Raw genomic sequence first — 230,686 nt, forward strand, 5'->3', positions numbered from 1 at the left:
TGCCGTCAGTATTGCTACGGATGCCATCGACCGGCTGCACAGCACGGCCAGCTCGCACAAACGGGTGATGGTGATTGAGGTGATGGGGCACAAGGCAGGTTGGATAGCCTTATACTCCGGTATGGCGGGCGGTGGTGACGTGATTCTGATTCCGGAGATTCCCTATAATATCCACCGTATCGGAGAGACGATTCTGAATCGGCTGAAGAAAGGAAAGCCTTACTCCATCGTGGTGGTGGCCGAAGGCATACAGACGGACGGGCGGAAGCGTGCCGCCGAGTACATCGCTCAAGAGATAGAGTATGAGACGGGTATTGAGACCCGCGAGACTGTGTTGGGATATATCCAGCGTGGCGGCTCACCCACACCTTTCGACCGTAATCTTTCCACACGTATGGGCGGACATGCCACGGAATTGATTGCCAACGGGCAGTTCGGGCGGATGATTACCTTAAAGGGAAATGAAATAGCTTCTGCACCGCTGGAGGAGATTGCGGGTAAGTTAAAGCTGGTGACGGAAGACAATGACTTAGTTGTCCAAGGACGTCGGATGGGAATCTGTTTCGGCTAATCTTTCTTGTGAGGATTTTTCAACAGCTTCTGCCATGGGATTATCTTCTGTGGCGGTTTCTGTTGAATGGTTTCGCTCTTTGGCTGCCTGGACTTCCTCCTTGAAAGCGGCATCCTTAATTTTTTTCAATGCCATTTGTGCCGCATTTTGTTGCGACTCCTTCTTGGAATAACCGGTGCCGGTGCCTGCCGATATCCCTTCGATGCGGACTTCGGTGTGGAACATCGGATTGTATTCTTCGTCGAGAAACTGTTCGATAAGCTCGAATGACACTTCCATTTTGTTCTTCTGGCTCCATTCGATGAGTTTTGACTTGAAGTTGACCTCTTTGCGAGACATCTTGTCGAGGTCGATATAGTTTTTGAAAATCTTCTCTTCCATGAACTGCTTGCAGCGGTCGTAGCCCTGGTCCAGATAAATGGCTCCAATGAAGGCTTCGAATGCATTGCCGTACATATAGCTGTTGTGGGACGAGGAGCGGGTGGAGTATTTCACCAGTTTGTCCAGTCCGATTTCCACGGCCAGTTTGTTGAGTGTTTCCCGCTGTACAATTTTGGAACGGGTGTTGGTGAGGAAACCTTCGCGGCGTCCTTCGAAATGGCGGTAGACAATATCTCCTACAATGGCGTCGAGGATAGCATCGCCCAAGAATTCCAGCCGTTCGTTGTTGATGGGACGTCCTTTTTCGGAGCGCATGGAGATGGATTTATGCAGCAAAGCCTGCTGATAGACCTTGATGTCACGTGGAAAGAAGCCGAGAATTCTGTAAAAACAAAAATAAGACTCTCTATCCTTGCGGAACAAGAGCCTTATTTTATCTATTTGGTTACGTAACACGACCTTATTATTCTGCGTATTTCTTGAAAATGACACACGCATTATGACCACCGAATCCAAAAGTATTGGACAAAGCTACGTTCACTTCGCGCTTTTGTGCTTTGTTGAACGTGAAGTTCAGGTCATAGTCGATGTTTTCGTCGTTATCACCCTCTTCGTGGTTGATGGTCGGAGGAACAATGCCATTCTTGATGGCGAGGATGCTTGCAATGGATTCTACCGCACCGGCAGCGCCCAGCAAATGACCGGTCATGGATTTTGTTGAACTGATGTTCAACTCATACGCATGCTGTCCGAATACCTCTTTGATTGCTTTTGCTTCCGAAATATCACCTACGGGAGTAGATGTACCGTGAACATTGATATAATCTACTTCTTCGGGTTTCATTTCTGCATCTTCCAACGCATTCAACATCACTAACTTGGCTCCCAAACCTTCGGGGTGAGAGGCTGTCAGGTGATGAGCGTCGGCAGACATTCCTACGCCGGCAACTTCCGCATAGATTTTGGCACCGCGTGCCTTGGCGTGTTCCAGTTCCTCTAGAACGAGACAACCGCCACCTTCACCCATGATGAATCCGTCACGGCTTGCGCTGAACGGACGGGATGCAGTTTCGGGAGAATCATTGCGGGTTGACAATGCATGCATGGCATTGAAACCGCCTACACCGCAAGCGGCGATGGCAGCTTCCGAACCACCGGTTACGATAGCATTGGCCTTACCCAGACGGATGAGGTTAAACGCATCGGCAATGGCATTTGTGGAAGTGGCACATGCAGAACAAGTTGCGTAGTTGGGACCATGGAAACCATACATGATGGAAATTTGTCCGGCAGCAATGTCCGAAATCATCTTGGGGATGAAGAACGGATTGAATTTGGGGCCGTTTTCCTTACCGGTCAGGGCATAGTTGCCCGCCTCTTCTTCGAATGTACGGATGCCACCGATACCGGCGCCGAAGATGACACCGATTCTGTTTAAATCCTCATTTTCGACGTCAAGCCCAGAGTCACCTACCGCTTCTTTGGCTACTGCAATGGCATATTGTGTGTACAAGTCCATCTTGCGGGCCTCTTTGCGGTCCATATATTTGGTAGCATCGAAGCCTTTTACTTCGCATGCAAACTGAGTCTTGAAAAGCGATGCATCGAAATGAGTAATAGGTCCTGCTCCACTAACCCCATTCACAAGATTTTCCCAGAATTCGGGAACACTGTTGCCAATGGGAGTAATGGCGCCGAGACCTGTTACTACAACTCTTTTTAATTCCATGTTATAAACGAATGGATAAGATTACTTAGCGTGTTCTTCGATGTAAGATACAGCATCACCTACAGTACCAATCTTTTCAGCCTGGTCATCGGGAATAGAGATACCGAATTCCTTTTCGAATTCCATGATAAGTTCTACAGTGTCAAGAGAATCAGCTCCCAGGTCGTTAGTGAAGCTAGCTTCGTTAGTAACTTCTGATTCTTCTACGCCTAATTTATCGACGATAATCGCTTTCACTCTTGATGCAATTTCAGACATAACTTTAAGTTTTTAATTAATAATTAGTTTTATTTCTTTAAATTTGCGGTGCAAAGGAATGAATATTTATCATTCCTCGCAAATATTTGATGAATTAAATGCACCTTTTTGCACATTTTTCACGGTTTTGTGCAGTGATTGGAGGGATTATGGGAAAAAATATCGCAGTTTTAGCGTCGGGAAGTGGTACGAATGCCGAGAATATCATCCGTTATTTCCGGGAAAAAGGTTCGGCACGTGTGGCTCTGGTTTTGACTAACCGGCAGAATGCGTTCGTTTTAGAGCGTGCCAAGGGGCTGGGAGTGCCTTGTGTCTGGTTTGCCAAGAGCGATTGGGAAAGTGGAGAGCTTATTTTGTCGACGCTTCGAGAGTATGATATTGATTTTGTGGTATTGGCAGGATTCCTGGCACGTGTGCCGGACAATATTCTGCATGCTTATCCCAATAAAATGATAAATATACATCCTTCGTTGCTGCCCAAGTTCGGCGGAAAGGGGATGTACGGCGACCGTGTGCACGAGGCAGTGATTGCTTCCGGCGAAAAGGAAAGCGGTATTACCATCCATTATACGAATGAGCATTATGACGAAGGCGGAATTATCTGTCAGCAGAAATGCCCCGTACTGCCGGGCGATACGCCGGAGGAGCTGGCGCAACGCATCCACCGGCTGGAGTATGAATACTATCCGAAGGTGATAGAGGAGTTGGTGGAAGGCCTCTCTCCCAGTTATTTATAGAATCGGTTAAGGGAGAGGATGGCTTCGTTCAGCTTGCGGTTGTCTATCTTGTAGTTTTCCAGGGGATTCAATGCACTGTCACTGATCTCTATATATCCGGAAGGGTGTTTTTCTAGAATAGTATGATTTTCTACGATAAAGGCATAATTGAGATGGTCACCCATGATATGCCAGTTCCGTGGACAAGTATCGGTTATTAAATGCCCCATACTGTAATCGGAAGGCGGATTGGTTACACCCAGCACTTTATTCATTAAGGTTGGTGCAAAATCATAGTGCGTGGTACGGTGATGGTAAGTATGTGGCTGTTCTCCCGGTTCATATAATAGGAAGGGGATATGTGTTTGTACCGGTGAATAATTACTGCCGTGACCCCAATAATTTTTATGATTCTCATTGAATTCTTGTCCATGGTCTCCGGTAATGATGACCAGGGTATTGTCCAGCTGTTTCTTTTCCTCAAGTTTGTGGAGGACGCATCCCACCAGTGAGTCGGCTTCCGCCACGCAGTTGTAGTAGAGGTTCAGGAAAGGAGTAGGGTCTATGTCGTTGTTCAGTTTCATATAGTCGGCGAACTCCCAGGACGGTTGGAAACGATAAAGCTTGTCCTTCGGCACTTCATATCCGTGTGCCAAATCATAGAAGAGAAAGGAAAAGAAAGGTTTTGTACCGCTGCCCAGCGTATCGAGTGCTTGCAGATAATCTGCTGTAATACGGCAGTCGCGGTCATAAACGGTTTTTCCTTCGGTATGGGTACGCAAGTCGGGTACCTTTGAGAAAAGTATTTTGGCAAATGGCGGGTTGACGATTGTAGCACTGGGATAAATACCTATCTGATAATTCTGCTTCAATAGTTCTTCTATGAGCAGGGGCTGTATGCCCGACACCTCAAAATCGGTCCAGTAGATGGATGAGAGACTGAAGAAAAGCCCGAAGATACTTCCACGTGTGCCATTGCTGCTGCTTAGATGGGAGGTGAATCTGCTGCAACTGTCGGCAAAGTGGCTGATATGAGGTGTAATGTCCTGGTTAAAGGCGCGGTAGTTCCATGAGTCTATGGCTATCAGCACTACATTCTTGGGGTTGGAATGGACTTCGTATTTCAAAGAATCTATCGGATAGTTGAGGTCAGCAGACTGCTTTTTGTTGTTGAAGTTCATTTTAATGACATCCTTGGATGAGACCACTCCTAACTTCATCATCAGGCGGGTTGCCGTAAGCGGGAAGTAATAGGGCAGGCAGGGGGCGCTGCGAATCACTGAAGTCTTTTGCGCTACGGCGGCATAGGCATGATAAAAGTTAGAGAATAGTGCAAACAAAATCAGAGTGGCAAGTACAGGACGGAAGCCACAGCGGTGAAAGCGGGTATAACAATGGCCTGCAAGTATTCTTAGCAAAGTATTGGCGGCAAATATACCCACTAATACTCCTGCAATCTTCAGATAAAGCCAGAAGCTGAATGTGAAAATCTCACTGTTGCCCTCTCCAACCAGGAGATTCAGTACAAAACCATTGATATGGAACTTGTAAAGACTGTACACACTGCCGTCTATGTAAGCAAGTATATTGAGTAATGATACAAGAATAATGTGTGTGATGGCGGCGGCTTGATGGCGCCGGACGGTAATGGCTACGATTAAGGATATGATGTAAGGAATAAGTGCCCACAAGGCGGCATGTGAGCAAGCGGCCGTTATATAAAACATCCAGCCTCCCACGTCCATCATGGCGAGCCGGGGACTGTGAATCAGATAAAACAGAAATTGTATGGCAATCGTCAGAGTTGAAATTGCATAAAAAATAAATCCTTCACTGAGTGATTTCTCTAACTGTATTTTTTGCATTGATATTGTAATGTTTTGCCTATAGTTTCCTCTGATTCGGCATTGATAGTAAAGGCGTGAGGAGCTTATATAGTGACGTCTTTTGTATTATCGGGCTGTATCTCTAAATGTATGTGCTACTTTGGGATATAAGTGTAAGCATCTTTTTCTCTTCGTAGCGGGTAGTCTCCCCGCAATTTTTCAAATTGTTCGGGATGTGTTTTCAGTGCTTCGCTGTCCCTTCTCGGGTCATACATTTGCAGATATGCTTCTGCCAGGCTGCCGGCGGTAATAATCGGGTTCCAGGGTTGGGGGGGAGCGATGCGGTAGTCGGCTTTGATGTGAAAGAAACGGCAAAGGGCATCCAGGGACATACGGGTGGCATTGGCTTTTCCGTCGGCTGAATAACCGGCTATATGGGGAGTTCCAAGGAACACTCTATTTAATAAGGTAAGATTGATATCAGGCTCATTCTCCCATACATCAATGATGGCATCGGAAATCAGTCCGTCTTCTAAGGCATTCAGGAGCGCATTGGTTTCAATCACCTCTCCACGTGAGGTATTGATAATGACGGGACAGCGTTTTAATGACCGGAAGAAAGTATGGTCTGCCAAATGGAATGTTTTGTATGGCCCTTCCTTATATAAAGGTACGTGGAAGGTGAGGATATCACATTCTGCTGCGAGTGCTTGCAAGGAACTGAAATCGCTCTCTCCTTCCTTGTCTTGCCGGGGCAGGTCATTCTTCAGGACACGCATGCCTAGTTCTTGCCCTACTTGGGCTATTTTGCTACCCACATTGCCTACGCCGATGATGCCTAATGTCAATTCGGACAGTTGTACTCCTTTGAGTTGTTGCAATAATAGTAAGGCTGATTGCACGTATTGAGCTACGGATGCTGAATTGCATCCGGGGGCATTGGTCCAAGCGATGCCTGCTTCACGGCAATATTCCGTATCTATATGGTCGAAGCCTATGGTGGCGGTAGCAATGAAGCGGACTTTACTGCCTTCCAGCAATTCCTTGTTGCAGCGGGTGCGGGTACGTATAATCAGTGCATCGGCATCTTTTACCAACTCCGGAGTGAAGTCTCTGCCGGGAGTATAAATCACGCTGTCGGCTATTTTTTCGATGGCTTCCTTAATAAAAGGTATCTTGTTGTCAACAATGACTCTCATAATGCTGCTGTTCTTTTCGACGATTCTCCATCGTGCGAAGATACGACTAATCCGTCAAAGTGGCTAAGTAATGCCCGGAAAATAATTTGGCTCTTTCCGTTTTTAAGTTTGCATTTCTGCCCTCACCGCTCTCACTCTTTTCTTCAACTTCCCTATTCATCGGCATTGCAGGGGTGGGTGAGAGCAATCGAAAAGGGTGAGGGTAAATTTTGCTCTCACCCGTGTTTTCTTCCGTTCCGCATCCTTCTTTCTTCTGTTGCATCCTTTTCATTCTTTCGTTTTACTTTTGGATTCTTCAGCAGCCCACGTTAGTGAGCCGTGATGTTCACTTGAGTGAACTAAACAGCTCACTAGTGTGGTTGAATTGGTTCATAACAGTGGGCCGATGATGAATAAAGTAGTTTTCGGGAAGGAGATAAGGTGTTTGAAGGATAAAACAATGGGCCAGTACGGATTGAACAATGGGGATGTGCCCGATTCCGTACTTGGTTTTTGTAACAGACAGCAAGTGATTGCTCATCTCTATCTTATGTTTTATAGGTGAATTTGTGTTTTTGTCAAAAAAGGAAAGCGAAATAGACTGCTATATGAGGATTATCTTGTACATTTGCAGCTGAAACTTTTTAGAGATGAGAATAGGATACGACGGAAAACGGGCTGTGCAGAATTTTACGGGATTGGGCAATTACAGCCGGTATGTGGTGCAGTCATTGTCAGCCTTTGCTCCGGAAAACGAGTATTGGTTGTATGCTCCGGTACACCGTGAAAATCAGCAACTCTCGTCGATGGTGGCCGAAAGCCGGGGAACGGTATCGGTACATTATCCATCTTATTGGCTCTGGAGAGGAATGACTTCGTTGTGGCGCGTGGGAGGTATACGCAGGACTTTGAAACGGGACAACATACGGCTGTTCCACGGATTGAGTAACGAACTTCCCCTGACCATCCATCGGGTACGGGAAGTAAAGAGTGTGGTGACTGTTCACGACCTTATTTTCCTGAGACTTTCACATTGTTTTTCGTTGGTCGACCGCTTGATTTATAACTACAAATGCCGCTATGCATGCAAGCATGCAGACCACATCATTGCTGTGAGTGAGTGTACCAAGCGTGACATCATACATTATTATGGAATTCCTGCGGATAAAATTTCCGTTATTTACCAAGGGTGTAGTTCTCTGTATGCCTGTCGTGTCGGTAAGGATAAGCGCAAGGAGGTGATGCGGAGTTATCGGTTGCCCGAACGCTATATCTTGTCGGTGGGCACCATTGAGGAGCGTAAAAATGCGCTGGCCATTGTGAAGGCTTTGGAGTATCTGCCCGATGAACTGCATTTTGTTCTGGTAGGGAGACCCACAGCCTATATCCATCAGCTGAAAGAGTTTATGACAAAAGCCGGATTGCAAGACAGAGTACATTTTCTGCATGGTATCCCTTCGGACGATTTACCTGCCATTTATCAGTCGGCCGAGACTTTTGTATACCCATCCGTTTACGAAGGTTTTGGCATCCCTATTCTTGAGGCTTTGCATTCCGGCATTCCGGTGGTAGCAGCAACCGGCTCTTGTCTTGAAGAAGCGGGGGGGGAGCATTCATTGTATGTGCGTCCCTATGATGTGGAGGGATTGGCGGCAGCGATTGCCCGTACACAAGAGCCTTCTTTGCGTGCCACCATGATTGAGGAGGGGCTGAAGTGGGCACAGCGTTTCACGGAGGAGCAGATGGCGCGTGAGACGATGGAGTGTTATCGGAAAGTATTAACAAAAGAAACCTAAGATATGAATTATTTGGACCGCAATGAGTTTAACTACGCACCTTCGCAAGAGGTGGTGGAGGCTCTAAAGAATTTTGATATAAACAAACTCTGTTTCTATACCCGTATCTACGACGAAGGCAAGAAGAGTATTCTGTCTGTTTATCTATCTGAATCTTACGGAATTGATGAACCGCAGGTACTGTTGGGTTATGGTGGAGAAGATATATTGAAACAAGCAGTCCACTATTTCCTGACCCAAGAGGATGGGAACAAGACGATGCTCATTCCTAAATTCTCGTGGTGGTACTATAAATCCATTGCTGATGAAGTGGACGGGCATACGTTGCAGTATCCATTGTATGAGGATGGCAATACCTTTAAATATGATTTCGCTGCCATGAAAGAGATGGTACAGCGTGAGAATCCCAAGGTCTTATTAATCGCTTCGCCCAATAATCCCACCGGTAACGGTCTGACCCCCGCAGAATTGGACGCTTTGTTGGCTGAGTTGCCCGTAACAACCATCGTTTTGGTGGACGAAGCCTATGCCTCTTTCGTATCTACTGATACGGACTATATTAAAATGCTGGTTGATAAATATCCCAACCTGATTATTTCACGCACGCTTTCCAAGTTCTACGGATTGCCCGGATTGCGCATGGGGTTTGGGTTTATGAGTAAGGAGTTGGCCAGCTTTGGCAAATACAGCAACAAATATCTGGGTTATAACCGTATCTCTGAGGATATTGCTATTGCCGCACTGAAATCGGATGCGCATTACCGGAATATAGCACGGCTGATGAATGAGAGTCGCGCCTGCTTTGAAGCGGAGATAGGGACGTTGCCTGGTTTCAAGGTATATGAGTCGGTGGCGAACTTTGTCCTTATAAAATATCCGATTGTCTTGAAAGAACGCTTACAGAAAGCTTTTGCCGACGAGGATTATAAGGTGAAGTTCATGAATGAACCAGACATCAATACCCATTTGCGTATTACCTTGGGGCGTCCTGAACAGAACCGTATTGTCATTGACACCATTAAAAAAATTGCATTACAATGAAAGCGGTTATATTGGCTGCAGGGATAGCTTCGCGTTTGCGTCCGTTGACTGATACCACTCCAAAATGTCTGTTGAAAGTTGGAGAGCGTTGTTTGCTGCAAAGAGCCTTTGATGCATTGCTGCAGAATGGCTTTCGGGAGTTTGTCATTGTCACCGGTTATAGACAGCAGCAGATTGTGAACTTTCTGGAAGCTCATTATCCGGCATTGGAGGTTACGTTTATCTATAATGAGAAATATGCTTCTACCAATAATATCTACTCTTTATGGCTTACACGGCCTTATGTAGATAAAGAGGACATTCTGTTGCTGGACAGCGATATCCTTTTTGACCCGCAGATTGTAGCCAAGTTGCTTGGATATGGTCAAGCGGATGCGTTGGCTCTGAACCATCATACATTGGGGGAAGAGGAAATCAAGGTAATAGCGGACAATGATGGCAAGGTGTTGGAAATCAGTAAGACGTGCTCCATATCCCGAGCTATTGGCGAGTCTATTGGCATCGAGAAGATGTCTGCCGCTTATACAGAAGCGCTTTTCCGGGAATTGGAGGTTATGATTACCAAAGAAGGTTTGGATAATATCTTCTATGAACGTGCTTTTGAGCGTCTCATACCGCAAGGACACTCTTTCTATGCGCTTGACACTACCGAATATTTTTCTGTGGAGCTTGATACGGTGAATGACTTTGAACAAGCACAGCGGTTGATTCCTTCACAACTTTATTAATTAATGGGCTGATTTTTATGGCAGATTATGATATACGTCCTTTGCAGCTTCGTATTTTGAAGATATTGCTTGCTGTGGATAAAGTTTGTAAAGAACATGGTTTGCGCTATTATATAATGGCCGGTACTATGCTTGGTGCAGTCCGTCATAAGGGATTTATCCCTTGGGACGATGATTTGGATATCGGTATGCCGAGGGCTGATTATGATTTGTTGATGTCTCATTCCAAGGAATGGCTTCCCAAGCCTTATGAGGCTGTCTGCGCAGAAAATGATCCGAATTATCCATTACCTTTTGCCAAGATACAAGATGCGGATACGACTCTTATCGAGCGTATGCATTTGAAATACTTGGGAGGTATCTACTTGGACGTATTTCCATTGGACGGTGTACCGCAAAGCAACCTGAAACAGAGGATTCATTTTGCCCGGTATGAATTTTACAAGCGGGTGCTCTATTTTATCTACCGCGACCCTTATAAACATGGAAAAGGTCCCGGCTCATGGTTGCCGCTGCTGTGCCGGAGACTTTTTACTACTGCCGGCGTACAGAGGAGTATCAGAAATGTGATGACCACCTATGACTTTGACAAGTCTTCTTTAGTCTGTGATTATGACGACGGTATGCGCGGTATTATGCCCAAGGCAGAGCTGGGAGCTCCGACTCCCGTTTCGTTTGAGGGCGAAACAGTGTGGGGAGTACAAGATTATGACGCCTATCTGACCCGAAAATATGGAGACTACATGGTTATACCGAAACAAAGCGGGCAGAGACAGCATAATTTCCACTATTTGGATTTGGATAAGCCCTATTCTTCACAAGAAAGTTCCAATTCTATTTTATAATTTTGCTCTTTTAGGGAAATGTTAGACAAATGTTTTTTTCCAAAATTTCCATAAGGGACCGAAATCTTTGGTTAATAAATAAAATATGGCTTTTAGGCGGCCGCGTATTAGGCTTATTTTGAATCTATTTCCTGTTTTGAAAGTTCCTATCTTTTGGGATTTGAAATCTTTTCCTTTGTAAGTGAAAACTTTGCGGAATGTGGATGAAGTCATGCCCCATTTTAATAGAAATTGCATTTGACCACAATTCTTGCGTATGCGGGTAGTTGATTTTGTTTCAAAATGATAGATGCGACTGGCTTGTAGCCCTTTCATGAATCTGACTCCACACATATATAATTTTGCGGTGAAATCTGGGTCGCTGTACATTCCGGGTGAGTATTCTATACTATAACCGCCTACTAAATCCCAAATGTCCCGGTGTACGATATTGGGAGGAATGGTAGCTCCCATCCAGTCGTTTATTTTGTAGTTCATGTATTCTTTCAGTAATTTATCTTCTTGAAAAGTTTCGATACTGTCTCCATAATTGGCTAAGATGGTTGATGCGCTTTGTGTATGTGGTTGTATTGATGTAGCTGAAAGAAAGAAATAATTGTCAGACAGTTTTTCTATTTCGTCATAGAGAACCTTGTCCCAAAAAGGGAGTACATACATATCATCATTCAAAAATAGAATATAATCAGTTTTGACTTTAGTGCGCATCATATTCATAGCAAAACATACTCCGATATTCTGCTCAGAATGTGTGTAATCAATACCTGCTTTTTTTATCCACTCTAAGGTTCCGTCACTTCCATCGTTTACGTGTACAATGATTTGGTGATTGTAGTAAGAGTTTCTTTGGATACTTTGTATGCATAGTTTTAGGAAAGCAAGGTTATTCCATGTAGGTATAACGATTGAAAATAATCTGTTTTGAGATTTTATAGCTGTCATCTTTTGCTAATTGAGAAAATAAGTACAAAGATATTTATATAAATGGAGTTTTTGATTATAATTACTTGAAAACATTTATATTTTATAATATGCAAAAACAATATTGGTGTGAAATATACTGTTTTATGAGTGATATATAATACCTCTAGATTTCTTGTAGACAATAGTTTGGACTTGGATTGAATTTTTATGTTTGTGTTTTGTGTAGGCTGATGTTCTATATTGTATGATTAGCCTATATCGCTATTTGCGAAACTTGAATTAAGTTATTACTTTTGTGCCGAATCAGCAATTCTAATAAATTTGTTATGACCAAATTCTTAATTATCCGTTTCAGTTCGATAGGGGATATTATCCAGTGTATGGGAATTATCGGTGGAATACGTGAACGGTTTGCAGATGTGGAAATTCATTGGATTACCCGGAAAGATATGGTGGGGACCTTGTCGATGGATGGCAGGATTGATAAAATCTGGGCGTTTGACAAGGAGACCGGACTTGCCGGGTTGTTGAAAATGGCGGCTGATTTGAGAAAAGAGCATTTCGACTACATTTATGACGCTCATAGTAATATCCGTTCCAACATATTGAAGCTGATAGTATCTCCATTGCCTTTTGTGAAACCTTACGTTGCTTTGCGGAGCAAAGAGAGAGGCAAACGCTTTTTGTTGTTTAAACTGGGAATCAATCATTTCGACAAGCCTTTCAGGGGGATGGTGTCTTTTCAGAAACCATTGAAGAAATGGGGAATTACGCATTTTCCGGACAACTATCACGACTGGCATTTCCCGGATGAAATACGTAGCAAGTATGAGAACTTTGTAACCAAAGATATGATTACGCTGGTGCCGTCTGCCAACTGGGAAATGAAACGCTGGCCCGTTTCCTATTGGAAAGAATTGGTTGCCCTTCTTCCTGAGTATAAATTTGTTATTCTGGCTGGTCCGAAGGATACTTTCTGTGAGGAAATCAGAAGTGCTGCACCGGAACGGGTAGTTAACCTTGCGGGACAAACCTCATTGATGGAATCTTCTTACATAGTGTTGCGTTCCAATCTGGTAATCAGCGCTGATACGGGTTTTATGCATGCCGCTGATTTGTTCCGTGTTCCTGCTTTTGCCTTGATGGGACCTACGGCCTTCGGTTTCCCTACGGGACCTACGGTGGAAATACTCGAAACAGCCCTGCCTTGCCGTCCGTGCACCAAAGACGGACGGGGTAAATGCAAGCTGGCTGTTTATCAGAAGTGTATGGTGGATATTACCCCCCAACAAGTCGCTGAAAAGATTATTGCTTCTCTTGGTTGATGGCGCCTATCGTCTTTGTAGTGGAATAACCGTCTACGAAAGGGATAGTTACTGTTTCTTGGGCGTACTCCCTGCCTACAATGTTTTCTATGGCATAGTCGCCACCTTTTACCAACACGTCCGGTGCAACTGTCTTGATGAGATTCAGAGGGGTGTCTTCCGTAAAAATCACTACGTAGTCCACTGCTTCCAAGGCTGCCAGGACTGTGGAGCGGGCGTTTTCATCATTGATGGGGCGCGATTCCCCTTTCAGACGTTTTACTGAGCTGTCCGAATTCAATCCTACGATAAGTACGTCCCCCAGTCTTTTGGCCTTTTCCAGATAGCACACGTGTCCTTTGTGCAGAATGTCGAAGCAGCCGTTTGTGAATACGATTTTGCGCTCCTGCGCACGCAGTTGTTTTATAGTATCTGCAAGTTGGGGAATAGGAATAAGTTTGCTGGCCGGTTTCCCGATTTGTAGCTCGTCCTGCAACTCTTTGAACAGAATGGGGCTGGTGCCTATTTTCCCGACTACAATGCCGGCCGCTTTATTGGCAAGATAAATGGCATCTGCAATAGGGATACCGGCTGCCAGCGCAGCTGCTAAAGTTGCCACGACAGTATCGCCTGCACCTGAAACGTCATATACTTCCCTTGCTTCGGTAGGAATGTCTTGTGAGACTTCCGGAGCTATATATGACATCCCTTTTTCGGAACGTGTCACTAATAGAGAAGTAAGGTTATACTCCTTCAGTATCCGGTCTGCCGCGCTATGGATTTCTTTATCCTCATTTCTCACATCCATTCCCGAAACGGCTGAAAGTTCTTTTAGATTGGGGGTGATGATGGTTGCGGAACGGTATTTCTCCCAATTTGTCCCTTTGGGGTCTATAATGACCTTCTTCCCTTGCCCGGCAGAGGCGGATATAACCTGCTGGCATACTGTATCATTGCATACTCCCTTGCCATAATCCGAAATCACGACAATGTCCACTTCGGGGAGTGCACGCTTCACGGCATCCAGCAATTTCTGCTCAGTCTCTTCGTTCAGGCATTCATTTTCTGTTTCAAAGTCCAGCCGTACTACTTGCTGGCTGTTGCCTATTACGCGGGTTTTGGTGATGGTCGGGTGGTCCGTATAAAACAGTTCGTTTCTGATACCCAAATCAGCGAACATCTCCTGCATTGTGTTTCCGTTGTGGTCGTTGCCAAGCAGGCTGACGACATACGGCGAGCAACCCAGTCCCAACAGATTTCTTGCAACATTGGCCGCTCCTCCCAATACATTGTAGGTGCGGGTGACACGGACCACTGGTACGGGGGCTTCGGGAGAAATCCTTTTCACGTCCCCTATATGGTAAGTATCCAGCATCACGTCTCCGATAACGAGTACCTTCTTTCCCTTTATACTGTTTAATTCTGTATTCATAATAGGTTGTTTTTTAATTGGTTGGCCCAATATAGAAGTGAGTGCTCAGAGGTGACCCGGAAGGACTTGACACCACTTCTTTCGCCGCATTCCGTATCCGATTTCTTATCTCCGAACATATAGGATTGGGATGGGTCGATTTCATATTTCTTCATCGCTTCCGTCACCATGAAAGGAGAAGGCTTACGGCATTCGCAATGTTCTTCCGGAGCGTGAGGGCAAGTATAGAAATCGTTCAGTATAACTCCATGTTTTTCCAGCTCTTGGGCGAGTGCCCGGTTGAACTGTTCGGCGTCCTCCAGCGTAAAGTAGCCACGTCCAATGCCGGATTGGTTCGTGATGACAATCAGCAGATAACCCAATTCCTGAAAAATACGGAGTGCTTCGGCTACACCGGGCAATAATTCAAGCTCTTGGGTCTTATAAACGTAGCCGAAATCAACATTGATGGTACCGTCCCGATCAAGGAAAATCGCTTTATTCATGGGAGAACAGTTTATTGTCAACGATGCCGCACAAGATATGTCCGATAGTTATGTGCACTTCTTGAATCCTGGCAGATTCGGCGTGCTGTATAATCAACGGGTAATTGCAAAGTTCCTTGCACCTTCCTCCATCCCTTCCCAGGAGTCCTATGGTGGTGATGCCCATAGATTGTGCCTTCTGCAAGGCATGCTCCACGTTGGGAGAGTTGCCGCTGGTAGAAAGGCCTATCAGAATATCACCTTTCGTTCCCAAGGCTGCTGTCTGCCGTTCGAAGACGCGGTCGAAGCCATAATCATTGCTGACTGCGGTCAGGATGGAAGTGTCGGTTGTCATGGCGATGGCGGGCAGGCCTTCCCGTTCGGTCACGAAACGTCCGACGAGTTCGGCAGCGATATGCTGGGCATCGGCTGCACTGCCGCCGTTACCGCAAAGCAAGACTTTGTGCCCTTGTCGAAGGGCTTGTACTATCAGATTGCCGACAGTTTCAATGTCGGCAAGCATTTGCCGGTTGTTCAGGATATTTTCTTTGAGCCTGATACCTTCTTGGATGGACTGGGTGATATAATCTTGCATAATTTTCTAATCTCGTTGGTACAAAGATACGACATTTCAGAAATGAAGCTTGCTTTTGACGAAATTTTTAAATTGTCTTTGCTTTCTCCATTTCAGTCTGCTGAAGAGAGTGAAGAATATGCATTCTTCAATATCGAATCCTCTTTGCTCGGCATATAGAGGTATTATTTTCATGAAGTCATCGGCGGGAATACCCAGTTGGCTGAAGGCATTCATGGACATTCTGATACCGGGCACTTTACCGAGCTTCAGGCGGTTGATGTCAATGAGGGCGAAGTGATATTTGCCGTTTGTCTTCCGGTAAAATATATTCTTGGGATTATAGTCTAGTGGCAAGACCTTGTTCAGATGTAATTGGAGAGTGAAGTCTACGAGGTCATGTCTTAGCCGTTTTTTCTCTTCTTCCTCCATTTCCATACCGAACATATCCGTTACAAGCGGGTAGGGGAGGTATTCGGAAATAAAGTATCCGGTGTGGAAGAAACCATTCTTTTTGATTTCTATATAAGCTACCGGAGGGGCGGTCTCTATTCCCCGTTGCAGAAAAAGTTCTGCATATTCAAAGGCGCGCTGCGCTTTGCTTTTGCGAAACCAAGTGTAAATGAGACAGTTTATGAGGGCAGGTCTTTTGTATTTTTTGATTACGAAGTCCTTGTCTCCGAACCGCACTCTTTCGACTGTGTTTCTTCGGTTACAATAAACCTCTTCCCGTTCATATTCTTCCGATGGGATGGCTCGGATATAACTCTCGTAGGCGGCATAATGCGGATGAATATGTACCTTCATTGTTTTTATTTACATTTTACTTCTTTTGAACGGTGCAAAGATAGTGCAAACCGAAAGCAGAACAAAATGAACTTGTTCATTTTTTATTTTGAGGTGCCGCTTATCTTCGCTTTTGAGCAAAGATAATCAAAATGTATCATCTGGTCGGAAATATCGTATGCTTTTTGGGCGAACTCGGCTTCTGCCGGGGTGGGCTCTTCACCTACCACCTCCATTTGGGGGCTGATGGCGAATCCTTTCTTGCATGGGTCGAGGATGCTTTGGCCCAATCCGCTCCAGTAGTAATCATCCAGTTGGAGCAGGTTCAGCAGGGTGGGGTACATATCGATTTGTCCCATCACTTTATCATAACGCATGCCTACCGGAGAGTTTACTATGATGAAAGGGGTGAATGTCTTGTCGGATACGATACCCTTGCCACCGGGGGCGTTGCACAATTCTTCACGGTAGGTAGCCAGTCCTTCGTGGTCACCGGTGATGACGATAAGGGTCTCGTCGTATTGTGGGAGTGTTTTCAGGTACTCTACGAATTTTCCTATCGCCTTGTCCGTATAGCGTGCAGTGGTCATGTAGTCATTCATTTTCTGTGGAATGGCCGGAGAGAAATGAATCTCTTTCAATTCTTCTGGCAATTTGAAGGGAGCATGGCCGGAGTAGGTCACCAGCTGCATGTAAACATTCTCCCCCTTCTTCCAGATTTCCCCCTTCTCTATTTTTTGGCGGCATTGCGCCAGGAAGGAGCCGTCTCCGGTACGTTTGTGCGTGCCAAAAGCTTCTGTCAGTTCAAAGTCATGATAAGCAATGATGGTGTCGGTCCCGAAACTGTAGGCTATGACGCCTTGGTTCCAGGTCGATACTTTATCAATGGTCAGGAGGTAGTTGCGCGAGTTCTTCTGCTGATGCATGGCTTTCTGCAGGGTTCCGTAGGTGTGGTCAGGATATTGGCTGCTGTATGTGCCGCTGTTGATAGGCAGCATACCGGCGCAAAGCAACAGCTGTGCATCAATGGAGCGCCCTCCTTTCACTTGCGTTAGTACGTGGGGAGCGTATAAGGTGGTGGAGTCTTGCAGCAGTTTGTTGAGATATGGAGTAATCTCTTGCCCTTCCACTTCCCTTTCGAGTACCCAGCTTTCCAGAGATTCTGCCAGGATGACGATGCAGTTGTTGCGGATTCCGATACGTCCGGCCAAAGGGTGATGTCCGGGTTTCTGGCTCAGCCACTCCTTTATCTCTTGCTGTATCTGTGGGGTGGCCTCCTGCTTCTGGTTGATGAGGTCATAGCATAGGCTTCCGAAGACGGTATACATGGAAGTGGTGCTTGCACACAGATAGGCTTTCTGGCGGACGGTGTTGTATGCTTCCTTGAATCCTCCTTTGGCCAGGGTGGTGATGGCAAACAGCAGGATACCGATTCCCAAAGCCCCTCCGTAATACTTGTATGATGTTCTTCCGGCGGTATTTCTTTTGTAATGCCAATAAAGGGGGATACTGGCAATGGTAGATAGAGGGAAGAAGATGTCGTACCAGCGGAAAGAGTCATAAACGCTTCCGGTGAAATCGGCTAGGTTTCCAGAAAGTCCATAGCTGTTAAGTGGAATGGCAGTATAGTAGGTGCGGAAATACATCAGGTTGACAATCAGTAGTATATCCAGCAAAAGCATGATGACTATCTCTGTTTTCCAGAACCGGAAGAACTTATAGGGGACGAGAAGTACGAGGGTGGCTATTATTTTGGTCGCATAAAATTCGATGGTAGAGAATGAAGCGAATGTGGTGGGTATGCTCCAGATGAAATCGAATAGCAGGAATTTGAAAAAAATGGTGATTCCGAATAAAAGAGTCACTTTATCTGTTGCTCCTTGTTGGCTGTTGGAGCAATGAAAAAGATTTCTTCTCATAAAATAGTACTTTTAAAATAGTGGGGTGCAAAGATAGATATTTTAGAGAAGAAAAAGCTTCATAAACAGCAACTTTTGGAGAAAAGTTGATAAAAGTCATTTTTTTTTCTGGATTGATGCAGTATATGCAGAATTCTTGTATTTACTTTGCAGACGTTTAAAGCAAAGAAAGCAAAACTGTTACAAACTAAGGGCTGAATTTTATTGTTCTATTGGTAAAATGAGGTGACGATTGTGTCGTTGCCGTGATATTTTGAGTGTATGAAGAAGCATTATTTATTTTTCGTTTCGGTAGCCTATTCCTATCCTATACTTCGCCCGCTTCAGGACGAAATCAGGCGTAGAGGGGATGATGTTGCATGGTTTATCGAGTCAGACTGCCCGGTTCTGTTGGCCCAGGATGAGAGGTGGCTTCAATCCGTCCAGGAAGTGATGGATTATCAGCCTATTGCTGTTTTTGCACCGGGCAATTATATTTATGATTTCTTCCCGGGAGTGAAAGTCTCCCTTTTCCATGGCTACCCCATCAATAAGCGTGGCGATGAAAAGGATGACCATTTTTCTGTTCGCGGATGGTTCGATGTCTATTGCACACAAGGAGAAACGAGCACTCTTCCCTTCAAGGAGCTTGAGAGGAAATACGGCTTCTTTAAGGTATATGAAACTGGCTGGTGCAAGGCGGATACTTTCGTGAAGGAACGTGCACATACTCCTCATAATGCACGTCCGGTAGTCTTGTACTCTTCTACGTTTACCAAAAATATAACTTCTGCTCCTCATCTGTTTGATACCATCAAGAGACTGGTGCGCGAGAAGAACTGGGATTGGATTATTTCGTTCCATCCGAAATTTTCGGATATGGAAGTCCTCAAGAAATACAAGGAACTGGCCGCTTCCTGCCCCAATATTACTTTCCACGAGAGTGGACTTGTTGATGCCAAGCTGCTGAACAGTGCGGATGTATTGTTGTCCGATGCTTCGTCTGTGATTGTTGAGGCGATGATGTTGGACAAACCGGTTGTGACCTATTGTAACACCATGCCAGGGGATCATTTGCTGAATGTCACTGAGACGGATGCTGTAGAAGGAGCGATAGAAAAGGCCATTTCCCGTCCGGCAGAACTGATGGAGCGGATGCGTGCCTACGTGCACAAGCATGAGGCGCATCTGGACGGTGAGTCCTCTTCACGGGTACTGGATGCCGTAAACAACTACATCTGGTATTTTCAAGGTAAGACCAGAACCAAGCCTTGGAATCTGGTACGTAAGTTTAAATTGCGATGGCGGGTGGGCTATCCGTTGATGGCCACTTTGCGGTTGTGGTAATTGTTGCGGCTTATGGAGAACGCTGAATCATTGCCTCTGATAAGTATTATTGTACCGGTCTATAATGTGAAGGATTATCTGAGTAAATGCCTGCAGTCCATTTGCGGGCAGACTTATAAGAATCTGGAAATAATATTGATTGACGATGGCTCTTCCGATGGTTCGGGAGAGCTTTGTGATTTATTTGCCCAAAGGGATGGGCGGATAAAAGTTATCCATCAGGCAAATGCAGGTCAGAGTGCAGCTAGGAATAGAGGTTTGGCGGTAGCTCAAGGTGAATTCCTTGGTTTCGTGGATAGCGACGACTGGATTGAACCGGATATGTACGAATTTTTGTACTGCTTGCTGAAGGAAAATGAGGCGGATATATCCATTTGCTCACATTGCCGGGACAAGGATGGGAGAAGTGTGGCGAAGTATGCTTCGGGAAAGCAGTTTGTGTTTACTCGTGACGAGGGTATCCGTGCACTGGCAGTAGATAAACATATAAGGAACTATGTTTGGGATAAATTATATAAGCGTTGCTTATTCTCTGATATAGCTTTTCCGCTCAATCGTATTTTTGAAGACATAGCTATCTCTTATCAAGTATTTTATAAAGCAGAAAATATTGTGATGCGAGATCTTCCTAAATACCACTATGTTATTCGAGAAGGAAGTGCTATGCTGGGTAAGTATAATCCCCAGAAAGAGTATCAATTGTTTTTGGCTGTATGTGAGCAGAATGATTTTATCCTTGCAAAGGGAATTTGGGATAGATCCCCTATATTTGTTATTCAGAGAGGATTGCATTTAATAGATCATATCCAGTTAGTGGAACGTTCTTTTGCGGCAGAAGATATTGTAAATAAGGTGCTTTTTGAAATACATAAGTACGATAGGTTTAGCTGGCGGCATATTGGAATATCTTGTGCGATAAAGCGTTGGATGATTTGTAATCATTTATTTTTATACCGCGGTATATATCATTTTTTCAGGTTAGTATTTAAATCAAAGCGGCATCGCTTTTGAAATGAATTTTGATAATAGTGATGAATAAAAAGCCATTAGTAAGCGTTATTGTACCTAATTATAATTATGCTCGTTTCCTGGAACAACGTATGGAGACGTTATTATGTCAAACGTATAAAAATATTGAGGTTATACTTTTGGATGATGCGTCTACTGATGAAAGTTTGGAAATAATAAAGTTATATCAACATAATTCCCGTGTTTCTCATGTAGAGATAAACACTTGTAATTCCGGTACTCCTTTTATTCAGTGGGCTAACGGATTGGCTTTAGCTCGTGGTAAGTATGTTTGGATCGCTGAAAGTGATGATTACTCAGAACTTTCTTTTTTAGATATGGCAGTTCCTTTAATGGAAGAAAATGAAGATGCTGCTTTATGTTTTGTGGGAAGCTTCTGTGTGGATGAATTTGGGAATAAAATTGGGATTGATCATGATAGATGGGGAAAAAAACAGTATTCTTGCAAAAAAGGATATAAGGTTTTTAATGGAAATGATTATCTCTTGTATAATATGTATTGGCGCTGTTATATATACAATGCAAGTGGGGTCCTTTTTAGACGTGATTTTGCGGAGACGGTGGATAAGACAAAATATTGTTCTATGAGATCCAGTGGAGACTGGCTGTTTTGGATTGAGATGATGCGTCAAGGAAAGGTGATTGAGATATATAAAAAGTTGAATTTTTTTAGATATCATCAATCTACTTCGATGAAAGCGAAAAAGGCGGGTATTGCTTTGGAAGAGGATTTTGAGATTATAAAACAAATGGAAAAATATCTACCTCAACTAACTTTTTATAAAAGAACGCTAAGGCGTGGTGTCTTTTATAAAAAAATAAAGAGAGCTGATGTTGACCCTATGATAAGGCTTTCTTTATTTAATAGATTGAAAGAGGATTTAGGAGGTGGGTTTGGCGCATATGTAATAGAAAGAATTAATAGGTATTTAAGTTTCTTTTTACCTTGTTTATGTACGGAACAAAGGGAACGCTTATGATTTTAGGCAGTTGCTTGAATCTTTTAAACGATTGTGGTATAATTTAAGTATTGTGACATAAATAGACTATATAAAATTTGACTGTTATGAATGGAAATAAGATTACCTTTTGGAGACGTAAATTTTTGTCATTTATATATGAGAAGAAGATTCGTGGAAATGGTATATACACTATTGAAAAATATAGAATACTGAAAGTAACTTTGCTTAAAAAGGTGATTTCTTATGATGAAGTTAATTTTACATATTTAAAATTCCTTCATTTTACTAGGAAAGTTTCAGAAAAAGAACTATTGTTTAAAGTGAATAATCGTTGTTTTGATGTTCTTGATATTCCTTTGGCTCAGGATAGTTTACCTTTAGTTAGTATTATTGTTCCAAATTATAATCATGCTCTATATTTAAGAGAACGTTTGGATTCAATTTATAGCCAAACGTATAAAAAGTTTGAGGTAATTCTATTGGATGATGCATCTTCTGATAATAGTGTTGAAATATTGACTGAATATGCTCAGAAATATCCACAAAAAACCCGTTTAATAGTCAATGAGAAGAATTCGGGAAAAGTTTTTGCTCAATGGAATAAGGGATTGAGTTTGGCCAAAGGAGAGTATATATGGATAGCTGAAAGTGATGATTATTGTGATAAAGGTTTTTTAAAAGAAGTACTTTTAGGGTTGCGCCACCAATCGGTAATGCTTTCCTTTGCAAGGAGTGTATTCATGAAAGATGGTAAAAAAATATGGTCAATAGAGAGATATCTAAAGGATTCGTCAATATCTTGGAATGCTCCTTTTGTTATGTCGGCTCACATGCTTGTGAATAAGGCTTTTGGGATTAAAAATGTAGTCCCAAATGTCAGTAGTGCGGTTTTTAGAAATGTGGGTACTATACCTGATGAGATTACTGCTATCTGGAAAGATATGTCCTTATGTGGTGATTGGTTATTTTATCTATGGTTGATTCGAGGAGGAGCTGTCAGCTATACTAATAAAGTGACCAATTATTATAGAATACATGAGAATAGTACTTCATTGAAAGTTCAAGATACATTGGATTATTATATTGAAACTTTTCGTGTTTCTTGTTTTGTAGCCCAGAACTATGCAGTAGATTTATCGATTTTTGATACTGTTAAGAATAACTTAGTACGGCATTGTATAGATAGAAAACATGAAAACAAGGTAGAGGAGGTTGAGAGAATATACGATCTTAATCAGATAAAAGAGTGTGCAAAATGTCGGCGTCCGAATGTTGCTATTTGCGGCTATTCTTTAATTCAAGGTGGGGGAGAGGTATTTCCCATTTATTTGGCAAATGAATTGAAAAAGCAGGGGATAGCAGTAACTTTTGTTGATTTTAGAAGAGCAAATTATGACGAAGGAATCAGGAAAAAACTGGATAGAGATATACCATTAATCGAACTTAGTGACGTTAAATTCTTTAATGGTGTAATTTCTGCTCTTGGAACGGAGATCGTTCATACTCATGAAGGGACTGTGGATTACTTTGTAGCTCGCGTTATAAGGAATAAGGAAGGTGCTTGTAAGCATATTATTACACTTCATGGTATGTATGAAGCTATTTCTAAAAAGAACTTGGATGGAATATTGGAGTTTGTGATCCCAAGCTGTTCTTGTTTTGTATATATTGCTGATAAAAACTTGCTTCCGTTTAAGGGCCTATTTCAAAACTTGCAATTTCGGAAAATAGGAAATGGGCTTCCGCAAATACCTATTGTTCCCCACGAAAGACTTGAGTTGGGTATTGAAGAAAATGCTTTTTGTTTGACATTGGTTAGTAGAGCTATTTTTGAGAAAGGCTGGATAGAAGCGATAGAGGCTGTAAAAATAGCAAGGAGGAAGTCAGAGCGACCGATTCATTTGATATTGATTGGGGAAGGAGAATGTTATGACTTTTTAAAAGGTAAAAACCTTCCTTCTTATATTCATTTGCTGGGACGCAAAAGTGATGTCAGGAATTATTTTGCTATGTCTGATGTGGGATTGTTACCTTCTCGGTTCAAGGGTGAGAGTTTCCCTTTAGTTGTGATAGAAAGTTTGATGAGTGGTTCTCCAGTCGTGGCGAGTGATATAGGAGAAGTTCGTAATATGTTGGCTGATGAAGCTGGTAATATGGCTGGTATGTTATTTAAACTTAGGGAGGGTGAAATACCAGTTGATGAATTGGCGCAGATTATTTTGCTTTTGGCTACAGATAATGAAAAGTACATGCAGTTGAAGAGGCGGACTAGTGAGGTTACTAAAAAAATGAATATTACTCATACTGCAGAACGGTATATTGGTGTGTATAATGAAGCCTTGAATACTTTGCCAAAGGAATGAAGTTGTAGTAGTAAGCCTATGATAGAAGCATTTTGACTGCTTTATATGATTAATTGTTATAACTAAAGATGGAGAAAAAACTGGCAATAATTATACCTGCTTATAAAGCTCGTTTTTTGAGAGAAACTCTGGATTCAATACTTAAGCAGAATAGTTCAGAATTTATTGTATATGTGGGTGATGATGCGAGTCCGGAGAATATAGAAGGGCTTGTCCATGATTATGATGAGAAGTTAGATATTGTTTACCATCGGTTTAGTACGAATCTTGGAGGCGTAGATTTGCCTGGGCAGTGGGATAGATGTATTGCTTTATCCAATGAGCCGTTGGTTTGGCTTTTTTCTGATGATGATATAATGCCGTTTGATGGGGTTAAAAGAGTAATGCAGGCTGTTGAGAAATATGGAGATAAGCTGGTGTGTATGCGTTTCCCTTTAATGGTAATAGATGCTTGTGGTAACATGAAATATCAGAATCCTCCTTTTGAAACGGAACGGATTTCTGGATATGAGTTTTTATTGGATAAGTTATCAGGAAAGATTAGTTCGGCTGCTTGTGAGTATGTTTTTAGCCGTGATGTTTGGAAACAAATAAAAGGTTTTGTGAAGTTTCCGTTTGCATGGTGTTCGGATGATGCTACTTGGGCAAGTTTTGCCGATTTAACAGAAGGAATTATTTCTCTACCTGGGAGGGCTGTGTGTTGGCGAAATGTAGAAGGTGAGAATATTAGTAATTCTGTAGGTTTTGATAAGGAAAAGCTTAGAGCAACAGGCCTTTTTTTTAATTGGATAAACAGACATTATCCTTGCAATCTTAGAGATGCTAGATTGAGAAAAGCTTTAGAAGCTTATACTCATACGATTTTGTCTTGCTCAGTTCGTGGTAACTTCAGTTTGTGTGATCTTGTCCGTTTATGTTATGCTCTTGGTAAAATAGATTATGTTGCCGCTTTACACGTGGCGTATCGCCATTTGTTGAAAAAATGAGTTTTTGAGAAAATATGAAAAAGATACTTTTTATAATTCCCTATATTCCATATCCTTTAGATTCAGGAGGTAATCAGGCCTTTTTTAATATGGTTAATTATATCCGTAATCGAATGTCGGTGTCAATTTTGCTTTGCTCAAAATCCGAAGAACATGATAAAAATATAGTGGCCCTGAAAAAATTGTGGGCAAATGTAGATTTTTTTGTATATAAATGGCCTAAAAAGAAATCTGTACATATTGAAGTCCGTAATCCATTATATTACAATGTTTTGAAAAGAGTGAAGGCTTCTGTGGAGCGCAAAATGAGAAGGCAGATTGTGAATATGGGGGTAGATATGGAATCAGGTTTAGATCCAGTTCGCGAGAATTCTGCTCTTTTAAGATCGGTTTTTGAGCCCCTTGAATCTGGATATGCTCAATATATTTGTCAGGTTATAAAGCAAGGATATGATATTATTCAGGTTGAATTTTATGAATTGATTTCTGTAGGATATTTATTGCCGGAAAATGTACAAACGATTTTTGTGCATCATGAATTAAGATATGTCCGTAATGCTAATGAAATGTCTTTGTTTGAAGAGATGACAGATGAAGATCGCATGCTTTTCTCTGTGGCAAAGGACTATGAGCGAGCTGCCTTGCTAAAATATAAGCATGTAATTGCTTTGACTGAAGTAGACAGACAACTGCTGATTGATTTTCTTGGTCGTAAAGAACGTATTTATGCTTCTCCAGCGGTGGTGCAGATGTCAGATACTTCTATTGAAGAATTTACTCCGGCAATTACTCATAGATTAACGTTTGTTGGAAGTGGAGATCATTATCCGAACTTAGATGCGATTACTTGGTTTTGCAAAGAGGTGGCTCCTTATTTGCATAAGCAAGGATTCTCTTTTGATTTTAGGGTTGCAGGACGGTGGGATTGCTCTCATATAGTAAGACTTTCTTCTGTTTGTCCAGAAATAAAATTTGTAGGTTATGTGGAGGATTTGAGTGATTTTCTTAAAGGTAGTATTGCTCTTGTTCCTATACGCATCGGTAGTGGGTTGAGAATGAAAATATTAGATGCTGTATCTTTGGGCATTCCTTTTGTTACTACTTCTAAAGGAGTAGAGGGGATTAGTTTTAATGATAATGAAGAGTGTTTAAAGGCGGATACAGCTATGGATTTTGCAGATGCGATTATTAGGTTGGCTAATGATAGTAACATGCAGTGTAGACTTGTTTTACAAGCTAAACGTAAATTAGAAGATTTATATGATTGGAAAAAGATGTTAGAACAGCGTATAGCTATTTATTCTCATATTCTGAATTTTTAAAATTTTTATTTTGAGTATTTAGGTATTTTCGTGTAATTTAGCAATTTAATTATAATCAAAACTTATGGTAAAACAGTTTTTCTCTTTGATGAAGCGATATATCATGCCGTATCGCAAGTATTTAACGTGGGCATTGATACTGAATTTCCTTTCTCAATGGCTGAACGTTTTTTCTTTTATGGCTATTATTCCTATTTTAAACATATTGTTTAAGATTGACACTAAAGTGTATGAATATATGCCCATGGACTGGGGAAACTTTGACAAAGATGTTCTTATTAATAATGCTTATTATTGGATCAGTAATTTTGTTTTGGAACATGGCGCTTTTCTTACACTTGTTATGATGGGATGTATATTGGTTTTTATGACGTTATTGAAGACTGCAGGTTACTTCGCTTCTTCTGCAATTATGGTCCCTCTTCGTACAGGTATTGTTCGTGATATCCGTATTCAAGTATATAATAAAGTATTGGAGTTGCCTCTTAGTTTCTTTTCTGAGGAGCGTAAAGGGGATATTATTGCTCGTATGAGTGCGGATGTTACTGTTGTTGAGAATTCTTTAACCAGTTCCATTGACATGTTAATTCGTAATCCGATAGCTCTTTTGGTTTGCTTTGTCACTTTGTTTACTGTAAGTTGGGAGATGACTTTGTTTGTCCTTATAATTCTTCCATTGGCTGGATGGCTCATGGGAATAATCAGCCGTAAATTGAAAAGACAATCATCAGCGGCACAAGCCCAATGGGGAGATATAATGTCTCAATTGGACGAAACCTTGGGAGGATTACGTGTGATTAAAGCTTTTCTTGCAGAAAAGAAAATGTCTGCGCGTTTTGCAAAGACCAATAATGAATTTAGAAATGCTGTGAATGAAATGGTAATCCGTCAGAGTTCAGCTCATCCGATGAGTGAATTTTTGGGTACTTGTATCATCGTTATCGTATTGCTGTTTGGTGGTTCATTGATTTTGAGTAATACTTATTCTCCCATGGATGCAGCCACTTTTATTTTCTATTTAGTTATTCTTTATAGTATCATTAATCCCTTAAAAGAGTTCTCTAAGGCTTTTTATAATATACCTTTAGGGCTTGGCAGTATGGAACGTATTGACATGATATTAAAGGCTGAGAGCCATATAAAAGATCCTATGCAGCCCTTATCATTAAATGGCTTTGAGAATAAATTGGAATTTCGTGATGTAAGTTTCAGTTATATAGAGGGAAGACCAGTTTTGAAACATATTAATTTGACGGTTCATAAAGGTAAGACTATTGCTCTGGTAGGACAGTCAGGATCAGGAAAATCCACTTTAGTAGATTTGGTTCCTCGTTATCATGATGTCACAGAAGGAGCCTTATTGATAGATGGTAAGAATGTGAAGGATGTTTCCATAAGCAGTTTAAGGTCATTAATAGGCAATGTGAATCAGGAAGCTATTCTGTTTAATGATACTTTTTTTAATAATATTACATTTGGTGTCGAGAATGCTACGATGGAGCAGGTTGTTGAAGCTGCAAAGATAGCTAATGCACATGATTTTATTATGGAAACTGAGAAAGGATATGATACTATGATTGGTGACCGTGGTGGGCGTTTGTCTGGTGGGCAAAGACAACGTGTCAGTATAGCGCGTGCGATTTTGAAGAATCCTCCTATTTTGATTTTGGATGAGGCCACTTCTGCACTTGATACAGAGAGTGAACGTTTGGTGCAAGAAGCTTTGGAACGTTTGATGAAATCACGTACTACCATTGCCATTGCCCACCGTTTGTCTACAATCAAAAATGCAGATGAGATATGCGTACTTTATGAAGGTGAAATTGTGGAACGTGGAACGCATGATGAGCTTATAGCTCTTAATGGATATTATAAGAAACTGAATGATATGCAGTCACTTTCATAAATATATTTTGTGAGGAATATATGACTATTGATGGTCAGTGATTTTTTATGTAGACAGCGGATTAGTTAATAGTCCGCTGTCGTTTTATATTTAGAGATAAGCATCGAACTTAGATGTTTTTCATTTTATTCTTGTACCTTTGCAACCTTATAATTCACTTAACTACAATCAATGAAGGAATTCCTACAACTGATGCGGCGCTTTGTGTCGCCTTACAAGAGATATATCGGTTGGGCAATCGTGCTCAATGTGCTGTCCGCTATATTCAACGTCTTTTCATTTACATTGTTAATCCCTATCCTTAACATCCTTTTCAAGACTGGGGCGAATACCGAGGTATATCACTTCATGGAGTGGGGAAGCGGCAGCCTGAAGGAAGTGGCGGTGAACAACTTCTACTACTACGTCACCCAGATGATTGAGACACACGGGCCGCAGATGACACTGCTGTTCATGGGGCTCTTCCTTGCTTTCATGACCATGCTGAAGACCTCCTGCTACTTCGGTTCTTCTGCTATAATGGTTCCTTTGCGTACGGGAGTAGTACGCGATATCCGTGTGATGGTCTATTCCAAAGTGATGCACTTGCCACTTGGTTTTTTCTCTGAAGAAAGAAAAGGGGACATCATTGCACGTATGAGCGGTGACGTAGGCGAAATTGAAAACTCCATTACCAGTTCACTGGATATGCTGCTCAAGAATCTTATCCTGATTCTGCTTTATTTTTCCACTTTGATTGTAACCAGTTGGCAGCTGACCTTGTTTACTGTCCTGGTATTGCCGGGTATGGGCTGGCTGATGGGAAAGGTCGGCAAGAAGCTGAAACGCAAGTCGCTGGAAGTCCAGGGGAAATGGAGCGACACGATGTCGCAACTGGAAGAGACGTTGGGCGGACTGCGCATCATCAAGGCTTTCATAGCCGAAGACAAGATGGTGGACCGTTTCAAACAATGTAGCAACGAGCTGCGTGATGCCACCAACAAGGTAGCCATCCGTCAGTCGTTGGCACATCCTATGAGCGAATTCCTCGGTACGTTGCTCATTGTATTGGTTCTGTGGTTTGGTGGTCTGCTTATTTTGGGCGATGGTACTTCCATGGAAGCTTCAACGTTCATTTTCTATATGGTGATTCTGTACAGTATCATCAATCCGTTGAAAGACTTTGCAAAGGCAGGATACAACATTCCAAAGGGTCTGGCATCCATGGAACGTGTGGACAAAATACTGAAAGCCGAGAACCCCATTAAGGAACCGGTAAACCCGTTGCCGCTGCACGGGATGAATGACCGGATTGAATTTAAGGACCTCTCCTTCAGTTACGACGGCAAGCGCGAAGTGTTGAAGCACGTCAATCTGATGGTGCCCAAAGGACAGACCATTGCACTTGTCGGTCAGTCCGGCTCCGGCAAGTCGACATTGGTGGATTTGCTGCCGCGCTATCACGATGTGCAGTTGGGTGAGATTACAATTGACGGTGTGAATATTAAGAATTTTCGCATCCACGACTTGCGTGCGTTGATAGGAAACGTGAACCAGGAGGCCATCCTGTTCAATGATACCTTCTTCAACAACATTGCTTTCGGTGTGGAAAATGCAACAATTGAGCAGGTGGTTGAAGCTGCAAAGATTGCCAATGCCCACGATTTCATCATGGAGACCGAGCTCGGTTATCAGACCAACATTGGCGACCGTGGCGGCAAGCTTTCCGGCGGACAGCGCCAGCGCATCAGTATTGCCCGTGCCATCCTGAAGAATCCACCCATCCTGATACTCGATGAGGCTACTTCCGCACTCGACACCGAAAGCGAACGCCTGGTGCAGGAGGCGCTGGAACGGCTAATGAAGACCCGTACCACGATTGCCATCGCCCACCGCCTTTCCACCATCAAGAATGCGGATGAAATTTGTGTACTCTATGAAGGTGAAATCGTGGAACGTGGTAAGCACGAGGAACTTCTCGAGAAGAACGGCTATTATAAGAGGCTGAATGATATGCAGTCTCTCTCATAGAAATAAAGTTCTGCGCACCTTGCTTCCATCCGCTTGTGCTATGTTGTTATGACTAAATAGGAAGTTAATCCATTGTAAGGCAATGTATTGATTTCGTGTATCCCTTCTTGTTGATACTTTGTAAATAGGAAGTTAATTTCCTGCAAACAGCATATTAATTCTTCTTTCTCTTCTATACTTCTTACGCAGAATTTATGATGTAGGTGGGTGTTGATGGCTACCGGCAGAGTGTTTCACGGCTGTTAGGCGATGATGAATAAAGGGCGTTCTTTTGCCTTTTACGCTTTTTTAATATCTGCTTGCTTCCATTCTATCACTAATTATCCTATTTTTGCAAAGAACACATACATAAACATTGCAAATATCATGAAAAAATTATACCCAATATCTACGACAACAGCTACTATGACTATTAGTCCAAGTACTCTTAATCATGTAATTCAATTGACCCCGATAATACTATAACTGTAAATATTTAATATTCGCTTACCATGAAAATAAAAGTTGGTTTGATAGGGTTCGGCAGAATGGGGCAAATGTATTGGGAGGAAATGCAGAAAAGCGGTCGATGGGACATCGCATATATCTGTGATACCGATCCGGCCTCCCGAGAATTGGCAAGAAACTTTTCCCCTTCATCCAGAATCATATCCGATGAACAAGAAATCTTTGACGACCAGAGTGTAGAAGCTGTTGGTCTTTTTGCATTGGCAAATTCCAGAAAAGAACAAATAGAGAAAGCTGTTCGAAGCCATAAGCACATCCTGACGGAGAAACCCATTGCCGATACCATTGACAAGGAATGGGAAATTGTGGACCTGATTGAAAAGTATGACCGCATTGCTGCTGTCAACCTTTATCTGCGCAACTCCTGGTATCACCAGGCTATGAAGCAGTTTATCGATGAAGGCGAAATTGGCGAACTGGCCATCTTGCGCATCTGCCACATGACTCCGGGATTGGCGCCGGGCGAGGGACACGAATATGAGGGTCCCGCCTACCACGACTGCGGCATGCACTACATAGACATTGCCCGCTGGTATGCCGACAGTGAATACAAGACCTGGCATGCGCAAGGCATGCGGATGTGGGACTATAAGGACCCTTGGTGGGTACAGTGCCACGGTACTTTCGAGAACGGCGTCGTGTTCGATGTCACACAAGGATTCGTCTACGGACAACTCTCCAGAAATCAGACTCATAATGCATATACGGACATTATCGGTACAAAAGGTATCGTGCGCATGACGCATGATTTCCGGACTGCCGTGGTGGAGCTTCACGGCGTGAACCGTACGCTTCGCCTGGAGAAACCGTTTGGTGGGAAGAACTTAGATAAACTATGCAATATTATGGCCGACTCCATCGAGAGCGGGAAACGCGATCCGAGATTGCCGCAAATGCGCGACTCAGCCATTGCTTCCCAATACGGATGGACTTTCCTGGAAGATGCGCGTCGTCACGACCTGCCCGGCATAGGCGACTTGCAGACACTGGAGGAAATCAGGGAGCGCCGGAGGCATATGAAGGAAGGTTATGGACTGCTCCGTCCGAAGAAGACGGTAGTCTGATGCCTACTGTAATGAGAAGTGTTTTAAAACTTAATTATATTAACCGATTTTAAAATCTAAAGAACCATGTCGAAATTTACAAGAAGAGAGTTTCTTAAGACCGGAGGTTTAGCTTTGGCGGGTCTTACCATTGCTCCAAGCAGCATTTTGGGTAAGAGTCACGGACACGTACCTCCCAGTGACCGTTTGAACATTGCTGCCGTAGGTATCGGTGGTATGGGACACACTAACATTAATCATGTGAAGGCTACGGAAAATATCGTGGCGCTGTGTGACGTAGACTGGCGCTACGCGAAAGGTGTGTTCGATGAGCTTCCCAATGCGAAGAAGTATTGGGATTATCGTAAGATGTACGATGAGATGGGCAAGGATATCGATGCCGTTATCATCGCTACGGCCGACCATACACATGCCATCATCACTGCTGATGCCATGACGATGGGCAAACATGTATATTGCCAGAAACCGTTGACGCACTCTGTATACGAGTCCCGTCTGCTTACCCGCCTGGCCGCTTCTACGGGAGTAGTTACTCAGATGGGTAACCAGGGTTCTTCGGACGAAGGTACCGACTTGGTATGCGAGTGGATATGGAACGGCGAAATCGGTGACGTGACAAAGGTGGAATGTGCTACCGACCGGCCCATCTGGCCGCAAGGATTGAATGTTCCCGAGAAGGAAGACCGCATTCCCAAAACTCTGAACTGGGATTTGTTCACCGGTCCTGCCAAGATGAATCCGTATAACGAAATCTATCATCCCTGGAACTGGCGCGGATGGTGGGATTATGGTACGGGTGCTTTGGGCGATATGGCTTGTCACATCCTGCACCAGCCGTTCAGAGCTTTGAAGTTGTTGTATCCTACCAAGGTAGAAGGTTCGTCTACATTGTTGCTCAATGCCTGCGCTCCGCAAGCACAGCACGTGAAGCTGACTTTCCCCGCACGTGAAAATATGCCGAAGGTGGCTATGCCCGAAGTGGAAGTTCACTGGTATGATGGTGGCATGATGCCCGACCGTCCGAAAGGCTTCCCCGAAGGAAAGCAACTGATGCAGAGCGGTGGCGGTCTGACTATCTTCCACGGAACGAAGGATACGCTGATTTGCGGTTGCTATGGACAGAACCCCTGGTTACTTTCTGGCCGCGTGCCCAATGCACCGAAGGTTTGCCGCCGTGTACCGAAGGCTATGAATGGCGGTCATGAGATGGACTGGGTACGTGCTTGTAAGGAAAGTCCTTCCAGCCGCGTAATGCCTAAGTCTGACTTCTCCGAAGCAGGACCGATGAACGAAATGGTGGCAATGGGTGTATTGGCCATCCGTCTGCAGGGCCTGAACAAGACACTGGAATGGGACGGAGCCAACATGCGCTTTACCAATATTGGCGACGACGAGACATTGCGTACAGTCATCAAGGACGGCTTCAAGATACACAACGGCCATCCAAGCTTCGACAAGACATGGACAGATCCGGTAAATGCCAAAGCTTTTGCAGAAGAGCTCATCAAGCATAACTACCGCGAAGGCTGGAAATTGCCTGATATGCCTAGATAAACATTAAAAGGGGCATCAGAACTTGTTTTCTGATGCTCATAAACGAATACTAATCATTTAATTTTTCAGATTATGAAGAAAATATATTATCCTTTGGCTTGTTGCCTTATCGGAGGTATGCTCGCCTCTTGCGGTGGCGGTGCAAAGAAATCGAACGCTACGGAAGAAGCCGCAGCTCCTACTACTACTGCGGTGTCTTACTCCAAGTCTTTGAAAGCGCCTGAAACGGACAGTCTGAATCTGCCGATTGATGCGGACGGTTATATTACTATTTTTGATGGAAAGAGCCTGGACGGATGGCGTGGATACGGTAAGGATAAAGTGCCTTCCAGGTGGATTATTGAGGATGGTTGCCTCAAATTCTGTGGAACCGGTACCGGTGAAGGACAGACCGGTGAAGGTGGTGACTTGATTTTCGCCCATAAGTTCAAGAATTTTGAGTTGGAACTGGAATGGAAAATTTCGAAAGGTGGTAACTCCGGTATCTTCTATCTGGCTCAGGAAGTTACTTCAAAGGATAAAGACGGCAACGAAGTGCTGGAACCCATCTATATCTCTGCTCCTGAATTCCAGGTGTTGGACAACGCCAATCATCCGGATGCCAAGCTGGGTAAGGACAACAACCGTCAGGCTGCTTCCTTGTATGATATGATTCCTGCTGTTCCGCAGAACGCCAAACCTTTCGGTGAATGGAATAAGGCCAAGATTATGGTATACAAAGGCACTGTAGTTCACGGACAGAACGATGAAAATGTACTGGAGTATCACTTGTGGACCAAGCAGTGGACTGATATGCTCCAAGCCAGCAAGTTCAGCGAAGAAAAATGGCCTTTGGCTTTTGAACTGTTGAACAACTGTGGTGGCGAAAACCATGAAGGCTTTATCGGTGTACAGGATCATGGTGATGATGTTTGGTACCGCAACATCCGTGTAAAGGTTCTCGACTGATTCCTTCTAAAAAGATAGTACTATGAGAATCAAACATATGATGATTTTGTCAGCACTGTGTTTATCCATGATGGCCACAAGCTGTAGCAGCCAGAGTAGGGAAACGACGCCGGAAACGACGAAAAAGGAAGTTGCCATACAGCTCTACTCTGTGAGGGACTTGGTGAAGGACGGCAGTAACCTCGACCAGATTCTGAAGGATTTGGCTGATATGGGCTATACCAGTGTGGAGGCCGCCAACTACAATGACGGTAAGTTCTACGGCAAGACTCCCCAGGAGTTCAAGCAGATGGTGGAAAAGAGCGGTATGACCGTGCTTTCTTCGCACACTACCCACGGGTTGTCGGACGAGGAACTGGCTTCGGGCGACTTTACGGAAGCCTTGAAATGGTGGGATCAGTGCATTGCTGCCCATAAGGAGGCCGGTATGGAGTATATCGTGACTCCGTATCTCTCCGTTCCCAAGACATTGAAAGATTTGCAGACCTACTGCGACTATTACAATGAAGTGGGCAAGCGCTGCCAGGCTGCCGGTTTGAAATACGGTTACCACAATCATGCCCATGAATTCCAGAAAGTGGAAGACAAGGAGCTGATGCTGGACTACATGCTGCAACACACCAATCCCGAATATGTATTCTTCCAGATGGACGTTTACTGGGTAGTGCGCGGCCAGAACAGCCCGGTGGATTACTTCAACAAGTATCCCGGACGCTTCACCATGCTCCATATCAAGGATCACCGCGAGATTGGGCAGAGTGGTATGGTAGGTTATGATGCTATCTTCAAGAATACGGATACTGCTGGCGTGCGCCACATCGTAGCTGAGATTGAGAAATACAGCTGCCCCGTAGAAGAGAGTGTGAAGCAGAGTCTTGACTACTTGCTTGATGCTCCTTTCGTGAAGGCATCGTATAGCAAATAAAACATGATGGCGGCTATTCATTCATAAGCTCGGCCGCATCATTTTCTTGACGCGGGCACAACCGGATGAAGAATCCAGGGTGCTCGCGTTTTTTTACTTCCTTCCGAAGTCGGCCGGAATTTCCCCCCATTGCTTTGTCTCCCATTTTAGGATGCGGGTGGTGTAGGTGTTTTCGCGCAACCACTTCTCCGCACGTTCTATTAGGTGGAAAAGCTCTTCGGTCTTGGCGTCACGCGGCAGTTTGGTTTTGCATTTTTTCTGTTTTATCCAGTTGATGGCGTTTACGCTGTCACTGTAGATGGGCATGTCGAAACCTTTCTGTTTCAACAAGGCAAGTCCGTGGACAATGGCGAGGAATTCGCCGATATTGTTGGTTCCATACATCGGCCCGAAGTGAAAGATTTCCTGACGGCTGGCGACGTGTACTCCCCGGTACTCCATGGCACCGGGATTTCCGCTGCAGGCGGCGTCTACGGCAAGGCTGTTTTCTGCGACGGCGGCAGGAAGGGGAGCGTCGGCGCCGGGAATAGTCTTGGCAGGAGAAGGGGCCGACCGCTTGATGTACGCGTACGGCGAAGAGGCAAAGGCTTTTTCCGCTTCCTCGCGTGATTCGAACGACTTGTATTTTGCTCCTTCGTAGCCTTTGGTCTGCAGTTGGCAGTCTGTCCAGGAAGTGTAGATACCCGGGCTGACTCCCGCCCATACGACGTAATATTTTTCTTTTTTCATAACTGCGGACAAAGGTAAAAAAGAAAATCCGAACAACTTAACTCTTTCATTTGTTTCTTTGTATGGCGGATATAAAATAAAGAAGAGAAGACTCAATAAAAAAAGAAAGGACAAAAAATGAAGAGAACATTTGCAGAGGCCATGGCGCATCGCCGTAGTTATTACTCTATCGGCAGCGATTCGCCAGTACTGGATGAAGAAATAGTACACATTATTCGTGAAGCCGTAAAGAATGTGCCGTCAGCTTTCAATTCACAGTCTACAAGAATTGTATTGCTGCTGGGCGACGAACATAAGAAATTGTGGAACATTGTGAAGGAAACCCTGAAAGCACGTATCTCTGCCGAGGCTTTTGCCAAGACGGAAGCCAAGATTGACGGCTGCTTTGCCAGCGGACACGGTACTGTGCTCTATTTTGAAGACACTTCTGTAGTCAAGAAGCTGCAGGAAGCATTCCCTTCCTATAAGGATAATTTCCCCACTTGGTCACAGCACACCTCCGCTATGCACCAGTTTGCCATCTGGACTATGCTGGAAGATATGGGGTTGGGCGCCTCCCTGCAACACTATAACCCCTTGATTGACGACGAGGTACGCCGCACCTGGAACCTGCCCGGCGACTGGATGATGATTGCACAGATGCCCTTCGGTACACCCACCGGTGAACCAGGAGAAAAGGAATTCGAAGATTTAAGCAAGCGTATCAAAATTTTTCTCTGATACAGAGGCGTTTTCAGCTTGGAATTGCTACCTTTGCAGGAAACCTGTAACTCGTAGCAGATATGATGCGTATTTTCTTGACCGGCTACATGGGAGCCGGTAAAACTACTTTAGGAAAGGCTTTTGCCCGCGAAATGAATGTGCCGTTCATTGATTTGGACTGGTACATCGAAGAACGTTTTCACAAATCAATCCGTGAATTGTTCACCGAGCGGGGAGAAGCCTCTTTTCGTGAATTGGAGCGAAACATGCTGCATGAAGTAGGGGAATTTGAGGATGTCGTGGTTTCTACCGGTGGCGGTACTCCTTGTTTTTTTGACAATATGGAGTATATGAACGGTTGCGGGCAGACGGTGTTCCTGGATGTACACCCCGATATTCTGTTCCGCCGGCTCCGGGTGGCGAAGCAGCAGCGCCCCATCCTGCAAGGCAAGACGGACGAAGATTTGCGCACCTTCATTGTGGAGGCGCTGGATAAGCGTGCGCCTTTCTACTCGCAGGCCCGTTATCGCTTTGATGCCGGTTATCTGGAGAGTCGCAGCCAGATTAGCGAATCCGTGCAACGGTTACGCCAACTTTTAGGACTTTAATCCCTTGTAAATGTGTATTTTTCAGTCCGATGAGCTGGATGTATTAGATTTATGTGTATTTTTGTCGCCCCTTTTATAAAACACACTATAGTGGGAAAATAGTAAATTGTAAATAGTCTAATAGTAAATGTACTGATGAGAAAATGGCGTATTGAAGATTCAGAAGAGCTGTACAACATAACTGGTTGGGGCACTTCGTACTTTAGTATCAATGACAAAGGTCATGTTGTGGTGACACCGCGTAAGGATGGGGTTGCCGTCGATTTAAAAGAGTTGGTGGACGAGTTGCAGTTGCGCGATGTAGCGGCTCCGGTATTGGTGCGTTTTCCCGATATTCTGGACAACCGAATCGAGAAGGTGTCCTGCTGCTTCAGACAGGCCGCCGATGAGTATGGGTATAAAGGAGAGAACTTTATTATCTATCCCATCAAAGTGAATCAGATGCGTCCTGTGGTGGAAGAGATGATTAACCATGGGAAGAAGTTCAATCTAGGTCTGGAAGCGGGTTCAAAGCCGGAGTTGCATGCTGTGATAGGGGTCAATACAGACCCGGACTCCCTCGTGGTCTGTAACGGATATAAGGACGAGAGCTTCATTGAATTGGCACTGTTGGCGCAGAAAATGGGCAAACGCATTTTTCTTGTTGTAGAGAAACTTAATGAGTTGAATCTTATTGCCAAGATGGCGAAGCAATTGAAAGTGAAACCCAACATTGGAATTCGCATAAAATTGGCTTCCAGTGGAAGTGGCAAATGGGAAGAAAGTGGGGGAGATGCCAGCAAGTTCGGACTGACATCCAGTGAACTGCTTGAAGCGCTGGACTTCCTGGAGAAAAAGGACATGAAGGACTGTCTGAAGCTGATACATTTCCATATCGGCAGTCAGATAACCAAGATACGCCGCATCAAGAATGCCTTGCGTGAAGCTTCGCAATTCTTTGTGCAGCTGAACAAGATGGGATTCAACATCGAATTCGTGGATACCGGTGGCGGTATGGGAGTTGATTATGACGGTACACGTTCTTCAAGCAGCGAAAGCTCCGTCAACTATTCCATCCAGGAATATGTCAACGATGTGGTGTCGACATTTGTTGATGCTGCCAACAAACACGGCTTTCCTCATCCCAATATCATTACCGAAACGGGACGTAGCTTGACTGCCCATCACTCCGTGCTTATCTTTGAAGTACTGGAAACGGCTTCCCTGCCCGAAATGGATGACGACTGGGAACCGGGAGAGGATGCCCACGAACTGGTGAAGGAACTGTATGACATCTGGGACAACCTGAGTCAGCGCAGCATGCTGGAACCCTGGCACGATGCACAGCAGATACGCGAAGAGGCACTCGACCTTTTCAGTCATGGCATCGTCGACTTGAATACGCGCGCGCAGATAGAGAAACTCTATTGGAGTATCTGCCGCGAAATTAACTCCATTGCCAGCGGCATGAAGCATTGCCCCGAGGAATTCCGCAAGTTGAGCAAGCTGCTTGCCGACAAGTATTTCTGTAATTTTTCGCTGTTCCAGTCATTGCCCGATTCCTGGGCCATCGACCAGATGTTCCCCATCATGCCCATACAGCGGCTGGATGAAAGACCCGACCGCGAGGCTACTTTGCAGGATATGACTTGCGACTCTGACGGTAAAATAGCTAATTTCGTCAGCTCGCGTGCCGATACGACGACCCTGCCGCTGCACTCGTTGCGCGACAAGGAGCACTATTATCTGGCGGTTTTCCTCGTAGGGGCCTATCAGGAGATTCTGGGAGATATGCACAATCTGTTCGGTGATACGAATGCTGTGCATGTGTCTGTCAATTCCAAAGGCTACACCATTGACCAACTGATTGATGGAGAGACGGTGGCAGAGGTGCTGGACTACGTGCAATATAATCCTAAGAAACTGGTACGTACGCTGGAAACTTGGGTGACGCAATCCGTCAAGGAAGGGCGTATCTCTGTGGAAGAAGGAAAGGAATTCTTGTCTAATTACCGTTCCGGACTGTACGGATATACTTATTTGGAATAAAATGGAGAAACTGACTGTAATAAAGGTGGGTGGCAAGATTGTAGAAGAGGAAGCCACCCTCTATAAGTTATTGGATGACTTTGCAGCCATCGAAGGCTACAAGGTCTTGGTACATGGAGGCGGACGCTCAGCTACGAAGCTCGCCGCCCAACTGGGGATTGAAAGCAAAATGGTGAATGGCCGTCGTATCACTGATGCCGAAACGCTGAAAGTGGTAACAATGGTGTATGGCGGGCTGGTGAATAAGAATATCGTCGCTGGCTTGCAGGCGCGCGGTGTCAATGCACTGGGCTTGACGGGAGCCGATATGGATGTAATCCGTTCGGTTAAGCGTCCCGTGAAGGAGGTGGACTATGGGTTTGTGGGCGATGTGAAGCAGGTGAATGCTGCTTTTTTGGCAGACCTCATTCATAAGGGTGTGGTTCCCGTGATGGCTCCGCTGACGCACGATGGAGAGGGGCACATGCTGAATACGAATGCCGACACCATTGCCGGAGAGAGTGCCAAGGCTTTGGCGGGCTTGTTCGATGTTACTTTGGTATTCTGCTTTGAGAAGAAAGGGGTGCTGCGTGACGAGAACGACGATGATAGCGTGATTCCACAGATAACACCGGAGGAATTCAAGCAATATGTAGCAGATGGAGTGATTCAAGGTGGCATGATTCCAAAATTGGAGAACTCTTTCGAGGCGTTGAATGCGGGTGTGTCCGAAGTCGTAATCACTTTAGCATCAGCCATCAACGGGAACAGTGGAACCCGTATCCGAAAATAATTCAAAAAAAACGGCAATAGGCTGTAACTTTCTGAATACTTAACCGTCAATTTATTAGAGATGCAAGAACTCAGCTTTCGCAATGACATTCTCCCGCTGAAGGATAAGCTTTTTCGGTTAGCCTTAAGAATTACGTTTGATAGGGCAGAGGCAGAGGACGTTGTGCAGGAAACGCTGATAAGGGTTTGGAACAAGCGTGACGAGTGGTCGCAGTTTGGTTCTATTGAAGCCTATTGCTTGACTGTGGCAAGAAATCTGGCGATAGACCGTAGCGAGCGAAAAGACTCCCGTACCGTGGAGCTACTCCCCGAAATGGAGCAAGTCTCCGATGCATCGAGCCCTTACGAAAAGCTGGTGAACAAGGAACGGATGGCGTTGATACATCGGTTGATGAGCAAGCTTCCCGAAAAACAGCGGTTGATTATGCAGCTTAGGGATGTGGAAGGTAAGAGCTATAAAGAAATAGCAGCGGTCCTGAACTTGACCGAGGAGCAGGTAAAAGTGAACCTCTTCAGGGCGCGGCAAAAAGTAAAACAAACGTTTATTGATATAGAAGGTTATGGACTCTAAATATATAGAACAACTCTTGGAACGCTACTGGCAGTGCGAAACTTCTTTGGAAGAGGAAGCATGCCTGCGTGCTTTCTTTAGCGGTAACGATGTTCCCGGACACTTGCTTCGCTACAAGGACTTGTTCGTATATCAGCAGCTTCAGCAGGAAGTGCATTTGGGTGAGGATTTTGATGCCCGGGTACTTGCCGAAGTGGAAGTTCCGGTGGTCAAGGCAAAGCGCATGACATTGACCGCACGTTTCATGCCGTTGTTCAAAGCCGCTGCAGTAGTGGCAGTGGTCCTTTCTATGGGGAATGTGATGCAACATTCATTTTTCTCGGATGTAGAGGAGGTGGCCGCAGCCGATACTATCGGTAAACAGATTTCCGCACCGTCGGTAGCTCTTTCGGGAGATGTGCCCGTGTCTCATGAAAAGCAGGTAATGGATAGCCTGCGTCGGGTGGACAAGGATCTGGAAATCAGTGAATAGATATTTTCATTTGCTTTTAAAATAACATTTTCATTTGCTTTAAACATAATAGTTAGTGTGCTTTATTAAAACAACTTGAGGCTGTGAAGTTTCAATTCTCTCAAAATCTTATAAAAACTAACTAAAATAGAAGGGACGCTGCGTGATGCAGCGTCCCTTTATTGTTTGTACGCCCAGCATGGGTGGATGCACAAAGAACGAAGAACTTCCTCGCGGGAGTCCTTCGTCATCTTTATAGGTAATTATTTGAGAGAGAATTTAGTTTAGGTTCATTAATCTTAAAGTCTATATTTTCCAATGTTAAAGCTTATACAGTCCTTTTTTCGGATAGTCCAGTTCAGGATTACCCTTGTAGCCCACACTGCCGCTTCCGCTAGTGCGTACTTTTAGGAAATCTGTGGCATGGCACTTGATGTCGCCTGAACCGGCAACACTGGCGGATGCTTTCTTGGCAACGAAATCGGAAGCAAACAAATCACCCGAACCTGCCACGCTGTATTCAGCTTCTTGGGTGCTGCCGCTCAGGATGGCGGTACCCGAACCGGCAACGGATGCTTTGGTGAAGTTAGTCGTTACGTTGTTCAGCTTCATGTCACCTGAACCTGCAACGGATACTTGGAGGTCATTGCAAGTGATGTCGCTGCTGTTGATGTCTCCTGAGCCTGCGATGGAAATATCGAGGTCTGTGCAAGAGATGTTGTTCCCATTGATGTCACCCGAACCTGCCACAGAGATTTTGAGGTTGTCTGTCTTCAGTCCGTTTTTCAGTTCCACGTCTCCCGAACCTGCAACAGCAATGCCGTTCAACTTTTCTGCGGACACACGTACTTCCAGTTTATTATAGGATACGTTGACATTCTTCTTGAAGCCGATGTAGAGGGTATTGTCCTTGACACGGATATCCAGTAAGTCTACAATGTTGTCCGAGGTGTATACTTCCACTGTCGGTTTGCCGGACTTCTGTGTGTAGGTCACGTCGGGGCTGCCGGCTACACTCAGCTTGGTGAAGTTGTCCACTTTTATGTCTTTGGTTACATAGTTCTTGCTTGCCTTGACTGTTTTGCTGCCGAAGCCTCCGGAACGGTATGTGTGTTGTTGTGAACAAGCGGTTGTACTGAATGCCAATAAGGCGATTGCGATAAATGTTGTTAGAGCTTTCATATTCTTTTGTTTTTTGTGATTTAGTGTTTATTAGTTAGACGTGAACTGCCTTGAAAAAGTTGCATGTAGAAATGCTTTTTTCAAAAGAAACCAGTTCAGCATACTTTAATCAATTATTGTGCCATAAGTGTAAAATGTTGATTGTTAAAGGATAGCCATTTTTGTGCAGTGTTCATTATCGGACACTCCGTCCGCTTTTGTCAGGTATTTGCTTGCGTTTTTGGATGATTCTTTGTTCATTTGCAAAGCCTCTTCCCACCCCTTTCCTATGGGAGAGGCTTTGATTTATGACAGTAAACTGCATTGTAGAAGATAAAGAGCTTGGCCCTTTGTTTGTCCGGGTCAATGCCCGGGCACGGCGTCTTACTTTCCGTACAAAGGAAGATGGAATTTACGTGACTGTGCCTCCCCGGACTTCTCTTGCCGAGATAGAGAATGCCATCGAGCAGCTTCGTCCGCGTCTGAAGGCTGCCAGACAGAAGCAGGTCAGAAAGCTGATTGATTTGGATTACCGCATTGATACGGAGTTCTTTAAACTGACATTGGTCAGCGGACAACGGGAACGGTTCTTGTCTCGTTCGGAATTGGGGGAAATGCAGATAATCTGTCCTCCTGATGCCGATTTCTCGGATGAGAAGCTGCAGGCTTGGCTGCGCAAGGTAATAGAGGAAGCTTTACGGCGAAATGCGAAAATTGTTCTTCCGCCCCGTTTGTATATGCTTTCCATGCAGCACAACCTTCCTTACAAGAGTGTGAAGATAAATTCCAGCAGTGGGCGTTGGGGAAGCTGTTCGGCACAAGGCAATATCAACCTTTCCTATTATCTGGTACTTCTTCCCAAGCATCTGATAGACTACGTGCTATTACATGAACTGGCACATACCCGCGAGATGAATCACGGGGAGCGTTTCTGGAATTTGCTCGATCGGATGACTGATGGAAAGGCACAAGCATTGAGGGCGGAGCTTCGGAAATATCAAACGAAAATAAATGATTAGAGATTAGTGTGGGTGTATCACAGTAAGTAGTTCCTTGTTTTGCAGACAGTGATACTGCAAAAGGTATGCAGTATCGCTGCAGTGTTACTGCTGGAGTTGTGTAATGTCTTTGCAGTGGCTATTGGTAAGCCAGAAAACAGCTTGTCGACTCCGAAGTATGAGAGCAAAATGCCTCACGACTTTTTATTCTTAATTTTTTGCCAGCTGCTTTACCTCTTCCCCTTCCTTCTCGAACCGGTATTCGCCCCCTTTTTCGCTTAGCTCAAATAAGGAAAGCTTTTCAGTTGCATTGTTTACAATCATGAGTGCGTTTTGTTCGGCAAAACGTTTCACTTCGATGGTGAAAGGTTCTTCTGCAATAGTGCGGTTCACCAGTAGGCTGTCGTTGATGAATATGGAAGTGGAATCTCCGGCAAATCCTTTCGTCAGTGTGATGGTGTATGTCTCGATGAAGTTGCGTTCTCCTTCTTTCCGTTGTTGCAGCCTCATGCTCATGTAGACAAAGATGACAACTACAAAAATCACGGCGAAAGCAAGGATTCCGTTGCCTATCATAAACTGTTTGTTGGTGTTCAGTCGGTGTGCCATGGATAAAAAAGTTTTTTAAGAATGGTACAAATGTAATGAATAAATTTGAACCGACCGGCTTTTTACTTGCTGTATTCGCTCGGCGTCGCTCCAAACTGTTTTTTGAAACTGGTCGAGAAATGGGACAGTGTACTGAATCCCGTCATGTCCGCTATCTCTGAGATGGTATATTTCCCTTCCTTTATTAATTCGGCTGCACGGTTCAGCTTGTAGGTCTTGAAGAATACGCTGGGGTTCTCACCCGTCAGCCCCTTTACCTTATAATAGAACTTGGTACGGGAGATTTTCAGTAGCTCGGTCATGCGTGCCACGTCCAGCTCCGGATTGGAGAGTTCGTTCTCCATCAGGTGGTAAAGCTCGGTCATGAAAGTGTTGTCCTGCGGCGAAAGCACATTTCCCTCAATCTTATCCGTTTGGGTGGACTGGCTTAGGAGGCTGCGCACTTTCTCGCGGTTTTTCAGTTGGGATTTGATAAGCGCCAACAGGTAGTTGGGCTCGAAAGGTTTCGTCACGTAGGCATCTGCACCGGTATTCAGACCTTCCACCTGATTCTTTACAGTAGCTTTGGCCGTTACCAGTATCACGGGGATGTGGCATAGTTGCAAGTCCTCTTTTATCTGGCGACAGAGGTCGTAACCGTTTCTTCCGGGCATCACTACATCACTCAGTACGAGGTTGGGCGCTTCTTCGTTCATGGCTTTGAAGGCGCTGTCGGCATCGAAGCGGCAGACGATTTTGTAGATGGGAGAAAGCAGGGCTTTCAGGTAGTGGGCCACTTCCGTATCGTCGTCTACTACCAGAAGAGTTTGCTTTTGCTGCCGGATGCTCTCTGTATTTTCCAGTTGATATTGTTCTTCCGTTTGTATCGGAAATGCCTTGTTCTGTTCCTCTTCGGGGAGAGTGCATTCTTCGGGGGTATAAGAGAGGTCATTCACCGGTAGCAGTAGGGTGAAGACGGCTCCGTTTCCTTCGGTACGGTTGCCGGCTTTCAGATAGCCATGATGCAGCAGCGCCAGGCTACGGGCATAGTACAGACCGATACCGGTTCCCCAGTTATAGGTACCTTTGGATTGATTGTCCAGTTGGTAATAGCGTTCGAATACTTTCTCCAACTGTTCCTCGGGGATTCCGTGGCCACTGTCTGCCACGGCAACTTTGACGTACTGTGTGTCAATGTCTTTGTCCGTCAGCGTAAAGAGGCGTGCAGCCTCTTCGCGGGTAATGACGTCGAAGCACAGTTCCACTTTTCCGCCGTTCGGAGTGAACTTCAAGGCGTTTGAAAGTAGGTTTCCTACAATCTTGTCCAGCTTGTCCACGTCCAGCCACATGAGGAAAGTATCCTCCAGGCCATAAGTGTTCAGTGCGATGCCTTTCTCGTTGGCGTTGATGCGGAAAATGTCTACAAAACGTTGCAGTTGCGAGATGATATCGGTTCGTTTCACTCGCAGCTTCAGGGTGTCGTTCTCCAGCTTGTTGAAGTCCATCAGCTGGTTCACCAGACGGAGCATGCGCCCCACACTGCGTTGTACGATGTAAAGCAGTTGTTTGTTTTCTCCCTCTATTTGGGGACTTTCGCAAAGTTGTGTTACCGGACCCGAAATCATGGTGAGTGGGGTGCGGAACTCGTGCGAGATGTTGGCAAAGAAACTCATGTTCATGCGGTTCACCCGTTGTTCCTGCTCCTTCTCAAGTTTGGCGCGTCGGGCGGTTTCTTTTTCCTGCTTAATGCGTAGCCAGGCACGGATGAAGATACCGATGATGGCGGCGGCAATGAGCAGATAGGTGCACCATGCCCACCATGTTTGCCAAGGGGCGGGCTTTACGATGACGCGTATGGAATTCTCCCTTTCTACAATGCTCTTGTCGTTATTGGTTATTTTAACTTTGAAAGTGTAGATACCGGCAGGCAGATTGGCATAGTAGGCCTCTCGGTTGTTGCGGGCATCAATCCAATATTTGTCGAAACCATCCATCTTGTAATAATAATGTACGCGTTCGTATTCGCAGTAGTCCAGTGCGGCAAAGGAGATGCTGAAACCATTCTGATTGTGGTCCAGGCAGATGTCCGGCCGGTAGGAGAGGTGCTTGTCTACACTTTTGCTGTCTTGTGGGCGTGCCAACCGGTTGTGTATCTTCAAATCCTCGAAGAGCAGTGGAATTTCCCGTTTGGTACTTACGTCCATAGGGTTGAAGAAAGTCAGCCCGTGCGTACCGCCAAAAACCAGTGTCCCGTCGGGCAGGCGGCATGAAGAATGGTCGTAAAACTGATTGCCGCCTATGCCGTCGGCGGCATAGTAGTTGGTAAATTTCCCTACGGTGCGGTCATATTTGCCCAGCCCGTATTGTGTGCCTGTCCATATATTGCCTTGTGCATCTTCCTCAATGCAAGAGATGTCCCGGCAGGGTGTACCCTCTATGGTCTCGATTTTTCCGGTGGCGGCAGAATAGTGCAGCAGTCCGTTGCTGACGGTTCCAATCCATACATCTCCACGACTGTCTTCGAAGATGTCGGTAGGGATGAATACTGAACGTTGGATACAAGCTTGCCAGTCGGTGTTCTCGAATGGTACTTCAGCGCTTTCCCAATTGTCGGGATTGATTTGCATAACTGGGTTCATGAAGGCAGTGGCCCACATCTTTCCGTTGTTGAGTGGAAGGAGTCCGGGTATGAAGGTTCCTGTCCAGGAAAATACTTGTGTTTGGACAAATTCTTTTTCTTCACGCCTTTTGGCATAAAGTTTAGGGCTGTATGTACCCACCCAAATTGTTCCACGGCTATCTTGTGCAAACGACAGCGGTAGGAAGATGTCATGAATAGCCTCTGTCTTCAGTATGCCGTTTTTATAGCTGCATTTCATCACCTTGCTCGCATAGAGGGCTGCCAGCCAGATGTAGCCCTCGTCATCTACGAATACGCGTGTGATGTCCGGTTTGTCGGTAGCGCTTTTCCCCGGAAGTCTAGGCTGGTCCACTTCTTTCACTTCGTGGCTGTCCATGTTGTAAACGTACAGCCCGTCTATCATGGTGGCCATCCAGAGATTTCGCTCCTTGTCCACTGCCACGGACAGCACTGACTTCCGGTTCAGGTATGAGCTGAGATGGTTGTTGGTGTTGAAACGTTCTTTGTAGTTATAGCGCACGACATACCCTTGGTCTACAGAGCCTATCCATAGGTTTTTCTGTGAGTCGGTAAACATGGTGCTTATCTTGAAGTGAGGTACTTCGAAGGGAAAACCGTTTTCGCTTTGATGTATCATGTATTCTTCCACGTAGTTGTAGAGGAACATTCCTTGTTGGTCGGTATTCAGTAGCAGGCTGTTGCTGCCGTAGGGATGGATGTAGTTGACGTTGGCATGCAGCAGCAACGGATGGCTTCGGAGGGCTTGGGGTGTTTCCTTGAATTTGTGCGTATGTGTGTCGTACAGTGCTATCTGGCGGTTTCCTGCCAGCCATAGGATTCCGTTAGCCTGCATGAAGAAGTAGGTGGGAGAAAAGCCCTGCATTGGGATGGAGTCTTCCAGCGCCAGTGTGGAGGAGTTGTAGCGGCGCAGAGACAGCGGGGTCACTGCCCACAGTTTGTTGCTCTGGTCTATGAAACAGCGGTTGTTGAAGGTATAGTTCGGGTCAAATATCTTGATGGGTACGTCAAATTTGTGTGTTTGTGGATTATATACGGCAAGGCTGTGCATCATGTTCAGAAAAATCTTTCCGTCTTTGTTCTCGAATATTTGGATGCCGTTTTTATTAGGGAAGTCCAGTGGCATATTTTGGAAATTATCCTTGTCTGTGTATAGGCTAGTCCCATTTACGGTTACTACCCACAACCGGCCTTGTGAATCGCGGAAGAGGTCGTTGATTTGATTATCGGGTATATCCAGTGAGTCATCCGTACAGTAATACTGATGATATTCGTGTACATTATATTTGTTTACCCCTCGTGAAGTTCCTATCCAAATGTGTCCTTGTGCATCTTCGGCAAAGGCGGTGACCTTCTGGTTGGAGAGGTCATTGGTGATGACAGGGCTTTCGATGCTGCCTTCCGGTGTGGGCTTTGTGTCCGACGGATTGCATGCGGTGATTAAACACAATAGAAGTAAATATTTAATGTATTTCATAATATATAGTGTAGACTAAAAGCATTGGCATGTGCCATCTTTTTGTTTTGGCATTACGATGCGAAAATACTCATAAAAATTGAGAGAGAGACTGCCGGAGAGCATGTTTTGAACAAATCTGCAAACATTTGAACATTGGAGAAAGCTGTTTTGAACATCGGGGAAAGCCGTTTGGATAACGTAGAAAATCCTTTTGGGGAGAATGTGCTAATATTGCAATCATAAAAACATAAAACTAATACATAATATGAAAAAGCAATTCTTGTCAGTGTTAGCATTCTCCGCCATCCTACTTTCCTCGTGCGGAGGGACAGCTAAAATGGAGAGAGTACCTGCTTGCGGGCAGAAGGGGGAGATAACGGCTTCCTCTACGGTTGCTGTTGCCGAAACCGAATCGGGCAAAGTAGCCGGATATGTGGAGAACGGTATCTATATATATAAAGGTATTCCGTATGCCAAAGCCGAACGTTTTATGCCGCCCATGGCAGTTGACAAATGGGAAGGTGTCCGCAGCAGTCGTGCCTACGGCCCTACTTGTCCGCAAGGCAAGCGCATGGGATGGTACAGCGACGAACAGGCGTTTGCCTTCAACTGGGATGACGGTTATCCTGACGAGAATTGTCTGCGGGTGAATATCTGGACACCGGGACTGAAAGACGGGAAGAAACGCCCCGTCATGGTGTGGCTGCATGGTGGAGGTTATTCCGCCGGCAGTGGTCAGGAGCTTCCTTCGTATGACGGAACAAATCTGGCAAAGAAAGGGGATGCAGTGGTTGTGACACTGAATCATCGTCTCAACGTCCTGGGTTTTCTCGACCTTTCCGCCTATGGTGATAAATATGCAAAATCGGGCAATGCCGGACTGCTTGACTTGGTGGCTGCACTGCAATGGGTGAATAAGAATATAGAATCTTTTGGCGGAGATGCCCGGAATGTTACCATTTTCGGTCAGTCCGGTGGGGGAGGCAAGGTCTCTACGTTGCTTGCCACACCGTCGGCGAGAGGCTTGTTCCATAAAGCCATTGTACAAAGCGGATCTATGCTTCGTACGATGGAGCAAAAGTATTCTCGTCGCATTGGCAGTGCGGTTATGGAGGAGCTGGGACTGAATGCTTCGCAGATAGATGAATTACAGAAAGTACCTTACGACAAATTGCTTGCCGCAGGCGAAAAGGCCGTTGCCAAAATGCGTGTAGAGGCTGATAAAGAAGGAGTGGCTTCTTTTATCTTTGGCTGGGCTCCCACGGTAGATGGCGATGTGCTGCCAGCACAGCCTTTCGACCCTCAGGCTCCGGTGCAAAGCAAGGACATTCCGGTGATGATAGGCACTACCCTGCACGAGTTTACCGCAAGCACTTACTTCCCGCCTTTGCGGAGCATGACGAAGGAGCAGGTTGTGGAGCAGATTAAAAAGAAATATGGTGAACGTACGGATGATTTTCTGAAAGCTTTTGAGCAGGCCTACCCCGGTTATCAGCCCAAGGACCTGGTGGATGTGGACTTCATTTTCCGCCCTGGCGCAGTGGAGCAGGCCAAACTGAAGTCGGCACAGCAAGGTGCACCGGTCTATATGTATATGTTTGCTTGGGAATCGCCCGTGATGGACGGAATACTCCGCAGCACGCATTGTATGGAGATTCCTTTTGTGTTCAACAATGTCGTGCGTCATGCTTCGATGACCGGAGGCGGAAAGGCGGCACAAGTGCTGGCGGACAAGATGAGCAGTGCGTGGCTGAACTTTGCCCGTACGGGGAATCCCAATACTGAAGGTTTGCCCGAGTGGGAACCTTATACAGCTGATAAGGGAGCAACGATGATTTTCGATAATGATTGTGGCATGAAGTACAATCATGACAAGGAACTGCTTGAGGTGGTGATGGCCTTTCCGGTACGCGGTTTCTGATGCAGGTATCCGATGAAGAATGAATATAACCCTTTTATTAATAAATCTAATTAACAACTAATGAAAAGCATTATGAGAAACAATGCAGTGAAAAGGCTGGCGATGTCAGCACTTTTCCTTTTGGCTGGGATGCCTTTCCTGCTGGCACAGAACCAGATAAAGGTGTCGGGTAAAGTGACAGATGACCTGAAGGAGTCTATGATTGGTGTAAGTGTATTCGAAAAAGGTACAACGAACGGTGTGATTACCGACTTGGATGGTAACTATATGCTGTCCGTCAAGGAGGGTGCTGTTATCGTTTATTCCTATATCGGCTACGTTACACAAGAGAAGAAAGCCGTGCCTGGAGTGATGAATGTCACATTGAAGGAAGATACCAAGACATTGGACGAAGTGGTGGTAGTGGGCTACGGTGTACAGAAGAAGAGCTCCGTTACGGGTGCCATTTCCCAGGTGAAAACCGAGGATATGCAGAATCGTACCATTAGTAATGCGCCTGCTGCCTTGCAGGGCAAGACTGCTGGTGTGCAGGTTATCCAGACCTCTGCCGCACCGGGCTCCTCGCCTACGGTACGTGTGCGCGGCTACTCGTCCAATGTGTCCTCCAATCCGCTTTATGTGGTGGATGGTGTCCGCCTATCCGACATTAGTGGCATTGATCCTAATGATATTGCCTCCATGGAAGTGCTGAAAGACGCCGCTTCTGCTGCCATCTACGGTGCTGAGGCCGGCAATGGTGTGGTACTTATTACCACGAAAAAAGGTAAGTCCGGCCAAGGTAAAATTACGTACGATTTCCAATTCTCCTCCCAGTCACTGGCACGTGTACCCAAGATGCTGAGTGCTGAACAGTACATAGACTACATGGTAGAGGCGAATACCTTCACGGAAGATTATCTGTTACAGAATTGGGACGGTGTGACCAATACGGCCTGGACTGATGTAGCTTTTGAAAACAGTCGCATGCAGAAGCATAACATTGCGTTTACTAATGGCAGTGACAGAGGGAACTATTATCTCTCCCTGACCTATCTGGACGATAATGGTATCGTGAAAGGTAATGCCGATACTTATAAGCGCTTGACTGCTACTATCAACTCTGAATATGAAATCAAGCCATGGCTGAAAGTGGGAACCACCAACCAGATAGAAAAATACAACGTACGGAGTGTCTCCACCAATAATGAGTATGGCAGCTTGCTGACTTCCATATTGCAGCTCGACCCGCTGACTCCGGATACTTATACATACGAAAACCTGCCCACCCATATGCTGACCGCCCTGAATAGTGGCAAGCACTTGTTGCAGGATGACAATGGAAACTATTATGCTGTTTCCAAATTTTTTGCAGGTGAGCAATATCATCCTATGATTATGCGTGACAATAACATTGGTAAGAACAGTGGTTTTAACGTAAACGGTTCTGTGTATGCGGACTTCAAGCCTTTCAAGGGATTCACTTTTACTTCCCGTTTCGGTTACCGCTTGTCTGGTACCCGTAGCTCTACAACAGACCTTCCTTTCTATGGCAATGCCACGCAAAGCCGTGACTATGTCGGTCAAAGTAATACTTCGTCAACTACTATTTATTATCAGTGGGAGAACTTTGCCAATTATATGAAGACCTTCGGACAGCATACGGTGACGGCCATGGTGGGTATGTCATATCAGGAATCCACTTATGACTACGTAAACGGCAGTCTTTCTCCCAATGAAGAGGATGCACTGAAAAAAAATGATCCGTTGTTCTACTATTTGAATTATGCTTCAGCTTCTGCCATTAAAGGGGTGGGTGGTGAGAAGACGCGTTCAGCCAAGCTCTCTTATTTCGGCCGTGTAGGTTATGAGTTTGCAGGACGTTATTTGTTGCAGGCATCTCTACGTGCAGACGCAGCCGACCTTTCTCTGCTTCCTGCCACGAACCGTTGGGGGTATTTCCCCGCAGTATCCGTAGGGTGGACGGTTTCCGAAGAAAAGTTCTTTGCACCTCTGAAGGATCATGTCAGCAGTCTGAAACTGCGTGCCAGTTGGGGACAGAATGGTAGTTTGGCTGCATTGAGCGGATATGCTTATAGTACTGACATGGCATTGGGAGGCCTTTATCCTTTTGTAATGGGGAATTCGTACATTACCAGTGCTGCTCCTTCCACAATGGGCAACGATGAGTTGAAGTGGGAAACCTCCGAACAAATAAATGTGGGTATCGATGCACGTTTTTTGAATGACCGTCTGACCTTCAGTATGGATTATTTCGATAAAAAAACGAAAGACCTGCTGGTGTCCGGCACTACTCCATCATTGATTATCGGTGGTTCAACCTCTCCGATGAATGCCGGTAATGTAAGCAATAAAGGCTGGGAGTTCGAGTTGGGATGGAGGGACCGTATCGGTAGTTTCAACTATGGTGTGCGTGCTAATCTTGCAACTCTGAAAAACAAAGTAACCTATATAGACCCATCCATCACCCGTCTTTCGGGCGTGAATTTCCACACCAGTACCATTACTTATTTTGAGGAGGGATATCCGGTATACTATTTCCGTGGATACAAGTTCAAAGGCGTTGACCCGACAACCGGTGATCCCACATTCTATGACTTGGATGAGAGCGGTGACCTGAATGATGGTGACTTGGCATATATCGGTGATGCCATTCCTGACTTTACTTATGGTATTACTTTGACAGCCGGATGGAAAGGCTTTGACTTGACTGTGTTCGGAACGGGCTCGCAAGGTAATGACATTTTTAATTGTATCAACCGGCCTGACTTTGCCGCTTCCAATAAAATGAAAGAGGTGTTTTATGACAATCGTTGGACAGCTTCCAATCCCAATGGGTCGGTACCCCGTGCCGGTGCCACCAATATGGATAAATATCAGATTTCTGATGCATTGGTCTATGACGGTTCTTTCTTCAAAATCAAGCAGATTCAGCTGGGATACACATTCCCAAAGAATTGGATGAAAAAACTTTGTGTCGGTAATCTTCGCATCTATGGTTCTTTGGATGACTTCTTCACGTTCACCAAGTACCCGGGCTTTGATCCAGAAGCTGCTGCCAATTCTACTTCAGGTATGGGAATCGACAAAGGCTCTTATCCTTGTTCCAAAAAAGTGGTGTTAGGCTTTAACATTGAATTTTAATAAACCTCAAATTGATACTGATAATGAAAACTAAATATGTTTATATACTGATGCTGGGGTTACTCTCCGTATTCAGTACCGGTTGTGAAGATCGCCTTGATATAGCAAAACATGGAAATATGGGTAGTCAGGAAGATTTTTATAAGACTGATGACGATGCCATACAAGCTTTGGCTTCTCTGTATAGTAGTTGGGGAGGCAATTACTATAACTGGTTTTTCACAAAGAATCTGTTGGCCGATGATGTTTGGGCTGGAGGTGGCTCGCGGGGTGACAACTCTCAAATGGAACAGTTGAATGAATATACATTTGACACGGACCATGGCATGGTACAGGGGCTGTATTCGGGTATGTACGGCATAATTTATAAGTCGAATCTGATTATTGATTTGTTGGAGCCGGATACGGAAGTCAAGAAACGTGCTGTTGCCGAAGCCAGGTTTTTCCGTGCATGGTCGAATTTTGAACTGGTCACTCTGTTTGGTACGGCTCCGGTGGTGGACCATTTGTTGACTCCGGGAGAATATCGCCTCGGCAACAGTACGCCGGAGGTTATGTGGGCATTGATAGAGAGCGATTTGACGGAGGCTATAAATTCTAATGCGCTTCCTTCCAAATCGGATGTAAACGACAGTGAGACGGGTATTCGGATTACGAAAGAGGTGGCGCAGGCCATGTTGGGTAAAGCTTATTTGTTTCAAGGGAAGTATGGCGATGCTGCCGGTATTCTGGATGAAGTCATAGAGTCTGGTAAATACGCGCTCTATACGGGTGATTATGATAAACTGCTGCACGTTGCTGCCAATGGCTGTTGCGAGTCTATGTTGGAAGTGCAGAAACGCAATGACTCTGAGCAGGCCTGGAACCAGATGACAATGACCTTCATTATGCAGGGGTGGCGTACGGAAAAACTGACACTGAGTAGCGAGGCCTCTTCCTACATTGCTACGGGTACTTATGGTTTCATGAATCCGACAAAGGATTTATATGAAGCTTTTGTTGCCATGGAAGGTGAAAATGGCTATCGTTTGAACAGCTCCATCCGTACGGCTGCCCAATTGGAGAATCTTGGTATTTCTTTGCAGGCAGGAGCGAACCTGGTGGGACACGAGGGGTATTTTATGTGGAAGAACCGTGCTCTGAAAGAGGACTGTGTATATGATGCTTCCTACTTTCAAGCCTTGCAGTACATTAACCTGCGCGTGATGCGTTATGCTGAAGTGTTGTTGCTGGCTGCTGAAGCACATGTGCAGAATGGCAATAGCGGTAAAGCATTGGAATACGTCAACCAGATACGTTCCCGTGCCCAACTGAACGGTCTGACTTCTGTAACATTGGATGATGTGAAGAAAGAAAAACGTCTGGAACTTTGTCTGGAGAGTGTACGCTTTCAGGATTTGGTGCGTTGGGGCGATGCCGAAACAGTAATGGCCAATCAGGGTAAAGAAATACCGAGCTATTCTTCCAAGGGTACGGAATTCCAGTACCGGAATTCCACTTATGGCTTCAAACCGAAGCATAAGTTGTTGCCTATACCGCGCAAGGAGCTTGAACTGAATCCGAATATGGTGCAGAATGAAAATTGGTAGGAAAAGAAACTGATATATATCATGACAAAAGAAATCATAAGTTTTTATTTTTGCATAACCGTTTCTGATACCTTACCCTTGATGTATCATAAATATGAGAAACATTAAAATCTAAAATACCATGAAGAAAGTCTTATTTACTTTTCTGGCTATTTTCACCATGCTGACGGCATATGCACAATTCTCCGGTTGGGGACCGCAGAGCAAAGTGGTGACGGACAGTATCTACAGCAAGATATTGGATGCAAACCGGCAGTTTACAATTTATTTACCTCAAAGTTATGAGGTGGATGCTACGAGAAAATACCCGATTCTCTATCTACTACATGGCATGTCGGGGGTGAATACCAGTTGGTTTACAGACCAACGTGTGAAGGACGTGATGGACCAGTTGGTGGCATCGGGCGAGGCTTGCGAGATGATTATCGTCAGCCCTAATGCCGGAGGTAATCCAGCTACTTGCTGGAACGGCTACTTCAATATGCCGGGCTGGGCTTACGAAGATTTCTTCTATAAGGAGTTCCTTCCTTATATAGAGAAGACCTACCGGGTGAAAGGTGATAAGCAGCATCGTGCCATTGCCGGACTTTCTATGGGCGGAGGCGGAACGGCAAGCTATGCACAGCGCTATCCGGATATGTATTGTGCCGCCTATGCCATGAGTGCTTTGATGAATATCCCCGTCAGTGGTGAGGAGGCGGGAAAAGATCCCGACCCCACAAACAAGATGGCTGTGCTGACGCGTTCTGTGCAAGAACATAGTTGCATCAGGTATGTGGCCGAAGCGGACGATGCGCGTAAGGCACAGCTTCGTACAGTACAGTGGTTTGTGGATTGCGGAGACGATGACTTTCTGCTGGATCGTAATATCGAGTTTTTCCAGGCGATGCGTAATGCCGGTATCCCTTGCCAGTTCCGTGTGCGGGATGGCGGACATACCAGCGAATATTGGCATTCGGCGCTTTATATGTGCCTGCCTTTTGTAAGTCGTAACTTTGCTAAATAATAAAAATCTAATTCATTCAATATAAGAAATTATGAAAAGATTATTAAGTTTGGCAGCTATGCTGCTGGTCTGCTGTGTCACCCTTTTTGCACAGCAAGCTCTTTGGGGAGGTGCGGCAGTTGTCTCTCCTGATATTCATGAAGACAACACGGTTACTTTTCGCTTGAAAGCTCCTAAGGCTGTAAGGGTGCAGATTACCGGTGATTTTCTGCCTCCACAAACTATTAAGACCCCTCGTGGCGATTATGATGCACCGGGCATTGCCGATTTGACAGAGGGGAAGGACGGCGTTTGGGAATTTACTACTCCCGAACCGTTGAAGCCGGAACTTTATGGATACTCCTTTATTGTAGACGGATTGAGAATGATGGACCCGAGCAATGTTTACATGATTCGGGATGTGGCTACCGTGACCAATGTATTTATCATCGGTGGGGACCGTGCCGATTTGTATAAAGTGAATAAGGTACCTCATGGAACGGTAAGTCGCATGTGGTACAATAGTCCTTCGCTGGGAATGGACCGCCGTCTGACGATTTACACTCCGGCTGGTTATGAAACCAGCGGCAAGCGTTATCCGGTATTCTATCTGCTTCATGGTGCAGGTGGTGATGAGGAAGCTTGGATTGCTCTTGGCCGTACTTCGCAGATATTGGATAATCTTATCGCACAGGGCAAGGCTCAACCTATGATTGTAGTGATGACCAACGGCAATGCTTGGCAAGATGCTGCTGCAGGTGAGTCTCCCAAGGGGTTTGTTGCCCCATCCATGCGTCCCGACGAAAGAGCGAAAGTGGCAGAAGGTGCTTTTGAACTCTCGTTCCCCGAAATCGTGAAGTTCGTAGAGAAGAATTTCCGCACTCTTGCCAATAAGAAGAACCGTGCCATTGCCGGGCTTTCTATGGGTAGTTTCCACTCTTGCAATATTTCCAAGTATTACCCGGACATGTTCGACTATGTAGGTCTTTTCTCCGGTGCAAGTACCGGAAACGATAAATCAACTTGTCCGGTCTATACCGACTTTGAAGGTAAGCTGAAGACTCAGTTTGCCAAGAAACCGGCCCTTTACTTCATCGCATGCGGCAAGACGGACTTTGTTTATAAAGGTGTGGCCGACTTTCGCAAGTTGCTTGATGACAATGGTTATAAGTACGAGTATCTTGAAACGGGCGAGGGCCATATCTGGAGGAACTGGCGCATCTATCTGACGGAGTTCGTGCCGAAGTTGTTCAAATAAGAGGATTCGGTATAACTAATTTAATAACAAAATAACATACGTATCATGAAAAGAATTTCTATTTTGTCAGCTCTGTTGCTGATGTGTGCGATGACTTTCGCGCAACAAGCTCTCTGGGGAGGCGCTCCTGTGGTCTCACCTGAGATACACGACAACAATACAGTAACTTTCCGCTTGAAGGCGCCGAAAGCCGTAAAGGTGCAAGTAACCGGCGACTTCCTGCCTACGCAGAAAATCAAGACTCCTTTTGGTGAGTTTGATGGTCCGGGTGTGGCAGATTTGAAAGAGAACAAGGACGGTGTGTGGGAATTCACTACTCCCGAACCGCTGAAACCAGAACTCTACAGCTACACTTTCCTGGTAGACGGACTGAAGATTAACGACCCTGCCAACGTCTATATGATTCGAGACGTGGCAAGCGTGACGAATGTATTCATCATCGGTGGTGACGAGCGCATCGATCTTTACAAAGTGAATAAAGTTCCTCATGGAACGGTGTCTAAGGTATGGTACAACAGCCCTACGCTGGGTATGGACCGCCGTCTGACTGTCTATACGCCTGCCGGATATGAGACAAGCGGCAAGCGCTATCCTGTCTTCTACCTGCTGCACGGTATGGGTGGCGACGAGAACGCATGGAGCGAACTGGGACGTACGGCACAGATTCTGGATAACCTCATCGCCCAAGGCAAGGCCAAGCCGATGATTGTAGTAATGACCAACGGTAACGCTGCGTTGGAGGCTGCTCCGGGTGAATCGTCACTGGGTTTTGCCGCTCCCAGCATGAATCTGCCCAAGACGATGGAAGGTTCTTTCGAAACGGCTTTCCCCGACGTGGTGAAATTCATTGATAAGACTTACCGTACACAGGCCAACAAGAAGGGGCGTGCCATTGCTGGTCTCTCTATGGGAGGTTTCCACTCCATGCACATCTCCAAGCAATATCCGGACATGTTCGACTATGTAGGGCTGTTCTCGGCTGCCATCATGCCCAACAAAGATGTGAAGTCTCCGATTTATGACAACCTTGAAGCCAAACTGAAAACCCAGTTTGCCAAGAAACCGGCACTCTATTACATCGCTATCGGTAATAAAGACTTCTTGTTCCAGGCCAATAACGACTACCGCAAGATGTTGGACGAGAAGGGTTACAAATATGAATATTATGAAACCGGAGAAGGTCATATCTGGAAGAACTGGCGTATTTACCTGACTGAATTCGCACCGAAGATATTTAAATAAGATTATGAAGAAGAATATCATATCCATGGCAGCAGCAATGGCTGTTTTGTCAGCTTGCGGACCGGGTGTGCCGCAGCTTGGAAAGTCCTCTCTGGATGAGGTGATTGGCGCCATGACTTTGGAAGAAAAGGCGCATCTGGTAGTGGGTACCGGTATGGCAGGTTTCTCGGGTGACAGTGCCGTAATCGGTGCAACGAGAAAGCTGGTGCCGGGTGCGGCAGGAACCACATATCCGATTGAGCGCCTCGGCATTCCCGCTGTGGTGCTGGCTGATGGTCCCGCTGGACTGCGTATCGACCCCAAGCGTGAGGGAGATTCTGCTACGTACTATTGTACTCATTTCCCTATCGGAACTTTGCTCGCCTCTACCTGGGACCAGGAACTGGTGGAAAGTGTAGGTCAGTCTATCGGTAACGAAGTGCTGGAATATGGTGCGGACGTGCTGTTGGCTCCGGCGCTGAACATTCACCGTAACCCGCTTTGCGGACGTAACTTCGAGTATTATTCCGAAGACCCGTTGGTGTCGGGTAAGATTGCCGCCGCCTACGTACGTGGTGTGCAGAGCAACGGTGTGGGTACCAGTATCAAGCACTTTGCTGTGAACAACCAGGAAACCAACCGTATGGCTACGGATGCGCATGTATCTCCACGCGCCTTGCGCGAAATCTACTTGAAAGGATTCGAGATTGCCGTGAAGGAATCCGCTCCTTGGACCGTGATGTCCTCATACAACTACCTGAACGGTGTCTATACTTCGGAAAACAAGGAGTTGCAGACAACGATGCTGCGTGACGAATGGGGCTTCAAGGGTATGGTGATGACCGACTGGTTCGGTGGTAAAGATGCTGTGGCACAGATGGTGGCGGGCAACGACATGTTGCAGCCCGGTCTGCCCAAGCAGTACGAAGCCATCGTGAAGGGTGTGCAGGACGGAGCGTTGGACGAAGCCATTCTCAATCAGAATGTGAAGCGCATTTTGGAAATGATTCTCCAGACTCCCCATTTCAAGGGATATAAATATTCCAACAAGCCTGATTTGAAAGCACATGCTGCCGTTACCCGCCAGTCGGCGACAGAAGGTATGGTATTGCTGAAGAACGATAACGGTGCTCTGCCACTGGCAGCCGACGTGAAGAACGTGGCACTCTTTGGTTGTACTTCCTATGACTTCATTGCCGGAGGTACGGGCTCGGGCAACGTGAACCGCGCTTATACCGTTTCGCTATTGGACGGCTTGAAGAATGCCGGCTATGTGGTGGATGAAGCGCTGAAGAATAGCTATGAAGCTTACCTGAAAGCAGAGAAAGAACGTCTAGCCAAAGATAAGAAAGAGTGGTTTATGCCCGACGAGCGTCCTGCTGAGATGGCTGTGTCCGCACAAGTTATCCGCGAGCAGGTTGCCAAGGCCGATGTGGCACTGGTGACGCTGGGACGTACCTCCGGTGAGTTCCTCGACCGTATGGTAGCCGACTTCAACCTCACCAAAGAGGAGCAGAGCATGTTGAAAGCAGTGTCCGATGCTTTCCACGCTGCCGGAAAGAAGGTAGTGGTGGTACTTAATATCGGTGGTGTGATTGAAACTGCTTCTTGGAAGTCTGTTCCCGATGCCATCCTTTGTGCATGGCAGGCAGGCCAGGAGGGAGGAAACAGTGTGGCTGACGTGCTGAGTGGCAAGGCTTCTCCTTCGGGCAAGCTGACAATGACTTTCCCGGTGAAGTTTGAAGATGCCGCTTCTTCCGCCAACTTCCCGATAGACATGCGCGTAAGCACCGACCTCGTGAACAAGGGCGGGAAGAAGAACGACGTGAAGGATGTGGATTATACCAATTATGAGGAGGATATCTACGTAGGTTACCGTTACTTTGACACCTTTGGCAAGCAGGTTTCCTATCCTTTCGGTTACGGTCTTTCCTATACCACTTTTGCTTATGACAAGGCTGCTGTTAAGGCAGCCAACGGCGTCTATACCGTATCTGTGGAAGTGAAGAACACCGGTAAGGTAGCAGGTAAGGAAGTGGTTCAGCTTTATGTATCCGCTCCCGATGCTGCAGACGCCAACAAACCCGAAAAGGAACTGAAAGCTTTTGCCAAGACTAAGGAACTGAAACCGGGCGAAACTACTGTGGTGACGCTGAAAGTGAATGCTGCCGACCTGGCTTCCTATGATGAGGCTGCATCGGCATGGGTGGTAACTCCCGGAAACTACAAGTTCCTCGTCGGGGCTTCCTCACGCGACATCAAGGCTACGCTGGAGGCTGAAGTAGCTGCCGCAACGCAGAAGACGAACGACATCCTGAAACTTCAGGAACCGATGAACCTCTTGAAGAGATGAGAGTAGGATTGTCTGAAAAGATAACAAATCATACCCTAAAAAACATCCTGTTGTATCCTTTGGTATGGCAGGATGTTCTTATCTTTGTGCCTCGTATAAACAGATAGTGCAACTATTATAAACCAATATCACAACCATGAGTAAAAAGTTAATCTTATCTTTAGCCCTATCAGGGTTAGTACTTACTGCTACGGCGCAGACCACTGTTGCGCCTGCCATTCCAAGAGACGAGAAAATAGAACAGCAGATTGAGACTTTGCTGAAGAAGATGACGCTTGACGAGAAAGTCGGTCAGATGTGCGAACTCACTATCGACCTCCTGCAGAAACGCGCCAATCCCTTTGCCGGTCTCGACCCGAAGAACATCACGGTGAAGGACCTGCAAAAAATCATCAAGAGATACAAGCTTGAAAAGGAATTCAAGCTGGGCAAGGAGATGCCTTCGCAGGATGTGATGATGAAGCTCTATATGCGTATCCAAGGCATTGAGAATGCCAAGGGTTTCCAGTTGGACGAGGCGATGCTCGACTCTGTCATCGGAAAATACAAAGTAGGCTCCATCTTGAACGTGCCCAACGGTGTGGCACAGAGCGTGGAGAAGTGGCAGGAAATCATCAAACGCATTCAGGAGAAATCCATGGAGGTGATGGGTATTCCTTGTGTGTACGGTGTAGACCAGATACACGGAACTACCTATACACTGGGCGGTACTTTCTTTCCGCAAGGCGTCAATATGGGAGCTACCTTCAATCGTGAACTGACACGTAAGGGTGCACGTATCTCTGCCTACGAAACAAAGGCGGGAAGCATCCCCTGGACGTATGCCCCGGTGACCGACCTCGGACGTGACCCGCGCTGGCCGCGTATGTGGGAAAACTATGGTGAAGACGCCTACGTCAATGCCGAAATGGGACGTGAAGCCATTATCGGTTTCCAGGGAGAGAACCCCAACCTGATTGGCGGGAACAACGTTGCCGCTTGTATGAAGCATTATATGGGTTATGGTGTCCCCGTTTCCGGTAAGGACCGTACGCCGTCTTCCATCACCGAGCAGGATATGCGTGAGAAGCATTTTGCTCCTTATCTGGAAATGGTGAAGGCAGGTGCCCTCTCCGTGATGGTGAACTCCGCCATGAACAACGGCCTGCCTTTCCATGCCAACTATGAGCTGCTGACCAAGTGGCTGAAAGAAGACCTCAACTGGGACGGTATGATCGTGACCGACTGGGCGGACATCAACAACCTTTATAGCCGCGACCACATTGCCAAGGACAAGAAGGAAGCCATCAAGCTCGCCATCAATGCCGGTATCGACATGTCTATGGACCCGTACGACTGGAAGTTCTGTACACTCTTGAAAGAACTGGTGGAAGAAGGTGAAGTTCCCATGAGCCGTATAGACGATGCTGTGCGTCGTGTGCTGCGTTTGAAATGCCGTCTCAACCTATTTGAAAAGCCCTATTATGACTTGAAAGACTTCCCGTTGTTCGGTAGTGCGGAACATGCCGCTGCTGCATTGCAGGCTGCCGAAGAGTCTTTGGTACTCCTGAAGAATACAGACGGTATATTGCCGTTGGCAAAAGGCAAGAAACTGCTGGTTACCGGTCCGAATGCCAACTCCATGCGTTGCCTCAATGGCGGCTGGTCTTATTCATGGCAGGGCGACAAAGCCGACGAGCATGCAGGTCAATATAATACCATTCTCGAGGCTTTCACCAATAAATTCGGTGCGGACAATATCATCTACGAAGCCGGTGTCACTTATAAGCAAGGTGGCAACTGGTGGGAAGAAAACACTCCGGAGATAGAGAAAGCTGTAGCAGCCGCTGCCGGTGCCGACTACATCGTTGCCTGCATCGGTGAGAACTCTTACTGCGAGACTCCGGGTAACCTGACGAACCTCTTCCTCTCCCAGAACCAGCTCGATTTGGTGAAGGCTCTTGCCAAAACCGGGAAGCCCATCATTCTGGTGTTGAATGAAGGCCGTCCTCGCCTGATTGCTGACATCGAGCCTTTGGCTAAGGCTGTTGTCAATACTATGCTTCCGGGCAATTACGGCGGTGATGCGTTGGCAAACCTCATTGCCGGCGACGCCAACTTCAGCGGAAAGATGCCTTTCACTTATCCGAAGGAAATCAACTCTCTGATTACGTACGACTACAAACCGTGCGAACACATCGGAAAGCAGATGGAAGGCGCTTATAACTACGATGCGCAAGTATCTGTACAGTGGGCGTTCGGTTATGGATTGAGTTATACTACTTTTGCATACAGTAACCTCAAGGTGGATAAGTCGGACTTTACCGCTGATGATGTGCTTACTTTCACTGTAGATGTGAAGAATACTGGTGACCGTGTCGGCAAGGAGAGCGTGTTGCTCTTCAGCAGTGACCTCGTTGCCTCCCTTACTCCCGATACCCGCCGTCTTCGCGCTTTCGAGAAAGTGGAACTGAAACCGGGCGAGACAAAGACCGTGACTCTGAAACTGAAAGGCTCCGACCTTGCTTTCGTAGGCTATGATGGCAAGTGGATTCTGGAGAAAGGTGACTTCCGCATCCAGACGGGTGACCAGACTGTGAACGTGGTTTGTACGGATACCAAGAAGTGGGAGACTCCGAATAAGTGATACGACAAGGTCTTTTAGACCTTTAGAACCATAGTAAAAGGGCCGATAGCATGAAACAAGCTATCGGCCTTTTATTTTTCCGCGTTGTCTTTCAACAGTATCTTTTTTCCGCTTGTACCTCCTTACTTCTTTTCCTGAAACAATAGAGATTGTACGCATGAGATGTACATCTCATGTTGTTCGAGATGCACATCTCGTTGTGCTTGACATGTGCATCTCATGCAGTATGGAACGTGATAATTCATTTCATAAAGTATGAGCTTCTGTCTCATAAGATTATATGTTTTACCCCTTATCTTGAAGTGTTGAAAGGGTGTGTCTGTAATATAATTCCCGTTTGAACCGTTAAATCAATCTTTTTTTCTCTAATATTTTGTAGTCGAACAGATTATTTATATCTTTGCAAGCGAAAACGGATGAAAGGTGGAGGGGCGATTAAGCTCCTCTTTTTTGTTCCTAATGGTTAATCTATGATAGAAAAGAAAACTGTTTGTCAGATTGTTGACGAGTGGCTGGCAGGAAAGGACTACTTCCTTGTGGAGGTGACAATCAGCCCGGATGACAAGATTTTGGTGGAAATAGACCACAAAGAAGGTGTTTGGATTGAGGACTGCGTAGAGCTGAGCCGCTACATCGAGTCCAAGTTGAACCGTGAGGATGAGGATTATGAGTTGGAAGTCGGTTCGGCCGGCATCGGACAGCCCTTCAAGGTACTGCAGCAGTACATTAACCACATCGGCAAGGAAGTGGAAGTGCTGACAAAGGACGGCCGCAAGCTCAGCGGCGTGTTGAAGGAAGCCGACGAACAGCATTTCGTCGTGACCATTCAGAAGAAAGTGAAAGAGGAAGGTGCCAAGCGTCCCAAGCTGGTGGACGAGGACTTGACCTTTACGTATGAAGAGATAAAATACACTAAATACTTAATCAGTTTTAAATAAGACTATGGCCAAAAAAGTAGAAACTGTCAGCTTGATAGATACATTTTCGGAATTTAAGGAACTGAAGAATATCGACAGAACCACGATGGTAAGCGTACTCGAGGAGTCGTTCCGTAGTGTGATTGCGAAAATGTTCGGTACCGATGAGAATTACGACGTAATTGTAAACCCGGACAAGGGTGATTTCGAAATATGGCGTAACCGTGAGGTAGTGGCAGACGAGGATTTGGAAAACCCGAACCTGCAGATTGCATTGTCCGAAGCACAAAAGATTGATGCTTCTTATGAGGTGGGCGAGGAAGTGACGGATGAAGTTATTTTCGCGAACTTTGGTCGCCGTGCCATCTTGAACTTGCGCCAGACGTTGGCCTCCAAGATATTGGAACTGGAGAAAGATAGTATTTACAACAAATACATTGATAAGGTGGGTACCATCATCAATGCGGAAGTCTACCAGATTTGGAAGAAGGAGATGCTGCTGCTCGATGATGAAGGCAACGAACTGTTGCTGCCCAAGACCGAACAGATACCGAGTGACTTCTACCGCAAGGGCGAGACTGCCCGCGCCGTAGTGGCACGTGTGGACAACAAGAATAATAATCCGAAGATTATCCTGAGCCGTACGTCGCCCGTCTTCCTGCAACGTCTGTTCGAGATGGAAGTACCCGAAATCAATGACGGACTGATTACCATCAAGAAGATTGCCCGCATCCCTGGCGAGCGTGCCAAGATTGCCGTTGAGAGCTACGATGACCGTATCGACCCGGTAGGTGCCTGCGTGGGCGTGAAGGGTAGCCGTATTCATGGTATCGTCCGCGAGCTTCGCAACGAGAATATCGACGTTATCAACTATACGTCGAATATCCAGTTGTTTATACAGCGTGCCTTGAGCCCTGCCAAGATTTCTTCTATCCGCTTGAACGAGGAAGAACGCAAGGCGGAAGTGTTCCTGAAACCCGAAGAGGTGTCGCTGGCTATCGGTAAAGGCGGTTTGAATATCAAGCTTGCCAGTATGTTGACTGAGTACACCATCGACGTGTTCCGTGAGTTGGATGAGGCCATAGAGGATGAAGACATCTACTTGGACGAATTCCGTGATGAGATAGACGGTTGGGTTATCGATGCCATCAAGGCTATCGGTATCGATACGGCAAAGGCTGTGTTGAACGCTCCCCGTGAGATGTTGATTGAGAAGACGGACCTCGAAGAAGAGACGGTGGACGAGGTATTGCGCATTTTGAAACAAGAGTTTGAAGAGGAGGAGCAGTAATGTGGTAATGTGGGTAGTATGCTAATGTGCCAATGCAGATAGCATATCGGATGAAGTGCACACTCCTTTTTTCTCAGCCAATTAGCACATTAGCATATTGGCACATTAATTCATTAAATTAGTATGACGATAAGGTTAAACAAAGTAACAAGAGATTTAAATGTAGGAATTACGACGGCTGTCGAGTTCCTGCAAAAGAAGGGATTTACCGTTGAGGCAAATCCGAACACAAAAATTACGGATGAACAGTTCGAACTGCTCAAAAAGGAGTTTAGTACAGATAAGGACCTTAAGATAAAGTCGGAGCGTTTCAGCCAGGAACGTCAGAGCAAGGACCGCAACAAGGCGTCCGTGTCTATTGACGGCTATAAGGAAACGCAGGAGAAAGCGAAGCCCGAGGAGATTAAGACGGTTGTTCCGGAAGACGTACGTCCGAAGTTCAAGCCGGTAGGCAAGATTGATTTGGACAAACTGAACCGTAGACCTGCTCCTGCTCAAGAAAAAGAGAAAGAAACGGAAAAAGCAATAGAAGAGAAAAAGGTGGAGGAACCGGCAGTTGTAGAAACGCCGAAACCGGAACCAGCTCCTCAACCGGAGATACAGCCGGCATCTGAACCCGAACTGCAGTCCGTTTCGGAACCGCAGCCCCAACCCGTTGTCAAGGAAGAGCCTGCTCCGGTGTCAGAGGCTCAACAAGAATCTAAAAAGGAAGAAATGATAGAAGCGCCTGCTCCCGCACCGGCGGCTGAAGAAGCACCGGTTGAAAAAGAGGGGAAAGAAGAAGGAGAAGAAATCTTCAAGATACATCAGCCTGAGTTTGTTTCGAAGATTAATGTCATCGGACAGATAGACCTGGCTGCCTTGAACCAGTCCACACGTCCGAAGAAGAAATCGAAAGAGGAGAAACGCAAGGAGCGTGAAGAGAAGGAAAAGATTCGCCAGGATCAGAAGAAGCAGATGAAGGAAGCTATCATCAAGGAAATCCGCCGTGATGATAGCAAGCTGAAGGATACCGCTGCCGGCGATGCCAATGGCAAAAAGAAACGTGTCCGTATCAATAAGGAGAAAGTGGACATCAACAATGCTTCCAACTTCCAGCGTGGTGGCAACGATCGTGGACACGCAGGTGCCCAGCAAGGTCAGGGGGGCCGCCCGCAAGGTGGAAACCAGCCTGGTGGAAACAATGCCAATAATAACCGCAACCGCAATAAGGACCGCTTCAAGAAGCCGGTCATCAAGCAGGAGGTTAGCGAGGAAGATGTAGCAAAGCAGGTAAAGGAAACTTTGGCACGCCTCACTTCCAAAGGAAAGAACAAAGGTGCCAAGTATCGTAAGGAGAAACGTGACATGGCCTCCAGCCGTATGCAGGAATTGGAAGACATGGAGATGGCAGAAAGCAAGGTACTGAAAATTACGGAATTCGTGACGGCCAATGAGTTGGCAAGCATGATGGATGTTTCAGTTACTCAGGTTATTGCCACTTGCATGAGCATTGGTATGATGGTATCCATCAACCAGCGTTTGGATGCCGAGACCATCAACCTGGTGGCTGAGGAATTCGGTTTCAAGACAGAATATGTAAGTGCAGAAGTGGCGCAGGCCATCGTAGAGGAAGAGGATGATGAGGAAGATTTGGAACCTCGCGCTCCGATTGTAACGGTGATGGGGCACGTAGACCACGGTAAGACTTCATTGCTCGACTATATCCGTAAGGCGAATGTGATTGCCGGTGAAGCGGGTGGTATCACACAGCACATCGGTGCCTACCACGTGTCGCTGGACGACGGGCGTAAGATTACATTCCTCGATACTCCGGGTCACGAAGCGTTTACTGCCATGCGTGCCCGTGGTGCCAAAGCTACGGATATTGCCATTATCATTGTGGCTGCTGACGACAACGTGATGCCGCAGACAAAGGAAGCCATCAACCATGCCATGGCTGCGGGTGTTCCCATCGTATTTGCAATCAATAAGATTGATAAACCGACTGCCAATCCCGACAAGATTAAGGAAGAGCTGGCTGCCATGAACTTCCTGGTGGAAGAGTGGGGCGGTAAGTATCAGTCGCAAGATATCTCTGCCAAAAAGGGTATCGGTGTACCCGAGCTGATGGAGAAAGTGTTGCTCGAAGCGGAAATGCTGGAGCTGAAAGCAAACCCGAACCGCCGTGCTACGGGTTCCATCATTGAGTCCTCATTGGATAAAGGACGTGGCTATGTGGCTACGGTGCTCGTTTCCAACGGTACTTTGAAGATGGGCGACATCGTGCTGGCAGGTACTAACTACGGTAAGGTAAAGGCTATGTTCAACGAGCGTAACCAGCGCATGAAGGAAGCCGGTCCTTCTACACCTGCCCTGATATTGGGCTTGAACGGTGCGCCTGCTGCTGGCGACACGTTCCACGTAATCGAGACGGAGCAGGAAGCACGCGAGATTGCCAACAAGCGCGAACAGTTGCAGCGTGAACAAGGTCTGCGTACGCAGAAGATGCTGACGCTCGACGAAGTGGGCCGCCGTCTGGCATTGGGTGACTTCCATGAGCTGAACGTGATTGTGAAGGGTGACGTGGACGGTTCTGTGGAAGCGTTGAGCGACTCTTTAATCAAGCTGTCTACGGAGCAGGTGCAGGTAAACGTAATTCACAAGGGTGTCGGTCAGATTTCCGAATCGGATGTCTCGCTGGCTGCCGCTTCGGATGCGATTATCGTCGGTTTCCAGGTACGTCCTTCGGGTGCTGCCGCCAAGATGGCAGAGCAGGAGGGGGTGGATATCCGCAAGTACTCCGTCATCTACGATGCCATCGAAGAGGTGAAGGCTGCCATGGAAGGTATGCTGGCACCAACATTGAAGGAGCAGGTTACAGCAACCATCGAGGTGCGCGAGGTGTTCAACATCACGAAGGTGGGACTGGTGGCAGGTGCCATGGTCAAGACCGGAAAGGTGAAACGCAGCGACAAGGCCCGCTTGATACGCGACGGTATCGTAATCTTTACGGGTGCCATCAATGCCTTGAAGCGCTTCAAGGACGACGTGAAGGAGGTAGGTACCAACTTCGAGTGCGGTATCAGCCTGACAAATTGCAACGACATCAAGGTGGGCGATATTATCGAATCTTACGAAGAAATAGAAGTGAAGCAAACATTATAATTGAATAATGTGCAAATATGCTAATGTGCCAATTGGCTGCGCGTAAAGAAAATGCCGCAGGGCAATTGGCACATTTTGCATATCAGCCATTTGCTCATTAGCATATTGGCACATTACCACATTATCACATTAATCTATGGCAATTATAGATATCATCATATTGGTAGCTTTTGGCTTGGGCGCAATCATTGGCTTCATGAAAGGTTTTGTGAAGCAATTGGCCTCTCTGCTGGGGCTGATTGTCGGTCTGCTGGCAGTAAAGGCTTTGTATGCCTCGTTGGCAGCGAAGCTGTGCCCCACATTGACAGACTCTATGACAGTGGCGCAAGTACTGGCATTTGTCCTCATCTGGCTGGCTGTTCCCTTGCTCTTCTCCCTGGTGGCTTCTCTGCTGACCCGGGCAATGGAGGCCGTCTCGCTGGGCTGGCTCAATCATTGGTTGGGAGCCGGTCTGGGGGCTTTGAAGTACCTCCTGTTGACGAGCCTGCTGATTGGTGTCATCGAATTTATAGACGGAGACAATACGCTGATTGGCAAAACAAAAAAGAAAGAATCAGTGTTATATTATCCTATGGAAGAGTTTGCCGGGATATTCTTTCCCGCGGCAAAGGCGGTTACGGAGCAGATTGTAAACGGAGACTTTGACTGATACCGTGAGCCGTGATTTTGTAATTCATAATTTGTAATTATAGAAGTGATGCAACAAGAAGAACCCAATAAATATGTAAAGGAACTCACTCAGGAAAAGTATAAGTATGGTTTCACGACCGACGTGCATACGGACATCATTGAGCGTGGGCTGAATGAAGATGTTGTGCGGCTTATCTCTGAGAAGAAGGGAGAACCGGAATGGTTGCTGGAGTTCCGCCTGAAGGCATATCGCCACTGGCTGACGTTGGAGATGCCTACATGGGCACATCTCCGCATTCCCGAAATAGATTATCAGGCCATATCCTACTATGCTGACCCTACGAAGAAGAAGGAGGGCCCGAAGAGCATGGATGAGGTGGACCCTGAGTTGATAAAGACTTTCAATAAACTGGGCATTCCGCTGGAAGAGCAGATGGCATTGAGCGGTATGGCTGTGGATGCCGTTATGGACTCGGTGTCTGTAAAGACTACCTTCAAGGAGACGCTGATGGAGAAAGGAATCATCTTCTGCTCATTCAGTGAGGCTGTACGCGAGCATCCCGATTTAGTACAGAAATATCTCGGTTCGGTGGTGCCTTATCGCGACAACTTCTTTGCGGCACTGAACTCGGCGGTGTTCTCCGACGGCTCTTTTGTCTATATCCCGAAGGGGGTACGTTGTCCGATGGAGTTGTCCACCTATTTCCGCATCAATGCCCGCAATACGGGGCAGTTCGAAAGAACCTTGATTGTGGCGGATGATGATTCGTACGTTTCCTATCTGGAAGGGTGTACGGCTCCGATGCGTGACGAGAACCAGTTGCACGCGGCCATTGTGGAGATTGTGGTGCACGACCGTGCAGAAGTGAAATACAGCACCGTGCAGAACTGGTATCCCGGTGATGCCGAGGGCCGGGGTGGTGTCTATAACTTTGTGACGAAGCGTGGCCATTGTAAAGGGGTGGACAGTAAACTGTCTTGGACACAAGTGGAAACAGGTTCGGCCATTACCTGGAAGTATCCGTCTTGCATCCTTTCCGGTGACAATTCGACAGCGGAGTTCTATAGTGTGGCAGTAACCAATAACCATCAGCAGGCAGACACGGGAACAAAGATGATTCATCTGGGCAAGAATACCCGTAGCACTATTGTGAGCAAAGGTATCTCTGCCGGTAAGAGTGAGAACTCTTACCGTGGTCTGGTACGCGTGGCACAGAAAGCGGATAATGCCCGTAATTACAGCCAGTGCGACTCCTTGCTGCTTGGCGACAAATGCGGTGCGCACACTTTCCCTTACATGGACATCCGAAACGAAACGGCCATCGTGGAGCATGAAGCCACCACCAGCAAGATTAGTGAGGACCAGATATTCTACTGCAACCAACGCGGTATCTCTACAGAAGATGCCGTGGGGCTGATTGTGAATGGTTATGCCAAGGAAGTGCTGAACAAGTTGCCGATGGAGTTTGCCGTAGAAGCGCAGAAATTGCTTGCCATTTCGCTGGAAGGAAGCGTGGGGTGATTAAATTGTAAATTGTAAATAGTCAAATAGTAAATATAAAGATGTTAGAGATAAAAGACCTACATGCCAGCATCAATGGCAAAGAAATATTGAAAGGCATCAACTTGACCATACGTGATGGAGAAGTACATGCACTAATGGGACAGAACGGTGCCGGTAAAAGTACGTTGAGTAATGTGTTGGTAGGCCATCCGGCTTACGAAGTGACACGCGGCTCCATCACCTTTAATGGCAAGGACTTGCTTGCCATGAGCCCTGAAGACCGTGCGCATGAAGGAATTTTCCTTTCTTTCCAGACTCCGGTAGAGATTCCGGGTGTTTCGATGGTAAACTTCATGCGTGCTGCCGTGAATGAGCAACGCAAGTACCGCCATCTGCCTGCTTTGTCGGCCAGCGAGTTCCTGAAGCTGATGCGCGAGAAACGTGCCATTGTGGAACTGGACAATAAGCTTGCTAACCGTAGCGTGAACGAAGGTTTCAGTGGCGGTGAAAAGAAGCGCAACGAGATATTCCAGATGGCTATGCTGGAACCGACTTTCGCCATTCTGGACGAAACGGACTCTGGTCTGGATGTAGATGCCCTGCGCATTGTGGCCGATGGTTTCAATAAACTCAAGACAGCGGAAACCAGTGCTATGGTCATTACCCACTACCAGCGCTTGTTGGACTATATCAAACCCGATACGGTACATGTATTGCTGGGCGGACGTATCGTAAAGACCGGTGGACCGGAATTGGCGAAGGAGATTGAGACACGTGGCTTCGATTGGATAAAGAAAGAAGCAAGTGAATTATAAACTCATAATCTGAAAACATGAGTGTAGAGCAACAATATATAGACCTTTTCTCCCAAACGGAGGCGATGATATGCCGGCATAGTGCCGAGGTGCTGAATGCGCCGCGTGCAGCTGCTTTTGCCGACTTTGAGCGCTTGGGCTTTCCTACCCGTAAGGAGGAGAAATATAAATATACGGATATCAGTAAGTTCTTTGAGCCGGATTATGGCTTGAACTTGAACCGGTTGGAAATCCCGGTGAATCCTTATGAAGTGTTCAAGTGCGATGTTCCCAATATGAGCACTGCTCTTTATTTTGTGGTGAACGATGCTTTCTATGGCAGAGCTTTGCCCAAATCCCATCTGCCTGAGGGGGTTATCTTCGGTAGCCTGAAGGAAGTGGCCGAACAGAATCCTGAATTGGTGAGGAAATACTACGGTAAGCTGGCTGATACGGCAGAGGATGGTGTGACGGCGTTCAACACTGCTTTTGTACAAGACGGCGTTCTGTTTTATGTTCCTAAGAATGTGGTGGTAGAGAAACCTATTCAGTTGGTGAATATCCTGCGTGGTGACGTCAATTTTATGATAAATCGTCGTGTGCTGGTTATCCTGGAGGAGGGGGCGCAAGCCCGCTTGCTAGTATGTGACCATGCAATGGACAGTGTGAACTTCCTGGCAACGCAGGTAATAGAAATTTTTGCCGGTGAAAATGCTGTTTTCGATTTTTATGAACTGGAGGAGACCCACACCAGTACGGTGCGTATCAGCAATATGTATGTAAGGCAGGAAGCCAATAGCAATGTACTGCTGAATGGTATGACCCTGCACAACGGAACTACGCGGAATACAACCCGTGTGACGCTCGCCGGTGAACATGCGGAACTGAATCTGTGCGGTATGGCCATTGCAGACAAGAACCAACATGTGGACAATCATACGACTATCGACCATGCTGTGCCCAACTGTACCAGCAATGAGCTTTATAAGTATGTCCTTGACGAGCAGGCTGTAGGTGCCTTTGCCGGTCTTGTTTTAGTGCGCCCTGACGCACAGCACACCAGTTCGCAACAGACCAACCGCAATCTTTGTGCTACCCGCGATGCGCATATGTACACCCAACCTCAGCTGGAGATTTATGCAGATGACGTGAAGTGCAGTCATGGTGCTACGGTGGGGCAGCTCGATGAAAGCGCTCTCTTCTATATGCGGCAGCGTGGTATCCCGGTGCGTGAGGCGCGCCTGCTGCTGATGTTCGCTTTTGTCAACGAAGTCATCGACACCATCCGTTTGGATGCTTTGAAGGACCGTCTGCATCTGCTGGTAGAGAAGCGTTTCCGGGGAGAACTGAACAAATGCCAGGGATGTGCCATCTGCAAGTGATAGCTTATAATTTCGATTCATTATGAACAACGATATAAATAAGAGTAGTATCTTGGCTCCCCTCCCTACGGGGGAGGGGCTGGGGGAGAGGCTTCGAGCTGATTTCCCCATCCTTTCCCGTGAGGTATATGGCAAGCCGTTGGTCTATCTGGACAACGGCGCGACTACGCAGAAACCCCGCCAGGTAGTAGATGCCATTACGGACGAATACTATTCGGTGAATGCCAATGTGCATCGCGGGGTGCACTTCCTTTCGCAGCAGGCTACAGAGCTGCACGAGGCCTCGCGTGAGACGGTGCGACGTTTCATCAATGCCCGTAGTACGAATGAGATTGTCTTTACCCGTGGTACGACGGAGAGTATCAACCTGCTTGTCTCCAGCTTTGGTGAGGAATTTATGCAGGAGGGGGATGAGGTGATTCTTTCTGTGATGGAGCACCATAGTAACATTGTTCCCTGGCAGCTGCTTGCCGCCAAGCGTGGAATAGCCATCAAAGTGATTCCGATGAATGACAAGGGCGAACTCTTATTGGACGAATATAGGCAGTTGTTCTCCGAACGTACCAGGATTGTCAGTGTGGCACATGTTTCCAATGTGCTGGGCACGGTCAATCCCGTCAAGGAGATGATTGCTTTTGCCCATGAGCAGGGTGTTCCGGTGCTTGTGGACGGTGCCCAGTCCATTCCCCACATGCCGGTGGATGTGCAGGACTTGGATGCCGACTTCTTCGTTTTCTCCGCTCACAAGGTGTATGGTCCTACGGGAGTAGGCGTACTTTATGGTAAAGAGGAGTGGCTGGATAGGATACCTCCCTATCAGGGTGGTGGAGAGATGATTCAGCATGTCTCTTTTGAAAAGACTACCTTCAATGAATTGCCGTTCAAGTTTGAAGCCGGTACGCCGGATTATATCGGTACTACCGGACTTGCCAAAGCTTTGGACTACGTTTCGCTGGTTGGGATGGACAAGATTGCCGCCTATGAACACGAATTGACCCAGTATGCCATGCAACGGCTGAAAGAGATTCCCGGTATGCGTATCTTCGGCGAGGCAGAAGACAAGGGTAGTGTCATATCGTTTCTGGTAGGTGATATCCATCATTTTGATATGGGTACATTGCTCGACCGTCTTGGCATTGCCGTACGCACGGGACATCATTGTGCCCAACCATTGATGCAGCGTCTTGGTATCGAAGGAACGGTGCGTGCATCTTTCGGACTTTACAATACCCGGGAGGAGATAGATGCGCTGGTGGCAGGTATAGTTCGTGTCAGCCGGATGTTCTGACCCAAGCAAAGCTTTGCAACCTTTCTTCCATTCCTTGCGTCTAATATATCAACAACTAAAAAAAATGAATTATGTTAGTAACAACAACCCCGACTATTGAGGGTGGACGTATCACCCGCTATTATGGCATCGTTTCCGGTGAGACGATTATCGGTGCCAATGTATTCCGCGATTTTTTTGCCAGCATCCGTGACGTGGTAGGTGGGAGAAGCGGCTCTTATGAAGAAGTGCTACGCGAAGCTAAGGAGACAGCTTTGCGTGAGATGCAGGAAAATGCCCGTGCTATGGGTGCCAATGCCGTGATTGGTGTAGATCTGGATTATGAAACGGTAGGAGGTAGTGGCAGCATGCTGATGGTTACAGCCTGCGGTACGGCTGTAACGGTGGAATAATAAAATACATCATCTATTTTAATCGAACAGATGATGTATTTGACCTGAACAGATGATGTGTTTCCCAAGAATGAACGATACATTTTAGGGGGATACATCATCTATTTTTTTATAGATAGAGGTCTTTATTATTTATAGAAATGGAACTAGTGCATAAAAGAGCCTAATTGTTTGCATATTTCGCTTCAAATCAATAATTTTAGGCTTTCGTTCAACCTTTTAATATGAATAAATGCTATGGACCAAATCCTATTTTGGCTGGTTCCAGCCGCTTCCGTTCTGGCACTTTACTTTGCCTGGTATTTCCATTGTCAGATGATGAAAGAAAGTGAGGGTACCCCTCAGATGATTAAGATTGCCGCTGCTGTGCGCAAAGGTGCTATGTCTTACCTCCGCCAACAATACAAGATTGTGGGCTGGGTATTTCTGGGGCTGGTTATCCTTTTCTCCATTATGGCATACGGTTTCGGAGTGCAGAACTCCTGGGTACCGGTTGCTTTCCTTACCGGAGGATTCTTTTCCGGACTTTCCGGTTTTCTGGGTATGAAGACGGCCACCTACGCATCGGCTCGCACTGCCAATGCGGCACGCACATCGCTGAATGCCGGACTACGCGTGGCTTTCCGTAGCGGTGCGGTGATGGGACTGGTAGTGGTTGGCCTTGGCTTGCTTGATATATCTTTCTGGTATCTGTTGCTGAATGCTGTAATTCCGGAAGATGTAATGACTCCCACCCATAAACTCTGCATCATTACCACTACCATGCTGACTTTCGGCATGGGCGCTTCCACGCAGGCATTGTTTGCACGCGTAGGTGGCGGTATCTATACAAAAGCTGCCGATGTAGGTGCCGACCTTGTGGGAAAGGTGGAAGCCGGTATCCCCGAAGACGACCCGCGTAATCCTGCCACGATTGCGGATAATGTAGGCGACAATGTAGGCGACGTGGCAGGTATGGGGGCTGATTTGTACGAAAGTTATTGCGGTTCTATCCTTGCTACGGCTGCCCTCGGTGCTGCGGCTTTTATCCACTCGGGTGATACGCTGATGCAGTTCAAGGCCGTAATCGCTCCGATGCTGATTGCAGCCGTCGGAATATTGCTTTCCATTATTGGCATCTTCTCCGTGCGTACCAAAGAGAATGCGAAGATGAAGGACTTGCTGAACTCACTGGCTTTCGGTACTAATCTCAGCTCTATTCTGATAGTCATTGCCACTTTCTTTATCTTGTGGTTGCTGAAACTGGACAATTGGCTGTGGATTTCCTGCTCCGTGATAGTAGGTTTGATAGTAGGCATTATTATTGGGCGTTCTACGGAATACTATACTTCCCAATCCTACCGTCCTACCCAAAAGCTGAGTGAAAGCGGAAAGACTGGTCCGGCAACAGTTATAATTTCCGGTATAGGCTTGGGAATGCTATCTACGGCTATTCCGGTGATTGCCGTGGTGATGGGTATTATTGCTTCTTATCTCTTTGCTTCGGGCTTCGACTTCTCTAATGTGGGACTGGGGCTCTATGGTATTGGCATTGCCGCGGTAGGTATGCTTTCTACATTGGGCATCACGCTTGCTACAGATGCTTACGGACCGATAGCCGACAACGCGGGTGGCAATGCGGAAATGTCCGGTCTGGGTGAGGAGGTGCGTAAGCGTACCGATGCGCTCGACTCTTTGGGTAATACTACAGCTGCTACGGGCAAAGGCTTTGCCATCGGTTCCGCCGCTTTGACGGGATTGGCTTTGCTGGCCTCTTATGTCGAGGAAATCCGTATTGGGCTGACCCGCCTCGGGGCTACCGAATTGTCGCTTCCTCATGGCGATGCCGTGGCTCTTCAAGATGCCACTTTCTTCGACTTTATGCATCACTATGATGTGACGTTGATGAATCCAAAAGTTCTTTCCGGTATGTTCCTGGGTTCGATGATGGCATTTCTTTTCTGTGGATTGACGATGAATGCGGTAGGTCGTGCGGCGGCCCATATGGTAGACGAAGTGCGCCGCCAGTTTCGCGAAATCAAGGGAATCCTTACGGGAGAGACGGAGCCTGATTATGAGCGTTGTGTGGCAATCTCGACGAAAGGGGCGCAACGCGAGATGGTGGTTCCGTCACTGATAGCTATCATTACTCCGATTGCGACGGGACTTATTTTCGGTGTTCCCGGTGTACTCGGCCTGCTGATTGGCGGATTGAGTAGCGGTTTCGTGCTTGCTATCTTCATGGCAAATGCCGGTGGTGCATGGGATAATGCCAAAAAGTATGTGGAAGAAGGCAACTTTGGCGGCAAAGGCAGTGAAGTCCACAAGGCTACAGTCGTGGGTGACACCGTAGGAGACCCGTTCAAGGACACATCCGGTCCAAGTTTGAATATCCTGATCAAGCTGATGAGCATGGTAGCCATTGTGATGGCAGGGCTTACGGTTGCGTGGAGTCTGTTCTAAAAAGAGTTTTTCCCCGTATCCCACCAAAGGCGGGTGGCGCCATTGTCTGCGCCACCCAGTTTTTCCGTGAGGGTAGCGTATTGTGCCGGGTCGGCAGTGGCGGCGTCCGTCGAGAACGGAAGGCGGCGGATCATGATATCCGTATCAATCACTTTTCCGGTGTTGCTTTGGACCTTGAAAAGTTTTGGGTATCCGGTACGGCGTTGCTCGGCCCATGCCTCATAACTTTCGGGCCAGCATGCCAGCCACTTCTGGGTAATAATCTTTTCGAGTTTTGTCTCTATGTCTGCATCTTCTTCCCATTTTGGGGAGATGGTAATCAAGGCTTTCATGTCCTTGCCCACCTTGCCGCCTGAGATTACATCTTTATAATCGGCAGGGGTTTTGTCGCTTTCCAGATATTCGGAAGCACCGGCACAGTCCCACTGTGTAAATGAAGTACTTACCCCGTATTCATAGCATGTGCGGGGATTTTCTTTGGTATAGCCGCGGAGGGCTGCTTCGGCCCTGAGTAGCCAGACTTCTGCCGCACTCATCAATACGGCTCCGGTCTTTTCGCCGATGGTGCTTGTGTTGAGGGAAGAGCAGGAACTGTAAATGTTGGCGTCACCGTCTTTCATGGGTAAACCGATGGGAATGCCTAACAATTGCTCTCTACAACCTTCGAGCAGGGCGGTGTTATACCATTTCTTGCCACGCGGGTCCTCATAACCGTTGACAATGGATTCCATCGAGGCATTCATGTAGACTTCACCCCAACCGGCAACGGCACACAAAGGATTGATATAGTTCTTGCCCATTACAGCGATGGTTTCCCTTGCACCTTCCAGTACACCTTGATTGTCATTCAGTGCTTTGGTTGCTTGGTCTTTGGCAAGTGTTGCATCCACATTGGAGATGCGCATGGCAAGGCGCAAACGCAGTGAGTTGGCAAACTTCAACCAGTCCTTCAAGGTCTTGCCGTTGGTCAGCATATCATACTCTTTGAATTTGTTGTTGTCACCTCCTTCGTCCAGGTATTCCCTTATCAATTGCTGCCCTTCGTCCAGGTCTGCAAAGAAACGTGTATAGGCTTCCTGCAGTCCGTAAACCCGGGGTACCTCACCCAATTGGTGGTAGACCAGCGGACCATATGTATCGGCAATGCGGTGCATCAGTTCTACTTTCAAGATTTCAGTAATGCCGAGATAGCCTTTCAGGTTGTCATTGCCATAAAAGTTCTTTTCTGCCTTCTGCACTTCCGTGTAGACATATCCGTAAGTACATTGCCATGCAGCATTGGTCCAGCCGGAGTTCAGGTTGTAGCAGGCGTTGGATTTCATGAATTTAGGAATAGGGTCCATGAAGTAGCCGGAGAACATGTCGTGGTTTAGGGATTGTGTCATCTGCCATACCCAGTTCAAGCCTACAGAACCTATATTGAAGTAGATACCCGACTGTATGGGTTCGAATGGAGCAGTCAAGTTCTGGAAGTCTATTTCCTTTTTGTCATCCGAGAAACCTCCTTTGATTTCGTTGTCATTCTCAAAACCACCGGTACAAGCTGTAAGCAGCAGCATGCTATGGCAGAAAAGGAATATGATGCACTTGTTTTTCATAAGGTATTCATTTTAAAAGGTAAATCTTAGGTTAAAGCCGATATTCCGGGTAGTAGGCATGCCAAACACGTCTACTCCTTGATTGTTGTTGCCTACGGACATCACTGCATCGGGGTCGAACGGTGCTTCCTTCTTGAAAAAGCACAAGTTGCGCGCTGCCAATGATACGTCGATTCCCTTTATGAATCTGCTATTTTCCAGTATCGTTTTCGGGAAAGAATAGCTCAGTGATACTTCACGGAGTCTGATGCAGGTTGCGTCGTACATATAATATTCGGAGATGGCATTTCTGCCGCCTACTGCACTGTAGAATGCTCTCGGGTCGTTGAACTTCTGTCCTTGGTATTCTACATATCCCCGGGTTCGGGCCTCTTCGGTGACTTTGGTCACGCCGTTGGCATCCAGTTCGGACTGTGTCAGTGACATGACTTCGCCGCCGAAGCGGAAATCTATCAGGAAATAGAGCTCCAGGTCTTTGTAGGTAAGTGTATTGCTCCATCCCATCGTGAAGTCAGGATTGGCATTCCCAAGCAAATCCTTGTTTCCGGTATTTCCCAAAGGCCTTTTGCTGGTTTCATCAACCATGATGCTGCCATCCTCATTACGGCGGAAAGCATTTCCATAAATATCCCCCAGGCTACCTCCTTCTTTGACGCGCATCTGATAGCCAGCATTGAAACCTTCTTCGTAGTAGGAAAATTCCGGATAGTCAGGATGCAGGGTCACTACTTTGTTTTTGTTGGCGGACATGTTGATGAGACTCTTCCACGAAAAGTTTCTGTATAGTAGCGGAGTGGCGTCTACCGTCAGCTCAAAGCCTTGGTTGCGTATTTTTCCGGCATTGACATACCGGTATTTGTAGGTGGAGCCCGTGGGGTTGTCCATTCTCAATAACTGATTCTTGGTATTGGTCTGATACCAAGTGAAGTCCATCCCGAATCGGTGGTGGAAGAAACGCCATTCTGTACCGAATTCGATGGAGCTGCTGATTTCCGGTTTTAGGTCACCACGCTGTTCTACGGTATTTACATTGATACTGCCGCCTACCATGATGATGTCTACCGGATTGGTGATTCCTATCGGAAGGTCATTACCGACTTCCGCCCACGAAGCGCGCACTTTGGCAAAACTTATCCATTGGGGTAGGGAGCAGGCTTTGTTAAGAATCCAGGTAGCCCCTATGGAGGGATAGAAGAATCCGGTATTCTTGCTGTCCGTGTAGGCCAGTGTGGATGACCAGTCGTTACGTGCGGTAATGTCCAGGTATAGTAATCCTTTCCAGCCCCACTGCATGGTGGCAAATACTGATTGGAGCGTGCGTTTGCTGTCGATGCTCTGGTTTACGGCTGCTTTGGAGTCCATCACTACATTGGGGACGGTAAATACATTCGGTTTGTAGAGGGAAGCAAGCCTTGAGTCTATTGTCAGGGAGTTGACTTTACTCATGTTGATGCTGGCACCCAGTGCCGTGTTGAGGGAGAAGTCATCAAATTCCTTGTTGAACAAGGCCATTACGTCACCGTAGACTTGGATTTCTTGGCTGTCCGACCAGATGTAACGTCCGTTTTCCTTGTCCTCGTATTTGCCGGCGATGTTGGGAGCTGTAGTGGCATACATCTTATTGTCGAATTTATCACTGATATAATCCACATTACCCCGTGCCTGCAGGCTGAAATAATCCGTAATGTGCAGATTGGCGCTGGCCGATGCGATAGCGCGATATCGCTTGTTGCTACTGAGCACGCGGTTTTTCAACCAGTAGGGATTCTGTCCCCATTCACTGACGGTACCATCTCCATTCTTTTCAATCCAGTTTTGTGTCATCATATTGCGGTCGGCATTCCACGTTTCAAAGTTTTCTCTGTAAGTGCTCATATCTACGCCACGTGGGAAACTGTACAAGCTGACCAGCGGATTCAGATAATAGCCGCCGGTAGCAGGGGAGTTCTTGACGGTTTGGGTTATTAGTGTTGCAATGCCGTCCAGTTTCAGCTTGTTGTTGAAGAGGCTGGCCGTTTCGTGTAGGTTTAGGTTATTCTTCTGTAGCTTGTTGTTGTCCACAATTCCTTTAGCCGTGGTGTTAGCGTATGAGAAATAAGTTTGTACTTTTTCATTTCCGGTAGTGATGGCCAGCGAATTGAAAGTCGTGATGCCATTGCTGAAGAACTCGCCTATGTTGTCATAGTCGGTTACATTGCTTTTTGTACCCCAGCTTGCCGTACCGCCATCTTCGTTGCGACCGTATGTATTTTGGAATTCGGGGGTACTGATGGCGTGACTCACGGTCAGGTTGGAGGAGAATGTAACGCGCTGCAGTCCGGCTTTTCCCTTTTTAGTGGTGATCAGAATGACACCATTAGCTGCCTGCGAGCCATAAAGTGCGGCGGCAGAAGAACCTTTCAGGATGTTTATGCTTTCTATATCGTCCGGATTCAGGTTGGAAATCCCATCACCGGCATCACGGTTCAATCCATCGTTGTTACCGCCGATTACGGTGGAGGTGGATTCTGTTGAGCTGTTCAGCATAGGAACACCGTCAATTACGTACAAGGGCTGGTTGTTGCCGCTGGCAAATGCAGAGCGTGCACCGCGGATGGCGACTTTGGCAGAACCTCCTAAATTGGCGGTTTTGTTGATTTGTACTCCGGCCGTCTTTCCTGCCAGTGTATTAATCATGTTCGGTTCTTTGGCACGGGTCAGCTCACTGCTGCTTATCTGTTGGGTAGAATAGGTCAATGAGGACATTTTCTTCTGGATACCCATGGCGGTTACCACTACCTGCTCCAGGGTGAGGTTCTTTTCTTCCATCCGGATGTGGAGATTGTTTCTACCGTTCAGGGCAATGGTTTGCGGTTCATAACTGATGTAGGATACGACAATAGTGGCATAAGGAGGGATATTCATGCTAAATTCTCCTTCGGTATTGGTGATAACACCATTGGCGGTCCCTTTTTCAAGAATGTTGGCACCGATAATCGGTTCACCTCTGGAGTCCGTCACCTTTCCTCTTACAGTAGCCATTTCCTGCAGAGTGTCTGTCTTATCCTCAGCACTCCTGCTGTTTTTGGTTAAAACGATGTTTTTGCCTTCCATCACATACTTGATGTCTGTCCCTTTGAACATTTGGTCAAGTACTTCGGAAACAGTTTGGTTACTTGCATGGATGTCGACGGTACGGTGTACATCGACGTTCTGTTTGTTATATACAAATAAGTATTCTGTTTGCGACTCAATTTGCTCGAGAACTTGCCCTACCCTCAGCCGGGCATTTTGAATGCTGACCCTGGCATTCTGAGAGTAGCAGTTCCCGTTGTATACCTGAAATATAACAAGCAGGAGAAGGAATAATGTGATTTTCATAGGTTTGCAATAATTGCTTAAAATCTAATTTTTTTAGATAAAAAAGCCTCATCAACAAAATTTTTCTCATATCTTTGTCACTGTGTTAAGTTAATAAATTGATTAAGGTCGATTTTTGACTGTTTCGGATCGGAAAGTATGGGGGTACTTTCCGATCTTTTTTCTTACTCATATATAACAATTGAGTCCTTTTCTTCGTTGATGCGGAACTTGAAAGGATGGTCTTTCGAGATGGTCCGCAGTATGTGTTCGACACCGTCCTGCTCTCTGAACTTGCCGGTAAAGCTGCTGTAGTTCAGCAGTTGGGGACTGGCAACGGTTATTTTTACGTTATAGTATTTCTCCAGTCTACTGAGGATGCCGCTGAATGGGGCGTCGTCAAAACAGTATAGTCCCTCTTTCCAGCGTAGATATTCATAGGAAGGAAGGACGGTCTTTCTGCATTTTCCATTTTCATTGAGAAATACCTCTTCTTTCTGCAACCTGGTGATTATCTGGCTGCTGTTGGCCGGATAGATATCGACGACACCTTCTACCAATGTGGTTCCGAACTCATGACTCCCACTATAGGCACAAACATTGAAACTCGTTCCTACAACTTTTACCTTGTTCGTTTCTGTATGTACATAGAATGGGATACTCTTGTTTTTGGCTACTTCAAAGTAGGCCTCTCCGTCCAGCTCCACATTCCGTTCGTTGCGTCCGAAGTTGGCGGCATATTTCATGGTAGACTTGGAGTTCAGCCATACGCGCGTTCCATCGGCAAGGGTAATCTGCGCCCGTTGTCCGGCAGGCACGGTGACTGTTTGCAATTGTACCTCCTTGTTATATAGAAAGTCGGAGGTGATGAAATAACCGGCTATGGCGACAATGGTGACGGCGGCTATGCGGGCCGTCCAGCGGAGCATCGGCATGATGCGCACCGTTTTCTTTTCATTGTTGTCCTGTTTGTCCGAGAACAAGGAAATGTCATATATCATGCGCTCTTTCAGGAAGGTGTCCCGGTTTTCATCCGAGGCGTCTACCCAGTCGAGTATCATCTTTTCTTCTTCAATGGAAGTAATACCTTTGAAATATTTATATAATAGCTCTTGGTTCATTGTCAATAATTTGTTTCTTTTCTAAAATGTGCTCTTTTTACCTTTTGTATATATAACCGGAAAGTGGGCGGTAACCCTATTCCGTAGAGGCATCTTTTTAGGATATTAATATAATGAGTATAGTTATAAGATAATCTTTCAGTCTCAGCCGGAGAATTCGCAGCACTTTGGTGATGTGTGCCTCTACGGTCTTAAGTGATATGTTCAGGCTATCGGCAATCTGCTTGTTTGCCAGGTTCTGGTATCGGCTCAACATGAATATCCTCCGGCTTTGTTCGGGCATTTCCTGCAAGGTCTTATTTACGATATGTTGTATTTCCGTATTGAATATCTTGTCTGGTTCGCAGGCTTTCAGGGTGGAGATACGTAAGTCCAATTCGCGCAGGTTGTGGCTACTGATGGTTTCTTCCGCCCGTAGACGCACCTGCTTGTGCTCGAGTACGTGCAGGGCTTTGTTCTTTATGATGGTCAGCAGCAGGGCATGCAGGTTACTATTTTCTTCCCAGCGGTCTCGATTTTCCCATAGGGCAATCATGGATTCCATCACAACGTCTTCCGCTTCCGCTTTATCCCTGAGATAAGAATAAGCAAAGGCCAAAAACTTTTCTTGGTTTTCCTGGAAAAAGCGTGAGAAAAGATTCATAGTATGTAGGCTCCTTAAACCGGACATTAATTGAGGTTCTTTATGGAATATAAGGCTTTATATAGCAAAAAAACATAATCTTTTTGGAATATGCAAGCATTGTGCCTTGTTTTTTCGGAGCCATTCTGGCTGTATGGACAAAAAGAAAGCCTGATGGAGCTCCACCAGGCTTTATATGCTTAAAGAATAAGAGATTTCTTATTTCTTTTCCGGTCTTTCTTGTCTTTCCGGTCTTGGAAGCAATACTTTACGTGACAGCTTGAATTTTCCGGTCTTCGGGTCGATGTCGAGAAGTTTTACGTCGATTTCGTCACCTTCCTTGATACCGGCTTCTTCCACTGTTTCCAGACGTTTCCAGTCGATTTCGGAGATATGGAGCAAACCGTCCTTACCCGGCAGGAATTCAACGAATGCGCCGTAAGGCATAATGGAGCGTACCTTGCCTTTGTAGACTTCGCCTACTTCAGGGACAGCCACAATGCCTTTGATGATACGCATAGCATCATCGATGCTCTTCTTGTTGGTACCGGCGATTTCGATTCTACCGATGTTGTCCACTTCTTCAATTGTGATGGTGGCACCGGTTTCTTCCTGCATACCTTGGATAATCTTTCCACCAGGACCGATGACAGCACCGATGAATTCTTTAGGAATGGTCATTGTCTCGATACGCGGAGCGTGAGGTTTCAGGTCTTCGCGAGGCTCGGCGATGCACTCGGTAATTTTTCCCAAGATATATTCGCGGCCTTCTTTAGCCTGCAGCAAAGCCTTTTCAAGGATTTCGTATGACAGACCATCCACTTTGATATCCATCTGAGTGGCGGTGATACCGTCTTTTGTTCCGGTCACTTTGAAGTCCATGTCGCCCAAGTGGTCCTCATCACCGAGGATGTCGGACAATACGGCATATTTGTCTTCGCCTGCATTCTTAATCAATCCCATGGCGATACCTGATACCGGTTTTTTGATTTTCACACCTGCATCCATCAATGCCAAAGTTCCGGCACATACGGTAGCCATGGAAGAAGAACCGTTTGATTCGAGGATGTCGGATACTACGCGTACTACGTACGGATAGTCTGCGGGAATCTGTCCCTTCAAGGCACGCCATGCTAAGTGCCCATGACCGATTTCACGGCGGCCTACACCGCGTTGTGCCTTAGCTTCGCCTGTAGAGAATGGAGGGAAGTTATAGTGCAGAAGGAAACGTTCTTTTCCGTGTTCCAATACGTCGTCGATAATCTTCTCGTCCAACTTGGTACCTAAAGTCACTGTAGACAAAGACTGTGTCTCGCCACGTGTAAAAATAGCGGAGCCGTGAGGGCCGGGCAGGTAGCTGGTCTCACACCAGATAGGACGGATTTCGGTGGTCTTACGTCCATCAAGGCGCTTGCCTTCGTCCAGAATGGAACGGCGCATCGCCTCTTTTTCCACATCATGATAGTAACGGTCGATGAGGGCTGCCTTTTCTTCCAATTCTTCTTCGGAGAACTGTGCCTTGAATTCTTCGCGGATGGCATCGAAAGCATCCATGCGTTCGTGCTTGTTCTTGTTTCCGGAAGCGGCGATGGCATAAGCCTTGTCGTAGCAAGCGTCGTGAACGGCTTTACGAAGTTCTTCGTCGTTCACTTCGTGGCAATATTCGCGTTTCACGGTAGAGCCTACTTCCTCTGCCAGTTCCATCTGTGCCTTACACTGAATCTTAATGGCTTCGTGTGCGGCCTTCATAGCTTCCAGCAAGTCCTGCTCGGAAACTTCGTCCATTTCGCCTTCCACCATCATGATGTTTTCATAAGTGGCGCCCACCATCAAATCCATATCGGCTTGCTCCAGTTGCTCAAAGGTAGGGTTGATGACAAATTGTCCGTTGATGCGTGCTACGCGTACTTCGGAAATAGGTCCGTTGAAGGGGATATCTGAAACTGCAAGTGCGGCAGAAGCAGCGAGTCCGGCCAGAGCATCGGGCATATCTACGCCGTCTGCCGAGAAAAGAATGATGTTTACGTATACCTCTGCATGGAAATTATCAGGGAATAAGGGGCGGAGAGCACGGTCAACGAGGCGGCAAGTGAGGATTTCGTAGTCAGAAGCGCGTCCTTCACGTTTTGTGAAACCGCCGGGGAAACGTCCGAATGCGGAGAATTTTTCTTTGTACTCTACTTGTAATGGCATGAAATCTGTTCCGGGAACTGCGTCCTTGGCGGCACAAACAGTAGCTAAAAGCATGGTATTGCCCATACGAAGCATTACAGAACCGTCTGCCTGTTTTGCCAGCTTTCCCGTTTCGAGCGTGATGGTTCTGCCATCAGGAAGCTCGATCGTCTTAACAATTGGGTTAATCATAAAAAATGTTTTATATCTAATTTTCTTTCAAAATTCGTGCAAAGATACATAATTTATTCATGTAAAATGGTGGGAATGAGATAAAAAGTTTGTATTTAGTTGTTTTTTGCTGTTTTCTATATGTAAGAACGTGGGAAAATGCTTTGACTGAACTTGAAAAGAAGTATATTTGCAGGCACGTTTGCAAAACAAAACTGAAGATACGATATGAAGAAAATCTTTTTTATGGCACTTGCTGCAATAGCATTGGGTGCATGTAATTCCGAACCTAAATTCAAAGTAGAGGGTGAAGTGTCTGGTGCCGACGGCAAGATGCTTTATTTGGAAGCCTCGGCATTGGAAGGTATTGTTCCTTTGGATTCTGTAAAACTGAAAGGGGATGGTTCTTTCCACTTCAAGCAGGTACGTCCGGTGTCTCCGGAATTCTATCGTTTGCGGGTAGATGACAAGGTTATTAATTTCTCGGTAGATTCGACGGAAACGGTTTTGGTAAGGGCACCTTATACCGATTTTGCCACTGCCTATACGGTCGAAGGTTCTCCGAACAGCTCGAAGATAAAGGACTTGACGTTGAAGCAGATGAAGCTTCAGGACAATGTGAATGCATTGCTGCAGTCGGTGCAGGCACATAAGATAGGCGCTGATGTTTTTGAGGATAGTCTCGCCTCTTTATTGAAGAACTATAAGGATGAAGTGAAAATCAGCTATATTTTTGCCGCTCCCAATACGGCTGCCGCCTATTTCGCCTTGTTTCAGAAGTTGAATAATTATTTGATTTTCGACCCTCTGAACAATAAGGAAGACGTTAAGTGTTTTGCAGCCGTGGCAACCAGCCTGAACAATTATTATCCGGATGCAGACCGTTCCAAGAACCTCTACAACATTGTAATAAAGGGAATGAAGAATACCCGTACTCCGCAACAGAAGGTGGTGGAAATCCCTGAAGAGGCAATTTCCGAAACCGGCATCATCGACATTAACCTACGTGACATGAAGGGCAATACACGTAAGTTGAGCGAATTGAAGGGCAAGGCTGTTATTGTGGACTTCACTGTTTATCAGAGTGCCGTTTCTGCTACACATAATTATATGTTGCGTGACTTGTACGACAAGTATGCTGCCCAGGGATTGGAAATTTATCAGGTTTCTCTGGATGCAGACGAGCACTATTGGAAAACAACTGCCGACAATCTACCTTGGATTTGTGTGCGCGACGGCAATGGAATTTATTCGTCTATAGCGGCTTCTTATAATGTGAAGAATGTGCCTTCTGTGTTCCTGGTTAACAAGAACAATGAGTTGAGTGCCCGTGGAGAGAGTGTTAAAGACTTGGAGGCGGCAGTGAAAGCATTGCTGTAACATGTTATAAATAAGAAGTTTTCGTTTAAATATGTTACAAAGCAGCCTTTTATGCTTGACACGCATTGCATAAAAGGCTATCTTTGCAAAGGAAAATCGGAAAGAGGGTTCCAGCATGCTGACCATGTTGGAATTCTTTTTTGTTTATAGTACCATTAAAAACTAACATAACATTTAAGGAGGAAAAAGTATGGCTTATATGTCAGAAGACGGCTACAAGAAATTAATGGCCGAATTGAAACACCTGGAGACGGTGGAACGTCCCAAAATATCGGCTGCCATTGCCGAAGCGCGTGACAAAGGTGATTTGTCGGAAAATGCAGAGTATGACGCTGCCAAGGAAGCTCAAGGTATGCTTGAGATGAAAATTAACAATTTGAAGCTGACCATTGCCGACGCCAAGATTATTGATGAGTCGAAGTTGAAAACCGATTCTGTACAGATTCTTAATAAAGTAGAGCTTAAGAACGTGAAGAATGGCATGAAGATGGTTTATACCATCGTTTCCGAAAGTGAAGCCAATCTGAAGGAAGGAAAGATTTCCGTGAATACTCCGATTGCACAAGGTCTGCTTGGCAAGAAAGTAGGTGACATCGCAGAAATCAAAGTTCCGCAGGGCATGATTAACCTGGAAGTAGTGAACATATCATTTTAAAGGAAGGCAGGTCCGCATACGGGCTTGCCTTATTTTATAATTTATAGCTATGGCAACAATATTCAGTAGAATTATCGCAGGTGAAATACCTTGCTACAAGGTGGCGGAGGATGACAGATTCTTTGCGTTCCTTGACATCAATCCGTTGGTAAAAGGTCATACATTGGTCATTCCCAAGCAGGAAGTAGATTATATTTTCGATTTGAATGATGAGGATTTGGCGGCGATGCATGTTTTCGCCAAGAGAGTGGCGCTTGCCATTGGCAAGGCCTTCCCGTGTAGAAAGGTAGGAGAAGCGGTATTGGGGCTGGAAGTGCCTCATGCGCACATACATCTGATTCCTATGCAGAACGAAAAAGATATGCTTTTTTCCAATCCCAAACTGAAACTGACGGACGAAGAATTCAAAGCTGTGGCGGAAGCCATCCGTGCAGCGCTTTAACCGGTTTATTTTCCTCCCCTAAATAAACGGAAGCGGGAGTTGGATGAGTTCCAACTCCCGCTATTTTTACCTTCGGCACCTATCCTTTAATTCTTAATTTAAATGTATTTTTCTCCCAATTTTATCTGGGCGTCATTCACATATTTGCGGATGGTATGTTCTTCATCCTTCTTGCAAATCAGTAATACATTGTCCGACTCGGCTATGAGATAACCTTCCAAACCGTCGATAACTGCAAGTTTGTTGTCGGGCAGCACCACGATATTGTCCTTGCTGTTATAGATGAGTGATTTACATTTTAGAGCTACATTGCCTGCCTCATCTTTAGGAGACAAATCATACAAAGACCCCCAGGTTCCTAAATCAGACCAACCGAAATCGCCTAATGATACATATACATTGTCAGCCTTTTCCATGATGCCGAAGTCTATAGATACATTGGGGCAAGCCGGGAAGTTCTCATCAATGAATTGTTTCTCCTGGGCTGTTCCGTACACATCTTTGCCAGGGGCCAGTTTGGATGTCAGCTCGGGCAGCAGGGCTTCGTTTGCCTTAATGATGGTATTTACGTTCCACATGAACAGACCGGAGTTCCAATAGAATTCTCCGCTTTCCACGAATACTTTTGCCAGTTCCAGTTCGGGCTTTTCAGTGAAGGTTTTTACCTTGTAGAAGTTATCACCAGCGGTTTCGGCTATTTGTATATAACCATATCCAGTTTCTGGACGGTTGGGCTTGATACCGAGTGTCAGCAGATTATCGGATTGGGAAACGAAGTCCAGTCCTTTTTCGATAGCGGCCAGAAATTCGCCTTCCTTCAGAATTAAGTGGTCCGAAGGAGCTACCACTATATTGGCGTCCGGATTCAAGGCGCGGATATGATAGGAAGCCCACGCGATGCAGGGAGCTGTATTCCTGCGTGTCGGCTCCAGTAGAATCTGTTCGGGTTTAAGTTCGGGAAGCTGTTCTTTTACAAGGTCGGCATATAAGTCATTTGTTACGATAAGTATATTTTCCATGGGGATTACCTGCTTGAAGCGATCGAAGGTTTGCTGCAGCAAGGAACGTCCCGTACCAAAGAAATCCAGAAACTGTTTTGGAAGTGTCTTGCGGCTGAATGGCCAGAAACGGCTGCCGATTCCTCCGCCCATAATTACACAGAAATTATCCTTATTGGTTACCATGCTATTGATTTTAAAAGTTTCTGCTAATGTACTGCATATTTTACAAACAAGGAATGATTCAAGTCGGTTTTATCGTTTTTTTCGCCTTTTTTTAGGAAAAGTATTGCAGGTTTAGAAAAAAGCTGTATCTTTGCACCGCATTTGAGAAATCAAACATGCCCAGATGGCGGAATCGGTAGACGCGCTGGTCTCAAACACCAGTGGATTCACTTCCATCCCGGTTCGACCCCGGGTCTGGGTACTGAAGCGGAGAAAGTTGAAAAACTCTCTCCGTTTTTCTTTTCTACTCCTCGTAACTCGTTGGTTTGCTGATGGGGGGCAAGGGTCAACGTAACAATCTGAGGGATTTTATATTTAAGCCTATAATTTAGCAAGTCTATATAAGAAAAAAGCTCTATCTCTTACTCCTCTGAACTGTGCTCTAAATGCTTTGATTTTAGCATTGAATGACTCTGTTGCAGCATTGGTTGCCCTCCTTTCAAAAAAATTGATTATATTCAGATAATGTGTTTGTATAGAACGTGCGACCCTTCCAAAGGTGAGGAACCCTGATTTATCTACCTCATCATACCACCTTGCCAGCCTTGTCAAAGCAATATCCTTAAACTTACACTGATGATAGATTAAGCCTAACCGCATAGACAGATAATATCCTTTCTTTATATCGGGATATTCCTTGAAAAGAATTTCAGCTCGTATTTTTTGAGACTGAGTCCATAAGGCTTCCTTCTTGTAAAGCAGATAAATGCTTCTCGCTAACAACTGCTTTCTTGTATCTCCATTAACGAAAACAGGTGCATGATACATCTTTCCACAGGCCTTTGCATAAGCAATCTGAGTGGACTCTTCATCCAAAGCCTCCCAGCGAGCTTTTACACGCATCTCCTGCACCGCTCATAAGCTAACTTCTGTACGTGAAAGCGATCGGTAACACGTTTGGCCGCAGGAAAGCAGATGCGGGCAATCTGCTCCATGTTAGGAGCCATATCCAAAGTAATCTCGCGCACTTGGTAACGGCGGCGACGGGATAGCTTAAGCAGGACAGAAGTGACCGTATGAACGTCCGTACCTTTAATGATAGCAATCATACTACCTTTACCACCGTGAGCTTCTTTATTGATCAGTACAGTATAGAGTTCTCCACGCGAGAGGGCTACCCCATCAATACAGATATAAGCACCGATATTCTTTTCGGATAGTAGCCAATCCTCTGCATGAACAAGTTGGTCCCAATGGAGATAACCACTTAGATGGTTACGGTATTGACGCTCCAATAAATCTCCGTCAACTCCATATAAAACACCTAAGAGCTTGCAACTGATCGGATAGCTATCAATATAGTTCTTTTAAAAAAGACGCAAAATCTTGCGTCATACGAGTACCTTCAGCCACCATACGCCAGTTACGAGAGATATACTCATTATGCTTCTTTAAGAGCCAGCGACGACGACGAATATTAAGGAAGACCTTCTTGCCACGAAGAGGGAAATCCTGAACAATAACAGGATCATAAAAGCCTTTACTCTCAGTATCCTGATCTGTATACTTCTCAGGAACGATATTTTTTTCCTCAAGGTAGATCACAACTTCATTCACGCTTTCCTTCACATCAACAAGATCAAAGTACTCTAAAGTGCCTTCAGGAAGAAGAAGGCGATAACCGTTTAACTCCATAAGCTATGAATTTGGAGACAAAGATAATAACTTATAAATTTACCCCTCAGGTTTTTACATTGACCCATCTTATCGTTGTTGTACAGTCCCATATTGGTATAAGTGCGCTGTATGCGTACTATTTCGGAAACTTCCTGTTCAAGCAATCCATTGGTGTATATAATAACTTAACTCAAGTTTCGGATTTAGACTTAGGCTGTCATAGCGTAGGCTTTAAGAGCAGCCAACCTCTTGTCGTTTTCAATGACCTGCATATTCAAATCTTCAGATTCAGCCCCAGCCTCAGTGATTTCAGCCACAACCGTCACGACTTCTAAATACTCAAATAGAACTTTGTTTCGTATGGTGTACATGTGAGAAAATTTTTCTAATGGCTTCCATGTGAAAGCCTGCCTTAGGAAGGTCTGTGTCATCTGCTATCAGTACTGTCGGCAATTTGCTTTTCTTGTGATCGTTCCGCATTGTCACTTTCATTAGAAGCCAATTGGTTATGCGGTATATCACCTTTCGCCAGTTGATGTCGTCTTGTGACAAATAGGAATACAGTGCATCCTTTTTTCGACCAAACATCCGGCTTAGGACAGAACCATCGTAATGTGAGAGCCCTTTTATTGCAAAGAATGGAAGCAACACTAATATTGGGAACACCTGGTGGTTTGTGAGCTGACAGTTGTCACGCTTCATTCCACCAAGACTACGACAGTCCAAGTTGACATTTTCAAGTAGGTGTGTAAATGAGTCCATAACGGCACTGCGACGTTTCTCACTGAAAAAATTGCGGATTTCTGACGGAATTTTTGTAATTTTGCTCATGGCTTTGAGTAATGTTTTTTATCACATCTAATTTGCTCATTTCCCATGATATACGGAAATACTCAAAGCCTTTTTTATGCGATATACTCAACCTCAAAGTCTAAATCATTAAATAAATAAGACGATTATGGATTTATATGCAGACAATTTGGCGGATTACATCTATCAAGAAAATGATGTGGACAAGAAACGGGCATTGTTATTGGAAGTGGAAGCGGAAATCAAAAAGCTCATGGGCGAACAGGAAAAGGGTAGCCTTGATTTAAGGCACATTGGTGCAGTACAGATAGAAAAGATACAAGATCTGATAGGTACAAGAAGTTTGCTTCTCAACCAGATGTTTCAAGCCACTTCGCAGGAAATCAAACGCTTTGAAGCGGTAAACGAATTGCTGAATAGTTTGACCAAGAAGATGTATCATCGCATGGCAAACCTCTATCGTACATTGATTAATAGCCCCAAAGATGAATCTTTTGATGACGATTATGTCATTTGTGGTACACTGAGGTATGTGTTCTGTGGGGTGGAGTCTATATTGGAATTGCCGGAAGACAGCTATTATGGCTCCGATTTTGCTTACATGATAGAACTAATTTGTTGTTGTTTACTTGAAGAATACAATGGGGGACTTCCCGAAATCGAAGAATGTTCTTGTAATTATTCACCCAAAAACACATCGGATATGACAGATGAGCAGTTACAATGTGTGGATGTATGGGATGATGGAGTGACATGGGCAGAAGGACATTTACGCCGTCCGGAACTGAAGCATATTATCGTGTGTCATGCCATACATGACATTTGCACTCACAAACCTTACTCCATTCCGGACTTATTGCGGTTAAATGATTTTTGGGTAGAAGCCCATCTGGTATGTCAACATATTATAGACCAAAACGGGAAACGCTATAACTCGGATTAATCATTTGTTTTGCAAAGTGCCTGAAAGGTGGAGACATTGCCAAACTTTGTGCTCCACTTTTCTTCCCATAGTCCTCCTGTATAATGCACATGGCCGAAAAGATGATATTTCGGTTGGCGCTCTAAAATTATTTGTTTCAATATCTCGCTACCCGTATCTTCATCCAATATACCTTTCGGGGGAATGTGGGTAATCAAAAAATCCGTTTTATAAGACAATCCACATTCTTCTCCCAACCATTGCATTTGCTGAATCATCCTACAGGAAATAGCGTAGAAGGTAATGCCGTCATATTCTATGCCGCAATCTTCAAGCAAAGTTATATTTGCAGGTATCAACCGGCGGGCTTCTTCCGGACAAAGGTCATATGAGAATCTTTCTCTTTGGATTTCAATTTCAGGATAATCTTCACGAGATTTTCTGCGCTTTTTGTAGAACACGTTTATTTCCAATACAAATAATGCTTCTATAATTGATAGTTTTAGTAAAAAAATATCCCGATGCAAATGAATGAACCGGGAGTTTGACAAATAAAATAGATTACAAAATCAGTAGGGAGGTGCCCAATCTTTTTCGGATAATCCAATGTACTTGGGCAAAATTGTCTTGCTTCAAAAGTAAAGTCAAGCGTCTTTTACCTATGCGTTTATCGCACGCTATCAGTATGGGTACTAAGTGCCATCGGTCTTCAAATGAATGAGTGAGTAATTCCCAATCAGGACAATCAATATATTCTCTAATTAAGCAAGAAATATCGGATGTATCTCCCATCCAAGGATAAAACTGTTCTCTCAGTTCTTCTTTGGTGAATATTTGGGGATAGTCCCATATGATTTTTTTTCCTATGGTAATCCAATAACGTGGCATGTCGTCGTTAGCATATCCAGTCTTGCTACGCATTGGGTATGTTATGCAATGTATCTGAAATCCTACATTTGGGTCAATTATGCGGTATAGAGCTGTTTGGAGTTTGCTCCAGGGACGGTATCGTATTCTCATTTTCTTGTTGTTTTGATATAAAAAACGGTTTAATCTGTTTCAATCGTACAATTATTTCTTTTTTGAAACGCGATTCGGAGTACTCATCTTCTGTCCAGATAAGCCACGAAAAGTAGTCCCACGAATTGTTAGGATTGAGCGTAAATCCTTCTATATCCAGTTGGCTTACATCGCGTCCATATATATACGTACAAACAGCATATATATTATTGCGGAAATAGAACCCAGATCCTACGATGTACCCGTTCTTTCGGGCTTCAATGGTGTATTTGCGGCTGTAATCCCAATTGGGTTCACTGAACTCAAACTGAGGAAGCTCTGATTTTATGTCAAGCAGGCAATGTTTCATGCTTTCCCAGTCCAGTTTCTCTAAGTCTTCAGGGGGAAACCGCTTCAGGGCTTTTTCTCTACAGGAGCTCTTTATTGCAGATGGTATATAGACCAAAAAGGCAATGCCCATGATTATTATAACTAAAAGCATCGGTAAATAAGGGATTAATATAAACTTCCACGGCATGACAATCAGATTGTTATAGCGTAGAAACATTAAGGGAAATGTAAGAAAATACGGCAAGGAAGATATATAACTTTCACCATCAAATATTTCATCTACAGAAGTATCTCTTGAAGTTAATACATTACGTATAAATATAAAAAGACTGGTAATTATAAAATATGCAGGTATTGCACACCATATAGGGATAAATACCTCCCACCATTCCCTTTGTATTGCACCATCCAGTTTTTGAGTTACCAGAAAAGCGCTTAAACATCCTGCGCTGGCTACAATAAATTTATAAGATCTTTTCATGCTATTCTTTTAATATCATGTTTATATTTTCAATAATATCTTTGCTTATGCTTTCTATCGTTTCCTTCATCCTACTTAAATGTCGTTGGCTATCTCCGTCATTCAGATTTCGGAAATTGATAGTCGGATGGGTATATTCCCATAAAAGCCAAGAATCACTCGAATGATATCTGTTGTCATTATGAAAATCTTCTATAATCTTATTAATTTCATTTATAACTTTCTGTATTTCTTTGTTTTGTATTTCTTTGGCGATTGAGAGTCTGACTGTTTTCCCCTCTTTATCTCTCAGTATAACACCGCTATATGTACGCCAGTCAACTTGAACGGCATACATTAATTGGTAATCATCACCGATTGTCTTTAGCTTAAATTCAAGAGACTGGTATTTATTGTTATTTTCATAATATCTGCGTATGTAGTCTTCATGATTGTCGAGAGCATATTTGTAGTCACTAAAAGATTCTTTAATTACTTCATAACCTTTTTCTTCAATGACCGCTTCCAGTTGACTCCAAAAATCGATTTGCAGACTAATTTCTACTTCTCGTATGGCATCCTTGTATTGAGATATACAACTGATATACTTCGGGTTACTTTTAATCAAATTGATTAATTCATTCTTTTCTTTATCCATTTGGTGTGTCAATATTTTGATTAAGTTCAAATAGTGTGCTATTCCTTCCCGTATCAGAGACTTGTCTATTGCTTTGTGGCGACAATCAGTCAGCCAGTTTAATATAAAATCGGCATAGGATATGGTAAAGAAAGTTATTTCTTCGCCACCTGTGGTTTTATCAATATCGTGTACTTCACCGTCTAAAGACAAGTATAGCAACAGTGTATCATTCTTATTTTTTGAACATCGTTTCAGAAAATTATGATACCGAAGAAGTTGATTCTCTTGGTCAGTCGCATAAATCTTGTTTTCAATGACAATATGGTTTATCCCGTCCGTGAGGTAAATGTCGAGTCTTCCTCCATCTGTATCTGTTTTAGGACCGATATATTTTTCACATTCCACTTTGGCATTATCGCAAGTGAAAGAAACAATATGGTCTGTTTGCCCATTCAGACGCTCAATGAATAATTTGAGAAACACATCTTTCATTTGGTGCTGTCCATTCGGATTCAGCAAATCCGCTATCATGGCTGAATGTACTCTTGTTTCGTCACTGGTCATATTGATTACTTTGAAAAGATTATAATTGTCTCCTTTCTCTTTCCGTATATATTCATGTTTTTCAATGATTAGATGTATTTCATTGAATAGTTGTATCAATTTCTTCATTTTCTCCTGTAGTTTTATACTTATAAAATTCAGATGTTTGTCTTTTGTACATTCTTAATTGGCTGATAAGAGGATAACTTATTCTTGCTTCTCTGAAAAATCAGCAAATGCAATTACATCTCCCTCGATGTCTATAATTGATTGTGTATAATTCTCACATAAGCAATAAGAGTCTATTTTTAATATCATGCAGATGTCTTTCATGATAGAAGTAACTTCTAAGTGTTTTCTATTTTTGAAAGTTATATATATTCCATGAAACCATTTTCTTCCTGTAAGTGTGGCGTAAAATTTCCATTCAACCTTTTGAGAAAAAAGATAATCCAGTAATTTATCAAGATCCTTTTTGTCTGAAGGCATTTCTACACAATATCCATTTCCAAAATCCAAAAAGAAATAGTTGATGTTAAAGCAGTTCAAAATCATATTGTGGCTCATAGCTTTTAATGAATATGTGGTTGATAAATGTTTTGTTTACCTCTTTAATTTATTTCAGGAGTTTGTCGGATATGAATAATACATGGTTAAAATGTTTGTGTTTGTTTTATTTTTATGTTTTAACATAATTAACATTGAAATACAAATAGGAGTCCTCAATGAAAGATTAAAAATTTACTCCTAATATAAACCTCTTGATTTCTTCCTCGCTCGGCAATTCTATCATATATTTCTGTACGAAGATATTCGGGTCTAATCCGGCAGTGGCATATTTTACTAATGTATCTCCCTTTTCCGTACAAAGCAGAATACCGATAGGTGGATTGTCGTCCGGCTGCATTATCTCTGCCTTGAAATAATTAAGGTACATATTCAGCTGTGAAGCGTATTCATGGCAGAACTTGTCTATCTTTAATTCCACAATGACATGGCATTTCAAGATGCGATGATAGAATACAAGGTCGGCAAAGAAGTAATCTTCATCAATCAAGATACGTTTTTGTCGGGCTTCAAAGCAGAATCCATGCCCCATTTCCAGCAGGAAGTGTTGTAAGTTATCAAGAATAGATTGCTCCAGATCGTTTTCTGTTACTAAGGCACGTTCATTCAATTCTAAGAACTCTAAGGTAACAGGGGTGTTGATAACATCTTTAGGCTGTAATAAGGTCGCTTGTTGCTGTACTAAAGCGGAGAGGGCTTCTTTATTTTTGGATAGTCCGCTACGCTCATAGTATAAAGACGCTATTTGTTGTTCCAATTCTTTGACAGACCAGCAGCTACGAATTGTTTCCATTTCATAGAAAGCACGTTTTACCGGGTTGTCTATTTTTGCGATATGTTTTAAGTGGGTATAAGGTATTTTATTGAATATCTTTGTTGCTGGATTTATCCATTTATTATACTCTTTATCAGATTGTTGTAATTCGGCACTTGCCGCGTGCCGAATTTCATTTCCTGCCATGATGTAGTGTAATACTTGTTCTTTCAGATGTGGATAAACAAGGTATAACCGTCTAAATTCACGGAATCTACGTTCATTCAGACCTTTTGTTTTCAGCCGTTGTTCCTGCTTTTTCAACAGTTGTTCACCGTATGTGGCACGGTCTTCTCCGTTCTGTTCGAATTCCACGATATAGCAACCCATAAACCAGTTACGGGAAGTAAGGGCAAGGTTTACAGCGTGTGCGGCTTGTGCCTGCAACGTGTTCTGTATCGTGCTGATATGTTTTACTAATGCTTCAAAGTTCATAGTCGCAAAGATAATCTTTTGTGGTTAAAACTTTAGTTCAGGCAAGCTGTTTATTGCTTCCTCTTTCAATTTATCCACCACACGGGTGTATTTCTCTGTATGCTTCAATCCGCTGTGTCCTAAAAGATTGGCTAAGATCTTGATATTTGCCCCATTGTTCAGAATGTTCACGGCAAAAGAATGCCGGAAGCAATGCCAGCTTGTATGCTTGTCTATTCCGGCTCTTTTTACCCAACGCTTAACCGATTTGCAGCAGCTTTCGTATGTAGGCAAATCGAATATCAAACAGTTCTTATCTGCCGGAGCTTCACCAATGATAGACAATAGAACGTCATTCAAAGAAATAACCACACCTACTGGCAGAATGTCCCTTGGCCTTGCTTTGCTCGAACTTCAATAATCAGTTAGCATAATCCACATTTTTAAAAGTAAGGTCTTTTACATCGCAGAAGCGCAGACTGCAATACAGGCAAAAGATAAACGCTCGTCTGGCTGTAGGGTTTTCGTTGTTATAATGAAAAGCCACCAACTTTTGTATTTCTTCGGGCGAAAGCACATCTTTCCGAAGCATCTGACTATCCACTTTGCAGGTAACATCTTTGCAAGGGTCTTCCAGCATTACATCATGCTCTATTGCATAGCGAATAACTTTCTTGAAACGCTGGTAAATGCTTTTAGCACCTTCACCAATGCTTCGGGATTGCAGATAAGCTACAAACTGTTCCATCATTTCTTTGGTGATGAGTTCCGGTTTAATGCTACACTCATTCATGGGGTATTTCTCTTTCAAGAAGTCTTTGAAACGGCTAAGTGCAATTTGCACCATGCGAATGTCTTTCTTTGTATAACTGTTTATGTATGCTTGATAATAATCCAAGAAATTAACCGTCCTGTCTTTCTTTAAGCGGTAGCCAAGCATATTCTCCTTAAACTCCTGCTCACGCTCTGCGCGTATTTTTGAAGCGAGTTCCAAAGTTTCCTTGTTCTGTTGTCATTCAGCTGGAGTATGTGGCTTGTCTATCAGATACAGGCTAAGGTTTTCTTTTCGCCTGTGATGCTTGACTGCGAACTTTGGCTTTCCTTGCATCTTGCCACTTTCGTAATATACCTGATTGCCGTTTTCATCTAATACGGGCTTTTCCTCTCTACCTAAATAATACTCCAACTAAAGGCTGATTCTGCCATCCGAAAGTTTATTTTGCTCCAATTTCGGATTTTCTTTCGTTTTCCTATGATTTCTATGGTTTGTACCTGGTCTGGGCATGAAAGGATGTAGACAAATCTATTATAAATCAAAATTTTACAAGGGTTTTGTCTTTTTCTACTGAAACATAGCTGAAACATTTTTGTTTTGGGTTTCAATCCCAGTAGATGGGACCAACGTAAAAAGAGGCGGATGAAAAAAATGAGGGAAAGGAACCGGGAGAGGGGTATCCGCAATATTGGAAGGCATTCTTGATAATCTTCTCATTACAACAAAAGTGAAGAATGTAAATGATGAGATGCGCTATACTTTTGGGAATAAAAAGGCAGAGGAACTCTTTGAATATTCGGCCAAAGAGGCTATAGACTAGACGGATTTTGAAACAATGCCAGAGGCTGTAGCTTTAATTAGGAAAGAGGATGAAGAGCAGCTGGTCAAGGCGGGGATTCCGCAAGAGGGTATACGACGTTTTTTTACCAAGAAGAGCAAGGAGTGGTTTTCCTTCCAGAACAATAATTTTGATGGTCGCAAGTGGATTGTTTATACTGCTTAGGACATTACTGATTTGAAAATCATGGAGTGCAAGCTGCGTCTGGCCGAAGAGGAGGCTGAGGAATCCAACCAGATAAAATCGACTTTCCTAGCCAATATAAGTCATGAGATCCGTACTCCGTTTAATGCAATAGTCGGTTTTTTGAGTATTCTGGCCACGGAAGTGTCCGAGGAAGAACGGGTGGAGTATCTCAATATTATAGAACGGAATAATGAACTGCTGTTGCAGCTCATCAATGACATTCTGGATTTGTCGAAGATAGAAGCCAGCACATTGGAATATGTCTATGCCAATGTGGATATCGATAAAATGGTGTTCGAGATAGAGCAGGCTACAAGTATTAGGCTGACCAATAAAGACGTGCGTATGGCCACGGTTACGCTATTGCCCGGTTTGCTGCTGTATACCAACCTGCGCAGAATTATGTAGGTATTTAATGACTTCATCAGCAATGCGTTGAAGTTTACTGCTGCCGGTAGCATTACTGTTGCTTACGGGATGCCCGAAAATGGGTATATCCTTTTTTATGTTACCGATACCGGGACGGGTATATCATCTTATAATGCGCAGGGGATTTTTAATCGCTTTGTAAACTGGCTTCCTTTAAGCAGGGTATCGGACTGGGAGTGGCCATTTCGCAAAACATTGCGAGGGAACTGAAAGAGGAGATAGGGGGACGCAGTTAGGCACGGGCTCCACTTTCTGGTTCACGTTGCCTTTTTATAAGATGGACGCACACCGTTCTATCTTTCCTTGATGCGGTAAGCTCAATCCAATGAAGGGACATCGATTGTCTGGCTTTCCTCGTTCCAGTTGTCAATGGTGAATTCTCCGGATGATTCTTCGGAAAAGATGTCTCCCAGAGTAAGGGTCAGAGTCAGTTTGGAGTTTGCTTTCAAAGGTTCGTTCAATGTTTGTTTGAAACTTTTTACGTTTCCGTTTTTCAGTATGATGCTCATCTGGAATTCTGATTTCCCGAAAGAAGGGAAAAGCATGACGGTGGCATTGCTCATTTGCGTACCGTCGATGGAACGGACTAGAGGGAAGGCTACTGTGCGCGGGCTTCCCTGAGGAACGGCGGTGTAGAAATTTAGTTCTCCGGCAATATTAGTGATACGCACCACCATGCTGTCGATGCTCGAACTGAGGATGCCGTTCTTCTTGTCCTTGATGATTACCTTCAGTCCGGTCACTACCCGTTTAAGGGATGCTTTCAGGTTTTCACTTCCGATGTTGGCAGGTTGGACGGTATGTACCAAGTCGAATACCGGATAATAGGTTGTGTCCGCTTCCATTTTGAATAAGGAAAAGTGTTGCTGGGACATGTCTTCGCCTAAGATGTAGGCCGGGTCCCTCATAAGAGGATGTGCATAAATCGGCTCCTCGTATTTAGGGGTTCCCCAGTAAATCATGTTATAGGGACCTGCGGGTAAGGATAATTCCCGATTGACGCCATCGTTATAGAAAGTTCCGTCTTTAACTTGGTAGTAACCGTAAAAAGGTGTCAGCTTTCGGTTTACATAGTTCCCATAATAAATAGAGGTGCCCGCCTTACAGGGCATGATGGTCAGTATGCCGGTCAGCGGGCTTTGTCCGCTTTCTGTAGACACGTCCATCAAGAGTCGTGGTGATACCAACTCACTGCTTTTTTCTATCTGGGGCGGATTGTCATTGGTGCAGCTTGCCACGATTGCGGCAAGTACTGCAAATACTACTAATTTTTTCATTATCTGTTAAGTTTTAGGTTGTACTTTCCTGAGAACGTTTTTAGAAAGAAATGGTTCTTTGTATTCCGGAGAAAGTATATTGGGGATGGAAAAGTGAGATGAAAATCAATTCCAGCATTGAGGGGGATGGGAAGAATCTCCCCCCTCTTTAAAAGGTTTAGAGAAGGGATGGAAAACAAATTATACCTTTTTTAGTAACATTTTAGAAGCCTTGATTAACGAAATCATATACTTCTCGTAACAATTTCTCGACACTCTTTCCTTGTTCCTCCATACTTTTGTGTCCAGGTTCTTTGCATTGACAAAGAGCGTTATAAAATCTTTGATATTAACTATTAAACAATGTACAATGAGAAAAACATTCTTGGAAAAGTGCATAAATTTGCATTTGTGCCGCATTGCATGGGTACTGTTGCTATTGGTACCTGCAATCAGTAGCCTTCAGGCTAATCCTTCTCAAAACAAGGCTGTTACAGGAGTTGTGACATCGGCTACGGACAATGAACCGTTGATCGGTGTCAGTGTGCAGGTGAAAGAAACTGCTACAGGTGGTATTACCGATATTGACGGTAAATTCTCTGTGAATGCAGAACAAGGGCAGACGCTGATTTTTTCGTATATCGGTTATCAAACCCAGGAAATTCAGGTTGGTGCTTCATCCGTTATCAACGTGGTTCTGAAAGAAGATACGGAAATGCTAGATGAAGTAGTAGTAGTAGGTTATGGTGTCCAAAAGAAGAAACTGGTAACTGGTGCTACGGTTCAGGTAAAAGGTGATAACATCGCCAAACTAAATACAAACAACCCGTTGCAGGCTATGCAGGGACAAACTCCGGGTGTGAATATCACTTCAACTTCAGGACAACCAGGTGCTGATATGAAGGTGACCATTCGTGGTTTGGGAACTGTAGGTAATTCTTCTCCTCTTTATTTGATTGATGGTGTAGGTGGCGATATCTCCACGCTAAATCCTGCCGATATCGAGAGTATTGACATCCTGAAAGATGCTGCCTCTGCAGCTATTTATGGTGCGCAGGCGGCCAATGGTGTAGTGTTGATTACTACAAAATCGGGTAAGGAAGGTAAGGCTGTAGTTTCATTGGATGCTTATTATGGTATTCAGAATGTGGCACGTAAAGCAAATATGCTGAATGCGGAACAGTATATGGCCATCATGGATGAACAAGCATTGAATAGTGGCAATGCCGCTTATGATTGGAACAGCTTCAAGTCAATTCGCGATGCTAATGGTAACATATATGACACGGATTGGATTGATGCTATGCTCAAGGATGATGCCAAGACGCAAAGTTATACATTAGGTGTGACAGGGGGAACTGCCACTTCTACGTATGCACTTTCTTTAGGTTATATGCAGCAAGAAGGTATTGTTGGTGGTGCTGACGTATCCAATTACGAACGTTATAACTTCCGTATCAACTCCGACCACCAGGTCATCAAAAACCTTTTGAAGGTGGGTGAACAAGTGAGTTTCGTATATAAGAAAAATAATGGTACAAATGTAGGTGACTTGTATAACAATACGTTGCGCAGCGCATTTGCCACTTCCCCGCTGAGTCCTATATATAGTGATAATAATCTGTATGATAGTCCTTACAATGACACTAGTAGTAGCGATTGGCACAATTCTGATGGTAACCCTTATGGTTCCATGATGACCAACACTAATAATGAGAACAAGGCTGCCACTTTCGCCGGTAATGTATATGCGGAGTTGACTCCGATTAAGAATTTGAAGATACGTACTGTATTCGGTGCTACTTATGGTTCCAGTGAGTATCGCAGTTATACTCCCCTTTATCAGTTTGACATCTATACTAAGAATACGGAGAATACAAAAGTAAACCAGAACATGACTCATGGTTTGACGATGGTTTGGACAAATACTGCACAGTATGATTGGACCTTGGGTGAACATTCCTTCAATGCCTTGATTGGTATGGAATCCAGCCGCTATGAAGGCACTTATGTAGGGGCGAGAAATGGTATCCTGAAAGAAGGATTTGATGATTGGGACCACGCTTTTGTCAGCAACGGGTCAGCCACTACTCCCGAGCAGGGATTGGGTGCAGATGGTAAACCGAATGATGAAACACGTACCGTTTCCTACTTTGCCCGTTTGGGATGGAATTGGAAAGAGACTTATATGATTAATGCTACTGTGCGTGCCGATGGTTCTTCCAAATTTGCCAGTGGTCATCGCTTTGGCTACTTCCCTTCTGTATCGGCAGGTTGGACACTGACGAACGAGGCATTTATGGAAAGTACCCGCGAGTGGCTCGACTTCCTGAAACTCCGTGTCAGCTGGGGACAAGTAGGTAATCAGAATATTGATAACTACCAATATACAGCTCCTATCAAGAGCTCTACTACCAATTACTTGTTTGGTACGGGCCTTGGCTCTGCCAATCATGTCTGGGGTGCTTATCCTAGCCGTCTAGCCAACGAGAATGTGAAATGGGAAACTTCCGAGCAATATAATATTGGTATCGATGCCCGTTTCCTCAATGGATGCTTGGGTATGAATGCAGATTTTTATATAAAGACAACCAAAGATTGGCTGGTACAGGCTCCTATCCTTGCCACTGCCGGTACAGGTGCTCCTTACATCAACGGTGGTGATGTAAAGAATACCGGTATTGAACTGGCGCTGACTTGGAATGATGAAATAGGTAAGGATTTCCACTACAACATTGGTGTCAATGGTACTTACAATAAAAATAAGGTAGGAAATATTCCTACTGAAGATGGCATTATTCATGGTAATACAAACCAGCTGTATGACAACTCTCCTGAGTTCTATCGCGCTTCCAACGGCCATGCCATCGGTTACTTTTGGGGGTATAAAACTGCCGGTATCTTCCAGAACCAGCAAGAGATTGACGACTGGATTGCTGCCAAGAACGGTGTGTTGCAAAGTGATGTGAAGCCGGGTGATGTGAAGTTTGTAGATGTAGACCATAACGGAATTATCGATGACAACGACAAGGTGGACTTAGGTAATGGTATGCCGGACTTTACTTATGGTTTCAATTTGGGCTTCGACTATAAAGGTTTTGACTTCTCGCTGAATGCTAATGGTTCTGTAGGTAATAAGATTGTGCAGAGCTATCGTAACCACACTAATAAGAAATCAAATTATACAACTGCTATCCTCAACCGTTGGACCGGAGAAGGTACAAGTAACCGTATACCGCGTGTGACTGATACTAACGTCAACTGGCAATTCTCTGACCTTTATATTCAGGATGGTGACTTCCTGCGTATTAGTGCCATTACGCTGGGTTATGATTTCTCCCGTCTTTGGAAGGGCAAAGCTATTTCGCAGTGTCGTGCCTATATACAAGTACAGAATGCACTTACTTTCACCAAATATGATGGTATGGATCCTGAAATAGGTTTTGGTCCGGAAGACAGCAATAAAAAGAGTTGGGTATCGGGTATTGACTACGGTTATTATCCTCGTCCGCGTACTGTGCTTTTCGGCGTTAATCTTAAGTTTTAATAGAAAAGAGTTCTTATGACTCATAAACCCAAAAACAAGAAAGAAATGATGAAATTCAAATTAAATATACTGGCTTTGGCATTGTTCGGCTTTGGGCTGGCATCCTGCACAAACAGCTTCTTGGATGTGGAATCGAAGACGGAATCTTCCACCGGAAACTATTACAAGACAGAAAGTGACGCTTATCGCGCTTTGGTAGGCTGCTATGACGGATGGCAATGTACTACATCTAATAAGGGAGTAGGTTTTTATCTGGCTTCAGAGATGATGTCGGATGAGTGTTTTGGTGCTACCGGTGTTGCTGATGGACGTAATTATCAAGTAATCGATCGTTTTGATCAGGCACAGTCTACATCTGATTTGAACATATACGAAACAGATTGGAAAAATTATTATGCCGCTGTTTATCGTTGTAACGAGTTGATTTCCCGTGCAGATGACATTAACTGGACGAGTGAAGCAACAAGAGGCACTTATATAGGAGAGGCACGTGCTATCCGTGCACTTTGTTATTTTGATATGGTTCGTCTATGGGAAAATATCCCTTTGTTGGATATTCCTACTACTGATAATATTTCGCAAGCAAATCCGGATGATGTTTACCAGCTCATTATCAGTGATTTGAAATATGCTGCCGAGAATATTCCGGCCAATGCCTATCCGAAAGCACAAGCTGCATCTAACGACGGACATATTACGAAGTATGCTGCTGAGGCTCTTCTGGCACGTGTTTATCTGTTCTATTCCGGTTATTATGGTAAAGAACCTGCTGGGCTTACTAGAGCTGAAGCTTTAGCAGGAGTGGAAGATGTGATTGCTTCCGGGGAATTTGGTTTGATAGATGAGTTCAAGAATCTTTGGCCTGCTGCTTCCGTGACTTGGACAACTAATAATGATGGTAGCCATACCAAGACAAATACGTATGCAGGGCGTGGCAATGTAGAGACAGTACTGGCTCAAAAATTCAACTATACATCAGACTATAATGGTAATGCTGATGGTAATGCTTGGCAGGTGATGATTGCACTCCGTAATTTGATTGCGGTGCCTTATGGACAAGGCTGGGGAGGCTGTACAGTCAATCCGAAATTGGTGAATAGTTTTCAATCTGGTGACACTCGCAGTACGGCGTCCATTATTGACTGCGAGGCTGAGGGCCTTGTAGATCACGATAATTTCTCGTTGCTCTATAATGACCAACGTGAGTATACGGGTTATGCTATCAAAAAGTATTCGCCACTTGCTATTTGGCAACAAGCTGAAGATGGTACTTGGAGTGAAATAAATGAAGTAATGGGAAAGGACATAGGTGCAGGCGAGTATCAACTTAGTCCATATCAGGATTTCATTGTAGTTCGTTATTCGGATGTATTACTGATGGCTGCAGAGCTCGGTAGTCCTAATGCCCAGAGTTATTTGGATGCAGTGCGTGATCGCGCTTTTGGTGGTGATACCAGCAAGCGCGTGACAGCAACAAAGGAGAACATCCTGAAAGAACGCATGTACGAGTTTGCTTTTGAAGGGTTGCGTTACTGGGATCTGCTTCGTCAGGGTGTGGAAGTTGCTGCTTCTGAAATTGCCGAAACTCGTACTGTGCTCAGTGGTGGCGTGGAAGACGTAGTGACTATACAGAGTAGTAAGGTTGTATCAACAAGAGGTTTGTGCCAAATACCTTATAACCAGATAAACCTTTCAAACGGTGTGCTGAAACAGAATGCCGGTTGGTAAATGGATGTATAACAAATAAAAAAATCTAAGGTATGAAATTAAACTATTATATCTATTCGCTTATAGCAAGTGTGATGCTAATATTCAGCGCTTGTTCCCCCGATGAATATGATCTGGGTGACAAAGGAGTGACATCTGATGATCTTGTGGAGGGTATTGCCTATACGATTACTCATGACTCGAAGAATCCGAACATTGTTTATTTGGAAAGTAAGTTAGGTGCCAATTACACTGCTTTGTGGGAGCATCCCCAAGGACGCAGCCAAGAACAGAAAGTGACACTAAAGATGCCTTTTGAAGGTACTTATACTGTGAAATTTGGTGTAGAGACACGGGGTGGTGTTATTTACGGTGAACCTACAACTTTTGATATCAGTACTTTTTGTGCGGACTTTGTAAACGATGAATTGTGGTCATTCCTTACCGGAGGTGTAGACAGTGAGAAAGTTTGGATATTTGACGATGGTTCCTATGGCTATGCGGCAGGTGAGATGACTTATGCTGACCCTTCAAAAACTACTGAATGGAATAATTGGGAAGCTAACTGGGATCCGGGCAAGGGACATACTGGTGATGATGCTATTTGGGCAAGTACAATGACCTTTGACTTGAAAGGTGGAGCTAATGTAAATGTACATTCCGAGTCGGTTTCAGGTACTACGGACAGTAAAGGAACCTTTATGCTGAACACAGAGAACCATACCATCACTTTCACAGATTGTGATTTACTACACACTCCTGGCTGGACTGATAGAAGTACAAACTGGAGAAAAGACCTGAAGATACTGGAACTGGATGAAAACCATCTGCGTGTGGCTGTCATGCGTGATAATAGTGAGGGTGCTTGGTGGTTGATATGGAACTTTGTCTCTAAAGAGTTTGCTGACAACTATGTACCCGAGGATCAGCCTGATCCGGAGCCCACATTGCCCGACGGATGGAAAGATGCTGTATCTCAAACAGTAAGTACCACTATTCAGTGGAATATGTCTGCTGATGTTCCTTTTGACTGGGCAAATCTGGATGGTAGTTTGATGAATAACTTTACAGCAGGCAATTATCCTGACTGGGCAACTCCAGTAGCAGACCTTGATAAACTCTCTCTGACTATGGATTCAAAGGCTATGACCTATGAATTCTCCATGCCCGACGGAACAACTGTAAGTGGTACATATACACTGGATGAAAAAGGTATTTATTCTTTTGAGAGCGGTGTGCCTTCTTATCATATCGGTGGTGGAGACATCATGTTCTTTGCCAATTCTGATAACCAGCTCCGTATTCTTCGCCTGGAGACTATGGCAGGAAATGTGACAAGTATGTGGTTGGGAGTACGTAATGGTGATAAGGAGGAATATGTTGCCTATCATTTTATTCCCAATGCAGCAGGAGGCTCTTCTACTCCCGAACCCAAGGCGGTGGTAGTAGATAACAGTAAGCTGGTGTTCGGACATCTCGAAGGAGAGAAGAATAACTTCCGTATTGAAATCTACAATGATTTTGGTAGTACTAAAAATGATAGTCCGGTAGACCTTTCTGCTCTGACGTTTGATTATTCTATGAAGCTGACTTTCAGTATCAGCGGATTGAGTGGAGATGCACTGACAAAAGAGTATAATGCAGGGTTGATGTACACTGCTCCTGGATGGTGGCCTTCTTACAGTGGTGAGTCCGATGTTAAAATTAAAGGAGATGGTACTTATACTATTACTTATAAGCCGGAAGCAGCCATTAATGGTGCAATCGTATTTGTGATTGATATCTTTGATATCTTCAGTGATATTGCCGAACCGGATGCTGTAAAGATAACAATAGATAACTTGGAGATTTTGTAATCTCCTATGGTGGACGATGCTTTCGTGGCGTCTGTTGTAATAGGTATAAAAGGAAAGGCTACCCGTGAAGGGTAGCCTTTCCTTTTAAATGGAGGATTATTGATCAGTTCAATTTCTGAAAAACGGGTATATGCTTATTTCTCGTAGTCGAAATATTCAAAATCTGCGTACGCCTCTGATCCAGTCGAGCCGGAAGCTGCATATAGGCCCAGCGTGATTCCCGTAAAGTCACCTGGGGTTTCGGTACTGATATAGCAGGCATTCATGCGTCCCATCTCCTTGAAATTCTTTCCGTCCGTAGCATATTCAAAGGAATATATGTCTTTGTCGCCTTTTACACGGAGTTGCACTTTACCTTGAGGCAAAATCACCTCCTTTTCTATATGGGTCATTGCTCCGAGACGGTAGCGTAATACTACAGCTTGTTTCCCGTCTTCCTGCTGTTTGACGAAAAGGTCATAGTGTGCAGGTTTAAACATATAGACCGTCAATCCGGTTTCATCTCCTGCAGAGGCTTTCTGTAGCCGCATGGAAGTAGTAGCGGTAAAATCGATATGTTCTTGTCGGCGGCCGACGAAGATGGGGCTTCCTTGCTGTTATCCAAATTGACGGGAGTCGCTTTCAGCCGTAACTTGCCGGATGAGAAAGTGTAGTGTTCCGGATGTGCACCCATTCGGCTCCTAATTTACCATCTTTGAATTCTGTGCGGGTAGGTTTTTCTGCAAACGTTTGTTGCGGCAGGGTGGGAACATCCATTTGCAGGGCAATGGTCCCGTCTCCATTCACTTCAGGCCAGGCGTTGGTGGCCCAGCGCACGGGAGCGAGGAAGGTTTCGCGTCCTAATAGATGGTGGGAACCCGTTTGCGGGCGGAATGCCAAGTAGACCATCCACCAGCTTCCGTCGGGAGCCTGAACAAGGTCAGCATGCCCGGTGCCTTGAATGGGGCTGTTCTGGGCGTTTTTGTTAATGTGTGTCAGAATCGGGTTGGTGGGGGTGCTTTCGTATGGGCCGTCTATCGTGCGGCTGCGGGCAATCGTCACCTTATGTCCATATTCCGTACCGCCTTCAGAAATCAGCAGATAGTACCAGCCGTCTTTCTTATAGATATGCGGACCCTCCGGACGGCGTCCTCCCGTACCGTTCCAGATGTGCTTGGATTTACTGAGCTGTTCGCCGGTCATCGGGTTGATTTCGCATAGAAAGATACCTATGTCGGGGTTGTTGACCAGATAACATTTACCGTCTTCGAAATAGAGGGAGGGGTCAATGCCACCTTGTTTCAGCCAGATAGGATCAGACCATTCACCAAGCGGGGCGGTGGTATGGACGATGAAGTTGCCTTTGTCCGATACATTGGTGGTAATCATGTAGAATGTTCCGTTGTTGTAGCGGATGGTTGGCGCATAGATACCTCCCTACTGTTGACCAAGTAGAAGTCATCGCCTACGCGGCAAACGCTTGAGTCGGGATGGTAGCCCGGAATAACCGGATTTTGATATCCCTGCTTGTCTTGTGAATTCCAGGATGGACAAACAGGCTAAGCCTGATGTCAGCTATTGATTACTTTCTGACCCTATTCGGTAACAAATCATACTGTTTGGCATAACATGCTGTTTGGCTATTTCTCACTTTTTCCGCTACTTTTGCTATTACTTTTAACCATTATTTAATACCTAAAAACAACATGAAGAATATTATTAAAAGATTCCAGATTAGCTTGGTGCTATTGGCACTTTTCCTCTCTTCTTTTGTGAGTGCGTGCTCCAGTGATGACGAAACAGTGACTCCGGAAATTACTATTCCTGAAAAAATTCTGATGAATGGAATGACTTTCTCCAAGGTCGGAGGAACAAGTACATTGAACATCAAATCGAATGTTGCGCTGGAAGTAACCAGCAGTGCGCCGGATTGGTGTAAAGTCACTGCCGAGAACTCCACATCGAGCACTATCCTTAAATATGCGGTTACAACTGAAGCCAATACGGAACCAAGTGACCGGGAAGCAAATGTGATGGTGAAGTCCGGAGATAGTGAGGTTGGCCATTTTATTGTGAAACAGACGGCTGCGGATGGACTGGTAGTTGAGTCGACTACTTTCCCGGAAAAGGTACCGGCTGAAGGAGGCAATTATATTGTGACACTGATAACAAACGGTGATGTACAAGTGGCGGTCGATAGTGATTGGATAAAAGAGGTCAGTACACGTGCTGCAATGTCAGAAGCTGTTAAGAGTTTTATCGTTTCAGTTAATTATGGAACTGCTCGTTCGGGACTTATCACTTTGACTTTAGGAACTTTGACAGAGACGGTTGTTGTCAGTCAAATGGCCGGTCAACTGCCTGATGAGGGTATGGAAAGTGATGCAATGACATTGGCGGCAAAGATGTATGCAGGCTGGAATCTCGGAAATACGCTGGAAGCTATTGGAGGTGAAACTGCATGGGGAAACCCGAAGGTTACGGCGGAACTTATCAAGAGTGTGAAAGAGCTTGGTTTCAATGCGGTACGCATACCTTGTTCCTGGGATCAGTATATAGAAGACGGAGGGACATACAAGGTAAAAGATGAATGGCTGAACCGTGTTTATGAAGTGGTAGGCTATTGTGTATCCAATGATATGTATGCCATTGTAAATATCCACTGGGATGGCGGTTGGCTTGAAAACAATTGTACTGCCGACAAGCAGGAAGCTAATAACAAGAAGCAAAAAGCTTTATGGACTCAGATAGCGAATAAATTAAATGTTTATGATGAGCATTTGCTTTTTGCCGGATGTAACGAACCCAATGTGGAAAATACTGCCCAAATGGCTGTATTGAAATCTTATGAGCAGACTTTTATTGATGCTGTGCGTGCTACGGGAGGTAACAATGCTGTGCGCAATCTTATTGTACAAGGACCGTCTACAGATATCGGCAAGACCGACAATCTCTTTGGCGACATGCCTACTGATGTGGTGAAGGACCGTCTAATGGTCGAGGTACATTACTATACCCCTTGGACATTCTGTGGTTTGGAGAAGGATGAAGATTGGGGGAGGATGGCCTACTTTTGGGGAGACTATAAAGTCGAAGGTTCCAACCGTAATGCTACTTTTGGTGATATGACTGAGATGAGTGGATTATTTGCTAAAATGAAATCTCAGTTTGTGGACAAAGGAATTCCCGTTATCCTTGGCGAGTATGGTGCAATGGTGCGTACTGGACTTGGAGAAAATCAAGAGGCTCATAATAAATCTCGCGAACAATTTAATGAGGTAGTAACTCGTGAAGCGAAAAATCATGGTATGGTTCCGTTTTTTTGGGATGGTGGTACGTTCGCTATGATTAAGCGTGCTGATGGAACGATAGGTGATAAATATACCTATGATGGCATTATGAGAGGTGCTAAAGAGGGTAAGTATCCATTTTGATAGAATATAGAACAGTTTTCTAAGTTTCATATAGATAGTTTTTATTAGGTTACAAAATTGTTAATATAGTTTTTTTTTGATTGGTTATGGAGAAGTCTGTCCGTGAGGAATGTACTTCTCCTTCTTTTTTCTGCCCATGAAACAAATGAGGGGGATAAAATGATAAAAAAAGACGGGCTTTTCTTGTTTTTTTATCGGCTTTTTGCTTCATTTGCAATAAAATATGTGTTCCTTATCTCCGATAGAATGAAAAGATTGCTATTACTTGTCTTATGGGTTTGGGTAGCTTGCTTCACTGCCGCTTCGCACAACTACATGTTTAAACATTTGGAAGTAAAAGACGGGCTTTCCAATAACCAGGTTAATGCCATTTATAAAGATTCACATGGATTCATGTGGTTTGGCACAGCTTCCGGGCTGAACCGTTATGACGGCTATGATACCAGGATATACCGCAGCCTGAAGGATGACGGCAATTCGCTGCCGGATAGTTATATTGAGGACATTCAGGAAGATGCTACTGGAAATTTGTGGGTACGTACAGGAGCGGGATATGCCATTTATAACTCTGTATCCGATATTTTCGACCGCAATGTGGAGGGCTGGATGTGGCATATTGGGATAAGTGGGAATCCTTCCACTGTGTATATTGATAGCGAAAAGATTTTCTGGATTTATGTGGCGGGTAAAGGTATTTACTGTTATAAGCCGGGACAAGAGAATGCGGTGATGGTGGCTGGTACTGATACCTTGTTGACAGAGATGAACATAACAGACATGACGGAATGTAGTGAGGGAATCTTGTTGGCTTTCGGCAATGGAGTTCTGGCTTGTCTGGATAGGGAGAAGTTGAATGTAAAATGGACTTTCGACGGTATTGCCAGTCAATGGGGGAAAAATCAATCAGAAACTTTCACTTTGTTCGTTGACAGTCATGAACGTGTCTGGATGTATAGCGTTGAAGGAATGTGGGTTTACCATCTGCCGAAGAAAAGCTGGGAGGTGCGTTCTGTCAGGAGCGATCGCTCTAACATGGTACGGGCCATTTCGCAGGATAAGTATGGAAACATTTGGATTGGTAGAGACCAGGATGGAATTGAAGTGATAGGTCTGGATGGAGAGAGCGTGCGATTGATGAATGACCCTAATAATGAGCGTACGATTTCCAACAATACGGTGACTGTTCTCTATGAAGATAATGTTGGTACCATGTGGGTGGGCACTTATAAGAAAGGTGTTTCATTTTACAATGAAAGTAGCTTCAAGTTTGGCATTGTCGATTTGGGTGACATTAATTGTGTGGAGGACGGACAAGGGGATATTGTGTGGTTGGGGACCAATGACCGTGGACTGGTGCGCTGGAATATGGTGACGGATGAACGGAAAACCTTTTCGCATACGGCAGATCCCCGTTCCATTTCAAGCGATGTGATTGTCTGTCTTCTTCAGGGTCGTGACGGCCGGTTGTGGGCAGGAACTTTTTGGGGCGGACTGAATTGTTATGACGGTAATCGCTTTATCCATTACCGTGCCAACAAGGATGACAAGAACTCACTGGCTTATGACAATGTATGGGCACTGGCCGAAGACGCTGACCGGAATATCTGGGTGGGGACTTTGGGGCAGGGATTGCAATGCCTGGACCCTAAAACGGGAATTTTTACAACCTATTCTACTGGGAATTCCAATCTGGTGTCGGATTATATCTCATCCCTTTGTGTAGGGCGCAACAATACATTATATATTGGAACTGCAGCAGGCATAGCTGTCATGGATTTGTCCACCAGGAAAATTGCGAACTTTACCGGTACAAAGTCCGGTAAGACCACTCTCTCAAATTTGGTCATCAATCAGGTGTATGAAGACAGTAGAGGACTGCTTTGGCTGGCTACACGCGAGGGACTTAATGTATACGATCCGCAACGGGATGAAATACATGAAGTCCCCATAAAATCCGATTTCTCGAAACTACTGATATTAGGTATCACGGAAGATGATAATAAAGGAATGTGGGTCAGTACGGGAGGGGAGCTGATAAATGTGGTTCTGCTGTCGGACAATAAGACGGGACAGATTTCTTTTCGTTGTTATACTTATAACGATAAGGACGGGTTGCAGACTTGTGATTTTAATCAGCGTTCTCTTAAACGCCTGCATACGGGTGAAATCGTAGTAGGAGGACTGTATGGACTGAACCGTTTCAGACCTGATAACATAAAGTACAACCGTACACTACCTAAAGTAATGTTTACCGGATTTCAACTGTTCAATGAGGATGTAAAGGTGAACGAAGAGTATGCAGGCCATGTGATATTGAAGGAGGCGCTGAATGAAACGAAGGAAGTGGTGCTGACTTATAAGCAGAACGTATTTACGGTGTTTTTCGCTTCGGACAATTATGTGTTACCGGAAAAGACGAGGTATCTTTATAAGTTGGAGGGATTCAATGAGGACTGGTTGACGAGCATGTCCGATATGCACCGTGTGACCTATACGAATCTGGCTCCCGGTACGTATGAGCTGAAAGTAAAGGCTACGAATAGCGACGGATATGCAGGTACTGAAGAGGCTTGCTTGAAGATAGTGATTCTTCCGCCTTTTTGGATGACTCCATGGGCATACACTTGTTATGTGCTGTTATTGCTCGGTAGTTTGTTTCTGGCTTTCTATACGGTGCAGCGTAGGGAGCGTAACAAATTCAAGATACGCCAGATGGAGCGGGATGCCAAAAAGAACGAGGAAGTTAACCAGATGAAATTCCGTTTCTTCACGAATGTCAGCCATGAATTGCGCACTCCGTTGACGCTGATTATCTCGCCGTTGGAGAGTATGATGAAGGAGACGGCAGATGAAAAATGGCAAGACAAACTGGGTATGATTCACCGCAATGCATTGCGTCTGCTGAATTTGGTGAACCAGCTGCTTGATTTCCGTAAGAATGAGATGGCGGGTTTGCACCTTACTCTTTCCGAAGGAGACATTGTGGCGTATGTACGTAATATCTGTAGCTCTTTTCTGATGCTTTCGGAAAAAAAACATGTGCACCTTACTTTCTTTTCGGCGGTGGAATGGCTGAATATGTCCTTTGACGAAGACAAGGTGGGCAAGATTGTGATGAACCTTCTGTCCAATGCCTTTAAGTTTACTCCTAATGGCGGGAGGGTGGATGTTTCGTTGGAAGTGCTGAAGGGCTCTCCGGAAACTCTGGAAATCAAAGTATCCGATACGGGGATAGGAGTCAAGGATGAAGACAAGGAAAGGATATTCGAACGGTTCTATCAAGCGGAGCACGAAGGGGAGGATAATCATTCCACCGGGAGCGGTATCGGGCTAAGCTTGGTGCGTGACTTTGTGACGCTCCATGGTGGTGCTGTGCGTGTGTTCGACAATGTGGGTTCGGGCAGCGTATTTGTAGTGGATATTCCTATCAAGCATTCGGTGGTGAATGTTGCTACGCCTTTGTCGGAAGAAGCGGCCGAAGAAGATGCGGTTGCGCTGGAAGTGATTGGGGGGACAAATCGGGAAAAGGAAGAATCGGCCGGAGAAAAGAAGAAGCCCTTGGTGCTTATTGTGGATGATAACGAAGATTTTGTTGCCTTCATGAAAGACAGCTTGAGTCTTTATTTCTCCATTCAAGTAGCTGCCAACGGACAAGAAGCATGGAATGTCATCCCGGAGCTGAAGCCCGACCTTATTGTCAGTGACTTGATGATGCCCGTAATGGATGGCAACGAACTTTGCCGCAGGGTAAAGACGGACAAGCATACGGAGAATATACCTTTTGTGTTGCTGACTGCCAAACAGTCGGTAGAGAATAAAGTAGAGGGCTTGACTATCGGTGCGGATGATTATGTGACGAAGCCGTTTAATATGGAAGTGCTGATATTGCGTATGCGAAAGCTGATAGACCTTAGCGGTAAGAATAGGCTGCGTACAAAGATTGACCCCGAACCAAGTGAAATAGCCATTACTTCGTTGGATGAAAAGCTGGTGGAAAATGCTATCAAATATGTGGAAGCGAATATTGCACGTAGTGATTTGTCCGTAGAGGAGCTGAGCCATGAGTTGGGTATGAGCCGGGTACATCTTTACAAGAAACTCTTGCAGATAACCGGTAAGACACCCATTGAATTTATCCGTGTCATCCGTCTGAAAAGAGCGGCGCAGATGCTGCGCGAGAGTCAGCAAAATGTATCGGAGATAGCGTATCAGTTGGGCTTTAACAACCCCAAGTATTTCAGCAAATATTTCAAGGATGAATTCGGTGTTTTGCCCTCTGTTTATCAGGAAAGAGAGGGTAAATAACAAAAGATACCCCTTACGGAAACATATTGTCTTTTAGGGTAATCAAAAGCGCCCTTGTGTTTCAACATCGGGGGGACCCGTTTTTGAAGGAAACTTTCTATTTTTACATCGGAGAAAATTCACTTTAAAAACAGTAATATGAAATTGAAAAACACTTCAGTTTATTTGCTTGCCGGATGGATGCTCGCCGCATGTTCCGGAGGCGGATTCCAAAAGACCGAGAACGGTGTTGTTGTGGAAGTCAAGCAGCAGCAACCGACGGATGTGCGTAAAGTAAGATTAGAAGTAATGGGCGAGAAGCTCATTCATGTATCGGCTACTCCTGAGAAGGAATTTTCAAAGGAGCAGAGTCTCATTGTGATCCCTCAACAGAATAAGACCGACTTTAAGGTCGAAGAGCAGGGTGATGAAGTGACTGTCAAGACATCGGAATTATGTGCCATTGTGTCCAAGACAACGGGTGAGGTACGCTTCACGGATGCTGACGGCAAGCAGATTCTGGCTGAAGACTCTGACGGGCGGACCTTTACTCCGGTGGAAGTGGAAGGTACGAAAGGATATACAGTACGTCAAGTATTCCAGTCGGCAGGCAATGATGAGGCTTTCTATGGCTTGGGCCAGCACCAGGCGGATGAGTTCAACTATAAAGGTAAGAATGAGGAACTGTTCCAGTATAATACAAAGGTGTCTGTACCCTTCATTGTGTCTAATAAGAACTACGGTGTGCTTTGGGACAGCTATTCGCTCTGCCGTTTCGGTGACCCGCGCGATTACTCACAGCTGGGTGATGTCTTCAAACTTTATGATAAAGAGGGCAAGGAAGGTGCTTTGACCGGTACATATATTCCGGGCAAGAAAGACGTGGAAACCCTTGTACGTCGTGAGGATTCTCTTTATTTTGAACATCTGGACCGTGCCGCACATCTGAGTAAGGTGATTAATTTGCCTGAGGAGTTCCCGTTCGGAGGGTCCGACGTAGTTTATGAGGGAGAAATAGAACCGGCAGAAAGCGGCTTGTTCCGCTTCATCCTTTACTATGCAGGCTACATGAAAGTATATATTGATAATGAGTTGGTGGTTCCCGAACGTTGGCGTACGGCTTGGAATCCTAATAGCTATAAGTTTGCTGTCAATCTGGAAGCGGGCAAGCGCGTTCCGTTGAAGATAGAATGGAAGCCTGACGCCGGAATTTCTTACTGCGGTCTGCGGGCATTGAGTCCGGTGGCTGATGAAGAACAGAACAAACTCTCCTGGTGGGGTGAAATGCAGAATGAAATAGACTACTATTTCGTTTATGGTGATGATATGGACGATGTGATTAGCGGCTACCGTACATTGACAGGTAAATCCCAGATTATGCCGAAATGGGCGATGGGTTACTGGCAGAGCCGTGAGAAGTACAATACGCGTGAGGAGGTTCTCTCCACCTTGAAGGAATTCCGTGAACGTCAGATTCCTATCGACAATATCGTAATCGACTGGCTGCACTGGAAGCAGGATTCTTGGGGAAGCCATGAGTTCGACCCCGAACGTTTCCCCGATCCGAAAGGAATGGTCGACTCCATCCACGCCATGAATGGACGTTTGATGATTTCCGTATGGCCCAAGTTCTATGCTACGACCGAACACTTCAAGGAATTTGACGAAAAAGGCTGGATATACCAGCAGGCTATTAAAGACAGTATTAAAGACTGGGTAGGTCCCGGCTATCTGGGCTCTTTCTATGACGCATACGATGCCGATGCACGCAAGCTCTTCTGGAAGCAGATGCAAGACCATTACTATCCTCTCGGCATAGATGCCTGGTGGATGGATGCCAGCGAACCGAACATACGCGACTGTACGGATTTGCAATACCGCAAGGACCTTTGCGGTCCGACAGCACTCGGCCCCTCTGCCAAGTTCTTCAATGCATACGCGCTGATGAATGCCGAAGCTATCTATGACGGACAGCGCGGCGTGGAACCGGATAAACGCGTCTTCTTGTTAACACGTTCCGGCTTTGCAGGATTGCAACGCTATTCTACTGCCACCTGGAGTGGTGACATCGCTACCCGTTGGGAAGATATGAAAGCACAAATCTCTGCCGGCCTGAACTTTGCTGTCAGCGGTATCCCTTATTGGACTATGGACATCGGCGGATTCTGTGTAGAGAACCGTTATGTGGCTGGTCAGATGGAATTCAACAAGACTGGACGTGAAAATGCTGATTATAAGGAATGGAGAGAGTTGAATACCCGTTGGTATCAGTTCGGCGCTTTCTGCCCGTTGTTCCGTGCACACGGCCAGTATCCGTACCGTGAGGTTTGGAATATCGCTCCGGCAGGACATCCGTGCTACAACTCCATCGTTTATTATACGAAGTTGCGTTACAACATGATGCCGTATATCTATTCTTTGGCAGGTATGACTTATTTCAATGATTATACCATCATGCGTCCGCTCGTAATGGACTTCACAGCTGATGCAAACGTCAACAATATAGGTGACCAGTTCATGTTCGGTTCTGCCCTGATGGTGGCTCCGGTTTACGAATACGGTGCACGCAACCGCGAGGTTTATTTCCCGGCAAGCTGCGGTTGGTATGACTTCTACTCCGGCAAGTATGTGGACGGTGGCCAGAAGCTGACAGTGGATGCTCCTTATGAACGTATTCCGCTCTACGTTTGCGAAGGTGCCATTGTACCTTATGGTCCGGATATGCAATACAGTGATGAAAAACCGGCTTCGGAAATCACACTCTATGTCTATACGGGTAAGGACGGTGCATTTACACTCTATGAAGATGAAGGTGTGAACTATAATTACGAGAAGGGACAATATGCCACTATACCCTTTGCTTATAACGATGCTGAAGGTACACTGGTTATCGGTGACCGTACGGGTGACTTCCCTGGTATGCTGAAGGAACGTACTTTCAATGTAGTGAAGGTAAGCAAAGATCAGCCGCAACCGTTCGATTTAAAGGCGAAAGGCACAACAGTGAAGTATGCCGGAAAAGCGCAAACTATAAAATTATAATCAGAATGATAGACGACGGTGCCAGGGAGAGAAATCTTCCGGGTGCCGGTCTCGTTGTTCCCCGGTGCCAGAAACTTCCCTGCTTCTGAATAGCTGTAAGAGAGGAATAGGCACTCGATAATCTTTTAGATATTTATTACCATGAATAAAATCATATTGTCTTTGGCCATCGGGCTGTCCCTGCTGGTTGGTTGCAATGCTCCTAAAGAGGTAGCTGGCGATGACCGTAGCTTGGATTTTACTGCCGACTGGGCCTTTCGCTTGGGAGACGATACAGCGGCATCCCGTTCAGATTATAATGACGCAGACTGGCGGAAACAGAACTTGCCCCACGATTGGGCTGTTGAAGGAGAGTTCAGTCGGGACAATCCGTCAGGAACAGGGGGAGGTGCTCTGCCTGGTGGTATAGGTTGGTATCGTAAGACTTTTATTGCCGATAAGGTCGATGAGGGCAAGCGCTATCGCATAGATTTCGATGGTGTCTATATGAACTCCACCGTTTATATTAATGGGCATGAACTGGGAACACGCCCCTATGGATACATCTCGTTTAGTTATGATTTGACTCCTTATATTAAATGGGGGGAGAAGAATGTGATTGCTGTAAGAGTGGACAATGCCGAACAACCCAATTCACGTTGGTATTCCGGTTGCGGTATCTACCGTAATGTGTGGTTGACGAAACTGAATCCGGTGCATGTGGCACAGTGGGGTACCTACGTGACGGCAGAAGAAGTGTCGAAGAACAGTGCCCGGTTGAAGATACGTACCAGTTTACAGTACGATGTAGAGACGCAGACGGAAGATTCCGTGCAGCAGGCCGACGGTACATATGTTGTGTTCGATTCGGAAATTATTCCTCTGATTGATGTCGTCCTGCAAACCCGGTTAGTGGATGCCGACGGTCATGTGGTAGGTGAGGCTGTGTCGGAAGCTCAGCTGATGCCTGTCGCTCCGGCAGAAATGGAGCAGGAAATAGAATTGAAGAATCCTAATCTCTGGAGTATTGATGCACCTTATATGTATAAGGTAGAAAGCATCCTCAAGAATAAAGAGACCGGCGAGGTACTCGACCGTTATTATACTCCTACCGGCATCCGTACTTTCCGCTTCGATGCACAAAAAGGATTTATCCTGAATGGTGAACAAGTGAAGATAAACGGTGTCTGCATGCATCATGACCTGGGTTGCCTGGGAGCTGCGGTGAATACGCGCGCCATCGAACGCCAGTTGGAGATTCTGAAAGAAATGGGTTGCAACGGAATCCGTTGTTCCCATAACCCTCCTGCACCGGAGCTGCTCGACTTTTGCGACCGTATGGGCTTCATCGTGATGGACGAGACTTTCGACATGTGGCGCAAGAAAAAGACCCGCCACGACTATTCACGCTATTTCAACGAATGGCACGAACGTGATTTGACTGACCTTATCCTGCGTGACCGCAATCATCCTTCCATCTTCATGTGGAGTATCGGCAACGAAGTGCTGGAGCAGTGGACGGATGCCAAAGCCGACACCTTGAGTCTGGCAGAGGCCAACCTGGTCTTGAACTTCGGCCATAGTGCGGATATGCTGGCAAAGGACGGAGAAATGTCCGTCAACTCACTGCTGACAAAGAAACTGGCGGATATGGTGAGAAAGCTCGATGCCACGCGCCCCGTGACGGCAGGCTGCAACGAGCCGAATCCGAACAATCATTTGTTCCGTTCCGGTGCGCTTGATATTATCGGCTTCAATTACCATGACGACTGGTTTGCAGGTGTTCCCGAGAACTTCCCCGGTAAGCCGTTCATCGTAACGGAAAGTGTTTCCGGCCTGATGACACGCGGTTACTACCGGATGCCGAGTGATTCGATGTTCATCTGGCCCGAACGTTGGGACAAGCCTTTCTATGATGCCTCGTTCTCTTGCTCCTCCTACGACAACTGTCATGTTCCTTGGGGCAACCGTCACGAAGGTACTATGCGCCATGTAAAGAACAACGACTTTATCAGTGGACAATACGTCTGGACGGGCTTCGATTATATCGGTGAGCCTACTCCTTACGGTTGGCCGGCACGTAGCTCTTACTTTGGCATTATCGACTTGGCTGGCTTCCCGAAGGACGTCTACTATATGTATCAGTCCGAGTGGCGTCCGGACAAGGCGGTGTTGCATCTTTTCCCACATTGGAATTGGACGGAGGGACAAGACATAGATTTGTGGGCATATTATAACAATGCCGACGAAGTGGAGCTTTTCGTGAATGGAAAGTCGCAGGGTGTGCGCAACAAGGGAAAAGACGATTTCCACGTCATGTGGCGCGTGAAGTATGAGCCGGGTACGGTAAAGGCTGTTTCCCGCAAGGAAGGAAAGACTGTGGCCGAGCAGGAAATCCGGACAGCGGGTGAACCTGCACAGATTCGTCTCAGCCCTGACCGCAGTACCATTCAGGCAGATGGCAAAGACTTGAGTTTCATTACGGTTGAGATTCTGGACAAAGATGGAAATTTGTGTCCGAATGCCGAAAACGATATGACCTTTGCCGTAGAAGGTGCCGGCTTCATAGCCGGAGTGGACAACGGAAGCCCTATTTCTATGGAGAAGTTCAAGGACAACCACCGCAAGGCTTTCTACGGGAAGTGCCTGGTGGTACTGCAGAACAACGGTGAACCGGGTGGTGTCAAGGTGACGGCTACGGCTGATGGACTGGAGAAGGCGACGACAACGATTAAAATTAAATGATAATTTAATGTGCCAATTAAGATATGAAGAATAAATTTTTAGCAACCCTATTATTGACATGCTCCATCAGTACCGTGTCTGCACAGACACCGGTCTATATGGACGATGCACAACCTATTGAAGCACGTGTAAAGGATGCCCTTAGTCGGATGACGCTGGAAGAGAAGGTAGCCCTTTGCCATGCGCAGAGTAAATTCAGCAGTGCGGGTGTTCCGCGACTCGGCATTCCCGAGCTTTGGATGAGCGACGGCCCTCACGGTGTCCGTGCCGAAATCAACTGGAATGACTGGGGATATGCCAACTGGACCAATGACAGCATTACCGCTTTCCCGGCCTTGACTTGTCTGGCCGCTACCTGGAATCCGGACATGTCTGCCAAGTATGGCAAGGCCATCGGTGAGGAAGCGCGCTATCGTGAAAAGGATGTGTTGCTGGGCCCCGGCGTCAACATCTACCGCACTCCGATGAACGGGCGTAATTTTGAATATATGGGCGAGGACCCTTATCTGGCCAGTGTGATGTGCGCACCTTACATCCAGGAGTTGCAGAAGAACGGAGTGGCAGCTTGTGTCAAGCACTATGCGCTGAACAACCAGGAACTGTGGCGCGGACATATTGATGTGAATCTTAGCGACCGTGCTTTGCATGAAATCTATCTGCCTGCATTCAAGGCTGCGGTAGAAGAAGGAGGTGCCTGGAGCATTATGGGCGCTTACAATAAGATTCGTGGCCAGCACGCCTGCCATAACGATTTCACACTGAACAAGATTCTGAAAGATGACTGGAAGTTCGATGGCTGTGTCATTACCGACTGGGGCGGTGCCCACGACACCTATGAAGCTGCCGTCAACGGTCTGGATATTGAAATGGGTTCTTACACCAACGGTCTGACGTCCGAGAGTGTATTTACCTATAACGATTATTACCTTGCCAACCCTTACCTCCAGATGTTGAAAGATGGCAAAGTGCCGATGTCTACAATAGACGACAAGGCTTCCCGTATTCTTCGTCTGATATTCCGTACGGCGATGAACCGTCAGAAACCCTATGGTTCGGTAGCTACGGAAGAGCATTATGCCGCTGCCCGCGAGATAGGCAATGAGGGCATTGTGCTCTTGAAGAATGTTCCGGTGGTAAAGAAAGGTGCTCCGTTGCTGCCGATTGATGCAGCCAAGTATCAGAATATCCTGGTGGTGGGCGATAATGCCGTACGCTTGCTGAATCAGGGAGGAGGCTCTTCCGAACTGAAAGTGAAGGATATGGTATCTCCGCTGGATGGCTTGCGTGCCGCTTATGGCGATAAGGTAGCCTATGCGAAAGGCTATGCCGCCGGTCGTCCGATGTACGGCCGTGCAGATGAAATTCCGCAGAATGTGGTAGACTCACTCCGTGCAGAAGCTGTGGAAATGGCGAAAAAGGCAGACTTGGTGGTATTGGTAGGCGGATTGAACAAGAACCACTTCCAGGATTGTGAAGGCGGCGACCGTCTGGAATACGGCTTGCCTTTCGGGCAGGATGAACTGATTGAAGCTTTGCTGGGTGTAAACAAGAATCTCGTTTTGGTACTTCTCAGCGGCAATGCGGTGGAAATGCCGTGGGTATCCCGGGTCCCTGCCATTGTGCAAGGTTGGTATTTAGGCTCCATGGGTGGCAAGTCTCTGGCTGACATCTTGAGTGGTGCGGTAAATCCAAGCGGAAAGTTGCCCTTCTCTTTCCCTGCCAAGTTGACGGATTGCGGTGCACATGCTTTCGATGAACTCAGTTATCCGGGCGACAGCATTAAGCAGGAGTACAAGGAAGATATTCTGGTGGGCTATCGTTGGCATGACACCAAGAAGATTCCGGCACTCTTCCCCTTCGGTCATGGCTTGAGCTATACTACTTTTACATATGGCAAACCGGTGGCTTCTGCCAAGACCATGGCTGCCGACGGTACGCTGACGGTGACAGTTGCCGTGAAGAATACGGGTAGCATTGCCGGAAAAGAGATTGTACAGCTTTATGTAGGCGATGATAAATGCAGTGTGCTTCGTCCTGTAAAGGAGCTGAAACATTTTGCAAAAGTCGCTCTGGCACCGGGCGAGGAGAAGAGTGTGACTTTCACCCTTACTCCGGATGATTTGAAGTTCTACGATGAGGCTTCCGCAGCTTGGAAGTACGAATCGGGTAAGTTCAAGGCATACGTTTGCGCTTCGTCTGCCGACGTCCGTGGTGTAGTTTCGTTCGAAATGCAATAAACTTATAATCAGTGCGTAACCACTGCAAAATCAGTGCAACTATTTTGCAGTGGTACTGCATACCTTTTGCAGCGCTACTGCAATTGCTTTGCAGCGTCACTGCAAAAGGTATGCAGCAATGCTGCAAAGTGTATGCAGTAATGCTGCAAAATGTATGCGGTAAGTTTGCAGCCTGAAATCAGAATCAAAAAACAATATGAAGACACTTGCCACTCTATTTCTGCTTGCAGCCTCGTTGCTGCTTCGTGCAGCCGATGCGCCTGCCGACAGTTGTAATCATCAGCTATACTATACATCGCCCGCCGCTATCTGGGAGGAGACTCTTCCTTTGGGTAACGGACGCTTGGGCATGATGCCCGACGGAGGCATTCTCCGTGAGCACATTGTGCTGAATGAAATTTCATTATGGAGCGGAATGGAGGCGGATTATAGCAATCCGGATGCCTCGAAGAGTCTGCCTGCCATTCGGCAACTGTTGTTTGAGGGAAAGAACCGAGAGGCACAGGAACTGATGTACAGCAGTTTTGTTCCGAAGAAGCAGGAGACTGACGGGAGATATGGAACCTATCAGGTATTGGGTGATTTGGATATAGATTTTACCTACAATTCTTCATTATCCATTCTCAATTCTCCATTAAACAACTATCGCCGTTGGCTCAACTTACGCGATGCGGTGGCATACACGGCTTTCAGGCTGGAAGATGTCGATTACCGCCGTGAGTATTTTGTTTCCCGTGACCGTGATGTCATGCTGATTCATCTGGTTGCCGGACATGAAGGGACTCTGAACTTCTCTGCCCGTTTGAGCCGTGCAGAACATAGCCTGGTGACTGTCCAAGGGAACACCCTTTTGATGGACGGCATGTTGGAAAGCGGTAAACCCGGTTTGGACGGTATGAAATACCGTGTGGCGATGCAACTCGTGCAGAACGGTGGTGAATCATCTGTCAGCCCGGGAAATGGTATCTGCTTGAAGAACGGGCAGGAAGCCTGGTTGATACTTTCTGCCACTACCTCCTATGCCGCTGCCGGTACAGACTTCCCGGGCGAACGCTATGCGGAAGTCTGCGACAGCTTGCTCCGTCCTTTCACCACCCCCGCTAATTCTCCATGTTCCATTTTCCATTCTTCATTATCCAACCATGTCACTGCCCACCGTTTCCTCTACGACCGTGTTTCCTTGACGCTTCTTGCCACGCCGGATGATACGCTCCCGACGAACGAGCGCATCCTCCGCTTCACACAGCAGGAGTCGCCGGCATTGGCTGCTTTGTACTATAACTACGGACGCTATCTGCTCATCAGCAGTACACGCCCCGGCAGTCTGCCGCCCAATCTGCAAGGACTCTGGGCAAATGGAGTATCGACTCCTTGGAACGGGGACTATCATACGAACATCAATATCCAGATGAACCACTGGCCTTTGGAACAAGCCGGTCTTTCCGAACTCTATCAACCGTTGACAACGTTGATGGAGCGCCTTGTCCCTTCGGGAGAAGCAAGTGCGCATACTTTCTATGGCGATGAGGCAGATGGCTGGGTACTCCACATGATGACCAACGTATGGAATTATACCGCTCCCGGTGAACACCCCTCCTGGGGAGCTACCAATACCGGTGGCGCTTGGTTGTGTGCCCATTTGTGGGAACACTATCTGTATACGCAGGACAAGAATTATCTGCGTCGTATCTATCCCGTCTTGAAAGGTGCCGCCCGGTTCTTTAGTTCCACCACCGTGCAGGAGCCTTCGCATGGCTGGCTGGTAACTGCTCCCACTTCTTCTCCGGAAAACAGCTTCTATGTGCCGGGTGACAGCGTGACTCCCGTCAGCATTTGTATGGGTCCCACTATGGATGTGCAACTGCTTACCGAGCTTTATACCAATGTCATTACCGCCGCCCGCCTGCTGGATTGTGATGCGGACTATGTGGCGAAGCTTGAGGCAGACCTGAAGAAGTTTCCGCCCATGCAAATCAGTAAGGAAGGATACTTGCAGGAATGGCTGGAAGACTATAAGGAAGTGGATGTGCAACACCGCCACGTTTCCCATCTCTACGGCTTGCATCCGGGAAACCTGATTTCGCCGGAGTCCACCCCTGAGCTTGCCGAAGCCTGCCGGATGACCTTGAACCGTCGTGGAGATGAGGGTACCGGTTGGAGCCGTGCTTGGAAGATAAACTTCTGGGCTCGTTTGGGCGACGGAAACCGTGCTTGGAAACTCTTCAAGAGTTTGCTGCATCCTGCTGTCGATACTGCGACGGGAGGTCATGGTAGCGGCACTTTCCCTAATTTGTTCTGTTCGCATCCTCCTTTTCAGATTGATGGCAACTACGGTGGCGCGGCGGGAGTCGGCGAAATGCTGCTGCAAAGTCATGAAGGCTTTATCCATCTGCTTCCTGCCCTGCCGGATAGCTGGACTACCGGCAACTTCCGTGGAATGCGCGTACGTGGCGGTGCTTCCATAGACCTGGACTGGAAGGATGGACGGGCAACGAGGGCTGTTGTTACCGCTCTTGTTCCGGGTAAATTCATCCTAAAGATGCCCACAGGCGCCGTCCGTGCCCAAGTGAAGATAGGAGGACGTACGCATACTTACAAAGAACCGGTATTTCCGTTGGATTTGAACAAGGGAGAGGCGGTGACCATACATTTCTTATAGGAACGTTCCCCTCCGACAAAATTATCAAGTTATTTGTCTTTCGCGTCCGAATACTGTACATTTGCAGTGCATGTAGAACAAATATCTTAGATAATTATGAAAAATAGAGTACGTTTTTTCTTCTTGTTTCTCGGCTTGCTGGGAGCGTTGGCAGTTCATGCACAAATCAATGAGTTGCCACGTTCCACACCCGAGGCAGAAGGAGTCCCTTCCAAGGCTGTCACTGCCTTGTTTGATTCACTGATGGCATTGCCGAAAACAGACATCCACAGCGTGGTGGTGGTGCGTCACGGCAAGGTCATCGGAGAAATCTATCCGGCTCCGTTCGCACCGGAATATCGCCATACCATGTATTCCTGCTCCAAGACCTTTGTCGGGGCTGCCGTAGGGCTGGCCATTGCAGACAACCGCTTGCGCTTGACAGACCGTGTCGGTGCTTTCTTCCCGGAGCTTCTTCCGGATTCGGTTTCCGCTAATCTGGCAGACATGACTGTCCGCGACCTGCTTACCATGACATCGGGTGTCACTCCCGACTGGAATATGCGCAATCTCACTCCCGACTGGATACGTACCTTCCTTGCCAAACCGGTGAAAACTCCGGGCAAGAAGTTTGAATATGATTCGATTAGTACCTATATGCTTTCTGCCATTGTGCAGAAGGTGACGGGCATGACCTTGCTGGATTATCTGAAGCAGAAGCTTTTCATCCCAATGCATATCACGGACGTTGCGTGGGAACTAAGCCCCGAAGGCATCAATACCGGTGGCTGGGGGCTGCATATCCAGAGCGAGTCATTGGCAAAATTCGGATTGCTGCTGCTGAACCGGGGTGTTTGGGAAGGCAGGCAGTTGCTTCCGGCTTCCTGGGTGGAGCAGATGATGACCAGACAGATAGGAGATTATGGCTATCAGATGTGGCTTTGCGAATATCCGGGTGCTGTACGTGCTGACGGGGCTTTGGGACAATACATTCTGATTGTTCCGGATAAGGATATGGTAGTGGTCATTACCGAATGTACATTGATAGACGGTCGTCGGCAGCGTCGTTTGGTCTGGAACCGCTTGTTGCCGGAGACAGGTGACCAGGCATTAGTGCCCGGTAAGGACTACAAGCGCCTGCAGAAGAAACAGCGTTCTTATCAACTGCCGTTAGTGCAAGGAAAGGCTGCTTCCTCCCTTTCACAGAAATACGCAGGCAAGCGCATCCTGCTCGGAGAGAACAAATACGGATGGCAATCCATCGAGCTGCAATTTAAGCAGCAAGAAGTAGTGATGACTGTGGTGGAGAAAGACGGAAAGACATACAGTCTTCCGTTTGGCTATAAGCAATGGTCGAAAGCGGCAATTGATGGCTATCCTCCGTATTCGGTTGCTGCAAAGGGGCGTTTTAAGGGTATAGAAGGCCCTTTCCAGGTAGCAGGCAGTTATGCGTGGGCGTCACCTGATGCTTTGCAACTGAAAGTACATTATGTCAGCTGGATAAGCGCCCTTGGGCTTACGCTCCGCTTTGAGGATAACAAGGTACTCCTGACTGTTACGGAGAATTATTCTTCGGGTGAAGGGGTGACTTTCGAAGGTACATTAGCACATTAAAATAATGAATCATATTTTGCTTACTCTAAAACGGCCTTTTATCTGGCTGTACCGTTTTCGGCACCGTTGCGGCTACGGTGTACATTCTCCTTTTGCCTTTAACCTAATTACGCATGTAATTTACGAAAGTACGGCTTATTATAAATATGAAGAGCTGGCCAAGGCACAGAAGCAACTGGAGCTGGAGAAAGATAGACGTTGGAAGTACGAATCGAAGAAAGTAAAACGTCTTCTGTTCCGTCTGGTAAACTATACCCAGCCGGAGACCATTGTAGATGCCGGTACGCTTGCCGCTTCTGCCCTCTATCTGAAAGCGGGGAAGGAGGGGGCGGATTATACCTCGGCTTCCGACCTTTCCGAGCTCTTTCTGGAGAGTGGCGTTCCCGTTGATTTTCTTTATTTGCACGATTATCGTCGTCCCGGTTTTGTAGAGGAGGTCTTCCGCATCTGTTCCGCCCGTACCAGGGGAAAGTCTGTTTTTGTGATTGAGGGTATCCGTTACACTCCGCAGATGTCTGCCCTCTGGAAACGTATGAAGCAGGACGGGCGGGCGGGTATTACGTTCGACCTTTATGACCTTGGTATCCTATTCTTCGATAAAACAAAGATAAAACAAGACTATATTGTCAACTTTTGATTATCTTTAGGCGTTTCAATAGTGATTAGCGGTTAGTGATTAGTGCTTAGCTCCACTTACTGGCTGCTAAACATTAATCCCTAACCCCTAAACATTAATTCCTTATGAAGATATACACTAAAACCGGAGATAAAGGAACCACCTCTCTTGTAGGTGGAACCCGTGTACCCAAAACCCATATCCGCCTTGAGGCGTATGGTACGGTGGATGAACTGAATTCCAATCTGGGTCTTCTCATCACGTACCTGCCTGACGGGAAGGATAAGGATTTTCTGCAGCAAGTACAAGACAGACTTTTTGCCGTAGGCTCTCATCTGGCCACAGACCGGGAGAAAATGGAGCTGAAAGAAGCCAGTATCATCGGCCCGGAGCAAGTGGAAATGGTGGAGCGGGAGATAGACCGTTTGGATACTCTTTTGCCCCCTCTTTCGGCTTTTATTCTTCCCGGTGGAAGTCGCGGTGCGGCAGTTTGTCACGTTTGTCGTACGGTTTGCCGCCGTGCAGAGCGTCGGATTCTTGCTTTGGCCGAGCAGGTGGAAATCGCTTCGGAATTACTGGCTTACGTGAACCGCTTGTCTGATTATTTGTTCGTCCTTTCCCGTAAAATGAATCAAGACGACAAAAAAGGTGAAATATTTTGGAATAATAGTTGCAAGTGAAATAAATTGTTATACTTTTGCCGAAAAATAGAAATAGGACTTAATATTCACAATTTTAATACTAGAGACTATGTATTGGACATTGGAATTAGCATCTAAACTGGAAGATGCTCCTTGGCCGGCAACTAAGGATGAATTGATAGATTATGCCATGCGTTCGGGTGCTCCGCTTGAAGTGATTGAGAATCTGCAGGAAATGGAAGATGAAGGCGAGATTTATGAAAGCATAGAAGATATTTGGCCCGATTATCCCAGCAAAGAGGACTTTTTCTTCAACGAGGAGGAATATTGATACGCTTTAAAAGAAAAAACTTACCGGTATGTCTGGTAATATTTTGAAACATAGGGAGAAGTAATTCCAAGACCGATAACTATGGTTGAAGAATTACTTCTTTTCTTTTAATCCCCCCTACAATAATAATGGATGTACAAGAAGCAACAACATGTCGGTTGCCGGATTTGAAGGAAAGGCATCTGCCTGAAAACTGCCGCGAAGCCGTGAACACGATTTTAAAGGAGACTTACGGCTATGAACAGTTTCGTAATCTTGAGATTTACGATGATTTGTTCAAGGGAAAGGAAAAGCTTTGCATTTCGCAGGGACAGCTGATAGAGAACGTTATACTGGAGGCTGAAGAGGCTTGGAAAGGTGAAACGAAGATAGACAATATATTGTTGACTGCCCCTACCGGTTCCGGAAAATCCATGTTGTTCCAGCTTCCTGCTATCTATCTGGGGAAAGAATATAATCTGCTTACCATCGTGGTCTCCCCTTTGAAGGCGTTGATTGTAGACCAGGTGGAAAGTCTGCAAGAACTGGGGTATATGCGTGTGGCATATGCCTCGTCCGATTTATCGCCGGAACAGAAGATGGAGGTTTATCGGCAGGTGCGTGAGGGGGAGATTGATTTGTTCTATCTCTCGCCGGAATTGTTTCTCTCTTACGACATCAAGCATTTTGTAGGCGAGCGCCGCATCGGTCTGGTGGTGGTCGATGAGGCACATACGGTAACGACGTGGGGGAAGGAGTTCCGTGTGGACTATTGGTTCTTGGGACGTTACTTGAATACTCTGAAACAGACTCTCGGTTATAGTTTCCCGCTGTTTGCATTGACTGCTACGGCTGTCTGGAACCCGAAAGGGGGTAATGACATGATATTCGAGACTATCCGTTCTTTGCAGATGGAGCCTTGTGTGCTTTATGTAGGTACGGTGAAGCGCCGGAATATTGGCTTTGACATCCGTCAGATGGAGATGGAGGACGGGGAGACATACGACAAGGCAAAGCAGCGCGTAGTTGCTGCGCGGGTCGAAAACTTCCTGGACGGTCACAAGACACTGCTCTATTATCCTTTTGCGGGTGGCATCGACATGCGCTTGAAGACGTGGGTGAAGCCGGCAGACTGGCGTCTGGTCGCCTCCTATTATGGCAAGAAGGACAAGGAACAGAAAGCTGCCATTGTGCAGGAGTTCAAGGAAGGAACCAAGAAACTGATTGTGGCTACGAAAGCCTTTGGTATGGGAGTAGATATCAGTGATATAGACCGTGTATATCATGTGGCGCCATCCAGTACGTTTGTCGACTATATTCAGGAGATAGGGCGTGCCGCGCGTGATACGGAGATACAGGGTATTGCCGCTACCGACTACCATGAGCGTGACTTCTATTATATGAAGCGTCTGCATCAGACGGGGAACATTGCCCAGGAACAGCTGGTGCTTATTCTGAGAAAGCTCATGGAAGTGTACCGCATGAAAGGGGAAAAACCGGAAATCATGGTGTCTTTGTCTGATTTCGAGTTTGTGGTGAAACTGCCGCGTACAAAGAACAAGTTGGAGTATGAAGCAGAGTTGGGACAGCTCATCAAGACCGCCTTGCTTTGGCTGGAAGACGATTTGATGCAGCGTTATGGAAGGCATCTGCTTGAAATCAGCCCCAAGAATCTGTTGACTGAAGGATATGTCCAGGACAAGACGGGTGATGTCTTTGCCCGTGAATTCCAAAGCTATCTGACAAAGGTAGAAGGGGAGGACGGGGTTTACGTCGCACGTCTGGAATCGCTTTGGGAAGAGCGTTTCCCGGAGCTTGGCTACAAGGAGTTCAAACAGAAACTGAATAATGGAACGTTGTGGGAGGGAGCCCGTGCCGTGTCTGTAGGCAAGCATGAGGTGCTGTTGAAGGAAGATGCCTCCGTCATCCGTGAACGGATGGATGCCTTGTTCAAGAGCTTGACAACGATGCTGAAAACGGCATTGATAAAGTCGAAAGGACGTTTTGATGAAGAAGAACTGCGGGCTGTCTTTGCCGAGCATGGCATGGACGTGCGCTCTGCCAAACGCTTTATCGGTTCCCTGCTGGAGAGTCGCACGGAGGAAGGCCGCAGTGTAAGCTATATCAGCAGCGTGAAAAAGAAGGATTCCAATGAACTCTCTTTTACGGTGACCAAAGGTTTTGATTTGCTTTTGTCGCGCTATCAAAAACTGTTTAGCCAACGTATAGTGGGCAGTAAGGGAGACCGCCTGCTGTTTTATTGCACTCCTTTCTCGGACTTGAATATGCTGCTTAATCTGCTTTCTATGCTCGACTGCCTTTCGTTCAGTGTGGAGGGTGGCGGTACGCCTTGCGTATTTGTCCGTTTCAATGACCCCGAAACTCTGCAGGAACTTGCGCTTGGCGATGATTACCGCAATCTGATTCTGGACACCAACGAGCAGGTATTCCAGGAACAGATAGATTTATTCTCCTTCTTCTTTGGAACGGATAAACTGACGGATGAACAGCGTTGGGACTTTATCGAGGATTATTTTACGGGAATGGGAGTGGACGACTTGAAGGTGAAGTTTGCGTAAGCTATCGTTCTGTTTTCTGGAATGCCAGCCGTTCGTCCCCATTGGCCAGAAAAATGATGCCGCAATACTGGAAACCATGTTTCTTCAGTATGTATTGCAGGATGCGGTTGTCCCGGTGGGTATCTGCACGTAGGTTGGGGATTTGTTCGTAGCACCATTGCAGGCAGGCATTGGCCACTCCTTTGCTGTGCTCTGTGCTTGCCAGCCGGTGGATGACTCCGTAAGGCTGTGTGTTTTCCAGCCATTCTCCTTCGTGGATATGTGCATATGTAGGGTCGTTTCCACGGATAAAGGCGAAAGTCCCGATGATTTCTCCGGTATCGTCGGTGCATACGTAACTGCTGCCTTGTTCGATGTCTGCCATGACGAGTTCGCGGGAGGGATAGTTACCCGTCCATTGGTGCATGTTGCCATCTTTCCGCATGATGCGCTTGGCCTGCTCAAAGATGTCCATAAGGACTTCCAGTTCTGTGGGTAGTGTCTTTCTGATTTCTATCATAGTTTTTATTTTGTCAGCGTGACATTTTCCTTGATTTATGTTGCAAAGGTAATGTGTTTTGTGATTCATTGTTCTCGTAAATGAACAAATGCTGACATATGTTGTTTCTTTAGGAAGAATTTGCATATATTTGTCCCGTAATATTAAACACAATTGATTATGAAAAAGATTTTTAGTGCTTTCATGATAGCTGTATGCTGTATGCTTATGGCTATGCCTGTCCAGGCCCAACTATTGAAGTGGGGTGTTAAGGGTGGTGTGAATATGACGAAAATAGATTGGGATGGCGGATATAAGGGAAACAAGGATAATTCTACCGGTTTCTTTATTGGTCCGATGGCTGAGTTTACCATTCCCATTGTAGGCTTGGGTGTTGACGGTGCTTTGCTGTTCTCTCAGCGCGGCAAGGACGAGGTGAAGCAAACAGGACTGGAAGTACCCGTAAATCTGAAATATACCATTGGCTTGGGTAGTTTGTTGGGTATTTATGTGGCAGCCGGTCCCGATTTCTTCTTCGATTTTAAGAAAAAAGACTACGTAGACCGTAAGAAGGCTCAAGTGGCACTTAATCTGGGTGCCGGTGTGAAGCTGCTGAAGCATCTCCAGGTTGGAGTGACCTATCAGCTCCCGATGGGCGACTCATTTACATGGAAGAATGCGGGTGATGCCATCGGTGCCAAGAATAAGACTTGGCAGGTGTCTGCGGCGTATCTTTTCTAAATGTAGTAAAACGATTTGTGGAATATAATATAAGAAAGGCTCTCCTACAAAAGGAGGGCCTTTCTTGCGTTTTTGATTACTTTTCTACAATTACATCTACTGGGGCAGGTGCATCATCGTGGAGTGGGGTAGCGGCTTCGCGACTAGGCTGTCTGCCGTCTTTGATGGCGAGTACCCATTCCCCATTTGCTTTTATGGGGTTGAACATGAACCCCATACTACTACCTGGAGTGTCAGAATCTGAACGTGGCGTAAATTCTATTTTGTACTTCACGTCATTATTTCCTTGTGTAGAGAAGCTGAGGTAATCCAATCGATAACGTATTACCGGGAAATACTGGAAACGTTTGATCAGTGCTTCCCGTTGTTGTATCGTTAAGGGTTTGGCTATACCAGCGTCATCAATGGAGTAAAGCATATCAAGAGCCTTGTCAGTCTCTTTAGCTTTTAGAAGATCCTGTACATAATGTAAGAACAACGCTTGAGTCTGTAGCAGTCAAAGTGGCTACAAACTCATCTTCTGCCTCTTTCTGTGTCTTCATCTTCTCTTCGTGTCCTTTTGTTGAACATGCTCCGAGTAGAAAGCTTGCTGAGAGAAGAAGCATAAAAAGGATTTGTTTATTGTTCATTGTTGATATATTTATTAATCATGCATTGTTAAAGAAAAAGGTGCGTCACCTTATTATGACGCACCTTTATTATATTACCGTATTTTAGGATGCGATGAGTTCTTTACAAAATTATCTGTTGGCAATAGTACCATCAACAGCAATGGCAACTTTAGCACTTACTGTACCCCATGTGTATGTGACCTTTACAGGAACCATGGTGGTGAAGTCTTTAGTGTTTTTCTCTCCAAAGTTTTCTACATGATGGATACACAGTAAATCTGCCAATTCAATAGAACCACCATTGTATTGTGCAGGAACAGTATATACGTTTTCGATAGCTTCCTTAGCTGTCTTATACAGTTCAGGCTTACAAGTGCTTTTTGTTACGATTTTGCTGTCATCGGTATACGCAATGGCTTTAAAGCCTTGAATCATCGGCATGATGGCTGCATAGTCAGAAGTAACTGTAGACTTTTCTTCACCTTCTTTTTCGCCATTAATCAATGTTGCTTCCAGAGCTGCGATAGAAATATAGTTGTTTTCACCGAGAGTGCTCAAATTGCCCTTCTTCAAATCCTCTACAGAGAGTTTGTATGTAGCATACATTTTTTCGCCGTCAATGGTTTTACCAGCGTTTTGGAAGATAGGGGTTACCACAGCAGGAGTAGCTGCCAAGAATTTCCACTCAATATCTTTCAGCTTGGCATTCAGCGGGTTCAAGTGATAGTACATTGCGCTGGTTGAAGGCATCCAATAAGTTTTCTTAGTGGCATCTTTCAAAGTAATCCAATTGGTAGCACTTGTACCTTTCTTGATTACATAAGCTACAGTTCTCATCCTTCATGTTACCAAGGGTCAGAGTTTCATCTTTTGTATTCCAAACTGCTGAAAGTGTTTCTTCCGGTAACCATTTCGTAGTTTGTACTTCATATAAAGGATCTTTACCCTTCTCTTCTGTTACTTTCACCCAGTAGCCAGCTTCTGCTTGGCCATGCAACTTACCAGTCTCTTCAGTACCTGGATAGTAATAGATGGTTTTAGCCTCTTTTACAATACTCCAGACAGGAGCATTTGTGCCGTTTGTTCCATTCTTGATAAAATAAGAATCGCCATTGCTTAATTTGATGACAATGCCATCTTCTGTTTTGTCAACGCCGGTAATGATCGACTCCGCGTCAATCTTAGCTTGAAGGTCACTTACCAGCTTTTCTACTGCTGATACGCGATTATCCAAGCTTTCGATGTCGTCATCATAGTCCTTACAAGACGTGAAAGTTCCTGCAGTACCGGCCATTAAGACACTGAACAAGAACATACTTATGTTTATAATTGAAAACTTTAAATTTATAAATTTTAAAAAAATAAAAAGTGAATAATCTCGCATATTTGGTATTACTTTCTCTTATTTTTTTGTTAAAATTTTCCGTTACTTCGCAGGTAACGGAGGAATTTTCCGTGCAAACATAATCGTTTTTCTATAAATGAGCAAATAATAATGCTGTTTTTTTATAATTAATCGAAAAATCTGCATTTAAGCGCACTTTTTTGTTAATGGAATTGTTGTTGCCCAGCTATTAGCGTATTTGTACGTGTGTTCTGTATTACAGAGGAGTTACCCTTATACATATTATAAATAAGAAATGTATAATTAAAATTGAAGATGAAAGAGATTACCTTACAAGAAATGCTGTCAACTATTATTGGAGAGCTTCGGAAAAATGGAAGATGGGGAACAGCCATATTTACCAATCCACATTGAATGTGTTTCCGTATTCAACAACTATCAGAATTTGCATCTGCGCAAACTGAATTCAGTGGTTTTAAAACGTTTTGAAATGTACCTGCGTCAACGGGATTGTAGTTGGAATACCGTTTCCACCTATATGAAAGTCATCCGTTCGGCTTATAACCGAGCTGTAGATTTACGATATGTCCGTTATATTCCCAGGTTGTTTGAACATGTGTATACGGGAACTAAAGCGGACAAGAAAAGAGCATTGGAAGCTTCGGATATAGGAGCTTAGTTTGCGAGACAGAGATGGATTTGTCCAAAAGGATTCCCTCCTCGAGACTTCAAAAAGCAAAAATGCTATTCGTGTTTATGTTTATGATGCGTGGTCTTCCGTTTGTCGATTTGGCTTTTTTGCGTAAGAAAGACTTGCAAGGTAACGTATTATCCTATCGTAGAAGAAAAACTGGTCACACCTTGCGGGTACTTCTGTCCCTGAAGCCTTGCAGTTGGTACGCATGGTGTCCAATAAGGACGAAAACTCACCTTATTTATTTCCAATATTACATAGCAAGGAGGGTACCGAAGCGGCTTATAAAGAGTATCAATCAGCTCTGAGACGTTTTAACTATCAGTTATCAACTTTAAAAACACATTTAAACATGAGTTCACATCTTAGCTCGTATTCGGCAAGACACACATGGGCTACAATGGCATATTATTGCGAGATTCACCCTGGAATTATTTCTGAAGCGATGGGACACTCATCGATAAATGTTACTGAAACCTATCTCAAACCCTTCAACGACAAGAAGATTGATGAGGCAAATGAGAAGGTAATTTCTTTTGTGAAAAGCAATGGAATTTCGGCATAGTTTTTTTGCTTTTTATTGATAGAATAGTCTAAATATGTACTTATTTATTCCTCCCGCAAGAGACTTCTCTTGAAGGGAAGGATCGCCTTGTTTGTTTCTCAGCCACCTTTTCTTATATCAAAGTACTACAAAATAAGACTTTATATTTTCCCCTGTCTTGCAAACCTTTTGAGTCTCTTTCACCTCAATCTTATTTCTTAGTCCTATTATAAGAATTCCACCTATAAGCCCCTCCTTATCTTTATTCATTTAAAATATTATAAACAATTATAGATGTATCGAAACTGTATTAAACATCTTTTTATATAATTGATTAAATATAGATTCCCGTTACCTGCGAAGTAACGGAAAATTTTAACAAAAAAATAAGAGAAAGTAATACCAAATATGCGAGATTATTCACTTTTTATTTTTTTAAATTTATAAATTTAAAGTTTTCAATTATGAACAAAAAGTTTCTAAGTGTGATCCTGTTCAGTGCCTTAATGGCTGGTACTGCAGGAACGTTCACGTCTTGTAAGGACTATGATGATGACATCAAGGACTTGCAGGGACAACTGGACAAGAAAGCTTCACTTGATGAATTGAACTCTAAAGTAAGTGCTTTGGAGACTTCTATCGCTGAAGCCAAAACTGAAGCTTCTAATGCTAAAACAGCAGCACAAGAAGCACTGGACAAAGCTAAAGAAGCATTGGACAAAGCAGGACAAGGTGGATCTTCTTCTGAAGAAATTGCAGCCTTAAAAGCCGCTCTGGAGAAAGCGCAGGCAGACTTGCAGAAGCAAATTGACAAAATGGCCTCATTGGAGACTGTGGACAAGAAAATTGCAGATTTAAAGAAAGAGCTTGAAGGAGGCTTCGTTACAGACGAAAAATTACAAGCTTTGGCTGCAAAGGTTGATGCCCTGACCGCTGAGGTGGTTAAATTGATTGGACACCGTCTGACTAGTCTAGCTCTGATCCCGACTCAGCATATCAACGGTATTGCTGCTATGACTTTTACCACTTTGCAGTATACTCCTCAGAAGTATGAGGCAATGCCTACACATACGTCTGATCCTTCGGGCCACACTAACCGTCCTGTGTTAGACCACAAAGATGCCGGTACAGCCCGTTACATCGCTACTGAGAAGAATAAGGCTTATTTCCATGTAAGCCCGAGTGTAGGTGTTCGTACTCAAGATATCCTGACTCCGTCATTTGACTGCATTAAGTCTGAAAATATAATGACAAAGAATGCTGACGGTACAACAATTACAAACAATAGCCCGATCGAAGTTACAGGTCACAATATTGACAAGGAAGGTGTACTGGAAGTTACATTCAAAAAACATTCTGATTTCTTAGGTCAACAGCTCTCTACCACTAAGGAAGGCAATAAAGAGAAATTCTATATGGCTTCTTTGAAAGCTCCTATTTCTGCAGAAAACTATACAGAAGACGAAGCTAAGGATGTTGAAGCTGGTACTATTGATGGCGTTTATGTAAACTCTGAATATGCTCGTATTGAAGAGCTTATCAAATTGCCGTATTTGGCTAACAGCAGAACTGATTTTGGAAAAACCATAACAGGTGAATTCGCAGACGAAATACAGAATGATGGAAACGGTGATTTCTATGTTCACTATCATGACTCAGTATGTCTGTATGAATCAAATGCAAATGCTTTAGTTGACTATTACCAAGCTTATGACCAACCTCTTGATTTAAAGAAATTGGTAAAAGTTTGTGTTAGTGACAAAGCCAATGATCATGCCGCACATGAGGATTTGGTAGACTACAAGGACTATGGTCTGACATTCCGTTTCCGTCTGGCAGAAGCCGCTTATATTCCTGAAAACGACAATGACAACAAGACTGACCAACAAAAATTTGCAGAAATCGATTCTCCGATGAATGGTAAAATGTCTGCTAAAGTATATGACATCTCTGGATCTGCAACAGCCGTAGGTCGTGAGCCTATTGTTTGCGTAGAATTGATCGACTCTGTAAATGGCAATGCATTGGTTGCTCAACGTTACTTGAAGGTTAAATGGACAATGGAAGGAAAAGAACTGGCAGTTCCGTTCAACCCGGTATTGTTCTCTTGTACAGTTAAGAACCTTGTCGATACAGAAATGATGAATACCATGATTTACGACAAGGCTAAAGAAGGTGGTATGACAAAGAACGAATTCCATGCTATCTATACTGAATTCATTGTAGGTGAGGGAGCTGGTACAGCTGAAGATTTGAAAGATCCGGAAGAAGGCGTTGAGTCTCACAATATTTTGTGGACATTAAACGAAGAAGATCTTGGTGTGTTCTGGCCTGGTCAGCAAGAGAAGACGTTCACGAAGACTGTTATCTACAAAGATCCTAAGGGTATCAATGCTGATATTACCGTTGTAATGACAAGAACTGTCTATATGCCTGCTTTGAATGTATGGGGCCACATGGGTACATACTGGAAAGGTGAAAAGGAATATAAGATATTCAACATCAACCCGATCGTTTATGGAACCAAAGAATCTAATCCGGCATGGAATGTTGTTGACGGTACTAACCCGACATGTAACATCTATACTGACTTGTTGAACGGTTTCTTGGATGACAGAGGTGTGAAACCTACTGCAGGTGCTGCTGGCGCTATCTATTATACAGATAAGAATGTAGCTAATACGAAGTTCTATTATCCTGCTTTTGGTCCGATGCAACCTGACCACACTATGCCTGAAAATGCTAACGGCATTTACTATGCAGAAGAAGGCGTAAGATTCGTATTCGATAAGGCAAGAATCGCCAACTATACTTATATTTGGAACGATGGTACTGAAGTGAAGGCTGAGTTGAGAAACAATGATACAGAATTGTGGATTAAGGGAGAATTAGCAGCAACAATCGTAAATCACAAGGCTAACCTTTTGAACGCAGACGAGCTGACGTACAACATCAAGTTGCAAGAAGCTGTTCCTGATCATGCTGTTACAGATTTCACTAATCAACCGACAGAAGCTGCTAAGGCATTGGTTGGTAAGATGGTTCCCATCAACTTGGTTGCTGATCTCTGCAATAATGCAAAGAATGTAGGCATTGTTAAGCAATACGAAGCAAATATTATTGAGCCGTTGCAAGTTAAGAAGGGCGAAATCGACAACTTCGTTGACGCCAAGAACGAAGGTAGCTCAATTGATGTAACTGGTGCATTCACTTACTACTCTTGGAATGACAACAAGCAGATTGTGGAAAACACAACTGGTCTGCCAAAAGCATTGTATGACTTCTATCAAGTAAGAGAAGCTGTTTGGCCGTTGAAGGCTGGTTCTGACAATATTCTGGATGTTACTAAGATCAAGACTAACTTGAAACTGACTGACGGTAACTTGGAACCAGAAGAAGGTTATACAAATGGTAAGTTGCCTGCAAACATTGAAATCAGATATGAAGAAAAAGATATCGATGGTGACGGTGACAAAGAAAAAGTCTTGACTTATTACAACTATAGCGGTACTCCGGTTAACAAAGCTTATAAGCTGTTTATCCCGGTTGAATACGGTTATAAGTGGAAAACTCTCATCAATGTTTATGAGATTACTGTAGCTCCTAACTCTGGAACTCCTGGTACACGATAAGTAAAGATCGTTAGATACTGATATATTAAAGGGTATTCCTTAATGGGATACCCTTTATTGATTAAATAAAAACAGATGAAGATGAAAAGATTTATTTATTCTTCAATCCTCTTGATGGGTATCTGTGTGTTAGTAGCCTGTACCGGAAAAAGCAGTAGCCATCCCTTTGGCGGCACTTTTTTTACGGAAGAAGGAGTATGCTTTGAACTTAAAGCGGATTCAACCACACTTATCCAGTTTAACGACTCGCTGACTTATGAAGGTACTTGGCAAGTCTGTAAAAGTGCAGATAATTTGGAATATGCTACAATTGAGTTTGCCGGATATCCTGCTTACTATTTCCTGAAAGACGGAAAGCTCTATCGTAGTGAACGGGAAATGCGCAATGACGTATTGGGCAGAAGAATCAATTACCCAAAATGATATAAACTAGATATTCCATACTAGAAACGGCTATTTCCATTTTCCTTCTTAGGAAAACGGAAATAGCCATCTTTGTATATATCGACAAGAAAGAAAGGATTGAAGACTATTAAAAGATTCCTTTTTATCTATATGTTATATCCACCTTCTGAAGAAAGGAGCATCCAGTTCATACTCTTCGTTGCGTATCACATATCTTGTTGCCCAAGCAGCTTTAAACTGCCAAAGGCAGTACTTGGAGAATCAATGCCGACACCTTGTAGAAAAGGAAGACTGGAACCCTCATCTCTACAGCTAAGCCTATCAATACCTTCTTGTCTGTTTCATCCATTGACGGCTGAAATGAAACTTCTATGCCATCTGTCATGGATTGGTTGAAATGGTGGGAATAAAATGAAAGTGAGTGATGAGATACTCCAGACGTTCCATAGGATATTGCTGAAGCATAATCCACAATAATCGTGCGGCAAAGTCGGCAGTGCCTGTTACCAACTGCAGGTTCAACTGGAAAACGGGACGTGACAATCCTTTCGTTACTTTTTGGACGAGGCTGGTCTTGCTGAAACGTCGTGGACTAATAAATATCAGGCGATTTTCACTTGCAAGTATCTCTCTTACTCTTCCCTATTCCGCTACTCTATCCGTAAAGTATTCATCATCTACAATGGTACTGAATTTAAATGGATTATTCATATTGCGATTTTTTTTCAATGCGACTTTTTTCGCAAATATAAGAAATATATTTGGGGGCATTCTGAAAGACTGGCTAAAATGAAAAATACATTATAAGCTTCTGTTTTTCTTCATTTTATTGTATATACTTGTAAGATAAACTCTTTATAAATAAATTGGAAATGAGCAGAAATGAAATTACCTTACAAGAGATGTTCTCCTCAGTCATCGGGGAACTCCGGGAAGGCGGCAGATGGGGGACAGCACACATCTACCAATCAGCGATGAATGCATTCTCGGCATTCACCAAATGGCAACCAATGCCCATGCGCAAGCTGAGCCCGACCGTACTGAAGAGGTTCGAAAACTACCTCAGGCAGAGGAACTGCAGTTGGAACACCGTGTCCACCTACATCAAGACGGTACGCTCGGTGTATCATCGGGCGGTGGACAGAAAGTACATACGGTATGTACCCAGACTGTTCGAGCATGTGTATACCGGCACACGGGCAGACAAGAAGAAGGCGCTCAAGGCATCCGACATCAGCAGCCTGGTAAGGGAGACGGAAAGGAGCCTGCAAGAAGGGACGCTCCCAAACGCACAGCAGAGAACAAGGATTTTCTTCGTACTCATGTTCATGCTCAGGGGCATACCCTTTGTGGACCTGGCGTACCTGCACAAAAGGGACCTGCAGGGGAATGTACTGTCTTACAGAAGGCGGAAGACGGGACGGGCACTGACCGTGTCACTCACACCCGAAGCCATGCAGATGGTCAGGATGGTGGCGGACAGGAACCCCGACTCCCCCTATCTGTTTCCCATCCTGCAAAGCGAGGAAGGTACGGAAGCCGCATACCGGGAATACCAGTCGGCACTCAGGGCATTCAACCAGCGTTTGGCAGTACTCAGGCAGTGTCTGGGAATGCAGTCGGCACTCAGCACCTATGCGGCGAGACATACCTGGGCCACCATGGCTTACCATTGCGAGATACACCCCGGAATCATATCGGAAGCCATGGGGCACTCCTCCATCACGGTGACGGAAACCTATCTGAAGCCTTTCAGCAACAGAAAAATTGACGAGGCCAATCAAAGGGTAATTTCTTTTGTAAGAAGTGGAGTGTGTACAGTGTAAAAGACATTACTTCTTTTGATAGGATAGAATAGATTTGTCGCACATTTTCCGGAATCTTCAAACAGAGTTTTGAGGAACGGAATGGTGTTGTCTTTACGGAGCTCACATCGGTTCTATCAATATGCTGTTATTCAACCTTTTGAGCTGAAAATACATACTCCCATTTTTTGAAGGCCTCATTTCATTACTTTCCCATTGTCACTTTTCTGGATTTCCAATCCTCTTTCCAATATCCCAACGGACAGATTTTTACTATTCTGGACAAGCCCCACCTATTTTCTCCTTATTCCCTGATTATTAACGAAATTAACAAGATTTCATTACCTGCGAAATAACGGAAAAAATCATGTAATCAACAGCTATGTGAAAGGGAATGAAAATGAGAGATTATTCACTTTTTATTTTTTAAATTTATAAATTTAAAGTTTTCAATTATGAACAAAAAGTTTCTAAGTGTGATCCTGTTCAGCGCCTTAATGGTGGGCACTGCAGGAACGTTCACGTCTTGTAAGGACTATGATGACGACATCAAGGACTTGCAGGGACAACTGGACAAGAAAGCTTCACTTGATGAATTGAACTCTAAAGTAAGTACTTTGGAGACTTCTATCGCTGAAGCCAAAACTGAAGCTTCTAATGCTAAAACAGCAGCACAAGAAGCACTGGACAAAGCTAAAGAAGCATTGGATAAAGCAGGACAAGGTGGGGCTTCTTCTGAAGACATTGCAGCCTTGAAGAAAGCTTTGGAGGATGCTGATGCAGCTCTACAGAAGCAAATCGACAAGTTGGCTTCTCTGGATGCTGTAGACAAAAAGATTGCAGATCTGAAGGCAGAATTACAGAAAGATTTCATCTCCGATGCAGATTTGAAGGAACTCGCAACTAAGGTTGAAAAATTGAGCGTAGAAGTGATGACCTTGATTGGTCATCGTTTGACAAGCCTCACACTGATTCCGACTACACACATCAATGGTATCCCTTCTATTGAATTACTGTCATTGCAGTATACTCCGCAGGTTTATGCCGCTGTAACAGATCATCAGAATGATGTGGTACCGGGAAATCATCCCCGTACGCCTATGGTAGACCATAAAGCTGTAGCTAATGCCAAAACTCTTAATATTTCTACAGAAAAGAATGAGGTAAGCTATAAGATGAGTCCAAGCATCGGTGTGTTGAAAGATGATATTAAACTTCCGTTGTTCGAAGGTATCAAATCTCAAAATGTAACTAAGTCTACTCCGGAAATTCTGGAGAATGCCCCTCTCGAAGTTGTTGATTATACTGTTGATGGCGGTGTTTTGACAGTACAATATAAGAAGAATAAAGAATATCTGAACGAAAATATCGGTACATCAGGTGAAGCACACGGAGCAGATAAGCTTGAGACATTCTGGATGGCTTCCTTGAAAGCTCCTATTGCTGACAAGAACCTGACTGATGACGAAAAGAAGGCTGGTGAAGAAGTATATGTAAGTTCTGAATACAGCCGTATCGAAGAATCTACAGTATTCCCTTATCTGGCTAACAAGAAGATTGACTTTAACCAAGCTATCACTGGTAACTTTGCTGATGAAACACAAGATGGTAAGTATGTACACTATCATGACTCTATCTGCTTGTACAAATCAGGTAATGATGTATTGGTTGATGTTAAACAAGCATATGACGAACCGCTTGATTTGAGAACATTGGTAACAGTATGCTATACTTATGCAGAAGACGAACATGGTAGCCACAAGGAATTGAGCAACTACCCCGACTATGGTCTGGAGTTCCGTTTTGCTTTGGCAAAAGCCAAATATCTACAGGGTGACCGCAAGACAGACGAGCAGGAATTCGGCCGTATCTTGTCTGATGGTTATACTCTGAAGTCTGAAGTTTATGACGTAGAGTTGGGAGACAACGAATATTCCAAAACTTCTATCGGTCGTGAGCCTATCATTCGCGCAGAGTTGTGGGATAAGAATAACGGTAACATGATTGCAGTTCGTTACATCAAGATTCGTTGGACTGGTGAAAAGGATCAGACTATTGCTGCCATCACATTCCCGAACGACACTGTAACTTGTCATGACATGTTCCAGCAGCTGTTCTCTAAGGAAATGAATGAGAAGATTTACCACATGGTTAAGTTCGATGGTGGACAGAGTATGAGTAAGACTCAGTTCCATAGCATCTATAAGGACATCGAAATCCTTGAACTTAGAAAAGATGGTAAGAAGATTGAACTCAGCACAAATTGGTCTACCAATGCTGAGAAAGACTGGGAAGAAGGAGCAAATAAAGTTGGCAAAGACGGTGGTGAAGCCATCAAGAATACTAGAGATCTTGTATTCGGTTTCTTGCAGGATGCTGAAGACAATACTTCTTTCAACTTGGTTTGGGCTATGAATCCGAAGACTGTTGGTACATTGGCTTACAATGCAGCAAACAAAACTTATGCTTCTACATTTGAAATTGATGTTAAGTACGTTGACGGAACTGGTTTGAATGGTGACATCAAGCAGACATTCAAGCAGACAATTGTTGTTCCTGCACAGAAGTTTGCATACCAAGGTACTTTCTGGAAGAATGGTAAGGGCGAAGGTGTCTTCAATGTGAATCCGATTGTTTACACTACTGCAAATGACGGTGGAACACAGAAAGACCCGCATGTATATCCGGGTACTCCTGACGGTTGTGAGCTGAAAGACTATAGCCACATCGAAGCTGACTTGGTTAATGGCTTTGTATATGAACCGACCAAAGAAAAACCAGCCAACTTGGCCCAATTCATCCAGTATATTCGTGAGTGTGCAGAGGTTAAGTTTATCTTTGACGAAACACGTATGAAAGACCTGACTACTTATCCGCATTTGAAAGACTTTGTCACAAGCGATGACCAAACTCAATTGTGGTATAAGACTAAAGGTACAGCAAAAGACGAAGTCGTAAGTGACAACAGCAACATCGGTAGAACGGATGCAGGAATTAATGATTATAAACAATCTAACGATTTGGCTGCCACTATCAATAACCTGATGGGTGCTGATGCTACAGAAAACAAAAAGAACTTGCCTTGGAATTATGATGAAAAATTAGGTAATAGCGTAAATGAATGCTCCAGTATCATCCGTCTCCACGAAAAAGATGACTTGAACGGTACTGATGCCGCCCTCAAGTTGATTGGCAAGGAAGTTCCTGTACAGCTAGTTGTTGCATACAATGAGTTCAATGTTATTCCAGTTCAAGAATTTGAGGTACACTTCATCAACCCGTTGACTATTGACGGTTCTATCAGCGACAACTTCGTTGATGCTGAAATTGACGGTAGCTTCTTGAGCGTTGCCAAGAACTTCACATTCACTGACTGGAATAATAAACCGGTAGCTGCTGCTGTAGCTGACAAGGCCACTGGTGATGAAGTTTATGCACATGCTTTGTATGACTACTATGCCGTACGTGAGGTCAAGTTCTTGACTGATAAGACCACTACCAGCTTGGCTTGGAATGCTGCAACCAACACTTATGAGCACAAGGAGGGTACTACTGACGGTAAATTGCCGACCAATGCTTCATTGAAGATGATGAATTGGGATGAGTCTACAGACAAGTCAACAGCTAAACCTGTCGATGCTGACCCGACTCACTTGGCATACTTCAACAACCATGGTACACCGGTTAACGTTGACTACAATATGTTCTTGACAGTAAATGTCAACTACAAGTGGGGTGTATTGAGCAAGGATAACCTGAAAGTCATCGTTAAGAAGGCTGCCGGTACACCGAGTGCCAAATAATTAAGAAGAGATTCTTGATATAATTTAATAAAAGGGACGTCCTCTTGCAGGACGTCCTTTTTTTCAATCTTTCATTTATAAATATCAGATATGAAGAAAATACTATTCATTTTGACCGTGTCAGTTTCACTCATCTGCTTTTCTTCATGTAAGAAGTCAGCAGCTACACATCCTTTTCCAGGCAAATTCATCACTGAAACCGGTATCCAATTCAACCTTCGATCCGACTCCACCACCTTGATTCAATATGATGATTCCAGCTCTTACGAGGGTACATGGAGAGCCTATAATCAAGGAGACACACTAAAGTATGCCACTATTGAGTTTGCCGGTTACTTTAACTATTATTATCTGCGTAATGGTAAACTCTATCGCAATGAACATAATATGATACGTCAAGTTCTTGGTGAAGAAATTGAATATCAAGATTAAAACAGAAAATGGCTATTGCTATTCCTCTATTCTTTGGATGAGGAAAAGAATAGCCATTTCATATGATAGTTAACCACACACTTCTATTAATAATCATTTTATGATTATCATCTAATGATTATTGTGATATTTTCTATATATTTGCGTGTAAACTCAATAATCATATGAAAAATCCATTTGTTACGAACGGCTATGTGTCACCAGAATATTTCTGTGACAGAGAGAAAGAAACGGCTAAAATCGTCTCACTTTTGACGAATGAGAATAACATAGCCTTGATTTCCCCACGCAGATTAGGCAAAACAGACTTGTTGCGGCATTGTTTTGGACAGCCGGAAATCAAGGAGCATTATCACACTTTTATCATCGACATCTATGCCACAAGCTCTGTACGCGATTTTGTGAATGTTTTCGGCAAGGCTGTACTGGATGAATTACGTCCAAAAGGTAAATCCGTATGGAGTACCTTCCTGAATGTCCTGGCCTCTCTTCGCTCCGAAATAACATTCGACATGAATGGGCAGCCTACGTGGGGAATCGGTCTGGGAGCTATAACCAATCCCTCTGCAACATTGGATGAGATATTCTCCTATCTGAACAATGCCGGAAAACCATGCCTAATCGCCATCGATGAATTCCAGCAAATAACCAAATATGCAGACGATCCCAACATAGAAGCGGCATTACGGACACATATACAACGCTGTTCCAATGCCCACTTTGTCTTCTCCGGGTCCCATAGGCATCTGATGGGGGCAATGTTTACTTCTCCGACACGTCCATTCTATCAATCAGTTACATTGATAAACCTGCCTCCCATTTCTGTTGATAAATACGCGGAGTTCTGCCTTAAGCACTTTGAGCGGGCAAGCAAACTCTTAGATACATTGGTAGTAACAGAGTTATATGAACGCTTCAATGGTATAACTTCGTATATGCAGAAGGTTATGAACATTTTATTTTCCATGACCGGAACTGGAGAAATATGTATTCCCTCAATGATAGATACTGCCATTAACGACCTTCTAGACTTTTCTGCCGACACCTATGATGCCTTATTATATCAGATGCCCGAAAAGCAGCGTATTGTATTTATGGCAATAGCAGCAGAGGGAAAAGCTAAGGCTATCTCAAGTGGTGGCTTTGTACGTAAATACAAGTTGCAATCTGCAAGTTCTGTCTCTTCAGCTGTAAAAGGACTGCTAGAAAAAGACTTTATTACGTATGATAAAGGTATTTACCAGGTATATGATCAGTTCTTCCAACTTTGGTTGCAAAGGAACAAGCTTTAATGGTTTCTTTCTTGAATCTTATATTCATTCAATTTATTTGTAATTGCAGGGCAAACCATTTATAAATAATTTAGAAATGAGCAGAAATGAAATTACCTTACAAGAGATGTTCTCCTCAGTCATCGGGGAACTCCGGGAAAGCGGCAGGTGGGGGACGGCACACATCTACCAGTCAACGGTGAATGCATTCTCGGCATTCACCAAATGGCAACCGATGTCCATGTGCAAACTGAGCCCGACCGTACTGAAGAGATTCGAAAACTTCCTCAGGCAGAGGAATTGTAGTTGGAATACGGTATCCACCTATATTAAAGCAATACGTTCGGTTTACAACCAGGCGGTGGACAGAAAGCTGGTGCGATATGTACCCAGGCTGTTTGAGCATGTGTATACCGGCACACGGGCAGATAGGAAAAAGGCGCTCGAAGCTTTTGACATAGGCTCTTTGGTGCGGGAGACGGAGATGAGCCTGCAGACCGATAATTCTCCCAACACCCGACAGAAAACAAAAATTTTCTTTGTACTGATGTTTATGCTAAGAGGGATTCCTTTTGTGGACCTCGCCTATTTGCATAAGAGGGATTTACAAGGAAACACCTTGTCTTATAGGCGCAGGAAGACGGGACGGGCACTAACCGTGTCACTCACACCCGAAGCCATGCAGATGGTCAGGATGGTGGCGGACAGGAACCCCGACTCCCCCTATCTGTTTCCCATCCTGCAGAGCGAGGAAGGTACGGAAGCCGCATACCGGGAATACCAGTCGGCACTCAGGGCATTCAACCAGCGTTTGGCAGTACTCAGGCAGTGTCTGGGAATGCAGTCGGCACTCAGCACCTATGCGGCGAGACATACCTGGGCCACAATGGCTTACCATTGCGAGATACACCCCGGAATCATATCGGAAGCCATGGGGCACTCCTCCATCACGGTGACGGAAACCTATCTGAAGCCTTTCAGCAACAGAAAAATTGACGAGGCCAATCAAAGGGTAATTTCTTTTGTAAGAAGTGGAGTGTGTACGGTGTAAAAGACGTTACTTCTTTTGATAGGATAGAATAGATTTGTCGCACATTTTCCGGAATCTTCAAACAGAGTTTTGAGGAACGGAATGGTGTTGTCTTTACGGAGCTCACATCGGTTCTATCAATATGCTGTTATTCAACCTTTTGAGCTGAAAATACACACTTCCATTTTTTGAAGGCCTCATTTCATTACTTTCCCATTGTCACTTTTCTGGACTTCCAATCCTCTTTCCAATATCCCAACGAACAGATTTTTACTATTCCAAACAAAACCGGTCTATTTTCTCCTTATTCCCTGATTATTAATGAAATTAACAAGATTTCATTACCTGCGAAGTAACGGAAAATCATATAACAAAACGGATATAGGAATGGAATATAAAATGAGAGATTATTCACTTTTTTATTTTTTAAATTTATAAATTTAAAGTTTTCAATTATGAACAAGAAGTTTCTAAGTGTGATCCTGTTCAGTGCCTTAATGGTTGGTACTGCAGGAACTTTCACGTCTTGTAAGGACTATGATGATGACATTGATCAGATCAACAATGAGTTGACTGGTATCAAGGCTTCAATCAGCGACTTACAGGCAAAAGTGGGCGATGGTAAGTTTGTTACCAACGTTGTGAAAAATGGTGATGGTATTACAATCACTTGGAGTGATAATACTACTAGCACCATTGGAACCATTAAAGGCGATAAAGGGGATAAGGGTGATGCTGCTACAATCACCATCGATCCAGTTACTAAAAATTTCATCATCAACAACGAAGATACCGGTATTTGCTCTGAAGGTAAGAATGGAGTAAACGGCATCAATGCTAAAGCTCCTTCTATCAGTAAGGAAACCGGTAATTGGGTGACTTACGAATGGGATGCTGAAAAGAATGACTATGTCGGCACTGATACTGGCATTTCTGCCATGGGAGCAAGTACTTATGTCGTAGATAAGACCAGCTATTGGGAACTGCACGTTGCAACAAGTGAAAATGGTGAAGGCGAACCTGCTGTCATCAAATTACCCAAAGCCGCATCTATTACAAGCTTGAAAGCGGTTTCTATTAATGACGGTAAGATTGAAGCTGCTAATGTTACAATGAGCTATGGTAAGGCATTGGGTGCTGATGTGAAATTTAATAATGTAACATATAAGAAAGACGCTATTTTGCTTTCACAGACTAGTACATTAAGTGCTATTGTAAATCCTCAGGATGCCGATGCCACTAAATATGCTTATGTTTTGTCCGATTCAAAAGGTAATATGCCTTTCAAGGTGACTAATCCGGTAGCTAACATGACTGAAGATGCATTGACTCGTGCAGCTTCAGTGAACAAGGGTGTATTCGATATGACTGTAGAGTATCTTTCTACAGCAAATTGTGGTAAATCTGCAGGAACTTATGCTTTAACGACTGAAACTGCCGATGGTTTGGTCGCTTCCACATATGATGTAAAAGTGACAGAAAAGGCTGTTGGTGCAATTTCTGTAACTAGCCTGAAAGCTCTTTCTGTTGACATCAATAAGGAACTTGATTTAATCGGATGCTTCAAAAATACTGCTGTTGCTACTGTTGATGGTACTGCTGTTGCCGATTTGACTCCTTATATCGTTGATTACTATTTTGAAATTGCCGATAAGACTGCTGCAGCAAATCTTGGTGCAACTATATCTGGAAATACGATTAAGGCTGAAAAGGCTGGTAGTCTTAATATTAAAGTAAATTATCTGTTAGTAAATGGAACTGTTGCAGAAGCTGCAACTGCCAAGACTATTACAGTAACCTTTAAATATGTTGCTCCTTCAACAACTTTAGGTGATGTAGAATGGACAGTAAATAAAACTAATGCTGATTTCTTCTTGCCATTGGGTGATATTCAAGCAGCTTTGGCTGGTTCAACTGACACTGACCTGCCTTCTGTTGTAAAGGTTGGAAGCATTACTTGGGCAGACGGCAAGGCTCTTACTGAAAAGACAATCACAGTAAACGGTGTGAAATATGGTAAGGATGGAACTGCATTCGATGAAAGCTGGATTACAACAATTGATGCAAGCACTCTTTATGTTAAAAACAGTGCAGGTCAATATGTTTCAGCGGCTGGCTCTAAGATTCAGACCCCGTTGTACATCAAGTTCAGTTTCGATTACACTAAAGCATTCCCAGCAGAAGAAAGCTATCAAATTGTATTGGGCTTGAAGAAGAAGGGAGCCACAGTAAACGCCTTTGAAATTCCTGTTAAGGTTACTATCAAGTCTCCGGCTGAGTCAGCTGTAACTCCGTTCAGCAGACTGTCTGCTTACTTCGTTGGTGACAACGCTGTAGCTTACGGTTCAGCAGATGGTACAGATGTTACTTATAACTTGTTCAAGCTGTACAAAGACATGGGTGCTGAAAAGACCAATGTAGCGTTTACTGAAACGCTTCACGAAATTGATGGACACACTTGTACACCATGGATTACAACAACCGGTGTTGCTGGTGATATCAGCGTTGAGGTATACGACAATGCTGCGGATGCAGACAACAGAGACAACGTTTACTCAACTCGTGAAATCCAGGCTGCTTATACTGTATTCGGCAACGTTCACATCGCTAAGATTGTAGATAAATTCAACTTGACAGTTAAGTCTGAAATCAAGGAAGGTGCCTTGGAAGCTACTGCAGCTGCAAATGCTTCTGGCAATGGTGTTAGTCCTATCAAGGTTAGCTTGAAGAACATCACTGCTAAGGATGTTTACGGAGAGGCTTATAACTTGACTCAGATGTATAAGAAATCAGGTGCTAATTATGTAGAGGATACAACTGAGCCTATGGATAGTAGAATCCAAAGCGTGAGAGTTGTTTTGGCTGATGACAATGCCAAAGAATATCTGGCTATTGAAGACCATGGTGGAAATCAGTTTGCTCCGACTGAGACTGACGCTTACTCTTACTTCTCAGTAGTGAAGAAGAGCGCAGAAACTGCATTGCAGAACGATGTTCCATGTAAGGTTTCTCTCGTTGTACTTGATAAGTGGGGTGCTACCACAACCACTACTGTAACAATTACTTTGAAGAAGTAAGATATATAGTACATAGATAGACTTGAGGGTATTCCGATAAAACGGAATACCCTCTTTTTTTCTCCAGAAATTTATTTTCCATCACTTTGCTTCCACACTTCCACCCACCTCCTGCATCCCCCTATCCATCGGCATTTGAGCTGCTGTGGAAGCAACCAAAAAAGGTGGAAGCAAAATCTGCTTCCACCTACTCAAAACGCTATAGTTTTACCGTAACCTACTCGTCTCTACCATAATACCCCGTGCAAGGTACATAAATCGGTTGGTTGAGTTTTCCTGCATTCTCGAGTTTGCCTTCGCTGCGAAGCAGGCGAATATGAAGCTGTGCCGTAGAGCGCATCATTCCGCAGAGGCTCTGAAAATCACTGCGCGTAAGGAACTGATGCGTAGAGAAGTAGCTCGTCAGCCGCCTGTCAATCTCCTTGTCACTCAGTTTTTGGGAATGCTCATTCAGCCCCAGTGGTTTAGCTTTGATAGCGCCTATCTCATTCTTCAGTACCTGGTCGGCACGAAACTTGATGCCCTTCAGCTTAATCTTGGTGGTTTTACGTTTGGTCGCAGCGGTCACCGGCTCCGTGCTAGTCAGTACGGGATGAAAGTAACCGATACCGTCCAGATGCACCTGCCGCCCCTCGGCAAGGTCTTCCCCCATGACGTGCGACAAGGCATCCAGCACCGCCGAAACATCAGTCTTCGTCAACGAACAGCGTTCCTGAATCCGACGTCTCAGTTCGGCAGTACTGGTAGAGCCGTTCAAGCGGATGCGCGGATGAAGTATCTTTTCTTCCCGCTGTTTGTCTTTAGGTTCCGGGAGCTCATACCAATCGAATAAAATTGCCATAGTTCAATGTCTTTTAAGTTGTTGTACAATACGTTCGCGCCCTATGCGGAATAGGTGCGGGTTACGTACTTCATCCGTAAAAGCTTTGGGGATAGAAACGCCTAACGACCATGAACAGCTCTGCTTACGGTCGTCAAGCGATTGCTTCATGGCCGTAAGCAGAGCTGTTCATGGTCGTTAGGCGTCATCTATTCCCTATACAAAAGTAGACAAACAAAGGGAGAAAAACAAAGGAATGCCTATGTTTTAAAAAAGAAATCCAAAGGTTTCCGATACCACGCTGTATAGTTTGTGGAAGCAGGGATTTATTTAATAATTATTCTACTGAATACTTGTTTTCCGCCTTCTGATATCGTATCTTTACGAGAATTATATTTACTTAAACAAGCTGACAAACAGAATGAAAATTACCTTGATTAGAGCAGAAAAAGAGAGCGGAAAGGAAGCCCTCAGCACCCTGGAAGCGGATGCACTGATTAAAAAACTGAAAACCGAAACCAAAGCCGGACATGTATCGACCCTCCGGGCCATCCTTCCTCAACTGGAGGGTACTTGCGCCCAATACGAACATATAGACAAACTGCCACGCATCTACCCTGCCGTGGAATATAGCCGTACGCAAGAGGGAGAACGGCAGATGAAGAACTATAACGGACTCGTACAACTGGAAGTAAACCGTCTGTCGGGCATTGCCGAAGCGGAATATGTAAAGCGACAAGCCGCCCTGCTGCCACAGACCTTTGCCGCTTTCTGCGGTTCCAGCGGACGGAGTGCCAAGATATGGGTATTGTTTGTCCTGCCCGACGGCACAACGCCGAAGCGGGAGAGCGATGCCGCCTTGTTTCATGCCCACGCCTACCGTATGGCGGTGAAGTGCTACCAGCCCTTACTGCCGTTTGCCATTACATTGAAAGAACCTTCCCTTACACAGAGTTGCCGCATGACTCTGGATGGATATCCTTACTACAATCCTGCCGCTGTGCCTTTCTGCTTGGAACAACCCCTCGGCATGCCTGAGGAAGAGAACTTCCGGCAACGAAAACTCGCAGAAAAGAACCCGCTGTTGCGGCTGCATCCGGACAGTAAAGCCTCGGACACCTTCGCCATACTCTTCGAATCGGCCCTTGACCGTGCATTTCGCGAATTGGACGGCTGGAAACGGGAGGGGGATTTACGGATACTGCTGGTGCCTCTGGCCGAACATTGTTTCAAGGCAGGCATCCCCGAAGAGGAAGTAGTCCGCCAGACATTGATGCACTATTACCGGGAAGCGGATGAATTCATTGTTCGTCAAACGATTCATAACCTATATCAAGAGCTTAAAGGCTTCGGGAAAAAGAGCAGTCTGACGCAAGAGCAGGAGAGCGTTTTCCGGCTGGAAGAGTTTATGGACCGCCGGTATGAGTTTCGCTACAACACCGTTCTGGATGATTTGGAATACCGTCAGCGCGACTCCGTCCATTTCTATTTCAAGCCTGCTGACCAGCGTGCCCGCAGTACGGTCTCCATGAATGCCCTGAAGGAGGGTATCCGCGTATGGGACCGCGACATCAACCGTTTCCTTACTTCAGACTACGTGCCACTCTATAATCCCGTCGAAGAATACCTTTACGACACCGGCCGCTGGGATGGGAAAGACCGCATCCGGGCATTGGCCGACCTCGTCCCGTGCCACAATCCTCATTGGCGGGAGCTGTTCTACCGCTGGTTCCTGGGCATGGTGGCACACTGGCGTGGAATGGACCGGCAACACGGAAACAATACTTCTCCTCTGCTTGTCGGTTCTCAAGGGTTCCGGAAATCCACCTTTTGCCGCATTTTGCTGCCACCGGAGCTGCGTTTCGGCTATACGGACAGCATCGACTTCAAGAGCAGGCAGGAAGCAGAACGCAGTCTGGGACGCTTTCTGCTCGTCAACATTGACGAGTTCGATCAAATCAACATCAACCAGCAGGGCTTCCTGAAGCATCTGCTGCAGAAACCGGCTGCCAACCTGCGCAAACCCTACGGCAGCACCATCCGTGAGATGCGGCGGTATGCCTCCTTCATAGGCACCAGCAATCAGAAGGACTTGTTGTCCGACCCCAGTGGCAGCCGCCGTTTCATCTGCATTGAGGTCACCGGTCCCATCGATACGAATGTCAGCATCAACTACCGCCAGCTCTATGCGCAGGCTCTGAATGCCGTAGCCAAAGGTGAGCGCTACTGGCTGGATGATGCCGATGAAGCCATCTTGAAGCGGACGAACCGGGAATTTGAACAGCTCACCCCACTGGAACAACTCTTCCACAGCCATTTCCGCGCGGCAGAAGAGGATGAGGAGGGGCAATGGATGATGCCCATGCAGATTCTTTCCGCCTTGCAGACAAAGACGCGTGACCGTCTGGCTATCAATAAGGTGGCCGTATTCGGGCGGACGCTCAAGAAGCTTGAAATACCGAACAAGAAGTCACGGCAGGGGACGCTGTACCATGTAATGCCGCTGGATTAAATGCTCTGCAGTAACCCCGCACAAGCATCTTCCAGAATGTCCAGCACATACTCAAAACCTTCGGAACCGCCGTAATAGGGGTCCGGTACATGGTCGGCATGGGTAAACTTTGTACAGTATTCCGTCATGCGGTGTATCTTGCTCCATTCGGCGGTTGAAGGGGCACGATCTTTCAGGTCGTCGATGTTGCGGTCGTCCATACCGATAATCAGGTCGAAGTTGTAAAAATCCTCGGTACGTACGGGTCGCGAAAGATGCGTCAGATTGTATCCACGGCGGGCGGCATGGGCACGCATCCGGCTGTCCGGCAGTTCGCCCTGGTGATAGGACAGAATGCCTGCAGAATCGATTAAAAACTCATCCGCACGTCCGGCTTCTTCTACCAGATGCTTCATGACTCCCTCTGCCGAGGAGGAACGGCAAATGTTGCCGAGGCAAACGAAAAGTATCTTCTTCATATTTCTTTAGTTACGAGTTATTTACATCGGGTCTACATCATAATACACTATCAGCGACTTGAAGCGGTCTTCCGCCACCATCTCCTTTTGCACCTGGACGAGCAGTTCGCGGGCACGGGCCATCGGGGCATTGGTTTCTATCTTCAAGACAATCTTTCGGATGAACAGGGTCTGTACGCGTGCTACGGGCGGCTTGTCCGGTCCCAGCACACGGTTGCCAAAGACGGTGCGGAGCTTGGCGGCCATAGTCTGTGCCATGAGGTCGAGCAGGGTCTCGTTCCGGTTCTTCAGGTAGACATACACCAGGCGGTAGTAGGGCGGGTAGTGGAACATCTGGCGTTCGGCAAGCTGCCCGCCTACCATGGCTTCGTAGTCGTTGGCAATGACTTGCGGGATGATGGGATGGTCGATGCTTTTGGTTTGTAGCACCACCCTGCCGCGCTTGTTCTTCCGTCCGGCGCGTCCGGCAACCTGCGCCATCAGCTGGAAGGCGCGCTCGTAGGCGCGGAAGTCGGGATAGTTCAGCATGGTGTCGGCATTGAGTATGCCCACAATGCTGACGTGGTCGAAGTCCAGACCCTTGGACACCATTTGCGTGCCTATCAGGATGTCCGTCTTGCCTTGCTGGAAATCGGAGATGATGCGCTCGTAGGCGGTACGGGTGCGGGTGGTGTCCAAGTCCATACGGGCTACGCGGGCGTCGGGGAAGAGGGCTTTGATGTCATCTTCTATTTTTTCCGTGCCGAAGCCGCGGTTGCGCAGGTCAGTGCCCTCGCAGGCGGGGCAGATGCGGGGCAGTTGGTAGGTGTAGCCACAGTAGTGGCAGGTCAGTTGGTTCAGCCCCTTATGGTAGGTGAGGCTGACGTCGCAGTTCTTGCACTTGGGTACCCAGCCGCAGGTGTTGCACTCTATCATGGGGGCGAAGCCGCGGCGGTTCTGAAAGAGGATGACTTGCTCTTTTTGTTCCAGCGCCTCGCGGATATATTGTAGGAGCAGTGGGGAGAACGGACCGTTCATCTTCTTCTTGCGGTGCAGCTCCTTGATGTCTACGGGGATAATCTCCGGCAGTTGTATCTCTTTATAGCGTTCTTTCAGTTCCACAAGGCCATACTTGCCGGATGTGGCATTGTGCCAAGTCTCTACAGAAGGGGTTGCCGTACCCAACAGAGTTTTGGCGCCGTACATGGAGGCGAGTACAATGGCTGCATTGCGGGCATGATAGCGGGGGGCGGGGTCTTGCTGCTTGTAAGTGTTTTCGTGCTCCTCGTCCACAATCACAAGACCGAGGTTGCGGAAAGGAAGGAAAACGGAGGAGCGGACGCCGAGAATAATATCATAGTCTGCTTCCGACAGCTGCTTCTGCCAGATTTCCACCCGTTCGGCATCGGGGAACTTGGAGTGATAGATGCCCAGTCGGGAGCCGAATACGCGTTGCAGGCGCTCTGTGATTTGTGCAGTGAGAGCTATTTCGGGCAGGAGATAGAGCACCTGCTTTCCTTGCCGGATGGTTTCTTCTATCAGGTGAATGTAGACTTCGGTCTTGCCGCTTGCCGTGACGCCATGTAGCAGGCAGACGTTCTTGCTTTGAAAATTCTCTAAGATGGAGTGATAAGCGCGTTGCTGGTGCTCGTTCAGCGGGTTGACGGGGATGACTTCTTTGAGGAGTGCTTTGTCTATGCGACCTATTTCCTGCTGGTAGACTTCGAATACACCACGGTCCACAAGACCGTTGAATACGGCAGGGGTGGCATAGGTGCGTTGCAGCAGTTCGGCTTTGGAGACTTCTTTTATATCTCGTCCGCTGAGGTAGCCGGAGAGTTCCAGATATTTCATCAGCAGGTCCAGTTGCTTGGGGGCACGGCGCTGCAACTCGTCGAAGAAGATGTGCAGGCGGTGTTCGTTGCGGGCGGCGGCGGTGAGGCGTACACGGGTTTCGGTCTTAGGCTTATAGGTACGGCGCAATTCTTCCTTTACGAAGATGGCCTCTTTGTCGAGCAGTGACTTGATGACAGAAAGTATGTTCTTGATGCCGGTCTCCTTCTCCAGTTTCGTCACGCATTGCTCCGGGTCGGCAGAGAGCATATCCAGTATCTTCTGTTCCTTCTCCGGCAGGCGGACATCGGATTCGAAATCGGGGTTGTACTCTACGATTGTTTCGCTTTCCAGCTTCAAGCCAGAGGGTAAGGCAGCTTTGTAGACGTCTCCTTGCGTGCAGAGATAGTAATCGGAGAGCCATTCCCAGAACTTGAACTGCCGCGGAAGCAGTATCGGGCGGGCATCCAGCAAAGCGGACACTTCCTTTACTTCGTATTCGGTGGGGGCACAATAGTGCACGTTGCGCACGATGGCTGTATAGTATTTCTTCCGTCCGAATGGTACTACCACCCGGCAACCAATCTGCACTTCATCCGCCCACTCGTCGGGCAGGGAATAGGTGAAGCAGCTGTGCAAAGGCAAAGGCAATATGACGTCGGCAAACTTTTTCATCGTGGGGACAAAGATAGTGGAAAGTGGAGGGAGAATGAAATGAACGGGGGCATTTTTTATGCTGAGGAGGGGGAGGAGGCTGTTGTGGATTTGGGATGAAGATAAGGGGGGATATGGGTATTGCAGATTTTATGGGTAGGATGGGTGTAGAAGTATGGGGAAACTGGTGCAAGTGTTTTATAAACTTTGTTCGATGTATTAAAATAAGAATGAGTTAGTTATGGTAAAACTATGGCGTCTTGAATAGGAGGTTGTGTCAAAACGTTGGCACAACCTCTTTTATATTTTAAGTTCTGCTATATTTTCTTTTGGCTATGCTACTTTTTCCTCATGCATTTGGCAGCAAGTTGCTATATTCCAATTATATCGGGTTATAAATAGTCCCATAAACAAATATTTGGCAACTGTAATGAGCCCCTTTCCTTCTTTTATCAGTTTAGCGCACATTTTTTTGATATTAAAGGCTATAGCAAAGAAAGCAAAGTCCATTGTAACCTTGTCTTCTCCCACATGCCGGAATCTTCTGTATGCCATGTTGTATTTCATTTGTCCAAACACAGCTTCTGGTTCTATACACCTCCTGCCTCTATGCTTGATACCTTCTTCTGAGAGCAACCTTTCCCGTGCCTGCCGTTTGTATTGATTTAATCGGTGGTTGACTTCTATAATACGGTTCCCCCGAGCTTTAAAACAACTGCCACGCAAAGGGCAACCTTCGCATCTTTTTGCTTTATACCGGGCACTTTCGGTGATGTATCCGCTCGCTGTCTTGTCACGTTTGGTTCCTATACGGTTCATGTGCTGTCCCATAGGACAAACGTAATAATCCTCTTGGGCATTGTAATGGAGACTTTCGGCATGGAACGGGTTGGGAGTATAACGGGGACGCTGTTCTTTATGGAAGTAATTGTACTTGATGAAGGCTTCTATCCCATTCTCCTGCATGAACCGGTAATTTTCTTCCGAACCGTAACCGGAGTCTGCCACGCAGATATTCGGTAAACGGTTATAGCGGTACTGGAAAGAGTGGAAAAAAGGTATGAGGGTCAGTGTATCGGTAGGGTTGGGAAACAGACGGAAGTCTGTGATAAATTGGTTTTCAGTACCTATTTGCAGATTATATCCGGGTTTGGTCTGCCCGTTCTTCATGGCATCTTCTTTCATGCGCATGAATGTGGCACCAGGATCGGTCTTGGAATAGGAGTTACGTTCTCCAAGGGTATCAAGGTGATTGTCATATTCTATCAGCTTGTCACGATACCCTTCAAGTTCCCTGACCTGCTTCTTCTTTTTGCGCAGGGCTTTCTTTTCTTCCTTATCCTTTGTTGCAGGCTGGCGTTCCAGGGCTTCTTTAAGTTCATCCACTATGTCAGAGAGCCTGCAGGAAGTAAACTCCACGGATGTGTCTTTTATAGAGTTCTCCTGTGCAATGGTTTCATCCACCTGCTCCAAGAGAATACGGATTTTATCCATTAGTCTCGTACGGTTCCGTTCGACTGTCTTGCGCCAGACAAAAGTATATTTGTTGGCTTTGGATTCAATCTTGGTGCCGTCAATATACTCCACATCAAGGCTGATGAAACCTTTATCGGCAAGGACAAAAATCAACTGGGTAAATACATTATTTATTTCCTCCTTTACACGGTTACGAAAACGGTTGATCGTGATAAAATCCGGATGCTCATTACCGGCAAGCCAAATATAATGAATGTCACGAAGGAGGTGCTTCTCTATTTTACGGCAAGAATAGATATTATTCATGTAGGCGTAGATTATCACCTTAAGCATCATTTTAGGATGATAAGGACAACGGCCCGTTTCCTTATAAAGCTTCTTGAAACTCTCAAGATTGAGGTTGTCAATAACAGCATTCACGATGCGGACCGGGTCGTTCGCAGCTATGTTTTCATCAATTCTTTGTGGAAAAAGAACGGTTTGGTTGGGAATGTAAGGACGAAAATGTAACTTTGCCATAACGAAAAACTTTATGCCTAAAGATACGAAAACTTTGGGTAATAACAAAGCCCGGGCTTGAGAAAGTCTGGGCTTTGCGCATAAAAAAAGGCTGTGTCAGCATTTTGACACAACCTCTTTTGGGAGTTACTTCCACAGCGGGGTAAATGCCGATGGACAGGGGGATGCAGGAGGTGGGTGGAAGTGTGGAAGCAAAGTAGGGAGAAAAAAGTAGGAGAAAACAATTTTGTTTTCTCCTACCCTCATAAAGTACGGAAGCTTATTTTTTCAGTTAGGCTTCTCTTTCATCAATTACTAAGAATGAAAAAATTATTTCTTAATAACGAAGTATGGATATTCCTCAGGATTTTCGTGTCCGAAGAAGTCTACCATTGTGAACTTCAAGGTTGCAATAACATCAGAAGTCGGTGGATTTTGTCCCAATCTTGAAACAAATACAAATTCTTGAGTAACCGCATCAAATGTTACAGTAAAGTATTCGTCATCCACATTGTTAGAAGCCAAGTGGCATTCTTTGATATTTGCAGCAACAAAAGTAGGCGTGTAATCTATATCACCTTTCTTGAAGTTCAGAATATTAGCAAGAGCAATTCTTGTTTCAGAAACGTTATAGGTTAAGGATTCCTTAATTGGATTCTTCTTGTCATCAAAGTTCTTCCATTCAGAAGTGAAACCTTCACCACATACAAGTCTCAGTTTGAAGTTCTGGGCAGCCGGGGCTTTTACAGTGTAAGAGTAGTCTGCCGTTTCTGATGAAACATTGCTGTACTTATAGGATACGGTTACATCGTACATCTTTCCTTCTGGTTTATCTGCAAACAGAGCTGCTGCTTTATCCTTGTCATTGTTTACATCGAGATAGAATCCATATCTAGCAACACTTGCCTTATCAGAGTAGAATACAATCTGCTTTTCTGCGCAAGTGAATGTATAGTTGAAGTCGATGATTGCGTTGGTAGGATCAGAAACGCCATTGAATGCTGTACCCAGATTATGGATAGTAGTATTCCAGTTAACTTCTGTTACTTCAACAACCTTTGCGCCTTCTTTGTCAAGTTGGTTGGCCTTAGCAGAGAATGCAGCAGGGAATTCTGGCATCTTCTTGGTTATTTCAATGGCAACTTTCTTAACTATTACATTCTTCTTACTATCGGTAAAGTTGAAATACATCTTATAAGTACCATTATCCTTGAACTTATTCAAATTACCCTTCAATGAAATAACTAACTTGCCTTCCTGTCTGTCGAAGTTTTTGACGAAATTTTCATTGTCATTCGGATTATTCTCTATGTCAAATATCAAATTACCTTCCTCATATTCATTATATTTATCTTCAAACAGTTTCAGAAGTTCTTCGTCCAAATCAATCTCAACATCACGTTCGTAATCATCATCAGGAGCATTCCATACCGGTACGTAATCAGCCTTCAACGTAGTAGTCATAGCATCGATGTCGCCTACTGCTACATAGAATGCCTTACCGTCCGGGTCAACCAAAGAACCGTTATTATTTACTGCATATACGCGGAAACCGATAATGTCACCATCAGCCTTCTCTGCATTGATAGACATTTCAATCTTACGGTTTGTCGTAATTGTATTCAGTCCTTCGATATCTGCCTCATAAGAGTTCCATGCCGTGATTTCAGACGGAGCACTTTCTACGGCACGTTGCGCGTCGAGCACTACATAGAAACCATAGATACCACTGATATCCTCATCACTATAACTCAATTCTACGGTAAACTTTTCACCCACTTTTGTAGAGAAGAAAGATTTGCTAGAACCTTCTTTGTCACGGTTATCGCCACCCCTCCAAAGGTCTTGGTCTCTCCATATGCCATATTTAGTAGTAGCATCAATAGATACATAAGAGCCGTTTTCCTCTATACGGTTTCCGTTTCTATCAACATTCCATTTATAGTCATAGAACAGCTTTTTGCTTGCATCAGCAGTTAAAGTTCCATCTTCAGCATACTGGAAACGGTTACGCAGATCATTCACATCCTTGTCGTTGACCTTGAAATTCAGTTCATACTGCGGTGTATATACAGAACCCAGTGTCAATTCATAACCGGTTGTCACACTACGTTCCACGTCGCCCGGTTTGTCTGTTACTGCTACTGCGTAGAGAATATCCTTCAGTTTCTTCACCGGTTCGTCTTCAGCGTTGCCGCTCTTATAGTCAAACTTTGCAGCTTTCAGCAAATTCTCTTCTGTATAGTTATCCTTGTTCAACTTGAATACGACTTTCCACAGACCATTAGAAGATACACCTCTGGTGGTTACTGTGCCTTTAAACTGCTCCACTTTCTCAACAGTCACCAGTTCATCTAGATTGCCCAGTGCAGAATTGACAAATGAAATCTGTCCTTCGGTCAAGGTGGCATTAGCCGGTGACACACGAATCAATACAGAGTCGCTGATGAATGCTCTTTCACCTTTTTTGAACTCCTTTTGATTAATGATTTCATAAGAATTTGCCTCTATTTCGTCGGAGCTGCCTTTACCAAACACACGGTCTTCTACAGCTTCAGCAGTACGCAAATCCATTATAGAAGGCTCACCTTCAATAATATTGTCAGTTTTGCTGCCGAATGAATAATTCAACAATTCTACATGAGTAACAGCTTTACTGAATGCAGCAGAAATCAAGTCTAATTTAGCGCCTACAACTTCTGTTACTTGTGCTGCAATTTTTGCAGCCATTTCTTCTGTCAGCTCGCCAGCTTGCAATTTTTCCAAATCAGCTTTTAAAGCAGCAATGGCAGCATCGTTGGTTCCTTTATATTCATCCAAAGCGGCAATTTGTGCTTCAATGGCAGCTTTGTTCTTACCAATCTGTTCTGCATTGGCAGCGACATCAGCTTTCAAGGTAGTGATGCTGCTCTGCAAAGCTACATCTGCTGCTGCCAATTTTTCCAATGTTGCTTCAGTAGTAGTTTTGAACTGTTCCAAAGTCTGGATTCTACCTGAAATTTCAGCCAGTTTTTCTTCTATTGCTGCTATACCGGCTTTGTCGGCCTCTTGCAACTCGGCTTTGACTTTTTCCAATTCAGCCTTTGCTGCAGCAATAGCAGCTTCTTGTGCTGCAAGGGCAGCCTTTGAAGCCTCGTCTTTTGCAGCAGCGATTTCACTCTGCAAACCACTTTGTGCAGACTGCAAATTGCTGATTGAGCTCTCTACAGCAGTAATCTTGGCACTCAGACCATTTTGACCGTCGATTTGTTCCTGCAAGTTGTTGATGTCATCATCGTAGTCCTTACAAGACGTAAACGTTCCTGCAGTACCAACCATTAAGGCACTGAACAGGATCACACTTAGAAACTTCTTGTTCATAATTGAAAACTTTAAATTTATAAATTTAAAAAATAAAAAAGTGAATAATCTCTCATTTTATATTCCATTCCTATATCCGTTTTGTTATATGATTTTCCGTTACTTCGCAGGTAATGAAATCTTGTTAATTTCATTAATAATCAGGGAATAAGGAGGGAATAGGCTGATTTTGTTCAGAATAGTAAAAATCAGTCCGTTAGGATATTGGAAAGATAATATATAGTCTTAATCCCCAACATCATAGAAAAGCTACAATAGAAATTATGAAGTGAAAAAGTGCCTAATTTTCAATCAAAGCTTCTATCTTTCAGTTTATTGCTTACGTTGGGAATTTTTTTGTAAAGTCGATATCAATCCGTTCCTCAAAACTTTGTTTGAAGATTATAAAAAAGAAACAACAAGTTTGCTCTACTTCCTCAAAAGAAGTAATCTCTTTTATACTGGATATCCTTCGTTTTTTACAAAAGAAATTACCTTCTGATTGGCTTCGTCAATCTTTCTGTTGCTGAAAGGCTTCAGATAGGTTTCCGTCACTGTGATGGAGGAGTGCCCCATGGCTTCTGATATGATTCCGGGATGTATCTCGCAGTGGTAAGCCATGGTGGCCCAAGTATGTCTCGCGGCATAACTACTGAGTGCCGACTGCATTCCCAGACACTGCCTGAGCACTGCCAAACGTTGGTTGAATGCCCTGAGTGCCGACTGGTATTCCCGGTATGCCGCTTCTGTGCCTTCCTCACTTTGTAATATGGGGAATAAATAAGGAGAGTCCTTGTCCTTGTTTGCTATTATTCTCACCATCTGCATGGCTTCGGGTGTGAGTGACACGGTTAGTGCCCGTCCCGTCTTCCTGCGCCTATAAGACAAGGTGTTTCCTTGTAAGTCCCTTTTGTGCAGATACGCTAGGTCTACAAAAGGAATCCCTCTTAGCATAAACATCAATACAAAGAAAATTTTTGTTTTCTGTCGGGTGTTGGGAGAATTACCGGCCTGCAGGTTCATCTCTGTCTCTCGCACCAAAGAGCCTATGTCGGAAGCTTCGAGCGCTTTCTTCCTATCTGTCCGTGTACCGGTATATACATGTTCAAACAGTCTGGGTACATATCGCACCAGCTTTCTGTCCACTGTCCGGTTGTAAACCGAGCGTATTGCTTTAATATAGGTGGATACCGTATTCCAACTACAATTCCTCTGCCTGAGGAAGTTTTCGAATCTCTTCAGTACGGTCGGGCTCAGCTTGCGCATGGGCACCGGTTGCCATTTGGCGAATACCGAGAATACATTCACCGTTGACTGGTAGATGTGTGCTGTTCCCCACCTGCCGCTTTCCCGGAGTTCCCCAATGACTGAGGAGAACATCTCTTGTAAGGTAATTTCATTTCTGTTCATTTTCAAATTATTTATAAAAAGGTTTATCCTGCAATTATAAATAAATTGAGAGCAAGTGCAAAGGCATCATTCTGAAATCTGCGAAACGGGAATGATGCCGTATCCGGCAGCTTATTTGTTGGCTAACGTCTGTTTAGTGGCTGATATACGTATCCTGGAAGAACCGTTTGTTGTCGTTCAGGCTGCAAGTGGCATCCACTCCGGCTTGTTGCAGGCGTTCGGTAATCTCATTCAGCTTTTTCCTCGAAACCCTTCCGATATAAAACAGACGATAGCGGTAATCGTTGTCCAGCAATTCCATGACGTGCGTGAAATTCTGTTCGCGGGCAAAGTCGAAGTTTACTTTTCTTAGGTTTTGGTACGGATAGCGGATGTTCCTGCCTACGCTGTGTATGATGAGGCCGTCATTGTCCAGCGTCAGGTAACAGAAGCGGGTCATCAGCATGCTGATGAAAAAAAGACTTAATGCAAACGAAATGGTAGCCGGAATGAAGCCCCACCATACGTTGCCACTGACGGAATAATATCCCAAGATAAGGGACACTAGGAATAAGACAAAGAACCAGAACATATAGAGTGACGGGCGCTGGTATGTTTCTGTGGGAATCTTTGCGGCTGTCCGTTCCCTCGGTGCGTAGTTGTCGAAGGGGATTTCTTGGGAGACCAGGTAGCGGATGACCGAGGAAGGGTGACGGAAAGGAGGCAGATAGATTGCTTTTTCTTTCCCTTCCTTTAGATGTAAAGTCAGTATGCCCGGACCGTATTTGTCTTTTGCAGCCAGGTTGCTTTTGCGGGGAACCTGGTGGTAACGCTTCATGAAACTGAAACTCTTGATTTGGTGCAGTCCGATGTGCTGGCTTTGCAGCAGTTGTTCGGCTCTTTTCTGTTCTTTACTGGTCACTTCCATAGTTCTTATTTTTTAAGTTCGGGATAACTGATGCGGGTATGGTATATAGTCTTCAGCTTCTCCTTGAATACGTTCTTCACGGTGGCGATATCCTTGAAGGTGATGGGGCATTCCTTGAAATAGCCTTCTGCCACTTGCGAATCGATAATCTTGTCTACCAGGTTGCTGATGCTCTCTTCCGTATATTCGGGCAGACTGCGTGAAGCGGCTTCCACCGAATCGGCCATCATCAGGATAGCCTGCTCTTTGGTGAACGGGTTGGGACCGGGGTAAGTGAATGCCTCCTCGTTGGGGGCTTCACCGGGGTGTTCGTTTTTCCAGGAGATATAGAAATACTTCGTTTTTCCACGACCATGGTGAGTGGTGATGAAATCCTTGATTACTTTGGGGAGATTGTTCTTCTCGGCCAGCTTCAGCCCGTCCGTCACATGGCTGATGACGACTTGGGCACTTTGCTCATAGCCCAGATTCTTGTGCGGATTGACTCCGCCCGACTGATTCTCGGTGAAGAACACCGGATTCTCCATCTTGCCGATGTCATGATACAGCGCTCCGGTACGTACCAGCTGGCTTTTGGCTCCGATGCGGTTGGCCGCTTCTGCCGCAAGGTTGGCAACCTGCATGGAATGCTGGAAGGTGCCGGGAACTGTCTCGGACATGCGGCGCAGCAGGCTGTTATTGATGTTGGACAATTCGACCAGGGTGACATTGGAGGTAAAGCCGAACGTCTTTTCCACCAGGAAGAGCAGGGGATAGGTGAACAGCAGCAACACTCCGTTGATGACGAAATAGGTGTACATGCTTCCGTTGATTTTTGTCAAGTCGTTTTCTGTAATCAGCTCAAAAGCAAAGTAGACGGCAGCGTAGGTCAATATGACGAGGAAGGCTGTTCGGAACAGTTGCGACCGTTGTGAAAGCTCCCTCAGACTGAAGATGGCAACCAGTCCCGCCGAGAGTTGCAGAAGAATGAATTCATGCGGATAGCGCAGGCAGATGGAGCATATCAGTATGGTGGTGACTTGTGCGATGAAGGCCGTGCGTGAGTCGAGGAACACCCGGATGATGACCGGCAGCATGGCATACGGGATGATATAGACATTGAATATGTTGTTGGCAACCATGATGGCCGTCACCACGCAATAGAACATGATGAGGGCGAAGAGCAGGGAGAGGCTGCCCTTGCGCTTGTAGTAATCTTTACGGAACAAGTCGAGGTAGAGCATGAAACACAGCATGAAGATACTGGCAAACAGTACCTGCCCCGCCAGCATCAACCGTTTTTGCCCGATGGACTCACTGCGTTTGATGGATTCTTTCCGTAGACTTTCAAGGATGTTGTATGTCTCCTGGCTGACAATCTCGCCGCGGTCGATGATTTTCTGTCCGCTCAGTACGATGCCGTTGGCCCATGAATAGTTGTCGAGCATCTCCTTCTTGGCGGTCTCTGTCCGCTGCTCGTCATAGGTTAGATTAGGAAACAGATATTCGTTCAGCGAGCATTGCCGTAGAATGTCCGGGCGGTAGTGGGCGGTATCGGCCGTGAGTATATAGTTATAGGCATCCTTCACCGAATATACCTTGTTGATGTCCTGCTGGTTGGCCAGTTTGTCGTTAATGACCATGATGGCGGTTGTGCTGTCCTTATGCAGTTGGTTCAACTCTTCGGTGGAAACGATGCCGGCGCGATATACTTCAGAGAGTTTCCTTTCCAGAAAGCGGACGTAGTCGGTGGAGGGAAGCAGGCCGCGCAGGTGGGTCTGATAGTCTGCCTTCAACTTGGCGAGCACACTTTTCTCAATGCTTTTGTCCAGCTGGAAATACGGCTGGAAGGCGGCGAGGATACTGTCCTGCTCGCGTTTCACCACTTCGTCGGCCTTATAGATGGGGAAGTCGAAGGTGGCCATGAGCTGTCCGTACTTCCAGGGCTTGTCAATGTCGAACTGGTAGTTGAATTTACCGTCACGTGGCAGAAAATAGACAATAATCCCCACAGTGCCGATGAATATCAGTGCTCTGTATAGCAAATCTCTGAGTGAGAACTCTTTTTGGGTATTGAAATAACTCATATCGGCTGAAATTTTTGCGAAAAGTACAAAAAAAAACATTAGTGTGGAAAAAAAGGTTTAATTTTGCCGTCTAAAATATTCATAAGTAAGGTAGATTATGACAGAAAGAAAGGTCAGAGTCCGTTTTGCCCCGAGTCCTACGGGGGCGTTGCACATCGGCGGTGTGCGTACAGCTTTATACAATTATCTCTTTGCGCGTCAGCATGGAGGAGATTTGATATTTCGTATTGAAGATACTGATTCCAACCGGTTTGTACCGGGTGCGGAAGAATATATCCTGGAGTCTTTCAAGTGGTTGGGCATCCCGTTTGACGAGGGCGTGAGTTTCGGTGGAGACCATGGCCCGTACCGTCAGTCGGAACGTCGGGAAATATACAAGAAGTATGTTCAGATTCTGCTGGAGGCCGGAAAAGCCTACATCGCTTTCGATACTCCTGAGGAGCTGGAAGTAAAGCGTGCGGAGATTGCGAATTTCCAGTACGATGCTTCTACCCGCATGCAGATGTGCAATTCACTGACCCTTCCTAAAGAAGAGGTAGACGCGCTGATTGCTGCCGGTAAGCAGTACGTGGTGCGTTTCAAGATAGAGCCGAACGAAGATGTGCATGTGAACGACTTGATTCGTGGGGAAGTGGTGATAAACTCTTCCATTCTTGATGACAAGGTTCTTTATAAATCGGCAGATGAACTACCTACTTACCATCTGGCCAATATTGTGGACGACCATTTGATGGAAGTGTCCCATGTGATACGTGGTGAGGAATGGTTGCCTTCCGCACCGTTGCATGTATTGCTCTACCGTGCCTTTGGGTGGGAGGATACCATGCCTGCCTTTGCGCATTTGCCCTTGTTGCTGAAGCCCGAGGGTAACGGCAAATTGAGTAAGCGTGACGGCGACCGTCTGGGCTTCCCGGTTTTCCCGTTGGAGTGGCATGACCCCAAGTCGGGAGATGTCTCTTCAGGTTACCGCGAATCTGGTTATCTGCCCGAAGCGGTCATTAATTTCCTGGCTCTGCTGGGCTGGAATCCGGGCAATGACCAGGAACTGATGTCTATGGATGAATTGGTGAAATTGTTTGATTTGAGCCATTGTAGCAAGTCGGGTGCCAAATTCGACTATAAGAAAGGTATCTGGTTCAACCATGAGTACATCATGATGAAACCGGATGCGGAGATAGCTTGTCTTTTCAGGCCGGTGCTGGAGTCTAACGGCATAGATGCCTCCAACTATAGCGACGAGTTCCTTACGAAAGTGATTTCACTGGTGAAGGGACGCGTCAACTTCGTAAAGGAACTGTGGGACCAGACCCGTTTCTTCTTCGTAGCTCCCACGGAATATGCGGCAAAGGATGTGAAGAAACGTTGGTCGGAAGATACTCCCCGCATCATGGCTGAATTGATGGATGTGCTGCGCGGTATCGGGGATTTCTCCTCCAAGCCTTCCGAAGATATTGTGATTGGCTGGATTACCGAGCGTGGCTATCACATGGGAAATGTGATGAATGCCTTCCGCTTGTCAGTGGTGGGCGAGTGTAAAGGTCCGCACATGTTCGACATTACCGAGCTGATTGGCAAGGAAGAGACGTTGGTCCGTATACAGCGTGCTGTTGATGCTTTAAAGTGAATAAATCTTCTTCATCCTTAATCCATATAGTATGCTATATGACTTGGCAATAGCCATCTACGATATTCTGGTGCATCTGGCTGCTCCATTTAGCCGTAAGCCCCGAAAGATGATGAAGGGACACTGGGTGGTTTATGAACTTCTCCGGCAGCAGTTGGAGAAGGACGTGCGCTATATATGGTTCCATGCCGCTTCTTTGGGGGAGTTCGAGCAGGGACGGCCGTTGATTGAGAAAATTCGTGCCAAATATCCGGATTACGGTATTCTGCTGACTTTCTTCTCGCCGTCGGGCTATGAGGTCCGCAAGAATTATAGGGGGGCAGACGTTGTCTGCTACCTGCCTTTCGACAAGCCTCGAAATGTGAAGAAGTTCCTGGATATCGTGAATCCCTGCATGGCATTCTTCATCAAGTACGAGTTCTGGAAGAACTATCTGGACGAACTGCATAAGCGTCGTATTCCGGTGTACAGCATTTCCTCCATTTTCCGTCGCGGGCAAGTATTTTTCAAGTGGTATGGCGGTACGTACAGACATGTGCTGCGCGACTTCGACCATTTGTTTGTGCAGAATGAACGCTCCAAACGCTATCTGGCGAAGATAGGCATCAGCCGTGTCACGGTGGTGGGGGATACCCGTTTTGACCGTGTGCTGCAGATTTGTGAGGAAGCTAAGCGTCTGCCTTTGGTGGAGCTTTTCAAGAACAATACGATGACTTTTGTGGCAGGAAGCTCTTGGCAGCCGGACGAGGATTTATTTATTGAATACTTCAATCAGCATCCGGAGGTGAAGTTGATTATCGCTCCGCATGTCATCGACGAGAACCATCTGGTAGAGATTATCCGTAAACTGAAACGCCCTTATGTGCGCTATACCCGTGCCAACGAGAAGAATGTCCGTAAGGCCGATTGCCTGATTATTGATTGCTTCGGGCTGCTCTCTTCCATTTACCGCTATGGCGAGATTGCCTATATCGGAGGTGGTTTCGGAGTGGGAATCCACAATACCCTTGAGGCTGCAGTTTATGGCATTCCGGTGATTTTCGGACCGAAGTATCAGAAATTTCAGGAGGCCATCCAGTTGCTGGAGACAAAAGGCGCTTTCTCGGTGAAGGATTATGAGGAGCTGAAAACTTTGCTCGACCGTATGCTGACAGATGAAGTCTTTTTGCGCGAATCAGGCATGAATGCAAGCAATTATGTGACCAGCAATGCCGGTGCGACGGATAAGATAATGAGTATGATAAACTTTTAGAAGAGTAAAGAGTGATAACGATAGGGCGATAAAGGTGATGGAATGGCATCCCTTTATCGCCCTGTTTTTTAGGGGGGCCTTGCCTCCCTTTATTTGTACCAGTCGGAATACATCAGATAGTTGTGTGCAATCTTCTGGTTCAGCTCCTTGGCCTGCTTCGGGTCCACTTTCTTGATGAACTTGGCGGGGACTCCTCCCCAAATGCTTCCCGGCTCGATGACCGTATTACTCAATACCAGGGAACCGGCGGCGACAATGGCCCCTTCGCCCACTACTGCGTGGTCAAGGATGGTGGAACCCATCCCTACCAAAGCATAGTCCTTGATGGCAGCTCCGTGGATGGTCACGTTGTGCCCCACGGATACGTGGTCTCCTATCTCTATGGTCGATTTCTCGTACAAGGTATGGAGTACGCTTCCATCCTGGATATTTACTCCGTTTCCTATGCGGATTGAATTTACGTCACCTCGCAGCACGGTGCTGAACCAGATGCTGCAATCCCGTCCCATCTTGACGTCACCAATGATAACCGCATTGTCCGCCAAAAAACAATTCTCCCCGATTTCGGGAGTGAATCCTCTTACTGATTTTATTAATGCCATTTTTTAGTGATTAGTAGTTAGGTTACTGCATGCTTCCTTCAGCCATTCCCGTTCTTCTTCGTTCAGGCTTGGCGAAAGTTTCTCGTATACATGCTGGTGATAGTTGTCCAGCCATGCCGTTTCCTCTGCCGTCAGCATCTCTTTGATGATACCTTTCTTGCAGATGGGGCAGAGGGTAATGGTTTCGAATTTCAGGTAATTTCCGAACATGCCTTCACGGTCCTTCACGGTCAGCATCAGGTTTTCTGTGCGTATTCCATGACTTCCGGCTTTATAGACGCCCGGTTCGTTGGAAGTGACCATTCCTGGCCGGAGGGTTACCGGATTCTCGTTCATACGGATGCTTTGCGGACCTTCGTGCACATTGAGGAAATGACCTACGCCGTGTCCGGTACCATGCAGGAAGTTCATGTGGTGCTGCCATATCGGCATGCGGGCCAGTACATCCAGTTGCGCTCCTCGCGTACCTTCCGGGAAGACAGCCATGGCAAGGTTGATATGTCCTTTCAGTATCAGGGTGTAGTCCGTCTTCTCTTCTTCGGTCAGTTCCCCCAGTGCGATGGTGCGGGTGATGTCGGTAGTGCCGTCCAGGTATTGCGCACCCGAGTCCAGGAGCAGGAATCCCTCGGGTTTCAGTGGCACGTCCGTTTCCGGAGTGGCTTCGTAGTGTACAATGGCTCCATGCTCCTTGTACCCGGCAATGGTGTCGAAGCTTTCCCCCATGTAGAGTGGCTGTGCGGCACGGAATTCGTGTAGTTTCTTGTCTACGCTGATTTCTGTCTCGTTGCCTGCGGGAACGGCCTCCTCCAGCCATTTCAGGAATTTCACCAGTGCCACTCCGTCGCGTTGCATGGCTGCGTGGATGCCGGCTATTTCCCGGTCATTGCGGACTGCTTTCAGCAAGGCTATCGGTGAGCGCTCGTCAAGTACCCGGCAGGAAGGGGGGAGGGCAGAATAAACGGCATAATTCGTCCTTCCCATGTCGAGCATGATGCTGCCGTCCGGTATTTTTGTCACAAAGGATTCGGTGTCCTCATAAGCGTGGATGGTGACGCCGGCTTCTTCCAGATAGGCTGAAAGCTCTTCCGTTACTTTCTCGGGCTGGATGAAAAAGTGTGTTTCTTGTTCGTTGATTATCAGATAGCTCACTACTACGGGGTTGCAATGCACATCGTTGCCGCGTATGTTGAGTGCCCATGCTATCTCGTCCAATGCCGACACCAATAATACGTCTGCTTCGCTTTTCTTCATTTCCCGGCGGATATCAGCCAGTTTGTCCGGGCAGCTTTTCCCGGCGTATTTCACCTCGTGGATAAAGGCGGGTGCTTCGGGCATGGGAGGGCGGTCTGTCCATATCTCATTCATCGGGTCGGCAATGCTCTTTATGGTGATGTCGTTTTTTGCCAAATCCTCTTGCAGGGCTATGGCTTGTGTGGTGGAAAATACCTTTCCGTCTATACCTACAACTGAATTCGCTGTAAGGTTCTCCCGCAGGAAATCGAGGATGCTGGGCGTTTCGGGCAACATTTCCTTGTATAAGTCGATGCCGCTGCCTTCCAGCTGCTGCTCGGCTTGGAGAAAATAGCGGGAATCTGTCCACAGCCCCGCCTTGTCGGTGGTAATCACTACCGTGCCTGCCGAACCGGTAAAACCTGATATCCATTCTCTTGATTTCCAGTACGGTGCTACGTACTCGCTTAGGTGCGGGTCGGTACTGGGGATAATGAAAGCGTCTATGCCTTCTCTTTTTAACAATGCCCGTAAAGCATCTATACGTTGATTGATTGTCTGAGCCATATTTTTATAAATGTAATTAAGTAGGCGTGTAAATGAGTTTATAATCTCTCCATTCTCTGCTTTCAAAGTTACACATTCTCTTTTAAAAAATTGCCATGCTTCACGGATTTTAGCGGATTGGCTCAATAAAAACATCTTTCCCTCTGCTCATTCGTTTGATAATTAGGAATTATGGGTAATTTTTTTGCAGAAAGTTTTGTGAATAAAGAAAGTATGTGTAATTTTGCCGCTCAATTTGATCGTGAGATTTTTAAACCATTAACATTTAATTAAAAGAAAATGATTGTAGTACCTGTAAAAGAAGGCGAAAACATTGAAAAAGCGCTGAAGAAATTCAAAAGAAAGTTTGAAAAAACTGGCACAGTTAAGGAATTGAGACGCAGACAACAGTTCGATAAACCGTCTGTGACTAAAAGACTTAAGAAAGAACGTGCTGTTTACGTTCAACAACTTCAGCAAGTAGAAGATTAATAATTCGTAAATTCCTTTGAATTATTGAATTCTTTTTCATACATTCGTTGCATGATTTTAGATATGTAGCGATATGTTGTTGACAGATTCTTTTCTTGACTATCTTCTGTACGAGCGGAACTATTCCAAAGGTACGATTGAGTACTATCGGACAGATATTCTTGAACTGCAGAGGTTTGGAGAAGAAATGTGGGGGGACTTGACTCCATCGGATGTAGATGCAGAACTTGTTCGTGAATGGATTGCTTCCTTGATGGACAAAGGACTTGCTTCTAATACGATAAACCGAAAGCTGAGCTCTATCCGGACATATTATAAATTCCTTTTGAGGAGAGGTGAGGTTGCGGTAGATCCGTTACGAAAAGTTACGGGGCCCAAAAAGAAAAAACCGCTTCCAGTATTTCTGAGAGAAGGTGAGATGGATAGGTTGTTGGATGATATGGATTTTGGTGAAGGTTTTGAAGGGTGTCGCGACCATATGATTGTTGAAATGTTCTATGCTACCGGCATGCGACTTTCAGAATTGATAGGGTTGGATGACAAAGATATTGATTTTTCGGCTTCTCTCGTTAAAGTGACAGGAAAGCGGAATAAGCAACGTCTTATACCTTTTGATGAGGAGCTGGGGCGCTCGATGAGGGAATATGTCAATGTGCGGAATGAGGCTGTTCCGGTTCGCTCGGATGCTTTTTTTATCCGGAAGAATGGAAAGAGGCTTTACCGCGGTATCGTAGCATGCCTTGTGAAACGAAACCTTTCGAAGGTAGTGACTGTAAAAAAAAGAAGTCCCCACGTGCTGAGGCACACCTTTGCAACGGCTATGCTGAACAATGGTGCTGATTTAGGTTCGATAAAAGAACTCCTCGGGCACGAGAGTCTGGCGACAACGGAAATTTATACGCATACTACTTTTGAAGAGCTTAAAAAAGTGTATAATCAGGCTCATCCCCGAGCCTAAAGTAAAAAGGAGGTAAGTATGGAAGTAAGAATTCAATCGATTCACTTTGATGCGTCAGAGCAATTGCAGTCTTTCGTTCAAAAGAAAGTTGCTAAGTTGGAGAAATTTTACGACGATATAAAGAAAGTAGAGGTGTCATTAAAGGTAGTAAAACCAGAAACAGCCGAAAATAAAGAAGCCGGAGTGAAAGTGTTGGTTCCCAATGGTGAGTTTTATGCAAACAAGGTTTGTGATACGTTTGAAGAAGCGGTAGATTTATGTCTGGAAGCTTTGGGAAAACAGCTGGTTAAGTACAAGGAAAAGCAACGGAGCAAATAATTTTCCGCTAAAATTTTGCGGGTAAAAAATAAATGTCTAAATTTGCAGCCGTTTCGCTCACGCAATGAACGTTACGGTTGCATTTTTTAGCTTGCCTCTTTAGCTCAGTTGGCCAGAGCACGTGATTTGTAATCTCGGGGTCGTTGGTTCGAATCCGACAAGAGGCTCGCTCAAGGATGAGTGGAATAAGTCTTTCTTCACGAGGTGGAGGTGATATGAAAACGGAAATCGTTCGGGTAAAGTTTACTCTGCGATGATTTAGTAAGGAAAAGAGTTCTTTTTATAATGTAGGGGCAAATACCAGAGTGGCCAAATGGGGCAGACTGTAAATCTGCTGGCTTACGCCTTCGGTGGTTCGAATCCATCTTTGCCCACAACTCTTATTCTCCTTGCTGTTATAGCTCAGCGGTAGAGCACTTCCTTGGTAAGGAAGAGGTCCCGGGTTCAAGTCCCGGTAACAGCTCACAAAAATGTAAAAGCTGATTATTAATCAAATAAATAACAAGTAAAGCTATGGCTAAAGAGAAATTCGAACGTACCAAACCGCACGTAAACATTGGTACAATTGGTCACGTTGACCACGGTAAAACCACGTTGACAGCTGCTATCACTACAGTGTTGGCAAAGAAAGGTCTTTCTGAACTGCGTTCTTTCGATTCTATCGATAACGCTCCTGAAGAAAAAGAAAGAGGTATCACTATCAATACTTCTCACGTAGAGTATGAAACAGCTAACCGTCACTACGCTCACGTAGACTGCCCGGGTCACGCTGACTACGTAAAGAACATGGTAACTGGTGCTGCTCAGATGGACGGTGCTATCATCGTAGTTGCTGCTACTGATGGTCCGATGCCTCAGACTCGTGAGCATATCTTGTTGGCTCGTCAGGTAAACGTACCGAGATTGGTTGTATTCATGAACAAGTGTGATATGGTAGACGACGCTGAAATGTTGGAGCTCGTTGAAATGGAAATGCGTGAACTGCTTTCAGCTTACGAATTCGATGGCGACAACACTCCGTTTATCCAGGGCTCTGCTCTTGGTGCGTTGAATGGCGTTGAAAAGTGGGAAGAGAAGGTTATGGAGCTGATGGAAGCTTGTGATACTTGGATTCCTCTGCCTCCGCGTGATGTTGATAAACCGTTCTTGATGCCGGTTGAAGACGTATTCTCAATCACTGGTCGTGGTACTGTAGCTACTGGTCGTATCGAAGCTGGTGTTATCCATGTAGGTGACGAAGTTGAAATCCTTGGTTTGGGTGAAGACAAGAAGTCAGTTGTAACTGGTGTTGAAATGTTCCGCAAGTTGCTGGATCAGGGTGAAGCTGGTGACAACGTAGGTCTGTTGCTCCGCGGTATCGACAAGAACGAAATCAAACGTGGTATGGTTCTTTGTAAGCCCGGTCAGATTAAACCTCACTCTAAGTTCAAAGCTTCTATCTACGTTTTGAAGAAAGAAGAAGGTGGTCGTCACACTCCGTTCCACAATAAATACCGTCCTCAGTTCTATCTGCGTACTATGGACTGTACAGGTGAAATCACTCTTCCGGAAGGAACTGAAATGGTAATGCCTGGTGATAACGTAGAAATCACTGTAGAACTGATCTACCCGGTAGCATTGAACGTAGGTTTGCGTTTCGCTATCCGTGAAGGTGGTCGTACGGTAGGTTCTGGTCAGATTACTGAAATTCTTGACTAATAACCAATATAATCTTAATCAGTTCCCGGTATACATCGGGAACTGATTATGTACAAACGGGAGTAGCTCAGTTGGTAGAGCACCGGTCTCCAAAACCGGGTGTCGGGAGTTCGAGCCTCTCCTCCCGTGCTAATATTTTTGAAATGAAGAAGATTGTAGCTTATTTTAAAGAAACTTACGACGAACTTGTTCATAAAGTGTCGTGGCCTACGTATTCTGAACTTACTAACAGTGCAGTAGTTGTTTTATATGCTTCCCTACTAATTGCAGTGGTAGTATTTGCGATGGACTTCTGTTTCCAGCATCTGATGGAATTTGTTTATCCACATTAAAAGTAAGAAGAAATGTCTGAGATTGAAAAGAAATGGTACGTTTTGCGTGCTATTAGCGGAAAAGAAGCTAAGGTAAAGGAATACCTTGAAGCTGATATTAAAAACAGCGACCTTGGTGATTACGTATCTCAGGTATTGATTCCTACCGAAAAGGTATATCAGGTTCGCAATGGTAAGAAAATTGTGAAAGAGAGAAGTTATCTCCCTGGTTACGTTTTGGTGGAGGCTGCTCTGGTGGGTGAGGTTGCTCATCATCTGAGAAATACTCCTAATGTGATAGGGTTCTTGGGTGGTTCGGAAAAACCCGTACCTCTGAGACAGTCGGAAGTGAATCGTATACTTGGTACGGTTGACGAATTGCAGGAATCAGGTGAAGACTTGAGTATCCCGTATGTAGTCGGCGAGACTGTAAAGGTGAATTACGGTCCGTTCAGTGGATTCAGTGGAATCATTGAAGAAGTGAACACCGAGAAGAAGAAACTGAAGGTCATGGTCAAGATATTCGGACGGAAGACTCCGCTCGAATTGGGCTTTATGCAAGTTGAAAAAGAATAGTGCAGGTGTTACGCTGTAGTATTCTTCATTAATGTTTATATATAAATCAATTAGAAAATGGCTAAAGAAGTTGCTGGACTAATCAAATTACAGATTAAAGGAGGCGCGGCAAATCCATCTCCCCCAGTAGGACCTGCTTTGGGTTCCAAGGGTATCAATATCATGGAGTTTTGCAAGCAATTCAACGCCAGAACCCAAGACAAAGCAGGAAAGATTCTTCCTGTGATTATCACTTACTACGCAGACAAGTCTTTCGATTTTGTAATCAAGACTCCTCCCGTGGCTATCCAGTTGTTGGAAGTGACGAAGCAAAAGAGTGGTTCTGCTGAGCCTAACCGTAAGAAGGTTGCCGAGATTACTTGGGAACAAGTTCGTACGATTGCTCAGGACAAAATGGTTGACTTGAACTGTTTCACTGTAGAAGCTGCCATGAAAATGGTTGCCGGTACAGCTAGAAGTATGGGTATCGCTGTAAAAGGGGAGTTCCCGGTTAATAATTAATAAACTTCAATTAGAATGGGTAAACTGACAAAAAATCAAAAGTTGGCTGCAGAAAAAATTGAAGCAGGGAAAGCATACTCTCTCAAGGAAGCTGCTCAGTTGGTAAAAGAAATCACTTATACCAAGTTTGACGCTTCTCTGGATATCGACGTACGTTTGGGCGTTGACCCGCGTAAGGCCAACCAGATGGTGAGAGGTGTTGTATCACTTCCTCACGGTACTGGTAAGGTTGTACGCGTTTTGGTGCTTTGTACACCAGATGCTGAAGCTGCTGCAAAAGAAGCCGGAGCTGACTATGTTGGTCTTGACGAATATATTGAAAAGATCAAAGGTGGATGGACTGATATTGATGTGATTATCACTATGCCGTCCATCATGGGTAAGATTGGTGCACTCGGTCGTGTGCTCGGTCCTCGTGGATTGATGCCTAACCCCAAGAGTGGCACTGTAACTATGGATGTTGCTAAAGCTGTAAGAGAAGTAAAACAAGGTAAAATCGACTTCAAGGTTGACAAGAGCGGTATTGTTCATACTTCTATCGGTAAAGTTTCATTTAGCGCTGAGCAAATTCGCGACAATGCGAAAGAATTCATCTCTACTTTGAATAAATTGAAACCGACTGCAGCCAAGGGTACATATATTAAGAGTATTTATCTTTCTAGCACGATGAGTGCGGGCATCAAGATTGACCCGAAAACAGTAGAAGAAATCTAATAAAACGGAGTAATAATGAGAAAGGAAGATAAAAGTACGATTATTGAGCAGATTGCTGCTACAGTGAAGGAATACGGTCACTTCTATTTGGTGGATACCACTGCCATGAATGCTGCTACAACCAGCATGTTGAGAAGAGAATGTTTCAAAGCTGACATCAAATTGATGGTAGTTAAGAATACATTGCTTCACAAGGCATTGGAAAGCCTGGAAGAAGACTTTTCTCCGCTTTATGGTTCTCTGAAAGGTACAACTGCCGTAATGTTCAGCAACGTTGCTAACGCACCGGCCAAGTTGATCAAAGATAAGGCTAAGAATGGTATTCCCGGACTGAAGGCTGCATATGCAGAAGAAAGCTTCTATGTTGGTGCTGACCAGTTGGATGCTCTCGTAAGTATCAAGAGTAAGAATGAAGTTATTGCCGATATCGTTGCATTGCTGCAGTCACCGGCCAAGAATGTTATTTCTGCTCTGCAATCAGGTGGTAACACCCTCCACGGAGTTCTCAAGACTCTTGGTGAACGTCCCGAAGCGTAAATTTCGGAAAAAGAATTATATCAATTTATTTAGTATTTAAACAATTAAAAATCATACAAAAATGGCAGATTTGAAAGCTTTTGCAGAACAATTAGTTAACTTGACAGTAAAAGAAGTTAATGAACTTGCAACAATCCTGAAAGAAGAATATGGTATTGAACCTGCTGCTGCAGCTGTAGCTGTTGCTGCTGGTCCTGCAGCTGGTGGTGCTGCTGCCGCAGAAGAAAAGACTTCTTTCGACGTAGTATTGAAGAGCGCTGGCTCAGCTAAACTTCAGGTAGTTAAAGCCGTTAAGGAAGCTTGCGGTCTTGGCTTGAAGGAAGCTAAGGACATGGTAGACGGTGCTCCTAGCGTAGTAAAAGAAGGTTTGGCTAAAGACGAAGCAGAATCATTGAAGAAAACATTGGAAGAAGCTGGAGCTGAAGTTGAACTTAAATAACATTAGCCTGTAAATCAGGTAATTCGGTTAGGAACCCTTCGTGAAAAGGGTTCTTAACCTTTTTGTGTATATATTTAAAATTAAGTTCTACAAATCCATTAACAGATGTCTTCAAATACTGTAAATCAAAGAGTTAATTTTGCTTCGACTAAGAATCCGCTTGAATATCCGGATTTTCTGGAAGTACAATTGAAGTCATTCAAAGACTTTCTACAACTGGACACCCCACCCGAGAAGCGTAAGAACGAGGGACTGTATAAAGTATTTGCTGAAAACTTCCCCATTGCCGATACAAGAAATAATTTTGTTCTTGAGTTTTTGGACTACTATATTGATCCGCCGCGCTATACCATTGATGAATGTATAGAGCGAGGGCTTACATATAGCGTGCCTTTGAAGGCAAAATTGAAATTATATTGTACCGACCCCGACCACGAAGATTTTGACACGGTCATTCAGGACGTGTTCCTAGGTCCCATTCCTTACATGACGGATAAGGCGACATTCGTCATCAACGGTGCGGAACGTGTGGTTGTATCCCAACTTCACCGTTCACCGGGCGTATTTTTCGGACAGAGCGTACATGCCAACGGTACCAAGTTGTACTCAGCCCGTATCATCCCGTTCAAGGGTTCGTGGATTGAGTTTGCCACCGACATCAACAACGTCATGTATGCTTACATTGACCGTAAGAAGAAATTGCCGGTTACTACTTTGCTGAGAGCCATCGGTTTTGAGAATGACAAGGACATTCTCGAGATCTTTAATTTGGCGGAAGACGTGAAGGTAAACAAGACGAATCTTAAGAAGATGGTGGGACGTAAGTTGGCCGCACGTGTGTTGAAAACATGGATTGAGGATTTTGTAGACGAAGATACCGGTGAAGTTGTTTCCATCGAGCGTAACGAAGTCGTTATCGATCGTGAAACTGTAATCGAGCCGGAACATGTTGATATTATATTAGAGTCGGGTGTTCAGAATATCCTTGTACACAAGGAAGAACCGAACCAGTCTGACTATTCTATTATATATAATACTCTGCAGAAGGACCCGAGTAACTCGGAAAAAGAAGCTGTACTCTACATCTACCGCCAGCTGCGTAATGCAGACCCAGCCGATGATGCCAGTGCACGCGAAGTTATCAATAACTTGTTCTTCTCAGAAAAGAGATATGACCTGGGTGATGTAGGCCGTTATCGTATCAACAGAAAGTTGAACTTGACGACCGATATGGACGTGCGTGTCCTTACCAAGGAAGATATTATCGAAATTATCAAATATCTCATCGAGTTGATTAACTCGAAAGCGGATGTGGATGATATCGACCACTTGAGCAACCGTCGTGTGCGTACAGTGGGCGAACAGTTGTCCAATCAGTTTGCCATCGGTCTGGCACGTATGTCGCGTACTATCCGCGAACGTATGAACGTCCGTGACAATGAAGTCTTTACTCCTATTGACCTGATTAACGCCAAGACAATCTCTTCCGTTATCAATTCATTCTTTGGAACGAATGCTTTGTCACAGTTCATGGATCAGACCAACCCGCTGGCCGAGATTACTCACAAGCGCCGTATGTCTGCCCTGGGTCCTGGCGGTTTGTCACGCGAACGTGCAGGCTTCGAGGTTCGTGACGTACACTATACTCACTACGGGCGTCTTTGTCCTATCGAGACTCCTGAAGGTCCGAACATCGGTTTGATTTCTTCACTCTGCGTATTTGCGAAAATCAACGAGCTCGGCTTCATTGAAACTCCGTACCGTAAGGTGGCAGATGGTAAGGTTGACCTTTCTGACGAAGGTTTGGTTTACCTCACCGCAGAAGAAGAGGAAGCCAAGATTATTGCGCAGGGTAATGCTCCTTTGAACGATGACGGTACTTTTGTACGTGATAAAGTAAAATCCCGTCAGGATGCCGACTATCCGGTGGTTCCTCCTTCCGAGGTGGAATTGATGGACGTATCTCCCCAGCAGATTGCTTCTATTGCAGCTTCTTTGATTCCGTTCCTGGAGCATGATGACGCCAACCGTGCATTGATGGGATCAAACATGATGCGTCAAGCTGTTCCTTTGTTGAAGAGCGAAGCTCCGATTGTAGGTACTGGTATCGAACGTCAGCTGGCACGCGATTCCCGTACGCAGATTACTGCCGAGGGTGACGGTGTGGTTGAATTCGTGGATGCAACGACTATCCGTATTCTGTACGACCGTACGGAAGAGGAGGAATTCGTAAGCTTCGAGCCTGCATTGAAAGAATATAATATCCCGAAATGGCGCCGTACCAACCAGAACATGACGATTGACCTCCGTCCGATTTGCGAGAAGGGCCAGCGCGTTACTGCAGGTCAAATTTTGACAGAAGGTTATTCAACCGAAGACGGAGAGCTTGCATTGGGTAAGAACCTGCTGGTTGCTTACATGCCGTGGAAGGGCTATAACTATGAGGATGCTATTGTACTGAACGAACGCGTGGTTCGTGAGGACCTTTTGACTTCTGTACACGTGGAAGAATATTCTTTGGAAGTTCGTGAAACGAAGCGTGGTATGGAAGAGTTGACTTCTGACATTCCCAATGTAAGTGAGGAAGCGACTAAAGACCTTGACGAAAACGGTATTGTTCGTGTGGGTGCCCGCATCGAGCCGGGGGATATCCTTATCGGTAAGATTACTCCGAAGGGTGAATCAGATCCTTCTCCGGAAGAGAAACTGCTCCGTGCCATCTTCGGTGATAAGGCCGGTGATGTGAAGGACGCTTCTTTGAAAGCTTCTCCTTCTTTGAAAGGTGTTGTTATCGGTAAGCGTCTGTTCTCTCGTGTTATTAAGACTCGCAGCTCCAAGCTGGCCGACAAGGCTCTGCTGCCGAAGATTGACGACGAATTCGATGCCAAGATAGGTGATCTCAAGAAAGTATTGATAAACAAACTGTTGAAGCTTACAGAAAACTATACATCGGAAGGTGTGAAGGATTACATGGGTGCCGACATAATTTCCAAAGGCGCCAGATTCTCTGCTTCCGACTTCAGTGATTTGGACTTCACTGCTGTTCAGTTGAGCAACTGGACGAAGGATGAACATACCAACGGACTGATTCGTGCGTTGGTGATGAACTTCATCAAGAAGTATAAGGAACTCGATGCCGAGTTGAAGCGCAAGAAGTTTGCCATTACTATCGGTGACGAGTTGCCCGCAGGTATCATTCAGATGGCCAAGGTATACATTGCCAAGAAACGTAAGATTGGTGTCGGTGACAAGATGGCTGGTCGTCATGGTAACAAGGGCATTGTTTCCCGCGTGGTACGCCAGGAAGACATGCCGTTCCTTGCTGACGGTACTCCGGTAGACATCGTGCTGAATCCGTTGGGTGTGCCTTCACGTATGAACATCGGTCAGATATTCGAGGCCGTTCTCGGTCGTGCCGGAAAGAACTTGGGCGTGAAGTTTGCCACTCCTATCTTTGACGGTGCATCTTTGGACGATTTGAACGAATGGACCGATAAGGCCGGCTTGCCCCGTTACGGCAAGACAACGCTGTATGATGGTGGTACCGGTGAAGCATTCGAGCAGCAGGCTACGGTAGGTGTGACCTACATGCTGAAGCTCGGTCACATGGTTGAAGACAAGATGCACGCACGTTCCATCGGTCCGTACTCACTCATTACGCAACAGCCGTTGGGTGGTAAGGCACAGTTCGGTGGTCAGCGTTTTGGAGAAATGGAAGTTTGGGCTCTCGAAGCATTCGGTGCCGCACACATTCTGCAGGAAATCCTGACTATCAAGTCTGATGACGTTGTAGGACGTTCCAAGGCTTATGAAGCAATCGTGAAGGGTGAGCCGATGCCTGCTCCGGGTATCCCCGAGTCACTGAACGTATTGCTGCACGAGTTGAGAGGTTTGGGCTTGAGCATCAACTTAGAATAATGGATAATTGATAATTGAGAATGGATAATGCAAGTTACCATTCTCAATTATCGGTTTTCAGTTTTTCAATTTCAATTTTCCATTGTCAATTATCAATTAAATAAATTTATGGCTTTTAGAAAAGATAACAAGATAAAGAGTAATTTCTCGAAAATCTCTATCGGTTTGGCTTCTCCTGAGGAAATCCTTGAGAATTCGAGTGGTGAAGTATTAAAGCCTGAAACCATCAACTATCGTACGTATAAGCCCGAACGCGACGGATTGTTCTGCGAGCGCATCTTTGGTCCTATCAAGGATTACGAGTGCCATTGCGGTAAGTACAAGCGTATCCGTTACAAAGGCATCGTCTGCGACCGTTGTGGTGTGGAAGTGACTGAAAAGAAAGTGCGCCGTGAGCGTATGGGACATATCCAGCTCGTTGTGCCCGTGGCTCACATTTGGTATTTCCGTTCACTTCCCAACAAAATCGGTTACTTGTTGGGCCTGCCCACCAAGAAACTGGATGCCATTATCTATTACGAGCGTTATGTTGTCATTCAGCCAGGTGTACTGTCCGACGAAGTGGCACAGTACGACTTGCTGGAAGAAGGAGAATACCTGGACTTACTGGAAAAGTTGCCGAAAGACAACCAATTCCTCGAAGATTCAGACCCCAATAAGTTCATTGCCAAGATGGGCGCGGAAGCTATCTACGATTTGCTGTCACACCTCGATCTTGACTCTTTGTCTTACGAACTGCGTAATCGTGCCGGAAGCGATGCTTCACAACAACGCAAGACCGAAGCCCTGAAACGTCTTCAGGTAGTTGAGTCGTTCCGTGCATCACGTGGACGCAACAAGCCTGAGTGGATGATTGTACGCATTGTGCCGGTTATTCCACCCGAACTTCGTCCGTTGGTTCCGTTGGATGGAGGGCGTTTCGCAACTTCTGACTTGAACGATCTTTACCGTCGTGTCATCATCCGTAACAATCGTCTGAAGAGATTGATTGAAATCAAGGCTCCTGAGGTGATTTTACGTAATGAAAAACGTATGTTGCAGGAAGCTGTCGACTCTCTGTTCGACAACTCTCGTAAATCGAGTGCTGTGAAGACTGACGCTAACCGTCCGTTGAAGTCACTTTCTGACAGTTTGAAGGGCAAGCAAGGACGTTTCCGTCAGAATTTGTTGGGTAAGCGTGTCGACTATTCCGCACGTTCTGTAATCGTTGTAGGTCCAGAGTTGAAAATGGGTGAATGCGGTATTCCAAAACTGATGGCAGCTGAGCTTTATAAGCCGTTCATCATCCGTAAGCTCATTGAGCGCGGTATCGTGAAGACAGTAAAGAGTGCCAAGAAGATTGTAGATCGCAAGGAACCTGTTATCTGGGATATTCTGGAACACGTGATGAAGGGTCATCCGGTGCTGTTGAACCGTGCTCCGACACTTCACCGTCTCGGTATTCAGGCATTCCAGCCCAAGATGATCGAAGGTAAGGCAATCCAGCTGCACCCGTTGGCATGTACGGCGTTTAATGCCGACTTCGACGGTGACCAGATGGCCGTTCACTTGCCGCTGAGCAACGAAGCGATTCTGGAAGCACAAATGCTGATGCTCCAGTCACACAATATATTGAACCCTGCTAACGGTGCTCCTATCACTGTGCCCGCCCAAGATATGGTACTCGGTTTGTACTACATCACTAAGTTGCGCAAAGGTGCCAAAGGTGAGGGGTTGACATTCTACGGTCCAGAAGAAGCACTGATTGCCTATAATGAAGGTAAGTGCGACATTCACGCTCCGGTAAGCGTCATAGTGAAAGACGTTGATGAGAATGGCAACATTGTGGACAAGATGATGCACGATACCTCCGTGGGCCGTGTCATTGTCAACGAAATTGTTCCGGCAGAAGCAGGATATATCAATACGATTATCTCCAAGAAGTCACTCCGCGATATCATCAGTCACGTAATCAAGGTGTGTGGTGTTGCCAAGGCAGCCGACTTCCTCGACGGGATCAAGAACCTCGGTTACTACATGGCCTTCAAGGGTGGTCTGTCGTTCAACTTGGGGGATATCATCATCCCGGAAGAGAAGGAAGCATTAGTACAGAAAGGTTATGATGAAGTAGAGCAGGTAATCAATAACTATAACATGGGTTTCATCACCAACAACGAGCGTTACAATCAGGTAATCGATATCTGGACACATGTGAACTCAGAGTTGTCCAACATCTTGATGAAAACCATTTCAAGCGACGACCAGGGTTTCAACTCTGTATACATGATGCTGGATTCCGGTGCCCGTGGTTCTAAGGAACAGATCCGTCAGCTCTCCGGTATGCGTGGTTTGATGGCAAAGCCCCAGAAAGCAGGTGCCGAAGGCGGTCAGATTATTGAAAATCCGATTCTTTCTAACTTTAAGGAAGGTCTGTCCGTGTTGGAATACTTTATCTCTACTCACGGTGCCCGTAAGGGTCTTGCCGATACCGCTTTGAAGACGGCTGACGCCGGATACCTGACCCGTCGTCTGGTTGACGTATCGCACGATGTGATTATTAATGAAGAAGACTGCGGCACGCTCCGCGGATTGGTTTGTACAGCATTGAAAAACAATGACGAAACCATCGCCACTCTGTATGAACGCATCCTCGGTCGTGTATCCGTACATGATATTGTTCATCCTACAACTGGCGAACTGATTGTGGCTGGCGGTGAGGAAATTACCGAAGACATTGCGCAGAAGATTGAAGATTCCCCGATTGAGAGTGTTGAAATCCGTTCCGTATTGACCTGCGAATCCAAGAAGGGTGTTTGTGCCAAGTGTTACGGACGTAATCTGGCTTCCAGCCGCATGGTTCAGAAAGGTGAGGCAGTCGGCGTAATTGCTGCACAGTCTATCGGTGAGCCGGGTACACAGTTGACACTGCGTACATTCCATGCCGGTGGTACGGCAGCCAATATCGCTGCCAACGCAAGTATCGTGGCTAAGAACCCTGCCCGTTTGGAATTCGAAGAACTCCGTACGGTAGACGTTATTGACGAAGCAGGCGAACCTGCAAAGGTAGTGGTAGGCCGTCTGGCTGAAGTGCGTTTCGTGGATGTCAACACGGGTATTGTTCTTTCTACCCACAACGTACCTTACGGTTCTACGCTCTATGCTGCTGACGGTGAAATGGTAGAGAAGGGCAAGATGATTGCCCGTTGGGATCCGTTCAACGCAGTTATCATTACCGAAGCTACCGGTAAGATTGAATTTGAAGGCGTTATTGAAAACGTGACTTATAAGGTAGAGTCTGATGAATCTACCGGTTTGCGCGAAATCATCATCATTGAGTCTAAGGATAAGACGAAGGTGCCTACCGCACACATCATGACAGAAGACGGCGAACTGATCCGTACATACAACTTGCCGGTAGGTGGCCACGTGGTGGTTGAGGACGGTCAAAAGGTAAAGGCCGGTGAAGTTATCGTGAAGATTCCGCGTGCCGTAGGTAAAGCGGGTGATATCACGGGTGGTCTTCCCCGTGTCACTGAGCTGTTTGAGGCACGTAACCCGTCTAATCCTGCTGTGGTTTCAGAAATCGACGGTGAGGTTACCATGGGTAAAGTGAAACGCGGTAACCGCGAAATCATCGTTACTTCCAAGACCGGCGAAGTGAAGAAGTACCTCGTACCGTTGTCCAAGCAGATTTTGGTTCAGGAGAACGACTATGTACGTGCTGGTACTCCGTTATCAGACGGTGCTATCACACCTGCGGACATCCTGGCCATCAAAGGTCCTACAGCCGTGCAGGAATATATCGTGAACGAGGTTCAGGACGTTTACCGTCTGCAGGGTGTGAAGATTAACGATAAGCACTTTGAAATCATCGTACGTCAGATGATGCGCAAGGTGGAAATTGACGAGCCGGGTGATACCCGCTTCCTGGAGCAGCAAGTTGTTGACAAGATGGAATTCATGGAAGAGAACGACCGTATCTGGGGAAAGAAGGTGGTAGTGGATGCTGGAGATTCCCAGAGTTTGCAGGCTGGTCAGATCGTGACGGCCCGCAAGCTGCGTGACGAGAACTCCATGTTGAAACGCCGCGACTTGAAACCCGTGGAAGTGCGCGACGCTGTACCTGCGACTTCTACTCAGATTCTTCAAGGTATCACCCGTGCTGCATTGCAGACTTCAAGCTTCATGTCGGCTGCTTCCTTCCAAGAAACGACGAAGGTGCTGAACGAGGCTGCCATCAACGGAAAGGTGGACCGTCTGGAAGGTATGAAGGAGAACGTAATCTGCGGTCACCTGATTCCTGCCGGTACCGGACAGCGCGAGTTCGAGAAGATTATTGTTGGCTCCAAAGAAGAGTACGACCGTATGCTTGCTAACAAGAAGACGGTACTTGATTATGCTGTAGACGAGAAAGTAGAGGGATAACCTTACAACGTCAATATAATTCTATTAAATAGAGAGAGGGAATATCCTATAAGAAGGAGTATTCCCTCTCTGTTTTATCTTTGCCTCTTCCTTCTGTATTGCAACGCTTCTGCATGTTTGTTATAGTGCTACTGCAAAACGATTGTAGTGGCTTGCTTCTTTTTCTGGACGGATTATTATGTGTCTTTTGGGGACTTAAATGTATATCGTCCGAAAAAAAAGAGTACTTTTGGTCTATCTTTTAAGAACATTTTAAAAATAATTGTGCAACATGGAAAATCAAGAAAACAACAACGGTCAACTTCAGATAGAATTGAAGGAAGAAGTGGCGCAAGGTACATATGCCAATTTGGCTATTATAACTCATTCCAGTTCGGAATTTATTCTCGACTTTATTCGCGTGATGCCTGGAATGCCAAAGGCTGGTGTGCAATCGCGCATAGTTTTGGCACCCGAACATGCCAAGCGTTTGCTGCGTGCACTCGAAGAGAATATTGGGAAATACGAACGCTCTTTCGGACCGATTCACATGCCGGACGAACAAACATTTCCGCCTCTTCCCAACATCAAGGGTGAAGCGTAAAATTAAAAAAAAACTTGTAGTGCATTGATTATTCAAAACTTATTAGTATCTTTGCAGCCCAAAAGTGTATAGTTCTGAATTAATATAAACAATAATATATAACTAAAAACAATTAAAATGCCTACAATTCAGCAATTAGTAAGAAAAGGACGCGAAGTGCTGGTGGAGAAATCAAAGTCTCCAGCCTTGGACTCTTGTCCTCAAAGACGTGGCGTTTGCGTGAGAGTGTATACAACCACTCCGAAAAAACCGAATTCAGCTATGCGTAAAGTAGCTCGTGTACGTTTGACCAATGGTAAAGAGGTGAACTCTTATATTCCGGGAGAAGGTCACAATTTGCAAGAACACTCTATTGTATTGGTACGTGGTGGTCGTGTAAAAGACCTTCCGGGTGTGCGTTATCATATCGTACGTGGTACTTTGGATACTGCAGGTGTTGCAGGTCGTACACAAAGACGTTCCAAATACGGCGCAAAACGTCCGAAACCGGGTCAAGCAGCTCCTGCTAAGAAGAAATAATCTGGTGGCCTGATACCCAAAAACAGAAAAATTAAAAGTAATAACTTACGTTTTAGTTTGTTGGAAATGCTAAAGGTTGAGTAAATTCTCCGGAGGGAGAGTTGAAGAAGACAGAAGTAAACAACCAAGAACGAAAAACATTATTCTTTCAGACAAATGAGAAAAGCAAAACCGAAAAAACGCGTTATCCTTCCGGATCCCGTGTTCAATGATGTAAAAGTTTCCAAGTTCGTGAATCATTTGATGTACGATGGAAAGAAGAACACTTCTTATGAAATCTTCTATGCTGCGTTGGAAACAGTGAAGAATAAAATGCAGAACGAAGAGAAATCCGCTCTTGAAATTTGGAAAAAAGCTCTGGATAATGTGACTCCTCAGGTGGAAGTGAAGTCTCGCCGTGTGGGTGGTGCTACTTTCCAGGTTCCTACAGAAATCCGTGCTGACCGTAAGGAGTCAATTTCAATGAAGAACTTGATTATCTTTGCACGTAAGCGTGGTGGCAAGTCAATGGCTGACAAGTTAGCCGCTGAAATCATGGATGCTTTCAACGAACAGGGTGGTGCTTACAAACGTAAAGAAGACATGCACAGAATGGCAGAAGCTAACCGTGCGTTTGCTCATTTCAGATTCTAATACTATAAGAGACTAACCAATTAGAAGATTAAAAACTTAAAGTAAGGGAATTAGAAAATGGCAAAGCATGATTTACATTTGACACGTAATATCGGTATCATGGCCCACATCGATGCCGGAAAGACAACGACCTCTGAACGTATTTTGTTTTACACGGGTTTAACCCACAAAATCGGTGAGGTGCACGATGGTGCCGCTACAATGGACTGGATGGAGCAAGAACAGGAACGTGGTATCACTATCACTTCTGCTGCTACTACCACTCGTTGGAAATATGCCGGTGATACTTATAAAATTAACTTGATTGACACTCCGGGACACGTTGACTTTACCGCTGAGGTAGAGCGTTCTTTGCGTATTCTTGATGGCGCCGTTGCTGCTTACTGTGCAGTAGGTGGTGTTGAACCGCAATCTGAGACAGTTTGGCGCCAAGCTGACAAATATAACGTACCGCGTATCGCTTACGTTAATAAGATGGACCGTTCGGGCGCTGACTTCTTTGAAGTAGTTCGCCAAATGAAGGATGTTTTGGGAGCTAATCCGTGTCCTATCGTCGTTCCTATCGGTGCTGAGGAATCTTTCAAAGGCCTGGTAGACCTTATCAAAATGAAAGCTATCTATTGGCATGATGAAACAATGGGCGCTGACTATACAGTAGAGGAAATCCCTGCAAATCTGGTAGACGAAGCTAACGAATGGAGAGATAAGATGCTCGAAAAAGTGGCTGAGTTTGATGATGCTTTGATGGAGAAATATTTCGATGATCCTTCTACCATTACAGAAGAAGAGGTTTTGAGAGCTCTCCGTAACGCAACAGTGCAAATGGCTGTCGTTCCGATGCTTTGCGGTTCTTCATTCAAGAACAAAGGTGTACAGACATTGCTTGATTACGTTTGTGCATTCTTGCCTTCTCCGCTGGATACAGAGAATGTTGTCGGTACAAATCCCGAAACTGGTGCTGAAGAAGATCGTAAACCGAGCGAAGACGAAAAGACTTCTGCTTTGGCATTTAAGATTGCAACTGACCCGTATGTAGGTCGTTTGACTTTCTTCCGCGTTTATTCCGGTAAGATAGAGGCTGGTTCTTATATCTATAACTCTCGTTCTGGTAAGAAAGAACGCGTATCCCGTTTGTTCCAGATGCACTCAAACAAGCAGAATCCGGTAGAAGTTATCGGTGCTGGTGATATTGGTGCTGGCGTAGGTTTCAAGGATATACATACTGGTGATACATTGTGTGACGAAACTGCACCGATTGTATTGGAATCTATGGACTTCCCGGAACCGGTAATTGGTATCGCTGTTGAGCCTAAGACTCAGAAAGATATGGATAAGCTGTCAAATGGTTTGGCTAAGTTGGCTGAAGAAGACCCGACGTTCACAGTTAAGACTGACGAACAGACTGGTCAGACAGTTATCTCTGGTATGGGTGAGCTCCACTTGGATATTATTATCGACCGTCTGAAACGTGAGTTCAAGGTTGAATGTAACCAAGGTAAGCCTCAGGTTAACTACAAGGAGGCTATCACTAAGACAGTTAATTTGCGTGAAGTTTACAAGAAGCAGTCTGGTGGTCGTGGTAAATTCGCTGATATTATCGTGAATATCGGCCCGGTTGATGAAGACTTCAAGGAAGGTGGATTGCAATTCGTTGACGAAGTGAAGGGTGGTAACATCCCTAAGGAATTTATTCCGTCTGTACAGAAGGGCTTCACTACTGCTATGAAGAACGGTGTGTTGGCTGGTTATCCGCTGGATTCACTGAAAGTAACTTTGATTGACGGTTCTTTCCACCCGGTTGACTCTGACCAGTTGTCTTTCGAAATCTGTGCTATCCAGGCATATAAGAACGCTTGTGCTAAGGCGGGTCCGGTATTGATGGAGCCTATCATGAAGCTGGAAGTTGTTACTCCGGAAGAAAACATGGGTGATGTTATCGGTGACTTGAACAAGCGTCGTGGCCAGGTGGAAGGTATGGAATCTAGCCGTTCCGGTGCACGTATCGTGAAGGCAATGGTTCCGCTGGCAGAAATGTTTGGTTACGTAACAGCATTGCGTACCATCACTTCTGGTCGTGCAACCTCTTCAATGGTATATTCTCACCATGCCCAGGTTTCCAACTCTATTGCCAAGGCAGTATTGGAGGAAGTGAAAGGCCGTGCTGACTTAATCTAAAAAAAACTTGAAGTCCCGTAGGCTAGCGAATGACTCTTAGCCTGCGGAACTTCATCTTATATAACTATTTAATAACTAAAAACAGTAATGAGTCAAAAAATTAGAATCAAACTGAAATCTTACGACCACAACTTGGTTGACAAGTCAGCTGAGAAAATTGTAAGAACGGTGAAGACAACGGGCGCTATCGTTAGCGGTCCGATTCCTCTTCCTACGCACAAGCGTATCTTTACCGTGAACCGTTCGACTTTCGTTAACAAGAAGTCGCGTGAACAATTCGAACTCTCTTCTTACAAGAGACTGATTGACATCTATAGCTCAACAGCTAAGACAGTAGACGCTCTGATGAAGTTGGAGTTGCCGAGTGGTGTGGAAGTAGAAATTAAAGTGTAAGTATTAAAAATTAAGTGAAATGCCAGGATTATTAGGAAAAAAAATCGGAATGACATCCGTTTTCAGTGCCGAGGGTAAGAATGTACCATGCACTGTTATCGAAGCAGGTCCTTGTGTTGTTACTCAAGTGAAAACTGTAGAAAAGGACGGTTATGAAGCTGTTCAGCTGGGCTTCCAAGATAAGAAGGAGAAGCACACTACAAAGCCTTTGATGGGGCACTTTAAAAAAGCTGGAGTAACTCCCAAGAAACACTTGGCTGAGTTCAAAGAATTTGAAACAGAGTTGAATCTGGGTGACACTGTTACTGTAGAACTGTTCAATGACACAACTTTTGTTGACGTTGTAGGTACCTCTAAGGGTAAGGGGTTTCAGGGCGTGGTAAAGCGCCACGGTTTCGGTGGTGTAGGCCAGACTACTCACGGTCAGCACAACCGCGCTCGTAAGCCGGGTTCTATTGGTGCTTGTTCTTACCCCGCAAAAGTATTCAAGGGAATGCGCATGGGTGGACAGCTTGGTGGCGACAGAGTAACTGTTCAAAACCTGCAGGTATTAAAGGTAATCGCGGAGCATAATCTTCTTTTGATTAAGGGGTCTGTTCCTGGTTGCAAAGGTTCAATCGTAATAATTGAGAAATAATGGAAGTTAACGTATATAACATTAAAGGTGAAGACACTGGGAGAAAGATTACGTTAAACGAGTCTATCTTCGGAATTGAGCCCAACGACCACGCTATCTACTTGGATGTTAAACAGTTTATGGCTAACCAGCGTCAGGGTACACACAAGTCAAAGGAAAGAAGCGAAATCAGTGGTTCTACTCGTAAAATCGGTCGCCAGAAAGGTGGCGGTGGTGCACGTCGTGGTGACATGAACTCACCGGTACTTGTTGGTGGTGGACGCGTATTCGGTCCGAAACCGAGAGATTACTACTTCAAATTAAACAAGAAAGTAAAGGCTCTGGCTCGTAAGTCAGCTTTGTCATACAAGGCTCAGAACAACGCGGTTGTAGTGGTGGAAGACTTCTCTTTTGAAGCTCCGAAGACTAAAGATTTCGTTGCAATGACAAAAAATCTTAAAGTTTCTGACAAAAAGCTGCTTGTGATTTTACCAGAAGCAAATAAAAACGTATATTTGTCGGCTCGTAATGTAAAGGGTGCTAATGTGCAGACTATCTCAGGGTTGAATACTTATAGAGTATTGGACGCTGGGGTTGTTGTGTTTGCTGAAAGTGCACTTTCTGCTATCGACAATATCTTAATGTAAAAAGGAGGCTTAAATAATGGGAATTATTATTAAACCGTTAGTGACAGAGAAGATGACTGCAATTACTGATAAAACGAACAATCGTTTCGGCTTTATCGTGCGTCCTGAAGCTAATAAACTGGAAATTAAGAAGGAAGTTGAAGCCCTTTACAACGTTACAGTAGTTGATGTGAATACGATGAAGTATGCCGGCAAAAATAAGAGCCGCTATACTCGTGCCGGTATCATCAACGGACGTACGAATGCGTTCAAGAAAGCTATCGTTACGTTGAAAGAAGGAGATACTATTGATTTTTATAGCAATATTTAATAAAAATGGCAGTACGTAAATTTAAGCCCACAACACCGGGGCAAAGACATAAAATTATTGGTACTTACGAAGAGATTACTGCACGGGTACCAGAAAAGTCTCTTGTATTTGGTAAGAAATCTTCAGGTGGTCGTAACAATGAAGGTAAGATGACTATGCGCTACATCGGTGGCGGTAGTAAGAAGATTATTCGTATCGTAGATTTCAAGAGAAATAAAGACGGTGTGCCTGCAGTAGTTAAAACAATTGAATATGATCCGAATCGTTCGGCTCGTATTGCTTTGTTGTTTTATGCAGATGGAGAAAAAAGATATATTATTGCTCCCAACGGATTGCAAGTTGGTATGACTTTGATGTCAGGTGAGGCTGCTGCTCCGGAAATCGGAAACGCACTTCCACTTCAGAATATTCCGGTCGGTACTGTAATTCACAACATCGAATTACGTCCGGGACAAGGCGCTGCCTTGGTTCGCTCGGCCGGTAACTTCGCTCAGTTGACTTCCAGAGAAGGTAAGTACTGCGTTATCAAGTTGCCTTCAGGGGAGGTTCGTCAGATCCTCAGTACTTGTAAGGCTACTATCGGTAGTGTAGGTAACTCAGATCATGGATTGGAAAGTTCGGGTAAAGCTGGACGTTCTCGCTGGTTAGGACGTCGTCCGCGTAACCGTGGTGTTGTTATGAACCCGGTTGATCACCCGATGGGTGGTGGTGAAGGACGTGCTTCAGGAGGACACCCGAGATCTCGTAAGGGATTGTATGCTAAGGGTCTTAAGACAAGAGCTCCGAAGAAACAATCGTCTAAGTATATTATTGAGAGAAGAAAGAAGTAATCTGATTAATTGAGTAAATTATGAGTCGTTCATTAAAAAAAGGTCCGTATATTAACGTTAAGCTTGAGAAGAAAGTGCTTGCCATGAATGAATCGGGCAAGAAAGTGGTAGTTAAGACCTGGGCCAGAGCTTCAATGATTTCGCCTGATTTCGTAGGCCATACTGTTGCAGTTCACAACGGAAATAAATTTATTCCTGTTTATGTTACCGAAAATATGGTAGGACACAAGTTGGGAGAATTTGCTCCAACTCGTACTTTCAGAGGACACGCTGGTAACAAGAAAAAATAAAACAGGATTTATCTGAAATAATAAAGTAATAATATAATGGGAGCAAGAAAAAAAATATCGGCTGAAAAAAGAAAAGAAGCCCTTAAGACCATGTATTTTGCGAAATTGCAAAATGTTCCTACTTCCCCCCGTAAAATGCGTCTCGTGGCTGACATGATTCGTGGGATGGAGGTGAACAGAGCACTCGGCGTTTTGAAGTTCTCTTCAAAAGAGGCTGCCGCAAGAGTGGAAAAGTTGCTGCGCTCTGCAATTGCTAACTGGGAGCAGAAAAACGAACGTAAAGCTGAAAGTGGCGAGCTGTTCGTAACCAAGATTTTTGTTGATGGTGGTGCCACACTCAAAAGAATGAGACCGGCTCCGCAGGGTAGAGGTTACAGAATTCGTAAACGTTCAAACCACGTAACGTTGTTCGTTGGTTCTAAAAGTAATAACGAAGATCAAAATTAAGGTAAATGGGACAAAAAGTTAATCCAATAAGCAACCGTTTAGGAATTATCAGAGGATGGGATTCCAATTGGTATGGTGGAAAGAATTACGGCGACTCTCTGCTGGAAGATAGCAAGATTCGTAAATATTTGAACGCTCGTCTGGCAAAGGCTAGTGTGTCAAGAATTGTAATTGAACGTACACTGAAACTCGTGACTATTACCGTTTGTACTGCACGTCCGGGTATCATTATCGGTAAAGGTGGCCAAGAAGTTGACAAGTTGAAGGAGGAGTTGAAGAAGGTTACGGATAAGGATATTCAGATTAATATCTTCGAAGTTAAAAGACCTGAGTTGGACGCTGTTATCGTGGCTAACAACATTGCCCGTCAGGTTGAAGGCAAAATTGCCTACCGTCGTGCCATTAAGATGGCCATTGCCAATACAATGCGTATGGGTGCGGAAGGTATCAAGATTCAGATTTCAGGACGTTTGAATGGTGCAGAAATGGCTCGTTCTGAAATGTATAAGGAAGGAAGAACTCCGTTGCACACTTTCAGAGCAGATATCGACTATTGTCATGCAGAAGCATTGACTAAGGTTGGTCTTCTCGGTATTAAAGTTTGGATTTGTAGAGGTGAAGTTTATGGTAAGAAGGAGTTGGCTCCGAACTTTACGCAAAGCAAGGAAAGTGGTCGTGGAAGCAATAGCGGAAACAATGGCGGAAAGAACTTCAAAAGAAAGAAAAATAATCGCTAACGAATTTGATTTTTAGGAATTATGTTACAACCGAAAAAAACAAAATTCAGAAGACAACAAAAAGGCCGTCAAAAGGGTAATGCCCAAAGAGGAAACCAGTTGGCTTTCGGATCTTTTGGTATTAAGGCCTTGGAAACGAAATGGATTACAGGCCGTCAGATTGAAGCTGCGCGTATTGCAGTGACAAGATATATGCAACGTCAAGGACAGATTTGGATTCGTATTTTCCCCGACAAGCCTATTACCAGAAAGCCAGCTGATGTGCGTATGGGTAAAGGTAAGGGTGCACCGGAGGGATTCGTTGCCCCAGTTACACCGGGTAGAATTATTATCGAAGCCGAAGGAGTATCTTATGAAATCGCTAAAGAGGCTTTGCGCTTAGCTGCACAGAAGCTTCCTATCACAACCAAGTTTGTGGTTAGACGTGATTATGATATTCAAAATCAAAATGCGTAAGGAGTATGAAAATAGCAGAAATTAAAGAGATGCCTACCAACGACTTGGTAGAAAGAGTTGAAGCAGAAGTAGCTAATTACAACCAAATGATTTTAAATCATTCTATTTCTCCTTTGGATAATCCTGCTCAGATCAAACAATTACGCAGGACTATTGCGCGTATGAAGACTGAATTACGCCAAAGAGAACTTAACAATAAATGATGAGCTTGATGGAAGCAAGAAATTTAAGAAAAGAAAGAACTGGGGTTGTGCTGAGCAACAAGATGGATAAGACCATTACAGTAGCAGCTAAGTTTAAGGAGAAACACCCCATATATGGTAAGTTCGTTAGCAAGACGAAGAAGTACCATGCTCATGATGAAAAGAATGAGTGCAATATCGGCGATACTGTACACATCATGGAAACTCGTCCTTTGAGCAAGACTAAGAGATGGAGATTGGTAGAAATAATTGAAAGAGCTAAGTAATTATGATACAAGTAGAATCCAGACTTACAGTATGTGATAATAGTGGGGCAAAAGAGGCTCTCTGTATCCGTGTTTTGGGTGGTACAGGTCGTCGCTATGCTTCAGTAGGGGACGTGATTGTCGTTTCTGTTAAGAGCGTTATCCCTTCAAGTGATATTAAAAAAGGTGCAGTGTCTAAAGCTTTGATCGTACGTACTAAGAAAGAAATCCGTCGTGCTGATGGCTCTTACATACGTTTTGATGATAATGCTTGCGTGTTGTTGAACAATGCAGGTGAAATTAGAGGTAGTCGTATTTTCGGTCCGGTAGCTCGTGAACTTCGTGCTACTAACATGAAAGTTGTGTCACTCGCTCCTGAAGTACTTTAATATTGTAAAAGATTTGAGTAATGAGTAAATTACATATTAAAAAAGGCGATACAGTTTATGTAAACTCCGGTGAAGACAAGGGTAAGACTGGTCGTGTATTGAAGGTTCTTGTTGATAAAAACCGCGCAATCGTTGAAGGTATCAACATGGTGTCTAAGAGCACAAAACCGAATGCTAAAAACCCACAAGGTGGCATTGTGAAGCAGGAAGCTTCTGTCCACTTGTCAAATTTGAATCCCGTTGATCCAAAGACTGGTAAAGCAACGCGTGTTGGTAGAAAAGTAAGTGCTGAAGGCACTTTAGTGCGTTATTCTAAAAAATCAGGAGAGGAGATTAAGTAATGAGTAATACTGCTAGCCTTAAGAAAGAATATGCAGACCGTATTGCGCCTGCATTGAAATCACAGTTCCAGTATTCTTCTTCTATGCAGATACCCGTACTTAAGAAGATTGTTATCAATCAAGGTTTGGGTATGGCTGTTGCTGACAAGAAGATTATTGAAGTGGCAATTAATGAAATGACTGCTATCACTGGTCAGAAAGCCGTGGCAACCATTTCTCGTAAGGATATTGCAAACTTTAAGTTGCGTAAGAAAATGCCGATTGGTGTTATGGTAACTCTGCGTCGTGAGAGAATGTACGAATTCCTTGAAAAGTTGGTTCGTGTAGCTCTGCCTCGTATTCGCGACTTCAAGGGTATTGAAAGTAAGTTCGATGGTAAGGGTAACTATACCCTTGGTATTCAGGAACAAATCATTTTCCCTGAAATTAATATCGATAGTATTACTAGAATTCTCGGAATGAATATTACCTTTGTAACCTCTGCGCAAACAGATGAAGAAGGGTATGCCTTGTTGAAGGAATTCGGTTTACCGTTTAAAAACGCTAAAAAAGATTGATAATATGGCAAAGGAATCAATGAAGGCACGTGAAGTAAAGCGTGCTAAATTAGTAGCCAGATATGCCGAGAAGAGAGCTGCGTTGAAGCAAATCGTTAGAACTGGTGATCCTGCTGAAGCTTTTGAAGCTGCACAGAAATTGCAGGACCTGCCTAAGAATTCTAATCCGATTCGTATGCACAACCGTTGCAAGCTGACTGGTCGTCCTAAAGGATATATCCGTCAGTTTGGTATCTCCAGAATCCAGTTCCGTGAGATGGCTTCTAACGGTCTTATTCCCGGTGTAAAGAAAGCAAGCTGGTAATTTTGTTTTTAAATATTGTCAGGGTAGGCCTGATTAATTTAATTTATTTTTTATATGACTGATCCAATAGCAGATTATTTGACGAGGTTGCGGAACGCTATTCAAGCGAAGCACAGAGTTGTGGAAGTTCCGGCTTCAAATTTGAAAAAAGAAATCACTAAGATTCTTTTTGAAAAGGGCTACATTCTTAATTATAAGTTTGTAGAAGATGGTCCTCAAGGTACAATTAAAGTTGCCTTGAAGTATGATCCGGTAAACAAGGTTAACGCTATCAAGAAGCTGGAGAGAATCTCTTCTCCGGGTTTGCGTCAATATACCGGTTATAAAGACATGCCGCGTGTTATTAATGGTTTGGGTATTGCTATAATATCTACTTCCAAGGGTGTAATGACCAACAAAGAAGCCGCTGAACTAAAGATTGGTGGTGAAGTTTTGTGTTATGTATATTAATAGGAGGAATTAGCAATGTCAAGAATAGGAAAATTACCCATTAGTATTCCCGCTGGAGTAACAGTTACTCTGAAAGATGACGTGGTTACCGTTAAGGGACCCAAAGGCGAAATGAGCCAATATGTAAATCCTGCTATCAATGTTACCATCGAAGACGGTCATGTTGTTTTGGCTGAGAATGAAAATGCAATGCTGGATAATCCTAAGCAAAAGCATGCATTCCATGGATTATACCGTTCATTGGTACACAACATGGTTGTTGGTGTATCAGAAGGATATAAGAAAGAATTGGAACTTGTCGGTGTAGGTTACCGTGCCTCTAACCAGGGAAATATCATTGAACTGGCTTTAGGTTATACTCACAGTATCTTTATACAGTTGCCTCCTGAAGTTAAAGTTGAGACTAAGTCTGAAAGAAACAAGAATCCTTTGATTATATTGGAATCTTGCGACAAGCAGTTACTTGGTCAAGTTTGCTCTAAAATACGTTCTTTCCGTAAGCCTGAACCGTATAAGGGTAAGGGTATTAAGTTTGTTGGCGAAGAAATTCGTAGAAAGTCTGGTAAATCAGCTGGTGCTAAATAATCATTTAAATTGATATTATTATGACAACAAAAATAGAAAGACGAATTAAGATCAAATATAGAGTACGCAACAAAATTTCAGGTACTACTGAATGCCCGCGTATGAGTGTATTTAGAAGTAACAAGCAAATCTATGTTCAGATTATCGACGACTTGTCCGGTAAGACATTGGCTGCCGCTTCTTCTTTGGGTATGACTGAAAAAATGCCTAAGAAGGAACAAGCTGCTAAAGTAGGTGAACTGATTGCGAAAAAAGCTCAGGAAGCAGGTATTACTACTGTTGTTTTCGACCGTAATGGTTACTTGTATCATGGGAGAGTAAAAGAGGTGGCTGATGCTGCCCGTAACGGTGGACTTAAATTTTAATCATTATGGCAGGACTTAATAATAGAGTTAAGATTACAAACGATATAGAGCTGAAAGACAGATTGGTTGCTATTAATCGTGTAACCAAAGTAACCAAAGGTGGTAGAACTTTTAGTTTCTCTGCTATTGTGGTAGTAGGAAACGAAGAAGGCATCATCGGTTGGGGCCTTGGTAAAGCTGGTGAAGTAACCGCTGCTATTGCCAAAGGTGTTGAATCTGCAAAGAAAAACCTGACAAGAGTGCCTGTACTGAAAGGTACAGTTCCTCACGAACAGTCTGCAAAGTTCGGTGGCGCTGAAGTATTTATTAAACCGGCTTCTCACGGTACCGGTGTTGTTGCTGGCGGTGCAATGCGTGCCGTATTGGAAAGTGTTGGTGTAACAGACGTTTTGGCTAAGTCAAAAGGTTCTTCCAACCCGCACAACTTGGTAAAGGCTACTATCTTGGCATTGAGTGAAATGCGCGATGCTCGTATGGTTGCCCAGAACAGAGGAGTTAGTATGGAAAAAGTATTTAGAGGATAAGGAGGAAGAATATGTCGACTATAAAGATTAAACAAGTTAAAAGTAGAATTGGTGCTCCTGCTGATCAGAAGAGAACTCTCGATGCACTGGGGCTTCATAAGTTGAATCGTGTGGTTGAACACGAATGTACTCCTTCAATTCTTGGAATGGTGGATAAGGTTAAACACTTGGTTACCATTGTTAAGTAATTATTTGTTGAATATAAAACGAATTACAATATGAACTTAAGTAATTTAAAACCTGCAGAGGGATCTACTAAAACAAGAAAGAGAATTGGACGTGGTCCGGGTTCTGGCTTGGGAGGTACTTCTACTAGAGGTCATAAAGGAGCTAAATCAAGATCTGGATACTCTAAGAAAATCGGTTTTGAAGGTGGTCAGATGCCTCTTCAACGTCGTGTTCCTAAGTTTGGCTTTAAAAATATCAATCGTGTAGAGTATAAGGCTATCAACTTGGATACAATTCAGAAATTGGCTGAAGCAAAGAACTTGCAGACTGTAGGTATCAGTGACTTCATTGCTGCTGGTTTCATTTCTGCAAGCCAGTTGGTAAAAGTATTAGGTAACGGAACTTTGACTGCTAAGTTGGATGTACAGGCACATGCATTTTCTAAGACTGCTGTTGCTGCCATCGAAGCTGCTGGTGGACAAGTAGTAAAACTCTAATTCAATGAGAAAAGCTATTGAAACATTAAAGAATATATGGAAAATTGAGGATCTGAGACAACGGATCCTCATTACCATATTGTTTGTGGCAATCTACCGTTTTGGTTCGTATGTCGTTTTGCCGGGGATCAATCCGTCAATGCTGACACAATTGCATCAACAGACAAGCGAAGGTCTTTTAGCCTTGTTAAACATGTTTTCCGGAGGAGCATTTTCCAATGCTTCTATTTTTGCATTGGGTATCATGCCGTACATCTCTGCCTCCATTGTGATTCAGCTGCTGGGTATTGCGGTTCCGTATTTCCAAAAATTGCAGCGCGAAGGTGAGAGTGGTAGAAGAAAAATGAATCAATATACTCGTTATCTGACGATTCTTATTCTTTTGGTTCAGGCTCCTTCTTATTTGCTCAATCTTAAGATGCAGGCTGGTCCTTCTTTAAATGCTTCATTAGATTGGACTCTGTTTATGTTTACTTCTACCATTATTTTAGCGGCTGGAAGTATGTTTATTTTGTGGCTTGGTGAGAGAATTACGGATAAGGGTATCGGTAATGGTATTTCGCTGATTATCATGATTGGTATCATCGCCCGTCTGCCGCAGTCCTTATTCCAGGAATTGATTTCCCGTATGACGGACAAGACTGGTGGTCTGGTAATGTTCCTGATTGAGCTTGTTGTGTTGCTGGTTGTTATTGCATTCGCTATTCTTTTGGTGCAGGGAACTAGAAAGATTCCTGTTCAATATGCGAAGAAGATTGTGGGTAACAAGCAATATGGCGGTGCTAGACAGTATATTCCTTTGAAGGTGAATGCTGCTAACGTGATGCCTATCATTTTTGCTCAGGCTATCATGTTTATTCCTATCACTCTTGTTGGGTTCTCGAATGTAAATGATGCAAGCGGTTTCGTACGTGCATTGACTGATCATACAAGCTTTTGGTATAATTTGATTTTTGCAGTGTTGATTATATTGTTTACGTATTTCTATACTGCAATTACTATTAATCCGACTCAGATGGCTGAAGATATGAAGAGAAACAATGGTTTTATTCCGGGTATCAAGCCAGGAAAGCAAACTGCCGAGTATATTGACGTGATTATGTCACGTATTACTTTGCCTGGTTCTTTCTTCTTGGCCTTGGTTGCCATTATGCCTGCATTTGCCGGCATATTCGGTGTGAAAGCTGAGTTTGCTCAATTCTTTGGCGGTACATCTTTGTTAATCCTTGTGGGTGTGGTGCTTGATACTCTCCAGCAGGTAGAAAGTCATTTGTTAATGAGACACTATGACGGTTTGCTGAAATCCGGACGTATTAAAGGCCGCAGTGGTAATGTAGCTGCATATTAATCTTTTTTGAAGAATGATATTTCTTAAAACAGAAGATGAAATAGAGCTGCTCCGCAGGAGTAATTTGCTTGTTGGAAAGACGTTGGCTGAGATAGCTAAGGTTATAAGGCCCGGAGTGACAACAAAAGAGCTGGATAGGGTAGCGGAAGAGTTCATCAGAGACAATGGTGCTGTTCCAACCTTTAAAGGTTTTCCTAATCAATATGGCGATCCGTTTCCAGCTTCTATTTGCACATCTGTAAATGACCAAGTGGTACATGGTATTCCGGGAGATAATGTGGTATTGAAAGACGGTGATATCGTGTCTGTTGATTGTGGTACTTACATGAATGGCTTTTGTGGCGACTCAGCTTATACGTTTTGTGTAGGTGAAGTTGACGAAGAGGTCCGCAAATTACTGAAGGTTACTAAAGAAGCATTGTACATAGGGATACAGAATGCCGTTCACGGCAAGCGGTTGGGTGATATCGGCTATGCGATACAGCAGCACTGCGAATCTAATTCTTATGGTGTGGTGCGTGAGTTTGTGGGTCACGGAATAGGCAAGGAAATGCATGAAGATCCTCAGGTCCCCAATTACGGAAAACGTGGTTATGGGACAATGCTGAAGAAAGGCTTGTGCATTGCCATTGAACCGATGATAACTTTAGGTAACCGACAAATACTCATGGAGCGTGATGGCTGGACGGTGAGGACAAAAGACCGCAAGTGTGCAGCTCATTTTGAACATACGATAGCAGTCGGTGCTGGTGAAGCTGATATATTGTCATCATTCGAGTTCATTGAAGAAGTATTAGGAGATAAAGCAATTTAAGAAATTAATATGGCAAAGCAATCTGCAATAGAACAAGATGGAGTTATAGTTGAAGCATTGTCTAATGCAATGTTTCGTGTTGAATTAGAAAACGGACATGAGATTACTGCACATATTTCCGGTAAGATGCGGATGCATTACATCAAAATCCTGCCAGGGGATAAAGTAAGAGTCGAAATGTCTCCTTATGATTTATCGAAAGGAAGAATTGTATTTAGATATAAATAAAATTAAGATATGAAAGTAAGAGCATCCTTAAAGAAACGTACGCCAGAGTGTAAGATCGTTAGACGTAATGGCCGTTTGTATGTTATTAACAAGAAAAATCCTAAGTATAAACAACGTCAAGGATAATATTATTATTTTTGCAAAAAAAATAATTTAGTATATGGCTATAAGAATAGTTGGTGTCGATTTGCCTCAAAACAAGAGAGGTGAAATTGCGTTGACCTATGTATATGGTATAGGTCGTAGTAGTTCAGCAAAAATTTTGGATAAAGCAGGTGTTGACAGAGACCTGAAAGTAAAAGACTGGACGGATGATCAGGCTGCCAAGATTCGTGAGATCATTGGTGCAGAGTATAAGGTTGAAGGTGATCTTCGTTCTGAAGTTCAATTGAACATTAAGCGTTTAATGGATATCGGTTGCTATCGTGGTGTTCGTCATCGTATTGGTCTTCCAGTAAGAGGTCAGAGCACAAAGAACAATGCCCGTACTCGTAAGGGTAGAAAGAAAACCGTTGCTAATAAGAAAAAAGCTACTAAATAATAATTGTTGATATGGCAAAAAAAACAGTTGCAGCAAAAAAGAGAAATGTGAAGGTTGATGCTAATGGACAGTTGCATGTTCATTCATCTTTTAACAACATTATTGTTTCTCTGGCAAACAGCGAAGGTCAGATCATTTCTTGGTCTTCTGCCGGAAAGATGGGTTTTAGAGGTTCAAAGAAGAACACTCCCTACGCAGCACAGATGGCTGCTCAAGATTGTGCTAAGATAGCATACGATCTTGGCTTGAGAAAGGTAAAAGCATATGTGAAGGGCCCGGGTAACGGACGTGAGTCTGCTATTAGAACTATCCACGGTGCAGGTATCGAGGTTACTGAAATCATTGACGTAACTCCGCTTCCGCACAATGGTTGTCGTCCTCCGAAAAGACGTAGAGTTTAAAATTTACCTTTAATAGAAGTGAGACTTGATTTTGTTATTGGATTGTAAACTTTCTCTCTGCAATCGCGGCTGCAACAAACCCAAGTTCATGAATAAACAATTAAATATTTAAAAGAAATGGCTAGATATACTGGACCAAAATCAAGAATAGCCCGTAAATTCGGTGAAGGTATCTTTGGAGCAGATAAAGTATTGTCAAAGAAGAACTATCCTCCCGGACAGCACGGTAATTCCAGAAAGAGAAAGACTTCTGAATACGGTGTTCAACTTCGTGAGAAACAGAAGGCTAAATATACTTATGGCGTTTTGGAAAAACAATTCCGCAACTTGTTTGAGAAGGCTGAGACTGCTAAAGGTATTACTGGTGAAATCCTTCTCCAATTGTTGGAAGGTCGCCTTGACAATATCGTATTCCGTTTGGGTATTGCTCCTACTCGCGCAGCTGCTCGTCAGTTGGTGAGCCACAAGCACATTACTGTAGACGGTGAGGTTGTGAATATTCCTTCTTATGCAGTAAAACCGGGTCAGGTGATCGGTGTTCGTGAAAGATCCAAATCATTGGAAGTTATCGCTAACTCACTGGCTGGTTTTAACCATAGCAAATATCCTTGGTTGGAATGGGATGATAACTCTAAGGTTGGCAAATTGCTGCATGTACCTGAAAGAGCAGACATTCCTGAAAACATTAAAGAGCATTTGATCGTAGAATTGTATTCTAAATAATAATTAATTTCATGGCGATATTAGCATTTCAAAAACCTGATAAAGTATTAATGTTGGAAGCGGACTCTAGATTCGGAAAATTCGAATTTCGTCCGTTGGAGCCCGGTTTCGGTATTACCGTGGGTAATGCACTGCGCCGCATCCTGCTTTCTTCATTGGAAGGTTTTGCTATCACTACTATCAAGATAGACGGTGTTGAGCATGAATTTTCCAGTGTTCCGGGGGCAAAAGAGGATGTTACTAACATTATCTTGAATCTGAAACAAGTGAGATTCAAGCAAGTAGTTGAAGAATTCGAGAGTGAGAAAGTAAGTATTACGGTCGAGAATTCAAGTGAATTTAAAGCAGGTGACATAGGTAAGTATTTGACTGGATTTGAAGTGTTAAATCCTGAATTAGTTATTTGTCATTTAGATTCAAAGTCAACTATGCAGATAGATATTACGATCAACAAAGGTCGTGGTTATGTTCCTGCTGACGAAAACCGCGAATATTGCACCGATGTGAACGTAATTCCTATCGATTCTATTTATACTCCGATACGTAATGTGAAGTATCAGGTAGAGAACTTCCGTGTAGAGCAGAAGACCGACTACGAGAAACTGGTACTTGAGATTACTACCGACGGTTCCATTCATCCGAAAGAAGCCCTGAAAGAAGCAGCAAAGATTCTGATTTATCACTTCATGCTTTTCTCTGACGAGAAGATTACGCTGGAAACAAATGATGCTGACGGCAATGAAGAGTTTGATGAAGAAGTATTGCACATGCGTCAGTTGCTGAAGACCAAGCTCGTTGATATGGATCTCTCTGTACGTGCCCTCAACTGTCTGAAGGCTGCAGATGTAGAGACTCTTGGTGACTTGGTACAATTCAACAAGACGGATTTGCTGAAATTCAGAAACTTCGGAAAGAAATCGCTTACCGAGCTTGATGATTTGCTGGAAAGTCTGAATCTGTCGTTTGGAACTGATATTTCTAAATATAAATTAGATAAAGAATAAAAAATGAGACATAATAAGAAATTCAACCATTTGGGTCGTACTGCCTCTCATAGAAACGCTATGTTGGCTAATATGGCGTGTTCTTTGATTAAGCACAAAAGAATCACTACGACCGTTGCAAAGGCTAAAGCTCTGAAGAAGTTTGTTGAGCCTTTGATTACAAAGGCTAAAGACGATACGACTAATTCCCGTCGTGTTGTATTTCGCAATTTGCAAGACAAGTATGCTGTAACTGAACTGTTTAAAGAAATCTCTGTGAAGATTGCTGATCGTCCGGGTGGTTACACTCGTATTATCAAGACTGGTAACCGTTTGGGTGACAACGCAGAAATGTGCTTCATTGAACTCGTTGACTACAACGAAAATATGGCTAAGGAAAAGGTTGCCAAGAAGGCTACTCGTACCCGCCGTTCAAAGAAAGCCGCTGCTACTGAAGCTGCTCCTGCTGCAGAAACATCTGCACCGGTTGCCGAAGCTCCTGCTGCTGAGGAAGCTAAAGCTGAATAATTCAACTATTCTTTTTATATATAGAAGCCGTTCCAATTTGTTTGGAACGGCTTTTTTTTCCTATAAATCATCCAAGAAACATTAAAAGATGTGTGCACAAAACAAATTCCTGGTAGAAACTGTTATATTTGCACATAGATATGGCTAAATTCTTAAGATTCATAGGATTCATGGTGCTTGCATTGGCTTTATGGCAGACTGCAAGCGATGCATTTGCAAATAAAGCGGCAAGTGGGGGGAATGTTGTGAGTGAGAATACTATTGCCGTACATGAGCAGACTGATGCCTATATTGCGATGCCTCAATTACCTTATCTGCCGGATGCAGAGCTGGCGGGCATGGGTGGACAATTACATTCGCTGACGTACTCCCGTATACAGCGTATTTCTACCACGGAATATATATTTTCTTTAAAGGACTGGATTGACAAACTGGCCCAGCGAGCGGCTGTTTTGTCTCTGCATCGTGAGAAACTCTATGATGCCACTGCCTATTATCGTTGCCAGCCGGTGTGCGAATATTACATTTTCACACTAAGGCGTATTCTCATTTAGTGTTTTATTGAATCTTCCTTTTTCCCTTGTGTATGGTCAGACTATGTGTTTTTGCAGGGGAATACTGTATTTTCTATTTCTAATAAATTCATTAAAACATATTATAATTATGGCAACTCAAACTATTGACGCAACTCTTTTTGCGTCTTCACATCCCGATATTGTAAAGCGTACCAGTGTTTCAGGACTTATCTTTTCAGTAGCTATGCTGCTGGTCGGTGTTTTTATTTTTGCATCCATTTTTGAGATGAGTGATAAATCTTCCACTCTCAGCATGGCTTTGATGGTGCTGGGTACGGCATTCGTCTTGCTTGGCGTGTTCCGTCTGTTTTGGAAATCGAAGGAAGTGGTCTATTTGCCGACGGGCAGTGTGACCAAGGAACGCAGTGTTTTCTTCGATTTGAAATATTTGGGCAAACTTACAGATATGATTGAGAATGAACAGCTGAATGGCGAGACTGAAATAAAAAGTAGCGGCAGTGGAAATGTGCGCATGGATGTCATGATTTCTCAGGACAATAAATTTGCGGCTGTACAGTTGTATCAGTTTGTGCCTTACACGTATACTCCGGTAACTTCCGTACGCTACTATACGGGTAGCGATGCGGTTGCAGTGTCTACTTTCCTGGAGAAATGTAAAACTGCATAATAAGTCAAAGCGTTAGACTTGACTTTAACTGTGGTGGGGATTAGTCGGCAACGGCAATCCCCATTTTTTTCATCAGGAAGCAGGCGTTCATATTCTGGGCGATGCCTGGGCACAAGCGGTAGGAGAATGTCAGTTCATTGTCCGTAATGTCTGCTTCGAAGCGATAGTTGCGGATGTCATCGGGGAAGAGGTCGATGAGTGTTCCCAGCAGTAGGTCGTGGGTGGCAATGATGCCATTGGCCTGCAAAGTCATGAATTGCTTGATAAGGGCAAAGGAGCCTTTCTGCTTGTCCATGGAGTTGGTACCTTTCAGAATTTCGTCGAGGATGATGAACAGTTCCTCACCTGCCTGCAGCTTGTCTATGATGAGTTTCAGACGTTTGAGTTCGGCAAAGAAGTAGGACTCGTTGTCGTTCAGTGAATCCGAGGTACGCAGGCTAGTGATGAGCCGGGCCGGGCATATTTCCATTTGGCGGGCACAGACGGGGGCACCGATGCAGGCAAGGAGGTAATTGATGCCCACCATACGCAGATAGGTGCTTTTCCCTGCCATGTTGGCGCCGGTGACGATGATGAAAAACGGTCGTTTCACCATGTCGATGTCATTGCGGACACAGCGGTCACGGTTCATCAGCGGATGGCCCAGGGCTTCAGCACGGAGACGGAAGGAGGAAGGGGCATTGATGGGTGCTTCCGTTTCAGAATTGCTTTCTTCTTCTTTATTCAGGTTTCCTTTCCCCTTTCTTTCCGCTTGAACTATCTTTGGGTAAATATAGTCCGGATGATTATAGGCAAATGTTGCCAGTGAGTTGAGCGCATCCATTTGTCCGATGGCATCGAGCCACCCGGGCAGTTCAGCGGCATATTGCTCTTTCCAGGCTTCAATGCGCATGATTTGACGCAGCTCCCAGAAGAAGAGGCCGTTCAGAATGACGTACATAAAGACATTGTTGCGTTGGTCGAGTTCATCCATGAGCTTGTTCAGCCTGCTGATGGAGTGGGAGGCTTTCCGTTTTTCTCCGCCAATCTGTTGTTTTATCTCTTTGAGCAGGGTGGCTTGTGCAGGCTGCTTTTCCATGAGGTGGAGCAGGGCGGCGTAGGTGGAAAGGATTTGCAGTTTTTTGCCATAGATGGCCTGCATCTTGGTGACTTTGCCAGTGAAGCCGAAGCCGGAGATGACGAAGCTGGTCCAGATGATGCCGCAGATACTTGCGGGCAGAATTCCTGCCATGACGAGTGCGAGGCAGATGAGGTTGGCTCCCGTCACCAGTACCGGCAGGAGGCGCAGTAATTTCCGGCTCCGGAAGATACTCGGACTTTCTGCCCATTGGCACAGTTCTGTTTCATCGGCGGCTTTTCCTTTGTACAGCAGGCCGAGGATACGGAAGCGCTGACGGAATTTCAGTTCCGGAGCCAGTTCGCTGACGGCTTCCTGGCGGCGGATGATTTCTTCCTTTCTCTCGAGATGTTTTCCCAGCCAGTGGGCGAGGCGGTGTTTCCCGGGCTGTGTGCAGGTACGGTTGATGTACTGGAAAAGGGAATGCGGACCGAAAACATCCAAATCATAGGTGTAGAGATGGGTGGGGTCGATGTATGCTTCGCCGTCATCGAAAGAAGACGTATCGTAATCCAGAGCGGCGAGTTCCTGCTCGTTGATTTCCATCTTCTTTTCCAGATAGTCCTTGCGACGAAACAGCCGGTTGTGGTATTTCATTAAAAATAGGAATGGCAGTAGGGTGATGAGGGCAATGCAGGCCAGTATACCCCAGCTCTCGCTCCAGAAATAGATAATTCCTACTACTCCTGCCACAAACAGCAGCAGGCGCAGGCTGCCGATGCGGTAAATCTTCTGTTGTACTTTATTCAGTTCTTGTCTTGCCTCTTCTGCCGTGTTGCGGTAGACGGCGCTGATTTTATCTATCGTATTTATTTGCTCCATACATGTTAAGTTTAAGGCAAAGATATACATTTCCAATTGTTTTTTCCGCGATTTTTTGTCTACTTCCGATAAAAAATGTACCTTTCGCTCACTAAAACAAAGTTTCAGAAAAGAGGAGGTTGGGATATGAAGAAGAGTTGGTTGTCAGGCGTTCTGATGTTGCTGGCGGTTTTGCCGGCGGCGGCGCAACAGGTAATGTATTCCAATCTGAAAGAGTTGGTGGAGAACCGTGGCGATACGGTTACCACGCTGAAAATTGAGAAGCGTACAAAGAACCAGATTTACCTCATGGGCGGTGCCGATTATCGTATTACGGTAGACGACAATCCCGGTCTTTGCCGTTATTTGAAGTCCCGTTGTTATGCTGTACGGGTAGATACCTCGCTTTATGTCAATTGCCGTAAGATGCGCTATAAGCGTTATCGCTTCGGGCAGTGGTATGCACCTGCCATGTGGCTCGGCGGAAAGGTTTACTTCTGTGCACAGCCTGTGGGACAAGCAGCCACCAGTACCATGACTCCCGATGATGCCACACGATTGGGCGGTGAAGTGGGAGACGCCATCAATGCTTCGGGACTGGTGCATGCCCGCGTCTATTACGAACTGAATCCCGAAACTGGAAAGTCCGAGTTCGTGGGACGTGAGCGAATGATGCAACTGCTTGCCGGATACCCGACACTGCACGCCGAATTCGAGAAAGAAACAAGCGAGTCGGCAGAGGTCATCGGCAAGTATCTGCGTGCACTCCGTCCATTAATCACTAACCATTAATCATTAATAAGATGATATTATTGCAAGACGTGCCCGATGGGTACGAATACTGCTTTGCGGGTAACGGGAAGTGCCCCAAAGCCTCTTCCTGCTTGCGGGCGATAGCGGCACAACTGTTGTCCGAGAGTGAAGGCCCCCAGCCACAGTCCGTTCGTGCGGTGAATCCTTTTTATGTCGGCAGCTTGTCCGGGTCCTCCACTTGTGCCCGTTACCGCTCCAGCGAGCAGCTGCACTATGCCCGCGGTATGACGCACCTTTTCGACGAAGTACCCACCAAGCTGCTTTTCACCGTGCGCCATCGCGTGATGGGATGCTTCTCTTGTGAACGCTATTACTATCATTGCCGCAAGGGCGAGCGCCCTATCTCTCCCGAAGAACAGCAACGGATAGCCCGGGTATTCAAGGCAGTAGGCATAAGCACCAAGCCTAAGTTCGACCGCTACGAGTATGCGGTAGCTTGGTGACCGGCTGCAAAGTCATTGCACGCCTTTTGCAGCGTCACTGCAAACCCGTTGCAGTCGCGCTGCAAAGCAGTTGCAGTATCACTGCAAATAGGTATGCAGTGGCACTGCAAAAAGCATGCACTCACTTTGCAGTGAGAAGTCTCTGTTGTTCACGTTGTTAAAGTATGAATACAATGAGGCCTTATCCTCCTTTTTTGGCCCGCTGTTTACAGATTGCAGAAGAAGGATACGAATACCGGTACACTCATATCAATTAATATTCCGTGGAATATAGCGATAGGAATCACATCCTTTCCGGAATATTGGGTGATGGAGGGTAGAAGTACATCCATCGAATTGACCCCTGCCGCCGATATAGGTGCCAGTTTGCCGAAATATTTCCGGATGAGCGGTGCACCCAGCAAAGCCATCATTTCACGGAAGATATTGGCAAGCAGGGCGATGGTGCCCAGTTCCGTGGCGAGTTGCAGACCTATGGAAGGTTCCTTGAATTGCGTAATCAGAATGGAGGAAAGCGAATAATAAGCAAATCCGCTACCCACCGCCATGCAGTCGAACACACTCCATTGGCTCAACAGCAGACTGGCGAAGGCGGAGAACAACAGTGTTCCCACAATGGTGGCCATCGGCACCAAAAGCATTTTGGGCCGCAGACTCTTGACCAGCTCCTTCAATTGCTTGTTGCTCCCGATGCCGATGCCCACCTGGAACATCAATGCATAGAGCACATACATGGATAAGTCGTGCAGGTCGAACTGAAAATCATTGGCTACTCCCATCAGGCAGCCGGCACAGAAAAATGCAACAACCATCAAACTTCCCTTCATCTCTTCTCTCCTTTCTTAAAAAATAGGTGAAACACCATCAGTGAGGCTAGCATGCTGCCTGTAATGCTCAGTGAGGCCAGTACGGCGGCCTGCCACCCGAATCTTCCCAGATTGTCAACAATCAGACGGTTGGAACCGATGGATACACCGAGTACAAAGAGCAGCAGTAAGATGGTGAGCGAGGCGCTTTTCTCCACTTTTTGCAACATCTGTACATTACGCATTAGGTATCCGATACCGATTCCTATAAACATGATGGATATAATTGTAAACATAAGTTTTTTTCTTTTTTGGGTGAATACATAGGTTAGTCCGGTTTTTCCGAACGGAAACTCCATACACGGCATCTCTCCCTCCTTTTCTCGGTAAGGGAAGTGCAAAATAGTAAGATGCAAATTGCAGGATAGTTAAATGAATCCGCTGAACCAATGTACGTGCACTATGAAGTGGCCGCATAAGGTCTTGTTGCCCCATGCAGCATTGCGCGTATTGTATCTTGTAGTTAAGTACTGGTTCATATCGTTTTTGAATTTCGGTGCAAAGGTAATGCTAGTTTGAATAATTTCCAAATAAATATTCATAATTTGTTTCGTGAAAAGATTCTTTGATGCGTGGAAGTTCCCGTAAAAACATTATTTTTGCAAGAGAATAGAGGAAAAACAAGAGCTCCTTTGTTTAGAAATATAGTTTTAAAAAGAGAAGAGATATGAAAAGATTGAGAGATTTAACTGCTGTTCTTGGCATGGTTGCTTTGGCTGCTTGCAACAATGCCTCCATTGAAGGCTCCTGGGTGGAGCCGGTTCCGGGAATGCCCGGCATGCAACAAGGTTTCGTTCTTGATAGGGACGGAAGCGCCTCTTCCATTAACATGGCCACCTTGAAATATGAGGCATGGAAAAAAGTAGGAAACCGGTTGTTACTTTCAGGTACCAGCATCGGCAATCACCAGAATATTTCTTTCACGGATACGCTGACAATAGAAAAACTGACGCAGGACAGCCTGATTCTCAAAAGAGGAGAGTTGCTCTTGAAATATGCCAGGAACAATGAAGCTCTGAATCAAAAAACAATACCTGCTGCGGTGCTTACCCCTGCCAAGAAACTTCTGTCGGTAAGAGGCGAGCTGGTCATCGGCCATGAGGTGCGTTCCTTCAAAGCCGAAGGAGATTCTGCCGATTATTGGATTGTGGATGAGACCGGAGAACTCATGCAAAAATATGATGATATGACGAAAGGAGTTAAAAACGGAAAACCGGTATACGTAGAGTTGGAAGTAATCGATATGGGCAAAGCCGATGACGGATTTGCCGCCGATTATGAGGGTGTCTATCAGATAATGAAAATCAATAAAATGGCTTTAAAATAGAAATCCTCTTTGTTGGTTTCTGACTAAAAGATAAATAATCCCGGCATTCCATTGCGAATGTCGGGATTTATTTCTATATTGCGGCAAATATAGCCCTCGTGGGCTGACATTTTGTAAATCCTTAATCTTTATAGGACATGGAGATAACCTTAAGTAAAACATTGCCTTCCTATCCTTCCTTTGTCGAGGGTATCCGGCGGGCACCCGACCGTGGCTACACCCTTACCCCTGCGCAGACGGCTACGGCATTGAAGAACGCTTTGCGCTACATCCCCAAAGAGCTGCACGAAACCCTCGCTCCGGAGTTCATGGAAGAACTGCGTACACGTGGACGTATCTATGGCTACCGCTACCGCCCGCAGGGCGACCTCAAAGCGAAACCTATCGATGAGTACAAAGGGAACTGTATTGAAGGCAAGGCCTTCCAGGTGATGATTGACAATAATCTTTGTTTCGACATCGCCCTTTATCCGTATGAATTAGTTACCTATGGTGAGACGGGACAGGTCTGTCAGAACTGGATGCAATACCGGCTCATCAAGCAGTACCTCGAAGTGTTGACGCGCGAGCAGACACTGGTTATCGAAAGCGGGCATCCGTTGGGACTGTTCAAATCCAAGCCCGAAGCGCCCCGTGTCATCATTACCAATGCGCTGATGGTGGGGCTCTATGATAATCAGAAGGACTGGCACACCGCTATGCAGATGGGCGTTGCCAACTACGGCCAGATGACTGCCGGAGGCTGGATGTACATCGGTCCGCAGGGCATTGTGCACGGCACCTTTAATACGCTGCTGAATGCGGGCCGTCTGAAGCTGGGCATTCCGCAGGATGGTGATTTGCGCGGACGCTTGTTTGTTTCTTCCGGTCTGGGAGGCATGAGCGGTGCGCAGCCCAAAGCTGCCGAGATGGCAGGGGCGGCGGCAATCATTGCCGAGGTGGATGCTTCCCGCATCGAAACCCGCCATACCCAGGGTTGGGTGGGACACGTTACGGATTCTCTGGAAGAAGCCTTCTCGCTGGCTCAAAAAGCGATGGATGAGTGCCGCCCGGTTTCTGTGGCCTATCACGGCAATGTCGTCGATTTGCTGGAATATGCGGTGCAGAAGCAGTTGCACATAGATTTACTTTCCGACCAGACTTCCTGCCATGCCACCTACGAGGGCGGTTACTGTCCCGTCGGACTGACGTTTGAGCAGCGTACCCGTATGCTGCATGAAAATCCGTCGGAGTTCCGGTGCCTGGTGAATGTTTCCTTGGAGCGTCATTTCAAGGCTATAAAGAGGCTGGTGGAACACGGTACATACTTCTTCGATTATGGGAACTCCTTCATGAAAGCCGTCTACGATGCCGGTGTGAGCGAAATTGCGCGAGATGGGGACGATAAGAACGGCTTCATTTTCCCCAGCTATGTGGAAGACATTATGGGACCGGAATTGTTTGATTATGGTTATGGTCCGTTCCGCTGGGTGTGTCTCAGTGGAAAACATGAAGACTTGGTGAAGACCGACCGTGCGGCGATGGAATGTATCGACCCTACACGTCGCGGGCAAGATTTGGATAACTACAATTGGATTCGTGATGCGGAGAAGAACAATCTGGTAGTCGGCACGCAGGCTCGTATTCTCTATCAGGATGCCGTGGGACGCATGAATATAGCTTTGCGCTTCAATGAAATGGTGCGTAAGGGAGAGGTCGGCCCCATCATGTTGGGACGCGACCATCACGATGTCAGCGGTACAGACTCTCCATTCCGTGAAACATCCAATATCAAGGACGGCAGTAATGTCATGGCAGATATGGCGGTACAGTGTTTTGCCGGAAACTGTGCGCGTGGCATGAGCTTGGTGGCCTTGCACAATGGAGGTGGCGTAGGTATCGGAAAAGCCATCAACGGCGGTTTCGGCATGGTGTGCGACGGTAGTGAGCGGGTAGACGAAATCTTGCGTTCCGCCATGCTGTGGGATGTGATGGGTGGTGTGGCACGCCGTTCGTGGGCGCGTAACCCTCATGCCATGGAGACGAGTGAAGAGTTTAACCGTACGCATGCAGATGGCTATCATATCACGATGCCGTATGTGGCGGATGAGGATTTGATTAGAAGCATGTGTATATTCTCTCATTAGCATATTACTCACATTAGCATATTAGAATATTATGGACAGAATTATGGAATGCGTCCCCAATTTCAGTGAAGGGCGCGATTTGCAAAAGATAGATAAGATAGTGGCTCCTTTTCGGAGCAAACAAGGTGTGAAACTGTTGGATTACAGCAACGATGAAGACCATAACCGCCTCGTGGTGACCGTAGTGGGTGAGCCTGAACCGCTTCGTGATGCTGTGCTCGAAGCTATCGGCGTAGCGGTAGAGCTGATAGATCTCAATCACCATCAGGGACAGCACCCTCGTATGGGTGCTGTAGATGTAGTACCTTTTATCCCCATCCGGAATGTGACGATGGAAGAAGCTGTTGCCCTCTCCAAAGAGGTGGGCGAGGAGGTTGCAAAACGTTACAATCTTCCTGTCTTCTTATATGAAAAGTCTGCTTCTGCCCCTCATCGGGAGAATCTGGCCGCTGTCCGTAAAGGGGAGTTCGAAGGTATGGCCGAGAAGATAAAGCAACCGGAATGGCATCCCGACTTTGGACCGGCTGAACGTCATCCTACTGCAGGCACAGTAGCTATCGGTGCCCGCATGCCTTTGGTGGCCTATAACATCAACCTCAATACTCCCAGTCTGGAGATAGCCCATGACATTGCTAAGAAAATCCGTTTCATCGGCGGCGGACTGCGTTATTGCAAGGCAATGGGAGTGGAGTTGAAAGACCGCGGCATCACGCAGGTATCCATCAACATGACGGACTATACCCGCACCGCCCTCTACCGTGCTTTCGAACTGGTGCGTGTGGAAGCCCGCCGCTACGGTGTCAGCATTGTGGGCAGTGAGATTATCGGTCTGGTGCCGATGGAGGCCTTGATAGATACAGCGTCCTACTATCTGGGATTGGAGAACTTCTCCATGGAGCAAGTTTTAGAAGCACGAATGTAACCGAATTAAATAGTACTAACTTAATTCCCCTCCCTACGGGGAGGGGTTAGGGGAGAGGCTTTATGACAGAGAACCTTATTATATTCAATGCCCGTGTCGTGACCCCCCTCGGTTTTTCCGCCCGTCGCGGCAGCGAGATGGAGCAACTGAGCATCATCGACAATGCTACGGTGGAAGTGACCGACGGTGTCATCACCTACGTCGGTCCCAACCGTGGAGAGGAGCGTGATGGCTATTATCAGCACTACTGGCATTACAATGCCCGCGGCAAGTGTCTGCTGCCCGGCTTTGTGGACTCACACACACACTTTGTGTTTGGTGGCGAGCGTGCCGAGGAGTTCTCCTGGCGTTTGAAGGGAGAGAGTTACATGTCCATCATGGAACGTGGAGGAGGCATCGTGAGTACGGTGAAGGCTACCCGTGCATGCAATTTCATCCAGCTGCGCAGCAAGGCGGAGGGCTTTCTGAAGCAGATGAGTGCTATGGGAGTGACTACCGTAGAGGGAAAGAGCGGCTACGGTTTGGACAAGGAAACCGAACTCCTGCAGCTTCGGGTGATGCGTAGCCTTAATAATGACGAGCACAAGCGTGTAGACGTTGTCTCCACTTTTCTCGGCGCACATGCTGTGCCTGCAGAATACAACGGGCGGACGGACGAATACGTGGACTACATTATCCGCGAAGTGATGCCCGTAGTGGTTCATAATAATTTGGCAGAGTTCTGCGATGTCTTCTGTGAGCAGGGTGTTTTCTCCATCGAACAGTCTCGTCGCCTTTTGCTAGCAGCCAAGGAAATGGGACTTGCCTTGAAACTCCATGCCGATGAAATTGTACCATTAGGTGGTGCTGGACTGGCTGCTGAACTTTCTGCCGTCTCTGCCGACCATCTGCTGCATGCTTCGGATGCGGACATCGGCGCCATGGCCAATAAAGAAGTTGTGGCGACCCTTCTTCCGCTGACAGCCTTTGCTTTGAAGGAACCCTATGCCCGTGGACGCGAAATGATTGATGCCGGTTGTGCCGTGGCTCTTGCCACCGACCTCAATCCGGGCAGTTGTTTCTCCGGTTCCATCCCCCTGACATTTGCCTTGGCGTGCATTTATATGAAAATGAGTGTTGAAGAGGCCATCACTGCCCTGACCTTGAACGGTGCAGCCGCCTTGAACCGTGCGGACAGCATTGGTAGTATCGAGGTGGGCAAAAAAGGGGATTTTGTAGTCCTCGATACGGACAATTATCATTTTTTGCCCTATTACGTCGGGATGAATTGTGTCAATACCACCGTGAAGAACGGAGTTCTTTATCCGGGACTTTAGAGCTCCTTGAACATTAATATTTAATCCTTAATAATTTATTACCATGTTAGTTGATTTGACAGTAAAGGAATTTTTGAATAAAGTGGCGGGTAGTGATCCCGTCCCCGGTGGCGGTAGTATTGCCGCTTTGAACGGTGCCATTGCTTCTGCTCTTGCCGCTATGGTTGCCAACCTCACCATCGGCAAGAAAGGTTATGAACTTCACGAAGAGCTGATGCGCCATGTCTCCGGAGTTGCCTTGCAGCAGAAGGGAGCTTTTGTGGAAGATATAGACCGCGACTCTGAGGCCTACAACAAGGTGTTTGCCTGCTTCAAGATGCCGAAAGCTACGGATGAGGAAAAAGCGGCGCGCAGTGCTGCCATTCAGGAGGCTACCAAGTTTGCTGCCCTTGTTCCCATGCAGGTGGCACGCAATGCGTATGAGTTGATGACAGTCATCATGGATATAGCCCGCATGGGCAATCGCAATGCCGTTACGGATGCTTGTGTAGCCATGATGTCTGCCCGTTCGGCTGTGCTGGGCGCACTGATGAATGTACGCATCAACCTGGGTTCGTTGAAGGACAAGGAGTTTGTGTCCAAGCTCCAAAGTGAAGCCGATGAATTGGAACACTTGGCTTGTGCGAAAGAAAAGGAATTGTTGGACGAAATCAATCAAGAGCTGAAAGTATGAACAATGTCTATTACGTAGGTTCCGGTGAGCTGACCTTCGACCTCATCGAACGCATCATTAATGAAAACTTGAAACTGGAGCTGGCTCCGGAAGCCAAGCTGCGGATACAGAAGTGCCGCGATTATCTGGACAAGAAGATTGCGGAGTCGGAAGAACCCTTGTATGGCATTACCACCGGTTTCGGCTCGTTGTGCAGCAAGAGCATTTCGTCGGACGAGCTGGGTACCTTGCAGGAGAATCTCATCAAGAGCCATGCTTGCAGTGTGGGCGAGGAGATACGTCCCGTCATCATCAAGCTGATGATGTTGCTCAAGGCGCATGCCCTCTCTTTGGGGCATAGCGGTGTGCAGGTTATTACCGTGCAGCGTATCCTCGACTTTTTCAATAACGACGTGATGCCTATTGTGTATGACCGTGGTTCACTGGGCGCCTCCGGCGACCTGGCTCCTCTGGCCAACCTCTTCCTGCCGCTTATCGGTGTGGGCGATGTTTATTATAAAGGAAAGAAGCGCGAGGCTATCAGCGTGCTCGACGAGTTCGGCTGGGAACCGGTGAAGCTGATGAGTAAAGAGGGATTGGCATTACTCAACGGTACCCAGTTTATGAGTGCCAACGGTGTCTTTGCCATTCTCAAAGCCTTTCGTCTCTCCAAGAAAGCCGACTTGATTGCCGCCCTTTCCCTGGAAGCTTTCGACGGACGTATCGATCCCTTCATGGACTGTATCCAGCAGATTCGTCCACACAAGGGACAGATAGAAACGGGTGCCAACTTCCGCAAGCTATTGGAAGGCAGCGAGCTGGTAGCTCGTCCCAAGCAGCATGTGCAAGACCCTTATTCGTTCCGTTGCATCCCTCAGGTGCATGGGGCAACGAAAGACGCCATCCGTTACGTGTCTTCCGTTCTGCTGACGGAAATCAATTCCGTGACTGACAATCCCACTATCTTCCCCGATGAGGACCGTATCATTTCGGGCGGTAACTTCCACGGCCAGCCGCTTGCCATCTCCTACGACTTTCTCGGCATCGCCCTGGCAGAACTGGGCAATATATCCGAGCGGCGCATCGCCCAGCTTATCATGGGGTTGCGCGGACTTCCGGAATTCCTTGTTGCCAATCCAGGTCTGAACTCCGGTTTCATGATTCCGCAATATGCCGCCGCATCTATGGTGAGCCAGAACAAAATGTACTGCTATGCCGCCAGCAGCGACTCCATCGTTTCCTCCAACGGGCAGGAAGACCACGTCAGCATGGGTGCCAATGCAGCTACTAAGCTTTATCGCATTATGGATAATCTGGAGCATATCCTTGCCATCGAACTGATGAATGCCGCTCAGGGCATTGACTTCCGCCGTCCGGCAAAGACTTCTCCCGTTTTGGAGCGTTTCCTGCACGAATACCGCAAGGAAGTTCCCTTTGTGAAGGAGGACATCGTGATGTATAAGGAAATCCATAAGACAGTCGCTTTCCTCAACCGGACAAAGTTTGATTATTAGGAACTTCCCAATAAATCTGCCAGAAACATAATAATTATTAATCTGTTAACAATAAGAAAGGAAACTTAATTGGCGAATTGAGTTTTCTTTCTATATTTGTCTCGTTTTATTCCGATAATGAATAAAAATAGTTTTAGTTTAGAAAGGGAAGAAAAATGGGCGAACACACGAAGCATTCAACATCACGGGTGGAACTAAGGGAACGTATCATTCTGGCCGCTGTAGAATTATTTACAACAAATGGAATAAAAAGTATCACGATGGATGAGATTGCAGCATCTTTGGGTATCTCTAAGCGCACTCTTTACGAAGTTTTTCCGGATAAGGAAACCTTGCTGGAAGAATGTATCCTGAAGTCCCAGAAGGATGGTGATATTTTTGTGAAAGAAGTCATAGAGACTTCCAACAACGTATTGGAAGTTTTGTTGAGATGTTATCAGTGGAGCATAGAGCGTTTTCATGCCACGAACAAGAAGTTTTTTGAGGATATCAAGAAATATCCCAAGGCTTATCAGTTGATGAAGAACAACCGGAACCGGAGCTCGGAAGATACCGTGAACTTTTTCAAAGAGGGCGTGAAGCAAGGCATTTTCCGTGATGATGTGAATTTTGCTATTATCAATCTGCTTGTGCGCGACCAGCTCGATTTGCTGATGAATTCGGACATCTGCAATGAGTATTCTTTCCTTGAAGTGTATGAATCTATCATGTTCACTTTCTTGCGCGGTATCTCTACGGAGAAGGGTGCCCGTGTCCTGGAGGACTTTATCTGCGAATATCGCAAGAATCAGGTAAAGCCGGATGAAACGAAGGAGTAGTTTTAATAAATAATCTATTTTTGATTTATGAAGATGCAGAGATTTTGGGTAGGCAGAGCACTACTGTTGGCAGTTGCTGTGCTGTATGCCGACGGCTATGTGCGCGCACAAGAGACAAAGGATACCCTGACCCTGACCCTTGACCGTGCCTTGGAGATTGCTTTAAGCGACAATCCTACCATAAAGGTGGCGGAGGAAGAAATTGCTTTGAAGAAAGTGACTCACAAGGAAACCTGGCAGAACTTGCTTCCGCAGGCAAGCATTGACGGTACGTGGAATCATACCATCAGTGCGGCACAGATGAATCTTGGCGGACAGTCGTTCAAGATGGGTATGGACAATTCGAATACGGTAAGCGGGGTGCTGAATATCAGTTTGCCCATATTCGCCCCTAGCGTATATAAGGCCATGTCGATGACGAAGACAGACATTGAACTGGCTGTGGAAAAGTCACGGGCTTCTAAGCTGGACTTGGTGAACCAGGTAACTAAGGGTTACTATCAGCTGATGCTGACGCAAGACTCCTACGATGTGTTGCAGAAGAGCTATAAGCTGGCAGAAGACAACTACAACATTGTCAATGCCAAGTATCAGCAGGGTGCCGTCAGTGAGTTCGATAAAATCAGTGCCGAGGTGCAGATGCGCAGCATTAAGCCGAATGTGATTTCGGCGGGTAATGCCGTGACGTTGTCCAAGTTGCAGTTGAAGGTACTGATGGGAGTAACGGCCGATGTGGATATAGAGATTGCCGACAATCTCGGCAACTATGAGACGGAGCTGTTTGCCAATGAACTGAATCAGCCCGCTGCTAATCTGAACAATAATACGACGATGAAGCAGTTGGACTTGAACCGGAAGATGCTCAATCAGAACATCAAGTCACTCCGTACCAACTTCATGCCTACTTTGGGTATGAATTATTCTTACCAATACCAGTCACTCTACAACGAGGACTGGAACATCCTCGATTATAATTGGAGCGGAAGTTCCGCACTGATGTTTACGCTGAGTATTCCTTTGTATAAGGCAAGCAATTTCACCAAGCTCAAGTCCAACCGTATTCAGATACGTCAGTTGGAGCAGAACCGTCTGGACACAGAGCGCAAGCTGAACATGCAGATTACCAGCTATCAGAACAATATGGCTGCCAGTTCAGAGCAGGTTGTCAGCAACCGCGAGAATGTGATGCAGGCACAGAAAGCTGTGCAGATTGCCGGTAAACGCTATGAGGTAGGCAAAGGTACAGTGTTGGAGCTGAACACTTCGCAAGTGCAGCTTACGGAGGCTGAACTGACTTACAATCAGTCTATCTATGATTATCTGGTTGCGAAGGCTGACCTTGACCAAGTCCTGGGAAAGGATTATATTGCAGGGAACGAAGAATGAAGAACTAAGAATGAAGAATAGAAATAAAAACAACGATATGAAAAAAGGTTTTCAATGGATGGTCCTGCTGGTGGTTGCCATGCTGGGGGCATGTAGCGGAGGTAGTGATAAAGCTGCTGCTGAGAAGGTGGACGAGAAACCGAAGGTAAAACTGGCCGAGGTGTCGTCCCGTCCCGTAGAACAGATTCAGGAATACACCGCTACGGTGGAAGCCGAAGTGAAAAACAATATTGCTCCCTCTTCTCCGGTGCGTATAGACCGCATTTTTGTGGAGGTGGGCGACCGCGTGTCGAAAGGCCAGAAGCTGGTCAGCATGGATGCTGCCAATCTGAAGCAGATAAAATATCAGCTGGACAACCAGCAGATAGAGTTCAAGCGTATTGATGAGTTGTATAAGGTAGGTGGTGCCTCCAAGTCGGAGTGGGATGCCGCCAAGATGAATCTCGACATCCGTGAGACTTCCTATAAGAATCTCTTGGAGAACACCTCGTTGCTCAGTCCCATTAATGGAGTGGTGACGGCACGTAATTACGATAACGGAGATATGTATGGCGGTGGAGAGCCGGTACTGGTAGTGGAGCAAATCACTCCGGTAAAACTATACATCAACGTATCCGAAGGCTACTTTACCAAAGTGAAGAAGGGCGCTCCCGTATCTGTGAAAGTGGATGTCTATGGTGACGAGGAGTTCGAAGGCAAAATCAGCCTTGTTTATCCTACCATCAACCCGGCTACCCGTACTTTCCCGGTAGAGATACAGCTTGTTAACCGTGACCAGCGTGTACGTCCGGGAATGTTTGCCCGTGCCACGCTGAATTTCGGAATACGGGACCACGTGGTCGTTCCCGACCTGGCCATTGTGAAGCGTGCCGGTTCAGGCGACCGCTATGTCTATGTCTACAAGGACGGCAAGGTGTCTTATAATAAGGTAGAACTTGGCCGTCGTATGGATACGGAGTATGAGTTGATTTCCGGTGTAGACAATAACTCTCAAGTTGTTATTGCCGGGCAGTCTAAATTAGCCGATGGTGTGGAAGTTGAGGTAGAAAAATAATATGGTAATGTGATAATATGCTAATGTGCCGATGTAGCTACATTGCGCAGCCAATTAGCATATTAGCACATTGACAAATTAAAGAATTAATCTTATGAGTTTATACGAAGGAGCGGTTAAGAAACCGATTATGACCTCGCTCTGCTTCCTGGCAGTGGCTATATTTGGTCTGTTCTCTCTGTCGAAATTGCCGGTAGACCTTTATCCGGATATCGAGACCAACACCATTATGGTGATGACTACCTATCAGGGTGCCAGTGCCTCGGACATTGAGAACAACGTGACTCGTCCGTTGGAAAACGTGCTGAACTCGGTCAGTAATCTGAAGCATATCACTTCCCGTTCGTCGGAGAATATTTCCGTGATTACGCTGGAGTTTGAGTATGGATATGACATAGACGTGCTGACGAACGACGTGCGTGATAAACTGGACATGGTGAGCTCCATGCTGCCCGATGAGGTCGAAACTCCCATCATCTTCAAGTTCAGTACGGATATGATTCCTATCCTGCTGCTCTCCGTGCAGGCAGAGGAGAGCCAGCCGGCTCTTTATAAAATATTGGATGACAACGTGGCGAATCCCTTGGCGCGTGTGCCAGGTGTGGGTACGGTGTCTATTTCGGGTGCCCCCAAACGTGAGGTCAATGTATATTGCGACCCCAATAAATTGGATGCCTACAGCCTCTCAGTAGAAACTATCAGCTCTATTATCAGTGCCGAAAACCGGAATACGCCGGGCGGTACGTTCGATGTGGGTAACAATACCTATTCGCTGCGTGTGGAAGGTGAGTTCAAGGATCCCAAAGAGATGGAGAACATCGTGGTAGGTACGCATAACGGTGCTTCCGTCTATCTGCGCGATGTGGCAAAAGTTGTGGACTCTGTGGAGGAACGTGCACAGAAGACGTATAGCAACGGTGTGCAGGGCGCCATGATTGTGGTGCAGAAACAATCGGGTGCCAATTCTGTAGCCATTTCGCAGAAGATAATTGATATGTTGCCGCAGTTGCAGAAGTCACTGCCGAGCGATGTGAAGCTGGGGATCATTGTCAATACTTCCGAAAACATTCTGAATACGATAGACAGCTTGGAGGAAACCATTATGTACGCTATGCTGTTCGTTATCTTGGTGGTGTTCGTTTTTTTGGGGCGTTGGCGTGCCACGGTCATTATTTGTATCACCATACCGATGTCATTGGTTGCCTCGTTCATCTATCTGGGTATCATCGACGGCGGTTCACTGAATATCATCTCGCTCTCTTGTCTCTCCATTGCTATTGGTAACGTGGTGGACGACGCCATTGTGGTACTCGAGAATGTAACGACCCATATTGAACGGGGTTCCGAACCGAAGCAGGCAGCGATACATGCCACGAACGAGGTGGCCATCTCCGTAATTGCATCTACGCTGACTATGATTGCGGTATTCTTCCCATTGACGATGGTAAGTGGCATGTCCGGTGTGCTATTCCGTCAGTTGGGATGGATGATGTGTGTGATTATGACGGTTTCCACAGTTTCAGCCTTGTCATTCACTCCGATGATGTGTGCGCAGCTTCTGCGTTTGCAGAAAAAGCAGAGTAAGATGTTCCTTACGCTCTATACGCCGATTCAGCGTGCGCTGGACGGTCTTGACGTGTGGTACCAGAACCGGTTGAACTGGGCTGTGCGCCATCGTCTGACGGTTATGGCAGGCTGTGCCGCATTTTTTGTGGCAAGTCTGTTCTGTGCCAAGTACATAGGTACCGAGTTCTTCCCGGCAGCAGACAATAGCCGCATCGGTATCAACCTTCAGTTGCCCATCGGGGCCCGTGTGGAACGTGCGGAAGCGTTGGCTTCGGAACTGACAAACAAGTGGATGACGCGCTACGGAGATATGATGAAAGTTTGCAACTACACTGTGGGGCAGGCGGACTCTGACAATACGTTTGCTTCCATGCAGGACAACGGTAGTCATATCATTAGTTTCAATATCAGTCTGGTGAGTCCGGGAGACCGTGACGTGACACTGGAAACCGTTTGCGACGAAATGCGTGAGGACTTGAAGGGGTATCCCGAATTGGACAAGGCGCAGGTTATTCTGGGCGGTAGCACAGGCGGCATGAGCGCCCAGGCAAGTGCCGACTTTGAGGTTTATGGTTACGACTTCACCGCGACGGACAAAGTGTCAGCCGAACTGAAAGAGAAATTGTTGCAGGTGAAAGGTGTGAGTGAAGTGAATATCAGCCGTCAGGATTATCAGCCCGAATATCAGGTGGACTTTGACCGTGAGAAGCTGGCATTGCATGGCTTGAATCTTTCTACTGCCTCCAACTATCTGCGTAATCGTGTAAATGGTGCTTTGGCATCTTATTATCGCGAAGATGGTGACGAGTACGACATCCGTGTGCGTTACGCTCCCGAATTCCGTACAAAGATTGAAGATTTGGAGAACATCCTTATTTATACGCCTTCCGGTGAGGGTATCCGCGTGAAAGACCTCGGCAAAGTAGTCGAGCGTTCTGCTCCTCCTACCATCGAACGTAAAGACCGTGAGCGTATTGTTACTGTATCTGCGGTTATTTCGGGAGCACCTTTGGGCGATGTGGTGGCCAATGGTAATGCTATAATTGATAAGATGGACCTACCAAGTGGTGTTTCTATCCAGATTTCGGGTTCGTATGAGGACCAACAGGATTCATTCTCCGACTTGGGAACGCTGGCTGTATTGATTGTTATTCTCGTATTCATTGTGATGGCAGCTCAGTTTGAGTCTTTGAGTTATCCGTTCATCATCATGTTTTCCATTCCATTTGCATTCAGCGGTGTGTTGATGGCATTATTCTTTACGGGAACCAATTTGAATGTGATGTCGCTTTTGGGTGGAATCATGTTGATTGGTATTGTGGTGAAGAACGGTATCGTACTCATCGACTACATCACGCTTTGCCGCGAACGTGGTCAAGCGGTGCTTCACTCTGTAGTCACGGCAGGTCGCAGCCGTTTGCGTCCGGTATTAATGACTACACTGACCACTATCCTCGGTATGGTGCCGATGGCTGTAGGGCAGGGTGAAGGTGCCGAGATGTGGCGTCCGTTGGGGGTTGCCGTAATTGGCGGTCTGACGGTATCTACCATTCTGACATTGATTCTTGTCCCTGTACTCTATTGCTCGTTTGCAGGTGTTGGTATTCGGCGCACACGTAAGAAGATTAAGAAAGACCGTGAGCTGAATGATTATTACCAGTTGCATAAGGAGAAGATGACGAAACCACGTAAACAATGATTAATCATTATCCGTTAATCATTAAACATTAATCACTAAACATTATATAGCGTGAAATCAGTATTTATAACATTCGACCAAGCGTTCTTTGAACGTATCATGGCATTGCTTGATCGCCACAACTGCCGCGGCTTCAGCTATTGGCAGCAAGTACAGGGGCGTGGCAGTAAGACGGGAGAACCGCACTATGGCAGCCATGCCTGGCCCAGTATGTGTTCCGCCATCATCACTATCATAGATGAGGCTAAGGTGGCTCCGTTGCTCGAAGCGCTCCATCGGATGGACAAGGAGACCGAGCAACTCGGACTCCGTGCTTTTGTTTGGAATATCGAACAGACCATTTAATCGGGTCTGCTCTGTCTATAACCATTATCCCCAGAGAAAAAATCTTGTTTCTTCGGGGATAATTCTTTTTTGTCCGGAGAGATTTTTCAACCTATATCTATATCTTTGCGTCCACATTAGGTATGGAAAAGAATTCATTGAAATATACGGGTCTGTTGGCGTTTATCGTATGGGGTGCATTGTTGCTGATGCATCTGTTGCCAAGTATTACGATGGGTAGCCGTGTGCTGAGGCGTGTGGATATCTTGGGGGACGTGCGTCGTCCTTCCAAGCCGGTGAGTGAGCCGGACAGCCTGCTGCCTCCGCCCCCGAAGGTGAAGCCCGCCTTTGTGGACACCTGCCGTGCGGGCATGACGTGCATTGAAGATTATAGTGATTCTACCATGCGTGGCATGACGCGGTTCTATCAGGCACTCGACGAGCTTGCCAAAGCACCCCGTCCGGTTCGTATCGCCTACTTCGGCGACTCCTTTATCGAAGCGGATATTCTGACGGCTGATTTACGCGAGATGCTTCAGCAGAAATATGGCGGTTGCGGAGTAGGTTTTGTCACCATTACGTCCATGACCAGTGGCTTCCGCCCTACAGTGCGTCATTCCTTCAGCGGATGGGAGAGTCATTCTGTCATGGACTCCGTGTTCTTTGACCGTAGCAAGCTGGGAGTCTCCGGACATTACTTTATTCCGAATACCGGTGCTTATGTGGAACTGCGGGGGCAGAAGAACTATGCCTCCCGTCTGGACACCTGCCAGCGTGCCAGTATTTTTTTCTATAACCGTGGCACAACCACCCTTTCTGTCCGCGTCAATCGTGGCGAAGCAACTACTGAGACTTTTGAGCCGATTGATGATTTGCAGGAGATGACGGTAGAGGGAAATATCGGTTCTGTCCGTTGGACGGTGGAAAGTGCGGACTCCACCTTGTTTTATGGCCTTGCCATGGACGGTACTTCCGGCATTGTGCTGGATAACTTCTCACTGCGTGGCAGCTCCGGCCTCTCCCTCCGTTCTGTTCCCGTGTGGATGATGCGCGAGTTCAACGAACAGCGTCCTTACGATTTGATAATCCTGCAGTACGGACTGAATGTGGCTACAGAGCGCGGACGGAATTACGACAAGTACATTGCCGGCATGCAGACAACGGTGCAGCATCTCAAGGAGGCCTTTCCGCAAGCAGCCATCCTCATAGTCAGCGTGGGCGATAGGGACTATAAGACCGAAGAAGGAGAGCTGCGTACCATGCCTGGCATCAAGAATCTGGTTCGTTATCAGCAGAATCTGGCAGCGGATGAGGCTGTCGCTTTCTGGAACATGTTCGAGGCCATGGGTGGGGAAGGCAGCATGGCAGACATGGTGCATGCCAAGCCGTCACTGGCCAATTATGATTATACGCACATCAACTTCCGTGGTGGAAAGCATCTTGCGGGATTACTTTATGAGTCTTTGATTTATGGCAAGGAACAGTATGACAGAAGGAGGGCCTACTATGAAGAGGAGCCATAAGGAGGATTTACGATTGTACGATTTACGATGTATGATTTGCTGCGCGGTGCTGGTACTGATTGCGGCGATACGGCCGCTCCATGCACAAGACATACTGCCAGGCAGCCTTTCGTGTCATACCGGTGGAGCGGATTGTGATACTCTCTGCCTCTATTCCCAACGTACGGATACGGTGTCTGTCCCTTTGATAACTTTTCCCGCCGCATTCCGGCAAATGAAGGAGAATGTACTTACCGACAGTCTGGGTATTCTTAATCCTTTCTGGGAGAAGTTGCGTCTGTCCCGGCTGGGCGCTTCCGCTGATACGCTTCGCATCGTACATGTGGGCGACAGCCATATACGCGGCCATATCTTCCCCCGTACCACCGGTGCGTTGATGCAGGACACTTTCGGGGCAGTCTCTTATACCGATGTAGGTATCAACGGTGCATTTTGTACTACTTTCACCCGTCCGGACCGTATTGCTGATATTGCGGCTCTACATCCCGACCTGCTTATTCTTTCCTTCGGGACGAACGAAAGCCATAACCGCCGTTACAATACAATGTTGCACTATCGCCAGATGGATGACCTTGTACGCATGCTTCGCGAGAAACTGCCGAATGTACCGATGTTGATGACCACTCCTCCGGGCTCTTACGAGAGTTTCCGGCAGCGTCGCCGTCGTCGGACCTATAAGATTAATCCGCGTACTGCCGTTGCCGTGCAGACCATCCGCCGCTATGCCGATGAAAACGGATTGGCGGTATGGGACATGTACGAAATACTTGGCGGTACCCACCGTGCCTGCCTCAACTGGCAGGAAGCCGGATTGATGCGTCCGGACCATGTACATTATTTGCCGGACGGTTACCGCCTGCAAGGCGAGCTGTTCTGCCAGGCCTTGTTAAAAGCTTATAACGATTATGTGGAATATTGAAGAATTTTTATCCGGATTGAATATAGACTTGGACCGTTTGCGCGATGTCTTCACTTATGACCCGCAAGCCCCGATGATATTCAGCAGTGGTATTTTCCTCTGGCTGTTTGTCGCTTTTATATTGGTTTATCTGTTGTTGCAACGCCGGACGACGGCGCGTTTGCTGTTTGTCACCTTGTTTTCCTATTACTTCTATTATAAAAGTAGTGGCACTTATTTTTTCCTGCTTGGACTGGTGACGGTCTGTGACTTTTTCATTGCACGTTTGATGGCACGCGAGGCTATTCCCTGGCTACGTAAGGCATGGGTTGTGTTGAGTCTGTTCATCAATTTGGGATTGTTGTGTTACTTCAAGTACACCAATTTCCTGGGCGAAACTTTTGCCTCGCTGACGGGAGGAACGTTCACGGCAATGGATATTTTCCTTCCGGTGGGCATCTCTTTTTTCACTTTTCAGTCGTTGAGCTATACGATAGATGTGTATCGTCGCCAGATAACGCCTCTGGGCAGTTTATTGGATTATGCTTTTTATGTTTCCTTCTTTCCCCAGTTGGTGGCGGGGCCTATTGTACGTGCCCGTGATTTCATTCCGCAAATCCGCCGTCCACTGTTTGTCTCCAGGGAGATGTTCGGGCGTGGAATCTTCCTCATCGTGAGTGGACTCTTCAAGAAAGCGGTCATATCGGACTATATCAGCGTCAACTTCGTAGAGCGTATCTTTGATAATCCTACTCTTTATTCGGGGGTGGAGAATCTGATGGGTGTCTATGGCTATGCCTTGCAGATTTATTGCGACTTCTCCGGTTACAGTGATATGGCTATTGGCATTGCCTTGTTGCTGGGTTTCCATTTCAATATCAACTTCGATTCTCCCTATAAGTCCGCTTCCATTACGGAGTTCTGGAGGCGGTGGCACATCTCGCTTTCCAGTTGGTTGCGCGACTATCTTTATATCTCTTTGGGAGGCAACCGGAAGGGGAAAATCCGCCAGTACGCCA

Annotated in this window: 192 protein-coding genes, 5 tRNA genes and 4 pseudogenes (2 of these 201 cut by a window edge); 147 read left to right on the plus strand and 54 right to left on the minus strand. The window is 45.4% G+C overall.

Annotated elements, in window-relative coordinates; translation table 11 throughout:
* Positions 1 to 571, plus strand: the 3' portion of a protein-coding gene (locus H1A11_RS16465; RefSeq protein WP_035447667.1) for an ATP-dependent 6-phosphofructokinase. 440 nt of this gene lie to the left of the window's left edge; 571 of the gene's 1,011 nt are visible here — the last part of the coding sequence; its start codon lies beyond the left edge, outside the window; its stop codon occupies positions 569 to 571.
* On the opposite strand, the gene rnc is transcribed toward H1A11_RS16465, so the two are convergent.
* Genes rnc through H1A11_RS16480 form a run of 3 tightly spaced genes read right to left on the minus strand, consistent with a single transcriptional unit; the run spans position 530 to position 2,939 of the window.
* Positions 530 to 1,408 (minus strand): ribonuclease III, encoded by an 879-nt coding sequence (gene rnc / locus H1A11_RS16470; protein WP_226791290.1) that lies wholly within the window; start codon positions 1,406 to 1,408, stop codon positions 530 to 532. The genes H1A11_RS16465 and rnc overlap by 42 nt on opposite strands.
* 7 nt (positions 1,409 to 1,415) lie before the next feature.
* Complete coding sequence (gene fabF / locus H1A11_RS16475; protein WP_117599822.1) at positions 1,416 to 2,681, minus strand: beta-ketoacyl-ACP synthase II; 1,266 nt, start codon at positions 2,679 to 2,681, stop codon at positions 1,416 to 1,418.
* A gap of 21 nt (positions 2,682 to 2,702) precedes the next feature.
* Positions 2,703 to 2,939 carry an acyl carrier protein gene (locus H1A11_RS16480; RefSeq protein WP_004291965.1) on the minus strand — a complete coding sequence of 79 codons (237 nt, stop codon included), beginning with the start codon at positions 2,937 to 2,939 and terminating at the stop codon, positions 2,703 to 2,705.
* Between the two features lie 149 nt (positions 2,940 to 3,088).
* Between H1A11_RS16480 and purN the strand changes: the two genes are divergently transcribed.
* The gene (gene purN / locus H1A11_RS16485) at positions 3,089 to 3,676 is read left to right on the plus strand and encodes a phosphoribosylglycinamide formyltransferase (RefSeq protein WP_117599821.1); all 588 of its coding nucleotides are present in this window, start codon (positions 3,089 to 3,091) and stop codon (positions 3,674 to 3,676) included.
* Here the strand turns inward: purN and H1A11_RS16490 are convergent.
* The 3 genes from H1A11_RS16490 to H1A11_RS16500 form a co-directional block, all read right to left on the minus strand.
* Positions 3,667 to 5,520: a sulfatase-like hydrolase/transferase gene (locus H1A11_RS16490; protein WP_181757463.1), complete on the minus strand. Its 1,854-nt coding sequence runs from the start codon at positions 5,518 to 5,520 to the stop codon at positions 3,667 to 3,669. The genes purN and H1A11_RS16490 overlap by 10 nt on opposite strands.
* Positions 5,521 to 5,636: 116 nt before the next feature.
* Complete coding sequence (gene pdxB, locus H1A11_RS16495) at positions 5,637 to 6,680, minus strand: 4-phosphoerythronate dehydrogenase PdxB (RefSeq protein WP_181757464.1); 1,044 nt, start codon at positions 6,678 to 6,680, stop codon at positions 5,637 to 5,639.
* Positions 6,681 to 6,726: 46 nt separating this feature from the next.
* Positions 6,727 to 6,942, minus strand: a complete 216-nt coding sequence (locus H1A11_RS16500; protein WP_117866436.1) for a hypothetical protein — start codon at positions 6,940 to 6,942, stop codon at positions 6,727 to 6,729.
* 367 nt (positions 6,943 to 7,309) lie between these two features.
* Here H1A11_RS16500 and H1A11_RS16505 point away from each other — a divergent pair, with 367 nt between their 5' ends.
* Genes H1A11_RS16505 through H1A11_RS16520 form a run of 4 tightly spaced genes read left to right on the plus strand, consistent with a single transcriptional unit; the run spans position 7,310 to position 11,069 of the window.
* Entirely contained in the window at positions 7,310 to 8,455 is a 1,146-nt protein-coding gene (locus H1A11_RS16505) for a glycosyltransferase family 1 protein (protein WP_005825968.1), read from the plus strand.
* Positions 8,456 to 8,458: 3 nt separating this feature from the next.
* Entirely contained in the window at positions 8,459 to 9,496 is a 1,038-nt protein-coding gene (locus H1A11_RS16510; protein WP_005825966.1) for a histidinol-phosphate transaminase, read from the plus strand.
* Positions 9,493 to 10,224 carry an NTP transferase domain-containing protein gene (locus H1A11_RS16515; RefSeq protein WP_005825963.1) on the plus strand — a complete coding sequence of 244 codons (732 nt, stop codon included), beginning with the start codon at positions 9,493 to 9,495 and terminating at the stop codon, positions 10,222 to 10,224. The genes H1A11_RS16510 and H1A11_RS16515 overlap by 4 nt, the downstream gene beginning before the upstream one ends.
* A 17-nt stretch (positions 10,225 to 10,241) precedes the next feature.
* Positions 10,242 to 11,069, plus strand: a complete 828-nt coding sequence (locus H1A11_RS16520) for a phosphorylcholine transferase LicD (protein WP_005833794.1) — start codon at positions 10,242 to 10,244, stop codon at positions 11,067 to 11,069.
* Positions 11,070 to 11,090: 21 nt separating this feature from the next.
* On the opposite strand, the gene H1A11_RS16525 is transcribed toward H1A11_RS16520, so the two are convergent.
* Entirely contained in the window at positions 11,091 to 12,008 is a 918-nt protein-coding gene (locus H1A11_RS16525) for a glycosyltransferase family 2 protein (RefSeq protein ID WP_005825959.1), read from the minus strand.
* Positions 12,009 to 12,316: 308 nt separating this feature from the next.
* On the opposite strand from H1A11_RS16525, the gene H1A11_RS16530 reads away from it, so the two are divergent.
* On the plus strand, positions 12,317 to 13,315 hold the full coding sequence (locus tag H1A11_RS16530) for a glycosyltransferase family 9 protein (RefSeq protein ID WP_005833792.1): 999 nt from the start codon (positions 12,317 to 12,319) through the stop codon (positions 13,313 to 13,315).
* Here H1A11_RS16530 and hldE read toward each other — a convergent pair.
* The 5 genes from hldE to H1A11_RS16555 all read right to left on the minus strand — a co-directional run bounded on the left by hldE (position 13,296) and on the right by H1A11_RS16555 (position 18,469).
* Positions 13,296 to 14,726, minus strand: coding sequence for a bifunctional D-glycero-beta-D-manno-heptose-7-phosphate kinase/D-glycero-beta-D-manno-heptose 1-phosphate adenylyltransferase HldE (hldE, locus tag H1A11_RS16535; RefSeq protein WP_119961740.1), 1,431 nt, complete (start codon positions 14,724 to 14,726; stop codon positions 13,296 to 13,298). The two genes, H1A11_RS16530 and hldE, sit on opposite strands and share 20 nt — an antisense overlap.
* Positions 14,723 to 15,211, minus strand: coding sequence for a D-glycero-beta-D-manno-heptose 1,7-bisphosphate 7-phosphatase (locus H1A11_RS16540; RefSeq protein ID WP_016272073.1), 489 nt, complete (start codon positions 15,209 to 15,211; stop codon positions 14,723 to 14,725). Before H1A11_RS16540 ends, hldE begins: the two co-directional genes overlap by 4 nt.
* Positions 15,204 to 15,785, minus strand: coding sequence for a D-sedoheptulose 7-phosphate isomerase (gmhA, locus tag H1A11_RS16545; protein WP_008662056.1), 582 nt, complete (start codon positions 15,783 to 15,785; stop codon positions 15,204 to 15,206). Before gmhA ends, H1A11_RS16540 begins: the two co-directional genes overlap by 8 nt.
* A 36-nt stretch (positions 15,786 to 15,821) precedes the next feature.
* Entirely contained in the window at positions 15,822 to 16,571 is a 750-nt protein-coding gene (locus H1A11_RS16550; RefSeq protein WP_117599814.1) for a lipopolysaccharide kinase InaA family protein, read from the minus strand.
* A gap of 83 nt (positions 16,572 to 16,654) precedes the next feature.
* Positions 16,655 to 18,469 (minus strand): LTA synthase family protein, encoded by a 1,815-nt coding sequence (locus tag H1A11_RS16555; protein ID WP_117964287.1) that lies wholly within the window; start codon positions 18,467 to 18,469, stop codon positions 16,655 to 16,657.
* A 261-nt stretch (positions 18,470 to 18,730) separates the two neighbouring features.
* On the opposite strand from H1A11_RS16555, the gene H1A11_RS16560 reads away from it, so the two are divergent.
* The 12 genes from H1A11_RS16560 to H1A11_RS16615 all read left to right on the plus strand — a co-directional run bounded on the left by H1A11_RS16560 (position 18,731) and on the right by H1A11_RS16615 (position 35,371).
* Positions 18,731 to 19,795 carry a CDP-glycerol glycerophosphotransferase family protein gene (locus H1A11_RS16560; RefSeq protein WP_117599812.1) on the plus strand — a complete coding sequence of 355 codons (1,065 nt, stop codon included), beginning with the start codon at positions 18,731 to 18,733 and terminating at the stop codon, positions 19,793 to 19,795.
* A gap of 12 nt (positions 19,796 to 19,807) precedes the next feature.
* Entirely contained in the window at positions 19,808 to 20,806 is a 999-nt protein-coding gene (locus H1A11_RS16565; RefSeq protein WP_181757465.1) for a glycosyltransferase, read from the plus strand.
* A 20-nt stretch (positions 20,807 to 20,826) separates the two neighbouring features.
* Positions 20,827 to 21,804: a glycosyltransferase family A protein gene (locus H1A11_RS16570; RefSeq protein WP_174646477.1), complete on the plus strand. Its 978-nt coding sequence runs from the start codon at positions 20,827 to 20,829 to the stop codon at positions 21,802 to 21,804.
* An 86-nt stretch (positions 21,805 to 21,890) separates the two neighbouring features.
* The gene (locus H1A11_RS16575; RefSeq protein WP_181757466.1) at positions 21,891 to 24,149 is read left to right on the plus strand and encodes a glycosyltransferase; all 2,259 of its coding nucleotides are present in this window, start codon (positions 21,891 to 21,893) and stop codon (positions 24,147 to 24,149) included.
* Between the two features lie 68 nt (positions 24,150 to 24,217).
* The gene (locus H1A11_RS16580; protein ID WP_119961738.1) at positions 24,218 to 25,135 is read left to right on the plus strand and encodes a glycosyltransferase; all 918 of its coding nucleotides are present in this window, start codon (positions 24,218 to 24,220) and stop codon (positions 25,133 to 25,135) included.
* 14 nt (positions 25,136 to 25,149) lie between these two features.
* Complete coding sequence (locus H1A11_RS16585) at positions 25,150 to 26,457, plus strand: glycosyltransferase (protein WP_117599807.1); 1,308 nt, start codon at positions 25,150 to 25,152, stop codon at positions 26,455 to 26,457.
* 64 nt (positions 26,458 to 26,521) lie between these two features.
* Entirely contained in the window at positions 26,522 to 28,363 is a 1,842-nt protein-coding gene (locus H1A11_RS16590) for an ABC transporter ATP-binding protein (RefSeq protein WP_117599806.1), read from the plus strand.
* A 171-nt stretch (positions 28,364 to 28,534) separates the two neighbouring features.
* Positions 28,535 to 30,373, plus strand: coding sequence for an ABC transporter ATP-binding protein (locus tag H1A11_RS16595; RefSeq protein ID WP_181757467.1), 1,839 nt, complete (start codon positions 28,535 to 28,537; stop codon positions 30,371 to 30,373).
* A gap of 491 nt (positions 30,374 to 30,864) precedes the next feature.
* Entirely contained in the window at positions 30,865 to 31,944 is a 1,080-nt protein-coding gene (locus H1A11_RS16600) for a Gfo/Idh/MocA family protein (RefSeq protein WP_138345713.1), read from the plus strand.
* A gap of 66 nt (positions 31,945 to 32,010) precedes the next feature.
* Positions 32,011 to 33,498 (plus strand): Gfo/Idh/MocA family protein, encoded by a 1,488-nt coding sequence (locus tag H1A11_RS16605; RefSeq protein ID WP_005825899.1) that lies wholly within the window; start codon positions 32,011 to 32,013, stop codon positions 33,496 to 33,498.
* A 72-nt stretch (positions 33,499 to 33,570) separates the two neighbouring features.
* On the plus strand, positions 33,571 to 34,446 hold the full coding sequence (locus H1A11_RS16610; protein WP_117599803.1) for a DUF1080 domain-containing protein: 876 nt from the start codon (positions 33,571 to 33,573) through the stop codon (positions 34,444 to 34,446).
* Positions 34,447 to 34,468: 22 nt separating this feature from the next.
* Positions 34,469 to 35,371 (plus strand): sugar phosphate isomerase/epimerase, encoded by a 903-nt coding sequence (locus H1A11_RS16615; RefSeq protein ID WP_117599802.1) that lies wholly within the window; start codon positions 34,469 to 34,471, stop codon positions 35,369 to 35,371.
* A gap of 93 nt (positions 35,372 to 35,464) precedes the next feature.
* On the opposite strand, the gene H1A11_RS16620 is transcribed toward H1A11_RS16615, so the two are convergent.
* Complete coding sequence (locus H1A11_RS16620) at positions 35,465 to 36,100, minus strand: viroplasmin family protein (RefSeq protein ID WP_034525485.1); 636 nt, start codon at positions 36,098 to 36,100, stop codon at positions 35,465 to 35,467.
* A 117-nt stretch (positions 36,101 to 36,217) separates the two neighbouring features.
* On the opposite strand from H1A11_RS16620, the gene H1A11_RS16625 reads away from it, so the two are divergent.
* From H1A11_RS16625 to H1A11_RS16650, 6 genes are all read left to right on the plus strand, one after another.
* The gene (locus H1A11_RS16625; RefSeq protein WP_117964278.1) at positions 36,218 to 36,820 is read left to right on the plus strand and encodes a nitroreductase family protein; all 603 of its coding nucleotides are present in this window, start codon (positions 36,218 to 36,220) and stop codon (positions 36,818 to 36,820) included.
* 62 nt (positions 36,821 to 36,882) lie between these two features.
* The gene (locus H1A11_RS16630; RefSeq protein WP_117599800.1) at positions 36,883 to 37,410 is read left to right on the plus strand and encodes a shikimate kinase; all 528 of its coding nucleotides are present in this window, start codon (positions 36,883 to 36,885) and stop codon (positions 37,408 to 37,410) included.
* A 135-nt stretch (positions 37,411 to 37,545) separates the two neighbouring features.
* Complete coding sequence (speA, locus tag H1A11_RS16635; protein WP_117599799.1) at positions 37,546 to 39,438, plus strand: biosynthetic arginine decarboxylase; 1,893 nt, start codon at positions 37,546 to 37,548, stop codon at positions 39,436 to 39,438.
* 1 nt (position 39,439) lies between these two features.
* Positions 39,440 to 40,210, plus strand: a complete 771-nt coding sequence (gene argB / locus H1A11_RS16640) for an acetylglutamate kinase (RefSeq protein ID WP_181757468.1) — start codon at positions 39,440 to 39,442, stop codon at positions 40,208 to 40,210.
* A 60-nt stretch (positions 40,211 to 40,270) separates the two neighbouring features.
* Complete coding sequence (locus H1A11_RS16645; RefSeq protein WP_117599797.1) at positions 40,271 to 40,780, plus strand: RNA polymerase sigma factor; 510 nt, start codon at positions 40,271 to 40,273, stop codon at positions 40,778 to 40,780.
* Positions 40,770 to 41,252: a hypothetical protein gene (locus H1A11_RS16650; protein WP_117866448.1), complete on the plus strand. Its 483-nt coding sequence runs from the start codon at positions 40,770 to 40,772 to the stop codon at positions 41,250 to 41,252. The genes H1A11_RS16645 and H1A11_RS16650 overlap by 11 nt, the downstream gene beginning before the upstream one ends.
* A gap of 300 nt (positions 41,253 to 41,552) precedes the next feature.
* Here H1A11_RS16650 and H1A11_RS16655 read toward each other — a convergent pair whose 3' ends face one another.
* Positions 41,553 to 42,413: a head GIN domain-containing protein gene (locus tag H1A11_RS16655; protein ID WP_181757469.1), complete on the minus strand. Its 861-nt coding sequence runs from the start codon at positions 42,411 to 42,413 to the stop codon at positions 41,553 to 41,555.
* Positions 42,414 to 42,700: 287 nt separating this feature from the next.
* Between H1A11_RS16655 and H1A11_RS16660 the strand changes: the two genes are divergently transcribed.
* The gene (locus H1A11_RS16660; protein ID WP_181757470.1) at positions 42,701 to 43,411 is read left to right on the plus strand and encodes a SprT family zinc-dependent metalloprotease; all 711 of its coding nucleotides are present in this window, start codon (positions 42,701 to 42,703) and stop codon (positions 43,409 to 43,411) included.
* Between the two features lie 189 nt (positions 43,412 to 43,600).
* Here the strand turns inward: H1A11_RS16660 and H1A11_RS16665 are convergent, their stop codons facing one another.
* Together H1A11_RS16665 and H1A11_RS16670 are read right to left on the minus strand one after the other, a co-directional pair.
* Entirely contained in the window at positions 43,601 to 43,999 is a 399-nt protein-coding gene (locus tag H1A11_RS16665) for a hypothetical protein (RefSeq protein ID WP_005825862.1), read from the minus strand.
* Positions 44,000 to 44,061: 62 nt separating this feature from the next.
* Positions 44,062 to 48,114, minus strand: a complete 4,053-nt coding sequence (locus H1A11_RS16670; protein ID WP_181757471.1) for a hybrid sensor histidine kinase/response regulator transcription factor — start codon at positions 48,112 to 48,114, stop codon at positions 44,062 to 44,064.
* Positions 48,115 to 48,361: 247 nt separating this feature from the next.
* Here H1A11_RS16670 and H1A11_RS16675 point away from each other — a divergent pair, with 247 nt between their 5' ends.
* The 18 genes from H1A11_RS16675 (at position 48,362) to H1A11_RS16760 (ending at position 76,977) form a co-directional block, all read left to right on the plus strand.
* Positions 48,362 to 50,017 carry a carboxylesterase/lipase family protein gene (locus H1A11_RS16675; RefSeq protein WP_181757472.1) on the plus strand — a complete coding sequence of 552 codons (1,656 nt, stop codon included), beginning with the start codon at positions 48,362 to 48,364 and terminating at the stop codon, positions 50,015 to 50,017.
* A 72-nt stretch (positions 50,018 to 50,089) separates the two neighbouring features.
* Positions 50,090 to 53,158, plus strand: a complete 3,069-nt coding sequence (locus H1A11_RS16680; protein ID WP_252195263.1) for a TonB-dependent receptor — start codon at positions 50,090 to 50,092, stop codon at positions 53,156 to 53,158.
* A gap of 23 nt (positions 53,159 to 53,181) precedes the next feature.
* A complete protein-coding gene (locus H1A11_RS16685) occupies positions 53,182 to 54,747 on the plus strand; it encodes a RagB/SusD family nutrient uptake outer membrane protein (protein WP_119961729.1) in 1,566 nt (521 codons plus the stop codon).
* 121 nt (positions 54,748 to 54,868) lie between these two features.
* On the plus strand, positions 54,869 to 55,753 hold the full coding sequence (locus tag H1A11_RS16690) for an esterase family protein (RefSeq protein ID WP_181757474.1): 885 nt from the start codon (positions 54,869 to 54,871) through the stop codon (positions 55,751 to 55,753).
* A gap of 31 nt (positions 55,754 to 55,784) precedes the next feature.
* The gene (locus H1A11_RS16695; protein ID WP_151882178.1) at positions 55,785 to 56,990 is read left to right on the plus strand and encodes an esterase; all 1,206 of its coding nucleotides are present in this window, start codon (positions 55,785 to 55,787) and stop codon (positions 56,988 to 56,990) included.
* Between the two features lie 45 nt (positions 56,991 to 57,035).
* Positions 57,036 to 58,232 (plus strand): esterase, encoded by a 1,197-nt coding sequence (locus tag H1A11_RS16700; RefSeq protein ID WP_119961726.1) that lies wholly within the window; start codon positions 57,036 to 57,038, stop codon positions 58,230 to 58,232.
* A gap of 4 nt (positions 58,233 to 58,236) precedes the next feature.
* Complete coding sequence (locus H1A11_RS16705) at positions 58,237 to 60,564, plus strand: glycoside hydrolase family 3 C-terminal domain-containing protein (protein ID WP_181757475.1); 2,328 nt, start codon at positions 58,237 to 58,239, stop codon at positions 60,562 to 60,564.
* 136 nt (positions 60,565 to 60,700) lie between these two features.
* Complete coding sequence (locus tag H1A11_RS16710) at positions 60,701 to 63,190, plus strand: glycoside hydrolase family 3 N-terminal domain-containing protein (RefSeq protein WP_138345706.1); 2,490 nt, start codon at positions 60,701 to 60,703, stop codon at positions 63,188 to 63,190.
* A gap of 470 nt (positions 63,191 to 63,660) precedes the next feature.
* Positions 63,661 to 64,128 carry a ribosome assembly cofactor RimP gene (gene rimP / locus H1A11_RS16715; protein ID WP_087332882.1) on the plus strand — a complete coding sequence of 156 codons (468 nt, stop codon included), beginning with the start codon at positions 63,661 to 63,663 and terminating at the stop codon, positions 64,126 to 64,128.
* 4 nt (positions 64,129 to 64,132) lie between these two features.
* Positions 64,133 to 65,398 (plus strand): transcription termination factor NusA, encoded by a 1,266-nt coding sequence (nusA, locus tag H1A11_RS16720; RefSeq protein ID WP_005824354.1) that lies wholly within the window; start codon positions 64,133 to 64,135, stop codon positions 65,396 to 65,398.
* A 123-nt stretch (positions 65,399 to 65,521) separates the two neighbouring features.
* Positions 65,522 to 68,545, plus strand: a complete 3,024-nt coding sequence (infB, locus tag H1A11_RS16725) for a translation initiation factor IF-2 (protein WP_117964267.1) — start codon at positions 65,522 to 65,524, stop codon at positions 68,543 to 68,545.
* A gap of 136 nt (positions 68,546 to 68,681) precedes the next feature.
* The gene (locus H1A11_RS16730) at positions 68,682 to 69,194 is read left to right on the plus strand and encodes a CvpA family protein (protein WP_181757476.1); all 513 of its coding nucleotides are present in this window, start codon (positions 68,682 to 68,684) and stop codon (positions 69,192 to 69,194) included.
* 48 nt (positions 69,195 to 69,242) lie between these two features.
* Entirely contained in the window at positions 69,243 to 70,697 is a 1,455-nt protein-coding gene (sufB, locus tag H1A11_RS16735) for a Fe-S cluster assembly protein SufB (RefSeq protein WP_118696464.1), read from the plus strand.
* Positions 70,698 to 70,738: 41 nt separating this feature from the next.
* Positions 70,739 to 71,494, plus strand: a complete 756-nt coding sequence (gene sufC, locus H1A11_RS16740) for a Fe-S cluster assembly ATPase SufC (RefSeq protein WP_117588596.1) — start codon at positions 70,739 to 70,741, stop codon at positions 71,492 to 71,494.
* Between the two features lie 17 nt (positions 71,495 to 71,511).
* Entirely contained in the window at positions 71,512 to 72,855 is a 1,344-nt protein-coding gene (sufD, locus tag H1A11_RS16745) for a Fe-S cluster assembly protein SufD (protein WP_138345681.1), read from the plus strand.
* A gap of 22 nt (positions 72,856 to 72,877) precedes the next feature.
* Entirely contained in the window at positions 72,878 to 74,143 is a 1,266-nt protein-coding gene (locus tag H1A11_RS16750; RefSeq protein WP_165491374.1) for a cysteine desulfurase, read from the plus strand.
* 71 nt (positions 74,144 to 74,214) lie between these two features.
* Positions 74,215 to 74,535 carry a heavy metal-binding domain-containing protein gene (locus H1A11_RS16755; protein ID WP_117599782.1) on the plus strand — a complete coding sequence of 107 codons (321 nt, stop codon included), beginning with the start codon at positions 74,215 to 74,217 and terminating at the stop codon, positions 74,533 to 74,535.
* Positions 74,536 to 74,772: 237 nt separating this feature from the next.
* Positions 74,773 to 76,977 carry a sodium-translocating pyrophosphatase gene (locus H1A11_RS16760; RefSeq protein ID WP_117599781.1) on the plus strand — a complete coding sequence of 735 codons (2,205 nt, stop codon included), beginning with the start codon at positions 74,773 to 74,775 and terminating at the stop codon, positions 76,975 to 76,977.
* Here the strand turns inward: H1A11_RS16760 and H1A11_RS16765 are convergent.
* The 5 genes from H1A11_RS16765 to pnp form a co-directional block, all read right to left on the minus strand.
* Positions 76,974 to 78,575: a SusD/RagB family nutrient-binding outer membrane lipoprotein gene (locus H1A11_RS16765; protein ID WP_181757477.1), complete on the minus strand. Its 1,602-nt coding sequence runs from the start codon at positions 78,573 to 78,575 to the stop codon at positions 76,974 to 76,976. The genes H1A11_RS16760 and H1A11_RS16765 overlap by 4 nt on opposite strands.
* A gap of 12 nt (positions 78,576 to 78,587) precedes the next feature.
* Entirely contained in the window at positions 78,588 to 81,935 is a 3,348-nt protein-coding gene (locus H1A11_RS16770) for a SusC/RagA family TonB-linked outer membrane protein (RefSeq protein ID WP_181757478.1), read from the minus strand.
* A gap of 164 nt (positions 81,936 to 82,099) precedes the next feature.
* A complete protein-coding gene (locus H1A11_RS16775) occupies positions 82,100 to 83,035 on the minus strand; it encodes a FecR family protein (protein WP_181757479.1) in 936 nt (311 codons plus the stop codon).
* A gap of 97 nt (positions 83,036 to 83,132) precedes the next feature.
* Positions 83,133 to 83,705: an RNA polymerase sigma-70 factor gene (locus tag H1A11_RS16780; protein ID WP_117599777.1), complete on the minus strand. Its 573-nt coding sequence runs from the start codon at positions 83,703 to 83,705 to the stop codon at positions 83,133 to 83,135.
* Positions 83,706 to 83,876: 171 nt separating this feature from the next.
* Positions 83,877 to 86,021, minus strand: coding sequence for a polyribonucleotide nucleotidyltransferase (pnp, locus tag H1A11_RS16785; RefSeq protein WP_117599776.1), 2,145 nt, complete (start codon positions 86,019 to 86,021; stop codon positions 83,877 to 83,879).
* A 207-nt stretch (positions 86,022 to 86,228) separates the two neighbouring features.
* On the opposite strand from pnp, the gene H1A11_RS16790 reads away from it, so the two are divergent.
* The 3 genes from H1A11_RS16790 to H1A11_RS16800 all read left to right on the plus strand — a co-directional run bounded on the left by H1A11_RS16790 (position 86,229) and on the right by H1A11_RS16800 (position 88,477).
* Entirely contained in the window at positions 86,229 to 87,380 is a 1,152-nt protein-coding gene (locus H1A11_RS16790; protein ID WP_117599775.1) for a thioredoxin-like domain-containing protein, read from the plus strand.
* Between the two features lie 190 nt (positions 87,381 to 87,570).
* Positions 87,571 to 88,035 (plus strand): transcription elongation factor GreA, encoded by a 465-nt coding sequence (gene greA / locus H1A11_RS16795; RefSeq protein ID WP_005824394.1) that lies wholly within the window; start codon positions 87,571 to 87,573, stop codon positions 88,033 to 88,035.
* Between the two features lie 49 nt (positions 88,036 to 88,084).
* Positions 88,085 to 88,477: an HIT family protein gene (locus H1A11_RS16800; RefSeq protein WP_117599774.1), complete on the plus strand. Its 393-nt coding sequence runs from the start codon at positions 88,085 to 88,087 to the stop codon at positions 88,475 to 88,477.
* 98 nt (positions 88,478 to 88,575) lie between these two features.
* Here the strand turns inward: H1A11_RS16800 and H1A11_RS16805 are convergent, their stop codons facing one another.
* Entirely contained in the window at positions 88,576 to 89,661 is a 1,086-nt protein-coding gene (locus H1A11_RS16805; protein WP_117599773.1) for a mannose-1-phosphate guanylyltransferase, read from the minus strand.
* A gap of 157 nt (positions 89,662 to 89,818) precedes the next feature.
* Between H1A11_RS16805 and H1A11_RS16810 the strand changes: the two genes are divergently transcribed.
* Positions 89,819 to 89,902, plus strand: a tRNA-Leu gene (locus H1A11_RS16810).
* A 119-nt stretch (positions 89,903 to 90,021) separates the two neighbouring features.
* Here H1A11_RS16810 and H1A11_RS16815 read toward each other — a convergent pair.
* From H1A11_RS16815 to H1A11_RS16825, 3 genes and pseudogenes are all read right to left on the minus strand, one after another.
* Positions 90,022 to 90,935 (minus strand): annotated as a pseudogene (locus H1A11_RS16815) (transposase).
* A gap of 58 nt (positions 90,936 to 90,993) precedes the next feature.
* Positions 90,994 to 91,335, minus strand: coding sequence for a hypothetical protein (locus tag H1A11_RS16820; RefSeq protein WP_117964259.1), 342 nt, complete (start codon positions 91,333 to 91,335; stop codon positions 90,994 to 90,996).
* Between the two features lie 191 nt (positions 91,336 to 91,526).
* A complete protein-coding gene (locus H1A11_RS16825) occupies positions 91,527 to 91,688 on the minus strand; it encodes a hypothetical protein (protein WP_158562817.1) in 162 nt (53 codons plus the stop codon).
* A gap of 587 nt (positions 91,689 to 92,275) precedes the next feature.
* Between H1A11_RS16825 and H1A11_RS16830 the strand changes: the two genes are divergently transcribed.
* Entirely contained in the window at positions 92,276 to 93,070 is a 795-nt protein-coding gene (locus H1A11_RS16830) for a hypothetical protein (protein ID WP_138345665.1), read from the plus strand.
* On the opposite strand, the gene H1A11_RS16835 is transcribed toward H1A11_RS16830, so the two are convergent.
* The 6 genes and pseudogenes from H1A11_RS16835 to H1A11_RS19280 form a co-directional block, all read right to left on the minus strand.
* Entirely contained in the window at positions 93,067 to 93,510 is a 444-nt protein-coding gene (locus tag H1A11_RS16835) for a hypothetical protein (RefSeq protein WP_165491375.1), read from the minus strand. The genes H1A11_RS16830 and H1A11_RS16835 overlap by 4 nt on opposite strands.
* A gap of 500 nt (positions 93,511 to 94,010) precedes the next feature.
* A complete protein-coding gene (locus H1A11_RS16840; RefSeq protein WP_138345663.1) occupies positions 94,011 to 94,880 on the minus strand; it encodes a hypothetical protein in 870 nt (289 codons plus the stop codon).
* A 1-nt stretch (position 94,881) separates the two neighbouring features.
* Positions 94,882 to 96,171 carry a PD-(D/E)XK nuclease family protein gene (locus H1A11_RS16845; RefSeq protein WP_181757480.1) on the minus strand — a complete coding sequence of 430 codons (1,290 nt, stop codon included), beginning with the start codon at positions 96,169 to 96,171 and terminating at the stop codon, positions 94,882 to 94,884.
* 78 nt (positions 96,172 to 96,249) lie between these two features.
* Positions 96,250 to 96,609: a hypothetical protein gene (locus tag H1A11_RS16850; protein WP_117599766.1), complete on the minus strand. Its 360-nt coding sequence runs from the start codon at positions 96,607 to 96,609 to the stop codon at positions 96,250 to 96,252.
* Between the two features lie 166 nt (positions 96,610 to 96,775).
* Positions 96,776 to 97,858 (minus strand): YhcG family protein, encoded by a 1,083-nt coding sequence (locus tag H1A11_RS16855; RefSeq protein WP_181757481.1) that lies wholly within the window; start codon positions 97,856 to 97,858, stop codon positions 96,776 to 96,778.
* 24 nt (positions 97,859 to 97,882) lie between these two features.
* Positions 97,883 to 99,122 (minus strand): annotated as a pseudogene (locus tag H1A11_RS19280) (tyrosine-type recombinase/integrase).
* 325 nt (positions 99,123 to 99,447) lie between these two features.
* On the opposite strand from H1A11_RS19280, the gene H1A11_RS16870 reads away from it, so the two are divergent.
* From H1A11_RS16870 to H1A11_RS19785, 3 genes are read left to right on the plus strand one after another with little or no spacing between them, the layout of a single operon-like run.
* Entirely contained in the window at positions 99,448 to 99,615 is a 168-nt protein-coding gene (locus H1A11_RS16870; protein ID WP_165491376.1) for a hypothetical protein, read from the plus strand.
* Positions 99,616 to 99,636: 21 nt separating this feature from the next.
* Positions 99,637 to 100,044, plus strand: a complete 408-nt coding sequence (locus tag H1A11_RS19285; RefSeq protein WP_255461468.1) for a sensor histidine kinase KdpD — start codon at positions 99,637 to 99,639, stop codon at positions 100,042 to 100,044.
* 27 nt (positions 100,045 to 100,071) lie between these two features.
* Entirely contained in the window at positions 100,072 to 100,275 is a 204-nt protein-coding gene (locus H1A11_RS19785) for a hypothetical protein (protein ID WP_323802001.1), read from the plus strand.
* Positions 100,276 to 100,382: 107 nt separating this feature from the next.
* Here H1A11_RS19785 and H1A11_RS16880 read toward each other — a convergent pair whose 3' ends face one another.
* Positions 100,383 to 101,342 carry a FimB/Mfa2 family fimbrial subunit gene (locus H1A11_RS16880; protein ID WP_181757482.1) on the minus strand — a complete coding sequence of 320 codons (960 nt, stop codon included), beginning with the start codon at positions 101,340 to 101,342 and terminating at the stop codon, positions 100,383 to 100,385.
* 349 nt (positions 101,343 to 101,691) lie between these two features.
* On the opposite strand from H1A11_RS16880, the gene H1A11_RS16885 reads away from it, so the two are divergent.
* The 3 genes from H1A11_RS16885 to H1A11_RS16895 are packed head-to-tail and all read left to right on the plus strand — an operon-like array spanning position 101,692 to position 108,431.
* The gene (locus H1A11_RS16885; protein ID WP_117964255.1) at positions 101,692 to 104,868 is read left to right on the plus strand and encodes a TonB-dependent receptor; all 3,177 of its coding nucleotides are present in this window, start codon (positions 101,692 to 101,694) and stop codon (positions 104,866 to 104,868) included.
* A gap of 45 nt (positions 104,869 to 104,913) precedes the next feature.
* Positions 104,914 to 106,596, plus strand: a complete 1,683-nt coding sequence (locus H1A11_RS16890) for a RagB/SusD family nutrient uptake outer membrane protein (RefSeq protein WP_117599963.1) — start codon at positions 104,914 to 104,916, stop codon at positions 106,594 to 106,596.
* Positions 106,597 to 106,628: 32 nt separating this feature from the next.
* A complete protein-coding gene (locus tag H1A11_RS16895; protein WP_181757483.1) occupies positions 106,629 to 108,431 on the plus strand; it encodes a hypothetical protein in 1,803 nt (600 codons plus the stop codon).
* Positions 108,432 to 108,565: 134 nt separating this feature from the next.
* Here the strand turns inward: H1A11_RS16895 and H1A11_RS16900 are convergent.
* A pseudogene (locus H1A11_RS16900) lies at positions 108,566 to 109,915 on the minus strand (glycoside hydrolase family 43 protein).
* Positions 109,916 to 110,116: 201 nt separating this feature from the next.
* Between H1A11_RS16900 and H1A11_RS16905 the strand changes: the two are divergent.
* The 11 genes from H1A11_RS16905 to H1A11_RS16955 all read left to right on the plus strand — a co-directional run bounded on the left by H1A11_RS16905 (position 110,117) and on the right by H1A11_RS16955 (position 132,529).
* Positions 110,117 to 111,844, plus strand: coding sequence for a cellulase family glycosylhydrolase (locus tag H1A11_RS16905; protein ID WP_174646463.1), 1,728 nt, complete (start codon positions 110,117 to 110,119; stop codon positions 111,842 to 111,844).
* Between the two features lie 246 nt (positions 111,845 to 112,090).
* Complete coding sequence (locus H1A11_RS16910; protein ID WP_117599962.1) at positions 112,091 to 116,149, plus strand: hybrid sensor histidine kinase/response regulator transcription factor; 4,059 nt, start codon at positions 112,091 to 112,093, stop codon at positions 116,147 to 116,149.
* A 138-nt stretch (positions 116,150 to 116,287) separates the two neighbouring features.
* Positions 116,288 to 119,170 (plus strand): TIM-barrel domain-containing protein, encoded by a 2,883-nt coding sequence (locus H1A11_RS16915; RefSeq protein ID WP_131225703.1) that lies wholly within the window; start codon positions 116,288 to 116,290, stop codon positions 119,168 to 119,170.
* A 141-nt stretch (positions 119,171 to 119,311) separates the two neighbouring features.
* Positions 119,312 to 121,894, plus strand: coding sequence for a glycoside hydrolase family 2 TIM barrel-domain containing protein (locus tag H1A11_RS16920; protein ID WP_181757484.1), 2,583 nt, complete (start codon positions 119,312 to 119,314; stop codon positions 121,892 to 121,894).
* A 23-nt stretch (positions 121,895 to 121,917) separates the two neighbouring features.
* On the plus strand, positions 121,918 to 124,131 hold the full coding sequence (locus H1A11_RS16925; RefSeq protein ID WP_181757485.1) for a glycoside hydrolase family 3 C-terminal domain-containing protein: 2,214 nt from the start codon (positions 121,918 to 121,920) through the stop codon (positions 124,129 to 124,131).
* 196 nt (positions 124,132 to 124,327) lie between these two features.
* Positions 124,328 to 126,790, plus strand: coding sequence for a glycoside hydrolase N-terminal domain-containing protein (locus H1A11_RS16930; protein WP_181757486.1), 2,463 nt, complete (start codon positions 124,328 to 124,330; stop codon positions 126,788 to 126,790).
* Positions 126,791 to 126,886: 96 nt separating this feature from the next.
* Positions 126,887 to 128,383 carry a 3-succinylated cholic acid synthase gene (bas-suc, locus tag H1A11_RS16935; RefSeq protein WP_119961952.1) on the plus strand — a complete coding sequence of 499 codons (1,497 nt, stop codon included), beginning with the start codon at positions 126,887 to 126,889 and terminating at the stop codon, positions 128,381 to 128,383.
* Positions 128,384 to 128,387: 4 nt separating this feature from the next.
* Entirely contained in the window at positions 128,388 to 129,020 is a 633-nt protein-coding gene (locus H1A11_RS16940; protein ID WP_117964247.1) for a hypothetical protein, read from the plus strand.
* A gap of 104 nt (positions 129,021 to 129,124) precedes the next feature.
* A complete protein-coding gene (locus tag H1A11_RS16945) occupies positions 129,125 to 129,679 on the plus strand; it encodes a cob(I)yrinic acid a,c-diamide adenosyltransferase (protein ID WP_117964246.1) in 555 nt (184 codons plus the stop codon).
* 70 nt (positions 129,680 to 129,749) lie between these two features.
* Positions 129,750 to 129,971, plus strand: coding sequence for a DUF2795 domain-containing protein (locus tag H1A11_RS16950; RefSeq protein WP_002558131.1), 222 nt, complete (start codon positions 129,750 to 129,752; stop codon positions 129,969 to 129,971).
* Positions 129,972 to 130,099: 128 nt separating this feature from the next.
* Positions 130,100 to 132,529, plus strand: coding sequence for a DEAD/DEAH box helicase (locus H1A11_RS16955; RefSeq protein WP_181757487.1), 2,430 nt, complete (start codon positions 130,100 to 130,102; stop codon positions 132,527 to 132,529).
* Position 132,530: 1 nt separating this feature from the next.
* On the opposite strand, the gene H1A11_RS16960 is transcribed toward H1A11_RS16955, so the two are convergent.
* Positions 132,531 to 133,028 carry a GNAT family N-acetyltransferase gene (locus H1A11_RS16960; RefSeq protein ID WP_181757488.1) on the minus strand — a complete coding sequence of 166 codons (498 nt, stop codon included), beginning with the start codon at positions 133,026 to 133,028 and terminating at the stop codon, positions 132,531 to 132,533.
* A 159-nt stretch (positions 133,029 to 133,187) separates the two neighbouring features.
* Between H1A11_RS16960 and H1A11_RS16965 the strand changes: the two genes are divergently transcribed.
* Positions 133,188 to 133,748, plus strand: coding sequence for a porin family protein (locus tag H1A11_RS16965; protein WP_181757489.1), 561 nt, complete (start codon positions 133,188 to 133,190; stop codon positions 133,746 to 133,748).
* A 76-nt stretch (positions 133,749 to 133,824) separates the two neighbouring features.
* On the opposite strand, the gene H1A11_RS19290 is transcribed toward H1A11_RS16965, so the two are convergent.
* The 4 genes from H1A11_RS19290 to H1A11_RS19305 all read right to left on the minus strand — a co-directional run bounded on the left by H1A11_RS19290 (position 133,825) and on the right by H1A11_RS19305 (position 135,743).
* On the minus strand, positions 133,825 to 134,061 hold the full coding sequence (locus tag H1A11_RS19290; protein ID WP_255461469.1) for a hypothetical protein: 237 nt from the start codon (positions 134,059 to 134,061) through the stop codon (positions 133,825 to 133,827).
* Positions 134,062 to 134,188: 127 nt separating this feature from the next.
* Positions 134,189 to 134,377 (minus strand): hypothetical protein, encoded by a 189-nt coding sequence (locus H1A11_RS19295; protein ID WP_255461470.1) that lies wholly within the window; start codon positions 134,375 to 134,377, stop codon positions 134,189 to 134,191.
* Positions 134,378 to 134,488: 111 nt separating this feature from the next.
* On the minus strand, positions 134,489 to 135,196 hold the full coding sequence (locus H1A11_RS19300) for a hypothetical protein (protein ID WP_226791296.1): 708 nt from the start codon (positions 135,194 to 135,196) through the stop codon (positions 134,489 to 134,491).
* A complete protein-coding gene (locus H1A11_RS19305) occupies positions 135,123 to 135,743 on the minus strand; it encodes a PL29 family lyase N-terminal domain-containing protein (protein WP_255461471.1) in 621 nt (206 codons plus the stop codon). The genes H1A11_RS19300 and H1A11_RS19305 overlap by 74 nt, the downstream gene beginning before the upstream one ends.
* A gap of 276 nt (positions 135,744 to 136,019) precedes the next feature.
* Between H1A11_RS19305 and H1A11_RS16980 the strand changes: the two are divergent.
* From H1A11_RS16980 to H1A11_RS16990, 3 genes and pseudogenes are all read left to right on the plus strand, one after another.
* Positions 136,020 to 136,963: pseudogene (locus H1A11_RS16980) on the plus strand (tyrosine-type recombinase/integrase).
* Positions 136,964 to 137,406: 443 nt separating this feature from the next.
* Positions 137,407 to 140,574, plus strand: coding sequence for a hypothetical protein (locus H1A11_RS16985; protein WP_181757490.1), 3,168 nt, complete (start codon positions 137,407 to 137,409; stop codon positions 140,572 to 140,574).
* Positions 140,575 to 140,655: 81 nt separating this feature from the next.
* Positions 140,656 to 140,997, plus strand: a complete 342-nt coding sequence (locus H1A11_RS16990) for a hypothetical protein (RefSeq protein ID WP_181757491.1) — start codon at positions 140,656 to 140,658, stop codon at positions 140,995 to 140,997.
* 214 nt (positions 140,998 to 141,211) lie between these two features.
* On the opposite strand, the gene H1A11_RS16995 is transcribed toward H1A11_RS16990, so the two are convergent.
* Together H1A11_RS16995 and H1A11_RS17000 are read right to left on the minus strand one after the other, a co-directional pair.
* The gene (locus H1A11_RS16995) at positions 141,212 to 141,364 is read right to left on the minus strand and encodes a hypothetical protein (RefSeq protein WP_158562867.1); all 153 of its coding nucleotides are present in this window, start codon (positions 141,362 to 141,364) and stop codon (positions 141,212 to 141,214) included.
* Positions 141,361 to 141,522, minus strand: a complete 162-nt coding sequence (locus H1A11_RS17000; protein WP_005825763.1) for a hypothetical protein — start codon at positions 141,520 to 141,522, stop codon at positions 141,361 to 141,363. Before H1A11_RS17000 ends, H1A11_RS16995 begins: the two co-directional genes overlap by 4 nt.
* A 329-nt stretch (positions 141,523 to 141,851) precedes the next feature.
* Here H1A11_RS17000 and H1A11_RS17005 point away from each other — a divergent pair, with 329 nt between their 5' ends.
* The 6 genes from H1A11_RS17005 to H1A11_RS17030 all read left to right on the plus strand — a co-directional run bounded on the left by H1A11_RS17005 (position 141,852) and on the right by H1A11_RS17030 (position 152,397).
* Positions 141,852 to 142,805: a site-specific integrase gene (locus H1A11_RS17005; RefSeq protein WP_181757492.1), complete on the plus strand. Its 954-nt coding sequence runs from the start codon at positions 141,852 to 141,854 to the stop codon at positions 142,803 to 142,805.
* 434 nt (positions 142,806 to 143,239) lie between these two features.
* On the plus strand, positions 143,240 to 146,587 hold the full coding sequence (locus H1A11_RS17010; RefSeq protein WP_181757493.1) for a PspA/IM30 family protein: 3,348 nt from the start codon (positions 143,240 to 143,242) through the stop codon (positions 146,585 to 146,587).
* A 90-nt stretch (positions 146,588 to 146,677) separates the two neighbouring features.
* Entirely contained in the window at positions 146,678 to 147,019 is a 342-nt protein-coding gene (locus H1A11_RS17015) for a hypothetical protein (protein ID WP_117601698.1), read from the plus strand.
* A gap of 164 nt (positions 147,020 to 147,183) precedes the next feature.
* Positions 147,184 to 148,311 carry an ATP-binding protein gene (locus H1A11_RS17020; protein ID WP_117601697.1) on the plus strand — a complete coding sequence of 376 codons (1,128 nt, stop codon included), beginning with the start codon at positions 147,184 to 147,186 and terminating at the stop codon, positions 148,309 to 148,311.
* A gap of 76 nt (positions 148,312 to 148,387) precedes the next feature.
* Positions 148,388 to 149,341, plus strand: a complete 954-nt coding sequence (locus tag H1A11_RS17025) for a site-specific integrase (protein WP_117964239.1) — start codon at positions 148,388 to 148,390, stop codon at positions 149,339 to 149,341.
* A gap of 434 nt (positions 149,342 to 149,775) precedes the next feature.
* Positions 149,776 to 152,397, plus strand: coding sequence for a hypothetical protein (locus H1A11_RS17030; RefSeq protein WP_181757494.1), 2,622 nt, complete (start codon positions 149,776 to 149,778; stop codon positions 152,395 to 152,397).
* 217 nt (positions 152,398 to 152,614) lie between these two features.
* On the opposite strand, the gene H1A11_RS17035 is transcribed toward H1A11_RS17030, so the two are convergent.
* Together H1A11_RS17035 and H1A11_RS17040 are read right to left on the minus strand one after the other, a co-directional pair.
* Positions 152,615 to 153,238 (minus strand): HU family DNA-binding protein, encoded by a 624-nt coding sequence (locus tag H1A11_RS17035; protein WP_117967131.1) that lies wholly within the window; start codon positions 153,236 to 153,238, stop codon positions 152,615 to 152,617.
* Between the two features lie 3 nt (positions 153,239 to 153,241).
* Positions 153,242 to 153,388: a hypothetical protein gene (locus H1A11_RS17040; protein WP_165491377.1), complete on the minus strand. Its 147-nt coding sequence runs from the start codon at positions 153,386 to 153,388 to the stop codon at positions 153,242 to 153,244.
* 250 nt (positions 153,389 to 153,638) lie between these two features.
* On the opposite strand from H1A11_RS17040, the gene H1A11_RS17045 reads away from it, so the two are divergent.
* The gene (locus H1A11_RS17045; protein WP_181757495.1) at positions 153,639 to 155,729 is read left to right on the plus strand and encodes a BT4734/BF3469 family protein; all 2,091 of its coding nucleotides are present in this window, start codon (positions 153,639 to 153,641) and stop codon (positions 155,727 to 155,729) included.
* On the opposite strand, the gene H1A11_RS17050 is transcribed toward H1A11_RS17045, so the two are convergent.
* The 7 genes from H1A11_RS17050 to H1A11_RS17080 form a co-directional block, all read right to left on the minus strand.
* Positions 155,726 to 156,187, minus strand: a complete 462-nt coding sequence (locus H1A11_RS17050; protein WP_005825832.1) for a low molecular weight protein-tyrosine-phosphatase — start codon at positions 156,185 to 156,187, stop codon at positions 155,726 to 155,728. The two genes, H1A11_RS17045 and H1A11_RS17050, sit on opposite strands and share 4 nt — an antisense overlap.
* Before the next feature lie 21 nt (positions 156,188 to 156,208).
* Positions 156,209 to 158,674 carry a primosomal protein N' gene (priA, locus tag H1A11_RS17055; protein ID WP_181757496.1) on the minus strand — a complete coding sequence of 822 codons (2,466 nt, stop codon included), beginning with the start codon at positions 158,672 to 158,674 and terminating at the stop codon, positions 156,209 to 156,211.
* A 312-nt stretch (positions 158,675 to 158,986) separates the two neighbouring features.
* Positions 158,987 to 160,648 (minus strand): IS1182 family transposase, encoded by a 1,662-nt coding sequence (locus H1A11_RS17060; RefSeq protein WP_061411457.1) that lies wholly within the window; start codon positions 160,646 to 160,648, stop codon positions 158,987 to 158,989.
* A 309-nt stretch (positions 160,649 to 160,957) separates the two neighbouring features.
* Positions 160,958 to 163,987 (minus strand): cell surface protein, encoded by a 3,030-nt coding sequence (locus tag H1A11_RS17065; RefSeq protein WP_181757497.1) that lies wholly within the window; start codon positions 163,985 to 163,987, stop codon positions 160,958 to 160,960.
* Positions 163,988 to 164,422: 435 nt separating this feature from the next.
* Positions 164,423 to 165,376 carry a site-specific integrase gene (locus tag H1A11_RS17070; RefSeq protein ID WP_181757498.1) on the minus strand — a complete coding sequence of 318 codons (954 nt, stop codon included), beginning with the start codon at positions 165,374 to 165,376 and terminating at the stop codon, positions 164,423 to 164,425.
* Between the two features lie 133 nt (positions 165,377 to 165,509).
* A complete protein-coding gene (locus tag H1A11_RS17075) occupies positions 165,510 to 166,283 on the minus strand; it encodes a hypothetical protein (protein ID WP_181757499.1) in 774 nt (257 codons plus the stop codon).
* Positions 166,284 to 166,288: 5 nt separating this feature from the next.
* Positions 166,289 to 168,349, minus strand: coding sequence for an HD family phosphohydrolase (locus H1A11_RS17080; protein ID WP_117600993.1), 2,061 nt, complete (start codon positions 168,347 to 168,349; stop codon positions 166,289 to 166,291).
* Between the two features lie 97 nt (positions 168,350 to 168,446).
* Here H1A11_RS17080 and gltX point away from each other — a divergent pair, with 97 nt between their 5' ends.
* Complete coding sequence (gene gltX / locus H1A11_RS17085) at positions 168,447 to 169,973, plus strand: glutamate--tRNA ligase (RefSeq protein ID WP_119961940.1); 1,527 nt, start codon at positions 168,447 to 168,449, stop codon at positions 169,971 to 169,973.
* A 31-nt stretch (positions 169,974 to 170,004) separates the two neighbouring features.
* Positions 170,005 to 171,225 (plus strand): 3-deoxy-D-manno-octulosonic acid transferase, encoded by a 1,221-nt coding sequence (locus H1A11_RS17090; protein WP_117600995.1) that lies wholly within the window; start codon positions 170,005 to 170,007, stop codon positions 171,223 to 171,225.
* A gap of 89 nt (positions 171,226 to 171,314) precedes the next feature.
* On the opposite strand, the gene H1A11_RS17095 is transcribed toward H1A11_RS17090, so the two are convergent.
* Both H1A11_RS17095 and H1A11_RS17100 read right to left on the minus strand, forming a co-directional pair.
* Complete coding sequence (locus H1A11_RS17095; RefSeq protein WP_117600996.1) at positions 171,315 to 171,827, minus strand: gamma carbonic anhydrase family protein; 513 nt, start codon at positions 171,825 to 171,827, stop codon at positions 171,315 to 171,317.
* Between the two features lie 3 nt (positions 171,828 to 171,830).
* On the minus strand, positions 171,831 to 173,624 hold the full coding sequence (locus H1A11_RS17100; RefSeq protein ID WP_181757500.1) for an aminopeptidase P family protein: 1,794 nt from the start codon (positions 173,622 to 173,624) through the stop codon (positions 171,831 to 171,833).
* Between the two features lie 279 nt (positions 173,625 to 173,903).
* Between H1A11_RS17100 and rpsU the strand changes: the two genes are divergently transcribed.
* From rpsU to H1A11_RS17360, 52 genes are all read left to right on the plus strand, one after another.
* Positions 173,904 to 174,095 (plus strand): 30S ribosomal protein S21, encoded by a 192-nt coding sequence (gene rpsU, locus H1A11_RS17105; RefSeq protein ID WP_005825735.1) that lies wholly within the window; start codon positions 173,904 to 173,906, stop codon positions 174,093 to 174,095.
* Positions 174,096 to 174,168: 73 nt separating this feature from the next.
* Positions 174,169 to 175,053, plus strand: a complete 885-nt coding sequence (xerC, locus tag H1A11_RS17110) for a tyrosine recombinase XerC (RefSeq protein ID WP_117966499.1) — start codon at positions 174,169 to 174,171, stop codon at positions 175,051 to 175,053.
* A gap of 18 nt (positions 175,054 to 175,071) precedes the next feature.
* Complete coding sequence (gene hpf, locus H1A11_RS17115) at positions 175,072 to 175,371, plus strand: ribosome hibernation-promoting factor, HPF/YfiA family (RefSeq protein ID WP_117600999.1); 300 nt, start codon at positions 175,072 to 175,074, stop codon at positions 175,369 to 175,371.
* A gap of 93 nt (positions 175,372 to 175,464) precedes the next feature.
* Positions 175,465 to 175,538 (plus strand) — tRNA-Thr (locus H1A11_RS17120).
* Positions 175,539 to 175,662: 124 nt separating this feature from the next.
* Positions 175,663 to 175,745 (plus strand) — tRNA-Tyr (locus tag H1A11_RS17125).
* A gap of 17 nt (positions 175,746 to 175,762) precedes the next feature.
* Positions 175,763 to 175,834 (plus strand) — tRNA-Thr (locus H1A11_RS17130).
* Between the two features lie 50 nt (positions 175,835 to 175,884).
* Positions 175,885 to 177,069 (plus strand): elongation factor Tu, encoded by a 1,185-nt coding sequence (tuf, locus tag H1A11_RS17135; protein WP_117601000.1) that lies wholly within the window; start codon positions 175,885 to 175,887, stop codon positions 177,067 to 177,069.
* 56 nt (positions 177,070 to 177,125) lie between these two features.
* A tRNA-Trp gene (locus H1A11_RS17140) sits at positions 177,126 to 177,198 on the plus strand.
* A 14-nt stretch (positions 177,199 to 177,212) separates the two neighbouring features.
* Positions 177,213 to 177,401, plus strand: a complete 189-nt coding sequence (gene secE / locus H1A11_RS19790; protein ID WP_005825726.1) for a preprotein translocase subunit SecE — start codon at positions 177,213 to 177,215, stop codon at positions 177,399 to 177,401.
* 12 nt (positions 177,402 to 177,413) lie between these two features.
* Positions 177,414 to 177,956 carry a transcription termination/antitermination protein NusG gene (gene nusG, locus H1A11_RS17150; protein WP_005825724.1) on the plus strand — a complete coding sequence of 181 codons (543 nt, stop codon included), beginning with the start codon at positions 177,414 to 177,416 and terminating at the stop codon, positions 177,954 to 177,956.
* 57 nt (positions 177,957 to 178,013) lie between these two features.
* A complete protein-coding gene (gene rplK / locus H1A11_RS17155) occupies positions 178,014 to 178,457 on the plus strand; it encodes a 50S ribosomal protein L11 (protein WP_005825722.1) in 444 nt (147 codons plus the stop codon).
* 15 nt (positions 178,458 to 178,472) lie between these two features.
* Positions 178,473 to 179,171, plus strand: a complete 699-nt coding sequence (rplA, locus tag H1A11_RS17160; protein WP_005825721.1) for a 50S ribosomal protein L1 — start codon at positions 178,473 to 178,475, stop codon at positions 179,169 to 179,171.
* 15 nt (positions 179,172 to 179,186) lie between these two features.
* Positions 179,187 to 179,708 carry a 50S ribosomal protein L10 gene (gene rplJ / locus H1A11_RS17165; RefSeq protein ID WP_005825719.1) on the plus strand — a complete coding sequence of 174 codons (522 nt, stop codon included), beginning with the start codon at positions 179,187 to 179,189 and terminating at the stop codon, positions 179,706 to 179,708.
* Between the two features lie 61 nt (positions 179,709 to 179,769).
* On the plus strand, positions 179,770 to 180,147 hold the full coding sequence (gene rplL / locus H1A11_RS17170; RefSeq protein ID WP_004291279.1) for a 50S ribosomal protein L7/L12: 378 nt from the start codon (positions 179,770 to 179,772) through the stop codon (positions 180,145 to 180,147).
* Positions 180,148 to 180,252: 105 nt separating this feature from the next.
* On the plus strand, positions 180,253 to 184,065 hold the full coding sequence (gene rpoB, locus H1A11_RS17175) for a DNA-directed RNA polymerase subunit beta (protein WP_117601001.1): 3,813 nt from the start codon (positions 180,253 to 180,255) through the stop codon (positions 184,063 to 184,065).
* 108 nt (positions 184,066 to 184,173) lie between these two features.
* Positions 184,174 to 188,469, plus strand: coding sequence for a DNA-directed RNA polymerase subunit beta' (gene rpoC / locus H1A11_RS17180; RefSeq protein ID WP_117601002.1), 4,296 nt, complete (start codon positions 184,174 to 184,176; stop codon positions 188,467 to 188,469).
* 271 nt (positions 188,470 to 188,740) lie between these two features.
* Positions 188,741 to 189,052, plus strand: a complete 312-nt coding sequence (locus tag H1A11_RS17185; RefSeq protein ID WP_117601003.1) for a DUF3467 domain-containing protein — start codon at positions 188,741 to 188,743, stop codon at positions 189,050 to 189,052.
* A gap of 117 nt (positions 189,053 to 189,169) precedes the next feature.
* Entirely contained in the window at positions 189,170 to 189,571 is a 402-nt protein-coding gene (rpsL, locus tag H1A11_RS17190; protein ID WP_005825712.1) for a 30S ribosomal protein S12, read from the plus strand.
* A gap of 156 nt (positions 189,572 to 189,727) precedes the next feature.
* A complete protein-coding gene (gene rpsG / locus H1A11_RS17195) occupies positions 189,728 to 190,204 on the plus strand; it encodes a 30S ribosomal protein S7 (RefSeq protein ID WP_005825710.1) in 477 nt (158 codons plus the stop codon).
* Positions 190,205 to 190,261: 57 nt separating this feature from the next.
* Entirely contained in the window at positions 190,262 to 192,379 is a 2,118-nt protein-coding gene (gene fusA, locus H1A11_RS17200) for an elongation factor G (RefSeq protein WP_117601004.1), read from the plus strand.
* An 87-nt stretch (positions 192,380 to 192,466) separates the two neighbouring features.
* On the plus strand, positions 192,467 to 192,772 hold the full coding sequence (rpsJ, locus tag H1A11_RS17205) for a 30S ribosomal protein S10 (RefSeq protein ID WP_004291244.1): 306 nt from the start codon (positions 192,467 to 192,469) through the stop codon (positions 192,770 to 192,772).
* Between the two features lie 19 nt (positions 192,773 to 192,791).
* Positions 192,792 to 193,409, plus strand: a complete 618-nt coding sequence (gene rplC / locus H1A11_RS17210; protein WP_117601005.1) for a 50S ribosomal protein L3 — start codon at positions 192,792 to 192,794, stop codon at positions 193,407 to 193,409.
* On the plus strand, positions 193,409 to 194,035 hold the full coding sequence (gene rplD / locus H1A11_RS17215) for a 50S ribosomal protein L4 (RefSeq protein WP_005825707.1): 627 nt from the start codon (positions 193,409 to 193,411) through the stop codon (positions 194,033 to 194,035). The genes rplC and rplD overlap by 1 nt, the downstream gene beginning before the upstream one ends.
* Before the next feature lie 16 nt (positions 194,036 to 194,051).
* On the plus strand, positions 194,052 to 194,345 hold the full coding sequence (rplW, locus tag H1A11_RS17220) for a 50S ribosomal protein L23 (RefSeq protein WP_005825706.1): 294 nt from the start codon (positions 194,052 to 194,054) through the stop codon (positions 194,343 to 194,345).
* A 5-nt stretch (positions 194,346 to 194,350) separates the two neighbouring features.
* Complete coding sequence (gene rplB, locus H1A11_RS17225) at positions 194,351 to 195,175, plus strand: 50S ribosomal protein L2 (protein ID WP_117601006.1); 825 nt, start codon at positions 194,351 to 194,353, stop codon at positions 195,173 to 195,175.
* Positions 195,176 to 195,195: 20 nt separating this feature from the next.
* On the plus strand, positions 195,196 to 195,465 hold the full coding sequence (gene rpsS / locus H1A11_RS17230) for a 30S ribosomal protein S19 (RefSeq protein WP_002558070.1): 270 nt from the start codon (positions 195,196 to 195,198) through the stop codon (positions 195,463 to 195,465).
* 36 nt (positions 195,466 to 195,501) lie between these two features.
* Entirely contained in the window at positions 195,502 to 195,912 is a 411-nt protein-coding gene (rplV, locus tag H1A11_RS17235; RefSeq protein WP_004291236.1) for a 50S ribosomal protein L22, read from the plus strand.
* A gap of 5 nt (positions 195,913 to 195,917) precedes the next feature.
* Complete coding sequence (rpsC, locus tag H1A11_RS17240) at positions 195,918 to 196,649, plus strand: 30S ribosomal protein S3 (RefSeq protein WP_004291235.1); 732 nt, start codon at positions 195,918 to 195,920, stop codon at positions 196,647 to 196,649.
* Positions 196,650 to 196,670: 21 nt separating this feature from the next.
* On the plus strand, positions 196,671 to 197,105 hold the full coding sequence (rplP, locus tag H1A11_RS17245; RefSeq protein ID WP_004291234.1) for a 50S ribosomal protein L16: 435 nt from the start codon (positions 196,671 to 196,673) through the stop codon (positions 197,103 to 197,105).
* 5 nt (positions 197,106 to 197,110) lie between these two features.
* Positions 197,111 to 197,308: a 50S ribosomal protein L29 gene (gene rpmC / locus H1A11_RS17250; RefSeq protein ID WP_117601007.1), complete on the plus strand. Its 198-nt coding sequence runs from the start codon at positions 197,111 to 197,113 to the stop codon at positions 197,306 to 197,308.
* A complete protein-coding gene (rpsQ, locus tag H1A11_RS17255; protein WP_005825701.1) occupies positions 197,305 to 197,574 on the plus strand; it encodes a 30S ribosomal protein S17 in 270 nt (89 codons plus the stop codon). Before rpmC ends, rpsQ begins: the two co-directional genes overlap by 4 nt.
* A gap of 2 nt (positions 197,575 to 197,576) precedes the next feature.
* Positions 197,577 to 197,942, plus strand: a complete 366-nt coding sequence (gene rplN / locus H1A11_RS17260; RefSeq protein ID WP_005825700.1) for a 50S ribosomal protein L14 — start codon at positions 197,577 to 197,579, stop codon at positions 197,940 to 197,942.
* Between the two features lie 20 nt (positions 197,943 to 197,962).
* The gene (rplX, locus tag H1A11_RS17265) at positions 197,963 to 198,283 is read left to right on the plus strand and encodes a 50S ribosomal protein L24 (RefSeq protein ID WP_117601008.1); all 321 of its coding nucleotides are present in this window, start codon (positions 197,963 to 197,965) and stop codon (positions 198,281 to 198,283) included.
* Positions 198,283 to 198,840 (plus strand): 50S ribosomal protein L5, encoded by a 558-nt coding sequence (gene rplE, locus H1A11_RS17270; protein WP_117601009.1) that lies wholly within the window; start codon positions 198,283 to 198,285, stop codon positions 198,838 to 198,840. Before rplX ends, rplE begins: the two co-directional genes overlap by 1 nt.
* A gap of 4 nt (positions 198,841 to 198,844) precedes the next feature.
* Positions 198,845 to 199,144 carry a 30S ribosomal protein S14 gene (rpsN, locus tag H1A11_RS17275; protein WP_005825697.1) on the plus strand — a complete coding sequence of 100 codons (300 nt, stop codon included), beginning with the start codon at positions 198,845 to 198,847 and terminating at the stop codon, positions 199,142 to 199,144.
* A gap of 54 nt (positions 199,145 to 199,198) precedes the next feature.
* Positions 199,199 to 199,594, plus strand: a complete 396-nt coding sequence (gene rpsH / locus H1A11_RS17280) for a 30S ribosomal protein S8 (RefSeq protein WP_004291226.1) — start codon at positions 199,199 to 199,201, stop codon at positions 199,592 to 199,594.
* Between the two features lie 15 nt (positions 199,595 to 199,609).
* A complete protein-coding gene (rplF, locus tag H1A11_RS17285; RefSeq protein WP_005825696.1) occupies positions 199,610 to 200,179 on the plus strand; it encodes a 50S ribosomal protein L6 in 570 nt (189 codons plus the stop codon).
* 20 nt (positions 200,180 to 200,199) lie between these two features.
* The gene (gene rplR / locus H1A11_RS17290; protein ID WP_005656518.1) at positions 200,200 to 200,544 is read left to right on the plus strand and encodes a 50S ribosomal protein L18; all 345 of its coding nucleotides are present in this window, start codon (positions 200,200 to 200,202) and stop codon (positions 200,542 to 200,544) included.
* Positions 200,545 to 200,549: 5 nt separating this feature from the next.
* Positions 200,550 to 201,068: a 30S ribosomal protein S5 gene (gene rpsE / locus H1A11_RS17295; protein WP_005825693.1), complete on the plus strand. Its 519-nt coding sequence runs from the start codon at positions 200,550 to 200,552 to the stop codon at positions 201,066 to 201,068.
* A gap of 11 nt (positions 201,069 to 201,079) precedes the next feature.
* Positions 201,080 to 201,256: a 50S ribosomal protein L30 gene (rpmD, locus tag H1A11_RS17300; RefSeq protein ID WP_004291222.1), complete on the plus strand. Its 177-nt coding sequence runs from the start codon at positions 201,080 to 201,082 to the stop codon at positions 201,254 to 201,256.
* Between the two features lie 30 nt (positions 201,257 to 201,286).
* Positions 201,287 to 201,733, plus strand: coding sequence for a 50S ribosomal protein L15 (rplO, locus tag H1A11_RS17305; protein ID WP_005825692.1), 447 nt, complete (start codon positions 201,287 to 201,289; stop codon positions 201,731 to 201,733).
* 4 nt (positions 201,734 to 201,737) lie between these two features.
* Positions 201,738 to 203,081 carry a preprotein translocase subunit SecY gene (gene secY, locus H1A11_RS17310; protein ID WP_005825690.1) on the plus strand — a complete coding sequence of 448 codons (1,344 nt, stop codon included), beginning with the start codon at positions 201,738 to 201,740 and terminating at the stop codon, positions 203,079 to 203,081.
* A 13-nt stretch (positions 203,082 to 203,094) separates the two neighbouring features.
* Entirely contained in the window at positions 203,095 to 203,895 is an 801-nt protein-coding gene (gene map, locus H1A11_RS17315) for a type I methionyl aminopeptidase (protein ID WP_117601010.1), read from the plus strand.
* 9 nt (positions 203,896 to 203,904) lie between these two features.
* On the plus strand, positions 203,905 to 204,123 hold the full coding sequence (infA, locus tag H1A11_RS17320) for a translation initiation factor IF-1 (protein ID WP_002558052.1): 219 nt from the start codon (positions 203,905 to 203,907) through the stop codon (positions 204,121 to 204,123).
* A gap of 9 nt (positions 204,124 to 204,132) precedes the next feature.
* Complete coding sequence (gene ykgO / locus H1A11_RS17325; protein ID WP_002558051.1) at positions 204,133 to 204,249, plus strand: type B 50S ribosomal protein L36; 117 nt, start codon at positions 204,133 to 204,135, stop codon at positions 204,247 to 204,249.
* Between the two features lie 34 nt (positions 204,250 to 204,283).
* A complete protein-coding gene (gene rpsM, locus H1A11_RS17330) occupies positions 204,284 to 204,664 on the plus strand; it encodes a 30S ribosomal protein S13 (RefSeq protein WP_005941839.1) in 381 nt (126 codons plus the stop codon).
* A gap of 11 nt (positions 204,665 to 204,675) precedes the next feature.
* On the plus strand, positions 204,676 to 205,065 hold the full coding sequence (gene rpsK, locus H1A11_RS17335) for a 30S ribosomal protein S11 (RefSeq protein ID WP_002558049.1): 390 nt from the start codon (positions 204,676 to 204,678) through the stop codon (positions 205,063 to 205,065).
* A 117-nt stretch (positions 205,066 to 205,182) separates the two neighbouring features.
* A complete protein-coding gene (gene rpsD, locus H1A11_RS17340) occupies positions 205,183 to 205,788 on the plus strand; it encodes a 30S ribosomal protein S4 (RefSeq protein ID WP_005825685.1) in 606 nt (201 codons plus the stop codon).
* Between the two features lie 11 nt (positions 205,789 to 205,799).
* The gene (locus H1A11_RS17345) at positions 205,800 to 206,792 is read left to right on the plus strand and encodes a DNA-directed RNA polymerase subunit alpha (protein ID WP_117601011.1); all 993 of its coding nucleotides are present in this window, start codon (positions 205,800 to 205,802) and stop codon (positions 206,790 to 206,792) included.
* A 3-nt stretch (positions 206,793 to 206,795) separates the two neighbouring features.
* Entirely contained in the window at positions 206,796 to 207,299 is a 504-nt protein-coding gene (gene rplQ / locus H1A11_RS17350; RefSeq protein ID WP_181757501.1) for a 50S ribosomal protein L17, read from the plus strand.
* A gap of 140 nt (positions 207,300 to 207,439) precedes the next feature.
* A complete protein-coding gene (locus H1A11_RS17355) occupies positions 207,440 to 207,853 on the plus strand; it encodes a hypothetical protein (protein WP_117601013.1) in 414 nt (137 codons plus the stop codon).
* A 109-nt stretch (positions 207,854 to 207,962) separates the two neighbouring features.
* Positions 207,963 to 208,502, plus strand: coding sequence for a hypothetical protein (locus H1A11_RS17360; RefSeq protein WP_005833536.1), 540 nt, complete (start codon positions 207,963 to 207,965; stop codon positions 208,500 to 208,502).
* 40 nt (positions 208,503 to 208,542) lie between these two features.
* Here H1A11_RS17360 and H1A11_RS17365 read toward each other — a convergent pair whose 3' ends face one another.
* On the minus strand, positions 208,543 to 210,441 hold the full coding sequence (locus H1A11_RS17365; protein WP_181757502.1) for a MutS family DNA mismatch repair protein: 1,899 nt from the start codon (positions 210,439 to 210,441) through the stop codon (positions 208,543 to 208,545).
* Positions 210,442 to 210,567: 126 nt separating this feature from the next.
* Here H1A11_RS17365 and H1A11_RS17370 point away from each other — a divergent pair, with 126 nt between their 5' ends.
* Both H1A11_RS17370 and H1A11_RS17375 read left to right on the plus strand, forming a co-directional pair.
* Positions 210,568 to 211,212: a DUF6563 family protein gene (locus H1A11_RS17370; protein ID WP_034525464.1), complete on the plus strand. Its 645-nt coding sequence runs from the start codon at positions 210,568 to 210,570 to the stop codon at positions 211,210 to 211,212.
* A gap of 11 nt (positions 211,213 to 211,223) precedes the next feature.
* Positions 211,224 to 211,676 (plus strand): DUF6078 family protein, encoded by a 453-nt coding sequence (locus H1A11_RS17375; protein WP_131225725.1) that lies wholly within the window; start codon positions 211,224 to 211,226, stop codon positions 211,674 to 211,676.
* Positions 211,677 to 211,882: 206 nt separating this feature from the next.
* Here H1A11_RS17375 and H1A11_RS17380 read toward each other — a convergent pair whose 3' ends face one another.
* Both H1A11_RS17380 and H1A11_RS17385 read right to left on the minus strand, forming a co-directional pair.
* On the minus strand, positions 211,883 to 212,503 hold the full coding sequence (locus H1A11_RS17380; protein ID WP_117966505.1) for a lysine exporter LysO family protein: 621 nt from the start codon (positions 212,501 to 212,503) through the stop codon (positions 211,883 to 211,885).
* Positions 212,500 to 212,778 carry a LysO family transporter gene (locus H1A11_RS17385; RefSeq protein WP_005825664.1) on the minus strand — a complete coding sequence of 93 codons (279 nt, stop codon included), beginning with the start codon at positions 212,776 to 212,778 and terminating at the stop codon, positions 212,500 to 212,502. Before H1A11_RS17385 ends, H1A11_RS17380 begins: the two co-directional genes overlap by 4 nt.
* A gap of 431 nt (positions 212,779 to 213,209) precedes the next feature.
* Between H1A11_RS17385 and H1A11_RS17390 the strand changes: the two genes are divergently transcribed.
* From H1A11_RS17390 to H1A11_RS17455, 14 genes are all read left to right on the plus strand, one after another.
* Positions 213,210 to 213,869 carry a lipocalin family protein gene (locus H1A11_RS17390; RefSeq protein WP_117966508.1) on the plus strand — a complete coding sequence of 220 codons (660 nt, stop codon included), beginning with the start codon at positions 213,210 to 213,212 and terminating at the stop codon, positions 213,867 to 213,869.
* A gap of 137 nt (positions 213,870 to 214,006) precedes the next feature.
* Entirely contained in the window at positions 214,007 to 215,995 is a 1,989-nt protein-coding gene (locus tag H1A11_RS17395) for a urocanate hydratase (protein WP_117966510.1), read from the plus strand.
* Positions 215,996 to 216,026: 31 nt separating this feature from the next.
* Positions 216,027 to 216,917: a glutamate formimidoyltransferase gene (gene ftcD / locus H1A11_RS17400; protein ID WP_117966513.1), complete on the plus strand. Its 891-nt coding sequence runs from the start codon at positions 216,027 to 216,029 to the stop codon at positions 216,915 to 216,917.
* A 62-nt stretch (positions 216,918 to 216,979) separates the two neighbouring features.
* Positions 216,980 to 218,233 carry an imidazolonepropionase gene (gene hutI, locus H1A11_RS17405; protein WP_181757503.1) on the plus strand — a complete coding sequence of 418 codons (1,254 nt, stop codon included), beginning with the start codon at positions 216,980 to 216,982 and terminating at the stop codon, positions 218,231 to 218,233.
* A 43-nt stretch (positions 218,234 to 218,276) separates the two neighbouring features.
* The gene (locus H1A11_RS17410) at positions 218,277 to 218,906 is read left to right on the plus strand and encodes a cyclodeaminase/cyclohydrolase family protein (RefSeq protein ID WP_117601029.1); all 630 of its coding nucleotides are present in this window, start codon (positions 218,277 to 218,279) and stop codon (positions 218,904 to 218,906) included.
* A complete protein-coding gene (gene hutH / locus H1A11_RS17415) occupies positions 218,903 to 220,399 on the plus strand; it encodes a histidine ammonia-lyase (protein ID WP_117601030.1) in 1,497 nt (498 codons plus the stop codon). Before H1A11_RS17410 ends, hutH begins: the two co-directional genes overlap by 4 nt.
* Before the next feature lie 155 nt (positions 220,400 to 220,554).
* Positions 220,555 to 221,217, plus strand: coding sequence for a TetR/AcrR family transcriptional regulator (locus H1A11_RS17420; RefSeq protein ID WP_117601031.1), 663 nt, complete (start codon positions 220,555 to 220,557; stop codon positions 221,215 to 221,217).
* Positions 221,218 to 221,244: 27 nt separating this feature from the next.
* A complete protein-coding gene (locus H1A11_RS17425) occupies positions 221,245 to 222,603 on the plus strand; it encodes a TolC family protein (RefSeq protein ID WP_181757504.1) in 1,359 nt (452 codons plus the stop codon).
* 37 nt (positions 222,604 to 222,640) lie between these two features.
* Entirely contained in the window at positions 222,641 to 223,657 is a 1,017-nt protein-coding gene (locus tag H1A11_RS17430; RefSeq protein WP_131225728.1) for an efflux RND transporter periplasmic adaptor subunit, read from the plus strand.
* Positions 223,658 to 223,751: 94 nt separating this feature from the next.
* Complete coding sequence (locus H1A11_RS17435; RefSeq protein WP_119961931.1) at positions 223,752 to 226,922, plus strand: efflux RND transporter permease subunit; 3,171 nt, start codon at positions 223,752 to 223,754, stop codon at positions 226,920 to 226,922.
* Positions 226,923 to 226,973: 51 nt separating this feature from the next.
* Complete coding sequence (locus H1A11_RS17440) at positions 226,974 to 227,267, plus strand: PG0541 family transporter-associated protein (protein ID WP_005825638.1); 294 nt, start codon at positions 226,974 to 226,976, stop codon at positions 227,265 to 227,267.
* A 122-nt stretch (positions 227,268 to 227,389) separates the two neighbouring features.
* On the plus strand, positions 227,390 to 228,769 hold the full coding sequence (locus tag H1A11_RS17445) for an SGNH/GDSL hydrolase family protein (RefSeq protein WP_174646438.1): 1,380 nt from the start codon (positions 227,390 to 227,392) through the stop codon (positions 228,767 to 228,769).
* On the plus strand, positions 228,753 to 229,688 hold the full coding sequence (locus tag H1A11_RS17450; RefSeq protein ID WP_237935436.1) for an SGNH/GDSL hydrolase family protein: 936 nt from the start codon (positions 228,753 to 228,755) through the stop codon (positions 229,686 to 229,688). Before H1A11_RS17445 ends, H1A11_RS17450 begins: the two co-directional genes overlap by 17 nt.
* Positions 229,675 to 230,686, plus strand: partial view of an MBOAT family protein gene (locus H1A11_RS17455; RefSeq protein ID WP_117601036.1) — the 5' portion only. 497 nt of this gene lie beyond the right edge of the window; only the first 1,012 of its 1,509 coding nucleotides appear in the window; it begins with the start codon at positions 229,675 to 229,677; its stop codon lies beyond the right edge, outside the window. Before H1A11_RS17450 ends, H1A11_RS17455 begins: the two co-directional genes overlap by 14 nt.

This window comes from Bacteroides sp. CACC 737 (assembly GCF_013874375.1).
GTDB classification, from domain to species: domain Bacteria; phylum Bacteroidota; class Bacteroidia; order Bacteroidales; family Bacteroidaceae; genus Bacteroides; species Bacteroides uniformis.

Bases quoted from the DNA above. Each gene is read 5' to 3' on its own strand.
- rpsH (WP_004291226.1), top strand. From the start codon at position 199,199: ATGACTGATCCAATAGCAGATTATTTGACGAGGTTGCGGAACGCTATT.
- rpsE (WP_005825693.1), top strand. From the start codon at position 200,550: ATGGCAGGACTTAATAATAGAGTTAAGATTACAAACGATATAGAGCTG.
- rplF (WP_005825696.1), top strand. From the start codon at position 199,610: ATGTCAAGAATAGGAAAATTACCCATTAGTATTCCCGCTGGAGTAACA.
- H1A11_RS17080 (WP_117600993.1), bottom strand. From the start codon at position 168,349: ATGAGTTATTTCAATACCCAAAAAGAGTTCTCACTCAGAGATTTGCTA.
- fusA (WP_117601004.1), top strand. From the start codon at position 190,262: ATGGCAAAGCATGATTTACATTTGACACGTAATATCGGTATCATGGCC.
- hutI (WP_181757503.1), top strand. From the start codon at position 216,980: ATGACAGAGAACCTTATTATATTCAATGCCCGTGTCGTGACCCCCCTC.
- H1A11_RS19305 (WP_255461471.1), bottom strand. From the start codon at position 135,743: ATGCGAGATTATTCACTTTTTATTTTTTTAAAATTTATAAATTTAAAG.
- rplP (WP_004291234.1), top strand. From the start codon at position 196,671: ATGTTACAACCGAAAAAAACAAAATTCAGAAGACAACAAAAAGGCCGT.
- H1A11_RS16800 (WP_117599774.1), top strand. From the start codon at position 88,085: ATGGCAACAATATTCAGTAGAATTATCGCAGGTGAAATACCTTGCTAC.
- rplC (WP_117601005.1), top strand. From the start codon at position 192,792: ATGCCAGGATTATTAGGAAAAAAAATCGGAATGACATCCGTTTTCAGT.
- rplA (WP_005825721.1), top strand. From the start codon at position 178,473: ATGGGTAAACTGACAAAAAATCAAAAGTTGGCTGCAGAAAAAATTGAA.
- H1A11_RS16675 (WP_181757472.1), top strand. From the start codon at position 48,362: ATGAAAAAGCAATTCTTGTCAGTGTTAGCATTCTCCGCCATCCTACTT.
- H1A11_RS19295 (WP_255461470.1), bottom strand. From the start codon at position 134,377: ATGAACAATAAACAAATCCTTTTTATGCTTCTTCTCTCAGCAAGCTTT.
- H1A11_RS16490 (WP_181757463.1), bottom strand. From the start codon at position 5,520: ATGCAAAAAATACAGTTAGAGAAATCACTCAGTGAAGGATTTATTTTT.
- H1A11_RS17100 (WP_181757500.1), bottom strand. From the start codon at position 173,624: ATGGCTCAGACAATCAATCAACGTATAGATGCTTTACGGGCATTGTTA.
- H1A11_RS16680 (WP_252195263.1), top strand. From the start codon at position 50,090: ATGAGAAACAATGCAGTGAAAAGGCTGGCGATGTCAGCACTTTTCCTT.
- H1A11_RS17095 (WP_117600996.1), bottom strand. From the start codon at position 171,827: ATGGCATTAATAAAATCAGTAAGAGGATTCACTCCCGAAATCGGGGAG.
- infA (WP_002558052.1), top strand. From the start codon at position 203,905: ATGGCAAAGCAATCTGCAATAGAACAAGATGGAGTTATAGTTGAAGCA.
- rpmD (WP_004291222.1), top strand. From the start codon at position 201,080: ATGTCGACTATAAAGATTAAACAAGTTAAAAGTAGAATTGGTGCTCCT.
- H1A11_RS16610 (WP_117599803.1), top strand. From the start codon at position 33,571: ATGAAGAAAATATATTATCCTTTGGCTTGTTGCCTTATCGGAGGTATG.
- H1A11_RS16620 (WP_034525485.1), bottom strand. From the start codon at position 36,100: ATGAAAAAAGAAAAATATTACGTCGTATGGGCGGGAGTCAGCCCGGGT.
- H1A11_RS16625 (WP_117964278.1), top strand. From the start codon at position 36,218: ATGAAGAGAACATTTGCAGAGGCCATGGCGCATCGCCGTAGTTATTAC.
- H1A11_RS19285 (WP_255461468.1), top strand. From the start codon at position 99,637: ATGGAGTGCAAGCTGCGTCTGGCCGAAGAGGAGGCTGAGGAATCCAAC.
- H1A11_RS16645 (WP_117599797.1), top strand. From the start codon at position 40,271: ATGCAAGAACTCAGCTTTCGCAATGACATTCTCCCGCTGAAGGATAAG.
- H1A11_RS19300 (WP_226791296.1), bottom strand. From the start codon at position 135,196: ATGAGAACTGTAGCTTATGTAATCAAGAAAGGTACAAGTGCTACCAAT.
- rpoB (WP_117601001.1), top strand. From the start codon at position 180,253: ATGTCTTCAAATACTGTAAATCAAAGAGTTAATTTTGCTTCGACTAAG.
- H1A11_RS16690 (WP_181757474.1), top strand. From the start codon at position 54,869: ATGAAGAAAGTCTTATTTACTTTTCTGGCTATTTTCACCATGCTGACG.
- H1A11_RS16920 (WP_181757484.1), top strand. From the start codon at position 119,312: ATGAATAAAATCATATTGTCTTTGGCCATCGGGCTGTCCCTGCTGGTT.
- H1A11_RS16650 (WP_117866448.1), top strand. From the start codon at position 40,770: ATGGACTCTAAATATATAGAACAACTCTTGGAACGCTACTGGCAGTGC.
- H1A11_RS17430 (WP_131225728.1), top strand. From the start codon at position 222,641: ATGAAAAAAGGTTTTCAATGGATGGTCCTGCTGGTGGTTGCCATGCTG.
- rpsJ (WP_004291244.1), top strand. From the start codon at position 192,467: ATGAGTCAAAAAATTAGAATCAAACTGAAATCTTACGACCACAACTTG.
- rplQ (WP_181757501.1), top strand. From the start codon at position 206,796: ATGAGACATAATAAGAAATTCAACCATTTGGGTCGTACTGCCTCTCAT.
- H1A11_RS16695 (WP_151882178.1), top strand. From the start codon at position 55,785: ATGAAAAGATTATTAAGTTTGGCAGCTATGCTGCTGGTCTGCTGTGTC.
- H1A11_RS16710 (WP_138345706.1), top strand. From the start codon at position 60,701: ATGAGTAAAAAGTTAATCTTATCTTTAGCCCTATCAGGGTTAGTACTT.
- priA (WP_181757496.1), bottom strand. From the start codon at position 158,674: ATGAAAAAGTTTGCCGACGTCATATTGCCTTTGCCTTTGCACAGCTGC.
- H1A11_RS16910 (WP_117599962.1), top strand. From the start codon at position 112,091: ATGAAAAGATTGCTATTACTTGTCTTATGGGTTTGGGTAGCTTGCTTC.
- H1A11_RS16955 (WP_181757487.1), top strand. From the start codon at position 130,100: ATGGATGTACAAGAAGCAACAACATGTCGGTTGCCGGATTTGAAGGAA.
- H1A11_RS16930 (WP_181757486.1), top strand. From the start codon at position 124,328: ATGAAGACACTTGCCACTCTATTTCTGCTTGCAGCCTCGTTGCTGCTT.
- H1A11_RS16895 (WP_181757483.1), top strand. From the start codon at position 106,629: ATGAAATTAAACTATTATATCTATTCGCTTATAGCAAGTGTGATGCTA.
- H1A11_RS17380 (WP_117966505.1), bottom strand. From the start codon at position 212,503: ATGAAGGGAAGTTTGATGGTTGTTGCATTTTTCTGTGCCGGCTGCCTG.
- map (WP_117601010.1), top strand. From the start codon at position 203,095: ATGATATTTCTTAAAACAGAAGATGAAATAGAGCTGCTCCGCAGGAGT.
- H1A11_RS17375 (WP_131225725.1), top strand. From the start codon at position 211,224: ATGATATTATTGCAAGACGTGCCCGATGGGTACGAATACTGCTTTGCG.
- H1A11_RS16630 (WP_117599800.1), top strand. From the start codon at position 36,883: ATGATGCGTATTTTCTTGACCGGCTACATGGGAGCCGGTAAAACTACT.
- H1A11_RS17090 (WP_117600995.1), top strand. From the start codon at position 170,005: ATGCTATATGACTTGGCAATAGCCATCTACGATATTCTGGTGCATCTG.
- hldE (WP_119961740.1), bottom strand. From the start codon at position 14,726: ATGAATACAGAATTAAACAGTATAAAGGGAAAGAAGGTACTCGTTATC.
- H1A11_RS17030 (WP_181757494.1), top strand. From the start codon at position 149,776: ATGAACAAGAAGTTTCTAAGTGTGATCCTGTTCAGTGCCTTAATGGTT.
- H1A11_RS17020 (WP_117601697.1), top strand. From the start codon at position 147,184: ATGAAAAATCCATTTGTTACGAACGGCTATGTGTCACCAGAATATTTC.
- rpsG (WP_005825710.1), top strand. From the start codon at position 189,728: ATGAGAAAAGCAAAACCGAAAAAACGCGTTATCCTTCCGGATCCCGTG.
- rpmC (WP_117601007.1), top strand. From the start codon at position 197,111: ATGAAAATAGCAGAAATTAAAGAGATGCCTACCAACGACTTGGTAGAA.
- H1A11_RS17345 (WP_117601011.1), top strand. From the start codon at position 205,800: ATGGCGATATTAGCATTTCAAAAACCTGATAAAGTATTAATGTTGGAA.
- H1A11_RS16670 (WP_181757471.1), bottom strand. From the start codon at position 48,114: ATGAAATACATTAAATATTTACTTCTATTGTGTTTAATCACCGCATGC.
- H1A11_RS16915 (WP_131225703.1), top strand. From the start codon at position 116,288: ATGAAATTGAAAAACACTTCAGTTTATTTGCTTGCCGGATGGATGCTC.
- speA (WP_117599799.1), top strand. From the start codon at position 37,546: ATGAGAAAATGGCGTATTGAAGATTCAGAAGAGCTGTACAACATAACT.
- greA (WP_005824394.1), top strand. From the start codon at position 87,571: ATGGCTTATATGTCAGAAGACGGCTACAAGAAATTAATGGCCGAATTG.
- H1A11_RS16515 (WP_005825963.1), top strand. From the start codon at position 9,493: ATGAAAGCGGTTATATTGGCTGCAGGGATAGCTTCGCGTTTGCGTCCG.
- H1A11_RS16585 (WP_117599807.1), top strand. From the start codon at position 25,150: ATGAAAAAGATACTTTTTATAATTCCCTATATTCCATATCCTTTAGAT.
- H1A11_RS17355 (WP_117601013.1), top strand. From the start codon at position 207,440: ATGGCTAAATTCTTAAGATTCATAGGATTCATGGTGCTTGCATTGGCT.
- H1A11_RS16985 (WP_181757490.1), top strand. From the start codon at position 137,407: ATGAACAAAAAGTTTCTAAGTGTGATCCTGTTCAGTGCCTTAATGGCT.
- fabF (WP_117599822.1), bottom strand. From the start codon at position 2,681: ATGGAATTAAAAAGAGTTGTAGTAACAGGTCTCGGCGCCATTACTCCC.
- H1A11_RS16775 (WP_181757479.1), bottom strand. From the start codon at position 83,035: ATGAACCAAGAGCTATTATATAAATATTTCAAAGGTATTACTTCCATT.
- H1A11_RS17040 (WP_165491377.1), bottom strand. From the start codon at position 153,388: ATGAAGCAATCGCTTGACGACCGTAAGCAGAGCTGTTCATGGTCGTTA.
- xerC (WP_117966499.1), top strand. From the start codon at position 174,169: ATGTTGTTGACAGATTCTTTTCTTGACTATCTTCTGTACGAGCGGAAC.
- H1A11_RS16570 (WP_174646477.1), top strand. From the start codon at position 20,827: ATGAATAAAAAGCCATTAGTAAGCGTTATTGTACCTAATTATAATTAT.
- H1A11_RS17045 (WP_181757495.1), top strand. From the start codon at position 153,639: ATGAAAATTACCTTGATTAGAGCAGAAAAAGAGAGCGGAAAGGAAGCC.
- H1A11_RS16825 (WP_158562817.1), bottom strand. From the start codon at position 91,688: ATGTACACCATACGAAACAAAGTTCTATTTGAGTATTTAGAAGTCGTG.
- gmhA (WP_008662056.1), bottom strand. From the start codon at position 15,785: ATGCAAGATTATATCACCCAGTCCATCCAAGAAGGTATCAGGCTCAAA.
- rplN (WP_005825700.1), top strand. From the start codon at position 197,577: ATGATACAAGTAGAATCCAGACTTACAGTATGTGATAATAGTGGGGCA.
- H1A11_RS17065 (WP_181757497.1), bottom strand. From the start codon at position 163,987: ATGAACAAGAAGTTTCTAAGTGTGATCCTGTTCAGTGCCTTAATGGTT.
- H1A11_RS16600 (WP_138345713.1), top strand. From the start codon at position 30,865: ATGAAAATAAAAGTTGGTTTGATAGGGTTCGGCAGAATGGGGCAAATG.
- H1A11_RS17445 (WP_174646438.1), top strand. From the start codon at position 227,390: ATGGAAAAGAATTCATTGAAATATACGGGTCTGTTGGCGTTTATCGTA.
- nusA (WP_005824354.1), top strand. From the start codon at position 64,133: ATGGCCAAAAAAGTAGAAACTGTCAGCTTGATAGATACATTTTCGGAA.
- H1A11_RS16525 (WP_005825959.1), bottom strand. From the start codon at position 12,008: ATGACAGCTATAAAATCTCAAAACAGATTATTTTCAATCGTTATACCT.
- H1A11_RS17010 (WP_181757493.1), top strand. From the start codon at position 143,240: ATGAACAAAAAGTTTCTAAGTGTGATCCTGTTCAGCGCCTTAATGGTG.
- gltX (WP_119961940.1), top strand. From the start codon at position 168,447: ATGACAGAAAGAAAGGTCAGAGTCCGTTTTGCCCCGAGTCCTACGGGG.
- H1A11_RS16940 (WP_117964247.1), top strand. From the start codon at position 128,388: ATGAATCATATTTTGCTTACTCTAAAACGGCCTTTTATCTGGCTGTAC.
- pdxB (WP_181757464.1), bottom strand. From the start codon at position 6,680: ATGAGAGTCATTGTTGACAACAAGATACCTTTTATTAAGGAAGCCATC.
- H1A11_RS17070 (WP_181757498.1), bottom strand. From the start codon at position 165,376: ATGAACAGAAATGAAATTACCTTACAAGAGATGTTCTCCTCAGTCATT.
- H1A11_RS16990 (WP_181757491.1), top strand. From the start codon at position 140,656: ATGAAAAGATTTATTTATTCTTCAATCCTCTTGATGGGTATCTGTGTG.
- hutH (WP_117601030.1), top strand. From the start codon at position 218,903: ATGAACAATGTCTATTACGTAGGTTCCGGTGAGCTGACCTTCGACCTC.
- tuf (WP_117601000.1), top strand. From the start codon at position 175,885: ATGGCTAAAGAGAAATTCGAACGTACCAAACCGCACGTAAACATTGGT.
- H1A11_RS16765 (WP_181757477.1), bottom strand. From the start codon at position 78,575: ATGAAAAACAAGTGCATCATATTCCTTTTCTGCCATAGCATGCTGCTG.
- H1A11_RS16770 (WP_181757478.1), bottom strand. From the start codon at position 81,935: ATGAAAATCACATTATTCCTTCTCCTGCTTGTTATATTTCAGGTATAC.
- ftcD (WP_117966513.1), top strand. From the start codon at position 216,027: ATGGACAGAATTATGGAATGCGTCCCCAATTTCAGTGAAGGGCGCGAT.
- rpsU (WP_005825735.1), top strand. From the start codon at position 173,904: ATGATTGTAGTACCTGTAAAAGAAGGCGAAAACATTGAAAAAGCGCTG.
- H1A11_RS17420 (WP_117601031.1), top strand. From the start codon at position 220,555: ATGGGCGAACACACGAAGCATTCAACATCACGGGTGGAACTAAGGGAA.
- rpsD (WP_005825685.1), top strand. From the start codon at position 205,183: ATGGCTAGATATACTGGACCAAAATCAAGAATAGCCCGTAAATTCGGT.
- H1A11_RS17390 (WP_117966508.1), top strand. From the start codon at position 213,210: ATGAAAAGATTGAGAGATTTAACTGCTGTTCTTGGCATGGTTGCTTTG.
- pnp (WP_117599776.1), bottom strand. From the start codon at position 86,021: ATGATTAACCCAATTGTTAAGACGATCGAGCTTCCTGATGGCAGAACC.
- H1A11_RS17435 (WP_119961931.1), top strand. From the start codon at position 223,752: ATGAGTTTATACGAAGGAGCGGTTAAGAAACCGATTATGACCTCGCTC.
- H1A11_RS17425 (WP_181757504.1), top strand. From the start codon at position 221,245: ATGAAGATGCAGAGATTTTGGGTAGGCAGAGCACTACTGTTGGCAGTT.
- rpsS (WP_002558070.1), top strand. From the start codon at position 195,196: ATGAGTCGTTCATTAAAAAAAGGTCCGTATATTAACGTTAAGCTTGAG.
- H1A11_RS16730 (WP_181757476.1), top strand. From the start codon at position 68,682: ATGGCAATTATAGATATCATCATATTGGTAGCTTTTGGCTTGGGCGCA.
- rpsK (WP_002558049.1), top strand. From the start codon at position 204,676: ATGGCAAAAAAAACAGTTGCAGCAAAAAAGAGAAATGTGAAGGTTGAT.
- H1A11_RS17060 (WP_061411457.1), bottom strand. From the start codon at position 160,648: ATGGCAAAGTTACATTTTCGTCCTTACATTCCCAACCAAACCGTTCTT.
- H1A11_RS16615 (WP_117599802.1), top strand. From the start codon at position 34,469: ATGAGAATCAAACATATGATGATTTTGTCAGCACTGTGTTTATCCATG.
- H1A11_RS16590 (WP_117599806.1), top strand. From the start codon at position 26,522: ATGGTAAAACAGTTTTTCTCTTTGATGAAGCGATATATCATGCCGTAT.
- H1A11_RS16480 (WP_004291965.1), bottom strand. From the start codon at position 2,939: ATGTCTGAAATTGCATCAAGAGTGAAAGCGATTATCGTCGATAAATTA.
- infB (WP_117964267.1), top strand. From the start codon at position 65,522: ATGACGATAAGGTTAAACAAAGTAACAAGAGATTTAAATGTAGGAATT.
- H1A11_RS16780 (WP_117599777.1), bottom strand. From the start codon at position 83,705: ATGTCCGGTTTAAGGAGCCTACATACTATGAATCTTTTCTCACGCTTT.
- sufD (WP_138345681.1), top strand. From the start codon at position 71,512: ATGAGTGTAGAGCAACAATATATAGACCTTTTCTCCCAAACGGAGGCG.
- H1A11_RS16520 (WP_005833794.1), top strand. From the start codon at position 10,242: ATGGCAGATTATGATATACGTCCTTTGCAGCTTCGTATTTTGAAGATA.
- rplL (WP_004291279.1), top strand. From the start codon at position 179,770: ATGGCAGATTTGAAAGCTTTTGCAGAACAATTAGTTAACTTGACAGTA.
- rimP (WP_087332882.1), top strand. From the start codon at position 63,661: ATGATAGAAAAGAAAACTGTTTGTCAGATTGTTGACGAGTGGCTGGCA.
- secY (WP_005825690.1), top strand. From the start codon at position 201,738: ATGAGAAAAGCTATTGAAACATTAAAGAATATATGGAAAATTGAGGAT.
- H1A11_RS17360 (WP_005833536.1), top strand. From the start codon at position 207,963: ATGGCAACTCAAACTATTGACGCAACTCTTTTTGCGTCTTCACATCCC.
- H1A11_RS16945 (WP_117964246.1), top strand. From the start codon at position 129,125: ATGAAGATATACACTAAAACCGGAGATAAAGGAACCACCTCTCTTGTA.
- ykgO (WP_002558051.1), top strand. From the start codon at position 204,133: ATGAAAGTAAGAGCATCCTTAAAGAAACGTACGCCAGAGTGTAAGATC.
- H1A11_RS16845 (WP_181757480.1), bottom strand. From the start codon at position 96,171: ATGAAGAAATTGATACAACTATTCAATGAAATACATCTAATCATTGAA.
- argB (WP_181757468.1), top strand. From the start codon at position 39,440: ATGGAGAAACTGACTGTAATAAAGGTGGGTGGCAAGATTGTAGAAGAG.
- rplK (WP_005825722.1), top strand. From the start codon at position 178,014: ATGGCTAAAGAAGTTGCTGGACTAATCAAATTACAGATTAAAGGAGGC.
- H1A11_RS16700 (WP_119961726.1), top strand. From the start codon at position 57,036: ATGAAAAGAATTTCTATTTTGTCAGCTCTGTTGCTGATGTGTGCGATG.
- H1A11_RS16705 (WP_181757475.1), top strand. From the start codon at position 58,237: ATGAAGAAGAATATCATATCCATGGCAGCAGCAATGGCTGTTTTGTCA.
- H1A11_RS17075 (WP_181757499.1), bottom strand. From the start codon at position 166,283: ATGGAAGTGACCAGTAAAGAACAGAAAAGAGCCGAACAACTGCTGCAA.
- H1A11_RS17050 (WP_005825832.1), bottom strand. From the start codon at position 156,187: ATGAAGAAGATACTTTTCGTTTGCCTCGGCAACATTTGCCGTTCCTCC.
- H1A11_RS16965 (WP_181757489.1), top strand. From the start codon at position 133,188: ATGAAAAAGATTTTTAGTGCTTTCATGATAGCTGTATGCTGTATGCTT.
- rpsC (WP_004291235.1), top strand. From the start codon at position 195,918: ATGGGACAAAAAGTTAATCCAATAAGCAACCGTTTAGGAATTATCAGA.
- rplX (WP_117601008.1), top strand. From the start codon at position 197,963: ATGAGTAAATTACATATTAAAAAAGGCGATACAGTTTATGTAAACTCC.
- H1A11_RS17185 (WP_117601003.1), top strand. From the start codon at position 188,741: ATGGAAAATCAAGAAAACAACAACGGTCAACTTCAGATAGAATTGAAG.
- H1A11_RS17395 (WP_117966510.1), top strand. From the start codon at position 214,007: ATGGAGATAACCTTAAGTAAAACATTGCCTTCCTATCCTTCCTTTGTC.
- H1A11_RS16760 (WP_117599781.1), top strand. From the start codon at position 74,773: ATGGACCAAATCCTATTTTGGCTGGTTCCAGCCGCTTCCGTTCTGGCA.
- H1A11_RS16855 (WP_181757481.1), bottom strand. From the start codon at position 97,858: ATGAACTTTGAAGCATTAGTAAAACATATCAGCACGATACAGAACACG.
- H1A11_RS16805 (WP_117599773.1), bottom strand. From the start codon at position 89,661: ATGGTAACCAATAAGGATAATTTCTGTGTAATTATGGGCGGAGGAATC.
- H1A11_RS16880 (WP_181757482.1), bottom strand. From the start codon at position 101,342: ATGAAAAAATTAGTAGTATTTGCAGTACTTGCCGCAATCGTGGCAAGC.
- H1A11_RS16830 (WP_138345665.1), top strand. From the start codon at position 92,276: ATGGATTTATATGCAGACAATTTGGCGGATTACATCTATCAAGAAAAT.
- H1A11_RS16530 (WP_005833792.1), top strand. From the start codon at position 12,317: ATGACCAAATTCTTAATTATCCGTTTCAGTTCGATAGGGGATATTATC.
- rpoC (WP_117601002.1), top strand. From the start codon at position 184,174: ATGGCTTTTAGAAAAGATAACAAGATAAAGAGTAATTTCTCGAAAATC.
- H1A11_RS16995 (WP_158562867.1), bottom strand. From the start codon at position 141,364: ATGACAGATGGCATAGAAGTTTCATTTCAGCCGTCAATGGATGAAACA.
- H1A11_RS17015 (WP_117601698.1), top strand. From the start codon at position 146,678: ATGAAGAAAATACTATTCATTTTGACCGTGTCAGTTTCACTCATCTGC.
- purN (WP_117599821.1), top strand. From the start codon at position 3,089: ATGGGAAAAAATATCGCAGTTTTAGCGTCGGGAAGTGGTACGAATGCC.
- H1A11_RS16510 (WP_005825966.1), top strand. From the start codon at position 8,459: ATGAATTATTTGGACCGCAATGAGTTTAACTACGCACCTTCGCAAGAG.
- bas-suc (WP_119961952.1), top strand. From the start codon at position 126,887: ATGAAAAATAGAGTACGTTTTTTCTTCTTGTTTCTCGGCTTGCTGGGA.
- H1A11_RS16925 (WP_181757485.1), top strand. From the start codon at position 121,918: ATGAAGAATAAATTTTTAGCAACCCTATTATTGACATGCTCCATCAGT.
- rplE (WP_117601009.1), top strand. From the start codon at position 198,283: ATGAGTAATACTGCTAGCCTTAAGAAAGAATATGCAGACCGTATTGCG.
- rplJ (WP_005825719.1), top strand. From the start codon at position 179,187: ATGAGAAAGGAAGATAAAAGTACGATTATTGAGCAGATTGCTGCTACA.
- H1A11_RS16505 (WP_005825968.1), top strand. From the start codon at position 7,310: ATGAGAATAGGATACGACGGAAAACGGGCTGTGCAGAATTTTACGGGA.
- rplB (WP_117601006.1), top strand. From the start codon at position 194,351: ATGGCAGTACGTAAATTTAAGCCCACAACACCGGGGCAAAGACATAAA.
- H1A11_RS16905 (WP_174646463.1), top strand. From the start codon at position 110,117: ATGAAGAATATTATTAAAAGATTCCAGATTAGCTTGGTGCTATTGGCA.
- H1A11_RS16885 (WP_117964255.1), top strand. From the start codon at position 101,692: ATGAGAAAAACATTCTTGGAAAAGTGCATAAATTTGCATTTGTGCCGC.
- H1A11_RS17365 (WP_181757502.1), bottom strand. From the start codon at position 210,441: ATGGAGCAAATAAATACGATAGATAAAATCAGCGCCGTCTACCGCAAC.
- H1A11_RS16840 (WP_138345663.1), bottom strand. From the start codon at position 94,880: ATGAAAAGATCTTATAAATTTATTGTAGCCAGCGCAGGATGTTTAAGC.
- H1A11_RS16665 (WP_005825862.1), bottom strand. From the start codon at position 43,999: ATGGCACACCGACTGAACACCAACAAACAGTTTATGATAGGCAACGGA.
- secE (WP_005825726.1), top strand. From the start codon at position 177,213: ATGAAGAAGATTGTAGCTTATTTTAAAGAAACTTACGACGAACTTGTT.
- H1A11_RS16950 (WP_002558131.1), top strand. From the start codon at position 129,750: ATGTATTGGACATTGGAATTAGCATCTAAACTGGAAGATGCTCCTTGG.
- H1A11_RS16575 (WP_181757466.1), top strand. From the start codon at position 21,891: ATGAATGGAAATAAGATTACCTTTTGGAGACGTAAATTTTTGTCATTT.
- H1A11_RS17370 (WP_034525464.1), top strand. From the start codon at position 210,568: ATGAAGAAGAGTTGGTTGTCAGGCGTTCTGATGTTGCTGGCGGTTTTG.
- H1A11_RS16560 (WP_117599812.1), top strand. From the start codon at position 18,731: ATGAAGAAGCATTATTTATTTTTCGTTTCGGTAGCCTATTCCTATCCT.
- H1A11_RS17005 (WP_181757492.1), top strand. From the start codon at position 141,852: ATGAGCAGAAATGAAATTACCTTACAAGAGATGTTCTCCTCAGTCATC.
- H1A11_RS16755 (WP_117599782.1), top strand. From the start codon at position 74,215: ATGTTAGTAACAACAACCCCGACTATTGAGGGTGGACGTATCACCCGC.
- H1A11_RS16500 (WP_117866436.1), bottom strand. From the start codon at position 6,942: ATGCAACAGAAGAAAGAAGGATGCGGAACGGAAGAAAACACGGGTGAG.
- H1A11_RS16565 (WP_181757465.1), top strand. From the start codon at position 19,808: ATGGAGAACGCTGAATCATTGCCTCTGATAAGTATTATTGTACCGGTC.
- H1A11_RS16790 (WP_117599775.1), top strand. From the start codon at position 86,229: ATGAAGAAAATCTTTTTTATGGCACTTGCTGCAATAGCATTGGGTGCA.
- H1A11_RS16850 (WP_117599766.1), bottom strand. From the start codon at position 96,609: ATGAGCCACAATATGATTTTGAACTGCTTTAACATCAACTATTTCTTT.
- H1A11_RS16660 (WP_181757470.1), top strand. From the start codon at position 42,701: ATGACAGTAAACTGCATTGTAGAAGATAAAGAGCTTGGCCCTTTGTTT.
- rplV (WP_004291236.1), top strand. From the start codon at position 195,502: ATGGGAGCAAGAAAAAAAATATCGGCTGAAAAAAGAAAAGAAGCCCTT.
- H1A11_RS16555 (WP_117964287.1), bottom strand. From the start codon at position 18,469: ATGAGAAGAAATCTTTTTCATTGCTCCAACAGCCAACAAGGAGCAACA.
- H1A11_RS16550 (WP_117599814.1), bottom strand. From the start codon at position 16,571: ATGAAGGTACATATTCATCCGCATTATGCCGCCTACGAGAGTTATATC.
- H1A11_RS17385 (WP_005825664.1), bottom strand. From the start codon at position 212,778: ATGTTTACAATTATATCCATCATGTTTATAGGAATCGGTATCGGATAC.
- H1A11_RS16655 (WP_181757469.1), bottom strand. From the start codon at position 42,413: ATGAAAGCTCTAACAACATTTATCGCAATCGCCTTATTGGCATTCAGT.
- rpsM (WP_005941839.1), top strand. From the start codon at position 204,284: ATGGCTATAAGAATAGTTGGTGTCGATTTGCCTCAAAACAAGAGAGGT.
- hpf (WP_117600999.1), top strand. From the start codon at position 175,072: ATGGAAGTAAGAATTCAATCGATTCACTTTGATGCGTCAGAGCAATTG.
- rpsN (WP_005825697.1), top strand. From the start codon at position 198,845: ATGGCAAAGGAATCAATGAAGGCACGTGAAGTAAAGCGTGCTAAATTA.
- rpsL (WP_005825712.1), top strand. From the start codon at position 189,170: ATGCCTACAATTCAGCAATTAGTAAGAAAAGGACGCGAAGTGCTGGTG.
- nusG (WP_005825724.1), top strand. From the start codon at position 177,414: ATGTCTGAGATTGAAAAGAAATGGTACGTTTTGCGTGCTATTAGCGGA.
- H1A11_RS17035 (WP_117967131.1), bottom strand. From the start codon at position 153,238: ATGGCAATTTTATTCGATTGGTATGAGCTCCCGGAACCTAAAGACAAA.
- H1A11_RS16750 (WP_165491374.1), top strand. From the start codon at position 72,878: ATGAACAACGATATAAATAAGAGTAGTATCTTGGCTCCCCTCCCTACG.
- H1A11_RS16540 (WP_016272073.1), bottom strand. From the start codon at position 15,211: ATGAATAAAGCGATTTTCCTTGATCGGGACGGTACCATCAATGTTGAT.
- H1A11_RS16960 (WP_181757488.1), bottom strand. From the start codon at position 133,028: ATGATAGAAATCAGAAAGACACTACCCACAGAACTGGAAGTCCTTATG.
- H1A11_RS16595 (WP_181757467.1), top strand. From the start codon at position 28,535: ATGAAGGAATTCCTACAACTGATGCGGCGCTTTGTGTCGCCTTACAAG.
- rpsQ (WP_005825701.1), top strand. From the start codon at position 197,305: ATGATGAGCTTGATGGAAGCAAGAAATTTAAGAAAAGAAAGAACTGGG.
- sufB (WP_118696464.1), top strand. From the start codon at position 69,243: ATGCAACAAGAAGAACCCAATAAATATGTAAAGGAACTCACTCAGGAA.
- rplW (WP_005825706.1), top strand. From the start codon at position 194,052: ATGGGAATTATTATTAAACCGTTAGTGACAGAGAAGATGACTGCAATT.
- H1A11_RS16820 (WP_117964259.1), bottom strand. From the start codon at position 91,335: ATGGAGTTAAACGGTTATCGCCTTCTTCTTCCTGAAGGCACTTTAGAG.
- H1A11_RS17450 (WP_237935436.1), top strand. From the start codon at position 228,753: ATGAAGAGGAGCCATAAGGAGGATTTACGATTGTACGATTTACGATGT.
- rplR (WP_005656518.1), top strand. From the start codon at position 200,200: ATGACAACAAAAATAGAAAGACGAATTAAGATCAAATATAGAGTACGC.
- H1A11_RS17025 (WP_117964239.1), top strand. From the start codon at position 148,388: ATGAGCAGAAATGAAATTACCTTACAAGAGATGTTCTCCTCAGTCATC.
- H1A11_RS16685 (WP_119961729.1), top strand. From the start codon at position 53,182: ATGAAAACTAAATATGTTTATATACTGATGCTGGGGTTACTCTCCGTA.
- H1A11_RS16890 (WP_117599963.1), top strand. From the start codon at position 104,914: ATGATGAAATTCAAATTAAATATACTGGCTTTGGCATTGTTCGGCTTT.
- H1A11_RS17410 (WP_117601029.1), top strand. From the start codon at position 218,277: ATGTTAGTTGATTTGACAGTAAAGGAATTTTTGAATAAAGTGGCGGGT.
- H1A11_RS16605 (WP_005825899.1), top strand. From the start codon at position 32,011: ATGTCGAAATTTACAAGAAGAGAGTTTCTTAAGACCGGAGGTTTAGCT.
- rplO (WP_005825692.1), top strand. From the start codon at position 201,287: ATGAACTTAAGTAATTTAAAACCTGCAGAGGGATCTACTAAAACAAGA.
- H1A11_RS16870 (WP_165491376.1), top strand. From the start codon at position 99,448: ATGCCAGAGGCTGTAGCTTTAATTAGGAAAGAGGATGAAGAGCAGCTG.
- sufC (WP_117588596.1), top strand. From the start codon at position 70,739: ATGTTAGAGATAAAAGACCTACATGCCAGCATCAATGGCAAAGAAATA.
- rplD (WP_005825707.1), top strand. From the start codon at position 193,409: ATGGAAGTTAACGTATATAACATTAAAGGTGAAGACACTGGGAGAAAG.
- H1A11_RS16580 (WP_119961738.1), top strand. From the start codon at position 24,218: ATGGAGAAAAAACTGGCAATAATTATACCTGCTTATAAAGCTCGTTTT.